This is a genomic window from Pradoshia eiseniae, from assembly GCF_002946355.1.
Taxonomy (GTDB): Bacteria; Bacillota; Bacilli; order Bacillales; family Pradoshiaceae; genus Pradoshia; species Pradoshia eiseniae.
This window is the reverse complement of record NZ_PKOZ01000001.1, coordinates 173015-403700: the sequence shown is the minus strand read 5'-3', so window position 1 is coordinate 403700 and position 230686 is coordinate 173015. Positions and strand designations below refer to the sequence as shown.

General features: G+C 43.5%; 233 protein-coding genes and 3 riboswitches (2 of these 236 cut by a window edge). Of the genes, 70 read left to right on the top strand and 163 right to left on the bottom strand.

Annotated features, from left to right (window positions below):
* The 5 genes from preA to CYL18_RS01945 form a co-directional block, all read right to left on the bottom strand.
* Nucleotides 1-421, bottom strand: partial view of an NAD-dependent dihydropyrimidine dehydrogenase subunit PreA gene (preA, locus tag CYL18_RS01965; protein WP_104847780.1) — the beginning only. Its footprint begins 866 nt before the window's first position; 421 of the gene's 1287 nt are visible here — the first part of the coding sequence; it begins with the start codon at nt 419-421; its stop codon lies beyond the left edge, outside the window.
* 61 nt (nt 422-482) lie between these two features.
* Nucleotides 483-1838, bottom strand: coding sequence for an NAD(P)-dependent oxidoreductase (locus CYL18_RS01960; protein ID WP_104847779.1), 1356 nt, complete (start codon nt 1836-1838; stop codon nt 483-485).
* 777 nt (nt 1839-2615) lie between these two features.
* Nucleotides 2616-5177, bottom strand: coding sequence for a type I pullulanase (gene pulA, locus CYL18_RS01955; RefSeq protein WP_104847778.1), 2562 nt, complete (start codon nt 5175-5177; stop codon nt 2616-2618).
* Nucleotides 5178-5484: 307 nt separating this feature from the next.
* A complete protein-coding gene (locus tag CYL18_RS19435) occupies nt 5485-5604 on the bottom strand; it encodes a DUF3006 domain-containing protein (RefSeq protein ID WP_236636187.1) in 120 nt (39 codons plus the stop codon).
* Nucleotides 5605-5678: 74 nt separating this feature from the next.
* A complete protein-coding gene (locus tag CYL18_RS01945; protein ID WP_104847777.1) occupies nt 5679-6707 on the bottom strand; it encodes a PTS transporter subunit IIC in 1029 nt (342 codons plus the stop codon).
* Nucleotides 6708-6955: 248 nt separating this feature from the next.
* Between CYL18_RS01945 and CYL18_RS01940 the strand changes: the two genes are divergently transcribed.
* Complete coding sequence (locus CYL18_RS01940; protein WP_104847776.1) at nt 6956-7804, top strand: transporter substrate-binding domain-containing protein; 849 nt, start codon at nt 6956-6958, stop codon at nt 7802-7804.
* 8 nt (nt 7805-7812) lie between these two features.
* Complete coding sequence (locus CYL18_RS01935; RefSeq protein ID WP_104847775.1) at nt 7813-8493, top strand: amino acid ABC transporter permease; 681 nt, start codon at nt 7813-7815, stop codon at nt 8491-8493.
* Nucleotides 8494-8714: 221 nt separating this feature from the next.
* Here CYL18_RS01935 and CYL18_RS19175 read toward each other — a convergent pair whose 3' ends face one another.
* The 5 genes from CYL18_RS19175 to hpaB all read right to left on the bottom strand — a co-directional run bounded on the left by CYL18_RS19175 (nt 8715) and on the right by hpaB (nt 15171).
* Nucleotides 8715-8879 (bottom strand): hypothetical protein, encoded by a 165-nt coding sequence (locus tag CYL18_RS19175; protein WP_161497058.1) that lies wholly within the window; start codon nt 8877-8879, stop codon nt 8715-8717.
* Between the two features lie 212 nt (nt 8880-9091).
* Entirely contained in the window at nt 9092-9247 is a 156-nt protein-coding gene (locus tag CYL18_RS19170) for a hypothetical protein (RefSeq protein WP_161497057.1), read from the bottom strand.
* A 281-nt stretch (nt 9248-9528) separates the two neighbouring features.
* Nucleotides 9529-10500, bottom strand: coding sequence for a proline dehydrogenase family protein (locus CYL18_RS01930; protein ID WP_104847774.1), 972 nt, complete (start codon nt 10498-10500; stop codon nt 9529-9531).
* A gap of 115 nt (nt 10501-10615) precedes the next feature.
* The gene (locus tag CYL18_RS01925; RefSeq protein ID WP_104847773.1) at nt 10616-13216 is read right to left on the bottom strand and encodes a YhgE/Pip domain-containing protein; all 2601 of its coding nucleotides are present in this window, start codon (nt 13214-13216) and stop codon (nt 10616-10618) included.
* 482 nt (nt 13217-13698) lie between these two features.
* Nucleotides 13699-15171 carry a 4-hydroxyphenylacetate 3-monooxygenase, oxygenase component gene (gene hpaB / locus CYL18_RS01920; protein ID WP_104847772.1) on the bottom strand — a complete coding sequence of 491 codons (1473 nt, stop codon included), beginning with the start codon at nt 15169-15171 and terminating at the stop codon, nt 13699-13701.
* Nucleotides 15172-15311: 140 nt separating this feature from the next.
* On the opposite strand from hpaB, the gene CYL18_RS01915 reads away from it, so the two are divergent.
* From CYL18_RS01915 to CYL18_RS01900, 4 genes are all read left to right on the top strand, one after another.
* Nucleotides 15312-16184 carry a LysR family transcriptional regulator gene (locus CYL18_RS01915; RefSeq protein WP_104847771.1) on the top strand — a complete coding sequence of 291 codons (873 nt, stop codon included), beginning with the start codon at nt 15312-15314 and terminating at the stop codon, nt 16182-16184.
* A gap of 91 nt (nt 16185-16275) precedes the next feature.
* A complete protein-coding gene (locus tag CYL18_RS01910) occupies nt 16276-17022 on the top strand; it encodes a fumarylacetoacetate hydrolase family protein (protein WP_104847770.1) in 747 nt (248 codons plus the stop codon).
* The gene (locus CYL18_RS01905; protein ID WP_104847769.1) at nt 17019-17786 is read left to right on the top strand and encodes a fumarylacetoacetate hydrolase family protein; all 768 of its coding nucleotides are present in this window, start codon (nt 17019-17021) and stop codon (nt 17784-17786) included. Before CYL18_RS01910 ends, CYL18_RS01905 begins: the two co-directional genes overlap by 4 nt.
* Nucleotides 17787-17802: 16 nt before the next feature.
* Entirely contained in the window at nt 17803-18186 is a 384-nt protein-coding gene (locus CYL18_RS01900) for a 5-carboxymethyl-2-hydroxymuconate Delta-isomerase (protein WP_104847768.1), read from the top strand.
* Nucleotides 18187-18282: 96 nt separating this feature from the next.
* Here CYL18_RS01900 and CYL18_RS01895 read toward each other — a convergent pair whose 3' ends face one another.
* From CYL18_RS01895 to CYL18_RS01870, 6 genes are all read right to left on the bottom strand, one after another.
* Nucleotides 18283-18756 (bottom strand): flavin reductase family protein, encoded by a 474-nt coding sequence (locus CYL18_RS01895; protein ID WP_104847767.1) that lies wholly within the window; start codon nt 18754-18756, stop codon nt 18283-18285.
* Between the two features lie 31 nt (nt 18757-18787).
* The gene (gene hpaD / locus CYL18_RS01890; protein WP_104847766.1) at nt 18788-19771 is read right to left on the bottom strand and encodes a 3,4-dihydroxyphenylacetate 2,3-dioxygenase; all 984 of its coding nucleotides are present in this window, start codon (nt 19769-19771) and stop codon (nt 18788-18790) included.
* A gap of 27 nt (nt 19772-19798) precedes the next feature.
* A complete protein-coding gene (hpaE, locus tag CYL18_RS01885; RefSeq protein WP_104847765.1) occupies nt 19799-21316 on the bottom strand; it encodes a 5-carboxymethyl-2-hydroxymuconate semialdehyde dehydrogenase in 1518 nt (505 codons plus the stop codon).
* A gap of 24 nt (nt 21317-21340) precedes the next feature.
* Nucleotides 21341-22255, bottom strand: coding sequence for a 2,4-dihydroxyhept-2-ene-1,7-dioic acid aldolase (gene hpaI / locus CYL18_RS01880; RefSeq protein ID WP_104847764.1), 915 nt, complete (start codon nt 22253-22255; stop codon nt 21341-21343).
* Between the two features lie 75 nt (nt 22256-22330).
* Nucleotides 22331-22987 (bottom strand): GntR family transcriptional regulator, encoded by a 657-nt coding sequence (locus tag CYL18_RS01875; protein ID WP_104847763.1) that lies wholly within the window; start codon nt 22985-22987, stop codon nt 22331-22333.
* Nucleotides 22988-23117: 130 nt separating this feature from the next.
* Entirely contained in the window at nt 23118-23594 is a 477-nt protein-coding gene (locus CYL18_RS01870) for a GNAT family N-acetyltransferase (protein WP_104847762.1), read from the bottom strand.
* A 439-nt stretch (nt 23595-24033) separates the two neighbouring features.
* Here CYL18_RS01870 and CYL18_RS01865 point away from each other — a divergent pair, with 439 nt between their 5' ends.
* On the top strand, nt 24034-25446 hold the full coding sequence (locus CYL18_RS01865; protein ID WP_201741223.1) for a glycosyltransferase: 1413 nt from the start codon (nt 24034-24036) through the stop codon (nt 25444-25446).
* 12 nt (nt 25447-25458) lie between these two features.
* Nucleotides 25459-26373, top strand: a complete 915-nt coding sequence (locus CYL18_RS01860; protein WP_104847761.1) for a polysaccharide deacetylase family protein — start codon at nt 25459-25461, stop codon at nt 26371-26373.
* A 56-nt stretch (nt 26374-26429) separates the two neighbouring features.
* Here CYL18_RS01860 and CYL18_RS01855 read toward each other — a convergent pair whose 3' ends face one another.
* The 9 genes from CYL18_RS01855 to CYL18_RS01815 all read right to left on the bottom strand — a co-directional run bounded on the left by CYL18_RS01855 (nt 26430) and on the right by CYL18_RS01815 (nt 35720).
* Nucleotides 26430-27026, bottom strand: coding sequence for a hypothetical protein (locus CYL18_RS01855; protein WP_104847760.1), 597 nt, complete (start codon nt 27024-27026; stop codon nt 26430-26432).
* 155 nt (nt 27027-27181) lie between these two features.
* A complete protein-coding gene (locus CYL18_RS01850; RefSeq protein WP_104847759.1) occupies nt 27182-27637 on the bottom strand; it encodes a YrvL family regulatory protein in 456 nt (151 codons plus the stop codon).
* A 366-nt stretch (nt 27638-28003) separates the two neighbouring features.
* The gene (locus CYL18_RS01845; RefSeq protein WP_104847758.1) at nt 28004-28987 is read right to left on the bottom strand and encodes a ring-cleaving dioxygenase; all 984 of its coding nucleotides are present in this window, start codon (nt 28985-28987) and stop codon (nt 28004-28006) included.
* Between the two features lie 259 nt (nt 28988-29246).
* Nucleotides 29247-30224, bottom strand: coding sequence for a 1-phosphofructokinase family hexose kinase (locus tag CYL18_RS01840; protein WP_104847757.1), 978 nt, complete (start codon nt 30222-30224; stop codon nt 29247-29249).
* Nucleotides 30211-31083 carry a tagatose bisphosphate family class II aldolase gene (locus CYL18_RS01835; RefSeq protein WP_104847756.1) on the bottom strand — a complete coding sequence of 291 codons (873 nt, stop codon included), beginning with the start codon at nt 31081-31083 and terminating at the stop codon, nt 30211-30213. Before CYL18_RS01835 ends, CYL18_RS01840 begins: the two co-directional genes overlap by 14 nt.
* A 54-nt stretch (nt 31084-31137) precedes the next feature.
* Entirely contained in the window at nt 31138-32298 is a 1161-nt protein-coding gene (gene nagA / locus CYL18_RS01830; protein WP_104847755.1) for an N-acetylglucosamine-6-phosphate deacetylase, read from the bottom strand.
* A gap of 12 nt (nt 32299-32310) precedes the next feature.
* Nucleotides 32311-33483, bottom strand: a complete 1173-nt coding sequence (locus tag CYL18_RS01825) for an SIS domain-containing protein (RefSeq protein WP_104847754.1) — start codon at nt 33481-33483, stop codon at nt 32311-32313.
* A 215-nt stretch (nt 33484-33698) separates the two neighbouring features.
* Complete coding sequence (locus tag CYL18_RS01820) at nt 33699-34424, bottom strand: GntR family transcriptional regulator (RefSeq protein WP_104847753.1); 726 nt, start codon at nt 34422-34424, stop codon at nt 33699-33701.
* Nucleotides 34425-34763: 339 nt separating this feature from the next.
* Entirely contained in the window at nt 34764-35720 is a 957-nt protein-coding gene (locus CYL18_RS01815) for an alpha/beta hydrolase (RefSeq protein WP_104847752.1), read from the bottom strand.
* Nucleotides 35721-36269: 549 nt separating this feature from the next.
* Between CYL18_RS01815 and guaC the strand changes: the two genes are divergently transcribed.
* Nucleotides 36270-37253 (top strand): GMP reductase, encoded by a 984-nt coding sequence (gene guaC / locus CYL18_RS01805; RefSeq protein WP_104847751.1) that lies wholly within the window; start codon nt 36270-36272, stop codon nt 37251-37253.
* A 54-nt stretch (nt 37254-37307) separates the two neighbouring features.
* Here the strand turns inward: guaC and CYL18_RS01800 are convergent, their stop codons facing one another.
* The 3 genes from CYL18_RS01800 to CYL18_RS01790 form a co-directional block, all read right to left on the bottom strand.
* The gene (locus CYL18_RS01800; protein WP_104848325.1) at nt 37308-39317 is read right to left on the bottom strand and encodes an ABC transporter ATP-binding protein; all 2010 of its coding nucleotides are present in this window, start codon (nt 39315-39317) and stop codon (nt 37308-37310) included.
* Between the two features lie 29 nt (nt 39318-39346).
* Complete coding sequence (locus CYL18_RS01795) at nt 39347-41098, bottom strand: ABC transporter ATP-binding protein (protein ID WP_104847750.1); 1752 nt, start codon at nt 41096-41098, stop codon at nt 39347-39349.
* A gap of 485 nt (nt 41099-41583) precedes the next feature.
* Nucleotides 41584-42057, bottom strand: coding sequence for a GNAT family N-acetyltransferase (locus CYL18_RS01790; RefSeq protein WP_104848324.1), 474 nt, complete (start codon nt 42055-42057; stop codon nt 41584-41586).
* 233 nt (nt 42058-42290) lie between these two features.
* On the opposite strand from CYL18_RS01790, the gene CYL18_RS01785 reads away from it, so the two are divergent.
* Genes CYL18_RS01785 through CYL18_RS01775 form a run of 3 tightly spaced genes read left to right on the top strand, consistent with a single transcriptional unit; the run spans nt 42291 to nt 43895 of the window.
* Nucleotides 42291-42611: a PadR family transcriptional regulator gene (locus tag CYL18_RS01785; protein WP_104847749.1), complete on the top strand. Its 321-nt coding sequence runs from the start codon at nt 42291-42293 to the stop codon at nt 42609-42611.
* Nucleotides 42608-43168, top strand: a complete 561-nt coding sequence (locus tag CYL18_RS01780) for an HAAS signaling domain-containing protein (RefSeq protein WP_104847748.1) — start codon at nt 42608-42610, stop codon at nt 43166-43168. The genes CYL18_RS01785 and CYL18_RS01780 overlap by 4 nt, the downstream gene beginning before the upstream one ends.
* Nucleotides 43161-43895, top strand: coding sequence for a DUF4097 family beta strand repeat-containing protein (locus tag CYL18_RS01775; RefSeq protein WP_104847747.1), 735 nt, complete (start codon nt 43161-43163; stop codon nt 43893-43895). Before CYL18_RS01780 ends, CYL18_RS01775 begins: the two co-directional genes overlap by 8 nt.
* Nucleotides 43896-43973: 78 nt before the next feature.
* On the opposite strand, the gene CYL18_RS01770 is transcribed toward CYL18_RS01775, so the two are convergent.
* The 5 genes from CYL18_RS01770 to CYL18_RS01750 form a co-directional block, all read right to left on the bottom strand.
* Nucleotides 43974-44279: a hypothetical protein gene (locus CYL18_RS01770; protein WP_104847746.1), complete on the bottom strand. Its 306-nt coding sequence runs from the start codon at nt 44277-44279 to the stop codon at nt 43974-43976.
* A gap of 52 nt (nt 44280-44331) precedes the next feature.
* Nucleotides 44332-45063: a DUF5694 domain-containing protein gene (locus CYL18_RS01765; protein WP_104847745.1), complete on the bottom strand. Its 732-nt coding sequence runs from the start codon at nt 45061-45063 to the stop codon at nt 44332-44334.
* Between the two features lie 24 nt (nt 45064-45087).
* Nucleotides 45088-45291, bottom strand: a complete 204-nt coding sequence (locus CYL18_RS01760) for a zinc ribbon domain-containing protein (RefSeq protein WP_104847744.1) — start codon at nt 45289-45291, stop codon at nt 45088-45090.
* Nucleotides 45292-45425: 134 nt separating this feature from the next.
* Entirely contained in the window at nt 45426-46220 is a 795-nt protein-coding gene (locus CYL18_RS01755) for an SDR family NAD(P)-dependent oxidoreductase (protein WP_104847743.1), read from the bottom strand.
* A 15-nt stretch (nt 46221-46235) separates the two neighbouring features.
* Complete coding sequence (locus tag CYL18_RS01750; RefSeq protein ID WP_104847742.1) at nt 46236-47201, bottom strand: MBL fold metallo-hydrolase; 966 nt, start codon at nt 47199-47201, stop codon at nt 46236-46238.
* A gap of 438 nt (nt 47202-47639) precedes the next feature.
* On the opposite strand from CYL18_RS01750, the gene proC reads away from it, so the two are divergent.
* The 6 genes from proC to CYL18_RS01720 all read left to right on the top strand — a co-directional run bounded on the left by proC (nt 47640) and on the right by CYL18_RS01720 (nt 54077).
* A complete protein-coding gene (gene proC, locus CYL18_RS01745) occupies nt 47640-48488 on the top strand; it encodes a pyrroline-5-carboxylate reductase (protein WP_104847741.1) in 849 nt (282 codons plus the stop codon).
* 154 nt (nt 48489-48642) lie between these two features.
* Nucleotides 48643-48756, top strand: coding sequence for a YjcZ family sporulation protein (locus tag CYL18_RS01740; protein ID WP_104847740.1), 114 nt, complete (start codon nt 48643-48645; stop codon nt 48754-48756).
* A 135-nt stretch (nt 48757-48891) separates the two neighbouring features.
* Nucleotides 48892-49917 (top strand): NADPH dehydrogenase NamA, encoded by a 1026-nt coding sequence (namA, locus tag CYL18_RS01735; protein WP_104847739.1) that lies wholly within the window; start codon nt 48892-48894, stop codon nt 49915-49917.
* Between the two features lie 204 nt (nt 49918-50121).
* Nucleotides 50122-51027: a DMT family transporter gene (locus tag CYL18_RS01730; RefSeq protein ID WP_104847738.1), complete on the top strand. Its 906-nt coding sequence runs from the start codon at nt 50122-50124 to the stop codon at nt 51025-51027.
* Nucleotides 51028-51098: 71 nt separating this feature from the next.
* Nucleotides 51099-51554 (top strand): hypothetical protein, encoded by a 456-nt coding sequence (locus CYL18_RS01725; protein ID WP_104847737.1) that lies wholly within the window; start codon nt 51099-51101, stop codon nt 51552-51554.
* A 414-nt stretch (nt 51555-51968) separates the two neighbouring features.
* A riboswitch (cyclic di-AMP (ydaO/yuaA leader) is annotated at nt 51969-52100 on the top strand.
* A 147-nt stretch (nt 52101-52247) separates the two neighbouring features.
* A complete protein-coding gene (locus CYL18_RS01720; RefSeq protein WP_104847736.1) occupies nt 52248-54077 on the top strand; it encodes an APC family permease in 1830 nt (609 codons plus the stop codon).
* 101 nt (nt 54078-54178) lie between these two features.
* Here the strand turns inward: CYL18_RS01720 and rnz are convergent, their stop codons facing one another.
* The gene (gene rnz / locus CYL18_RS01715; protein WP_104847735.1) at nt 54179-55096 is read right to left on the bottom strand and encodes a ribonuclease Z; all 918 of its coding nucleotides are present in this window, start codon (nt 55094-55096) and stop codon (nt 54179-54181) included.
* Between the two features lie 245 nt (nt 55097-55341).
* Here rnz and zwf point away from each other — a divergent pair, with 245 nt between their 5' ends.
* Nucleotides 55342-56826 carry a glucose-6-phosphate dehydrogenase gene (gene zwf / locus CYL18_RS01710; RefSeq protein ID WP_104847734.1) on the top strand — a complete coding sequence of 495 codons (1485 nt, stop codon included), beginning with the start codon at nt 55342-55344 and terminating at the stop codon, nt 56824-56826.
* A gap of 21 nt (nt 56827-56847) precedes the next feature.
* On the top strand, nt 56848-57465 hold the full coding sequence (locus CYL18_RS01705; protein ID WP_104847733.1) for a cyclase family protein: 618 nt from the start codon (nt 56848-56850) through the stop codon (nt 57463-57465).
* 20 nt (nt 57466-57485) lie between these two features.
* Here the strand turns inward: CYL18_RS01705 and CYL18_RS01700 are convergent, their stop codons facing one another.
* Both CYL18_RS01700 and CYL18_RS01695 read right to left on the bottom strand, forming a co-directional pair.
* Nucleotides 57486-57719, bottom strand: coding sequence for a hypothetical protein (locus CYL18_RS01700; RefSeq protein WP_104847732.1), 234 nt, complete (start codon nt 57717-57719; stop codon nt 57486-57488).
* Nucleotides 57720-57953: 234 nt separating this feature from the next.
* Nucleotides 57954-58346 carry a thiol-disulfide oxidoreductase DCC family protein gene (locus tag CYL18_RS01695; RefSeq protein WP_104847731.1) on the bottom strand — a complete coding sequence of 131 codons (393 nt, stop codon included), beginning with the start codon at nt 58344-58346 and terminating at the stop codon, nt 57954-57956.
* Nucleotides 58347-58509: 163 nt separating this feature from the next.
* Between CYL18_RS01695 and CYL18_RS01690 the strand changes: the two genes are divergently transcribed.
* The 4 genes from CYL18_RS01690 (at nt 58510) to CYL18_RS01675 (ending at nt 63551) form a co-directional block, all read left to right on the top strand.
* Complete coding sequence (locus tag CYL18_RS01690; RefSeq protein ID WP_104847730.1) at nt 58510-59262, top strand: DeoR/GlpR family DNA-binding transcription regulator; 753 nt, start codon at nt 58510-58512, stop codon at nt 59260-59262.
* Nucleotides 59259-60170: a 1-phosphofructokinase gene (pfkB, locus tag CYL18_RS01685; RefSeq protein WP_104847729.1), complete on the top strand. Its 912-nt coding sequence runs from the start codon at nt 59259-59261 to the stop codon at nt 60168-60170. The genes CYL18_RS01690 and pfkB overlap by 4 nt, the downstream gene beginning before the upstream one ends.
* 12 nt (nt 60171-60182) lie before the next feature.
* Nucleotides 60183-62096: a PTS fructose transporter subunit IIABC gene (locus tag CYL18_RS01680; RefSeq protein ID WP_104847728.1), complete on the top strand. Its 1914-nt coding sequence runs from the start codon at nt 60183-60185 to the stop codon at nt 62094-62096.
* A gap of 162 nt (nt 62097-62258) precedes the next feature.
* Nucleotides 62259-63551 (top strand): C40 family peptidase, encoded by a 1293-nt coding sequence (locus CYL18_RS01675; RefSeq protein ID WP_104847727.1) that lies wholly within the window; start codon nt 62259-62261, stop codon nt 63549-63551.
* 41 nt (nt 63552-63592) lie between these two features.
* On the opposite strand, the gene CYL18_RS01670 is transcribed toward CYL18_RS01675, so the two are convergent.
* A complete protein-coding gene (locus tag CYL18_RS01670) occupies nt 63593-64066 on the bottom strand; it encodes a GNAT family N-acetyltransferase (RefSeq protein WP_161497056.1) in 474 nt (157 codons plus the stop codon).
* A gap of 99 nt (nt 64067-64165) precedes the next feature.
* The gene (locus CYL18_RS01665) at nt 64166-65959 is read right to left on the bottom strand and encodes a M3 family oligoendopeptidase (RefSeq protein WP_104847725.1); all 1794 of its coding nucleotides are present in this window, start codon (nt 65957-65959) and stop codon (nt 64166-64168) included.
* Between the two features lie 238 nt (nt 65960-66197).
* Here CYL18_RS01665 and CYL18_RS01660 point away from each other — a divergent pair, with 238 nt between their 5' ends.
* The 5 genes from CYL18_RS01660 (at nt 66198) to cydC (ending at nt 73425) form a co-directional block, all read left to right on the top strand.
* The gene (locus CYL18_RS01660; RefSeq protein ID WP_104847724.1) at nt 66198-66974 is read left to right on the top strand and encodes a hypothetical protein; all 777 of its coding nucleotides are present in this window, start codon (nt 66198-66200) and stop codon (nt 66972-66974) included.
* Between the two features lie 553 nt (nt 66975-67527).
* Nucleotides 67528-68919 carry a cytochrome ubiquinol oxidase subunit I gene (locus CYL18_RS01655; RefSeq protein ID WP_104847723.1) on the top strand — a complete coding sequence of 464 codons (1392 nt, stop codon included), beginning with the start codon at nt 67528-67530 and terminating at the stop codon, nt 68917-68919.
* Entirely contained in the window at nt 68916-69929 is a 1014-nt protein-coding gene (gene cydB, locus CYL18_RS01650) for a cytochrome d ubiquinol oxidase subunit II (protein WP_104847722.1), read from the top strand. The genes CYL18_RS01655 and cydB overlap by 4 nt, the downstream gene beginning before the upstream one ends.
* Nucleotides 69929-71665 carry a thiol reductant ABC exporter subunit CydD gene (gene cydD / locus CYL18_RS01645; protein WP_104848323.1) on the top strand — a complete coding sequence of 579 codons (1737 nt, stop codon included), beginning with the start codon at nt 69929-69931 and terminating at the stop codon, nt 71663-71665. The genes cydB and cydD overlap by 1 nt, the downstream gene beginning before the upstream one ends.
* Nucleotides 71662-73425 carry a thiol reductant ABC exporter subunit CydC gene (gene cydC, locus CYL18_RS01640; RefSeq protein ID WP_407984504.1) on the top strand — a complete coding sequence of 588 codons (1764 nt, stop codon included), beginning with the start codon at nt 71662-71664 and terminating at the stop codon, nt 73423-73425. The genes cydD and cydC overlap by 4 nt, the downstream gene beginning before the upstream one ends.
* Nucleotides 73426-73469: 44 nt before the next feature.
* On the opposite strand, the gene CYL18_RS01635 is transcribed toward cydC, so the two are convergent.
* Both CYL18_RS01635 and CYL18_RS01630 read right to left on the bottom strand, forming a co-directional pair.
* On the bottom strand, nt 73470-74144 hold the full coding sequence (locus tag CYL18_RS01635; protein ID WP_104847721.1) for an oxidoreductase: 675 nt from the start codon (nt 74142-74144) through the stop codon (nt 73470-73472).
* Between the two features lie 35 nt (nt 74145-74179).
* Nucleotides 74180-75169: a cation diffusion facilitator family transporter gene (locus CYL18_RS01630; RefSeq protein ID WP_104847720.1), complete on the bottom strand. Its 990-nt coding sequence runs from the start codon at nt 75167-75169 to the stop codon at nt 74180-74182.
* 207 nt (nt 75170-75376) lie between these two features.
* On the opposite strand from CYL18_RS01630, the gene CYL18_RS01625 reads away from it, so the two are divergent.
* The 3 genes from CYL18_RS01625 to CYL18_RS19430 are packed head-to-tail and all read left to right on the top strand — an operon-like array spanning nt 75377 to nt 77357.
* Nucleotides 75377-75808, top strand: a complete 432-nt coding sequence (locus CYL18_RS01625; RefSeq protein ID WP_104847719.1) for a MarR family winged helix-turn-helix transcriptional regulator — start codon at nt 75377-75379, stop codon at nt 75806-75808.
* A gap of 2 nt (nt 75809-75810) precedes the next feature.
* Complete coding sequence (locus CYL18_RS01620; RefSeq protein WP_104847718.1) at nt 75811-77019, top strand: MFS transporter; 1209 nt, start codon at nt 75811-75813, stop codon at nt 77017-77019.
* Between the two features lie 35 nt (nt 77020-77054).
* Nucleotides 77055-77357, top strand: a complete 303-nt coding sequence (locus tag CYL18_RS19430) for a hypothetical protein (RefSeq protein WP_146102799.1) — start codon at nt 77055-77057, stop codon at nt 77355-77357.
* A 33-nt stretch (nt 77358-77390) separates the two neighbouring features.
* Here the strand turns inward: CYL18_RS19430 and CYL18_RS19165 are convergent, their stop codons facing one another.
* The 11 genes from CYL18_RS19165 to CYL18_RS01570 form a co-directional block, all read right to left on the bottom strand.
* Nucleotides 77391-77549 (bottom strand): hypothetical protein, encoded by a 159-nt coding sequence (locus tag CYL18_RS19165; RefSeq protein WP_161497055.1) that lies wholly within the window; start codon nt 77547-77549, stop codon nt 77391-77393.
* Nucleotides 77539-78471 (bottom strand): hypothetical protein, encoded by a 933-nt coding sequence (locus CYL18_RS01610; protein ID WP_104847716.1) that lies wholly within the window; start codon nt 78469-78471, stop codon nt 77539-77541. Before CYL18_RS01610 ends, CYL18_RS19165 begins: the two co-directional genes overlap by 11 nt.
* Before the next feature lie 128 nt (nt 78472-78599).
* Nucleotides 78600-79856, bottom strand: a complete 1257-nt coding sequence (locus tag CYL18_RS01605; protein WP_104847715.1) for a S8 family peptidase — start codon at nt 79854-79856, stop codon at nt 78600-78602.
* Nucleotides 79857-80283: 427 nt separating this feature from the next.
* Nucleotides 80284-81507, bottom strand: a complete 1224-nt coding sequence (locus tag CYL18_RS01600) for a tetratricopeptide repeat protein (protein ID WP_104847714.1) — start codon at nt 81505-81507, stop codon at nt 80284-80286.
* A 353-nt stretch (nt 81508-81860) separates the two neighbouring features.
* Nucleotides 81861-82391 carry a chromate transporter gene (locus tag CYL18_RS01595; RefSeq protein WP_104848321.1) on the bottom strand — a complete coding sequence of 177 codons (531 nt, stop codon included), beginning with the start codon at nt 82389-82391 and terminating at the stop codon, nt 81861-81863.
* A complete protein-coding gene (locus tag CYL18_RS01590) occupies nt 82391-82963 on the bottom strand; it encodes a chromate transporter (protein ID WP_104847713.1) in 573 nt (190 codons plus the stop codon). The genes CYL18_RS01595 and CYL18_RS01590 overlap by 1 nt, the downstream gene beginning before the upstream one ends.
* A 203-nt stretch (nt 82964-83166) precedes the next feature.
* A complete protein-coding gene (locus tag CYL18_RS19160) occupies nt 83167-83325 on the bottom strand; it encodes a hypothetical protein (protein ID WP_161497054.1) in 159 nt (52 codons plus the stop codon).
* Between the two features lie 175 nt (nt 83326-83500).
* On the bottom strand, nt 83501-85111 hold the full coding sequence (locus tag CYL18_RS01585) for a gamma-glutamyltransferase family protein (RefSeq protein WP_104847712.1): 1611 nt from the start codon (nt 85109-85111) through the stop codon (nt 83501-83503).
* A 235-nt stretch (nt 85112-85346) separates the two neighbouring features.
* Nucleotides 85347-86834: a nicotinate phosphoribosyltransferase gene (locus tag CYL18_RS01580; protein WP_104847711.1), complete on the bottom strand. Its 1488-nt coding sequence runs from the start codon at nt 86832-86834 to the stop codon at nt 85347-85349.
* A 17-nt stretch (nt 86835-86851) separates the two neighbouring features.
* Nucleotides 86852-87406 (bottom strand): cysteine hydrolase family protein, encoded by a 555-nt coding sequence (locus CYL18_RS01575; RefSeq protein WP_104847710.1) that lies wholly within the window; start codon nt 87404-87406, stop codon nt 86852-86854.
* A gap of 194 nt (nt 87407-87600) precedes the next feature.
* Nucleotides 87601-88716, bottom strand: coding sequence for a methionine biosynthesis PLP-dependent protein (locus tag CYL18_RS01570; RefSeq protein ID WP_104847709.1), 1116 nt, complete (start codon nt 88714-88716; stop codon nt 87601-87603).
* Between the two features lie 69 nt (nt 88717-88785).
* Nucleotides 88786-88904: riboswitch (SAM riboswitch) on the bottom strand.
* 129 nt (nt 88905-89033) lie between these two features.
* Here CYL18_RS01570 and CYL18_RS01565 point away from each other — a divergent pair.
* Nucleotides 89034-90080: a M42 family metallopeptidase gene (locus CYL18_RS01565; protein WP_104847708.1), complete on the top strand. Its 1047-nt coding sequence runs from the start codon at nt 89034-89036 to the stop codon at nt 90078-90080.
* A gap of 41 nt (nt 90081-90121) precedes the next feature.
* On the opposite strand, the gene CYL18_RS01560 is transcribed toward CYL18_RS01565, so the two are convergent.
* On the bottom strand, nt 90122-90967 hold the full coding sequence (locus CYL18_RS01560; protein WP_104847707.1) for a patatin-like phospholipase family protein: 846 nt from the start codon (nt 90965-90967) through the stop codon (nt 90122-90124).
* Between the two features lie 181 nt (nt 90968-91148).
* Between CYL18_RS01560 and CYL18_RS01555 the strand changes: the two genes are divergently transcribed.
* The 5 genes from CYL18_RS01555 (at nt 91149) to CYL18_RS01535 (ending at nt 94556) form a co-directional block, all read left to right on the top strand.
* A complete protein-coding gene (locus tag CYL18_RS01555) occupies nt 91149-91520 on the top strand; it encodes a GntR family transcriptional regulator (RefSeq protein ID WP_104847706.1) in 372 nt (123 codons plus the stop codon).
* A gap of 11 nt (nt 91521-91531) precedes the next feature.
* Nucleotides 91532-92221 (top strand): ABC transporter ATP-binding protein, encoded by a 690-nt coding sequence (locus CYL18_RS01550; protein WP_104847705.1) that lies wholly within the window; start codon nt 91532-91534, stop codon nt 92219-92221.
* Nucleotides 92218-93051 (top strand): hypothetical protein, encoded by an 834-nt coding sequence (locus CYL18_RS01545; protein ID WP_104847704.1) that lies wholly within the window; start codon nt 92218-92220, stop codon nt 93049-93051. The genes CYL18_RS01550 and CYL18_RS01545 overlap by 4 nt, the downstream gene beginning before the upstream one ends.
* A 13-nt stretch (nt 93052-93064) precedes the next feature.
* The gene (locus CYL18_RS01540) at nt 93065-94282 is read left to right on the top strand and encodes an aryl-sulfate sulfotransferase (protein ID WP_104847703.1); all 1218 of its coding nucleotides are present in this window, start codon (nt 93065-93067) and stop codon (nt 94280-94282) included.
* Nucleotides 94283-94352: 70 nt separating this feature from the next.
* Nucleotides 94353-94556: a hypothetical protein gene (locus CYL18_RS01535; protein ID WP_104847702.1), complete on the top strand. Its 204-nt coding sequence runs from the start codon at nt 94353-94355 to the stop codon at nt 94554-94556.
* On the opposite strand, the gene CYL18_RS01530 is transcribed toward CYL18_RS01535, so the two are convergent.
* The 3 genes from CYL18_RS01530 to lepB all read right to left on the bottom strand — a co-directional run bounded on the left by CYL18_RS01530 (nt 94538) and on the right by lepB (nt 95814).
* The gene (locus CYL18_RS01530) at nt 94538-94765 is read right to left on the bottom strand and encodes a hypothetical protein (RefSeq protein WP_104847701.1); all 228 of its coding nucleotides are present in this window, start codon (nt 94763-94765) and stop codon (nt 94538-94540) included. The two genes, CYL18_RS01535 and CYL18_RS01530, sit on opposite strands and share 19 nt — an antisense overlap.
* A gap of 166 nt (nt 94766-94931) precedes the next feature.
* The gene (locus tag CYL18_RS19580; RefSeq protein WP_269089180.1) at nt 94932-95060 is read right to left on the bottom strand and encodes a hypothetical protein; all 129 of its coding nucleotides are present in this window, start codon (nt 95058-95060) and stop codon (nt 94932-94934) included.
* Between the two features lie 208 nt (nt 95061-95268).
* Nucleotides 95269-95814, bottom strand: a complete 546-nt coding sequence (gene lepB, locus CYL18_RS01520) for a signal peptidase I (RefSeq protein ID WP_104847699.1) — start codon at nt 95812-95814, stop codon at nt 95269-95271.
* A gap of 202 nt (nt 95815-96016) precedes the next feature.
* Between lepB and CYL18_RS01515 the strand changes: the two genes are divergently transcribed.
* From CYL18_RS01515 to CYL18_RS01505, 3 genes are all read left to right on the top strand, one after another.
* Complete coding sequence (locus tag CYL18_RS01515; protein ID WP_104847698.1) at nt 96017-97675, top strand: glycosyl hydrolase family 28-related protein; 1659 nt, start codon at nt 96017-96019, stop codon at nt 97673-97675.
* A 71-nt stretch (nt 97676-97746) separates the two neighbouring features.
* Nucleotides 97747-98616 (top strand): hypothetical protein, encoded by an 870-nt coding sequence (locus tag CYL18_RS01510; RefSeq protein WP_104847697.1) that lies wholly within the window; start codon nt 97747-97749, stop codon nt 98614-98616.
* A 114-nt stretch (nt 98617-98730) separates the two neighbouring features.
* On the top strand, nt 98731-98943 hold the full coding sequence (locus CYL18_RS01505; RefSeq protein WP_104847696.1) for a DUF378 domain-containing protein: 213 nt from the start codon (nt 98731-98733) through the stop codon (nt 98941-98943).
* A 25-nt stretch (nt 98944-98968) separates the two neighbouring features.
* On the opposite strand, the gene CYL18_RS01500 is transcribed toward CYL18_RS01505, so the two are convergent.
* A complete protein-coding gene (locus tag CYL18_RS01500) occupies nt 98969-99148 on the bottom strand; it encodes a hypothetical protein (protein ID WP_104847695.1) in 180 nt (59 codons plus the stop codon).
* A gap of 290 nt (nt 99149-99438) precedes the next feature.
* Here CYL18_RS01500 and CYL18_RS01495 point away from each other — a divergent pair, with 290 nt between their 5' ends.
* From CYL18_RS01495 to CYL18_RS01485, 3 genes are read left to right on the top strand one after another with little or no spacing between them, the layout of a single operon-like run.
* A complete protein-coding gene (locus tag CYL18_RS01495) occupies nt 99439-100752 on the top strand; it encodes a TrkH family potassium uptake protein (RefSeq protein WP_104847694.1) in 1314 nt (437 codons plus the stop codon).
* A 26-nt stretch (nt 100753-100778) separates the two neighbouring features.
* Nucleotides 100779-101432 (top strand): potassium channel family protein, encoded by a 654-nt coding sequence (locus tag CYL18_RS01490; RefSeq protein ID WP_104847693.1) that lies wholly within the window; start codon nt 100779-100781, stop codon nt 101430-101432.
* A gap of 11 nt (nt 101433-101443) precedes the next feature.
* A complete protein-coding gene (locus tag CYL18_RS01485; RefSeq protein ID WP_104847692.1) occupies nt 101444-102169 on the top strand; it encodes an MOSC domain-containing protein in 726 nt (241 codons plus the stop codon).
* Nucleotides 102170-102277: 108 nt separating this feature from the next.
* Here CYL18_RS01485 and abc-f read toward each other — a convergent pair whose 3' ends face one another.
* Nucleotides 102278-103981 carry a ribosomal protection-like ABC-F family protein gene (abc-f, locus tag CYL18_RS01480; RefSeq protein WP_104848320.1) on the bottom strand — a complete coding sequence of 568 codons (1704 nt, stop codon included), beginning with the start codon at nt 103979-103981 and terminating at the stop codon, nt 102278-102280.
* A 408-nt stretch (nt 103982-104389) separates the two neighbouring features.
* The gene (locus CYL18_RS01475; protein WP_104847691.1) at nt 104390-104662 is read right to left on the bottom strand and encodes a hypothetical protein; all 273 of its coding nucleotides are present in this window, start codon (nt 104660-104662) and stop codon (nt 104390-104392) included.
* Nucleotides 104663-104910: 248 nt separating this feature from the next.
* Between CYL18_RS01475 and CYL18_RS01470 the strand changes: the two genes are divergently transcribed.
* The 3 genes from CYL18_RS01470 to CYL18_RS01460 all read left to right on the top strand — a co-directional run bounded on the left by CYL18_RS01470 (nt 104911) and on the right by CYL18_RS01460 (nt 107232).
* The gene (locus CYL18_RS01470; protein ID WP_104847690.1) at nt 104911-106104 is read left to right on the top strand and encodes a dicarboxylate/amino acid:cation symporter; all 1194 of its coding nucleotides are present in this window, start codon (nt 104911-104913) and stop codon (nt 106102-106104) included.
* Between the two features lie 308 nt (nt 106105-106412).
* Nucleotides 106413-106697: a hypothetical protein gene (locus tag CYL18_RS01465; RefSeq protein ID WP_104847689.1), complete on the top strand. Its 285-nt coding sequence runs from the start codon at nt 106413-106415 to the stop codon at nt 106695-106697.
* Between the two features lie 346 nt (nt 106698-107043).
* The gene (locus tag CYL18_RS01460; RefSeq protein WP_104847688.1) at nt 107044-107232 is read left to right on the top strand and encodes a hypothetical protein; all 189 of its coding nucleotides are present in this window, start codon (nt 107044-107046) and stop codon (nt 107230-107232) included.
* 74 nt (nt 107233-107306) lie between these two features.
* Here CYL18_RS01460 and gndA read toward each other — a convergent pair whose 3' ends face one another.
* The 5 genes from gndA to mce all read right to left on the bottom strand — a co-directional run bounded on the left by gndA (nt 107307) and on the right by mce (nt 113509).
* Nucleotides 107307-108725: an NADP-dependent phosphogluconate dehydrogenase gene (gene gndA, locus CYL18_RS01455; RefSeq protein ID WP_104847687.1), complete on the bottom strand. Its 1419-nt coding sequence runs from the start codon at nt 108723-108725 to the stop codon at nt 107307-107309.
* An 86-nt stretch (nt 108726-108811) separates the two neighbouring features.
* On the bottom strand, nt 108812-110086 hold the full coding sequence (locus CYL18_RS01450) for a DNA polymerase IV (RefSeq protein WP_104847686.1): 1275 nt from the start codon (nt 110084-110086) through the stop codon (nt 108812-108814).
* 92 nt (nt 110087-110178) lie between these two features.
* Nucleotides 110179-111309 (bottom strand): M20/M25/M40 family metallo-hydrolase, encoded by a 1131-nt coding sequence (locus CYL18_RS01445; RefSeq protein WP_104847685.1) that lies wholly within the window; start codon nt 111307-111309, stop codon nt 110179-110181.
* A gap of 236 nt (nt 111310-111545) precedes the next feature.
* Nucleotides 111546-113093 (bottom strand): acyl-CoA carboxylase subunit beta, encoded by a 1548-nt coding sequence (locus CYL18_RS01440; RefSeq protein WP_104847684.1) that lies wholly within the window; start codon nt 113091-113093, stop codon nt 111546-111548.
* A gap of 2 nt (nt 113094-113095) precedes the next feature.
* A complete protein-coding gene (gene mce / locus CYL18_RS01435) occupies nt 113096-113509 on the bottom strand; it encodes a methylmalonyl-CoA epimerase (protein ID WP_104847683.1) in 414 nt (137 codons plus the stop codon).
* Nucleotides 113510-113662: 153 nt separating this feature from the next.
* On the opposite strand from mce, the gene prli42 reads away from it, so the two are divergent.
* Nucleotides 113663-113758, top strand: a complete 96-nt coding sequence (prli42, locus tag CYL18_RS19135; protein ID WP_149917114.1) for a stressosome-associated protein Prli42 — start codon at nt 113663-113665, stop codon at nt 113756-113758.
* 66 nt (nt 113759-113824) lie between these two features.
* Here the strand turns inward: prli42 and CYL18_RS01430 are convergent, their stop codons facing one another.
* The 15 genes from CYL18_RS01430 to CYL18_RS01360 all read right to left on the bottom strand — a co-directional run bounded on the left by CYL18_RS01430 (nt 113825) and on the right by CYL18_RS01360 (nt 132037).
* On the bottom strand, nt 113825-114346 hold the full coding sequence (locus CYL18_RS01430) for a L,D-transpeptidase (protein WP_407984516.1): 522 nt from the start codon (nt 114344-114346) through the stop codon (nt 113825-113827).
* 55 nt (nt 114347-114401) lie between these two features.
* Nucleotides 114402-115376, bottom strand: a complete 975-nt coding sequence (locus CYL18_RS01425) for an aromatic acid exporter family protein (protein WP_104847681.1) — start codon at nt 115374-115376, stop codon at nt 114402-114404.
* Nucleotides 115377-115455: 79 nt separating this feature from the next.
* Entirely contained in the window at nt 115456-116178 is a 723-nt protein-coding gene (locus CYL18_RS01420; protein ID WP_104847680.1) for an amino acid ABC transporter ATP-binding protein, read from the bottom strand.
* Entirely contained in the window at nt 116175-116831 is a 657-nt protein-coding gene (locus CYL18_RS01415) for an amino acid ABC transporter permease (protein ID WP_104847679.1), read from the bottom strand. Before CYL18_RS01415 ends, CYL18_RS01420 begins: the two co-directional genes overlap by 4 nt.
* A gap of 119 nt (nt 116832-116950) precedes the next feature.
* Nucleotides 116951-117739, bottom strand: coding sequence for a transporter substrate-binding domain-containing protein (locus CYL18_RS01410; RefSeq protein WP_104847678.1), 789 nt, complete (start codon nt 117737-117739; stop codon nt 116951-116953).
* A 329-nt stretch (nt 117740-118068) separates the two neighbouring features.
* On the bottom strand, nt 118069-118506 hold the full coding sequence (locus CYL18_RS01405) for a BrxA/BrxB family bacilliredoxin (RefSeq protein ID WP_104848319.1): 438 nt from the start codon (nt 118504-118506) through the stop codon (nt 118069-118071).
* Nucleotides 118507-118699: 193 nt separating this feature from the next.
* Nucleotides 118700-119731 carry a methylmalonyl Co-A mutase-associated GTPase MeaB gene (gene meaB / locus CYL18_RS01400; RefSeq protein ID WP_104847677.1) on the bottom strand — a complete coding sequence of 344 codons (1032 nt, stop codon included), beginning with the start codon at nt 119729-119731 and terminating at the stop codon, nt 118700-118702.
* Nucleotides 119731-121893, bottom strand: a complete 2163-nt coding sequence (gene scpA / locus CYL18_RS01395; protein WP_104847676.1) for a methylmalonyl-CoA mutase — start codon at nt 121891-121893, stop codon at nt 119731-119733. Before scpA ends, meaB begins: the two co-directional genes overlap by 1 nt.
* Complete coding sequence (locus tag CYL18_RS01390) at nt 121890-123665, bottom strand: methylmalonyl-CoA mutase family protein (RefSeq protein WP_104847675.1); 1776 nt, start codon at nt 123663-123665, stop codon at nt 121890-121892. The genes scpA and CYL18_RS01390 overlap by 4 nt, the downstream gene beginning before the upstream one ends.
* 200 nt (nt 123666-123865) lie before the next feature.
* Nucleotides 123866-125134 carry a dihydrolipoamide acetyltransferase family protein gene (locus CYL18_RS01385; protein WP_104847674.1) on the bottom strand — a complete coding sequence of 423 codons (1269 nt, stop codon included), beginning with the start codon at nt 125132-125134 and terminating at the stop codon, nt 123866-123868.
* Nucleotides 125135-125159: 25 nt separating this feature from the next.
* On the bottom strand, nt 125160-126143 hold the full coding sequence (locus CYL18_RS01380) for an alpha-ketoacid dehydrogenase subunit beta (RefSeq protein ID WP_104847673.1): 984 nt from the start codon (nt 126141-126143) through the stop codon (nt 125160-125162).
* A complete protein-coding gene (locus CYL18_RS01375) occupies nt 126143-127150 on the bottom strand; it encodes a thiamine pyrophosphate-dependent dehydrogenase E1 component subunit alpha (RefSeq protein ID WP_104847672.1) in 1008 nt (335 codons plus the stop codon). The genes CYL18_RS01380 and CYL18_RS01375 overlap by 1 nt, the downstream gene beginning before the upstream one ends.
* A gap of 27 nt (nt 127151-127177) precedes the next feature.
* Nucleotides 127178-128599, bottom strand: a complete 1422-nt coding sequence (gene lpdA, locus CYL18_RS01370; protein WP_104847671.1) for a dihydrolipoyl dehydrogenase — start codon at nt 128597-128599, stop codon at nt 127178-127180.
* A gap of 101 nt (nt 128600-128700) precedes the next feature.
* Complete coding sequence (bcd, locus tag CYL18_RS01365) at nt 128701-129798, bottom strand: branched-chain amino acid dehydrogenase (protein WP_104847670.1); 1098 nt, start codon at nt 129796-129798, stop codon at nt 128701-128703.
* A 178-nt stretch (nt 129799-129976) separates the two neighbouring features.
* On the bottom strand, nt 129977-132037 hold the full coding sequence (locus CYL18_RS01360) for a sigma 54-interacting transcriptional regulator (RefSeq protein ID WP_104847669.1): 2061 nt from the start codon (nt 132035-132037) through the stop codon (nt 129977-129979).
* 141 nt (nt 132038-132178) lie between these two features.
* Here CYL18_RS01360 and CYL18_RS01355 point away from each other — a divergent pair, with 141 nt between their 5' ends.
* A complete protein-coding gene (locus CYL18_RS01355) occupies nt 132179-132427 on the top strand; it encodes a DUF2627 domain-containing protein (protein WP_104847668.1) in 249 nt (82 codons plus the stop codon).
* A gap of 326 nt (nt 132428-132753) precedes the next feature.
* Here CYL18_RS01355 and CYL18_RS01350 read toward each other — a convergent pair whose 3' ends face one another.
* The 27 genes from CYL18_RS01350 to CYL18_RS01220 all read right to left on the bottom strand — a co-directional run bounded on the left by CYL18_RS01350 (nt 132754) and on the right by CYL18_RS01220 (nt 157117).
* The gene (locus tag CYL18_RS01350; protein ID WP_104847667.1) at nt 132754-133479 is read right to left on the bottom strand and encodes a glycerophosphodiester phosphodiesterase; all 726 of its coding nucleotides are present in this window, start codon (nt 133477-133479) and stop codon (nt 132754-132756) included.
* Between the two features lie 154 nt (nt 133480-133633).
* Nucleotides 133634-134425, bottom strand: coding sequence for a sporulation transcription factor Spo0A (spo0A, locus tag CYL18_RS01345; RefSeq protein WP_104847666.1), 792 nt, complete (start codon nt 134423-134425; stop codon nt 133634-133636).
* A 263-nt stretch (nt 134426-134688) separates the two neighbouring features.
* Nucleotides 134689-135975: a SpoIVB peptidase gene (gene spoIVB / locus CYL18_RS01340; RefSeq protein ID WP_104847665.1), complete on the bottom strand. Its 1287-nt coding sequence runs from the start codon at nt 135973-135975 to the stop codon at nt 134689-134691.
* Nucleotides 135976-136169: 194 nt separating this feature from the next.
* Nucleotides 136170-137876, bottom strand: coding sequence for a DNA repair protein RecN (recN, locus tag CYL18_RS01335; RefSeq protein WP_104847664.1), 1707 nt, complete (start codon nt 137874-137876; stop codon nt 136170-136172).
* 16 nt (nt 137877-137892) lie between these two features.
* Entirely contained in the window at nt 137893-138342 is a 450-nt protein-coding gene (ahrC, locus tag CYL18_RS01330; RefSeq protein WP_104847663.1) for a transcriptional regulator AhrC/ArgR, read from the bottom strand.
* A 148-nt stretch (nt 138343-138490) separates the two neighbouring features.
* Complete coding sequence (locus CYL18_RS01325) at nt 138491-139327, bottom strand: TlyA family RNA methyltransferase (RefSeq protein WP_104847662.1); 837 nt, start codon at nt 139325-139327, stop codon at nt 138491-138493.
* 2 nt (nt 139328-139329) lie between these two features.
* Nucleotides 139330-141225: a 1-deoxy-D-xylulose-5-phosphate synthase gene (gene dxs, locus CYL18_RS01320; RefSeq protein WP_104847661.1), complete on the bottom strand. Its 1896-nt coding sequence runs from the start codon at nt 141223-141225 to the stop codon at nt 139330-139332.
* A gap of 9 nt (nt 141226-141234) precedes the next feature.
* Nucleotides 141235-141846, bottom strand: a complete 612-nt coding sequence (locus CYL18_RS01315) for a CNNM metal transporter family protein (protein ID WP_104847660.1) — start codon at nt 141844-141846, stop codon at nt 141235-141237.
* 714 nt (nt 141847-142560) lie between these two features.
* Nucleotides 142561-143451, bottom strand: coding sequence for a polyprenyl synthetase family protein (locus CYL18_RS01310; protein WP_146102798.1), 891 nt, complete (start codon nt 143449-143451; stop codon nt 142561-142563).
* A 2-nt stretch (nt 143452-143453) separates the two neighbouring features.
* Entirely contained in the window at nt 143454-143687 is a 234-nt protein-coding gene (xseB, locus tag CYL18_RS01305) for an exodeoxyribonuclease VII small subunit (RefSeq protein ID WP_104847659.1), read from the bottom strand.
* The gene (gene xseA / locus CYL18_RS01300; protein ID WP_104847658.1) at nt 143680-145032 is read right to left on the bottom strand and encodes an exodeoxyribonuclease VII large subunit; all 1353 of its coding nucleotides are present in this window, start codon (nt 145030-145032) and stop codon (nt 143680-143682) included. The genes xseB and xseA overlap by 8 nt, the downstream gene beginning before the upstream one ends.
* Before the next feature lie 102 nt (nt 145033-145134).
* Complete coding sequence (gene folD, locus CYL18_RS01295; protein WP_104847657.1) at nt 145135-145992, bottom strand: bifunctional methylenetetrahydrofolate dehydrogenase/methenyltetrahydrofolate cyclohydrolase FolD; 858 nt, start codon at nt 145990-145992, stop codon at nt 145135-145137.
* 44 nt (nt 145993-146036) lie between these two features.
* Nucleotides 146037-146426: a transcription antitermination factor NusB gene (gene nusB, locus CYL18_RS01290; RefSeq protein ID WP_104847656.1), complete on the bottom strand. Its 390-nt coding sequence runs from the start codon at nt 146424-146426 to the stop codon at nt 146037-146039.
* A gap of 213 nt (nt 146427-146639) precedes the next feature.
* Entirely contained in the window at nt 146640-147047 is a 408-nt protein-coding gene (locus tag CYL18_RS01285) for an Asp23/Gls24 family envelope stress response protein (RefSeq protein ID WP_104847655.1), read from the bottom strand.
* A gap of 29 nt (nt 147048-147076) precedes the next feature.
* On the bottom strand, nt 147077-148429 hold the full coding sequence (gene accC / locus CYL18_RS01280) for an acetyl-CoA carboxylase biotin carboxylase subunit (RefSeq protein ID WP_104847654.1): 1353 nt from the start codon (nt 148427-148429) through the stop codon (nt 147077-147079).
* Nucleotides 148430-148439: 10 nt separating this feature from the next.
* On the bottom strand, nt 148440-148943 hold the full coding sequence (accB, locus tag CYL18_RS01275) for an acetyl-CoA carboxylase biotin carboxyl carrier protein (protein WP_104847653.1): 504 nt from the start codon (nt 148941-148943) through the stop codon (nt 148440-148442).
* Nucleotides 148944-149454: 511 nt separating this feature from the next.
* The gene (locus CYL18_RS01270) at nt 149455-149991 is read right to left on the bottom strand and encodes a SpoIIIAH-like family protein (protein WP_104847652.1); all 537 of its coding nucleotides are present in this window, start codon (nt 149989-149991) and stop codon (nt 149455-149457) included.
* A 24-nt stretch (nt 149992-150015) separates the two neighbouring features.
* Nucleotides 150016-150666: a stage III sporulation protein AG gene (gene spoIIIAG, locus CYL18_RS01265; RefSeq protein ID WP_407984495.1), complete on the bottom strand. Its 651-nt coding sequence runs from the start codon at nt 150664-150666 to the stop codon at nt 150016-150018.
* Nucleotides 150663-151286, bottom strand: a complete 624-nt coding sequence (gene spoIIIAF, locus CYL18_RS01260; RefSeq protein WP_104847651.1) for a stage III sporulation protein AF — start codon at nt 151284-151286, stop codon at nt 150663-150665. The genes spoIIIAG and spoIIIAF overlap by 4 nt, the downstream gene beginning before the upstream one ends.
* A 14-nt stretch (nt 151287-151300) precedes the next feature.
* The gene (gene spoIIIAE / locus CYL18_RS01255) at nt 151301-152500 is read right to left on the bottom strand and encodes a stage III sporulation protein AE (protein WP_104847650.1); all 1200 of its coding nucleotides are present in this window, start codon (nt 152498-152500) and stop codon (nt 151301-151303) included.
* 41 nt (nt 152501-152541) lie between these two features.
* A complete protein-coding gene (gene spoIIIAD / locus CYL18_RS01250) occupies nt 152542-152925 on the bottom strand; it encodes a stage III sporulation protein AD (RefSeq protein WP_104847649.1) in 384 nt (127 codons plus the stop codon).
* Between the two features lie 27 nt (nt 152926-152952).
* On the bottom strand, nt 152953-153156 hold the full coding sequence (gene spoIIIAC / locus CYL18_RS01245) for a stage III sporulation protein AC (RefSeq protein ID WP_049670184.1): 204 nt from the start codon (nt 153154-153156) through the stop codon (nt 152953-152955).
* Nucleotides 153157-153178: 22 nt separating this feature from the next.
* A complete protein-coding gene (gene spoIIIAB, locus CYL18_RS01240; RefSeq protein ID WP_104847648.1) occupies nt 153179-153694 on the bottom strand; it encodes a stage III sporulation protein SpoIIIAB in 516 nt (171 codons plus the stop codon).
* Complete coding sequence (gene spoIIIAA / locus CYL18_RS01235; RefSeq protein WP_104847647.1) at nt 153691-154614, bottom strand: stage III sporulation protein AA; 924 nt, start codon at nt 154612-154614, stop codon at nt 153691-153693. The genes spoIIIAB and spoIIIAA overlap by 4 nt, the downstream gene beginning before the upstream one ends.
* Nucleotides 154615-154803: 189 nt before the next feature.
* A complete protein-coding gene (efp, locus tag CYL18_RS01230) occupies nt 154804-155361 on the bottom strand; it encodes an elongation factor P (RefSeq protein ID WP_104847646.1) in 558 nt (185 codons plus the stop codon).
* 22 nt (nt 155362-155383) lie between these two features.
* Nucleotides 155384-156445 (bottom strand): M24 family metallopeptidase, encoded by a 1062-nt coding sequence (locus CYL18_RS01225; RefSeq protein WP_104847645.1) that lies wholly within the window; start codon nt 156443-156445, stop codon nt 155384-155386.
* A gap of 162 nt (nt 156446-156607) precedes the next feature.
* Nucleotides 156608-157117, bottom strand: coding sequence for a YqhR family membrane protein (locus tag CYL18_RS01220; protein WP_104847644.1), 510 nt, complete (start codon nt 157115-157117; stop codon nt 156608-156610).
* A gap of 132 nt (nt 157118-157249) precedes the next feature.
* Between CYL18_RS01220 and CYL18_RS01215 the strand changes: the two genes are divergently transcribed.
* Nucleotides 157250-158200 (top strand): DUF1385 domain-containing protein, encoded by a 951-nt coding sequence (locus CYL18_RS01215; RefSeq protein WP_407984493.1) that lies wholly within the window; start codon nt 157250-157252, stop codon nt 158198-158200.
* An 84-nt stretch (nt 158201-158284) separates the two neighbouring features.
* Complete coding sequence (locus CYL18_RS01210) at nt 158285-158695, top strand: SA1362 family protein (protein WP_104847643.1); 411 nt, start codon at nt 158285-158287, stop codon at nt 158693-158695.
* Between the two features lie 44 nt (nt 158696-158739).
* Here CYL18_RS01210 and CYL18_RS01205 read toward each other — a convergent pair whose 3' ends face one another.
* The 3 genes from CYL18_RS01205 to CYL18_RS01195 all read right to left on the bottom strand — a co-directional run bounded on the left by CYL18_RS01205 (nt 158740) and on the right by CYL18_RS01195 (nt 163399).
* Nucleotides 158740-159645: a patatin-like phospholipase family protein gene (locus CYL18_RS01205; protein WP_104847642.1), complete on the bottom strand. Its 906-nt coding sequence runs from the start codon at nt 159643-159645 to the stop codon at nt 158740-158742.
* Nucleotides 159646-159722: 77 nt separating this feature from the next.
* Entirely contained in the window at nt 159723-160751 is a 1029-nt protein-coding gene (gene splB, locus CYL18_RS01200) for a spore photoproduct lyase (RefSeq protein ID WP_104847641.1), read from the bottom strand.
* A 92-nt stretch (nt 160752-160843) separates the two neighbouring features.
* Nucleotides 160844-163399: a vitamin B12-dependent ribonucleotide reductase gene (locus CYL18_RS01195; RefSeq protein WP_104847640.1), complete on the bottom strand. Its 2556-nt coding sequence runs from the start codon at nt 163397-163399 to the stop codon at nt 160844-160846.
* A 575-nt stretch (nt 163400-163974) separates the two neighbouring features.
* Here CYL18_RS01195 and CYL18_RS01190 point away from each other — a divergent pair.
* The gene (locus tag CYL18_RS01190; RefSeq protein WP_104848315.1) at nt 163975-164274 is read left to right on the top strand and encodes a rhodanese-like domain-containing protein; all 300 of its coding nucleotides are present in this window, start codon (nt 163975-163977) and stop codon (nt 164272-164274) included.
* A gap of 84 nt (nt 164275-164358) precedes the next feature.
* On the opposite strand, the gene CYL18_RS01185 is transcribed toward CYL18_RS01190, so the two are convergent.
* The 5 genes from CYL18_RS01185 to CYL18_RS01170 all read right to left on the bottom strand — a co-directional run bounded on the left by CYL18_RS01185 (nt 164359) and on the right by CYL18_RS01170 (nt 170407).
* A complete protein-coding gene (locus CYL18_RS01185) occupies nt 164359-164952 on the bottom strand; it encodes a DUF1836 domain-containing protein (protein ID WP_104847639.1) in 594 nt (197 codons plus the stop codon).
* Nucleotides 164953-165289: 337 nt separating this feature from the next.
* The gene (locus tag CYL18_RS19340) at nt 165290-165454 is read right to left on the bottom strand and encodes a hypothetical protein (RefSeq protein ID WP_201741222.1); all 165 of its coding nucleotides are present in this window, start codon (nt 165452-165454) and stop codon (nt 165290-165292) included.
* Nucleotides 165455-165520: 66 nt separating this feature from the next.
* Complete coding sequence (locus CYL18_RS01180; protein WP_104847638.1) at nt 165521-166531, bottom strand: NAD-dependent epimerase/dehydratase family protein; 1011 nt, start codon at nt 166529-166531, stop codon at nt 165521-165523.
* Nucleotides 166532-166754: 223 nt separating this feature from the next.
* Nucleotides 166755-168773, bottom strand: coding sequence for a Na+/H+ antiporter (locus CYL18_RS01175; RefSeq protein WP_104847637.1), 2019 nt, complete (start codon nt 168771-168773; stop codon nt 166755-166757).
* Nucleotides 168774-168961: 188 nt separating this feature from the next.
* Entirely contained in the window at nt 168962-170407 is a 1446-nt protein-coding gene (locus CYL18_RS01170; protein ID WP_104847636.1) for a DEAD/DEAH box helicase, read from the bottom strand.
* Between the two features lie 272 nt (nt 170408-170679).
* Between CYL18_RS01170 and CYL18_RS01165 the strand changes: the two genes are divergently transcribed.
* Nucleotides 170680-171492: an MBL fold metallo-hydrolase gene (locus CYL18_RS01165; RefSeq protein ID WP_236636241.1), complete on the top strand. Its 813-nt coding sequence runs from the start codon at nt 170680-170682 to the stop codon at nt 171490-171492.
* 37 nt (nt 171493-171529) lie between these two features.
* On the opposite strand, the gene CYL18_RS01160 is transcribed toward CYL18_RS01165, so the two are convergent.
* Entirely contained in the window at nt 171530-172171 is a 642-nt protein-coding gene (locus CYL18_RS01160; RefSeq protein WP_104847634.1) for a LysE family translocator, read from the bottom strand.
* Nucleotides 172172-172430: 259 nt separating this feature from the next.
* Here CYL18_RS01160 and CYL18_RS01155 point away from each other — a divergent pair, with 259 nt between their 5' ends.
* Nucleotides 172431-172742: a YbjQ family protein gene (locus CYL18_RS01155; protein WP_104847633.1), complete on the top strand. Its 312-nt coding sequence runs from the start codon at nt 172431-172433 to the stop codon at nt 172740-172742.
* Between the two features lie 213 nt (nt 172743-172955).
* Here the strand turns inward: CYL18_RS01155 and CYL18_RS01150 are convergent, their stop codons facing one another.
* The 4 genes from CYL18_RS01150 to gcvT form a co-directional block, all read right to left on the bottom strand.
* A complete protein-coding gene (locus CYL18_RS01150; RefSeq protein WP_104847632.1) occupies nt 172956-173318 on the bottom strand; it encodes a helix-turn-helix domain-containing protein in 363 nt (120 codons plus the stop codon).
* A gap of 122 nt (nt 173319-173440) precedes the next feature.
* The gene (gcvPB, locus tag CYL18_RS01145; RefSeq protein WP_104847631.1) at nt 173441-174910 is read right to left on the bottom strand and encodes an aminomethyl-transferring glycine dehydrogenase subunit GcvPB; all 1470 of its coding nucleotides are present in this window, start codon (nt 174908-174910) and stop codon (nt 173441-173443) included.
* Nucleotides 174903-176249, bottom strand: coding sequence for an aminomethyl-transferring glycine dehydrogenase subunit GcvPA (gene gcvPA, locus CYL18_RS01140; protein ID WP_104847630.1), 1347 nt, complete (start codon nt 176247-176249; stop codon nt 174903-174905). The genes gcvPB and gcvPA overlap by 8 nt, the downstream gene beginning before the upstream one ends.
* Nucleotides 176246-177364, bottom strand: a complete 1119-nt coding sequence (gene gcvT, locus CYL18_RS01135; RefSeq protein WP_104847629.1) for a glycine cleavage system aminomethyltransferase GcvT — start codon at nt 177362-177364, stop codon at nt 176246-176248. The genes gcvPA and gcvT overlap by 4 nt, the downstream gene beginning before the upstream one ends.
* A gap of 178 nt (nt 177365-177542) precedes the next feature.
* Nucleotides 177543-177634, bottom strand: a riboswitch (glycine riboswitch).
* A gap of 181 nt (nt 177635-177815) precedes the next feature.
* Here gcvT and CYL18_RS01130 point away from each other — a divergent pair.
* Together CYL18_RS01130 and CYL18_RS01125 are read left to right on the top strand one after the other, a co-directional pair.
* Nucleotides 177816-179510, top strand: a complete 1695-nt coding sequence (locus CYL18_RS01130) for a DEAD/DEAH box helicase (RefSeq protein WP_104847628.1) — start codon at nt 177816-177818, stop codon at nt 179508-179510.
* Nucleotides 179488-180282 carry a YqhG family protein gene (locus CYL18_RS01125; RefSeq protein WP_104847627.1) on the top strand — a complete coding sequence of 265 codons (795 nt, stop codon included), beginning with the start codon at nt 179488-179490 and terminating at the stop codon, nt 180280-180282. Before CYL18_RS01130 ends, CYL18_RS01125 begins: the two co-directional genes overlap by 23 nt.
* 115 nt (nt 180283-180397) lie before the next feature.
* On the opposite strand, the gene CYL18_RS01120 is transcribed toward CYL18_RS01125, so the two are convergent.
* Genes CYL18_RS01120 through comGA form a run of 9 tightly spaced genes read right to left on the bottom strand, consistent with a single transcriptional unit; the run spans nt 180398 to nt 185117 of the window.
* Complete coding sequence (locus CYL18_RS01120; RefSeq protein ID WP_104847626.1) at nt 180398-180571, bottom strand: YqzE family protein; 174 nt, start codon at nt 180569-180571, stop codon at nt 180398-180400.
* Between the two features lie 41 nt (nt 180572-180612).
* Nucleotides 180613-181125: a shikimate kinase gene (locus CYL18_RS01115; RefSeq protein ID WP_104847625.1), complete on the bottom strand. Its 513-nt coding sequence runs from the start codon at nt 181123-181125 to the stop codon at nt 180613-180615.
* Between the two features lie 12 nt (nt 181126-181137).
* Complete coding sequence (gene comGG / locus CYL18_RS01110) at nt 181138-181497, bottom strand: competence type IV pilus minor pilin ComGG (RefSeq protein ID WP_146102797.1); 360 nt, start codon at nt 181495-181497, stop codon at nt 181138-181140.
* A 10-nt stretch (nt 181498-181507) separates the two neighbouring features.
* Nucleotides 181508-181924, bottom strand: coding sequence for a competence type IV pilus minor pilin ComGF (comGF, locus tag CYL18_RS01105; RefSeq protein ID WP_161497053.1), 417 nt, complete (start codon nt 181922-181924; stop codon nt 181508-181510).
* A 10-nt stretch (nt 181925-181934) separates the two neighbouring features.
* Nucleotides 181935-182231 (bottom strand): hypothetical protein, encoded by a 297-nt coding sequence (locus CYL18_RS19155; RefSeq protein WP_161497052.1) that lies wholly within the window; start codon nt 182229-182231, stop codon nt 181935-181937.
* A 16-nt stretch (nt 182232-182247) separates the two neighbouring features.
* Nucleotides 182248-182688, bottom strand: a complete 441-nt coding sequence (gene comGD, locus CYL18_RS01100) for a competence type IV pilus minor pilin ComGD (protein ID WP_104847622.1) — start codon at nt 182686-182688, stop codon at nt 182248-182250.
* Between the two features lie 2 nt (nt 182689-182690).
* Nucleotides 182691-183011: a competence type IV pilus major pilin ComGC gene (comGC, locus tag CYL18_RS01095; RefSeq protein WP_104847621.1), complete on the bottom strand. Its 321-nt coding sequence runs from the start codon at nt 183009-183011 to the stop codon at nt 182691-182693.
* A 14-nt stretch (nt 183012-183025) separates the two neighbouring features.
* On the bottom strand, nt 183026-184066 hold the full coding sequence (gene comGB, locus CYL18_RS01090; RefSeq protein ID WP_161497051.1) for a competence type IV pilus assembly protein ComGB: 1041 nt from the start codon (nt 184064-184066) through the stop codon (nt 183026-183028).
* Nucleotides 184056-185117, bottom strand: a complete 1062-nt coding sequence (gene comGA, locus CYL18_RS01085) for a competence type IV pilus ATPase ComGA (RefSeq protein ID WP_104847619.1) — start codon at nt 185115-185117, stop codon at nt 184056-184058. Before comGA ends, comGB begins: the two co-directional genes overlap by 11 nt.
* 199 nt (nt 185118-185316) lie before the next feature.
* Between comGA and CYL18_RS01080 the strand changes: the two genes are divergently transcribed.
* Entirely contained in the window at nt 185317-186018 is a 702-nt protein-coding gene (locus CYL18_RS01080) for a helix-turn-helix transcriptional regulator (RefSeq protein WP_104847618.1), read from the top strand.
* Between the two features lie 100 nt (nt 186019-186118).
* Nucleotides 186119-186361: a DUF2626 domain-containing protein gene (locus CYL18_RS01075; protein WP_104847617.1), complete on the top strand. Its 243-nt coding sequence runs from the start codon at nt 186119-186121 to the stop codon at nt 186359-186361.
* Nucleotides 186362-186435: 74 nt separating this feature from the next.
* On the opposite strand, the gene CYL18_RS01070 is transcribed toward CYL18_RS01075, so the two are convergent.
* The 4 genes from CYL18_RS01070 to CYL18_RS01055 all read right to left on the bottom strand — a co-directional run bounded on the left by CYL18_RS01070 (nt 186436) and on the right by CYL18_RS01055 (nt 192058).
* Entirely contained in the window at nt 186436-189549 is a 3114-nt protein-coding gene (locus CYL18_RS01070) for an MMPL family transporter (protein WP_146102796.1), read from the bottom strand.
* Nucleotides 189550-189635: 86 nt separating this feature from the next.
* Nucleotides 189636-190208 carry a TetR/AcrR family transcriptional regulator gene (locus tag CYL18_RS01065; RefSeq protein ID WP_104847615.1) on the bottom strand — a complete coding sequence of 191 codons (573 nt, stop codon included), beginning with the start codon at nt 190206-190208 and terminating at the stop codon, nt 189636-189638.
* A 76-nt stretch (nt 190209-190284) separates the two neighbouring features.
* Complete coding sequence (locus CYL18_RS01060) at nt 190285-191355, bottom strand: class I SAM-dependent methyltransferase (RefSeq protein ID WP_104847614.1); 1071 nt, start codon at nt 191353-191355, stop codon at nt 190285-190287.
* 70 nt (nt 191356-191425) lie between these two features.
* On the bottom strand, nt 191426-192058 hold the full coding sequence (locus CYL18_RS01055; protein WP_104847613.1) for an MBL fold metallo-hydrolase: 633 nt from the start codon (nt 192056-192058) through the stop codon (nt 191426-191428).
* Between the two features lie 192 nt (nt 192059-192250).
* On the opposite strand from CYL18_RS01055, the gene CYL18_RS01050 reads away from it, so the two are divergent.
* Nucleotides 192251-192424: a DUF2759 domain-containing protein gene (locus CYL18_RS01050; RefSeq protein WP_049670147.1), complete on the top strand. Its 174-nt coding sequence runs from the start codon at nt 192251-192253 to the stop codon at nt 192422-192424.
* A gap of 40 nt (nt 192425-192464) precedes the next feature.
* Here the strand turns inward: CYL18_RS01050 and CYL18_RS01045 are convergent, their stop codons facing one another.
* The 5 genes from CYL18_RS01045 to CYL18_RS01025 all read right to left on the bottom strand — a co-directional run bounded on the left by CYL18_RS01045 (nt 192465) and on the right by CYL18_RS01025 (nt 198132).
* The gene (locus tag CYL18_RS01045) at nt 192465-193583 is read right to left on the bottom strand and encodes a YqgU-like beta propeller domain-containing protein (protein ID WP_104847612.1); all 1119 of its coding nucleotides are present in this window, start codon (nt 193581-193583) and stop codon (nt 192465-192467) included.
* A 91-nt stretch (nt 193584-193674) separates the two neighbouring features.
* A complete protein-coding gene (locus CYL18_RS01040; RefSeq protein WP_146102795.1) occupies nt 193675-194832 on the bottom strand; it encodes a M14 family metallopeptidase in 1158 nt (385 codons plus the stop codon).
* A 198-nt stretch (nt 194833-195030) separates the two neighbouring features.
* Nucleotides 195031-196896 (bottom strand): LTA synthase family protein, encoded by a 1866-nt coding sequence (locus CYL18_RS01035; protein ID WP_407984488.1) that lies wholly within the window; start codon nt 196894-196896, stop codon nt 195031-195033.
* Between the two features lie 55 nt (nt 196897-196951).
* On the bottom strand, nt 196952-197917 hold the full coding sequence (locus CYL18_RS01030; protein ID WP_104847611.1) for an ROK family glucokinase: 966 nt from the start codon (nt 197915-197917) through the stop codon (nt 196952-196954).
* 5 nt (nt 197918-197922) lie between these two features.
* The gene (locus CYL18_RS01025) at nt 197923-198132 is read right to left on the bottom strand and encodes a YqgQ family protein (protein ID WP_104847610.1); all 210 of its coding nucleotides are present in this window, start codon (nt 198130-198132) and stop codon (nt 197923-197925) included.
* A 181-nt stretch (nt 198133-198313) separates the two neighbouring features.
* On the opposite strand from CYL18_RS01025, the gene CYL18_RS01020 reads away from it, so the two are divergent.
* Complete coding sequence (locus CYL18_RS01020) at nt 198314-199192, top strand: hypothetical protein (protein WP_104847609.1); 879 nt, start codon at nt 198314-198316, stop codon at nt 199190-199192.
* Here the strand turns inward: CYL18_RS01020 and CYL18_RS01015 are convergent.
* The 17 genes from CYL18_RS01015 to CYL18_RS00940 form a co-directional block, all read right to left on the bottom strand.
* Nucleotides 199187-200728, bottom strand: coding sequence for a rhomboid family intramembrane serine protease (locus tag CYL18_RS01015; RefSeq protein ID WP_104847608.1), 1542 nt, complete (start codon nt 200726-200728; stop codon nt 199187-199189). The two genes, CYL18_RS01020 and CYL18_RS01015, sit on opposite strands and share 6 nt — an antisense overlap.
* 71 nt (nt 200729-200799) lie before the next feature.
* Nucleotides 200800-200970 carry a hypothetical protein gene (locus tag CYL18_RS19150; RefSeq protein ID WP_161497050.1) on the bottom strand — a complete coding sequence of 57 codons (171 nt, stop codon included), beginning with the start codon at nt 200968-200970 and terminating at the stop codon, nt 200800-200802.
* Between the two features lie 66 nt (nt 200971-201036).
* Entirely contained in the window at nt 201037-202005 is a 969-nt protein-coding gene (locus CYL18_RS01010; protein ID WP_104847607.1) for an L-lactate dehydrogenase, read from the bottom strand.
* Between the two features lie 43 nt (nt 202006-202048).
* Nucleotides 202049-202837 (bottom strand): DUF92 domain-containing protein, encoded by a 789-nt coding sequence (locus tag CYL18_RS01005; RefSeq protein ID WP_104847606.1) that lies wholly within the window; start codon nt 202835-202837, stop codon nt 202049-202051.
* Entirely contained in the window at nt 202830-203393 is a 564-nt protein-coding gene (locus CYL18_RS01000) for a 5-formyltetrahydrofolate cyclo-ligase (RefSeq protein WP_161497049.1), read from the bottom strand. Before CYL18_RS01000 ends, CYL18_RS01005 begins: the two co-directional genes overlap by 8 nt.
* A gap of 70 nt (nt 203394-203463) precedes the next feature.
* Nucleotides 203464-203613, bottom strand: a complete 150-nt coding sequence (rpmG, locus tag CYL18_RS00995; protein WP_082197029.1) for a 50S ribosomal protein L33 — start codon at nt 203611-203613, stop codon at nt 203464-203466.
* A 60-nt stretch (nt 203614-203673) separates the two neighbouring features.
* A complete protein-coding gene (locus tag CYL18_RS00990) occupies nt 203674-204249 on the bottom strand; it encodes a hypothetical protein (protein ID WP_104847604.1) in 576 nt (191 codons plus the stop codon).
* A 182-nt stretch (nt 204250-204431) separates the two neighbouring features.
* A complete protein-coding gene (locus tag CYL18_RS00985) occupies nt 204432-204827 on the bottom strand; it encodes a hypothetical protein (protein WP_104847603.1) in 396 nt (131 codons plus the stop codon).
* A gap of 340 nt (nt 204828-205167) precedes the next feature.
* The gene (phoU, locus tag CYL18_RS00980; protein WP_104847602.1) at nt 205168-205827 is read right to left on the bottom strand and encodes a phosphate signaling complex protein PhoU; all 660 of its coding nucleotides are present in this window, start codon (nt 205825-205827) and stop codon (nt 205168-205170) included.
* A gap of 30 nt (nt 205828-205857) precedes the next feature.
* On the bottom strand, nt 205858-206652 hold the full coding sequence (gene pstB / locus CYL18_RS00975; RefSeq protein ID WP_201741235.1) for a phosphate ABC transporter ATP-binding protein PstB: 795 nt from the start codon (nt 206650-206652) through the stop codon (nt 205858-205860).
* A 70-nt stretch (nt 206653-206722) separates the two neighbouring features.
* Nucleotides 206723-207637: a phosphate ABC transporter permease PstA gene (pstA, locus tag CYL18_RS00970; RefSeq protein ID WP_104848312.1), complete on the bottom strand. Its 915-nt coding sequence runs from the start codon at nt 207635-207637 to the stop codon at nt 206723-206725.
* Entirely contained in the window at nt 207637-208524 is an 888-nt protein-coding gene (pstC, locus tag CYL18_RS00965) for a phosphate ABC transporter permease subunit PstC (protein WP_104847600.1), read from the bottom strand. The genes pstA and pstC overlap by 1 nt, the downstream gene beginning before the upstream one ends.
* Nucleotides 208525-208590: 66 nt before the next feature.
* Nucleotides 208591-209487: a phosphate ABC transporter substrate-binding protein PstS family protein gene (locus tag CYL18_RS00960; RefSeq protein WP_104847599.1), complete on the bottom strand. Its 897-nt coding sequence runs from the start codon at nt 209485-209487 to the stop codon at nt 208591-208593.
* Between the two features lie 285 nt (nt 209488-209772).
* Nucleotides 209773-211923, bottom strand: coding sequence for a peptidoglycan D,D-transpeptidase FtsI family protein (locus CYL18_RS00955; RefSeq protein ID WP_104847598.1), 2151 nt, complete (start codon nt 211921-211923; stop codon nt 209773-209775).
* Between the two features lie 71 nt (nt 211924-211994).
* Entirely contained in the window at nt 211995-213215 is a 1221-nt protein-coding gene (locus tag CYL18_RS00950; protein ID WP_104847597.1) for an MFS transporter, read from the bottom strand.
* A 179-nt stretch (nt 213216-213394) separates the two neighbouring features.
* A complete protein-coding gene (locus CYL18_RS00945; protein ID WP_104847596.1) occupies nt 213395-214003 on the bottom strand; it encodes a superoxide dismutase in 609 nt (202 codons plus the stop codon).
* Between the two features lie 121 nt (nt 214004-214124).
* Entirely contained in the window at nt 214125-214604 is a 480-nt protein-coding gene (locus CYL18_RS00940; protein ID WP_104847595.1) for a DUF456 domain-containing protein, read from the bottom strand.
* A 140-nt stretch (nt 214605-214744) separates the two neighbouring features.
* On the opposite strand from CYL18_RS00940, the gene CYL18_RS00935 reads away from it, so the two are divergent.
* The 3 genes from CYL18_RS00935 (at nt 214745) to ispG (ending at nt 217212) form a co-directional block, all read left to right on the top strand.
* Nucleotides 214745-215524, top strand: a complete 780-nt coding sequence (locus CYL18_RS00935; RefSeq protein WP_104847594.1) for a DUF1189 domain-containing protein — start codon at nt 214745-214747, stop codon at nt 215522-215524.
* Nucleotides 215525-215685: 161 nt separating this feature from the next.
* Nucleotides 215686-215982, top strand: a complete 297-nt coding sequence (locus CYL18_RS00930) for a LysM peptidoglycan-binding domain-containing protein (RefSeq protein WP_104847593.1) — start codon at nt 215686-215688, stop codon at nt 215980-215982.
* A 108-nt stretch (nt 215983-216090) separates the two neighbouring features.
* Nucleotides 216091-217212, top strand: a complete 1122-nt coding sequence (gene ispG / locus CYL18_RS00925) for a flavodoxin-dependent (E)-4-hydroxy-3-methylbut-2-enyl-diphosphate synthase (protein ID WP_104847592.1) — start codon at nt 216091-216093, stop codon at nt 217210-217212.
* 47 nt (nt 217213-217259) lie between these two features.
* Here ispG and CYL18_RS00920 read toward each other — a convergent pair whose 3' ends face one another.
* Nucleotides 217260-217553, bottom strand: a complete 294-nt coding sequence (locus tag CYL18_RS00920; protein WP_104847591.1) for a hypothetical protein — start codon at nt 217551-217553, stop codon at nt 217260-217262.
* A 148-nt stretch (nt 217554-217701) separates the two neighbouring features.
* On the opposite strand from CYL18_RS00920, the gene CYL18_RS00915 reads away from it, so the two are divergent.
* The gene (locus tag CYL18_RS00915) at nt 217702-218283 is read left to right on the top strand and encodes a 5' nucleotidase, NT5C type (RefSeq protein ID WP_104847590.1); all 582 of its coding nucleotides are present in this window, start codon (nt 217702-217704) and stop codon (nt 218281-218283) included.
* Between the two features lie 158 nt (nt 218284-218441).
* On the opposite strand, the gene CYL18_RS00910 is transcribed toward CYL18_RS00915, so the two are convergent.
* From CYL18_RS00910 to CYL18_RS00895, 4 genes are all read right to left on the bottom strand, one after another.
* Nucleotides 218442-218927: a YbaK/EbsC family protein gene (locus tag CYL18_RS00910; RefSeq protein ID WP_104847589.1), complete on the bottom strand. Its 486-nt coding sequence runs from the start codon at nt 218925-218927 to the stop codon at nt 218442-218444.
* A 91-nt stretch (nt 218928-219018) separates the two neighbouring features.
* A complete protein-coding gene (locus CYL18_RS00905) occupies nt 219019-219438 on the bottom strand; it encodes a Fur family transcriptional regulator (protein ID WP_104847588.1) in 420 nt (139 codons plus the stop codon).
* A 12-nt stretch (nt 219439-219450) separates the two neighbouring features.
* Entirely contained in the window at nt 219451-220287 is an 837-nt protein-coding gene (locus tag CYL18_RS00900) for a metal ABC transporter permease (RefSeq protein WP_104847587.1), read from the bottom strand.
* 15 nt (nt 220288-220302) lie between these two features.
* Nucleotides 220303-221058 (bottom strand): metal ABC transporter ATP-binding protein, encoded by a 756-nt coding sequence (locus CYL18_RS00895; protein ID WP_201741221.1) that lies wholly within the window; start codon nt 221056-221058, stop codon nt 220303-220305.
* Between the two features lie 147 nt (nt 221059-221205).
* On the opposite strand from CYL18_RS00895, the gene CYL18_RS00890 reads away from it, so the two are divergent.
* Complete coding sequence (locus CYL18_RS00890) at nt 221206-221463, top strand: DUF2624 family protein (RefSeq protein WP_104847585.1); 258 nt, start codon at nt 221206-221208, stop codon at nt 221461-221463.
* A gap of 67 nt (nt 221464-221530) precedes the next feature.
* Here CYL18_RS00890 and CYL18_RS00885 read toward each other — a convergent pair whose 3' ends face one another.
* Both CYL18_RS00885 and CYL18_RS00880 read right to left on the bottom strand, forming a co-directional pair.
* Nucleotides 221531-222424 (bottom strand): deoxyribonuclease IV, encoded by an 894-nt coding sequence (locus CYL18_RS00885; protein ID WP_104848311.1) that lies wholly within the window; start codon nt 222422-222424, stop codon nt 221531-221533.
* A gap of 21 nt (nt 222425-222445) precedes the next feature.
* Nucleotides 222446-223753 (bottom strand): DEAD/DEAH box helicase, encoded by a 1308-nt coding sequence (locus CYL18_RS00880; RefSeq protein WP_104847584.1) that lies wholly within the window; start codon nt 223751-223753, stop codon nt 222446-222448.
* A gap of 209 nt (nt 223754-223962) precedes the next feature.
* Between CYL18_RS00880 and CYL18_RS00875 the strand changes: the two genes are divergently transcribed.
* Nucleotides 223963-224562 (top strand): YqfQ family protein, encoded by a 600-nt coding sequence (locus tag CYL18_RS00875; protein WP_236636183.1) that lies wholly within the window; start codon nt 223963-223965, stop codon nt 224560-224562.
* Between the two features lie 170 nt (nt 224563-224732).
* On the top strand, nt 224733-225674 hold the full coding sequence (locus CYL18_RS00870; protein WP_104847583.1) for a 4-hydroxy-3-methylbut-2-enyl diphosphate reductase: 942 nt from the start codon (nt 224733-224735) through the stop codon (nt 225672-225674).
* Between the two features lie 66 nt (nt 225675-225740).
* On the opposite strand, the gene CYL18_RS00865 is transcribed toward CYL18_RS00870, so the two are convergent.
* The gene (locus CYL18_RS00865) at nt 225741-226862 is read right to left on the bottom strand and encodes a Nif3-like dinuclear metal center hexameric protein (protein WP_104847582.1); all 1122 of its coding nucleotides are present in this window, start codon (nt 226860-226862) and stop codon (nt 225741-225743) included.
* A complete protein-coding gene (locus tag CYL18_RS00860; protein ID WP_104847581.1) occupies nt 226859-227569 on the bottom strand; it encodes a tRNA (adenine(22)-N(1))-methyltransferase in 711 nt (236 codons plus the stop codon). Before CYL18_RS00860 ends, CYL18_RS00865 begins: the two co-directional genes overlap by 4 nt.
* Nucleotides 227570-227749: 180 nt before the next feature.
* On the opposite strand from CYL18_RS00860, the gene CYL18_RS00855 reads away from it, so the two are divergent.
* The 3 genes from CYL18_RS00855 to CYL18_RS00845 are packed head-to-tail and all read left to right on the top strand — an operon-like array spanning nt 227750 to nt 230464.
* Nucleotides 227750-228556 (top strand): GDSL-type esterase/lipase family protein, encoded by an 807-nt coding sequence (locus CYL18_RS00855; protein ID WP_104847580.1) that lies wholly within the window; start codon nt 227750-227752, stop codon nt 228554-228556.
* Nucleotides 228557-228560: 4 nt separating this feature from the next.
* The gene (locus CYL18_RS00850) at nt 228561-229475 is read left to right on the top strand and encodes an ABC transporter ATP-binding protein (RefSeq protein WP_104847579.1); all 915 of its coding nucleotides are present in this window, start codon (nt 228561-228563) and stop codon (nt 229473-229475) included.
* Nucleotides 229472-230464: an ABC transporter permease gene (locus CYL18_RS00845; protein WP_104847578.1), complete on the top strand. Its 993-nt coding sequence runs from the start codon at nt 229472-229474 to the stop codon at nt 230462-230464. The genes CYL18_RS00850 and CYL18_RS00845 overlap by 4 nt, the downstream gene beginning before the upstream one ends.
* A 59-nt stretch (nt 230465-230523) precedes the next feature.
* On the opposite strand, the gene cccA is transcribed toward CYL18_RS00845, so the two are convergent.
* On the bottom strand, nt 230524-230686 hold the 3' end of the coding sequence (gene cccA / locus CYL18_RS00840) for a cytochrome c550 (RefSeq protein ID WP_104847577.1). Its footprint extends 194 nt past the window's final position; 163 of the gene's 357 nt are visible here — the last part of the coding sequence; its start codon lies beyond the right edge, outside the window; the stop codon is at nt 230524-230526.

Sequence of the window (230686 nt, the reverse complement as noted above, 5' to 3'; positions counted from 1 at the left end):
CAGCCATGCCATGAGGACAGCCAAAATTCAATTCCAGTCCATCAACCCCAACAGCTTCTACACGCTTTACGATTTCATGCCATTTCTCCTGCTTCGGCTCTACCATGAGCGAGGCGATGATGGCATGGTCCGGGAAGCGTTTCTTCGTTTCATAAATTTCCTTCAAGTTCACATCAAGCGGACGGTCTGTAATCAATTCAATATTGTTAAACCCCGCAACACGCTGCCCATTGAAACTGACAGCGGCAAAGCGCGAGGAAACATTAAGGATTGGGTCTCCAAGTGTCTTCCAGACTGCGCCTCCCCAGCCTGCTTCAAATGCTCTTTGAACCTGGTAGCCGGAATTAGTCGGCGGCGCAGATGCCAGCCAGAACGGATTAGGTGATTGTATGCCTGCCAAATTAATCTTCAAATCTGCCATTATATAAACCTCCCCTTTTGTTTTGCCGAATACCTGTCCCCCTCAAAAGACAAGCAAGCGGCTATGCAGTAACACTTCTTGCCGGTGATAAGAGCTTATGAATGGCATAAGCTGCCTCTTTCCCTTGCTGGGCGGCGGATACGACCATCGCTTCTCCTTGCCCTTTGCCGAATATGCAATCCCCGCAGGCTGAAACCTTTTCATTAGATGTCCTGTAGGTTAGCGGGTCGATAATGGCTACACCATCCTCATGCTTCACATCAAATTGCTCAATTAGGTTAATATGTCTTGACTGTCCTATTGCTTTGATCACGAGGTCCGTCTCGATGACGAAATTTGACCCCTGTACAGGTATTGGCCGCTGGCGGCCGTCTTCCCCCGGCTGACCAAGCTCCATGCGAATACATTCCACACCGCTCACCTTTCCCTCCTCATTTGCGAGGATACGGACAGGTGCGGTCAGCCATCTGAATTCAACTCCATCCTGCTTGGCAAATTCATATTCAAACTCATACGCCGTCATTTCTTCCTTCGTTCGTCTGTAGAGAATCTTCACATTATCTGCCCCAAGCCGGACTGAACACGTCGCCGCATCAATAGCGGTATTTCCCGCGCCGATGACGACTGCCTTCTTCCCTCTTAAATTTAAATGGTCGAGAGATTGCTTCGTCTCCTTCACGAACTCAATCGCATCATGGACCCCTTCAAGCTCCTCTCCTGTAATACCCAGATTCGGAACGCTAGACATTCCGGCAGCAAGCAGGGTGTAATCGTAAGTATCAAGGATTTCTTCCGCTTTCACATCCACACCTACTCTTGTGTTTGTGCGGATCTCCACACCAAGACCCTTAACCTGATCCACTTCCCAAAACGACACCGCTTGCGGAAGCCTGAATGACACGATTCCATATGTATTTAAGCCGCCTGCCTTCTCCTCTGCCTCAAACACAACAACCCGATAGCCGAGCAAGGACAGCTCGCGAGCTGCTGACAAACCAGCTGGTCCGCCTCCAATGATGGCAACTGATTTGCCGTTCGGCTCCCCAGCCGTAAAGAGCAGCTGCTCATTCTGCATGGCCCAATCAGTCGCATAGCGCTGGAGATTCCCAATCATGATTGGTTTGGTTGAGTGATTCAGCACACATGCTCCCTCACAAAGCTCTTCTGTCGGGCATACTCGGGCACAGCTCGCCCCCATTGGATTGGCCGTCATGATCGTCTTCGCTGCACCTCTTAAGTTATTAGATGAGATTTTCTTGATGAAGGAAGGAACGTTAATACTTGTCGGGCAAGCTTGAATGCAAGGGGCATCATAGCAATACAAGCATCGGGCTGATTCCTCAGCCGCTTCCTGATGCGACAGCCCCTGATAAACTTCTTTGAAATTATCGAGAATATCCTTCTCAGGTTTACTCATGCAAAAACCTCCTCTTTTACTTTAAAAATGGCAATGCAAAATAAAGCCGGGCATAGATGTTCCGAACAAAATTCCTTACATTATGACACTTTTTGTTTTGGGTAGAAAAACGTGAATGCTGTTGATTTGTACGATTTTTTGATAAGAGAGGGTGTTTCTTTTCAGCCTGTCCAAATACGAAAATGAGAAACTGGAATTGGTCTTCATAGAAACATTCTGTTAAAAAGATACATAGAAGAAAAGGAAGAAAGACTCCCTTTTGAATGTGGTGATTATCCGCCTCGCATATGTTAAGAAAAATAACATATGTTATCGGATATGATTGTTAATTATATCGTATTCAGAATCTTTCGGAAACTTTTTCCTTAAAAAAAGGGCTAAATACCTATAAATCGTAAGAGACTTATTCATAAATAGTCGTTTCTTGTTATATTTTCTTACAATGAATTGTCGTATTGTCGAAAAAAATCTATTTTCCTTTTGCACGATAATCTACGTGATTCATTCCAGAATGGCGTAATCCTTGATAACTCATCTTTCTGGAATTTGATGCAAAGGCTATGCGACCAGGGAATATTTCACTATCAGGCTCATCACTATGAAGATAATAGTAGAATCCCAAGCATGAGTAAAAGTATAGAGTCTTGTCGAAAAGGATTATTGCTGTCGAAAACCTTCTAAACTAGATAACTGCCAAGAGCATTTATCCCCTAAATGAGCACAAATCTTTTTGACAGCAAAAAAGGCACGGAAATCCCGTGCCTTTCGCTTATCTCACTATCTTCGCTTCTTCATGCTGGTCTCTCTTTGAAGGACGACCGTACTAAGGGCTGGTACAACCAATTGATTTCCTTTAATTGTGTAGAGAGGCTTCGCTGAAGCATGTTCCCCGTCAACAAGAACCTTCCAGGTAGCCTTGTCAGGAAGAGTGAATTCAATTGCACTATTGTTAGCGTTATGGGCAATGAAGAATTGGGCTTCTTGCTTCCTCTTCCCTCTCTGGTCAATCGTATAGGCGATCATATTGGCCGGTGCATCCATGAAACGGATGTTTTCCTTAATATCGCTTGCCGTTGTCATACGGAAGGCAGCATTTTGCTTGCGAAGCTCAATTAGTCCTCTCATATAGTCCACTTCATGCGCGAACTCCGCATTTCGCTTCCAATCCATTTGGTTGATAGAATCAGGTGATTTATAGCTGTTATGGTCACCGTATTTCGTCCGCATAAATTCCTGTCCTGCATGAAGGAATGGGATTCCCTGTGAGGTCAGGATGATTGAGGAAGCAAGCTTGTGTCTCTGCTTCTTCTCCTCATAGCTCGCATTTGGGTTCGTCAATTCAAGCTTATCCCAAAGGGTATGATTATCATGGGCCTCGACATAGGTAAGCACCTGTTCAGGATCACGGTAGGTAGCCTGGCTCTTGTCGTAATCAAGCCCCGCTGTGATACCTTTTTTGATACGGTCTTCCATGTTTGCCTTTCCATTGATGAAGCCCTTGTCCTGGTCAATGAAAACACTTCCCTTGAGGCCGTCACGTATATCATCATTGAAGTGGGCAATGCCCGGCATCTTTTCCGCATTTTTCTGGTTTGCTTTTCGGTCAGCCGCTAGCGGTGTGTTCAAGTCCCATCCTTCGCCATGGACGATAAAGGTCGGGTCAATCCGCTTCAATTCCTTGCGGACGAGATTCATCGTATCGACATCATGAATGCCCATTAAATCGAAACGGAAGCCGTCGAGCTTATATTCCCTTGCCCAGTAGGCTGAAGAGTCGATGATAAATTTCCTCATCATTTTGCGCTCTGATGCGGTATCATTCCCGACACCCGTCCCATTGGCGAACGTCCCATCCTCATTGTAGCGATAGTAATAGCCCGGAACTAATTTATGGAAGTTTGATTCAACTGCATCAAACATATGGTTATAAACAACATCCATCACAACTCGCAGACCTTCCCCATGAAGGGTTTGGACCATCTGTTTCAATTCCTTGATCCTTACCGCAGGATCATATGGATTGGTAGAATAAGAGCCTTCCGGCACATTAAAGTTTTGCGGGTCATAGCCCCAATTGTATTGGGGTTGGTCAAGCTTCGTTTCATCTACTGTCTTATAATCATAGATTGGCAGGAATTGAACATGCGTAACTCCGAGGGACTTAATATGGTCAAGCCCTGTCGGCAGCCCATTGGGTCCCTTTGTTCCCGTCTCTGTCACACCTAGGAACTTTCCTTTTTGTTCAATATCGCTCTCTGGCTGAATAGAAAGGTCCCGGACATGCAGCTCATAGATAATGGAGTCTTCCGGATTTTTCAGCTTCGGCTTTTTATGTTTAGCCCATCCCTTTGGATCGGTTTTAGAGAGATTGATGACAGCGCCCTTTAAACCATTGACAGAGGCCGCGCGAACATATGGGTCGACTGCCTCATTCCACTTATCGCCGATTTTGACTTTGTACGTGTAAAGAAGACCATCTTGGTTTCCGCGAAGCTTAGCTGTCCATGTGCCCCGCTCTCCTTGTTTCATCGGTATTTCTTTGCCTGTTTGATCATCCCATCGCTCATATACGACAAGCTTTGCCTCTTTGGCTGTTGGCGCCCAAAGCCGGAATTTTGTCGAGTAACGGGAGTAGGTGTTTCCTAAATCATCGCCATCATAATAATAAAGGCGGTCAAACTCTTTTGTGCGTACGATGCCTCCTATCTCAACGGCCTGCTCCCCATATCCTTGAATCTTTACTTTATAGGTGCCGCGTACATCCAATTTTCCTTTCGTCTTGATTTTAAATTTATTCGTCACGGAGCTTTCCCCGTCTGCCGGAACCACCTCTTTAATATCAGCCCCGCTTAGCTCAATGGCAGCATTTTTGGTTTCCATTGGAACATTAGTGGTCACTGTAATCTCATCAAAATGATCCATAGAGGCCTTCTTTATGGCAGGCTCATTGCTCGGTTCTGAATAATATACCTCATCATCTCCTGACATTACCCACACCTCCGTTTTTCCATCATGAATCTGTTCAATCCAGCGGTCCCCGCCGTCCTTGTCCCAAGCATCATTCCGGACAATAAAGCCGACTCGTTCATACGTGCCATCTAAAGTGAAATGTGCTACCTTGCCAAATTCATCTTCACCCGTAAATGGCTGAACATGTCCATCCAGATTGTCTGCCCATACCCATAAATTCCAATCTTTCTGATTGCCGGCAGCTTCCTTATAGTGGATGGTCACTTCTGTTTTCCCCGTTTCCGCCTTTATACTCATCTGCGGAAAAACCGTAAATAAAAGACAGATGATTGCCAGCAGAGCCGTCATTCTTTTTTTGTTCGATACCATAGTTTACTTCCTCTCAATTATAAATTATAGGCAAACGCTTGCACAAAATGGAAGCGTTTTCTATCACTTTCATTCTAGTAAATTAGGGTATCCTGCAAAAGATTATGTTTTCCTATCTTTTCCATAATAATTAGAGAGAAAGACCTCCTTTCTTCCTATTTTCTTCATAAAGAAAGCCCGGCCGCTTCTTTAGCACCGGGCTTTTCAAAACGTTTCAGTCTTCCCAAACGTCTTCCATTAATTGTTCGATTTCTTTTCGCAGTTTCTCGGATTCCTCTTTCAAAACCGTTACTTTCTACCCGAGATCTCAGGCGACATCTCCGGATTCCGCATGCTTAGGAAAAATCTTCTTCGGGAAATCCTGTGTTTCTCCGTCAATTCCTACGACAGTAATATCCCCCTCAAAACGGTCAATGATGCCTTTCATCTTCAATCACACTCCATTAGTGAAACTTTATGCCTATATCACCATTAAGCGAGGTCCAAAACCAAGGGGTACCATTATTGTACTTCAAGCTTTAAATCGCCAGGATGTACCTTGCCGGCCATTCTCAGAAAGTGGTGGATTGAAATGGCAATAAGAGCAGGAAGAACCATGCCGACAGCTACGTAGATGAGGAACACACTCCATCCTTGGTTTGCCAATATATTAATTGGGGCAATCAGGGAGCTTAATCCCATTCCCCCAAGCTCATACGGAACTTTAAAATCAAATACCATTGTGGCAATCGGCGCCGCAACGGCTGCGGCAGTGAATGCTGGGATGATATAAATCGGATTCTTGATCAGATTCGGAAACTGAACTTTTGGCGTAACAATCGATTGGGCCAGGAATCCTCCAAGGTCATTATCCTTATAGGACATCGCCGTAAAGGCCACAAACTGAACCGTACATCCGATTAATGCTGCTGCGCTTGAAACTGGGTCAAGCTGCAACGCAATCGCCAGAGCTGCTGAGGATGCGGGTGTCATCAATAACAGGCTAAAGACTAATGAGAGTACAATCGAACCAATAAGCGGAGAACCTTGGACAGACGCGGTGATTTGAGCGCTGATCCATGTTAGCAATGGTGTAGTCACAGCTGCCAGCCCAACACCAGATATTCCTCCGATAAATATCGCAGCAAGCGGAATCGCCATGATATCCAGCCTTGTCTTCCCAACCATTCTCTTACCAACATACGTAGCAATAATAGCCGCTAATACGGCAGATATCGGCTGCCCGGTCACGATGGTAAAGGCCCCCTCCGCCGTCTTCTGAATGGCAGCTCCTCCGACTGAGGAACATGCCATCGCACTGAAGATAACCAAGGAATTCCCGCCTAGCTGATAGGCAATTCCGGCACCCAGAGCGGGAGCGAGCAACACCTTAGCCGCCCCTCCGATTGTCAAGAACATCTGCCAATCAAAATATCCTCCGATGGATTCGAACAAAAGCCCGATTCCAAGTGTAACCAATACGGCATTTGCAATACCTGTTGATGCTTTGTACATACGGTCTATGATGTAGTCTTTCCTGTTCACTTTCATCGTCTCCCATTCTTTGATGTTTAAAAATTCTGATAAATAAAGACAAAAACTTACTTCCTATCCATCCTTTATCATTTTCTTTAATATTTTGTTATATTAACATATTTCCTTTAAAAGGACATAATATTTAGATAATTTTAATTTATTTGACGAAAATATTCGTCATTTCAATTTTTATGACAAAATAGGAAAATTTTATTTTTACCTAGTGATAGAGATGATATATTATTACAGGGGGTGATATTAATATGAAAACAGTAAAATCATGGATTGGCTTAGTAGTTGTCTTAACAATTTTATCAGTCATCACTGCCTGTAATAATGAATCCAAGGAAAATAATGATACAGAAAAGACCGCATGGGCAAACATTCAGGAAACAGGTGTTTTAAAGGTGGCGACATCAGGAACTCTCTTCCCAGCCTCTTATCATGATTCAGAGTCCAATGAACTCACCGGATATGATGTCGAAGTGGCAAAGGAACTGGCCAAACGTTTGGATCTTGAAATCGAATTTACCGAAATGGCTTTCGATGGCATGCTTTCTTCCATCAACAGTGGACAGGTTGATTTCGCCATCAATGACATTACCGTCACGGACGAACGGAAGGAAAAGTTCGGGTTCACGGATCCATATAAGCATTCTGTCGGAGCAGCCATCGTACGTAAGTCTGACCAGTCTGGCATAGATAGCCTTGAGGATCTGAAAGGAAAGAAAGCAGCCGGCGAGGCAACGACAACCTATATGGAAGTCGCACGGACCTATGGAGCCGAGGAAGTCATTTATGATAATGCGACCAATGATCAATACTTGCGCGATGTATCGACTGGACGGACCGATATTATCTTAAATGACTATTATACGCAGTCATTGGCTGTATCCTACTATTCAGACCTGGATATTATGGTCCATCCAACCATCCGTTACAATCCGAGCAGCGCATCCATTATTCTCAAGAAGGAAAATAAAGATATGACCGAAGCCTTCAATGAAGTGCTGAAGGAAATGAAGGAAGATGGAACACTCACCAAATTATCGAAGCAATTCTATAATGGCGCTGACGTGAGTGAAGAAATCAAACTCGAAGAAAGCAAGTAGGCACGGATATGGAACAAATTCAATGGCAATATTTATTCAATCCTAGCTTAGCGATGGAATCTCTCCCTTATGTCCTGGAAGGGCTCGGGAACACACTCTTCATCTCTTTCGTAAGCATGGCATTCGGCCTTCTGCTTGGGCTCTTCCTTGCCCTAGGGCGAGGTTCATCCAACTGGCTGCTGCGGTTGCCTTCAAGTCTTTATATTTCCTTTATGCGCGGAGTGCCCATTCTCGTTATTTTGTTCATTCTCTACTTCGGGTTTCCCGTTATCGGGATTGAGTTCACGGCCTTGCAGGCAGCCGTGATTGGGTTCAGCCTAAATAGTGCCGCCTACATCGCTGAGATTAATCGATCGGCCATCAACGCAGTTGACCGAGGGCAATGGGAAGCATCAACTTCACTAGGGCTCACATACTGGCAGACCTTAAGGGGCATTATTCTCCCTCAAGCCGTCCGGATTGCCCTCCCGCCTCTCTCTAATGTCATGCTTGACTTAATCAAAGCATCCTCGCTCGCGGCCATGATTACCGTGCCGGAAATATTCCAGCACGCAAAAATTGTCGGCGGACGTGAACTGGATTATATGACGATGTATATACTCATTGCGCTGATTTATTGGGGCATTTGCTCAGTCGTCTCGGTCCTGCAGAGGTATTTGGAGAAACGGGCAGAGGTTTTTATGAGGTAAGACGGACTCCCTATCACCCTTAGATTCAATTAGCGAATCTGGATGGTGATAGGGAGTTTTTTAATAACACATCAAATTAACTTAATTGTATGTCAGGATTTTTCCCATTTATATTTGTTAGCAACAAACTATACTTACAGCTATTAGGTACAGATTTTTTTACATAGCTATGCAAAAACAAAAAGCACCCTAGAATACTCTCTAGAGTGCTCCTACGCATCTTAATCCAAGCCCGGTACTTTTAAAATTGCATACCGTTTTGCGATAAGGTGCTTCAATTGTTCGAGATCTTCTAATGTGCTTTTATTTTGGATATAGTCTTTGATAACTGGGGAAATAGTAATAGTTTCTTTTTTCGCTTCTTTCTCTCTTAGCTCCATTGTCATCGTTCCTTCTATGTGGTTTGTATATTAATTATACAATGACAATGTTACACCTAGGTTTCTATCTTTTTACAATTTAACTATTCAAGTTTCATTTACGAAATGTATCCAATAAACATCTATTATTAAACTGGCAAGACCTTATCTTAATGAAACAGTATGGTTGCCTGTTAAAAGAACCAAAAAAATACTGGGCTGAATCCTCACCCAGTATTTTAAATAATACCAATAAATAAATTATATAGTGCTGCTATAGCGGATGATGCACCGACTAGATAAAATAATTGTCTTTTTCTTTTTTGTTTGGCTTTTACAGCCTCCTCATAATCACGATAGCCGGTTTGAATAGCATTTACCCAAACATCTTTCATTATGTTACCTCCATAAATTATGTTTAAGAGACCTTAACCCAGGTTAGCCGAGCGGCAGCATTAAAGGCGCTTAACCTCTAGTCATGCATAAATAACATTCATTCTTTTGAAAGTCGCACCTAGTAACCTGAAATCGTATCTCAGAATCTAAGATATGGGTGTAAATTCCCCTTTTTTTATCACTTTAAACCAATTTCAACTATAAAGGTAAAGTGCTAAAGCGCATTCATCAAAAAAAGCAAAGCATTGTGCTTTGCTTTTTAATATTAGGTATCGCAAACTTATTTCTTCTTCGTTATTCTTCCCAGCAGAAAAGCACCTGCTGCAACGCCAAGGATGATGTTTGTTTTCTTATTAAACACTTGCTTAGTCACTAGGCTGATGTTTTGCGGTCTTTCGGCAAGACGCCTCATAAAGTAGCCGTACCAATCGGTTCCGAATGGCACATAGGTGCAGAATTGGTATCCTTCCTTAGCGAGTTGATATTGCAGCTCTGTTCTAAATCCGTAAAGCATTTGGAATTCAAATTTGTCTTTAGGGATATGGTTCGCTTCGACAAAGCGCTTTACATGCTCGATGATTTGGTGATCATGGGTGGCAATGGAAGTGAATTTGCCGTTTTGCAAATGATATTCAATCAGACGAAGAAAGTTATCATCAATATCCATCTTATCCTGATAGGCAACATCGTTCGTTTCTTTATAAGCCCCTTTTACAATGCGCAGACGATAGTCCTTTAAGCGTTCAATATCGGATTGAGCGCGATAGAAGTAGGCCTGGATGACGGTGCCTATATTCGGATAGTTCTGGGTCAATTCCTCCAATAGACGAAAGGATGGCTCTAAACGTTCATAATTCTCCATATCAATATTAATAAACATCTCATACCTGGAGGCGGTTTCGGCGATTTCTTTCAAGTTCTCAAGACAGAATGCATAATCGATATCCAGCCCTAACTGCGATGGCTTTAGCGAGATATGAGCGTCGACCTCAGTATCGTGAATAGCTTCTATGACATGGATAATTTGGTCTTTCGCTTTAGTCGCTTCCGCTTTATCGCTCACAAATTCCCCAAGACAGTCAACCGTGCAGGATATTCCGCGCCTATTCAGCTCACGAATGCCTTCGATGGCTTCTTCGATTGTCGTGCCGGCAACAACAGAGCTTGCTCCCATTTTTAATCCATATTTTTGGGCAGCTTGGTTCAAGAATTGATTCTCAGATAACGAAATAAAAACATCCTTCAGTTTCATTTTGCTACACCCCTTGATTAACAGCGTGGCCATGCGTTCTTTATCTATTTTCGTGGATAATTTTGGTTCATACCCATTTCATTTTACCAAGTTACCGTTTGATCTGACAAACTTATCAATGGATTATCTTGCTTTTTTTTGCGTCTTCATTAAACTTGTTCACAATTCGTGCAAGCGGCTTTTTGAAAAGGGTACCAAACAATCCGAACAAAACCGTAATCCCGGATAAAACCACGATACACTGAATTGCGGTTGGCCAGTATATTCCGCCGACTGATTCCCGTAATAATTTCACGGCATACGTAAATGGCAGGAAAGGATAGATATGCTGAAAAAAGGATGATGAAACTTCAATCGGGAAGTTTGAACCTGATCCTGCCACCTGCAAAACTAGCAGGATGATGGCCAAACCTTTGCCGATATTGCCAAACACAGATACGAATGTATAAATAAGAGCCGTAAAGACCACGGCAATCAGGAGAGAAAATAGAATGAATTTTCCTCGTTCCGCAATATCCGCCTTGAGTAAAAAGATATCACCAAGGGCTATAATCACGGTTTGAATAAGGGCAATGGTCAAAAAGGTCAGCCCTCTCCCAAAATAGACTTGAAAAGCAGTCCATTTTCCTTCAGGCATATGAACATCAACGGAAAGCATCGATACGAGCAGGACAACCCCAACCCAGATGGCTAAGGTCGTATAAAACGGGGTACTCGCGGAGCCATAATTGGCAATCGGGTATTCAGTGACCTCTTTTAAATGAATGGGGTTAGAGAGAAAATCACTATCGGTTTGGACATCCAGGCGCAGGAATTGAATCAGCTCCTCTAAATTGATTTCTCCCTTTGCCTCCGTTAATTTCTCCGTTGCTTCATTTATCTTGGCTGTGAACAACGGCAAATCATTCGCAGCAAGGTCTGCGGCAATCCCCACTGCCTTTTCTATTCCCGGCATCCTTTCGTCAATCAGCTCTGCAGACGAGGCAAGCTCTTTTGATAATTTAGGCCATTCATTCTCAATAAACGCACTGCCTTGCTCGATAGACTCCTTGGCTTGCGGATATTTTGTTTCAAAGAAGTCATTTGCCAAGGTCACTCCATTAATAAATGTATCCATATTGGACTGAATCGCCTCAGATGCCTTTTCGATTGATGAGCCAATCTCAGGAAAAGCGGCTTCATATTTTTCAAGAGTCGTAATCGTGCTATTCGTTATTTCTCCTGCATTCACCAAAATAGATTTTATGGCCGGCAGCTGCTCATTCAAGGTTTGCAGAACTTGATCCGTTTTATCGATGTCGCTGCTTAAACTGGTCAATCCTTGTTCAATGGCCGGCTTAAACGTATCCTCATAGCCACTAAGCAAGTCCTCCGTTAACGCTTGAATCTGGCTAGCCTGCGTTTGGGCTGTTGTCACATCCCCATTATCAAGAGATTGGATGGCAGATTGTGCAAGATTCTGGGCTTTTGTTAACTTTTGTGCAAACTCGCTTAAATTTCCGTTTGTACTTTTGATACCTTCAACCAGTTGGGCCTGTGTTCCAAGCATGGTCGATAAGCTTATCAGCTGGCTTCTGATAGCATCGGTATCCGCCCCGCTCACCGACAAGCTTGACGTGATTGTTTTAGCCGATGTATGAGCAATTTGCACGTTCCTCTGAATCATTTGTTCAATTACATCAAAAGAGGCAGATAATTGATTAGCGAATTCCTTGACGACAGATGTATAGCCAGAACCCGCTTCCATTAGCTCTTCTACTTCCGGAAGAATTTTCTGAACCTGATTAATGACCTCACTTGCCTTTTTGGCTTCACTGATAGCCGCATTTAAGCTTTGATGAATGGAGTCAAAATCATTTGTAAGGGAATTGACCGAATTGGCAGCTTGCTGAATATCTGGCAATCGGTCCTCCAATACCGCTATTTTCTCTCCTGCGTTCTCTATTTCCGGAAGGGCATCCCTCACCTTTAAGACATTCGCTCCCAGTTCATCAATGGCAGGGATGTATTCTGTATAGCCTGTCACCTTTTTGACCTTCTCCTGGATAGCAGGCATGCTCTTATTCAAGCTGATGATTTGGCTGCCAAATTCATTCATCTTCGGGATAGCTGCTTGAATATCATAGAGCTTATTTTCCATACCGCGGATGGTCGGCAGTTCTTTCTCCAGCTCAACCCCCGTTTCCTTAAAAGCCGACAGCAGTTCTTGGGACACCGTCTCAATAAACTGGCTGCTCACACTGCTCGCGATGGTGCTGGCCCCTTTAGAGGTGATTTTGGGGGCAATCGCATTGATCTTATCATTTACCGTGTATATGATTTCCGGCTTGACCAAATCACCCGTTAGGATGCTGGCCATATTTTTTGAGAAATTCCGAGGAATATAGATGCTCGCATAATACTTCCCTTGCCTAACCTCTTTTTCAGCCGTCGCATGATCTACAAAGACCCAGCCTAGCTTTTTGTCCTTCTTAAGAGTTTCAACAACCTGATTGCCGATATTAACCGATTCTCCCCTAAACGTAAAGCCTGTATCATCATTGGCCACAGCCACATGAAGGCCAGAAGTATTTCCATATGGATCCCATAGAGCCTTTATATTAAACCAGGCATAAAGAGAAGGAAGAACCATCAGGGCGATAATAAGCACCACTGCTGCTTTAGAGTGAAAAATGCGAATCCAGTCCACCTTGTATATTTCCCATATCTTCGCCATTTGTCACCAAGCTCCTTCTATACGTGTATTAATGATAGTGTGGGCCAAAGCGTAACATTTATCCTGAGAAGCATAAGCAAAAAAAGCCCCATGCAAAGCACGGGAGCTCACTGGTGAAACCTATTAATCCACATGGAAGTATACCAATTTACCTCTAAAAAATGTAATGATGAGGATCACATGCTAAACTGTCAGAAATGCAGAGAATCCTGGAGCTAGTCTCAAACGCTCATAAACGCATGATCATTTAAAAGAATCATGCAATGCCCTTATTGCAATGAAGTCCAGTACAAGAGTCAAGCATCACGCTATAAGACTTCCTGCCTAATCCTCTTTTCTATCCATTCACTTTTCGCTGCACTGGAGTTATCTGTTTTGGAATATCCTTTTAATAGACTGGGCTGTCATACTGGCTATACTCTCTGTCCTCCCATTCTCCATGAAATAGTCAAAATGACCGATATGGTGAATGGGGCATTAAGTTATCTTGTTTTCTGTAATTCTTCCGAGCGCTCTAGAAACTCTTTCACACGGTCCACATATTTCTGCTTATCATAGCCGCTATATAAGGCACTGGCCATGCGAACGGGATCCCCAAAGAAGAAACGCTCATATAAAGTTTGCCGTGAACCAAATGCGCTCATGCAAACATCCCATGCTAACCGATATAATTTTACGCGGTTAAACGCATCTCCATTTGCAGACTGAAGATATTTATCCAAATCCGGACGCAGCTCTGATTGGAAATCCTCTTCGCTTGGAATGGCCATCAAACCGCTTGCCCCCATGAGCTGCATAATTTCCGTGAAACGCGGATAGATTTTCGGGAAGTAATTCCTAGCCGCATTCAATGGGGCAAAATCCGGCGTCATGATTCCCCATTTATCCAATTTCGCATTAGCCTCAGAAGCCGCCACATATGCCTTCAAGGTCTCCAGGGCAATAATGACCTCGGAGATTTTCTCTTGAATATGCTGATATTGGCTGATATTGATGGTTTCAGCCATCAGCTCAAGAATCCCCAGCACGAATTCAGTCTTGGCAATATTCTTTGAGACGACCTGATGTGTCATATGAACAACGGCATTGCTCTCGTTATAGGCCTGATTGCAGATGTTCACATCTCCTAAGGCAAAGACCCGATCCCATGGCACTACAACATCGTCAAAGACAACAATCGTATCCATCTCCTCAAACCTTGAGCCAAGCGGATGGTCAAATGAGGATTTGCCGTAATCGAATGACTCCCTGCAGATAAACTTCAAGCCTGGTGTGTTGTTAGGTATAGAAAATGCATAAGCATACGGATTCTCTTCTTCACCTTGTTTTAGCAAGGTTGAAGGGAATACCATAATCTCATCTGTTATGCCTCCCTGTGTTGCCAAAAGCCTGGCCCCTTTGATGACAACCCCATCATCTGTCTTCTCTTTAATCCTTGCGGCAATATAGGGATCATTCAGCTTGGATGCACTTACACCCCTGTTGACTTGCGGCTGAATAAGGGTGTGAGTAAGCGAAAGGTCATTCTCCCTGCAATACTCGTAATAGCGGATCATATTTTCTTTATACTGTGCCTCCTGCATGCCAAACATATCTGCCGCCGCTCCGTAAGCCATTATACCGACATTGATGTAATCAGGGGAGCGGCCCATCATGCCTCCTGTATAGACCGCCCATTCCTGCATCATTTTCCGCCTGATAACCAAGTCATCCTTCGTCCTTGGCTGAATGAAGGAGGTCCCGACTCTTTCTCCAGATGACGGGGAAGTGTAAGTCATGTATTCTCGTTTCTCACGAATATGCTGAAGGTCATATAACTCAGCCTGAGATTGCATGACTCCTTTAAACGCATTATGTTCAGAAATCTTCCCCGTCACTTGCTTTCCATTAATCCAGACATTCGCTTTTGCCTGATCGACTCTGTCTATGTACTCTTTCCCTGTTTTTGCACCCAATTTGATTTCCTCCTCCTTTAGTTAAGCGCTTACATTTTATCTTGCAAACATCGTATCATGTGGTAATCTATAGGAAAAATACAAAAAAAGAGGCCTTTTTCATCTAAAAAAAGTATATTCAATGGACTGGAGGTTAACTGATGGATATTCGGCAGCTTCGATATTTTGCTGCAATCGCAGAGGAAGGGCAAATTACCAGGGCAGCCAAAAGGCTGCATATGGCCCAGCCTCCCCTTAGTTACCAATTAAAGACCCTTGAGGAGGAATTCGGTCAGAGCTTGTTCGAACGAAATGGCAAAGTAATGGAATTAACAGAGGCCGGGAAACTTTTGTACGAGCGGACAAATGAATTGTTCAGATGGGTAGAGGAAACCATGCACGATGTACAGCAAGTCGGCGAAGGATTGAAGGGAACCTTATCCATTGGCAGTGTTAAATCCAGCTTCTCTTATTTGCCATCAAGAATCAAAAAATTCAGAGATGACTACCCGGATATCATATTCCAGCTTTACGAAGGCGACTCATACCGGATTGCCGAATATTTGCGCAACAGAGATATCGAAATTGGCATCGTTCGGCTCCCGCTTGATCTACATGATTTTCATTCATTGCCTTTACCTGCTGATCGATTCGTCTGCGTACTGCCAAAGGACTCTACGCTCTCTGATAAGATTCACCTGCAAGACCTGGCTGAACTACCAATCATGCTGCTTCATAGAGTCAGAGGAATCGGATTATACGAACTGGTCATGGATACTTGCCAAGAACATGGTCTTGAACTAAATGTAATCTGCCATTGTCCTGATACTTCTATGCTTCTTACTCTTGTAAAATCAGGTGTTGGAGCTGCCTTGCTCCCACTATCCTCAATTCCACCCTTCTATTCAGAGTGGCTAACGATAAAAGAGATAGAAGGGTTACACATTAAATCTGAATCTGCGATCATTTGGCTTAAGAGCCGTCGTTTATCCAAGCAGGCTGAACGTTTTATGTCTAGCATACATTCCCTCTAACAAAGTTACCCGGCTTTAAACATTTGAATAAATTCGTAAAATCATATATGATTCCATATATGATTATGTTATATGAAAGGAAGGCGATAGCTTGATTGATTCTACATTAACCGGATTCTCAAATTGTGCCCAGCTCCTCTCAGGGACCAGCCAAAACAGCATGAAAGACATCCCCATAAATGGAACCGTATATGGAACCTTATTGAATTACAAATCTTCATACAGCGAACTAGAACCTCATATGAAAAATCAGCCCTATCAAAAACCTCCAGAAGCTCCAATCCTATACATCAAACCAAGGAATACATACAACCATCATCAAGGGACTATCAAACTTCCAAACGGGATAAATCAAATCCAAATTGGTCCTGCACTCGGTATAGTCATCGGCAAAACAGCCGTAACCGTATCAGAAGACCATGCCATGCAATACATTCAAGGTTATACCATTTTAAATGATGTCAGTCTTCAACATGACAGTCTGTATCGCCCGCCCATTCGATTCAATGCAAGGGATGGCTTTTGCCCAATAGGTCCTGTAGTCAGGAAAGCAAATCTAGTACAGGATCCTCACAACCTGGAAATAAAAGTCTATGTGAATGAACAGCTTATTCAGACCGCTAACACCAATGAACTCATACGCCCTATCCCTGTTTTGTTAAAGGAAGTAACCGAATTTATGACCCTTTATCCTGGGGATGTGCTAATGATTGGTACGCCTAATAACATGCCATTAGTCCATGAGGGAGATACAGTCAGAATAGAGATTGAGCAAATCGGCAGCTTGGAGAACCAGGTTCTTTCATTCAATCGTATAGAACGGGAGGGGAATAGATGAAGCACGCTCGTATTGCCTATAAGGGGGCAGTTCATATCGTCTCTGAAAGAGAGGGAAAATTATTATTGCCAGACGGACGTATGCTTGATGAGGAAGAGGTTGTATGGCTCCCTCCAGTGAATCCTGGCAGTACCGTTTTTGCTCTTGGCCTCAATTATGCTGACCATGTGAAAGAGCTCGATTTCACCCCGCCTAAGGACCCCCTCATTTTTTTGAAAGGTCCGAATACCTTCATTGGTCATAGAGGTGAAACAAAACGGCCCATTTCTGCCAAATACATGCATTATGAATGTGAGTTAGCAGTCGTCATCGGAAAGACTGCCCGTCATGTAAGCCGCGATCAAGCGAAGGAACACATTGCTGGCTATACCGTTGCTAATGATTATGCGATACGTGACTATCTAGAAAACTATTATCGGCCGAATTTGCGTGTTAAAAACAGGGATACATGCACCCCCATAGGTCCATGGCTTGTGGATGCATCCGATATCGATGATCCTTTAAATCTTACAATACGAACCTATATTAATGGAGAACTAAAACAAAATGGAAACACGAGAGATATGATTTTCTCCCCCTACTATCTTATTGAGTATTTAAGCAGTTTCATGACCTTAAACCCAGGCGATATTATCCTGACAGGTACACCTGAGGGAGTAGAAAATACCGCTATAGGAGACGAAGTTATTACGGAAATCGAAGGGATTGGCCGCTTGCATAATACCATTGTAAGCATAGATACACCCCTTATCTCAAATCAATGATAGGAGGTTATGTTCAATGCCCCATCTCATTATAGAGTACACAGATAATTTATCTCCTCATATTCAAATAAAAGAGCTGCTGAAGAAATCCGGGGAAGTCCTATCCTCCTTCCCGGATGTGTATCCTATCGGAGGAATACGTGTAAGAGCCGTCAAAGTAATGGATTACTGGATTGCAGATGGCTCTGAAGATGATGCATTCGTCCATATGACTCTAAAAATAGGAGCAGGACGGACAGATACAGTAAAGAAAGAAACATGTGATCAGCTGTTTCAAGCCTTACAGGAGCATATGCATGAATTATTCAATTCAAGGAATCTTGCCCTGTCACTCGAACTCAGCGAATTCAGTGAATCGGGTACCTATAAAAAGAATAATATTCATAAACGGTTTAAGTGAGAGGCTTCTCACGGCAAAAGGCGTATCCATAATCGGACACGCCTTTAATTTCTTTCTTTTATTAGATGAAACATGTATTCTGGCAGTTAAAAAGTGCTAGTCTTGCATATCCTCTTGATATTTGCCATATTTCCCGCCGAAGAAAACAAGCGGCTTCCCTTCATTAAGGAGCAGCTCTTTCACCTCACCGATAAATACAGTATGATCACCTGCCACTTGCGCGCTATAGACATCACAAATAATACTTGCAATAGCCCCCTTGATTAATGGCCGATCATCAACCCAGTTAAATTCCATCTCTCTTTTTTCACCTGTCTGACCTGCAAAGAGCCGAGAGATTGCCTCCTGCTCTTCGGAAAGAATATTGATGACAAAGCTTTGTGACTGCTGAATCTTTTCAAGCATTCTCGCCTTATCACCGACAGACACCATAACTAGCTTAGGGTTTAGTGAAACCGACATAAAAGCATTTGCTGTCATCCCATGGACGATACCGTCCACCTTCGTAGTCAGAACGGTCACTCCTGTAGCGAACTTTCCCATTGCAGATCGGAATAAACGATCATCCATTCTTCTATCCCTCTTTTCAGCGAAGATACAGTTATATGATAAATTCAGGTTTTTTCTTCTTCAACAGTGGTTCCCGAGACTTGTAAACTTCTCCAGTATGGATATCCAATACATTTGAAGCTTCATCAAACCAGCAGTCTGGCGCTTTCGCACCCCAAAATGTCTGTCTCCTTGGATCATCCAAATTCCAGTGCAATGGTCCGACATCCGGGTCGCAAGTGAGGTAATCACCGTTATACAGCTCAATTCGATGACCATCTGGATCCCTTAAATAAAGGAAAAAGGCATTTGACAAGCCGTGTCTGCCCGGTCCTCTTTCAATCGAATCAGCATGTCCTAATGAAGCCAATACATCACAAGTATGGATGAGAGCAAGCGGGTCTGGAAGCCAGAAACCAATATGGTGAAGTCTTGGGCCAACTCCATTCATGAAGGCCTGGTCATGCACGCTATGTTTGCGATGCAGCCAGCTGGCCCAAAGCTTCCCATCTTCATCAAGGGTATCCTCTGAACAGGAGAAACCAAGTTCATGACAATAGAAGTCATGCGCAGCCTGCACATCTGGAACAGCACAGTTCACATGGTCGATTCGCTGCACTCTTGATCCTCTATAAAGATCATATCTCTGCAACAGTCGCTCCACCTGAGGCATTTCATGAAAGAACTCTACTGGCAATCCCGATATATCCTGAATTCGCAAGGCTCTTCCAATTGCATGCTGACTTCCTTTTTCCATTCTTTTCATCTTGATGCCGTTAGATGAACATAGGTTCTCCAACTCATCCAAATCCTCATCACTTGACACTTTATAGCTAATGACTTCCACACTTGGTGTATCAGCCTTCTGAAGCACCAGGCTGTGATGATGGATTTCCTCCAGTCCGCGCAAATAAATGCGTGTATCAGAGCTTTCTGTTTCAATAAACCCTAAGGCATCAATATAAAATTCCCGCGACCGCTCCAAATCAGTAACATTCAATACCGTTCTTGCTATACGAATAATGTTAAAGTCCATAAATTCATCCCCTTCCTTCGGTCATCGTTACCGAATTTCAGACGCGGTTATTTGCTGCTTCTTTTTTACGCCAAATTTCGGAATGCTTTGTTCACCAATCGAGACATGTACAACTTGTGTTTCTGTATAAAACTCAAAGCTATAATGTCCGCCTTCACGTCCGACGCCGCTGTTTTTAGACCCTCCAAAAGGAATCCTTAAATCGCGCACATTTTGTGAATTAAGCCATACCATGCCGCTGTCCACCTTTTGTGCGAGCCGGTGTCCCCTTTTTATATCTGTCGTCCAAATATAGGCCGCTAGCCCATACTTCGAATCATTCGCCATCTCAAGTACCTGTTCCTCTGACTTAAAGGGGATGACGGCCATCACCGGTCCAAAAATCTCTTCCTGAGCGACGGTCATATCATTTCGGCAATTTAAGAGCAATGTCGGGGCAACATAATTTCCTTCTTTTAATTCTTCCGGAATTTTACCGGATATGACCTCAGCTCCCTCCTCCCTAGCCAATTGGATATAGCGGCTTACATTCTCGAAATGCTCCTTATGGATGAGCGGTCCAATTTCACTGTTTGGATTCATTGGGTCGCCAATGATGATGTTATCCACTCGTTCTTTAAGTAGGCGGACGAATTCATCATGAATGCCCTCCTGGACAAAGAGACGGGAATTCGCCGTACATCGTTCTCCATTAAAAGAGAAAATCCCCCACACGACTGCATCAAGCGCCTTCTCTAAATCCGCATCATCAAAGATAATTGCCGGTGACTTCCCTCCCAGCTCCATTGAGACGCGTTTTAATGTCGAGGCTCCATTACGAATGATTTCCGAGCCTGTTTTCGTTTCACCTGTGAAAGAAATCAATTGAACATCCGGATGAGCGACTAAAGCGGCCCCTGCCGTTTCGCCGAATCCATGAACAATATTAAAGACCCCCTTCGGCAGACCTGCCTTATCAATGATCTCAGCTAATTTATTGGCTGTCAGCGGGGACCATTCTGCCGGTTTCAGCACGACTGTGTTCCCAGTGGCCAGAGCCGGTGCTACCTTCCAAGTTTCAAGCATAAAGGGGGCATTCCATGGAGTGATTAAACCCGCGACCCCTACCGGCTTGTGGATGGTATAATTGATAAATGCCTCATCGACCTGATAGGCTTCACCGACGAGCCGGCTATTGACCATCTCAGCATAAAAACGAAAATTCTCAGCCGCACGCGCAGCCTGTTTTTTGGTTTGGCTGATTGGCAAACCTGTATCCAATGACTCGAGGTAAGAGATTTCCTCTGCTTCCTCTTCAATCAGATCGGCTATTTTTTTGATATAGTTCAACCGTTCCTTCACAGGCATTTCTCTCCATGGTCCATGCTTGAAGGCATCTCTTGCAGCCGCTACCGCTATGTCGATATCCACTTCGCTCCCCTTAGCAACCTGATTAATTTCCTTATTTGTAAAGGGGCTTATATTACTGAACATCTCGTTTGAATCCGCTTCCAAAAATTCGCCATTAATATACTGCTTTATATTAGGAACTGCGCTGACATCCATCAAACTCCTCCTGTCCAAATAAGATCATTGATTAATACTTTCCAGATATCCGTAGGTTTTCAGCGTTTCTTTAATCTCATCATAAAGTTTGCCAGATGGCATTTCCATCGGCGGCCTCATTGCAGGATGAATCTTGCCAATCATGCCCATAGCCGCCTTCAATGGCCCAGGGTTGGTTTCCTTAAATAAAACATCATTAAGGGGCATAAGCTTATAATGCAAATCCAGTGCCTTGTCTACTTCCCCAGCTTTCCAATAATTATACAGGTCAGCAACTTCTTTCGGAGCCACACAGGCCGTTGCGCTAATATGGCCCGCTCCCCCAATTGCTAGCATCGGATAGCAAAGGAGCTCAATGCCTGAATAGAGGAGAAAGTCTCTCCCGCAATTGAGCAAAACTCTATTCACATGCTCAAAATCTTTATTGGATTCTTTTACTCCAATAATATTTGGACAATCCTCAGCAAGCCTAGCCAGTGTCTTCACTTCAAGGTTCACGCCTGTTCTTCCGGGAATATTATAAACGATGATGGGAATATCGACCGAATTGGCAACCGTTTTAAAGTGGTTATACAATGCTTGCTGGTTTGGCTTGTTATAATATGGAACGATTACTAATGCAGCATCAGCTCCCATTTCCTGGGCCCGCTTTGTTAAGTGCAAAGTCTCCTTCTGATTGGCTGAGCCTGTACCAGGCATTACTGGAACTCTTTTTCTGGCTGCCCTGATTGCCGTCTCCATCACCAGTTCTCTTTCTTCTATAGATAAAGAGCTCGGTTCCCCAGTAGTACCGCACACGGATACTCCATGAGAGCCACTGTCAATATGCCAGTCTATGAGGCTCTTTAATGTGCCGGTATCTACTTCCATTTCAGTATCGAACGGTGTAATGATTGGAGCTATTGATCCTCTCAGCCTATTCTTTACATCTTCAAACATCTAATCTCTCCTTTATCAGTATATTCAGATAATTTATGATGAAGGATGACGATTTACGTCACCTATAAAACCACCCTATAAAATTTGCTGCTCATTCTTGTCTTTCCGATTAAGAAAAGCCTCAACCGTATTCTTACGATGATTTCTGATGATAGCTTCAATTTGTTCAGAAGGGGCTTTCTCCTTCAGGCATTGAATCAGCTCAGCATGCTCCTGGATGGATTGCTGTGCCCTTTTAGGAACCATGGAAAAAATCGATTTTCTCACTCGATCCATGCGATCCTGTGTTTCCTCAATTTTTTCTATCAAAACTGGATTGCCGCATTTTTGAATGATGCTCGCATGGAAGGTTCTATTCAGGTCTCCAAATAATTCAAATTCAAATTCTTCGACTGCTTTTTCCATGTCCCGGTTTAATTGGATCAACCGGCTAATATCTATACTCGTTAAATGTTCAGAGCTTAGTGCCGTAGCATAGCCTTCTAGTACACTTAACACCATCAAGGTATCGATATACTCTTTTTCATCAATGCTTGTGACGACAGCCCCGCTGTATGGCTTGTATGTAATGAGGCCATCTGATTCTAATTGCCTGATGGCTTCTCGGACAGGAATGATGCTCATCCCCATTTCTTTGGCCACTTGATCAATGACAATCCGTTGTCCAGAGCCAAAGGTACCATCCAAAATGCTTGTTCGTAAATGCTTATACACAAATTCTTTTTTGCTCATCTATTTTACATTCCTTTCCATAAACCAATCATATATGAAATCATATATGATTTCAATGAGTTATTATACTTTTCTGAACAAATCGGGCTTAATTGCCTATGAAAGCCTTCCAAATCTCTGTTCATTCCTATCATGAAACGGACAAGGGATAACTCATAATAATCAGCTCACCTTTCTTCCCCATTCTTCGTTCCCCGTGATCCATGTACCCACATTTTTTATACAAGCCTTGGGCAATGGTATTTTTCACGTTTACAGCGAGAATGATTTCCTTTGTATCCTGGAAATGTGAGCAGACAAATGCGGGCAGCAGACTTAAAGCCTTCTTTGCATATCCAAATCCTTGATAGCGGTAATCAGTTGAGAATGCCCGAATAAGAATGGTGTCCTCATTGGATGTGTATGCTTTGGGTCCCTTTCCTTTATCAAGGACAAAAAAGGTGACCAATCGTTCATCTTCAATCGCCAATACAGGAAGCCTGTGCACATCTGTTTTAGAGAGTTCGATACATTCACCAGGCATAGCCGTATAGCGCAGCTGCTCCTCTCGTAATTGGTATTGCTCGATTAATGCCAAATCCTGTTGCTTATAGAAACGAAGCTCCATAATTCCACTCCCCATAAAAATGTTAGTTTCAATTATATCAATTTACTTAAATAGCAAATAATCTTACACTATCATCCACTGCTCGAGGTTCAAATCTCCTATAAATCCTCTATATATACAAATTTCATAAGGAATATAAGAGAGTAAAATACATATTTTCCCTTTAAGTAAATCTAAAGACTCATATGCATTTTGTAAAATCATGCCAAAGATAACCATCGCACCGGAATACCTCTTTTTTAAAAGGGTATAAATACCTGTTTTTTACCATTTTAACCATTTTACAGGCACATCAGCCTTCTATTCTCTATTTTTTTATCCACCTTTAGCCACATTGACTAAATTTAATATGAATCTATATTATTAGGATTGTAACAAATATTTAATATTGTTAAAAAAATGAAATTTTTTACACTTTAATGATTAAAGGGGATTTTTTATGGAAATGCATATCGGTTTGATTGTTACATTGGTTATGTATATTGTCTTCTTTACTTTTCAGGCATTGTACATTTTCATTCCGCTTCTCACTGTAAAAGGCAAACGTTTCTCTTCCAACAAGCATGTCTTTGAACAAGGGATTTCTGTATTAATCCCAGCCTATAACGAGGAATCGGTCTTAAAAAATTGTATACAAGCGCTCCTTCATGTTGATTATCAAAAGTATGAAGCCTTCATCATTAATGATGGCTCATCCGATCAATCGATGAAGCTGCTTAACTCTCTCCTGCAATTGGAAGAATGCAAGAGGAATAAAGCCAATGTACTCGAGCACAAAGAGATTAAGGGAGTCTATCAATCAGCCCTTTATCCAACCATATTTGTCATTGATAAAGAAAACGGCGGAAAGGCTGATTCCCTCAATGCGGGTATTGAATTGGCCGCCTATGAAAATATTATTACACTTGACGCGGACAGCTCTTTAGATGTTCATTCTCTCCGTATCATTAATGAAGCATTCGTGGATAAAGATGTGATTGCTGCCGGAGGAATGGTGCATATCGGGCAGGCTTTTCATGGTGATTATACAAATCCGAAAGCAAGATTTAGCATCAACCATCTAATGAAGTTTCAATTTATGCAATATTTAGCCAACTTCTATTTATACAAGATTACGCAAACAAAGTTCAATGCTCTGGCCATCATTTCAGGAGCTTTTGGGGTATTTAAACGCAGTGTTCTTCTAGAGGTGAAAGGGTACAGGATAACCGTTGGCGAGGATATGGATATCACGATGAGGATTCAGCGATTGATCAAGACGAAGTATCCGCATAAAAAAATCATTTTCATACCGGAGGCTGTTTGTTTTACAGAAGGACCTGAAACCTTCCGCGATCTTTTTAAGCAGCGCATACGCTGGCAGAAGGCTTTCATCGACTGTATTATGATTTACGGAACATCCTTGTTCAGGAAATTCGGGTTTGGCGTATCGATCTTTTTATTAGTAGATGCCTTAATGCTCGGTACTTTAACGGCTTTTCCAACATTGATTATTCCATTCGTCATTCTCCTGTCAGGCTCCGGTGCTTTTCTTGCCCTAATGCTCTTTCTCTTTTCCTTCAGCCTCGGAGTGTTCCAAAGTGTCGTAAGTTTAATTATTTCCCATCGCTTAGGACATTCATTCACTAGACGTGACAAGTTTAGACTCAGCTATTTTGTTCCATTGGAAATCGTAAGCTATCGCTTCTTAGGAGTAATATTTAATACATTCGGGACGGTTGCCTACTTTATCAATAAGAATAGCTGGAATAAAGTGCAGCGTGTTGGCAGACAGCACCAAACATATGGCGAAGAACTGTCTGGTTCAGAAAAGGTTATACCAATTCTGCAGAAAAGCAAAAAAACGAGCTAGAGGTGCCAGGATATGAAGAGAAAGTTTAATATCACATTTATCATTGTCTTTTTGGTCCATTTTTCGGTATTGAGTGTCCTGTTTGCCCAGAACTTTGAGACAATAGCATTCGGCAAGCTGCAATTTGCCAGCGACAAACCACTTGAACTGGAGCGTGAAATGGATTTGAGGGATTTCGATATATCAAAGGCCGCGAGAGCCAAACAAGTCCCCGTCCTCATGTATCATAGGATTATCAAATCAGATGATCTTCAAACGACTCATTACAATGAAGAAGGTGAATTATACGGCACCATCGTGACCAAGGAGCAATTCAGCGAACAAATGGAGCATTTACATGAAGAGGGCTATACAACCTTAACATTGGCAGAATTTCAAGCCTATATGGAAGAAGAGATTGATGTTCCAAAGAAAAGCGTGCTCATTACCTTTGATGATGGATTTAAGGATAATTACATTAATGCCTATCCTATCTTGAAGAAATATGATTTACGTGCGACCATCTTCTTGATTGCGGGAAATATTGACCGAGATCCGCGAGATTATGATCCTGCAGATGCCCAATTCTTAAGTGTCGAGGATATCGAGGCTAGTACAGACATATTCGACTATGAAAGCCATACGTATAAATTCCATGAAAGGGACGTAAACGGTGATGCTTTCTTGACCTCCAAACCGAGAGAGGATGTATTAAGAGATATTGAAGAAGGAATGGATATTGTCGGTTCTAAAACCGGATTTGCCTATCCGTTTGGGGAATACAATAAAGAAACTCTAGAGATTTTGGATGAATTAGGACTGGAAATGGCCTTTACAATTAAGGATGGGATGGCAAAACCAGGCGAATCCATGCTCGAGATTCCAAGACGAGGCATTTATCCTGGAACAACGATGGACATTTTCAAGCTCCTCCTCACCTATGAATAATCAAATGGACGAAGGAAGATGCATTTCTTCCTTCATCCATTTTTATGTATCCATCATTATCGATTGCCTATGTTAACTGCGGATTTTTGTCCCTTATCCACAGTATTGATCATTAACATATTCTCAGTTAAATGGTCTATGAATGGCGGATAGAAATCAAATAAATCCATTAGGTTTTTATAAAGAACATCTGCTTTCTTGGCTGTTTTCTTCAGAAATACTGCATAGGATTTCACCAAGTTAAGCTTCCTCTTTTTCAAATCAAACTCAGCCAGCTGAATATGATAGATTCCTTGTCCATTCTCTTTAGCAGCATACAACTCTTGTATTTCAAGCTCCAATGCTTGAATGGCATGGTATTCAGAGAGAACCTCCGATGTGACGAATGCCTCATTTTTCTTTATTGCCTCAAGAATCTGTTCAGCTAAAGCGCATGTATCCATCACTTTCGTTGACTCTTTTTTTCTATGCTCCTTGATAACATATAATTCTCGCTCAAAGAAGCCATATGTTTGTTTAATCCTCATCATTTGCGGAAGAATAGTTGAACTTAGTTCAGAGAATAATTGTCTTTTTGCTTGTTTTTTCTCAAGCGATAAAAGTCCATCTGAAGCAGAATGCATTGTACGTAATAGTTGCAATAATTTCCTCATGCTACTCCCCCCTATAATTCAGACATAAACCACTTTCTTTTTCTATCGACCTATCATGTTTAAAATAAACCAAAATCCTCAACAAAACAACTTTCGACCTATATTTTTGAGTAATAATACCTATCTAAACTCACATTACCTATTGCACTTTATGCTTAACTCTTCTCCTGTTTCGGTCTTTCTTCAAAAACGATTTCTATTAACCACGAGATAAGCCCCAGCAATATTTCTGTCCTTAATGGAATGTTTATCCCAGTTATGCATTCATCCGCAATATAAAAGGACAGGGAAGAGAAAGCTATTATGAAGATGGTTCGGATTATGAATCGCTTGTAATGCTGGTACTGGTAGACTCGGCTGAATAACTGTGCCAGCAGTTTGGAGATTGGGTCTAGGAAGAAATCAATCAGCAGCATGATTCCCGTAAAATAGACAAGCGCCTTCACGGAATCATACGAAACGCCAAGCAAGCTGAATATGCCTGCCACCCCAAAGAAAATGATGCCGAACACAAACAGAATTGCACAAAGGATTAAGAGCCCAATCATACCAAATGCAAATAAGCCCCCGAATCTCCCCATCCTCTTGAAATCATCTTGATTATCGTTCAAAGTCCCCCAACCTTTCCTGTATGTATTTTCTTCAAAGGATTGCTATCCGATAAAATGAATGTTACTATATATTATGCATACAAGACCACATAGAAATAAAGCTAATTCAAGAAAAGATTCTTCCTTAGAAACAACATTTCCATCCTTTTATTGATTGCCTCACCCTAGATACATAAGATAAAAGGAGGTTATTTTATGGAAGAATTGTACGAGCCCTATATTAGGAAGTATGATTTCTTTATCTATGAAGATGAGCTGTTTCACAATGTGGATTTAGATTTTGAAGAATACATTGAAGAAGATTAATAAACAAAGGATTGGTCCAATAAATGGAACCAATCCTTTCTTACGTTTATGCAAGGTTTTTTACTCATATTCCTTTTTAAAGTCGCGCGTGCTTCTGACTGTATCAATTGGTCGTACAACTGATTCAATATACTCCCGTTTCGGCTCAAGAAACGGAGGGAGCGACAATTTTTCACCCAATGTTTCATAAGGCTCATCCCCCATGAAGCCCGGCCCATCCGTGGCGAGCTCAAACAGAATTTGAGGTGCGACTCTCGTATAGAGTGATTCAAAGAAGTGACGATCCACATAGCCGGAGGACGGAAGCCGAAATGCCTTCATTCGCTCAATCCAATCATTTAAAGCTTCTGTATCCTCGACACGGAAAGCGGCATGATGAACCGTTCCATAGCCTTGCTGAGCGTACGGCAAGGATGTGTTCTTCTCAACGATAACCTGGGCTCCATTCCCTCCTTCACCAACCTCGAACAAATGGGCGCTTCCCTCTTGGCCGATTTCCGTAAATTGATAGACCTTCTCCAATACTTCCTTAAAATAATCAAATTCAGCGATGCGAATATAAATTGGCCCGAGTCCGGTAATGGCGTATTCCAGCGGTATTGGTCCATCTTGCCATGGAATACCTGATGCTACACCCTCATTAAACTCATCAGAAATCAATTGATACTGCTGGTCATCAAAATCGGCGAAAGACAGTATCTTTTTCCCGAATTGCTCCTCAATGCCGTCATGTTTAACCTTTAAGCGGTCAAATCGCTTTAGCCAATATGACAGCGCCTCATCTGTCGGCACCCTGAAGGAGGTTTTGTAAATTTCGTTGGTCCCATGGCTTCCCTTCACTATTCCAGGGAAATCAAAGAACGTCATATCTGTGCCTGCGTTCCCGCGGTCATCTGCAAAGAACAAGTGATATGTTTGAATGTCGTCCTGATTGACGGTTTTCTTGATCAGCCTCATTCCAAGTACATAGGTGAAGAATTGATAGTTCTTCTCTGCACTGCTCGTAATCGCTGTCACATGATGAATCCCTTTTAATCCGTTCATTAATCATCCACCCCCATTTTTATATCCTTAATTTATCTCGAATTCGAGATAAAGTCAATCTATCCGCTCTTTACATTAACTAAACTAGGATATTTCAATAACAAAACGAGGGTCAATTGGACTCTTTGCCTTAATGGAGGTACCATTCAATATCTTGAGTGTCACCTTCTGCAATATATAAGATATGGAATCGTGATGGAAATAGGCTGCCGCAATCGTACTGTTGTACAATTGTGACAGCCTATCCGTGAATCTTCTACTATTTAACCATGTCCACCGTAATTTTCTCAATCAATGCTCCAACGGTATCTAAATTAATATAGCCTGTTCTTTCTTCCATCGCATTAGCTGCCCCGCAAGCAGACGCAAGCACCAGTGTTTGCTCGATCGAATAACCTCTTACCATCCCTGCAGCAAAACCGGCAATAAATGAATCTCCTGAACCCACTGCACTGGCCGCCTCAATCTTAGCAGTGGAAACTCGGTAATGCTTATCCTCATAAAGAACGAGAGAGCCATTTTCTCCATCGGATACAATGACGACTTTGATTCCCTTTTCTTGCAGCTTCTCCATTGCTGACCAGATTTCGTCTTCATTTTGGCATCTATAACCCAACACCTGCTCCAGTTCCTGGAGATTAGGCTTAATCAAATATGGTCCATCTTCTATACAATCAATCAAAGCTTGTCCACTCGTATCCAATATAACCTTAACACCTGATTTTTTCGCCTCCGCAAGAATCATGCGATACAATCCAGAAACAAAGCCTTTAGGAAGCGACCCGCTTACAGCCAGGACAGCAGAGCATCCTGCTTCTTGCCCGCCTGAAGCTTCAGAAGCATCCTTTAAAAGCTCAGCTATCTTCTCCTCAAATAATTTCGCTTCACATTCGGATATGCAGGGGCCTTCCTCCAGAATTTCGGTTTGGTTCTTCTCACTATCTATGAAAGAAAGACATTGCCTTGTTTCTCCCTGCACTTGGATGAATTCATCCGTCACACCCAATTGCTGCAATTGATCCCGAATGAATGCCCCATTGCTCCCGCCCAGAAAACCGGTCGCAGTGATATCCTCGCCAAGTAATGTAGCCACCCTTGTCACATTCAATCCCTTACCTCCGGCCGATTTCAGCGGGTTCTTCGTGCGAGTGCTCTTGCCAATCTTCAGCTTATCCAGCTGGTAGGCTGTATCGACCGCAGGATTAAGGGTAACTGTAATCAACTTAGGCTTTGCCATTGCTGCCACACATCATAATCTTATCAATGACGACTTTCTTCATTGCTTCCTTCCCTGGCGTCATATACTTGCGCGGGTCGTTCGCATCCGGATTTTGTCTGAAGTATTCCTTAACCGCATCCGAGAAAGGCATTTTGAGATCAGTAGCAATATTGACCTTACAGATTCCCATTTGGATGGTCCGCCTGACCATTTCTTCGGGGACATCTGATGCACCGTGAAGAACAAGCGGGATATCCACATAGGAGCGAATTTCCTCCAGCCGTTCAAAATCTATCTTTGGCTCACCCTTATATAAACCATGAGCTGTTCCAATAGCCACTGCCAAAGAATCAATACCAGTCAGCTCAACAAACTCCTTTGCCTGCAATGGATTGGTGAACTTAGAGTCCTTTTCATCTACTACAAGATCGTCCTCGACACCGCCAAGACGCCCTAATTCTGCCTCCACTGAAACTCCATGTGCATGGGCATATTCTACAACCTGTTTAACGAGCTTAATATTCTCTTCATATGGAAGATGGGATGCATCAATCATAGCTGATTTAAATCCATAATCTATATATTTCTTGATTTCTTCGATGCTCTCAAAATGATCGAGATGAAGGGCAATAGGAACATCATATTTGGCGGCTGCTACATTGCCGATGGCAACCAGATAATCCCCTCCGGAGTATGATATCGTCCCTGGTGTGCTTGCCAGTATAACCGGTGATTTTAATTCACTTGCTGTTTCAACGACTACTTGGAATGTTTCAAGATTATGAATATTAAATGCTGGAATTGCATAGCTCCCTATCTGCGCTTTCTGAAACATATCCCTTGTATTCACTATGCTACTCACTACGCTACTAGTCATATTGTCGTCTCCTTCACAGATACCTAAGTCATAGGAATCTGTTTTTTTGATTAGTTATAAGCAACGATTCAAATCTCTTTCATACACGGCAAGACCGTTTACGAATGTCGCCTGTACCTCGAATTCGTCATTAATAATGGCGGCATTCAACTTTTTCCCTGCTTCCAAACTGCCTGTTTCGTTATCAATGCCAAGCAGCTCCGCTTGGTTTCGTGATGTCATGGGCAGGATGACCTCAAGCGGCAGATTCAGCACATCATACATATTCCGCAAACAATCCATCATATTGGCAGTACTTCCAGCCAGTGAGCCAGTCTCCAATGTCCTCGCTGTTCCATTTACAACCTTGACTGGTAGACTCCCTAACTCATAATCACCATCTGGAAGATCAGCAGCAGCCATCGAGTCACTGATGAGCAGAATTTTTTCCAAGCCTTTTGCTTTGTATAGAAGTTTGATAGCTGCAGGATGAACATGCTCCAGGTCGGCAATTAACTCACAATAAACTTCTTCGTTTGTCAAAAAGGCTCCCAGGCATCCAGGCTCGCGGTGATTGAATGCCCTCATGCCATTAAAGGTATGTACAGCAATGTTTGCTCCTGCTTTCATGGCCAGATTGGCAGTTTCATAGTCTGCATTTGTATGTCCCATGGAAACCAGGATGCCCTTTTGTCTCAAAAAGCTAATTCCTTCAAGGGCATCTTTCTTTTCTGGAGCAATGGTGATAACCTTAATCGTTTCATTTGAAGCTTCAATCAGCTCCTCAAAGTCGGCTATCGTGACTTCACGCATATAGTTAACAGGATGGGCTCCCCTATGTTCTGGAGTCAGATACGGTCCCTCAACATAGGAACCAATAATCTCCGCACCTGCGGTTTTTCCGATTTGGGTGCTGACAATTCGAACCGCATCTTTTACTTTTTCAAAGTCGTGCGTCAGCGTCGTTGGCAAAAATGAAGTTACCCCATGCTTGGCAAGGGAAAGCGAAATTCCCTGCAATGCTTCTCCGGTAGCATCCATCGTGTCATTCCCGGCGATTCCGTGAATATGGGTATCTATTAAGCCAGGGATGATAGAATAACTAGAGTAATCCTCTACCTCACAGTTGGGTTTTTCTGCTGTGATTCCAGTAATCAGCCCGTTCTCATAAAGTAAATAGCCTGAATGAACAATTTCGGCGGGAGTATAGATTCTTTTCGCATAAATGGCTTTCATTGATTCCTCCCCTTAGCTAAAGTTGTAAATCTCGACGCCTTTTACTACCCTGTTCACAATTCCTGAAGGACTTGGGTTATCTGGAGTGACGCCAAGATGGATGGAATTGAATAAGGCAAATAATTGACCGAAAACAAGATAGTTAAGAGCAATCAAATCGTCTTCTATGATGGTCGTATCATCCTCCGGAACAGTAAGAATTACATCACTATTAGCCCGCAGATCATCATTGGTGAAATTCGAGATTGCCACGACAGTTTTTGCTCCACCATCATTTTTCAATTCTCTTAATAAATCAAGCTCGTATTTCCTTGTGTAGGAATCATTAGACATGAAAACAAATAGGAGCGTTTCATCATCTACAATGGATTTAGGACCATGCCGGAAGCCCAATACAGATTCAAAGAATGTCGGAATCTTGCCCGAGGCCAGTTCTAAATTCTTCAAGCTTGTCTCCTGAGCAAGACCTTTCAACGTGGATGAACCCAGGTAGACTACCTTTTTCTTCTCAAGCTGGACGAGCTTAATGATTTCTTTATAGTTGCTCTCAAGAATATATCTGGTATTATCGCAAGCCAGCTGCACTTTTTTCTTCCACTCTCCAAGATTATCTAGCTGGAAGATTGACAAGGCAGTTAAGTACATACAGCTAAATGAACTTGTCATCGCAAACCCTTGATCATTCGACTCTTCTGGCATCAAAAGAAGAAGTGTCTTTTCATCCTGCCGGGCAGCTTCCGCCAATTTCCCTTCTGGGTTGCAGGTAATGATGATTTGGCTCAAGTCGGCAACTAATTGTTTAGCTAGATCATAAGTTGCAACTGATTCAGGGCTATTCCCGCTTCTGGCAAATGAAATCAGCACGGTTGGCTGGTCAGGCTTCAAGTAATTGAGAGGGTTGGATACGATATCAGTAGTGGCAACTGACTCTACCTGATTGGAAAGCTTCCTTCTTAAAAGCGGGCTTGCCGTGTCACCAACATAGGCAGAAGTTCCAGCCCCGGTAAAAATGATACGGGCATTTTTCGAGAAAACATGCTCCCTCAGAAAAGCTTTAATGACATCCTTATTCGTCTCCACCGCTTCAAAAGCTTCCTGCCAAAGCTCAGGCTGCTGGCTGATTTCTCTTGCCGTATGTTTTGCTCCTTCTAGGACTTCCTTCTCTATTTCATTCATAAAACTCATTTCACTTCACTCCAGTTGTATTTGAAAGTATTTTCATTTGATGAACTTCTCCATAGAAACTAGAACCTCCATATAGGAAATTCCCGCAGCTAGCACACCGCTTCTGTCATCAACGTTACTAAAGGTTGTTTGTTGTTAGCCTCTTTCCAAAGCTATTCCAGCATTATACATCATGACGTCATTACCAGTTGTATTAAATGACGGTTCGCTTGGGTTCAATTCTCCAAGCGAACATGGTATTTGAACTTGTCCCCTCGCGCAATGGTATTCGTATATTCAATAACATTATTTGCACTGAAGGTTAACCGCTCAATCCGTAAAGAGGGTAGCATGGATGGTATCTGCAAAAGCTTCGCCTCGTTTTCATTGGCCATAACTGGTGTAAAATACTCATCAGCCATTTTAATTTCTACTTGATATCGTTCTCTGAAAATATCGTATAATGCATTTTCCTCAAGAGCCTCTTTTGTTAAATCAGGGAATAATTCTACAGGCACAAAAGTTTCTTCTAGCATCATAGGGGTCTTATCTGCCAGCCTGAGCCTTGTGAACTTATAAACTTTAGTGGTTTCCGGAAGCCTTAATTCCCTGCTGATTTTTCGATCAGCCTCTATGATTTCAAACGAAAGTACTTTAGAGATTGGTTTCTTACCAAGCTTCTTCATTTCTTCCGTAAAGGAATAAAATTTGATTAAATCCTGTTTCACCTTATTTGGCGCTACAAAAGTTCCCTTTCCATGTACTTTGTATATCAAACCATCTCGTTCCATTTCATTGATAGCCTGGCGTACTGTCGTTCTGGAAACATCATATTTATCACAAATTTCACGTTCAGAAGGAAGCTGATCATTTTCATTTAATGAAAAATCAATTTCCTCCATTAAGATATCCATCAATTGCAGATACAAAGGTGTTCTGCTATTCTTATCAATTAACCTCATCCATTCCCCCCCTATACTTACACCATTTTGATGTAATTAATATCTCCATTGGTAATGTGGTCATTACCAGTATAAAACTCCCTTAACTTTATGTAAACTCTTTCTTAAAATTTTTCATAAATACAGCTGGTTTAGCATACCCAAAAAAGAATCGTACCTATTCCCCCCTTCAAAAAATGCATGAGTATAAAGGGACTTCTCCATAATGTTATACTTCCAAATTGAAGCCTGTTTACTTAAAATTTATAAGATAAGTCATTCAAATACAGAAAGAAAGGAGTAAGGATATATTTCTCCTCACTCCCCTCTTTGATTCAGCTTGTTTGAAACCTTATTATTTTAATCCTTTACGGCTTCAGCATTGTTGGCTGCCATCCCTTTAATGGCTGTTCCAATATGGCGAATTGCCACCCTCCCCTGATCAATTGCAGCCGCCATACTAACAAAGCCATGAATCATGCCTTTGTATTCCTTGTATTGTACGGAAACTCCTCCGGCGGCAAGCTTATCAGCATACAATCTCCCCTCGTCTCTAAGCGGATCAAATTCTGCTGTCATCACAAAGGCTTGCGGAAGGCCGCTCACATCTTCAGCCAAGAGCGGAGATGCGTATGGTGAGGAACGATCTTCATCACGAATATAATGAGTGGATAACCAATTCATCATATCCCTTGTCAGGAAATAGCCATGGGCGTTCTCTTTCATGGAAGGAGTCGAAATGGTAAAGGATGTAGCTGGATAAATGAGAACCTGTCCGATTATTTCCGGACCGCTGCGTTCTTTGGCCATATGTGTCACGACTGCTGCCAAATTCCCGCCTGCACTGTCGCCTCCAACAATTATGCAATCTTTCATCCCGCCAAACTCCTCAATATGTTCCGCGGTCCATAAGAGTGCATGATAGCAATCCTCTGTCGCAACCGGGAATTTATGCTCTGGTGCGAGCCGATAATCAACTGATACCACTATCGCACCTGAGGCATTAGCCAGCATTCTAGACATTCCATCATAGGACTCCACACTTCCAAGCACCCAGCCGCCCCCATGATAGAACACAAAGACCGGGCGTGGACCGTTTCCTTCAGGAGTATAAATCCTTGCCATGATTTCTCCATCATCGACAGGGATTTGCACGTCCTGCACCTTACTGACCTCTTCAAGCTCTATGCTGGACATCATGTTCTGCTCAGAGATGGCCCGATACTCAGCCGGGCTGTATGAACTAATTGGCGGTGCCCCTTTTGTGACAGCTTTCATCTGTTCAAGAAACATTTCGACCTGTGGATCAAGTGGCATAAAGCAACCTCCCTACTCTTAATAATATAATTCCTTATATACCATATTATTCCATTAGGGTATTCCCGAATCCTTTAGGTCATTTAGCCTATTTCCAACTATTTTCTTTTTATCTCTTCGCTTAATTCTTCTATTCTCTTCTCCATTCGATTGAGCTGCTCACTTCTCTGTTTACGGAAACGAAACAAGGAAATAATCAATATAATGATGGATACAAGAATTATAATAGAAAATAATTGAAAGAGTATGTCTCCTGTATTTAACACTCCCGGCTCACCCCCTTATCCTTTTTTCCTATTATCATAGTAAACAATTTTATCTAAAAAACCCCAACATAACCCTCATACAACCTTTTTCATAGTTTATAAATAAAGGTAAAACCTGCTGTATAGCGAATAATTGTAGATATTAAGAAGCAGATTCACATAATCATTCAGCACATAAATAAATATTCCTTTTGACATCTCCAAGATAGTAGTGTAAATTACTAAATGTACGAACAATATTAACGAATAGATTAATTTCATTCGGATATAGAGGTGCAAACACATGAGAAAAGTATTTGATTATGAAGATATCCAACTAATTCCCGCAAAATGCATCGTGGACAGCCGTTCAGAATGTGATACAACCGTGACTCTTGGAGCCCATACATTCAAGCTCCCAGTCGTCCCTGCAAACATGCAAACCATTATAGACGATAACATCGCAATCATGCTTGCCCAAAATGGCTACTTTTATATTATGCATCGCTTCCAGCCTGAAAAACGCATTTCATTCATTCAAAAGATGCGTGAATTAGGATTGATTTCCTCTATCAGTGTTGGTGTTAAACCCGAAGAATATGAATTTATTGAACAATTAGCGAAGGAAGAACTCGTTCCTGATTATATTACAATTGATATCGCCCATGGCCATGCCAATTCGGTCATTAATATGATTCAGCATATTAAGAAGCATTTGCCGAAAAGCTTCGTCATTGCGGGCAATGTAGGTACTCCTGAAGCCGTAAGAGAGCTTGAAAATGCGGGAGCTGATGCGACTAAGGTCGGTATCGGTCCCGGTAAAGTATGTATTACAAAAATCAAAACCGGCTTCGGGACTGGCGGCTGGCAGCTTGCGGCCCTTCGTCTCTGCGGAAAAGCGGCAACAAAACCAATTATCGCTGATGGTGGCATCCGCACTCATGGCGATATCGCGAAATCCATCCGGTTCGGGGCGACAATGGTCATGATTGGCTCCCTATTCGCAGGTCATGAAGAATCTCCAGGCGAAAGCTATGAGAAGGACGGCAAACGCTATAAGGAATACTTTGGCTCCGCTTCTGAATACCAAAAAGGCGAAAAACGGAATGTAGAAGGAAAGAAAATGTATGTTGAGCATAAGGGGCCTTTAATGGATACATTGATTGAAATGGAGCAGGACCTTCAATCATCCATCTCTTATGCCGGAGGCAAAACACTTGAAGCGATTCGCAAAGTAGATTATGTTGTTGTCAAAAATTCCATCTTCAATGGAGATAAAATTTTCTAATCTGACAGAACCATTGCGTAAAAGGAGGTGTCCATATGGACACCTCCTTTCTTGTTATCCAGCCTTCTTACCTGCTTGCAGCTCATACATTTGATAATATCGGCCCTTTATAGCCATCAATTCATCATGACTGCCACGTTCGACGATTTCTCCTTTATCAAGGACAAGGATTTGGTCAGCGTTTTTGATCGTTGAAAGCCTGTGAGCAATGATAAAGGTTGTTCGCCCTTTCTTGAGGACATCCATCGCCTCTTGAATAAGCGTCTCTGTTTCCGTATCAATGCTTGAGGTTGCCTCATCAAGAATGAGAATCGCCGGATTAAAGGCTAATGCTCGCGCAAACGAAATCAACTGCCGCTGTCCGGATGAGAGCGTGCTTCCCTTCTCAACGACCGGCTCATCAAAGCCATGCTCAAGATTAGCAAGTACACGATCAGCCCCTACATCCCTCAATGCCTTCTCAGCGGTCTCCCTTGTGATTTTCGGATCATCAAGCGTGATATTGGAAAGAATCGTACCCGTGAATAGGTACGGATCTTGAAGCACGATGCCCATGTGCTCCCTGAGCGTCTGTCTTGGAATCTCCTTTAATTCCTTCCCATCAAGCAGAATCGCTCCTTCTTGATAATCATAAAAACGGAATAGGAGATTCATGATGGAGCTTTTTCCTGAACCAGTATGTCCAACAAGTGCAATGGTCTCCCCTTGCCTTGCCTCAAAATTGATATTCTTCAAGACTGGCTCTCCATCTTTGTAGCCGAAGGATACATCCTTAAATTCCACATGCCCATTTAAGCGTGCTGCTCGACCATCAGCCACATCTGTTCCTTTCTCATCAAGAAGGGAAAAGACGCGTTCTCCGGCAACCATCGCTTGCTCAAAATTGGAGAATTGGTTGACAATCCCGGATATTGGATGAAAGAGCCTATTTAAATAATTGACCATGGCATATAATACCCCGAGGGTCACAACGGATTCGCCAGATGCCGCCATTCCGCCAAAATACCAGATGAAGAGTGTCAGCGTAATCACACGGAAGGCACCCACGAGATTACCGTTCAACAAGGAATTCAAGCGCTGCATTTTGCTTTGATAGACATAATGCTCATTGTTCATTTCCTCGAATTCTGCCTGTGTCTCCTTCTCTCTCCTGAACGCTTGGATAATGGTCATCCCATTAATCGATTCATTGATCATGGCATTGATATCACTAATTCTCGCGCGAATCACCCGATTATACTTCGTTGCAAATTTACGGAACACAATGGTCCACACAATCAAAATTGGAATAATCAGAAGAGTGATGGCGCCAAGTTTGGGACTAAGCAAAAACAAGGCGATGATGACCCCGATAATGTTGATCGTACTGGAGAAGAAATTGGCTAGCACCCGTACATATAGCTCACGAATAGCTTCCGTATCATTTGTGATGCGTGCCACTAGCTTTCCTGCCGGCATATTATCAAAATATCGGATTGGAAGGCGCTGAATCTGTGCAAAAACCTCGATTCGCATTGTTTGGATAATCCGGTTTGCTGCCTTTTGCAAATAATAGCTTTGCCCATATTGGAAGAAGAAAGCAATCACCATAACAGCAAAATAGAGGAAAAGCAGCTTCATAATCCGATTGATTTCAGGCTCGTAAAAACGCATGATTTCCGTTCCTGAAAGCTTCTCAGCCTCGTATACTGCTTTCTGCTCCCCGTTTGTGACGGTGAGCTTTCCATCCTCATATGAACGCTTCCCATCATACTGAAGAGCCTCATCAAGAAAGAGAAAAGTCGTACCTGTCTGTACGACGGCAGCTTGACTGCCGCTCCATTCGTCATCCATCAGGTAGGCTTCCCTTTTATACCACTTGCCATCATATGATACGGCATCATCTGTCTGTTTCGTCTCCACCCATGGCTGCTCAATGCCCGTGATATGGTTATCTATGATATTTTTCCCGATATATGGACCAATCAGATCCGCCGCAACAGAAATGGAGAGCATCACAAGGGCAAGGATGATGGTCCCTTTGAAACGGACCGCATAGCGGTATAGACGTTTAATCGTTTTCATGCTTGATTCGGTTTGTTCTAACTGTTCATTCATGCGCTCACCCCCGTGTTCGCCTCAACCTGCTGGCGCTCAAATTGTTCTTTATACCAGCCGCCTATTTGTATCAGGTCATGATGTGTGCCTTCCTCTATGACTTTTCCGTCATCCAAAACGATTATCCAATCCGCATGCTGGACCGCTGACAGCCGGTGGGTCGTAATCATCGTCGTTTTGCCGCTTCGCTCTTCCTGTATATTCTTAATAATCGTCGTCTCTGTCTTTGCATCAACCGCTGATAAGGAATCATCCAGGATTAGAATCTCCGGGTCCTTGATGAGCGCGCGTGCGATGGAGATCCGCTGCTTCTGTCCGCCGGAGAGCGCGATACCTTTTTCTCCCACAAGTGTTTCGAGCTCATTCGGGAGCATAATAAGGTCTTTCTCGAAATCAGCCAGTCGAATCGCCCTCCAAAACTCTTCCTCAGTTGCATGCTTATTGCCAAAGAGAATATTCTCCCGAATGGTCTTTGAGAAGAGTACATGGTCTTGCGGCACATACCCAATCCAATCACGGACCTCTTCTAGCGGCTGCTTTTCGATTGGAACATCAGCAATTGCCAATGTCCCGCTCCCTGCCGGATACTCACGCAGCAATTGCTTGATGAAGGTCGTCTTCCCGCTTCCTGTTTTTCCGACAATCCCGATAGTCTCTCCCTTGCCGATGCTGACGCTCACCTCAGCGAGATTATCTACCTTTGAGGATGGATAGCGGAATCGGACGTCCTCATAGGCCACCTTTGTCGGTTCTTCGACTGTAATAGACTCAGGGTCGTTCTTGACATCCTCCTTATAGCTGAGTGTCTCGTTCATCCGATCGAGAGACGCATTACCTCTTTGCATAATATTGATTAATTCGCCAATCGCAATCATCGGCCAAATGAGCATCGTTAAATACACATTAAATGTGACGAGCTGACCGATAGAGAGCTGCTGAGCAAACACAAGATTCGCCCCATATCCAAGGCTGATCAAGTAGCTAATGCCAATGACGAAGGTAATGACCGGGTCAAAGATGGAGTCCACCTTAGCGACATCCATGTTTTTCTTATAGACATCATCTGTCATTTCCTCAAATCGCTTTTCATCCGCCCGCTCCTGGACATATGCCCGGATAACGCGCACCCCAGCGACTGATTCCAATACCTTATCATTCAATTCTCCAAAAGCATCCTGTGCAGCCGTGAAATATTCATGGATTTTCTTGCCTCCCTTGTTCACGGCCCAGGCCATGATTGGAAGCGGCAGGAAGGCCGCAAGCGTCAATTCCCAGCTGATCGTGATAGCCATCGTTAGTAAGATGGCTAGCATATATAAAGATGAATCCATTAGCGTCAATATTCCATATCCTGCTGTAACGGATATGGATTTCAAGTCGTTAGTCGCCCTTGCCATCAGGTCACCTGTCCGGTTCTTCTCATAAAAAGTCGGTGTCATTCTCAGCAAATGTCCCATAAAGCCTGATCGGAGCTTTCGCTCAAGTACAAACGCGCCGCTGAAGAGCTGATAATTCCAAATATATGTCAGCCCATATAAGGAGACGATGAGCGCAACCATCCACCAAATATAGGTCATCAGCGTGTCAGTCGTCATCGTCCCCATCCCGATATTATCAATGGCCATCCCGACAATCATCGGAGGCAGGACTTCAAGCACATTTACAACATTCAATAAAATAATGGCAACTGTGTATCGAACCCAATGCTCTTTAAAAAACCACCCTAATTTCTTAAAAACCGAAAACATCATTTCCCCTCCTTCATCATCCTGCTGATTGTACTTGCTACGTACTATTCATCGAGTCCTCCTTTGAAATCTTCACTGTGAATAAACGTCTAATCATCTTCATTCCTCCCTTTTCTCAACCGATCACCTAACAAAAAAAGGCTGCAGCGGAGCAGGAGAGATGACCTTTCATGCCGAAATTATCGATAAGGACGCGAAAACACGCCCTTATGATACTGACAACAAAAAGGGTCTCACACAGCAACGTGCAGCCTTTCGTTCAAAACAAACGGTTAACCTCGTTTATTGAAACAGGCGGGCTGCACAATCGATATGCACATCATGTGAAATGACTACAGCAAAAATTACTCTTCTCATCGTACAGCCCTCCTTTCTTGGTAAGTGAATTGGTTATTTACTTAACATAGGTTACTACTTTTGGAATTGTTAGTCAATTGTTAATTTAAAATATTTAAAAAAATCCAAACATTTAGTGCAGATTTATTTTATTCCTCTTCCTTAGCTCCCAATTCCATCGTCATAAACACACTGTTCGGGTCCTCCAAGTAATCTGCAAATGGCAGGCAATAACGAAACCCAAAGCTTTCATACAGCTTTTGCGCAGGATAAAAAGCCTCCATCGATCCCGTTTCTAAAGAAAGCCTGGCGTACCGTCGCATGCGTGCTTCATCAATGATATGCTTGAGTAATTGCCGCGCCACCCCTTTGCGCATATGCGCCGCAGACGTTCGCATCGATTTAATTTCCCCATGTGTCTCATCAAGCTCCTTTAGCGCCCCACACCCCAATAGATTCCCGTTTTCCCAGGCGCTCCAGACCGTCACATCCGCTTTCTTTAATTCCTCAAGGCCCAAGGCATGAACGCTCTCAGGAGGAGATGTAAGAGACATTCCCGCAAGATGCTCCATTATCAATGCAGCCATCTCACTGCCAGATAAATCATCTAATTTTATTTCCATTTTCATATCGCACATCCTTAATAAATTTGTTTAACTTCAGTATATCAACAATAGCTCCTCGCTGAATCACTTACCTAAATACATCTGTTTAGTACATGGTCTAAAATTTGAAACTTCCCGCAAAGACATTTGGTTTTCATTTTTTTCCAAACTACCTTGCAATAAACAGTACCTAGTGTCATACTATAGTTACTACCCAAGATTATATAATAGCAATGAAAGGGGGAACTGATGTGAATGTCCAGTTTAAGAAAGGTGTGCTTGAGCTATGTGTCCTTGTTCTCGTGAATAAGCGGGATCGATACGGCTATGAGCTCGTGCAGGAGATATCCGATAAATTCGAAATTTCCGAAGGAGCCGTGTACCCTCTTTTGCGGCGCCTAACGAAAGACGAATTCTTCACGACTTATCTCAAAAAATCGACAGAAGGACCTTCACGAAAGTATTACCACATAACACAAAGCGGCCGTACTTATATGGAACAGTTAATTGAGGAGTGGCGTATGTTTTCGCTTGGTGTTAATCAAATCATTAAAGAAGGTGAAGAGAATTGAAGAAAGAAGAATTTATTAACCAGCTTGCCGCACAGCTCCGCGGACTTCCGTCAGATGAGCGTGATGAGATTCTCGCAGATTACGAGGAGTATTTCGAAATAGGCCTGCTGGAAGGAAAGACAGAACAAGAAATATCTGCAGGGCTAGGTTCTCCAAGGACAATTGCAAAAGAATTGGCGCTTAATAGCTCTATCGCAAAAGTCGAGCACAAACCATCCATATCCAATGTTTTTAACGTAATTGGGCTGACGATTGGGTTAAGCTTCTTAAATTTCCTCCTGATCGTTGGACCTATAGCGGTTATCGTCTCCATCCTGTTTGCCGGATGGCTCGCAAGTATTACCATGATTGCAGCTCCCATTCTCCAATTAGCCGAAATTATGCTTGATTATGCTTATTTCTCCCTCTTTGAACTATTCATCTCCATTGGCGCTTGCGGGACTGGCCTTCTCCTATTTATCGGGATGTATCATCTATCAAAATTCTCCACTAGACTAATCATTCGTTATTGTAAATGGAATATGACTATCGTGAAGGGAAGGGAATCAAATGTTTAGAAGAATGTTTATTGCTGGGGTCGTCTTACTAGCCATTGGCGGGATTGGCGCTTTACTGACAGGAAAGTCATACTTCTTCGCCGCGGAGCGGGAACAGAGCACCACAAACTTTGCTGACGCTATCATCGAAGAAATTAACGTTAAGGGTGAAACAGGCTCTGTCTCGATTAAAAGTACGACAGGGGATGCCGTCATTGTTGAATCCAAAGGACCGAAAAAAGGCGAGCAGATTCAAACAGAGCTGGATGGACAGACACTCACCGTATCCACTCCTAAAAGGGGAATGATTGATTTTGGCATTAATTTCAACGAAAAGGGAACCGACATCATTATTTATCTCCCAGAAAAGTCCTATAAGAAAATCACGGCCAATAATGATATAGGTTCAATTAAAATTACGGGCATCCAAGCGGAAAGAATTCAATGTGAATCAGAAGTAGGAGATATCACCATCAAGGATTCAACAGGTGAGCTTAACTTAAAAAATGAGGTCGGGGATATCAAAATTGAAGTCCAAGCAATCAAACATTCCATCACCGCCAGTAATGAAATTGGCAATATCAAGATTTCTGTCAGCGAAAAACCTGAAGATCATTTTATTAGCGCTTATTCAGAAATAGGGAGCATTCGAACCTTCGGAAAGAAAACAAGCAGCTATTTGAGCGGAAATGGCAGCATTCCTGTTGACCTGAAAACAGAGATTGGTGATATTGACCTAGACAGCTAAAAAAGACAAAAGGACGGATGCTGATAAATAGCATCCGTCCTTTTGATAAAGCATAGTTTTTTGAATGAAAAACACTCGTTATGCCCTCGCGTTTTTCTGGCCGGCCGTCTCAAGCGCGATAACCGCTGCTGTAACTAAATGCATGATCATTCCCAGAACCGGGATGAACCCGACGACCGAAGTGATAATCCCGACAATATTGCCGGCTGCTCTTTCCCCTGCCTTGCTCGAAAAAATGACAAGTACAATATGAAAAATAAACATGATTCCCAGTGGAGCCCAGCCCGTCGAGAGAATGATGGCTCCGCCTAATACCGGAATTCCTAAAAAGGCTTCAATTCCAGCCGAAATCCATTTCAATAACCGCAATGTATCCCTATCCATTCTAATCACCCTCCTTATATAGAATAAATCCTATCAAACTTTGAGTATTTACTTATGTTAAATACATACTTGCCGGAACGACCTCAACAAGATTGCTTTCTTTAAGAAACTGTGAAATCAAATGAATATGCGAACCTCCTATGAGCAGCACAACCCGCTCATCTGGCGCAATCAGCTCAACAAGATTCTTGTAAATAATCAAATTGCGCTGATACCACCATCTCAGCCAATCAATCCCAACATAGTTCTCTCCATTTCCAATACGGGCCAATGCCATGTAAGATTCATGACTTAAACGGATGACCCGCTCATCATTGAGATATTGCATAAGCTCATAAATATTATCGATCTTCTCCATGGAGGCGTTATTGGGTTTTTGATAGGTCTCTTCAATGAAAGAAAGCAGCTTAGGCTGATTGGCCTTTGCCCATTCATAAACCTCACCTATACTTCTATTCCCGACCGCTTCCATCCAGTCAACCGCATAGACCATCTTATGGCCAGATTCAGCCGCTATTGGGAAGCCAAATTGATGCACTTCATCGACTACGGGCTTAAGCTCTCCCTTTAAATAGCGCTCGTATTCCGTATTCAGCCGAGTGTTCTCACTTTTTACAACCTCAAACGCCATTTTGGTCGGCCTAAACTCCTTCACATGATCAATGACCCGCCTGATTTCCTGCTGTCTCTCTATGCTGTTAATTCCCCCAATCTCTTTTCGGTACAAATCGGGTGTATAACGCAAATGAAATGTACCTAGAATCATAACCTTTGCTTTCCCCATCCAGTGTTTCTCCTCTCCATTCAGTTACCCAAAGAACAAATCGAAAATATTCGATGCTTTGGATGATTGCTTATTATAAAATTCGGAGTAGCCGCAGTCCTTGCAATAAACGACAATGAAGGTATTATGCTGGACATCCAGGAATTTCGACAAACCGGTTCCTGTCATGGCCACTTCCTTTTTCCCTGCATCCCTGCTCCCGCATTTAATACAGCCCTTATCACTCATACTCCTTCTCCTCCAATCGACCATTGATTTGTACCTTTAAGTACGATAGAGATGATAGAAAAGTTTCAAAATTCGAACATAACTTAACCTAAAAAAGTACACCACTTTTAAAGTGATGCACTTATGATCAGCGTTTATTTCTTATTAAATTGGCTTCTTCCAAGCGTCTCAAATGTCCTAGGGAACAGCCCGTAAATTTTGCTTCCTGCGTTCATCCAGCCTGGGGCATTTATCTCCCGCTTTCCTGTCATCATCGCATCCACGATTCGTCCGGCAAGCTTCACTGGATCAATCATCAGCCGGTCAATATTCTTTATGTAGGTACCTTCCTTGTCTGCAATATTGAAGAAATTAGTACGAATCGGTCCTGGATTAACAGAGGTCACGTAAACACCCTTGCCGTGCATTTCCATGCGAAGCGAGTTCGTGAATCCTAATACGGCATGCTTCGTCGCGGAATAGACGCTTGATTTCGGTGTAGCCATCTTGCCTGCCTGTGAGGCGATGTTGATGATATGACCAGAGCGCCGGCTGACCATCCCAGGGAGAACAAGCTTCGTGCATGTAATCAAGCCCAGCACATTCGTCTCTATCATGCCCTCCGCCTCATCTAAGTCCATTTCAAGGACCGAATCAAATACACCGAAGCCGGCATTGTTGACGAATACATCAATCTGCCCGACTTCATGCTCAATTTTACTAAATGTATCCTCAATGTCACCCCGTTTTGAGACATCAAGTCCATATATAGATGCCTTTATCGAGTAATTAGCGATTAATTCATCCCTGAGCTTCTCAAGCTTATCAAAGCTTCTTGCCATCAAGATCAGGTTTGCCCCGCTCTTAGCCGCTTGTCGTGCAATTTCCATCCCTAAACCGCCTGAAGCTCCGGTGATGGCAACTGTTTTGCCTTTAATCCGCTCGTTCATCCTTTTACCACTTCCTTATTCATGGGTTGTTACTCTATAATATAACACACCCTCTGCATCCTGCTTCTCCACTTTCTGGATGGATTCAAGATAATCCAGCTGCCCCAATGTTTCAAACAAGGCAAGGGCCGGATCCCTTTTAATTGCTTTAGGGAATAATTGCACTGCCAGCTCCAAGATTGTACTTTGTCCGTCACCGATGAGCTCCTTGACATGCATGGCTCTCTCATGCTGCATCCTCAGCCTCTTTTCGATTAAGCTGCGGACTGCTGTGATGTTATCGCCATGCCCGGGATAGACGATATTCAGCTTTTCTTTCTCTATTCGCTTTAAGCTTTCATTTAGCTGAAGCTGCGGCTTAAATCTCGAATCACCTTTTTTCTTAGGCGGCTCTAAGATAGGGTTAGGGGATATTCGGCCCAGCAGCAAATCTCCGCCAATCAGGCTTCCGGTCTCCTCATGGTAAAAGGAAAGATGGCCCTGTGAATGGCCGAACGTTTCCATTACAGACCAGTCCTCATGGCCGGGAATCTTATCTCCCTCCTTAAGAAACCCCGTCAATGGCTTGGAGCCAGAGTAGGTATACATCGATTCCACATTATTGGCGTATTTCATGTATTCCTTTGGTACCCCCATCTTCCTCGACATACCAGTAAAATACTCTCGCTGCCAATCCATAAATTCATCATTCCGTACTAAATAGCGCTGACCATCTTCATGGCCAAGCAATTCCTTTCCTTCAAAAAGATCCACTAACCCGCAATGGTCAGAATGATGATGGGTCAAGATGACCTGGTCGATATCTGAGATAGTATAGCCGCGCTCATTCAGCTGACTTTCAAGGGCATTTTTTGCTTCTTTTGTTTTTACGCCTGCATCAATCAATGTTAACTTCTCGCCCTCAATCAGAAATACATTGACATCGCCAACCGCAAAAGGCGTTGGCAGGATGATTTTTTCAGCTGCTTTTGTCTGTGTCATCTCAGCACTTCTCCCCAAAATTGTTTTTATCGTTATTTTTACATAATTTGGTTGAAATATCTATCCTTTACACTTGCATATCCAGAAAATTCACTACGTCCTATCTCTTGACATCTAATCAAAATTTTAGCATAATTCCTTTAACTAAACCGTATAATTTAATGATCATGGCAATGATAAAGGCCAAGTAAGCATGGCAGTATGGTGAAAGAGAATGGGTCCCTCGGCTGTAAGGTCCCATCGCCCTCTACCCGTGCCTGAACCTCCCTTTTGAGCCTTTCAGGAAAACCTGAACGCTTCGCCAGCGTTACACGGCATTAAGTGGTGAACTAGAGGAATTGTTCCTGATGTTCACTAATGAAGGTGGTACCACGGAAGAATAGCCTTTCGTCCTTTTAGGATGAAGGGCTTTTTACTTTTTTAAAGGGGGAAATCTTAATGGATAAGAAAATAGCTTTCTTGGGAGCCGGGTCCATGGCAGAGGCCCTCATTTCAGGTCTGGTCGCTCGCATTGGGAGCCGCCCGGCTAATATTTGGGTCAATAACCGCTCTAATGACAGCCAGCTTGAAAGGCTGCAAAAAGAATACGGCGTTATTCCTTCTCGGGATATGCCATCAATGTTAAAAGGGGCAGAGGTGGTCATAATCGCCGTTAAGCCGAAGGATGTGCTGGCTGCGCTTACACAGGCAAAGGAGCATTTAAACAAGGATATGCTATTGATTTCTGTTGCAGCGGGCATATCCACGGCCAGCCTCAAGTCCATCATTGACCTAGATATCCCTATTATCCGAGCGATGCCAAACACATCTGCTGCGGTCGGAAAATCAGCTACAGCACTCTCCGGCAATGAATTTGTAAAAGATAAGGACAAGCAGCTTGCCAAGGAAATCTTCGGCACGGTAGGGATGGCTGTATATACGGATGAGAATCAGATGGATGCTGTCACCGGCCTGTCCGGAAGCGGCCCAGCCTATATCTATTATTTGATTGAAGCGATGCAGCTATCCGCCGAGCAGATTGGTCTAAAGCCGGAGGATGCCCAAAAGCTCATCATCCAAACCTTGATAGGGGCAGCTGAAATGGTTCACACATCAGATAAAACGCCGCTAACACTAAGAATGGAAGTGACTAGCCCAGGCGGCACGACAGAAGCTGGCATTCGTGTTCTTGAGGAAAAGGGCGTAAGGGACGCATTGATTGAATGCATCCAGACAGCTACGAATCGCTCCAGCGAGATGGGTATAGAGCTTTCACAGAAGATTAGCAAAGGAATTCTGTCCAACTAGTTGAGACTTTTTTCGTCCATTTTAAAATTAGGGCGGAATGTATCAATATTTGTCCAATCTAATTTTACTAATCTCCATATGCTGTATACAGGGATAGGGTTTTAGAGCAGCTTGCCATCCTATTCTCCATTCTTCCGTATAGGAGGTGGAACATATGGGTCACGATAAAGGACAAGGGTCTTACGGAGGACATGGTGTTGGAAGCTTTGCTTTCATTGTCGTTCTGTTCATTTTGCTCATAATTGTTGGCGCTTCTTTCGTTTACTAAGCAGCTCGCCGCAAACAGAGAGGGTTGACACAAGCTATTGCTTTGTCAGCCCTCTTTTCCATTTGCCTGGAAACAAACTAATCGCATCTATCTATAGGGTATTGTTATAATGATGGCACAAGGAGGGATTTTCAGATGAAACATAAGCAACCATTATTATTTGAACCATACACGATTAAAGACATCACCTTCAAAAACCGGATTGTGATGGCACCTATGTGCATGTATTCTAGCCATAATCAGGACGGGAAAGTCGAAAACTGGCATCTCACTCATTACACAAGCCGAGCGGTCGGTCAAGTAGGCTTAATTGTCGTGGAAGCGACCTCTGTTACCCCGCAAGGCCGAATCAGCGCCCAGGATTTAGGCATCTGGGAAGACAGCCAAATTGAAGGGCTACATACATTAACTTCGATGATGAAGGAATATGGCACAGTTCCGGGCATTCAGCTTGCACATGCCGGAAGAAAAGCCGGTATCGACGGCGAAATCATCGCACCCGCCTCCACTCCATTTAAAGAGGGAGACAAGGAACCGAAAGCCATGACAAAAGAAGAGATTGAAGAAACGATTGAAGCCTTCAGGCAGGGAGCAATCCGCGCCAAGAAAGCAGGCTTTGAGGTCATTGAAATCCATGCGGCACATGGCTATTTAATCAATGAATTCCTTAGCCCCGCTGTCAACACACGCACAGATGAATATGGCGGCTCAAAGGAAAATCAATATCGTTTTCTTCATGAGATTATTTCGGCAATCAAAACTGTCTGGGACGGTCCATTATTCGTCCGCATCTCTGCAAGCGATTATAGCGAAAACGGCTACACAGCAGAAGATTATGTCCAGTATGCACAATGGATGAAGGAGGATGGCATCGACTTGGTTGATATCAGCTCAGGCGGCGTTCTGCCTGTTTCCGTTCCAAGCTATCCTGGCTACCAGGTTCCTTTCTCTGAAACGATTAAGCACGGGGCTGATATTGCAACTGGTGCAGTCGGCTTAATTACGACTGGTATACAGGCTGAGGAAATCCTTCAAAACAACCGGGCAGACCTCATCTTTCTGGGACGTGAGCTTCTGCGTGATCCTTATTGGCCAAAGAATGCTGCCAAAGAGCTTCGCTATGAAATCAAGCCGCCTGTCCAATACCGATTCGGATGGTAATACAAAAGATGGAAACTAAGCTTGGTTTCCATCTTTTTCATAAACTGATTGTTAGATAGCCCTCCCATTTGATAGGATGAGTGAAACAAGTAATCTTTTATCTATTCGAAAATGATGTGCACTAAGATTCTCCCGCTCTTAATGGAGAGGCTGCGCCTCTTTGCTTAAGATCCACTACAGTCTAAATCTTACGGAGTGTTGGAAATGAACAATACATTGATTGGTTCACTCTATTTAACTATAGCTTCAAGCATATGGGGAGGCATGTATGTCGTCGTCAAACATACCGTTTCTGTCATTCCGCCATTGGAGCTCGTATGGATGCGCTATGCCATCGCACTCATCACACTGATTATCATTGGATTAGCAAGTAAACAGAATTGGCGTGTGAACAGGCATCATCTTCTTCTGATTGTCGCCATCTCCATCATCGGATATGTCATCTCCATTATCACCCAAGAAACCGGGACCATGCTCTCAACCGCGCAAATGGGCGCAATCATTACTTCTACGACACCTGCTTTCATGGTTTTATTCGCCAGCATGATTTTGAAAGAGCGACTTACCCTCAAAAAGTCACTATCAGTCATTTTAGCTACAATTGGTGTGTTAACGATTGTCGGCATTGATGATATCAATCTATCTAGCACACTTGGCGGATTATCACTCCTTATCGCTGCCTTAACATGGGCATTCATGTCAGTATTGATCAAGCGGCTCCCGACGGATTATTCACAGATTGTCATAACAGCCTATGCCGTTTTCATAGCAGTTGTTGTTTTGACGCCCTTTGTCATACAGCGCTATCCGCAAGTGCCGCTAAATGAATTGGCCCAGCCAGATATTTTGGGGGGATTGCTATACTTGGGCGTCATCTCTACCTCACTTGCCTTTCTTCTATGGAATCGGGGTCTGCAAATGCTTAATGCCTCAAGCGGCGGGACTTTCTTCTTCTTTCAGCCGGTGGTTGGAGCATTTTTAGGCTGGGCCATTTTAGGAGAAAGTCTGAGCATCACATTTTGGATCGGTTCTATTTTAATCTTGGTGGGGGTTTTAATAGCCGTGAAGGAGCCTCAGCATAAAGTGAGCAGCCCTATAATGGAGCAATGAACAGGCAGAACGCAAATGACGGAATTTATTTGTGTTCTGCTCATTAAAATTTATTATGTAAAGGATGACAGATGAAGATGTTCCCTAATGGCATAACTGGCTTTTATGGGCCTGGAGGTCATAATCCGCCGCAAATAGACGAATCATTATTCAAACAAATAGGCTATTCTGCCTTATCACGTCATGGCGGAAAAGTAATAGAGTTTCAAGCACCTCAATATCCGGCAAATTATTATACTGTGCATGCTGAAATGTCAGACAGTCCGTTCTTTATACTCCTGAATGAACATTATCCCTTCCTCGCTTTCGCATCAGCCGTTGAATATGGAAGCATCCAATTCATGGACATACCAGCCCTTCACGAGGATTTCTCTCCCTTTTATCGAATAATGAGTGCAGCGGAACTAGGCAAGCCTTTTAATCTATCATTAACAAGGGGGAGTGAAATAAGACGTGCTGAATTGGAGCAGATTACTTTCTGGAAACCTGAAACAATCGGTCAAATAATCTATAATCATTGGGATTGAGAAAGCATACAGGATGATAGATTGGAAGATATTCTGGGATTAAATTGATAGCCTCATCCCCCCGCTCTATTCCAAAATAATAAGTTCACTGTCACTCCCCTGTCTTTTTTGTTTCATTATCTCGCTGAAATGAATATTCATCCCATTCATTTCAGCGAGATATCACTAATGACTACTTATCAGGCTGCCTAGTTAAAATCACTTTTAGTAACTTCCTCAAGTCATCAACTATCTCTTTTTCCCCTTAAAGATTTAATCTTGCAATAAGGAAAAATAGTCTACTTTCTTTGTCCTGCTCATTCCCATTCCTTTGCAACTACATCTCTTCTTGTCGAATAATATATTTTTCGCAATTTTCCATTTACCCCATTTACATTCCGCCATTATGGGAGTATGATAATTTTCAGTTTCAGATTTTCTAAATCGCTGAGACCGTAATGGTGCGGGGGACCCGAATGTTTCTTGGGGTGAATCCTTTTATTAAGGTAGGGCTACTCATGGTCCGAATCCGACAGCTAACCTCGTAAGCGTTATATGAGAAGGAAGGTGGAACTTGTGATGCCAAGACTAACATCCTAGGTGTCTGCAAGTCTATTTCTTATTGGACTTGCAGGCATTTTTTATTCCAAAGGTTTAGCCTTTCGATAAAAATGTCTGTTTATTGACGAAAATCAAACAGGCAGGGTGATGACTATGTTTTACTATTCGATGAAAAGAAGGCTTATCGGTAAACCGCTAAAATCAACCCAATTATCTGAACAAAGATTAAATAAAACAAAGGCGCTCGCCATCCTTTCATCCGATGCACTTTCATCAGTCGCATACGGACCAGAGCAGATCTTGATTATCTTGATGACCGTTGGAATGGCCGCTTTCTGGTATTCGCTCCCAATTGCGGTTGGAGTAGTCATCCTTTTGGCCATCATCATCCTCTCCTATCGGCAAATTATTTATGCCTATCCGCATGGCGGCGGGGCTTATATGGTCTCTAAGGAAAATCTGGGGATGAATCCGGGTCTAGTTGCAGGAGGCTCACTCTTTATCGACTATATATTGACCGTGGCTGTGAGTGTGTCTGCGGGTACAGATGCTATTACGTCCGCCATTCCCGCCTTGTATGATTACCGGGTCTATTTAGCGGTCGGCCTTGTTTTCTTGCTGACGGTGCTGAATTTACGGGGATTGAATGAATCAGCTTCCATTTTAGCCTATCCTGTTTATTTGTTCATATTGGCCATTTTAATGATGATTGGTGCAGGAGTGTATCATATCGCAGCCGGAGACGTTTCACCGGCAGCTCATTCTCCAATGGGAACACCCGTTACAGGTATTACGCTCTTTCTATTGCTTAGGGCATTTGCTTCTGGAAGCTCAGCCTTAACAGGCGTTGAGGCCATTTCTAACGCCATCCCAAACTTTAAGCAGCCGGAGCCTGTAAATGCGGCCAAAACCTTGTCGTATATGGGGATTATACTAGCGATTCTCTTCTGCGGCATTGTCTTTATCAGCTATTATTACGGGGTGGCGCCAACGATGAAGGAAACGGTTGTCTCCCAGGTTGGGGCTGAAATTTTCGGAAGAGGCGGATTTTATTATTTTATTCAAGGAACGACTGCCCTCATCCTCGTGCTTGCAGCTAATACCGGTTACTCTGCCTTCCCGCTGCTCGCGGTGAACTTAACGAATGATCAATTTCTGCCGCGGATGTTCCGTATGCGCGGCGACCGGCTCGGTTATTCAAATGGCATTATCTTCCTCGGGGTGACAGCAAGTCTTTTGATTATCGCCTTTCAAGTTCATACAGAGCATCTCATTCCGCTGTATGCAGTTGGGGTATTCATACCGTTCACCCTCGCTCAGGCCGGAATGATGAGAAAATGGATGAGGGGGAAGCCAGAGGGCTGGCGGGCGAAGCTCATGATCAATACGGCTGGTGCCATCATCTGCTTCGTCGTTATGCTCATGTTCTTTTTAACCAAATTCTCGCAGGTATGGCCGGTGCTCATCTTCCTTCCGATTGTCATATGGGTGTTCCATCAAATCCGCAAGCATTATATCGCGGTCGGTGAACAGCTGAAAATCACGAAGGAAACAGAAGCTTTAGCGCCGGATGGAAATGTGATTATTGTCCCGGTATCCGGCATCACACGTGTGGTGGATAACTCGTTGCAATATGCGCGCTCCCTCTCTCCAGATCGGCTGATAGCCGTCTATGTGGCATTTGAGAAAGAGGATATAAAAACATTTGAGAAGAAATGGGCGGCCTGGCAGCCAGATGTGAAGCTTGTGACCTTATATTCGCCATACCGGAGCATTATCCAGCCGCTCAGCAAATTTATCAATATCGTCGAGAAAAAAGCCAGGGAAGCTAATTTCCAAGTGACGGTCATCTTCCCGCAGTTCATCCCGAAAAAAGGCTGGCATAACTTCCTGCATAACCAATCTAGTCTCATGATCCGGGCGAATCTGCTGTATCGCAAGAATTTAATCATCACGATTGTACCCTATCATTTAATAAAGTAAAATTATGTAAACGAAATAAAAAGATGCCCTAATGTAACGATTGCCTCCTAAAGAGCCAAAAAGCCAAACCAGCCCTTTTATGAAAGGCGGTTTGGCTTTTTTCATAGCTTAAAGAATGCAAGATCATGGGCAATCTCCGTGTTCGGGAAGAGTTCTCTCGCCTCTGCTTGCAGCTCAATCGCATCATCCTCAGTAAAACGGGAACTGATGTGAGTCAGTATAAGCCTTTTTGCCCCCGCTTCTCTGGCACATTGGGCAGCTTGGACAGTCGTCGAATGGAAGTAATCCCTCGCCATCTCTTCCTGTCCTTTATTGAAGGTCGCCTCATGCACGAGACAATCCGCCCCTTCTGCCAAGCGCTGCGCATTCGAGCATGGCCTCGTATCACCAAGGATGGTTATAACCCTGCCTTCTTTAGGCGATCCCACATAATCAGCACCATTGATGATTCGTCCATCCGGAAGCTCAACAATCTCCTTATTCTTAATTCGGCCATATAAAGGACCGGGCGGAATGTTTTCTTCTTTTAAAAGAACAGCATTCAGTTCGCCAGGTTTCTCCTTTTCTACTATCCTGTATCCATAGCTCAAAACCGCATGGTCGAGCGGAAGAGCTTCTACTCGAAAGGAATCATCCTCAAACAGAATCGATTCCTCTCCAATTTCTACAAAAGAGAGCTGATACTTCAAATGAGTCTGGCTGACACGAAGGGAAGTTTCGATATACTCCTTAATGCCAACTGGCCCATATACCGTCAGCGGCTCTGTTCCGCCTTGAAAGGAGCGGCTCCCGAGCAGCCCAGGAAGTCCATATATATGGTCCCCATGCAAATGGGTAATAAAAATCTTCTCAATTTTTCTCGTCTTTACGGCTGTCTTCAAAATTTGATGCTGAGTTGCTTCTCCGCAATCGAACATCCAACTGGCAGCTCTCTCTTCATTCATCTGCAAAACAATTGATGAGACATTACGCAACTTGGCAGGTATGCCTGCTCCTGTCCCCAGAAATACTAATTCCAATCTCAATTCCTCCAACTACATTCAGTATCCTCATTTTACCCTATTATCATCTATTTTTCAGCCATTGCGAAAACTCTTATTACTTATTTTTCCTATATAACAATAATGAAAAATATTTTGCATTCTCTTGCAATAGATGTAAACTAGATACGAGTATTTAAACCCAACTACTTTCATTGCTAAACACTTTGGCAAGATATAAAATAGTATATCGAAAATAAGGAAAACAAAGAGAGGTTCTAAACATGCCCACTTTTACTAAACAATCGGGATTGCTTATGATCTTTGGGGCAACTGGTGATTTGGCTCAGCGTAAATTGTTCCCATCACTATATCGCCTCTACAAAAAAGGAAGACTATCAGAGAATTTTGCTTGTATCGGCATTGGGAGACGCGAATGGGATACGGAGCGCCTTAAACAGCACATCTTCGAATCCATTGCGAATGAGCAAGGCAATACGGAAGAGAAACAAGAATTCATTAAGCTTTTCTATTATCATTCTCTAGACGTAAGTCAAAAAGAATCATCCTACCATGAATTAAGAGAATTAGCTGATACCCTCGATAGTCAATATGACTTAAAAGGCAACCGCCTATTCTACCTTGCCATGGCACCCGAATACTTCGGTTCTATCGCTACACGGCTTAAAGAGGATGGTTTAACCGAAACCCCTGGCTATAAGCGTCTTGTTATCGAAAAACCATTTGGCCATGATTTTGAATCAGCAAGACAATTGAACGATCAGCTGCGCAAATCATTCTCAGAGGATGAAATCTACCGGATTGACCACTACCTCGGAAAAGAAATGGTTCAAAACATCGAGGTCATTCGTTTTGCGAACGCCTTCTTTGAGCCGCTATGGAATAATCATTACATAGCCAATATTCAAATCACCTCCACGGAAACCCTCGGTGTAGAGGACCGCGGAAGGTATTACGAAAACAGCGGGGCTTTGCGCGATATGGTCCAAAACCATATCATGCAGATTGTTTCCTTGCTGGCAATGGAACCGCCGATCAAGCTATCCACAGACGAAATCAGAAGCGAAAAGGTGAAGGTCCTTCGGGCACTTAAACCAATCAAGGATGATGAAGTCGATAATTATTTCGTTCGCGGCCAATATGGAGCTGGCGAAATGAACGGGGAGCTTGTACCGAGTTACCGGGAAGAAAACATGGTGGCTGATGACTCAAACACCGAAACATTCGTGGCTGGCAAGCTCTTGTTTGATAACTTCCGCTGGGCAGGCGTTCCATTCTATATCCGCACTGGAAAACGACTTGGAGAGAAGTCTACCCAGATCGTCGTACAATTCAAGGATGTGCCAATGAACCTGTTCTACAGAACGGAAGAAAAGCTGAACCCGAATCTGCTAGTGATTAACATCCAACCAGAAGAAGGCATCACTCTTCACCTGAATGCGAAAAAAGGCGGAAAAACGCCAGTTCAATTGAGCTTCTTGACATCCAAATATGACCGTTTCAATACACCGGAAGCATATGAACGCCTGCTCTTTGACGCTATGCGCGGCGATGCGACTAACTTCTCACACTGGGACGAGGTTGCCCTCTCATGGAAATACACAGATGTCATTTCTCGTGCCTGGGAAAGAGAGCCGGCTGCAAACTTCCCGAACTACCCTTCCGGTTCAATGGGACCAGTGACCGCCGATGAATTACTCGCAAAAGACGGCTTCCATTGGTGGCCTGTCATACAAGAAGAAAAATAATCGTTAAAAGGAGTTTTGACAGTGAAAATCCATGACGTTTCCATGCCAATCTACAAAGGAATGCCCGTATACAAAAATATCGAGGACAAACAGCCAAGCTTCAATACCGTCACAAACGGTCATGTAACTGAATCTCGCATCACTCTCGATGCCCATGTCGGCACACACACAGATGCCCCGCTTCACATGATCAATGACGGGGACACTATTGAAACAATCGGCCTAGAAAGACTTGTAAGAAAATGCAAAGTCCTGGACCTGACAGAGGTTGAAGGCTTAATAGAAAAAGAAGATCTCGAAGGACAGAAAATCGAAAAAGATGACTTCCTTCTCTTCAAAACAAAAAATTCTTTTGATGAGGAATTTAATTTTGATTTTATCGCGCTTGGCGAAAGCGGTGCGAAATATTTGTCAGAAATCGGCATTGAAGGTGTCGGCATCGATGGTCTCGGTGTAGAACGCGCGCAGCCTGGCCATCCTACGCACAGAACCTTATTCTCCAATGACATCATCGTTATTGAAGGCCTTCGCCTGAAGGATGTTGCAGCCGGGGAATACTTCATGGTAGCAGCTCCTTTGAAATTAGTCGGCATTGACGCAGCTCCATCACGTGTCATTTTGATTGAAGGGATTCTGTAATTCGTCAAGATATATATAATTTAACCGGCCAAGTCCGCAAGAATAGTGGACTTGGCCGGTTTTGTTTTCTTCCGCGGCTGATTTTCATGGAATCTGGCGTGGGTAGAAGAGTTGCCCACCCTTAGTCCACCCTTCCCCCTTTTGACTGGGGTTAGGGTGGGCCTTCTCTGACGATTCCCATCCTTTGCCCATCCTTTCCCCCTTTGCCTGGGGTTAGGATGGGCCTTCTCTGACGATTCCCATCCTTTGCCCATCCTTTCCCCCCTTTGACTGGGGTTAGGGTGGGCCTTCTCTGACGATTCCCATCCTTTGACCACCCTTTACCCACCCTAACCTCCTTTGCCTAGGGTTAGAGTGGGCCTTCTCTTATCAAATTTGCGCATACCCCTACAAGCACATACGAAGACCACCCCGCAAGGCCATAAACAGCATGACAACACCACACAAAAATAAAAAAGCTCCCTTTTTCAGGTGAGCTTCCATCTTTTTTATGATAAAAATCGTTTCCTCACTTCAGGCGTCGGCAGCTCACAGGCTGTTTTCTCACCGAACCATTTTAGCCGGTTGCGGGCAACCCTATCATACACGGCATCTCTGATTGGCCGGGGAATGACAATGAAGATATACAGCCATTTCCATCCTCCCTTTAATTCGCGCGCAATCTTTAGAGCCGCGGTAGATTTTGAATGATATTTTTCTCCTTGGATAAGGATGATGCTGTCCAGTTCTTCAGGTATGTGATAGTCCTTTCTTAATTGAAAGCCTGTATCACTTTGAAGGGAGCAAAAAGAAAATTTCCCGTTCAGGTCTCTTTTAAGGATAAATTGCACACTTTTGTCGCAAAATTGGCATACGCCATCAAACAGGATAATCTGGTTCAACTAAAGTTACCCCCTTTTCTCCTTCACTACCATTCATTATAACATATTTTTCCACACCCACCTCCAACAGAAACTCATAGATACACCATGAACGATTTTGATTGTTTTCGAATGAAGTTTTTGGAAAACAATTTCTTTATAGTTAATTTTAGGAGGTGATCCCTTGCTTACACCCGAAAGACATCAATACATCATCGATAAGATTAAGCAAGAAGGCTTCGTAAAGATACAGAAACTTATTAAGGAATTAAATGCTTCCGAATCAACCATCCGCCGGGATTTGAGCCAGCTTGAGGAAATGCAACTGCTCAAACGAGTCCATGGAGGAGCCGAGTCAGTGAAGAAACGAGGGCAAGAGGCGACTATCACGGAAAAGTCGACGAGACATCTGCAAGAAAAGAAAGCAATAGCCAAGTATGCAGCAGGCTTGATTGAAGAGGGAGATTGTATTTATCTCGATGCAGGAACGACCACGCTTGAAATGATTCCCTACATAAAGGATAAAGCGATAACGGTTGTGACAAATGGCATTCAACAGGCTGCAGCTCTTAAGGATTGTGATATTATCACCTACTTGATAGGGGGCAGAATTAAAAAATCAACGAATGCTTTAATCGGCAGCCAGGCGATTCAAAACCTTACCTATTATCGCTTCGATAAATGCTTTCTTGGCATGAATGGCATTCATCCGGAATGGGGGTACAGCACTCCAGATCCCGAGGAGGCTGTCCTGAAGAAATCAGCTATTGATTTGGGAAAGGAAAGCTATGTTCTCGCAGATTACAGCAAGTTGGGAGAAACATCCTTTTCAAAAGTAGCCGAATTAAGCCAGGCTTCCATCATCACAAGTGGGATAGATTCAGACAAAGAAGCTAAATATAGAATGAATACGATTATAAAGGTAGTGAAACCATGATTTATACCGTAACATTGAATCCCTCTGTTGACTTCATCGTAGAGGTGGAAGATTTTCAGCTTGATGGATTAAACAGAATGAGCAAGGAAGCTAAATATCCAGGCGGAAAGGGAATTAACGTTTCGCGCATTCTGAAAAGAATAGACGTTGATAACACGGCCCTCGGGTTTTACGGCGGTTTCCCTGGCGAATTTATTCTTGATGCCTTAAGAAAAGAAGGGGTCAAAGCAGATTTCATCCAAGTTGATGAAGACTCGCGCATTAACATTAAGCTTAAGACTGGACATGAAACCGAGATTAACGGACTTGGTCCAGCAATCAGCTCCGATAAAATGAATGACCTTATCAAGAAGCTTGAAGGACTGACAGAGAGCGATATTCTTATTCTTTCAGGGAGCATCCCCCCTTCTATGCCGAAGGATTTGTATCAAGAATGGACGAGGAGTTTCGCAGGCAAGGGCATTTCTGTTGTTGTTGATACTAGCGGAAAGGCCCTTTTGGACGTAGTGAAAGAGCACCCCTTCCTCGTAAAGCCCAATCACCATGAGCTAGGCGAACTGTTTGACAAGAAAATAGACACTGCAGATGATGCGATACATTATGGCAAAATCCTTGTTGAACAAGGGGCTCAAAACGTCATCGTATCGATGGCTGGCGATGGAGCCCTTTTAATCAATAAGGAAGAGGTTTACTCAGCGACTATTCCACAGGGCACAGTAAAAAATTCCACCGGTGCCGGTGATTCACTTGTTGCCGGATTCATTGGCAAATGGGATCAAACAAAGGACTTGCTGCAGGCCTTCCAATATGGAGTCGCCTCCGGAAGTGCGACGGCCTTTAACTATGACCTCGCCGAAAAGCAGGATATTGAGGCATTGCTCCCGCAAGTACACATAACAAAAATATAAGGAAGTGACGAAATGAAAATTACTGATTTATTAAAGAAGGAAACCATTGTCCTTCACCTGTCTTCCTCCAATAAACAAGAAGTAATCGAAGAACTTGTGAATAAGCTTGATACGGCTGGCAGACTATCCGACCGCGAAGGCTATAAACAAGCTATTATCGAACGTGAACAACAAAGCACGACTGGAATAGGTGAAGGAATTGCCATCCCTCACGCCAAATCAGGAGCGGTAAAAGAAGCCGCCCTTTGCTTCGGACGTTCAAAGGATGGGATTGATTATGAATCCCTAGATGGACAACCGGCAAAATTATTCTTCATGATTGCCGCACCTGAAGGCGCAAATGATACGCATTTAGATACCCTTTCCAAGCTGTCTTCTATGCTAATGTATGATGATTTCAGGCAAGCCCTTCTAAATGCCGGCTCTGCTGATGAGGTCCTTTCCATCATTGATGCTAAGCAAACTGAACTAGAAGGCGAAGACTCCGCTGATCAGCCTGCTCCAGATACTGCTGAAGCAGAAGCAGAAGGCTATGTTTTAGCGGTTACAGCTTGCCCAACAGGTATCGCACATACTTATATGGCAGCAGATGCTCTTAAAGCAAAAGCAAAAGAAATGGGTGTTAACATCAAGGTAGAGACAAATGGATCAACCGGTATCAAAAACCCATTAACGGATGAAGATATCAAAAAAGCACGCGGCATTATCGTTGCAGCGGACAAGCAGGTTGAAATGAATCGCTTTGACGGAAAGCCTGTCATCCAAGTTCCGGTAGCACAAGGTATCCGTAAGCCTGAGGAATTAATCAATCGTGCATTAAAACAGGATGCGCCGATTTACAAAGCGCAAGGCGGTGCTGAACAAGAATCGGGCGACCAAGAGAAAACAAGCATTGGCTCTCAAATCTATAAGCATTTGATGAGCGGTGTCAGCAATATGCTCCCATTCGTTGTCGGTGGCGGTCTGTTGATTGCCATATCATTCTTGTTCGGGATTCACTCAGCTGACCCAAGTTCAGCTGAGTACAATGCATTCGCTGCTGCGGTGAACTCTATTGGCGGCGGAACAAATGGCGCTTTCTTCTTGCTAGTTCCAGTACTTGCCGGATTCATCGCCAGCTCTATTGCAGACCGCCCTGGCTTTATGCCTGGTATGGTCGGCGGTTTGCTGGCTGCAACAGCCGGCGCCGGTTTCCTTGGCGGCTTAATTGCCGGTTTCCTGGCTGGTTATGTAACTCTTGGCGTTAAAAAAAGCTTTAACTGGCTCCCAGCTTCACTCGAAGGTATCAAGCCTGTATTGCTTTATCCATTATTCAGTCTCTTGATAACTGGTTTGATTATGGTGTTCGTCATTAACGAGCCAGTCGTTTACTTGAATACAGCTCTTACAAACTGGCTTGAAACATTAAGCGGTGCCAACGCTGTCATCCTTGGGCTTATTGTCGGCGGCATGATGGCGGTTGATATGGGCGGACCAATCAACAAAGCAGCCTTTACATTCGGTATTGCGGCGATTGCCGCCGGCAACGGTGTACCGCACGCAGCCATCATGGCTGGCGGTATGGTTCCGCCGCTTGGTATTGCCTTGTCTACCACCTTCTTCAAGCATAAGTACACAAGACAAGAACGTGATTCCGGTCTGACAAACTACGTGATGGGTGCGTCCTTCATCACTGAAGGTGCCATTCCATTTGCAGCAGCCGATCCAATCCGTGTAATCGTCAGCTCTGTGGTCGGTGCAGCTACTGCCGGTGCCCTTTCCGCCGCTTTTGGATGTTCTACACCTGCTCCGCACGGAGGAATATTCGTTATCGCCTTAATTGAACGTCCATTCATGTACTTACTGGCAATCCTGATTGGTTCAGCTGTGACAGCTATCATGCTTGGATTCTGGAAGAAGAACGCAGAAATTAAAAATGTCGCATAATGCCACATTCGGGCGATTCCTTTTAATAAGGAATCGTTCTTTTTTATTCAAAAATAACATTTCCAGACATTTTCCAATCGACAAACGTTTGTTTATATTCCTTTAATCATATTTTTTAGTATGTTAGTATAATTATATGAGCCCAAGAAAGGAGTGGATAACATGAGGTATATGAAAGCTGTAACCTTTGCTGCCGCAGCGTTAATGACAACAGCCTTTGCTGAAGAAACACAGGCTTCAACAACGTATACGGTCAAAAAAGGTGATACACTTTCAGCGATTGCCGTCAAACATAAAACTACTGTGTCAAAAATCATGCAGTGGAATAATCTCAATTCAACGGTAATCTATCCTAACCAAATACTGTCCATTGGCACCAATTCGTCAACAAGTACATCCCCATCGAGCAACCCAGGCAGCTCGGTGAGTACAAGCAGTAAAACTTACACTGTGGAAGCCGGAGATACTTTATACGAGATTGCCAAAAAACACGGAACATCCATCAGTAACTTAAAGAGCTGGAACAATATTTCTGGATCAATTATCTATCCAAAGCAAGTCTTGATTGTATCCAAGTCATCGGATGTAACTGATAGCAGCAGCTCAAGCTCGAATAATAGTTCAAGTAGTTCAAGCTCAAACAATATTGCTTCTCCTGCTGAAACCTATACTGTCAAAGCAGGTGATACGCTATCTGTGATTGCCAAGAAGCACAATATCACTCTATCGCAATTGATGTCTTGGAATAATAAGACGAAAACGCTAATCTATCCGGGTGAAGTGCTGAAGGTCACAAGCAGTGCTGCTTCAAATTCATCGAACAGTTCATCCAGCTCATCCAATTCATCCGGTTCTTCCAATACGGAAACAACTATTACGTACACAGTTAAAAGCGGTGACACATTGTCTGTTATCGCACGTAAGTACAATTTGACCGTTTCACAAATCAAATCACAAAACGGGCTCAGCTCTGATATCATTTATATTGGGCAGAAACTGAAGCTATCGACAGCAACGGACTCTATGTCATCGGTATCTAAGCCTTCAAACGGCTCGACATCTGCACAGCAAACAATTGGTAATCCGGAATTTACAGCAAAGATGATCTCGATTGCCAAAAGCATGATTGGCACGAAATATGTATGGGGAGGTTCCTCCATATCAGGTGTAGACTGCAGCGGCTTCATCTATTATGTTCTGAACAAGGCCGGCCATAGCATCGGCCGTTATTCAGCCCAAGGCTATTATGACCGCTCATACTATGTCAACAACCCGCAGCCTGGTGATCTCCTATTCTTTGCTGGCACATATAAGCCAGGGATTTCACATTTAGGCATCTATCTCGGGAACAATCAGTTCATTCATGCTGATAATCAGGGTGTTCGTATTACGAGTACATCGAACAGCTATTATAAGAAGTATTTTGAGTGCTACAAGCGTCTATATGAGAACTAAAAACGTGAAAAGGCTCCCGATTCAGCGGGGGCTTTTTTCTATCATAAAAGCTTATACATCAAACAATCATCCACATATTTGCCCCCTATTAAGAACTCCTCTACAAGCCGACCTTGATGCAAATAGCCATTTTTCTCATAAAAGGAGATGGCTCTTTCATTGGTGGCAAGAACGCGAAGGCATATTTTACGGATATTCATCATCCGTCCTTTTTCCTCAATATGTGCCAGCAGCCTGCTGCCTGTTCCCCGACGTCCCAAATCGGGATGGACACCAATCGCAAGCTCCCATACATGGCGATTAGACTCTAGCATCGTCGGGTTCTTGACGGATATATACCCTGCCACTCTGCCCTCATGTATGGCAACAAAGAGGCTTCCAGGCGGAACATGCTGTGCATATTCCTCTGCTGTTTCCCATTCAATGACCAGAGGGGTATTCTCATCATTCCAAATTAAATTCTCGAGTTCTACTAATTGTTCATAATCCTCATAGCGTGAAGGCCTTATTATCACACATCTTCCCTCTTTTCTGTTTTGCTTCTTTAATTTATGCAAAAGAGGCATCACTGCCCTAAACAGTCATGCCTCTTTCATGTTCATGCTCCGAGCCAATTATTTGGTTAATTCAAGGAATTCCTTAACATCAGCAATGGCAAGATCAACCCCTGCCTGCCAGAAATCAGGCTTCGTTAAGTCCACACCAAGATGCTTCATCGCCAATTCTTCTGTTGTCATTGCTGCGGTATCTTGCAGGAGCGCGATATATTTCTCCTCAAATGCTTTCCCTTCCTTCAGGGACAAATGGTAGATGCCAAGGCTGAACAGATAGCCGAATGTATATGGGAAGTTATAGAAAGGCACCTCCGCAATATAGAAATGCAGCTTGCTCGCCCAGAAGCTTGGGTGATATTCGCTCAAGGCGTTTTGATACGATTCCTTCTGTGCCTCTTCCATCAGCTCATCCAGACGTTCTGCTGAGACAAGACCTTTTTGGCGTTCCTGATAGAAGTTTGTTTCAAATATAAAGCGGGCATGGATGTTCATGAACATCGCGATGGCATTTTGAATTTTCGTATCAAGCAAGGTAATTTTCTCTGCATCTGACTCAGCAGCGCGCACACTCGCATCGGAACAAATTTGCTCAGCGAATGTAGAAGCTGTTTCTGCGACATTCATCGCATACTCCGTATTAAAGAAAGGCTTGCCGTTTAATACATGGCTATGGAAGGCATGGCCGAGCTCGTGAGCAAGTGTTGCCACACCGCTTGGGGAACCCGAATAAGTCATGAATATCCGTGATTCATTCGTTTCAGGAAAACTTGTGCAAAAGCCGCCGGGACGTTTTCCAGGACGATCCTCCGCTTCAATCCAAGCATTCTCAAAAGCCTGCTCAGCAAATTTCGGAAGCTCATATCCGAATTTAGCGAAGTTATCGATGATAAACTTAGCCCCTTCATCATAGGAATAATGCTTCGGCTCCGTTGTAACGATCGGCGCATCCACATCCACCCAGCTAAGCTTCTCCTTGCCAAAGATTTGGGCTTTTCTGTTGAGGAAATCAACAAATGGCTGCTTATTCTTCGCAATCACATCCCACATGACATCAAGCGTTTCCTTCTTCATGCGGTTATATTGAAGAGGCTCCTTCATGAAATCTGTTACTCCATGGGCTTTATAATCGGCCAAGCGGAATCCGCCCAAATGGTTTAAAGTATCAGCAAATAATGGCGCTTTTTCATGCCAAGCCTTTTCCCATTTTACGAAGAGGTCAGCCCGGACTTCCGGATCTGGGTCATCCATCATTTTATTGAAGGCCTGCCCGGCTGATAGGAGGACTTCTTTTCCGTCCTTATCGGTGTATGGAATTTCAATCGTTTTGACAAGGGAGTCATAATGCGTGCTCCATCCTATGTAACCATCAACCTTCAAGGCATTGATAAGCGCTTCTTCCGCTTCGGATAATTGCTCTTTCCCGTGTTCACGCTTTTCATTTAAGTAGAAGGCAATCTCAGATAATGCCGGGTCCTTCAGAAGTTCGCCCCATAAATTTTCATCAATTTGGACTAATTTAATCGTAAAACCGGTAAAAGCCGTTTGGAACTCGCTAATCAAGGAGTATGCTTCTCCGTTTAATTGATCTGCTTTTGTATCATGTACATCTTGGGCTGTAAGACATTCCAGGAATGCCACTACCTGTGAGACAGCTTTTTCAATTTCCTCTGTCTTCTCAAGTATTCTGACAAGCTGTTCCATCTCTTGCTTTTCCTGAATCGGAGTGAAATTCTTCACTTCTTCCTTATATACGACTAATGCTTCTTTAATTTTCTCTAGTTTAGCTGCAAGCTCAGCTGATTGGGAACCGCCCGTAAATATTCCATCCAGATCCCATTTAAGTGAATAGCTCATACTATATCCTCCTCGTCTTTTCATAATTTTCAGTATACATCTTTTCAATGGTGTTGAATATCATTTTTAATTTTGCTGAACACCTTCACTCTCTTGTCAAAACGGCTATAGTTATTTTGCTGTAAAAATAGGGAAGAGAACAGGGAAGGTATTTTAAATATTTTTATTATTTGAAATTTTTTACAAATGAATTATAATAATGAAGTCGTAATGCAAGACTTAGAATGAGGAGAAATTTATGGATTCTATATTAGCCCAATCACAGATTTCCCTGTTAAACGCCATCGGAGAAAATATATTCATTTGTGACGAGAATCATCAAATCATCATGTTAAACGATTATTCCAGCCAGCTCATTAATAGACTGATGCCATATACCGGTCTTGCAAGCAAGGATGATTATCTGGGCAGGAACATATGCGAGTTTTCTCCTGAGGAAGACAAAGCACTTTTAAAGGCCTTTGCTGCAGATGTCTTCCCCTTTGAGGCGAAGGTCAGCCTTTTTCACAATATGACTGCTGAGATGACTATTCACAAGCAGCAGACCAGTACAGGGCCGTACATCTACATCATTACCTTGAAGGATATTACCGATTATGAGGAAGAGCTTCATAAGGGATATGTCCTTTTAGAGGAATTATACGCACCCGTTATCCAGACGATTCTTGATGATGTCATCCTCATGCCCATTACAGGAACCATGACAGGAAAACGATTGGACAAGATCAAGGAGATTGCCTTATTCGAAAGCGTAAAAAGACAGGCCTCCTATCTAATTATCGACTTCACCGGCATGACGGCTTTGGATGATAACAGTATAACCATGGAGCTTGAAACGATTACCCGTTCCTTAGAGCTAATTGGAACAACCATCATCTATTCCGGCCTTTCAGCAAAGTTTGTCAAACAGATCATTGAGCAAGGCACATCTATTCCGACAGAAACATTCGCCACCTTCCGTCAGGCAATTCGATATGCCTGCAAAAAGAATGGCTATAAATTGGTTCATATATAAAATAACCCAACAAAATGAACAAAATGCGAAGGCGAGGAATTATCAGCCTTCTTTTTTATGCATTTTATTCTAAATAAAATAATATCAATATAATTAATCAATCAAACCATCCTTTCTATCCACTCGTTTCACTCAAAATACCGCCCCGCTTCTTCTTCTAAGGATAAAGACCTTATATCCTTCTTCCCACCTTGTTACCACAAGGTCTATTGGCCGACAAATTTTAGACAAAAATTCATAATAAATACCTTTTATACACTCTAAGATACATTTGTGACAAATTTTCATCCTGTCACAAATTTACCATTATTTATCACTATACTTTGCTAGTAATTTTCGATATATCCGACTAAAATACAAGTAGATACCCAAGTTAATATATTTTCAATATAATAACTTGTTGATGTCTTTTCCATTTTTCACAATATACATAAGAAAAGCATGACTATTCCCTGCTATCGTAATCATTCCTTCATTTAGTTGCACTTTCTTTGAAGATATTGTGAACTTTTGAACAACTTGTTAATTATTTTTGAAAGGTGTGGATATTTTTATGGAAATACTTGATTTAGCCCGTTTCCAGTATGCAGCAACGACGATTTACCACTTCTTCTTTGTACCGCTTTCTATCGGTCTCGTCTTCTTAGTTGCGATTATGGAAACATTGTATTTCTTCAAGAAAAAAGAAATATACCTCGATATGGCTAAGTTCTGGGGGAATATCTTCCTCATCTCATTTGCGGTCGGTGTCGTAACGGGGATTATACAGGAATTCCAGTTTGGGATGAACTGGTCTGAGTATTCGAGATTCGTAGGAGATGTATTCGGTGTCCCTCTAGCCATTGAAGCTCTTTTGGCCTTCTTTATGGAGTCTACCTTTATCGGGATTTGGATGTTCGGCCGGAACCGTCTTCCAAAATGGGTTCATCTAATGTCTATCTGGCTCGTATCCATTGGCACAATGCTATCAGCCCTTTGGATTTTGGCAGCCAACTCATTTATGCAAGAGCCTGTCGGAATCGCGGTAGTCGACGGTAAAGCCACATTAGTCGATATTTGGGCTTTCTTAACAAATCCGCAATTGCTCGTTGAATTCCCTCATACTATTTTCGGAGCTTTCGCAACCGGCGCATTTGTTGTGGGGGGAATTAGCGCTTACAAGCTAATGAAGAAAAAAGATATTGAATTGTTCAAACGTTCCTTTACAATTGCAACGGTATTAGGTATGGTTGCCGGTCTTGGTATCGCTTTCACCGGTCACTGGCAAGCCCAGCATTTAGTATCCTCACAGCCCATGAAAATAGCTGCGAGTGAAGGATTATGGGAAGACTCCGGTGACCCGGCGAGCTGGTCCTTGATAGCTGATATCGATGAAGAGAATAAAACAAATAATTGGTCTGTTGAGATTCCTTATTTATTGAGCCTGCTCTCTTACAACAGCTTTAACGGATCTGTTGAAGGAATGAACACACTGCAGGAAAGATATACTGAATTATATGGCGAAGGTGATTATATCCCTCCTGTAGCGCCAGTCTATTGGAGTTTCCGCGTCATGACATTTGGCGGAGGCATTATGATTCTGCTATCTATGGTTGGCTTGTTCTTGCTTAAGAGAAAAACGATTATGGAAAACACATGGTATTTGAAACTCATGCTTGGCGCTATCAGCTTGCCATTTATCGCCAATACAGCTGGCTGGATCATGACGGAAATCGGGCGTCAGCCATGGACGGTAATGGGATTATTCACAACCGCCCAGTCTGTTTCACCGAATGTCACAGCGACTGATCTTTGGATTTCCATCATTGCCTTCCTTGGTGCTTATACAGTTCTAGCAATCGTATTGATTACCTTGATTGTGAAGCAGGTCAAAAAAGGTCCTTACAAGGATGTTGAGGACAAACCTGATGTTGATTTGTTTAATAAGGAGGCCTTCGGACAATGAGCTTAAATGAGTTATGGTTCCTGCTTGTAGCGGTTTTGTTTATCGGTTTCTTCATCCTCGAAGGATTTGACTTTGGGGTCGGCATGTCCACTCGTTTCTTGGCTCATGACCAGAAAGAGCGTGACCAGCTTGTGACGACAATCGGTCCCTTCTGGGATGCGAATGAGGTTTGGCTTCTTACGGCAGGCGGGGCAATTTTCGCTGCGTTCCCTGAATGGTATGCCACTATGTTCAGCGGCTATTACCTGCCATTTGTGTTATTCCTCCTAGCCTTGATTGTGCGAGGCGTAGCTTTTGAATTCCGCCACAAGGTGGATGCTAAATGGACTAGCTTATGGGATTGGATGATTTTTATCGGCAGCATTGTCCCTGCCTTTGTGCTTGGCGTCTTGTTCACAAGCTTAGTGCGCGGCATGCCAATTGATGCTTCCGCGAATATGTATGCCGGATTCACAGATTACTTTAATCTGTATTCGATTGTTGGCGGTATCGCTATGGTTGTGATTTGCTTTGTACATGGGCTCACCTATATCGGTCTGCGCACGGAAGGTCCAATCCGTGAACGTGCTCAAAAAATGCTAACGAAGATGTATATTGTACTATTGGTTGGCTTGCTTGCCTTCGCCGTATTGACGTATGTAAGCACAGACTTATTTGAGGCCCGTCCACTTGCAACACCATTACTTTTATTCGGAGCTGTCGTTACAACAGTCTTAGCCTACTTCTTCACAGGCAAAAGGATGGAAGGCTGGGCCTTCACCATGACAACAGGTACAATTCTTTTTACGGTAACTACACTATTTGTGGGGCTGTTCCCGCGCGTTATGATCAGCTCAATCAGTTCTGATTTCAACTTAACCATCATGAATGCATCCAGCAGTCCATATACCCTTAAGGTTATGACTATTGTCTCCCTTACTCTGCTGCCATTCGTGCTTGGCTATCAAATTTGGAGCTATTATATATTCAGAAAGCGGGTTTCTGATTCAGAACCGGTGGGACATGAATGATTACGAAAGAAATCTTAAATCTAAAGGGCATTAAAGGGACGCTTGCTTTTCTATTTGTCCTCTCCCTCATCCAGGGAGCTGCCATCATTATGCAAGCTTCCATGCTTGCCCTTGGGATTACCAACTTATTTAACGGGGAGAAGCTGAGCAATCAGTTTCTTCCCCTCCTTTTATTTGCAGCTGCTTATTTAGTAAGACAGGTCTTAGTCTTTTTCCGGGATAAATGGATGGAGCGCTTTGCATCTGATTCAGGTACTGCCATTCGCCGTGAACTGCTAGAGAAAATCTTCAGTCTTGGTCCTAAATTCACTCAGAAGGAAGGAACGGGAAGCTTGGTGACAATGGCACTCGAAGGAGTAACCCAAGTGGAGACTTATTTGAAGTTATTCCTCCCCAAAATGATGAATATGCTGTTAATTCCTCTGATGATTGTCATCTATATGTTCACATTAAATCCCTATTCTGCGGGAATTGTTATCCTTGTCCTTCCTATACTTATCTTCTTCATGGCTATGCTCGGTATTGCCGCGAAAAGAAAGGCTGACAAGCAATATGAATCCTATCAGGTTCTCTCCAATCATTTCGTTGATTCGTTAAGAGGGCTTGAAACATTAAAGCTGCTCGGTTTAAGCAAGGATTATGATAAAAATATCGGAACCGTCAGCGAACGATACAGAAAAGCGACGATGAGTACTTTGCGCGTTGCCTTCCTATCAACATTCGCACTCGATTTCTTCACATCATTATCCATTGCAATAGTAGCCTTGTTCCTCGGCTTGAACCTGATGGAAGGAGCTATCCTGCTTGGACCGGCATTGACCATCTTGATATTGGCACCCGAATATTTCCTCCCAATACGGGAATTTGGAACTGACTATCACGCCACCCTTGATGGCAAAAACAGCATGGGAGCGATTGGACAAATATTAGCTATTCCAACGCGAGAGCAAAGAAGCGGCACAAAATCCATCGGAACTTGGTCAGCTAAAGACAGTTTAGAAGTTAATGACTTAGCTGTTATCCATGATGATGCTAGCCAAGCTTCTCTTCAGAACATGTCATTCTCATGGAAAGGCTATGGGAAGATTGGTATCGTCGGGGCAAGTGGCGCCGGCAAATCTACATTGATTGATGTATTGAGCGGTTTCCTTACACCTGCCAGCTGCCAAGTAAAAGTTAACGGAGAGATTCTTGCCGGTTTTGCTGCCCCTGCTTGGCAAGAACAGATTCTCTATATTCCACAGCATCCTTATCTATTCAACGATACGGTAAGGAACAACATTCTGTTTTACACGCCTGAGGCAACTGAAGAAGCTCTTCAAGCGGCAATAGATCAGGCGGACCTGAGACAAATCATTGATTCACTCCCAAATGGGCTAGAGGAGAAAATCGGAGAAGGAGGCCGCATGCTAAGCGGCGGACAGGAACAAAGGGTTGCATTGGCTCGCGCTTTCCTTGACAGCAGCCGCAAAATCCTCCTTTTCGATGAACCTACTGCACATTTGGATATTGAAACGGAATATGAATTAAAGAATAATATGCTTCCCTTATTGGATGACCATCTTGTATTCTTTGCCACTCATAGGCTTCATTGGATGAAGAATATGGACCAGATTATTGTCTTGGATCAAGGAAGGATCGCCGAAATGGGCACACATGAAGACTTGATGATGAAGCAAGGTCATTATTATCAATTAGTGCAGAATCAGGGCGGCAAGACGGAGGCGATTAAATGAAGAAAGTACTATCCCCATCAGCAATTATAAAAGATTCATGGATTCGCCCCTATTTAAGCGAAAACAAATGGCTTCTCGCCCTTGTGCTTATCCTGGGTACGGGGACGTTCTTTAGTGCAGGTGCACTCATGTTCACATCCGGCTACTTGATTTCAGAATCAGCCACCCTTCCTGAGAATATTTTATTGGTATATGTTCCAATTGTACTTGTCCGGCTTTTCGGGGTATCCCGCCCCGCCTTCCGCTACGCTGAACGATTGAGCGGTCACAGCATGGTTCTGAAAATCCTGTCTCGTATGCGTGTGCGCTTGTATAAAACACTTGAACCAAATGCGCTTGATTTCAAATCACGTTTCAAAACAGGCGACTTACTCGGAGTGCTTGCGGATGATATCGAGCATTTGCAGGATGTCTATATCAAGACAATTTTCCCTGCCGTCATCAGTCTCTTACTCTATGCCATGATTGTATTAGGACTAGGCTACTTCTCAATTCCATTTGCTTTATTGATGCTTCTCTTGCTCTTTGTCCTTGTCATCTTATTTCCGCTCGTCTCCCTTCTAACCACGCATGCCCGTCATGCCAAAAGGAAAGATGCGCGAAATGGCCTATATCAAACCCTTACGGACGCTGTTATGGGCGCAGGAGACTGGATGATAAGCGGCAGGCAAGCAGATTTTATCCAACGCTATGAAAATGACGAGAGAACGGCAGACATAATTGAAGGGGAAATTTCCAAATTCCAGCGATATCGAAACCTCCTCTTCCACATCATTATTCTTGTCGCCATTATATCGATGACCTGCTGGATTGCGGCAAATGTCGAGGGCGGAGGATTTGAACCAAGCTGGATTGCTGCTTTCATTTTAGTTGTCTTCCCGCTCATTGATGCATTTGCGCCACTCTCTGACGCCGTAAGCCAATTACCTAGTTATCAGAGCTCATTGGAGCGAATGAATGGATTGAAGGAACAAAAGGAAGAAAAAAATCACTTGGAGCAAACGGGGATTCAAGAACTGAAGAAAAAAACATCCTTACCCATTCAGTTTGACCAAATTACCTTCTCCTATAACGAGGAAGCACCACCGGTATTGGAGGACTTAACCCTCTCTATTCAAGCCGGAGAGAAGATTGCCCTTCTTGGTAAAAGCGGGTCAGGTAAAAGCACATTAGCCAAATTAATCTTATCTGCTTATGAGCCGCAAAAAGGAAAAATCACCATTGGCGGCAAACCAGTGAACAAGCTGGGCGAACTGTCTAGCCTGATTGCCGTCTTGCAGCAAAAACCGCATTTATTTGACACAACCGTCATGAATAATATCCGCCTAGGCAATCCTGCCGCAACGGATGAAGAAGTGATTAAAGCCGCCAAAAAGGTTCAGATGCATGACTATATCATCTCTCTTCCAGATGGATACGACACAAGAATGCATGAACTCGGGAGCCGTTTCTCGGGCGGAGAAAGACAAAGAATTGCCCTTGCCCGCATACTACTGCAGGATGTACCAATCGCCATCTTGGATGAACCGACGGTTGGGCTTGATGCTTTGACGGAAAAACAATTATTGAAGACGATTTTTGAAACACTTCAATCAAAGACAGTCATCTGGATTACACACCATCTGGCAGGTGCCGAAACGATGGATCGGATGATCTTTCTTGAAGACGGCGCCATCAAGATGGATGGCACCCATGCTGAGCTTATGGAAACGGAAGAAGCTTATCGGAATCTATATCGTTTAGATATGCCCGAATTATAAAAAGAAGAAAAGGCATGAATGTAAAATCACATTCATGCCTTTCTTTATGCCCTTCTCCTTGCTGCTTCCTGGAGCTCAGGCCATTCATAGATATTCGTGCCCCTTTCTCCATCTGCAGCAATCTGGAGCATAGCGGCAGCGACGTCCTCCGCCTGGATTGGCCTAAATTTGGCAAGCCTTCCTCTTAGAAGCGGAGAAACAACAGGACTTAAATACCCGCTCAATGCTTCAGCTGTCCGGAATTCATCCCGGTCCCCAAGCAGCAGGGAAGGATGCATAAGATGCAGGGAATCAAACTGAAGCTTAATTAACGCACTCTCAAGCTCCCCTTTTACCCGCGAATAAAATACCTTCGTCGTCGGGTCTGCCCCTACTGCCGAAACGACCAAATACTGACTGGCCCCCTTGGATTTCGCCAGCTCGGCCGCCTTCAGCGGATAATCATAATCGACCTTCCGAAAAGCTTCTTGTGACCCGGCCTTCTTGATGGTCGTCCCAAGACAGCAGAATACATCATCAACCGCAAACTCATCGACAACAAGCCCCATCTCATCAAAATCAATGACTTTCTCATGCAGCTTTGAATCTGATATTCCTGTCGGCCGGCGTACAAGAGCCGTCACCTTGTCATAAACATCGCAATCAAGCAATCTGTGTAAAAGCTCATTTCCAACCAGCCCAGTTGCTCCTATAATGAGCGCTTTTCTCTTGTTCTCCAACTTTTGCACCCCCTAATATCCGAAATCTAGACTATTCATTTTTCCTCATAAACTTCTTTGAGCGGTTCACTCGATTTCTTCCACGTTCGTATCCCATCATCTTCATCAAAATCAACTAATACATCAACAACACCTTTTTCCTGAAGAATCTTGCTCTTCAAGCGATCCTTGATGTCATCCATTTCTGCCACTGTCATTCCTGGATCTATTTCGACACTGACTTCGACATGGAAATCCTCGCCTTCTTTAATGACGACGACATCATGAACATCTTGGATTCCTTGCTCCTTAATGACCTTATCCCCGATATATTGCTCCATCACTTCATCTGCTTCCCCAAGCGCTCCGGCAGCATTATCAAGAAATACCTTCCCCACAACCATCAGCATGAGAATTCCAATCATGATGGACGCAATTCCTTCAGCAGCATGAAACGGTGAATAATGTGAAATAACAATGGCTATCATCGCCAGCAGCCCGCCGACCGTTGCGACCAAATCCTCGAGAAACACAAGTCTTGTTGCTGGTTTGGCATCCTTGTATTTCCCAAAGCTTTTATAAAAATACGAAATTCCCGTTGTTTCCTCACCAGTCTCATGCATAATTTCACGCATCGCCTTCAAGAGGACGAAGGTCTCAAGGACCACGCTGATGAATAGCACCCCTAAGCTGACTAGAAAATAACTGGATTCTGTCGGCTTGATAATATGGAGATATCCTTCCTTAATGGTTTCATAAGACATGATTCCGACGATAAGGACAGCACCAAGCAACACAAGGTTAACTAATCGGCCAAACCCATTTGGGAATCTTCCTGTCGGTGCCTTCTTTGAAAGAGCAGAACCGATGAAGACAAAGAATTGATTAGCGGAATCTCCCAAACTATGAAGCGTCTCAGCAAATAATGCGACATTCCCGGTGAATAAATAGGCGACCCCTTTAATGATTGATATGATTAAATTCACGATTGCCGCCATAATTGCACTTTTATTTCCTTTTTTCAGCATGATGAATAGCTCTTTCATATACCTGCTCCTATCCTTTTCAAAATGATTGCATTGGAATAAACATACCATTATTTACCCAAAAACAAGGAAGATAACAACTATTCCGTCTTATTTAAGCTATTAGGCACATGCAAGACACATCTCTTCTTTATTCCGAGCAAAGCAGTAGATTTTCAGCTCCTAAAAGAGTATAGTTACCCAGGTAACTATATAGGCGGTGAACATATGACAGATTTCCATCATTTTTTCCATCAGTATTTACAAGTATCTCGCTCGTTTACTAAGAATTTAAACGAGCAGCTAGCCGCTCATGGCATATTTCATTCGCAATGGGCTATCATTCATTTCTTGAAAGGAAATGGCCCGGCAACCTTAAGTGAGATTGTCCAATACTTGAACGTAGAAAAGCCGACCGTCACACGTACCGTGAGCCGGCTGGAGGAACGAAAGCTGATTGCTCAGCTTGAAAGCAATGATAAACGTTTAAAACGGATTGAATTGACAAGCGCCGGAGAAGAGATATACGAACTTTGCAAAGGAATAACCGTCAATTATGAGAAAACCGTGATTGCTGATGTATCAGAGGAAGAACTGGAGATCGCCATGACCGTCATCAAAAAAATACAAAAACAATTGCAGCAAGAGGATGTGGACTGACTATGAACAAACCAAGGCTTTGGACGAAGGATTTCTTGCTCATCGCCTTCACGAACTTATTTATTTTTCTTTGTTTTTACAGCTTGATGGTTACATTAACCATCTATTCAATCGGCAAATTTCACACAAGCCCTAGTATCGCAGGGCTCGCATCAAGCATATTTGTCATAGGCGCCGTTTTCGTCCGGCCCTTCGCCGGCAAATGGATAGCCGTGATTGGTCCAAAAAAATTGCTCGTTGCTAGTCTTTCTGTGTTCTTTTTGTCGACCCTATTTTATTTTACGGCTGATACTTTGCTCACTCTGTTAGGCTTAAGGCTTATCCACGGTGCTGCATTTGGCGTTGCTTCCACAGCTACAGGCACCATTGTCGCTGAAATTATTCCTCCATCCAGAAGAGGAGAAGGAATGGGCTACTTCGCCATCAGTACGAATATTGCCATGGCTATTGGACCATTTATCGGCCTTTATATCAGTAACGCCTATGAGTTTACGATGGTCTTCACCGTAAGCATGGTATTTGCTTTCTTCAGCCTTGTTGCATCCATTTTGTTGCGATATGAGCAGCCGGCACTCTCCGGGAAACAATTGGAAGCCCTAAAAAGCAATAAACTTCGTGACTACTTTGAATTCGCTGCCATCCCGATTTCCGTCACAGCCGGCGTTATCGGCTTCACCTATTCAAGTGTGCTATCTCACTTGACATCATTCTCAGCAGAAATCAGCCTGGCAGGAGCCGCAAGCTTCTTTTTTGTCGTGTATGCAGCCAGCCTCCTGCTCACAAGACCATTCACGGGAAAATGGTTTGACCTGCGTGGGGAGAATTTCGTCATCTACCCTTCGCTGCTATTATATGCGCTCAGTCTGCTAATCCTCGGCGGTACAATGAACAGCGGCATGCTTCTCCTAGCAGGAGCGATGATGGGCATTGGCCTTGGCACCTTCCAATCGAGCGCCCAAACCATCGCCGTCAAAGAAGCTCCAACACATCGAATCGGCCTTGCCACGTCAACCTTCTTCGTTATGTATGACATAGGTATCGGTCTCGGACCATTCCTGCAAGGGCTATATATCCCTTTCTCGGGCTACCGCGGACTGTATTTCACCATGGGAGCCATCGCTTTCATTGGCATCTTGATGTACTATTTCGCTCACGGCAGAAATTCAGCAGTGAAAAAAGCAGGGCATATATTGCAAGATCAAATGCAGTAGATAGTTGTTTTGAAAGGGAATTGGAGAGGTTGACCATGTATTTCCTGCCTTTCGACCACCCTTTGCCCAGGCTGTTCCCTGCTTTCCTGTATGAAGCCCGGGAACAGCCTTGGGATTGCCTGGCTTCTCCCGCCTTCGGCCACCCTTTTCCCCACCTTTCCCGTATGAAGCCTGGGAACAGCGTGGGCTTTGCCTCGCTTCTCCCGCCTTTTGACCATCCTTTTCCCATACTTAATCGTTTGAAGATTCACTACCTCAAAGCCAATTGTGTGAGCGGGCATGCGAATAAGCCATCTTCCTACAATGAAGCAAAGCAGACATTCACAACAAAAAAATAAACCTCCCAAATCAGCATGCACAATTTAGAAGGTTTATTTCACTTTATAATAGATTTTTTCATTTGTATATCCGCACTCTAGCAACGGTTTGTTTTCGACGATGCCTTCATTCGACCCGTCATGGCACATCTTCGCTAATTGTCTATATTTCTCTGCACTATATCTGGCTCTTAAGACGATATTATCCACCAACTTGAATACCCACTCCTTCTGTGTTTTCGTAAGCGCATTCCTGAATAGCATCCTGGTTCACTATACGCTCTATCCAGCATACATATTCTATATTCTCGAGCTGCACTGCTACAGACTGATTCAACATGAACAAGTATTGCTGTTCAATGAAATCAAAACGGCAAGTATAGCTCCAAAAAATGGATACTAGTAATTTATCCAAATGACGATGCGTATAAACCACAATATTCTTCTTTTTTAAATTTATCGAGACTTTTTGATTCTCGATATATGGCTCCCCTTTTTCGGCAGATATTTGAGCTGGACGCATCCATTCATCCGGAAGCACAGACCATTCATATAAAGCCCAATTGATGCCGACCCCTTGTCTTTGGAATCCTTCTGCTGCGTATTTTTCCAGGAAATGAGCGATGGCTCCTTCATAATCGGCCTTGCCTGTTTGCTCATCATAAAAATAATAGAGAGTGCCCTTGCTTTTATCGCTAAATAGGTCACTCACAAGCTGTAATCTGTCCGTCATATCCAGCGGCCCGCTATACTCCTGTTCATCTCGGTCTTCTAATTCAAGCTCAAATTGGAATAGTCGAAATCGCTTCAGGCTCCGTGTTGCGAGCGGGATAAATAAAAATAGTAGAATCCAAATCAGCAAGAACAAAAGACCCTTTCCTATAATCCGGTTTGCTTCTGATGAAACGATATTGGTCATCATAGCGGCAAACCATCCTTGGTCTATTGCCGGCATTTCATCAACTGTCAGTGCTTCAAATGGATTCAGGAACACTTTGCGGTAGGTGATGGCAAGTGAGGCTAAGGTCCATAGAGCAATGACCATGATTCCCAGCTGATATAAACATAAATACCCCTTCTTGGCTAGTAAACGAAATAAATTGATCGATTCTCTTAATCGAAACCATATTTTCATTATAACCAATTCCTTTTTCGGGATTTTTTAGACCAAAAAAGCCGTGTTATCTTGTCAATCAGACAAGATACGGCCTAATGTATGACAAGCAGCCTCCAGTCCATGGAGGCTGCTCTTTTATACCTTTATTATTGTACTCGAGGGAATCCAAAACCAGAGGCGTAGTCATCACCTGAAGCAGCGCCTATACCTCCTAGAATGTCATTGGATTTTGCTCTGTTTTGAAGAACGGTGCGAACTTGATTGGCAGAGTATCCAGTATTGGACGCCCATATTTTCGCAGCCAAGCCTGAAACATGCGGTGTAGCCATAGAAGTACCGCTGATTGTGTTGTATCCACCCGTATACCAAGCAGATTCAACAGCAGACCCTGGTGCTGAGACTTCGATATCTTTTACACCAATTACATAATCACCGTCTGTATTCGGATTGCCGCGGGAAGAGTAATTGGCTACGCGGTAAGTACCATTAGCTTTCACATTTTCAAGCGCTGCGACTGCCACGACATTGGCAAGAGCTCCTGGATATCCAATTGTATTAGCGCTAGAGCCGCTGTTGCCTGCAGCTGCAATGATGAGAACCCCTTTTCCTTGTGCATAGGTCACCGCACTGGAGATTAAGGAATCATTAGCACTTGAGCCGAGTGACATGGAGATAATCAGCTTAGAACCAGTGGAGGAGGCTTGATCAGCCGCATGTCTGATAGCAGCTGCGATATCATCCGAATATCCAGAACCGCTGTCTGTTAGAACCTTATAGGCCCATAACTTCGCCTGAGGTGCAACACCATAGACTCCGGTGCCGCCTCCGCCGTTTCCAAGAACCGTCCCAGCTACATGTGTTCCGTGTCCATTCCGGTCAGCACAAGAGTTATTTACGTAAGTGCTGCCAGTCGTAAAATCTTTACATTGCTCGACATTGGACGATAGATCCTTATGTGTTTTCAATACTCCTGTATCCAATACAGCTACCTTAATTCCATTTCCGCCCGAAGTAGATGTAAGAGAGCTATTATTATAAATGGCTTTGATTCCCCAAGGTACGCGAGTGGAAGGATTAGATGTAGCCTTCAATTGGTTAGTTGCGGCAATCTTGAATTCTGGTACTTTCTTAACTTCAATTTCATCATTTTTGACTAGCTTGTCATATTCTTCCGCTGAAACATCGACTGTAAACCCTTGCCCTTTAAAATCATGATGGACTCCAACATCCTTTTTCGTCTGTGTCCGTTCTGCCTGAGATCCCTTGATTAAAACACGGAAAGTTTCCTTCTGGGCAGATTCTTTCGGCGCCTTCTCCATTTCTGCTGCGGATGAGAAGTTGGCTCCAGTGAACACCATTGCTAAACTCAACACGGCCGTACTAATTAACCTTTTTGATTTCATATTTTCCTCTCCTCTCACTTAATCATCCCTATGTAACTCTCTTTGATGTAAAACTAGTATAGTAATTATTTTTTTTATTGAAAACGGAGCGATTTTACTATAATTGCCAATTAATAGATTTAATAATTCTGAATTTTATAAATTTTCCCAATCAAAAGTCGAGATTTCCGTTACATAATTTTACTTATTTCATTATTTTTCTACAATTCACTTGATTTTTACCGTGGAAGAAGTACCAAGCACTTCAAAAAGAAAACAGGTGTTTGTACCTAGCACTTTTTTGTTTTCCCAATAAAACTTATGCACGAGCTATAAATAAAAAGCCGATTGCTCGCTGCAATCGGCTCATTCATGTATTCTTATTCAATGTATTAAGTTACCGGCGGCAGGATAGGCGCTTTTTTCATCTCTATTCCTCCTTCTAACTTTAATCCATATAAGTATATTGCAGCGCTTCTTTAAACTTTCCTTCTTTTTTATAATAATCTGCCAAAATTTTATTAACTGACCGTATGTCTGTAAAACTCAGCTCCTTATCATATAAAAAAGGCAGCGTATATTCCTCTAAATATCGAATCGCCTTCTCCTCCTCCCCCTCCATCATGAGTAAATAATACATGGGAAGGATTTGATAGATTTTCGTGCCTGCTTGGACGGCTTCTTTCTTTAAAGAAACAAAGCTTTCTTTGGCCGCTGGATAGTCTTCAAGATAAAAGGCAGTTTCCGCAAAGGCATACAGGCTGACCATATAAGAAGAGGCATCATCGTTTCTAGAATCAATGGCTCTTTTGAAGTAATCCCTTGCCTCCTCTAATCTCCCCATCCTTTGCTTTAAATACCCAATATTGTGATAAGTCAAGGATAGCATCTCCACCTCACCGAGAATTTCCGCATTACGTTCTAAATGGTTATAGCAATCAAGCGCCACCTCATAAATCCCAGAGTCTGTATAGCTGATTCCCATAATCATCAGGGTATGGAGCATCCTCTTAAGATTGTAATCTGCCGTAAAGGAGGTTAATGCCTGCTTGCCGTAAAAGATGGCATAGCCTGGCTGCTCAATATGACATTTCACCAGCGCCAAATGATAATACACATCCCCGGAGGCAGTGACCCCTTCTCCTTGTGAAATAACCAACTCGTCGAGTACGTCATTCGCTTGACGATATTTATTCTGGACTATTAAGCAGATGGCATGATAGTAATGAAGTAGATATAATTCTTGGTAGGAGAAATTCTTCTTATGCTTCTCAAGCCACTTATAATGAACCTTCGCTTTCTCAGTCTCTCTCACTAATAGGTAATAGCGCAATTTATACAGCTCATACAAATAAAGATGAGGCGTATATGCAATAAATTCTGAAAGCCCTGAAAGGTGGTCATAAAGCCCCCTTGCCTTTTCAACCTGTAAATAATTTATGTCTCTGATCCATTCATCTAGCAGTTTCTCAATCAGTACATTTTTTTGCTGCACTTCCATTAAATTGGCGCCTAGTCTTTTCAAGAGCAAATCAATAGTCTGCTCATTCGCCTCCTTTGAATTATTCTCGATTTTACTTAGATGAGGTACCGAGCAAATGCCATCAACAAGTTCACTTTGTGTCATCCCCAGCTTCGTCCGATAATATTTAATCAGCGAACCAACATTCATGTACCCACCTTCTCACTTTAATTTCCAATATTATACAATAAGATGACCAGCACGACTATATGCCAACCTTACTGAATTTAAACCTATTTATTTTCGCGCTTTTTCAACATTTAGAGACAGCCATATAACCACAAGACTTTTAAAATGGAGGACAAAAAAACACCGCCCCTCACATCTCAATCAGGGACGGTTTCCAAGTGTATCCTACTAGGAGGTCATCGCGTACGATAACATCTCCATTTTAACATTAATGCGTTAACGCGTAAATAATTTAATAGAATATTCACAATATTTACTTATACACACGGCACAATAAAGAATTACCATCCCGAATTAGACCGGGGCATAATTTCTCAGCTCATCAGTAAGGCGCCATACACCATAGCCCCCATAATGACGAAGGCAGGATGAACCTTCCATCTTTCCAGCAGCAAGTAGCTGCTAACCACCAAGAATATCGTTTGCCAAATACCTGAATCCTCATAGGAGGTGGAGAAAAAATTAAATGCCATTACACCGAGGAGTACAGCAATTGTGGGCCGTATATAGCTCGTCATCCTCTTTACCTTCGGTGACTCCTTATAACGGTACAAAAACCCCAGCAGCACAATCATTAAGAATAAGGAAGGAGCTACTGTCGCAAACACTCCGATAATTCCTCCCAATAAGCCGCCTTCCTGATATCCTATGTAACCAGCCATTTTCGTCGCAATTGGACCTGGAAGTGCGTTGCCAATGGCAAGCGCCTCGCTAAATTCATTAACATCCATCCATTCATAACGATCGACCACTTCATTTTCAATCAATGGGATGGATGCCGGACCTCCGCCATATCCGAGAATGCCTGGTATAAAAAACGCCAAAAATATTTGCCAGTAAATCATCATCGCTTATCCTTCTTCTCTTCATTTTCACTTGCTTTCGCTTTATCTTTTTGGCTGATGGCTGCCAATAGGAGACCTGCAATCAATATGGCAGGATGCAAGCCAAGCCATTCAATCAATCCGAAGCTGACAGCTATCAGAGCCAGGGACTTCACCCATCCGAGCGTTGCAGCTGATTTACGATAGAAATCAAGCGTTAAAACAGCTAGCATTACACCTACCACCGGAACGACTGCCGCTGTCATCCCTTTCACCCATGTATAATCCTTAAATGAAGCGACCGTCGTTAACAATACAATCATTAGGACAATCGTCGGCAGAATTGTAGACAGGAGAGCATTTAGCATTCCAGTAATGCCTGCAACGCGGTATCCTATATAGCCAGCCATTTTCGTTGCGATTGGCCCAGGCAAGGTATTGCCGAGCGCCAGTACATCCGCAAACTCATCATCATCCATCCATCCGTATTTCTTCACCACTTCTTGATGAACAAGCGGTATGGATGAAGGCCCCCCTCCATAACCAAGCATTCCTACTCGAAAAAACGCTAAAAATAATTGCCATTGTGTCATGCAATCACCCTACTTTCCAACATTTAAACCATTACAGCTAAAATATATATCATACAGGACATTTATTACTAAGTCACTTTCATAACTATCATTAAGTGACATTGAAACAAAAAAATCTGTCCTCTATTACTTGGATGACTTTTATCTGTTTTTGTCCTTCCAGCGGCAAAGCAATCTAGGCCCTAAAGTTCTTATCATCTCCCTCAGTGGGCATGAAGGCATAATTCATAAAGCTTTCCTAATGCCATGAAATCTTTAGCCATTAGTTGCAGATTTAGGGTACTTAAGTCCATAAGCCTGAACCATCCTTTTCTTCTTTCCCTGCCGATGACCCCTTTCCCAGTCATCCGGAGGACGCTCATCGGCTTCAACCCTCCACTATTTACCAACTACAAAGCAAGACAATTTATTAACTCCTATTATTCGATATACATTAATTATCTTATTCAAGGGATAGACTAACAGTCTAACAAAACAACCAGACGAATAAACAGATTGAATAGACTCATCCTATCTATTCAACCTGCCCTATGCCATCTACCAAGCAGCAATGGATCCATCTGTTCTTGATTCTGTTCCTCCAAACAAAACTCCTGTTTGAGGATTCCTCCAAATAATCTGTCCCCGTCCAAATCTTCCTGTATCGGTCGCCACTTGAATATCATGGCCTCTCCTGGCCAAGGCTTGTGCGATATGATTAGGAAATCCAGGTTCCACCATGATTGTTTTCCCTTCCATCCACTGCCATCTGGCAGCATCAAGCGCAGCCTGAGGATGGAGATGAAAATCAATCGTGTTGGTTATCACTTGCAGGTGACCCTGTGGCTGCATATATCCGCCCATCACTCCAAAGGGACCGACCGCTTCATTATCCTTCGTCAGAAACCCAGGTATAATGGTATGATAAGTTTTCTTGCCTGGCTGAAGCGAGTTTGGATGTGTGGGATCAAGTGAAAAATCATGGCCGCGATTTTGCATGCTGATTCCTGTGCCAGGTATGACAATCCCGGAACCAAATCCCATATAATTGCTTTGAATGAAGGAAACCATATTTCCCTCTTCATCTGCCGCTGCCAGATAAACTGTACCGCCAGAAGGAGGCCTTACAGGCGCTGGCTCAATTGCCTTTTTGCCAATCAACTCCCTGCGCATGCGCGCATATTCTTCTGATAAAAGTTCTTCCACGGTGTGAGGCATTTTGGATTCTTCAGTAATAAAGGCTTTTCCGTCAGTATAGGCGAGTTTCATCGATTCAATTAGTTTATGGTAGCTATCCACTGATTCTTTTTCATTTAAATCAAGGCCCTTCAAAATATTGAAAGCCATAAGGGCAACAAGACCTTGTCCATTAGGCGGGATTTCCCACACATCGTATCCTTTATAGTGGACCGAAATTGGTTTGACCCATTCAGCTTTATATGCCGCTAAATCCTCTTGGGAAAGAAAGCCATTATGGTCCTGAATAAACCCTGCTATTTTTTCTGCTATAGCTCCTCGATAAAAGCTTTCTCCAGCCGTCTCGGCAATCGATCTCAATGTGTGTGCATGGCCTTGAGAAGACCAGATTTCGCCGATTTGAGGAGCACGGCCATTGGGGGCGAATGTATCAAACCACGGTTTATACTCTGGGCCCTTGAAGATTTCCTTGAAATTTTGATAATCTATGGACCAATTCCTCCCTAATACAGGAGTAAGAGGGTATCCCTCTTCTGCATATCGTATTGCCGGTGCCAAAACATCAGTTAAAGGTAATTTTCCAAATCGTTTTGATAACTCGCTCCAAGCGGATGGAGCACCGGGAACAGTAAGCGGAAGGACACCGTAAGCGGGGATGGATTGATGTCCCAGTTCTTGTAAGGCATCAATAGAAATCGATTGCGGGGCTGGACCGCTTGCATTAAGGCCGTGCAATTCACCATCTGCCCAAACGAGAGCAAACGCATCACTGCCAATTCCGTTAGAGGTTGGTTCCACCACAGTGAGTGCCGCCGCTGAGGCTATCGCTGCGTCAATGGCATTTCCTCCTGATTTTAATATCTCAAGGCCTGCCTGCGCGGCCAATGGCTGTGATGTGGCAACCATCCCTTTTTTTGCGACAACCGTGTTTCTTTGAGACTGATAAGGATGATACAAATAATCAAATTTCACTTCTTTCACTCCTCATTTGATGGATAATGGCATAATGTTTTTTAACATTCAAAAGATATTCTCGATATATTTTTTTGAAATCATTTACTTTTGTTAACTCAGCCCGATTATAATATAGCTTTCACAGAAAAAGTATATTATTTTATAAATTCTGAATTTATTATATTCCTTTCTTTACATGAAGCCATTAAAAACAGGCGGAAGTTTTCTCTTCCGCCTGTTCTCTATTTACTTCTTATTCACTTTTCCAATTTTTGATAAGCTCTCTATTCCGCCTGACTTGATCCTGTACTTCCTGAATCAGGACACGTTTGTTTTCCCAGCATTTCGGACTAAGGTCAACTGGATATTTCTCAGGGTTGAGGAAGCGTTTATATTCATCCCAGAGCACGGACAGATTATCGTTGGAGAATTTCTGAATATCCGTCAGCTCAGGTGTTTCATAGATCAATTCACCGTTATCGAAAATCGTTTCATGAAGAGGCACTGCGTCAAAATCTGTGACTTCCTTGCATATGAAGGTGTGCACTGGATGGAACATCGTCAGTGTTTTTTCTTCTTGTGGGTTTTCACCTTCGAGCGTGATATAATCTCCCTCTGATTTTTTCGTTTCTCGGTTAATGATGCGGTAGACATTTTTCATGCCTGGTGTCGTCACTTTTTCAGGGTTTCCGCTAATTTTAATTCTGTCTGCCATTTCTCCGTTTTTGCCTTCTATACTGACCAATTTATAAACGGCACCAAGAGCAGGCTGGTCATAAGCGGTGATGAGCTTGGTCCCGACACCCCACATATCAATCTTGGCACCTTGAGCCTTCAAATTCAGGATAGTCGCTTCATCCAAGTCATTGGAGGCTGTGATCATCGTATTGGTAAAGCCCGCTTCATCGAGCATGATTCTCGCTTTCTTCGATAAATAGGCTAAGTCACCGCTATCTAAGCGAATAGCCTTGAAATTAATTTTATCTCCCATTTCCTTTGCGACCTTAATGGCTGTTGGTACACCTGAACGCAATGTATCATACGTATCCACGAGGAATGTGCAGTCATAATGGGATTCGGCATATTTCTTGAAGGCTACATATTCATCACGGTAGGTTTGGACAAGGGCATGGGCATGCGTACCCACGACCGGGATGCCAAAAAGCTTGCCGGCACGAACATTGCTCGTCGCCTGGAATCCGCCGATAAAGGCGGCGCGTGTTCCCCAAATAGCCGCTTCCGTCTCCTGTGCTCTTCTTGTCCCAAATTCAAACAATGGATCGCCATCGGCAACGACTTTTAATCTGGAGGCCTTCGTCGCAATCAGGGTCTGGTAATTGACAATATTAAGAATGGCCGTCTCAATAAGCTGTGCCTCCGCTAAAGGCGCTTCAATCCTCATGAGGGGCTCATTCTCAAAAACAAGCTCCCCTTCCTTCATGCTTCTGATGGTCCCTGTGAATCTAAGCTCCTTTAAAAAGGTCAGGAAATCCTCATCGTATCCGACCTCATTGCGCAAATAGTCGATGTCACTCTCGCTAAAGCGCAATTCTTTAATATACGTTATCACACGCTCTAGGCCGGCAAAAATGGCATAACCATTTCCGAACGGATTGCGCCTGAAATAAACATCAAACACGGCTTTCCTCTTATGGATTCCGTCCCTGAAGTATGTTTCCATCATATTAATTTGATAAAGGTCTGTATGTAATGCAAAGCTGTCATCTTGATAGCGTTTCATCAAGGTTCCTCCTTAATTTATAAAACATCCGCTCCAAGCGTATGCTTAAAATGGGCAAGCGCCCAATCATGGCCGGCCGCATTAAAGCTCGCTACACCTGCTTTATGGATGATGATCTTATAACCTTTGTTGTAAGCATCTACCGCTGTATGAAGAACACAAATATCTGTGCAAACCCCAACTAGGTGCAGCTCTGTAATTCCTCTTTCACGAAGCTTAATATCAAGGTCTGTCCCTGCAAAGGCAGAATAGCGCGTTTTGTCAATCCAAAGTACATTTTCTCGTCCCTTGTTCTTATTATACACATTTTGCAGATTTCCAAATAAATCTCTTCCCGCCGTACCGCGAATATTATGAGGGGGGAATAAGCGAGTCTCCGGGTGATAGGAATCTCCCTCATCATGAACGTCAACCGCAAATACAACATAGTCTTCCCGTTCGATAAAATCCTTCGTTAAAGAAACAATATAATCTTCAATAAGTTGCCCTGGCTCACCGCAAGTCAATCTTCCTTCGTCCGCCACAAAATCATATGTATAATCAATATTTATCAACGCTTTCAACCTGATCACTCCTCTTGTAGGATTTAATTGTCATCCGGTAATACAAAAAAATCGCGTGATGTCTTTACAAGTAATTTTACAGCTATTCTACCATTTAAAATAAAATAATTCCTCCCTTTTCCGTTTTTTCAATTCTTGTTATTAAATAACCAATTGCATGAAAAAGCCAGCCCTATAAAATAGGACTGACTCCTAATATCATCTTAAGCCTTCACTTGTTTGCTGGTGACGGCTTCTAAAGCGCTTTTAAGATCATTAATGAGGTCATCCGCATGCTCGATGCCGACAGAGAAACGGAGCAGCCTATTACAGACGCCGCCTGCAATCCTAACTTCCTCTGGAATATCAGCATGGGTTTGCGTCGCCGGGTAGGTCATCAAGCTTTCCACTCCACCAAGGCTTTCAGCGAATGTAATCACGCCAAGGCCCTTCAGAAAGTCATTGACCCATTCCTCCGACTGAATACGGAAGGAAATCATCCCCCCGCTTCCTGGATAGAGGACATCTATGATCTCTTCCCTTCCCTCTAGAAAGGCAGCAATTTTCTTGGCATTCTCTTCATGCTGCTTCATCCGGAGGCTAAGTGTTTTCATGCCTCTCATCACTAGCCAGGAATCAAAAGGAGAGAGAACAGCACCTGTCGCGTTTTGATATTCATCTAGCTTCAGGCAAATATCGTCACCCTTTGCGACGATTAGTCCAGCCAGGACATCATTATGGCCGGCTAAATATTTCGTGCCGCTATGAACAACGATATCTGCGCCAAGCTCAATCGGCCGCTGCAGGATAGGTGTATAGAATGTGTTATCGACAATCAGTAATAGACGATTCTCGTCACACAGATTACCAAGTGCGCGGATATCGATTTCCTGCATTAAAGGATTGGTTGGCGTTTCGATAAACAAGGCTTTTGTTCGTTCTGAAATGGCTTCGGAAAAATCTTCATAGGACTGGCATTGGACAAAGGAAATGCCATATTTCCTCCATGTTTTCTCAAACAAACGATATGTACCTCCGTAAAGGTCAGCAGAGACAAGAATCTCATCTCCCGGTTCAAACAGCGTGAGTAAAGCATGAATGGCCGCCATGCCAGAGCTGTAGGCGAACCCTTGGTCACCGCCTTCAAGCTTTGCGATTGCTTTCTCTAAAATCTCTCTTGTCGGGTTTCCTGTCCGGGTGTAGTCATAGCCTGTCGATTGTCCAATTCCTTCATGCCGGTATGCCGTTGAGAAATACACGGGCGGGTTCACCGTGCCTGTATGTGTTTCACTGCGATTGCCGATTTGGGCTAATACTGTTTCAATCTTCCATGTAGTCATTATGCTGACCCTCCCGAATAAAAATAAAAAAGTCTTCCAAGAAGAAGACTTATTGATCCTTAATTCTCCTTCTTATCTCTCGAGGCACGAAAAAACATGCCTTGCAGGATTTAGCACCTTTCCGAACACAAACATCGGCGGTTGCTGAGACATCATCGGGCCCGTCCCTCCGTCTCTCTCGATAAGATTTATTAGAATATTCATTTAATTATAATTTACACGGGTGCATTGGAAAAAGCAAGAAATTTCTCAGCTGTTGTACCCTTTTTTCGCAGAAGTATATAATAGACTTATCCACCAAAAAGGAGTGTCTACCAATGAAAGCAGACGGACAAGAGATTTTTCGCTACATTAAAGACTTGGTCTCCATCCCAAGTCCTACCGGTTATACAGAAGAGGCCATTCGTTATACAGAGAAATTTCTGAATACATACGGAATTGAGAACAGGCGCACAAATAAAGGGGCCCTGCTTGCCACAATTAAGGGGCAGGATGACTCGAAGCACCGTTTCCTGACGGCTCATGTCGACACGTTAGGAGCAATGGTAAAGGAAATCAAGCCAAACGGACGCTTGAAACTAACTATGGTTGGCGGATTCCGCTGGAATGCCTGTGAAGGAGAATATTGCAAAATTCACACAGCAGATAGAACCGTTTATACCGGTACCATTCTATTGACGCAAACATCTGTCCACGTCTATCAAAAAATGGGTGATATTAAACGAGATGACGACCATATGGAAGTCCGCATTGATGCGGTCACTAAATCACAGGCAGACACGAAAGCGCTTGGCATCGAGGTCGGTGATTTTGTCTCCTTTGAGCCTCGCGCAGAGCTTGCGGGCAACGGCTTTTTGAAATCAAGGCACCTTGATGACAAGGCGAGTGTCGGCATTCTTCTCTACTTGATCAAGCAGCTTAAAGAGGAAAATATTACTCTTCCTTACACCACCCATTTCCTCATATCCAATAATGAAGAAATCGGCTATGGCGGCAACTCCAATATACCGCCAGAGACAGTGGAATATTTGGCTGTTGATATGGGAGCAATCGGAGACGGCCAGACAACGGATGAATACAGCGTCTCCATTTGCGCGAAAGACTCAAGCGGTCCGTATCATTATGGTCTGCGCCAGCACCTTGTCGAGCTCGCGAAAAAGCATGAGGTCGATTACCGCATTGATATCTATCCATATTACGGCTCAGACGCCTCCGCAGCAATCCGCGCTGGATTTGACATCGTCCACGGATTAATCGGTCCCGGTATCGATGCCTCCCATGCATTTGAACGAACTCATATCAGCTCAATTGAGCACACAGCTAATCTGCTTTGGCATTATATGCAGTCAGAGCTCGTTATTTAATCCCTTTACGAGGTGCGAATACCATCCGCACCTCTTTTTCCTTATAATAGTTCCTTCAATTTTCGATATGCTTTTTTTGCTTCCGCATACCCCTGATGATAGAGCTTCTCAAGCTTTCGCCGATTCCGTCCAATTGATGATACATCAAGCTTTTGCATAGGACGAATAATGACGATATTCCCTTTCTCCTCTTCTTCCTCCAAGTAACGGACTGTCTCGTTATAGATGGTGTGATGATTCTTGATTGTACGCAACAGACCCGTATAATTTTTGTATTTGCGCATAGCGAACCAATTTAAGTTCGATGGTCTCGCTATGTACCCCGTATTCTTCGTTAAGACCACAATATTCTTTTTATTTCCATCCCTCACTGATTTTTTGATCGGGATTGGGTCAGCAATTCCCCCATCAAGCAGGAACTTGCCCATAAAAGATACCTCTGGAGCAAACAACGGCAGCGAACTTGAGGCCCTGAGAATTGTCAGCATATCCTCACTATACGTACCCTTGTCAAAATAAACGGCCTCTCCTGTCTCGCAATCAGTCGTGCCGACGACAAAACCATCTTTCGATTGGCAAAAGGTCTGCATATCAAATGGCACAAGCTCATTTGGCATCTTATCAAAGATTAAATCCATCCCGAATAATTCTCTATTTCGCAAAAAGCGCCTGAAGGAAATATATTCAGGATGACGGCAGTATTGAATAATCACCTTATAATTCCGGTCTAATTGACGCGAAATGTAGGAACTCCCATTACAGGCACCCGCCGAAACGCCAATCGTGTACGGAATATACATATCCTCGTCCATCAAATAACGCAAGACACCAGCCGTGAAAGCCCCTCTCATCCCCCCGCCCTCTAATACAAGACCCGTATTCTGCATGTTTTCTCTCACCTGCCAGCAATCATGTAGTGACTATCAATACAATTTTGCCGTATTCAATCATAATTTAATCTTAGATTTCCAAAGTAAATATTGACACCTAAGTGTATTACCTATATAGTACACCTTAAGAAGTGTATGAACCACGTAGTACACACACCAAGAAATGGGAGGTGAATGGATGTCATTCCTCATTAATAATCGCGAACCCGTATACTTACAGGTTGTTCGTTATTTCAAAGAACAAATCGCCACAGGTGAATTGACTGCCGGACAGGAAATTCCATCCCGGCGTGAACTGGCCAGTTTACTCAAAATAAATCCGAACACAGCTCAAAAAGCCTATAAGGAAATGGAGGACCATGGATTGATTTATACGGAGCGCAATTTCCCAAGCCGCATTACGACAGACAAAAAAGTATTGAACGGTGTCCGCGAGGAATTGATTCAAGAGGCTGTCGATGCCTTCATCCTAGCCATCAAACCGATTCAAGTACCCGTTGATGAATTAGTTGATATCGTGAAAAAGAATTATCTAACCGAGAAAAAGTAAGGAGGAGAACCATGCTAGAGGTTAAGAATGTGACGAAGAAATTCGGCAGGAAACGTGTATTAGATGGCGTGAGCTTCACAGCGAACAAAGGCGAAATCACCTGCCTGATTGGCATCAATGGGGTTGGAAAGACGACCATCATGAAAGCTATCCTTGGACTCACACCGATTAACGGGGGAGAGATCTTCATTGACGGAGAAAAACGGACGAAGGCTACATATGAAAAGCTGACCTTTATCCCAGACGCATTAGCCATGCTGCCGAACCTCACCATCATGCAGGCAATGGAGTTCATGGCTGATTTCTACGACAGCTGGAATCAAGACCGTGCCGATGACCTGCTGCAATTTTTCAAACTAAATGAGGAAGACCGTATATCCACCCTATCAAAAGGAAACACAGCCAAGGTAAATCTCCTTTTAGGTCTTGCCCAGGATGCCGATTATGTCCTAATGGATGAGCCGTTCTCCGGAATTGACATTTTCAGCCGTGAGCAAATCGCCAATGTCTTTACAAGCCATTTAATCGAAGACCGCGGTGTTATCATCACAACCCATGAAATCAATGATATTGAGCATCTGATTGACAAGGTAGTTGTGCTGAACAATGGTTCTGTCTATAAGGAATTTAATGCGGAGGACATGCGAATTAATGAAGGGAAATCTGTTGTGGACGTCCTAAGAGAGGTGTATATACCATGAAGCGTTATTTAAAGCTTGTTAACCTGGAGGTTTCGCGTGTGGCAAAGGTATTGCTCGGGGGCTTGGCTGGATTATTCTTCATCCAGATGATTGGCGTATGGCTGTCAGCTAATCGATATATGAGTCTGGCTAACGAAGAAATAAAGAGGGGAGAAACTGTTCAATCCATTCTAGATAATTTTTCATATATGAGTATGATGCGCTTCAGTGATGAAATCTACTTCATCGGGCCGATTGCTCTATGTGTTGGAGCAGTCTTCTTCTATATCTTTCTGGTTTGGTATCGGGACTGGAATGGCAAAAATACCTTTATCTACCGACTTCTTATGCTTCCGACCTCACGGCTGTCCGTTTATTTCGCCAAAGCCACGGCATTAATGATCATCATCTTTACTTTGGTAGCCGCACAGATTGCCTTCTTGAAGATTGAAAGCAGCTTTCTGGATTCGCTTATTCCAGCAGAATTCTTCAAAGAAACGAGTATCGCCGAAATCGCTAACTACAATAAAATTTTATTCTTTGTAATCCCAGGCACTTTTACAGAATTCATCCTATACTACGGCGGCGGATTCATTTTTCTTACCCTATTATTCACCGCTATCCTCATGGAGCGTTCATTCAAATGGAAGGGACTCATCCTTGGTCTACTATACATCGCAGCAGCTATAGTCCTAATCTTTTCACCGATTCTCCTGCTGACCGCTCTCGAGAAAATCGATTACTTCTATCTATCAGAGCTCATCTATATGACCATAGCATCAAGCGTCATAACCGGTGTCCTGTCTGTATGGATCAGTCACTATTTATTAAACAAGAAAGTTACGGTATAGGAGGGAGTATGAAATGAAGAAATATGTAACCTTAATCATCACATCCGTTTTCCTGATAGCCACCTTTTCTATTTATTATGTTCATTTAGCTCTCGCTAAGAATGACAAGACCCAGCTCTTCATTGAACATGTGGACGGAGACAAGGGATTATTAAAGGATATCAGTGTCAGCGGCGTCTATCATTTAGGAAATACGTCTGACTTCTTTACGATAACAGAACGGGAAACAACCTATGCTTCTGACCTTCCCTTTTTCAAAAAAATCGATGATATAAGTAGATCACCAGACAACAAGCACATGGATGAGTTAAGGAAGAAATACCCTTCCTTCATGCGAGGGAAGTTTTATGAAGGCTATTTTTTCGAGGATGATACTCAAATTATCTATGCGGAAGTTGATTACACCAATTCATATAATGGTACATTGAAGGACCTTCGCTTCTCAATCGATACGTTAGACAAAGAGCAGAAACAAACAAATTCATATACGATTGACGTACCGAAACAGAAAGATATCTTCCAAATGGAGGTTTTTGATGTTCAGTATCTCTATGACGAGGTACGTATTATCACATCTAACCAACAATCCAATCCTAATTTAACAGAGGTCCGCGAATATACGATTAGCTTAAAAAAGAATCAAATTACAGATGAAAAGATCATCCTCACAAAAAACGAGACAACAAATGATTATTACTCTACCATGTCCTTAACGGAACGAAATGCCCTCCAGCCTTCTGACATTGCCATGCTCCAAACGGTTGAAGAGCAGACTGATGATGATGGAGCAATCACACAATCAAAATCGAAAATGTATATCTATCATTATAAGGAGGCAAAGCTTTCAGAGTTAACAATGCCTGCCGAACTTCAGGATCCGACGGATGCTGATCTTTCATACATGTACGATGAAGAATATCTTTATGCAAACCGTTCAATACACGACGGAGATGTGCTAAAAGGAACAGTGTATAAAATCGATTTAAAAACCGGTAAAATAGCTAAAGAAATCAACTTCACTCCGAACAGCCGCCTTCAAATTGATTGGATTAACCTAAACGAGGATTCCATCCAATTATTTGGACGTGATTCGGATAGTTCCCCTGCCTTTGCCGTCTATTCTCTTGAGGAGGGAAAACTGCTGTTTGAAGGCAGGGTTACGGCAAAGAAATCAGATAAGGTGAACTTTACAGACCTTCAATACTCCCTTGACACTATTAGCGGTATTTAACCCGGCGTTTGCGTTTTAACCCTCCTAGAATGGGAATAAGGTAAGAACATGATTAAGTGGAGGGGAAAATATGTTCTATATCTATTTTGAAACGGAATCTCGCCTGCTGCATGAAGGCACAAAGTATAATATCGAAGTGCCAACTCGTGCCATGCAAGACGAAATCGCCAGCGACCTCGAGAAATATGGAGAGGTTTTCAATGTGCAAAAGTTAAATGAACCAGTTTCTGAGTATCCGGTATTAACGCCAGAAACCTACAAACGGAATATATAATAAGAGAGCTGGACCGAATCCTTTCGGTCCAGTTTTTTGTGTGATAAACCACGCCTCCCCGTCTTTCTCCCATCCTTGCCCCATGAAGCATGGGCATTGGGTGGGCTTTGCATGGCTTTTCCAGCCTTCTCCCATCTTTCTCCCACCCATCCCCCATGTAGCATGGGCATTGGGTGGGAATTGCCTGGCTTTTCCCATACTTCCCCCATCTTTCTCCCACCCTTCCCCTATGAAGCATGGGCAAAGGCTGGGCTTTGCATGGCTTTTCCCAGGCTTCCCCCACCTTTCTCCCACCCTTTCCCTATGAAGCATGGGCATTGGGTGGGAATTGCCTGGCTTTTCCCAGGCTTCCCCCATCTTTCTCCCACCCTTTCCCTATGAAGCATGGGCATTGGGTGGGAATTGCCTGGCTTTCCCAGGCTTCTCCCATCTTTCTCCCACCCTTCCCCCATGAAGCATGGGCATTGGGTGGGAATTGCCTGGCTTTTCCCATACTTCCCCCATCTTTCTCCCACCCTTCCCCCATGAAGCATGGGCAAAGGCTGGGCTTTGCATGGCTTTTCCCAGGCTTCTCCCATCTTCCTCCCACCCTTACCCCATGAAGGAAGGACATTGAGCAAGAATCCCCGACCCCCCCATCATTCGAGGATTCATCCCAGACAAAAAAGAGAAGCAAGATTTCTCCCGCTTCCCCGTTCTAAAATTCAAAGTCTCATTCCGTTTTACGTGCTTCCTTAATCGGCATAACGACATATTCGCTTACACCGATAACTTGGTCTTCATCAATCAAACCCAGTCCGTTTCGGCTGTCCATGCTGTTCAAGCGGTTATCGCCTAAGACGAAGTATTTATGGGCTGGTACAATGATTGGCCCGAAGTCCCCAGTAAAATTCATGTTTACAGCATGAGCTTTTTCGCGTTCCTCTTCAATATAGGGTTCCTCGACTGCTTCGCCATTGATTAATAGTTTGTCATTGGTCATTTCGACTTTATCACCTGGAAGGCCGATGACACGCTTGACATAGTTGATGTCCTCATCTCCATTAATAATGATGATATCTTGGCTTTTGACAGACCCAGTATAAGTAGCAACTTTATTAACGAGCAGCTTTTCATTGTTATTTAATGTGGGCTGCATAGAGGCCCCTTCTACGATAAATGGTTCAAATATGTAGGCTCGAACGCCAAACGCCATGATGAGCGCGATTGTTAAAGCTGTAATCCAGCTGAACAGTTCAGATTTCATTATCTTTTTCATACATGTCACCCTTTATTAGGTTTCTATCTTTTGAGCCGTCTTAGTGTAACTGCTTCCCTTATTGTAGCATGTTAAACTAATTTTTCCTTGTACTGGCATCCATTCCTTCTTTACATTTGTGTTACGGTTTGCTTGCCTATGGGAAGGGAATAAAATCATAATAAGGATGGAATGGGATGACTGCAAGAAAGGGGAAGTTTTCATGCTGAACTTATCGAGAAATCATGATTCCAAGAAAAATGAGCAGCTGCTTTCGAAGTGGCTTCCGAAAGGGCGTACCATGCTGAGCCTTGCAGTAGAAGCAGAGCAGGTATTAAAGGAAACGATTCGCCAAAATGAGCGAAAGAAGAGAACCCCTTCCTTAACGAATCGTTATGCTTACTTCTTTCCTCGTCTCTTTCTGACGACCAAAAAGGCTCCTGACTCAAATTATCTTCCTGCCCTAAAGGAAGGAACCCTTTATCCTGAATGGAAGGATGAGCTGGATTCAGAGTATGATGTGCTGAACAAGGCAATCAACAAGCAGGTAAATGTGCTTGATTATGGTGCTGTTGGTGATGGCAGAACCGATTGCACAAAAGCCTTCACCAAGGCAGTAGGAAATGGTCGAAGAATGGTTTTTGTCCCTGAGGGCACTTTTGTCGTAAAAGGGATTCGGCTTCCTTCCCTTACGTGCTTTATTGGAGAGGGACGAGGAAAGTCGATTATAAAGCTATCTGAGAAGGCTGGCATTTCTGCTACTCTTTTGACAAATGCCAATCCGATTAGAGGCAATCATCATATTCTGGTTCAAGGGTTGACCCTTGATTGGAATGCTGCCCGCCTGCCGGAAGGGCAAAAGACAAGTGCGGGAAATAACCGCTCCAGCTGTCTTACTTATGCACATGTCACATATGGATGGATTAGGGACGTGGAGGCAGTGAATGCGGGCCTTCATGCCTTTGATCTATCATCAAGCTTTTATACATATTTCGGAGACGGCACATGGTCACGAGGACCAAGCCGATTTATCTGGGTTGATCATGTGACAGGACATGGATTTGGGGATGATGGGGTGACGACCCATCATAGCAGCCATCTGCTCATCACGAACAGCCATATGTGCTTCCCAAGCGGGCGGGCCCATCAACAGGGATTCTCCAATTCAAACGGCTTTGAGGTGGATGACGGTTCGAATGATGTTTGGCTCATCCATAATTCATCCAGCCATTGCTTTGGCGGCGTGGAAATAAAAGCCCATGCCACAGCTTCTGCTGCAAGCAATGTTCATATTTATGGGCATTTGTCGGTTCATGATAATCGTTCCTTCAATTTCCGCCATATCGGTCATCATTTGCATACCGACCCAGATTCACTTTCAGCCTTTAATATCAGTGCAGTGAATCTTGTATCACTAGCGCCTGTCTATACCGATTTATACAAAGGTTCTGCCCCTCGCTGTTTGGTCGTCTCGGCATATCAAAATGTCGTCATCAATCAGCTGACAATGATTGGTGACCCTGACTATGATTATCAGGGCGAACCAGCTGCAGCCCTTCAATATAAATCAAGATTCATCACCCTGCGTCACATCTCAGCGCGCCACTTTAAATCAGCAGGGGCAGATATCAAAATTTTTGGAGGAAATCAGCCTGCAGACAATATCCAGCTTGAAGGGTTACAGTTTAACGATTCGGCTCCAATCGGCATCGACATCGGCCCTAATGTGAAGAATATCGCGATTTCCTCCCTTTTAGCCGCCAGGGAGAAGGGAGTTGCGGCTATCCGTGCTGCTGGACATTCAGTCCATTTATCTAACATTGAGACCACCGGCTATCAATCATCGATTAAATATGCCGGAAAAACCAATCATCTGTCATAAAAGGGCGCATGAGGGCATACCTATTTAGTGGTTGAATTTATTTGTATGTATCACGAAGAGGTGAACCTTCAATGAACCTGTTATTAAAGCTTGTGAAACAGCTAGTCATTTTCTGCAAGGAATTTCTGCCTCCTGTGTTGTCACTCATTTATTATTCAGGAATCGTCACCGTGATCGGATGGACAATCGCTAAGCTTCTATTTCTTGAACCCGCTCCGTTTTCTGCCGACCCATCCGTTCCGCCTAGCTGGTGGACAGAATATATCATCAAGCCGATTGTGTCCTCAGACGTAAACCGCATCATTTTTAAAGGCCTTTTTTATCTCTTCATCTGGATTCTTTTGTTCATGATTATCCCCTTGACCACGCGTCAATTAAAGCGCTTTCGCTTATTCCAGATGGAATTTGAGGTTGAGGATAAGGAAACGGCCGCTGTGGAGTTTATTGAGCTGCAGAGCGAGAAAGCGACAATTCTTTCGCATATGTATTCTGATGCGTTCATTGGAAAGCTTTTCACCTTCCTTGATGAGGATTCCATGGAGGTGGACTATCAATCTGCATTATCCTACTTTCTGGAGGATCTAAAAATAAGCTACCGGCAAAATTATCATATCCCCTTTGAATTCATGACCTGTGACTTTGATCAATTAAGCGGTGTTGAACGAAGCTATGCCGAGCTTTCCAAGGAAACTGGCGAACCAGAGGTCATCAATTGGGAACGGCCGCTCGAAAAGTTCAAGAAAAACCGCTTGATTTTTCATTTCCTCTTTAAAGGCATAGAAAAAGTAACTATACTTTCAAGCCACTCAGCGCAGTTCGATATTATTGACAAACAAAACATCCTCTTCCTCCATTATGCTCTTATGTCCCAATCCGAAATCATTGAATATGCCATGCAGCTTGAGAAAGAAGAATGGCCATTCATGAAAACTCCTATATAATTTAAAATTCTTATACAAAATATATACTTTTTTTATACATTTTGGTTTAAGAACCTAAAATTCAGTGAATATACAAAATGTAATAAAAATAATTAAGAAAAGGGGATTTTACAAATGAATGTCGTTCAAAAAATTGCACTTGTACTAACTATTATCGGAGCAATCAATTGGGGATTAGTCGGCTTCTTCCAATTTGACCTTGTTGCAGCATTATTCGGCGGCCAGGATGCCATCCTATCCCGCATTGTCTATGCTTTAGTCGGTATAGCTGGTTTGATTAATCTTGGGCTATTGTTTGCGCCAACAAAAGAAACAAGAGTAGATTAATAAAAAACAAGCAGCATTCCCCTCCTTATGCGAGGGGTTTTGTTTTGGGAAAATGTGCAGCATGCCGTTTTAACATTTCTTGAACGACTTGATTATTAGGAGCCACCTCCCTCGGATCCCTCACCCTGCTCTTCTTCTCACTGAACGGTTTCTCGAACCGCTCTCCTTTTTTATAGCGGTCATATACATCACGGATATGATCCATACATGATCCCCTCCCTTGGTCCTCAAATTATATATATTCAAGAAATCCATTAAATTCCTCATCTATTTAACTATTAATCTATTCTTTCTTATCTAAACAGGCTGTCAGGAACAGGAAAAGGTGTGAGGATATTCACTATTTGAAAAAGGTCATTTTTATGATAAAGTTAGGAATTGTTTGAGGTGAAACCTTAAAACAGGCTCGACTAGGATTATTCATACAAAATATGCTATGATATGTTATCGAAAAAAATAAAAGACCTTATAATTTAAAAGAAATGGAGATTTTTTATGCCGCAAAGCAAATCTTCTATCCACTCATTTAGGCAGATCTTCTTTTTGTACATAGGCTTTATCATCGTATTCGCCTGTTTGTATCTGCTCCCTGTGTCAAAGACCGGGGATTTATCAGTGATTGATTCGTTATTCTTATCGACGAGCGCCTTGAGTGTGACCGGCTTAAGTACCATTGATATTGGTGCAGAGCTAACGAGAGTCGGCCAATCTATATTAATGGTAGAGATGCAGCTCGGAGGAATCGGAGTCGTCGTCCTCATCAGTTATCTTTTCTTGATGATGGACAAACGTATTACGGTTTCAAGCATGCTTCTCTTATCCAAGGACCAGAATCAGTACAAGTTAAGCTCCATTACATCCCTTGCGCTTTCAGTCTTGATTATCGCATCGATTGTGGAAACCATCTGTTTTATCATTCTTTTCGGTGAAATACGACCGCGCTATGATAATTACGGTGATGCTGTGTTTGTGACCGCCTTTCACTCGGTAGCAAGCTTTACGAATTCCGGGTTTGATCTCTTTGGGGACAGCTTGGTCTCATTTAAGCATAATAATCTGTTCCTCATCACAACAGCCATCACGATATTCTTAGGGAGCCTTGGTTATCCGACGATGATGGAATATATCCTTTCATTCAGAAAAAGAAAGACCTTGTTTACACGCATTAATATTCGCATGCATCTTCTGCTTTTATTTGCGGGTACAGTCCTTTATCTCCTGTTTGAGTCCACGAATGTACTTAGAGAACTGAACTTATGGGACAAGCTGACCAATGCTTTCTTCTTTTCAGCAACATCGAGAAATGGGGGCTTGACCACCCTTGATGTGTCTAGCTTATCCATTACGACCGTCCTTTGCCTAATGTTCCTCATGTTCATCGGCGGAGCTTCCTCCAGTACCGGGGGCGGGATTCGGCTGACGACCGCCGCTGTCTTATTAGCGAAGATTGGATCGGTAGCCAAATCTCGCAAGGAAGTAGTGATTATGAGAAAGACGATCACACAGGATACGATTGATAAGTCGTTTATGATTTTCTTTACCTTTATTACGCTCTTTTTCATTTCAACTATCTTACTGACGATCTGGCAGCCGCAGGATCTTGAACCAATCATGTTCGAGGTTCTCTCAGCATTGACGAATACAGGGTTGTCTTTCGGAATTACCAATGAATTGGCCATACCCTCCAAAACCATACTAATATTGCTGATGATCATTGGACGCATTGGTATTTTCAGTTTCATCTATACTATTTTCAAAGTTGAAAAAGCAAAAGCCAGATATTTAAAAGAGGACTTAGCTGTAGGCTAATCTAAGTTAAAGAGGAGAGTTAAACCATGAAGTCATATTTAGTCATTGGAGCCGGACGGTTTGGAACAGGGATTGTTAAGGAACTTCACAAACAGCATTGTGAAGTGGTTGTGTGTGACAAAGACGAACGAGACTTAGAATTACTCGAGGAATATGCTACTCATGCCATCGTTGGCGATTTCCGTGAACGGGATGTGCTGGACGAATTGAAGATTGACCAATTCAATGCGGTGTTTATTGCGATTGGCTCTGACGCTTATTCCGCAATCCTTATCACGAAGAAGGTGAAGGAGCGGAAAGCCAAGAAAATTATTGCCAAGGCCAACAATCGTGAAATCGGCGAAATCCTGCAAAGCTTAGGCGCTGATCGGGTCATCCTCCCTGAAGAGGAAGCAGGAAGAAAAGTTGCCCGCCAAGAATTGCTGACAGGCGTTATTGAATATATTGAAATTACAAAGGATATTTCTGCCATTGAAATGGAAGTGCCAGAAATGATGCACGGGAAATCATTGAATGAAATGAACTTCTCAAGAAAATTCGATATCACTGTTTCCTTGGTGCTTCGCAATGGAGAACCAATCCTTTCTCATTTTGCTGATTTGAAGCTGCAGCCTGGAGATGATTTCTTGCTCATCGGTTCCAATACAAATATCGATAAATTTAAGAAGAAATATAAATAGGGGTGAGAGCCTTGTTGGTCGGGCATGTAAAAGAACTAATCCGCCATCCTGTCAAATCATTCACTGGTGAACATGTCAATGAAACATCCATCATGTCTTATGGTTTATATGGAGACAGAAGCCATGCCTATTTAGATCAGACAAGGCCAAGTAAATTCCTAACGATTACACAGGCCCCTCAAATGGCTGCATTCAAGGCTTCGTTTACAGGGCCTGATAGGCTTGATGCCTATCCTGACATTTCTGTTCTATCCCCCGATGGAAGGCGAATGAAATGGGATGATCCGTGCCTTCTGAGAGAGCTTGAATCCATTTCCGGACGCCAAATCAGTCCTATTACCTATACGCCGGAATGTGTACCAATTGGGCCGCTTGAGGAGGATCATCTTCTCATTGTCACAGATGCCTCCATCCAATCCTTATCAGACGAATGGGGACATCCGGTTGATTATAGAAGATTTCGTCCCAATCTCGTACTGGAATTGCTAGATAATGAGGCCTATGCGGAGGAAACTTGGATAGGCAAACGCTTGCTAATCGGCGATACGATTGAATTATCGATTAACAATCCCTGTGAACGCTGCATGATTATTACGGTCGATCCCTCAACAGGCACAGCGGATGCCTCTTTGTTAAAATTAATCGCCAAGACAAGGCAAAATCATTTTGGTGTATACGGTTCAGTGATAAAAACTGGTACAATCCGCGTAGGAGATGCTGTCCGGGTAGTCACGTAATGGTTATATAGATAGACAAGATAGGAAAACGAGTTTGATAGGAGCTCGTTTCCCAGCAAATATCAAGCAAAAAGCCTGCTAACACTGATAGTTAGCAGACTTTTTTAGCTAAGAGTACTTACCCCGATTCCTCATGATTAATTTTTCCTGCGTCAACCGCTGAAACTCTTTTTCCAGCTCTTGATAAGATGCATCATCTCGGCTGAGACTGCTAAGCTTCCCTAGAACCTCTGTTAATTTCAGCTCATTGACCATCCAATCTTCCTCATTTGATTGACTCTCCTGCTTCGGCCGATCATGAACATTTATCCCTTCAATCCGCCTGATTCGACGATTTTCAATATGCAGCTTCTTGGTACATAGCTTCTCCGTGAAGAATCGGTCATGCGATACAACCAATAGCGAACCTGGATAAACAGATAAGGTTTTCTCCAGCTGTTCCCTGCTTTCAAGGTCCAAGTGATTCGTTGGCTCATCCAGGATGAGCAGATCATATCCTTCGAGAAGTAAGCCAGTGAGTTTTACTTTAATTCGCTGACCGAGGGATAAGGAACTGACTGGCACGTCTAAATGTTCCCTGTCAAACCCAAGGTTCACCAGTATCGTCTTTGCCTTATTAATTTCATCTCGACTATGCAAGCCGATGGCATCGACCGGTTTCTTCTCCAACGGCAGATCGCCTGCATCCTGGCTCATATAGCCGATCTTTAAGCTAGGACTTGCCCATAGTTCCCCTGAGGTAAGGCACTCCTCCTTCAGGATAATCTTGATAAGTGTCGTCTTACCTGTGCCATTGGCTCCTGTAAGGGCGATTTTCTCGCCATGCTTCATGTAGAAATGGCTGTTCTCAAAGAGAATTCGCTCACCGTATTTTTTCTTTATATCTCTTGCCTCAAGGAGGCGTTTTCCATGTTTGCCCCTGCCAAGAAAATCAAATTCAATTTTTGCCTCTTCAACTGGCTTTGCTGCCTGATGCTTATTCAGCTCTGCTTCAAGCCGTTTCTTCTTGGACTTCACTTGAATGTCCATTTTTTTCGCTTTTGCTCGGTAATACTCCTTATATCCCTCCTGCTTCGTCGACTGGCTATGTGCCTTCTCAGACCAATTGGTGAGCTGGGCAATTTGCTGCTGAATTCTGCGGATGTCCTTTTGCTGTGTTTCATACTGATGCTGCTGAATTCTTCTCCTTTCTTCTTTCTGAGCTCGATAAGACGTATAATTTCCTCTATATTCGTGCGCTACTCCCTCTTCGATTTCAAAAATTCTCGTAACTGTCTGATCAAGAAAATACCGGTCATGAGAAATGATGATGGCAGCTCCTTCAAAACTGGCCAATTCCTCAATAAGCCAATCCATTCCGGCCTGATCTAAATGATTGGTGGGCTCATCTAATATAAGCACATCTGGCTTAGAGGACCACACATAGGCCAATGCTAGCTTAATTCGCTCTCCACCGCTCAAATGCTCAAAACGCTTTTCCTCCCATGCCGGCAATTTTTCCATTCCCAGGCGGCTCGTGAACGTAAACAATCCATCCTCTGCTCTCGCCTCCACCATGGCTTGCATTGTCCTTGATGTATACTCAACTGATTGGCGCAAATAGCCTATTTTAATAAATTCATTCCTAAATTCAAGCGTTCCCTCATCACATTCAATGTCTCCTGCAAGAATATTGGCGAGTGTTGTCTTTCCAGCGCCATTTTTTCCAATAAGGCCAATTCGTTCATTTGCTTGAACCGTCAATGTCACATTAGTAAGCAACTGATGATCCCCATAGGATTTCTTTATTCCTCTTAGACTAATAATGTTCATCCCATTCACCTCTTCAAATTTAGGCATAATAAAATCCCTGAACAGAAACCTGTTTCAGGGATGTATGAGCCATTATCCGCAAAAATGACCGAACAAGCCCCTCCTGTATTATAAGGAGATCGCTTATCTGTCATCTGCTTTGAAAGAAGGGTAACTGGGCACACTAATCCAATTTTCAGGTTTCTGTTTTTTATTCAAAAACGGCCTGTAAAATCAGATTAGAATTTCATCGTCCCATATCAGTCCTTTACTTTAATTTCTTTAAGTATATGCATTCACTGTTGACAGTGTCAATAAACGAATGAAATATAGGGGTCCTGTTTTCTATTCACGAGTCCTTTTGCAGTATACCTACTATGGAAATCTATTTCCTATCTTCATATTGATTTCCCTCTAATTGCCTTCCATCTATAATACTGTTAAAAAATATAAGAGTGTTACAAAAGGGAAGATAATAAAGAGCACATTCATCATCTGCATGACTGATAAGAAATTAGTCTTCCTTTCGGCTGTTTTGTTGATATACAAAAAAGAAACCGCACCTATTAAGCATGGAATCATCCCGGTGACAGAAAATCTTTGAGGTGTTGAATACATTGTATTTATCAAGGCTATTGCACAAAGGACAACACTAGCAGCACAAAATAATAATGGAATCCAAATACTTCGATTTGCTGTCATTTTCCCCTCCTATAATTTTCCAAATAATAAATCAATTCCAGTGTATCATAATGATTTTGCATTTAGAACCAGTCATTTTGCGTCTTTAGATCTATTAGTTATCTATAATGGCTACCCCATCGATAATCTGGGTATTTATTCTGATTTTTCCTTTTAAACGAAATCTTTCAAGCAAATAGGTTACTATATGAGCCAATCTTGTGTATAATCCACATATGAAAAACAATTGTACACCTAAGGAGGACAACATGAAAAAATTTGGGATTTTACCTAAAATTATCGCAGCTATTTTCCTCGGAATAGGTATTGGCATGATTGCCCCGGCATGGCTGGTACGCCTATTTGCTACATTTAACAGTTTGTTCAGCAGTTTTCTGGAATTTATTATCCCATTCATCATTATCGGCTTTATTGCTTCAGGGATTGGCACAATGGGCAGAGGCGCCGGAAAAATGCTTGGAATTACGACTGGCTTAGCCTATGCTTCGACTATTCTGGCTGGTCTAATGGCCTTTTTTGCCGCAAAGACTTTCTATCCTGCATTGCTTCAAAATCAGACAAGCCAAAGCTTTGCCAGCCCTGAGGAAGCCTTGCTTTCTCCATACTTCACAATTGAAATGCCAGCGGTCATGGGCGTTATGACTGCCTTGCTGGTAGCTTTCACAATTGGCTTAGGGATGGCATCCATTAAAGGCGATGCCTTGCTAAAGGTGATGGATGAATTTAAAGAGATTGTTGTCAAGGTCATTAATTCAATCATCATTCCTTTATTGCCTATCCATATCTTTGGTATATTTGCAAATATGACACAGGGTGGCCAGATTGCCTCCATTATGAGCGTATTCGCTAAAGTTTTTGTCATGATCATCATCCTGCATTTAGTGATGATAGCCTTGCAATATACAGTAGCTGGAACGATTTCAAGGAAAAATCCATATCGGATGTTAAAGAATATGATGCCAGCATACTTTACAGCGCTTGGAACTCAATCCTCTGCTTCGACGATTCCTGTCACCGTAGCGCATACGAAGAAAATGGGCGTGAAAGAAAAAGTCGCTGATTTCACCGTACCGCTCCTAGCTACAATTCATTTATCTGGAAGCACGATTACATTGGTCAGCTGTTCGATTGCTGTCATGATGCTTCAGGGTATGGAGGCCAGTTTTGTCCAAATGTTCCCCTTCATTCTCATGCTCGGCGTCACAATGATTGCTGCTCCCGGTGTCCCTGGAGGCGCTGTTATGGCTGCATTAGGATTGCTAGAGTCCATGCTCGGGTTCTCTGATAATATGCTTTCTCTCATGATTGCCCTTTATCTGGCCCAGGACAGCTTTGGAACTGCCTGCAATGTAACAGGAGATGGAGCCATCTCAGCCATTGCTGAGCGTTTTCAACTAAAAGACGGCAAATCAACTACCAACTCACTGGAACAGATGATGTGAATAGATACATGAATGCCCCGTAACTGAGAGTATACGGGGCATTCTTTTTTGTATTATGTTGAACAGTAAGAACAATTAGCATTACTTCATTTATTCTTCTTATTATAAAAGCTGGTGGAATGGCGATCATTTGAGATAACATGCTTTGTAACCTGCGAACAGGCTGCACGATATTTTCCGGCACATTAAGGATGTACTTACTAATTTGATATAAATCTAAAGATACATAAAAGCATAAGCAGGATTTTTATCAATGTAGAGAGAACAACTTATTGGAAAGCTAAGCGGCAGACATTGGAGGTCATTGCATGTTTTTTGTCATCCCCTTTCTTTTTGCTAGTGCCATAATGGTGATCGCTTTACTATTTTCTTTAATTCTTAAACAGTTCTTCCATCCTCCCATCGCCAAAATCCCTGTCTATATGGCTATAGCTGCAGGAGCTGGCATCATTTATTACGGCTATAAGATTTTAAGAGGGTTTGAAGGTGCCATGTTTAGTTTAGTGGGAATCTTTACAATCATGGAGGGTTGGATGATTCTAAGCTTCCTGAAAGGCCTTTTTCATAAGAACTTCTTTACAAATGAAAGATAAATAGTCTTTGATGCTTCAAAGAGGATATCTGTTTCTCATTTCAACAAAGCATCTAGAATAGAGAGGAAATGGTTTTATTGAAGCTTACAAAAGTGGATATAGTTTGTCTGATAGCAGTCGTGATATTTTCGATGGCTTTCTACTGGTTTACCGAAGAAACAATACCCGATATTTACCGGATAACAATCATAATAACCGTCGCATTTACTGTAGGGATTATAAGAAAACGTTTGTCTAATCACTAATCCTACGGATAAATAAAGCCATGCTTCTAGCTTGTGATCTAGGGAGATTCCTCTAGGTTAATAAGCTATTCTAACCATATGGGAATGGGAGGAAACCTGTTATGAAACAGACAGGCAGTATTTTGATTGGAACAATCATGGTTTATATCCTGCTTTGTATTGGCAGCTATTATATTTTTCCTGAAGTAAATAGTTTCGCTGTAAGCAGGGCTGCTTCAGGTGTAATGGGTGTTGTCAGCTGGGCCATCGCTATGTTTGCCGTGAAGAAAATCATTAAAATACCCGCATAACGATTGTTTTTAAACGAATGGATAACAAAGAAACTCGCCCTATTTTTAAAGGCGAGTTTCTTTGTTCATTTTGCTTATTTATCTTCTTCCATCCACTCTGTATGGAAGATGCCTTCTTTGTCAACGCGCTCATATGTGTGGGCGCCGAAATAATCGCGTTGTGCCTGCAATAGATTAGCCGGCAATGTTTCAGCACGGTAGCTGTCATAATATGATAAGGCAGCGCTGAAGCATGGTACCGGGATTCCAGCTTGGATGGCCGTGCCGATTACTTCACGCAGGGCATCCTGGTAGCTTGTGACGATTTCTTTGAAGTATTCATCAAGCAGAAGATTCTTTAGCTCTGGATTGCGGTCATATGCATCCTTGATTTTTTGCAGGAATTGGGCGCGAATGATGCAGCCTCCGCGGAAGATCATCGCGATGTCTCCATATTGAAGATCCCAGTTGAATTCATCGGATGCAGCCTTCATTTGGGCAAAACCTTGGGCATAAGAGCAGATTTTGCTCATGTAAAGGGCCTTGCGAATGGACTCAATAAATGCTTGTTTATCACCAGCAAATTCTTTTCGTGCAGGACCAGATAATACTTTAGAGGCTGCAACACGCTCATCTTTCAAAGCTGACAAGAAGCGAGCGAATACAGACTCCGTGATAATTGGAAGCGGCACACCGAGGTCAAGCGCACTTTGGCTTGTCCATTTTCCAGTACCTTTTTGGCCAGCTTTATCAAGGATGATGTCCACCATTGGCTTTCCTGTTTCCTCATCCGTTTTCGTGAAGATATCAGCCGTGATTTCGATCAAATAGCTATCAAGCTCACCCTTATTCCACTCAGCGAACACCTCATGCAGCTCTTTTGCATTTAGTCCAAGGATATGACGGAGAAGAGCATAGGATTCAGAAATCAATTGCATGTCTCCGTATTCGATGCCGTTATGGACCATTTTCACATAATGACCCGCTCCATCCGGACCGATGTAAGTGCAGCAATCATCTTCACCAACTTTTGCAGAGATGGCCTTCAAGATTGGAGCAACAAGCTCATAAGCCTCTTTTTGTCCTCCTGGCATGATGGAAGGTCCTTTTAATGCGCCTTCCTCACCGCCTGATACACCAGTACCGATAAAGTAGAAGCCTTGTTTGCTGAGCTCTTCATTGCGGCGCTGCGTATCTTTGAAGAAGGTGTTGCCTCCATCAATAATGATGTCACCCTTATCAAGATGCGGAGTCAATTGAGCGATTGTCGCATCTGTTGCAGCACCCGCTTTGACCATGATCAAGATTTTGCGAGGTTTCTCAAGGGAATTGACGAACTCCTCAATTGAATATGTAGGAAGCACATTTTTGCCTTCCGCCTCTTTCATCATTGCTTCTGTCTTATCAGAAGAACGATTGTAAACGGAAATCGAATAACCACGGCTCTCTATATTAAATGCTAGGTTTTTGCCCATAACGGCTAAACCGATGACACCAATTTGTTGTTTTCCCATTGCTAACATTCCTTTCAATCATGGATTCACTTATATAAACCGTATTAACCTTAGCAATTTTACACCATTTGTGCAAGTTCTGAAACCTATTTTCCATAAGGACCATCATCCTTTGGCCGGTGCAAAAAATCTTTGCTGAAGCTCGTATTGCTCGCAGCATCCTTATCATGGATCTTAATGCCCTTTTTAATGATTTGACTTCCAAATTTCCTTGTAATCGCATTAACAGCGCTCTCTAGCTTTACTTCCTTCACATCCTGTGTATAGGAGAATAAATCTAGCTGCTTCATGGCCTCGTGCGCCTCAATGACCTCGTTGGCGGTGACGCCGAGCAAACGGACAGGATCGCCATTCCAATTCTTTACGAATAGGTCCTTCGCATGCATGTATAAATCCTCGCCCTTTATAATAGGGTTTACCAATGTTTTACCCCGAGTGACTGTCCTTCTATCCTTATAGCGTATCATAATTTGAACTTTTGATGCTAATAACTCTTTTTTCTTTAGCCTGGCACTTACTTTTTCACTTAAGCGTTTCAGCACGGCGAATAATTCTTGCTGATTCGTAATATCTCGCGGAAGAGTCGTAGAATTCCCGACACTCTTGTAATCAAAAATCGATTCAGGGTCGACCTCACGGCGGTCTATGCCATTGGCCCGTTCCTTTAGGCGGAGTCCATTAATTCCCAACAGCTTTTCAAGTGCACCCTCATAGCCATTCGCTAAATCCCCGATTGTCTTAATATGAATCGTGGCAAGCTTTTGGGCTGTTTTCTCCCCAACGCCATGCATCTCTCCCACTGGTAGCGGCCAGAGCTTATCCTTCACTTCCCGCTTGCGCAAAATGGTAATTCCCATTGGCTTTTTCATATCAGAGGCGGTTTTGGCCAAGAATTTATTTGGTGCAATTCCAATACTGCAAGGAAGTCCCATCGTATCCATGATGCGCTCCTGGATAGTATGAGCGATCTTGATCGGCGATTGGCCTTCGCAATAGTCGGTGATGTCAAGATAGCCCTCATCAATAGAGACAGGCTCCACGATAGGCGTAAAGGTGCGCAGCAGCTCAAAGATTCCTTGGGAGGCCGCTCGGTACCGGTCAAAATTAGGCTCCATCACTATCAGCTTCGGGCAAAGCTTTTGAGCTTGCCAGATAGGCATGGTTGTCTTCACGCCAAATTTCCGCGCTTCATAGCTGCATGTCACAATAATGCCTCTGCGTTCCTTCGCATTGCCGGCAATGGCCAAGGGCTTCCCCTTGAGCGATGGGTCAAATGCGATTTCCACTGATGCATAGAAGCTATTCATATCCACGTGAAAGATGATGCGCCCGCCTTTTTTTGCCTTCCCTTCTGCTGTCATGTCGTCTATAGACCTCCCCCGATTCTGCTCCTTGAAAAATGCATGATGGCAAAGAAGCCACCGGTGATGCCGGTGGCTCATTGCTTTCATTGTTACTTCGTTGGAGCAGCTACTTCTTCAATAATAGCCAATACCATTTCGCCTAATTTATATAGTTCAGCAATTGGCATTTTTTCATTCGTTGTGTGAATGTCTTCATAGCCTACAGCCAGATTGACCGTCGGGATGCCGTGACCAGCGATTACATTTGCGTCAGACCCGCCTCCGCTATGCTTCAATTCAGGTTCTCTGCCGATTTTTCTGGCAGCCTTCTTCGCTACTTCAACGACATGGTCGCCGTCTCCATATTTGAAGCCAGGGTACATAACCTCGATTTCAACTTCAGCAGTACCGCCCATTTCAGCAGCTGCAGATTCAAATGCCTCTTTCATGAGAGCAGCTTGTTTCTCCATCTTTTCTGTAATTAGGGAACGTGCTTCAGCCAAGATTTCAACATGATCCACAACAATATTGGTTTGTTTATTAGCACAATCAAATACGCCAATATTAGCTGTTGTTTCTTCATCAATGCGCCCAAGCGGCATTTTCGCAATTGCTTTTGCAGCGATTGTGATAGCTGAAACACCTTTTTCAGGAGCTACGCCTGCATGAGCGGTTTTACCTTTGATAACCGCCTTGATTTTTGCTTGTGTCGGCGCAGCGACGATGATGTTGCCAACCTCTTCATCGCTGTCCAATGCAAATCCGTATGTAGCTTTAATAAGGGATGGGTCAAGAGCTTTCGCACCAACAAGTCCGGACTCTTCTCCAACCGTAATGATAAATTGGATTGTACCGTGCTTTAAGTCTTTTTCCTTAATTACACGTAAAACCTCAAGCATGACAGACAGACCTGTCTTGTCATCAGCCCCGAGGATGGTTGTCCCGTCTGTGACGACATATCCATCTTTAATGCTTGGCTTAACGCCAGCACCCGGTGTGACCGTATCCATATGGGAGGTGAAATAGATCGTATCCGCACCTTCCACATTCCCAGGAAGCGTACAAATTAAGTTGCCCGCTCCAAATCCGGTTGTTTCCTTGGCATTGTCTTCGTATACATCCAGGCCAAGCGCCGTGAATTTATCTTTTAATACCTTTGAGATTTGTCCTTCGTTCTTTGTTTCAGAATCGATTTGGACTAATTCGAGAAATTCTTGCAATAATCTTTCTTCATTAATCATTCTTTCTTCCTCCTAACCAGGAATTAAGCTTTTATCTTATTAGTATACCGATGTTTTTCATTTAAGAAAAGGGAGGAACCCGAAGCTGCTCTAGACAGTTTTTGCCTATTAAGTATAACAATTATGAAAATACAGAAAAATTACAATAAAGGCTACCTACTCACGGATGCCTAGCAAAAACAAGGGATTGAGAATAATAACATTCTCAATCCCTTGTTGTCTACAATCTGAGTGTCTTATAAAGGAATATTCCCATGTTTTTTCGCCGGCCGGACTTCCTTTTTCGTTCTAAGTATCTCAAGTGCCTGAGCAATTTTGAGGCGGGTATCTCGCGGGTCAATGACATCATCGACCATCCCTTGACTTGCCGCCACATAAGGGTTGGCAAACTTCTCACGGTATTCCTCAATCTTTTGCTGACGCACTTTCTCAGGGTCTGGACTATTATTGATTTCCCTGGCAAATATGATATTGGCAGCACCTTGCGGACCCATGACAGCAATCTCCGCATTAGGCCAAGCATAAACCAGATCTGCCCCGATGGATTTGCTGTTAAGCGCGACATATGCCCCGCCATACGCTTTGCGCAGGATGACAGTCAGCTTTGGAACAGTTGCCTCTGAATAGGCGTAGAGGATCTTTGCTCCGTGGCGAATGATGCCGCCATGCTCCTGCTTAATTCCCGGGAAGAAGCCAGACACATCCTCAAATGTCACGATTGGGATATTAAAGGAATCACAAAAACGGATGAAGCGGGCCGCCTTGTCGGATGAATTGATATCAAGTCCGCCTGCCATGTTTTTTGGCTGATTGCAGACAAGGCCGATTGTTTCTCCGCGCAGACGGGCAAGCCCAACGACGATATTCTTCGCGAATCCCGCCTGAACCTCCATGAAGGAGCCCTCATCCACCACTTCAACGACGACCTTTCTGACATCATAGGGGCGCACCCCATCATATGGCACGATATCACAAAGATCTGGACGGTCATCATTCTTATCATCCCATTCCTTGCGGGGCGGCAATTGATCATTGTTAAGCGGCAGGTAAGACACAAGCCTTCTCACCATTTTTAAGGTCTCTTCTTCTGTTTCCCCTTCAAAATGAGCATTGCCGCTTATCGTATTATGAACCTTTGCTCCGCCCAGGTCCTCTGAGCTGATTTTCTCCCCTGTGACGGTTTCAATTACCTTAGGTCCCGTGATGAACATTTGGCTCGTCTTATCCACCATGAAAACAAAATCAGTGATAGCTGGTGAATAGACAGCCCCTCCTGCACATGGTCCCATGATGACAGAAATTTGCGGGACCACACCTGAATAAATTACATTCCGATAGAATACATGTCCATATCCATCAAGAGATGTGACCCCCTCTTGAATCCTCGCTCCCCCTGAGTCATTCAAGCCTATAATCGGAGCTCCATTCTTTGCGGCCAAATCCATAATGTTGGAGATTTTCTTGGCATGCATCTCGCCAAGCGCCCCCCCAAATACGGTGAAATCCTGTGAAAATATGTATACAGGCCTGCCGTCTATCTTTCCATAGCCGGTCACTACGCCATCCCCTGGCCCTTTAACCTGGTCTAATCCAAAATCTTTATTCCGGTGTTCGACAAAAGCATATAATTCAACAAAGCTATCCTCATCTACAAGAAGGTCAATCCGTTCCCTGGCAGTCAATTTCCCCTTCTCATGCTGCTTCTCAATTTTCTCGAATCCGCCGCCAAGCTCAATATCATTCCTTCTGTCATACAGCTCCGTGATCTTCTCGTAAATATCCACCCTTATTCCTCCCGTTTCGGTTTCTCGCATAATTCAACCAAAACCCTATGTACTGACTTAGGATGTATGAATGCCACTTCTGTATGGTGTGCACCAGGCCTCGGTTCTTCATCAATCAACTGCAGTCCTTTTTCTTTCAGTTCGGCGATTCGATCCTTGATGCTTGATACCTCAAGCGCAATATGATGAATCCCCTCTCCTTTTGTTTCAATAAATTTCGCGATTGCGCTTGTCCCATCCAGCGGCTCAAGCAATTCAATCCGTGTGTTCCCAGCTGAAAGGAAGGCAACCCTAACTTTTTGGCTTGGAACAATTTCCTCCCCTTCGTTAATCATCCCAAACACATCCTCGTATAGAGGAAGCGCTTCCGAAATAGATTTAACGGCGATTCCTATATGGTTGATTCCCCTTTGCATGCTCATCCTCCCTTTTTTTACCTATTTAAATAATAGAACATTCGTAAAATTCTATAAAGGCATATACCTTGAAAGAGAAGAAAATTTTTTTCACTTGAGGAGGAAGGCTAAAAATAGTAGTATCAAATCATGAGGAAATAAGGAGTGGAATTCATGTCTAATAAGCGTACTCAAAAAATCATCGTCTACTTAATGATTATTACCATGGTAGTAGTTACCCTGCTATCAGGAATTTCCGCTTTTTTATAGAAACAATAAAAAACACCAGTTGTCCCTGCCTACGGCAGCAGGCATCAAGCTGGTGTTTTTATATTTTTAAGGCTCAGTATCTGCACGGACGGCGCCATGCAGCTTTGCATAATGAAGGGGTGGCTCTTTACCTGAGTATATATACACCTTCGTCCCAATCGGAACGCGAGTGAACAAACGCTCAGCCTCCTTGTTTTTCATACGGATGCACCCATGGGATATATGCTTCCCGATGGTGTCTTCTTTGTTGGTGCCATGGATTCCATATACGCGGCCATTTGTCTTACGCGCATCAAATCCCATCCATCTGGTGCCTAGCGGATTTTCCGGGTTCTTAGAAGGTATGCGCTTGCTTGAATACTCGGGATTCTTGAACTTTGTCACAATTGTATACAGACCAATTGGCGTATCCTTCGTCTCCCTGCCGGTTGCCACTGAATAATGAAGGATTTCCTTTTCATCCTCATAGAAGAACAGTTCATTAGTCTGCTTGTTGATTATGATAAACGGATCGCCAGGAAGAGGGTTCTGGCCAAGCGGCCAAATCGGCGAGATAAGATGAATCAGAAACAAGAGTGATGGGAGCATGTTCATAGCATATCACCTTTTTTAATCTAGTATCTGATCAATCCAGATCGCTTATTCAATCCTGCTTAATTTTCGTAAATGGCAGCGGCTTCACTGTACTCTTGATGACGAGATAGTCCCGCAATTCCTTCCCCAACTGGAAAAGAGCAGCGCGGCGTTCAAACTCGTCGAAGTTTGACGGTATTTCCTTTTTCTTCAAATTATCAAGCAGGTCATCAAGCTGTTTGATATGCTCTTCTGTCGTGTTCCGATGATGGACATTATCGCTCAAATGGCCTATGAATTCGCCAATCTCCCGGCTGCCCTCATGTTCAGACAAATCCATCTTCCCAGCGAGCGGGAGAATTCTCTTTAAAATAGCGAGCTGCCTCTCCCTTAGCTTAAAGTAATGATAATAGGAGTCCTCACTTCCGGTAATATGATTCTCAAGATCGAGAGCAGCATAATAAACAGCTTTCTTGATGGCATTATCCGCCTCAATAATTTCCTTGCCTGTCCATATGCTGTTTCCGGTTACCAGGTATTCACTTAATTCCCTTAATATAATTCTGTATAAATTTTCTATTTTGTTCTTGTACTCAACAAGTTCACGATCCATGCTCGGCATATAGAAATTCACTAGAAAGGCTACGCTTATTCCTATAACCACAAGACCTACCTCATTCAGCAAGGTATCCACCGTAATGGAGTTAGATGCATATAAATGAAGAATAATTACGGAGCTTGTCACAATCCCGCCAGAAACTCTCAGTGCAACTGTAGTCGGAATGAAAAACAGAAGCATTAATCCAATCACAGGCGGCGTGTAGGCAATCCATTCGAAGAACAGATAGGAATAAGCCATCGCGATTAAACAGGCAACAAAGCGGTCCCATGCTGCCCTGAGCGATTTTTTCTTCGTGCGCTGAATGCATAAAATGGTAATAATCCCTGCGGAAGCAAAACTGTGGAGACCAATTAATTGCGCTATATAAATAGCCACTGGTGTACCAATAGCCGTTTTTATCGTTCGGTAGCCGATTTTGAACATTTATGTATCACCCCGATAAGTAATGTACCCAAAAAAAGATATTCTGAGCATCAGAATATCTTTCTTAAGAATAGGCTATTTATAATACTTTCTGCAAGAACTCTTTTGCGCGCTGTGATTTAGGCGAGGTAAAGAAAAGCTCTGGAGCGCTGTCTTCTACGATGACACCGCCATCCAAAAATAGCACCCTGTCTGCGACTTCCTTCGCAAACCCCATCTCATGTGTGACAATCGCCATGGTCATCCCTGAATTTGCCAATGACTTCATAACTTCAAGCACTTCTTTAACCATCTCCGGATCAAGAGCTGAAGTCGGCTCGTCAAACAGCATGATCTCTGGCTTCATTGCAAGTGCACGTGCAATTGCGACCCGCTGCTTTTGCCCGCCAGAAAGCTGTCCTGGATATTCATTTGCCTTCTCTGCCATCCCGACCTTAGCAAGAATATCCATTGCCTCTTTCTTCGCTGCACCCTTAGTCATCTTCTTCACTTTCACTGGTGCATACGTCACATTTTCAAGAACGGTCTTATGAGGGAACAGATTGAAATGCTGGAATACCATCCCGACATTCTGTCTCATGGCAAGGACGTTCGTCTTCGGCGCGGTAATTTCCTCACCCTTAATCCAAATAGTTCCGCCAGTTGGCGTTTCCATCAGGTTCAAGCAGCGAAGAAAAGTTGACTTACCAGAACCAGAAGGACCGATGACCGCAATCACTTCCCCCTCCTTGATTTCTGTCGTGATTCCTTTTAAGACTTCTAATTTCCCGAAGTTCTTTTGTAGATTCTCCACTTTAATCATGAATGCTGCAACCTCTTTTCAACCATTTTTCCAATAAACGTGAGAATCATGACGAGCACATAATAAATGAGTCCCGCAAACAAGAGCGGCTCTAAGTATTGGAATGTCTCGCCCCCTACCTGGTAGGCCCTTCTCATAATATCCATAACACCAATTGTCGTTACAATGGCGGATTCCTTCGTCAAGGTAATAAATTCATTCATTAAGGCCGGAAGAATATTCTTATAGGCCTGTGGCAGAATAATGTTCGCCATCATGCTTGTATAAGGCACTCCCAAAGCCATTGCCGCTTCTTTCTGTCCTTTATCGACAGCCAAGATTCCGCCTCGGATGATCTCCGATATGTAAGCACCCGAATTCAAGGAGAAGGATAAGACAGCCGCCCAATATCCTTCAATCTGAAAACCGAATAATTGCGGTGACGCAAAATAAATAATCATCAACTGGAGCACGAGGGGTGTGCCGCGGAAAATGCTAGTGTAGAAATCAGCCAGCCAAATCAACGCTTTAAGCTTTGAGATTTTGCAAAGCGCTAGTACTGTCCCTAAAATAAAACCGAAAACAGCAGCAAGCGCTGCGATTTGAAGGGTGATTTTCACCCCTTCCAAAATATAAGGCATCGACGGGATAATCCCGGTAAAGTCTAAATTCATAGTCATGTTTCTCCTTCTTCATCTATCATATCGCGGGAAATTGAAATGAGGGCTGAGGAGTCGAACAGAAAAGAAAAATTCCAGAAGGAACGAGCTCCTTCTGAAATTTTCCATCCAATTTATTCAGCGTCTGCATCAAACCATTTCAGCACTAATTCTTCTAACTCTCCGCTTTCCTTCATTTTTTGAAGTTCCGCGTTAAATTGGTCACGTAATTCACTGCCTTTAGGGAATGCCATCGCATAGCCAACTTCCTCTTCACTTTGTTCAAGCACAAAACCGGTCAGATCATCATTCTTTGCAAGATATCCTTCGGCAACTGTGTCTTCAATGATAGCCGCGTCAAAGCGTCCTGACTTGATTTCCTGTACAAGCTCAGGAATCCGGTTCCGGTCTTCAACAGCCATATCAATCGTTTTCGCAAGCTCATCAGCGGTTGTTTCCTGAATAGAGCCCATCTGTACGCCTACTGTTTTTCCTTCAAGGCCTTCAGCTGAGGAAATGCCGCTATCTTTAGCTGTCACTACCATATGGTTGGATGTATAATAAATATCTGAGAAATCAACACTTTCTTCGCGTTTCTCTGTTGGTGTCATTCCAGCTAATACAAGATCAGCCTGTCCATTTTTCAGCGCGGTAATCAGCCCGCCGAAGTCCATGTCAGATACCTCTAGCTCATAGCCCAGCTTCTCTGCCACAGTCTTCGCTAAATCAACATCAAATCCGATAATCTCTTCACTCTTAGCCGTATCAATATATTCAAAAGGTTTGTAATCAGCCGAAGTCACCATTTTCAATACCTTTTTATCGCTTGAGCCGTCACTGCCAGATTCTTCGCTGCTGCCGCATGCGCTTAGTAAAACCCCCGCGAATACAACAGTCAATAAACTAAGTAGCCACTTTTTCATTTGTCTTTCCCCCAAAATGTTTATAAATTCATGTTGCTTCTACTTTTCATAAAAACTATTAAACCATAAAAATTATATATATACAACAAAATGAATTTTAACACACAAAAACTTCTTTTCAAAATTATTTCATCTTACATACAAACGTCTAAAAACATCATTAAATATAATCATTGATAATATCTGTACATTTGAGCTGTTTCAACGCCAAATGAATATACTGAATTGTTATACAAACTCTATGCATAAAAACATTAACACCTGCCAGCATGGAAATCATAAACGCAAAAGCCAGTGTCCCTGATTAGAGAACACTGGCTTTAGGTGAATCAGATTTCATCGCAATATTCATCAAATGCCGTCTGCAAGGCAGAAATGACTTGCATTGGCTCATGACCTTCAATTTCATGTCGTTCAATCATCTTAATAATCTTTCCATCCTTCAATAATGCGAATGAAGGAGAGGATGGCGGATAACCTGTGAAATACTCCCGTGCTCGTGCTGTGGCTTCTTTATCTTGTCCGGCAAATACCGTCACAAGATGATCTGGCCGTTTATCATAATTCACTGCGTGATAGGCTGCCGGACGGGCGATGCCGCCTGCACACCCGCAAACAGAGTTGACCATTACGAGTGTCGTTCCTTTGGCTTGAAGGGCTTCATCAACTTCTTCTGTCGTTTTAAGCTCCTTATATCCTGCATTTTGTATTTCCTGCCTAGCTTGGCGGACTACATCATTCATAAATAAATTGAAATCCATGCTCATGCCGTTTTCTTCCTTTCCGGTCTTTTTCTTTATTTTACCAAAGGAGTATAAATTTAAAAAATAATCCAACTTCATGGTTTAGCATTCCATCATAAAGGGTAAAAATGCCATAATTAAGTTTTATCCCTATACTCCCTTGTTTAAAGGATAGCAGATCCAATCTGCTATCCTTTTTTTAACCAATACCCTTATTTTACTTCTTGTTCAAGGAAAAATAAACGTCAATCAATTCTTTTGCTGCCATTGCAGGGAGAACCGTTCCTTCCTTAACCCTATCCTCTAGCAGCTGAAGGGAAGAGCGGACTTCCCCATCCTTCAAGAAACGTTCAACCAACATCCTTCTGACTTCTGACTGAAGCCATTTACCTGCTTGATTCCTGCGCCTGGATTCGAGAACACCTGATTGACGCGTCTCCTCCATAAAGGCTAAGATGAGCTTCCATATATCCTCAAGCCCTTCTTGATAAAGAGCTGAGCATGTGAGGGTCTCTATATTCCATCCCATTGTTGCAGGATTAATGCCCATCGTGACCCGACTGTACTCCTCTTTTGCAAGTAAGGCTTTCTTTAAATTATCTCCATCAGCCTTGTTGACTGCAATGGCATCTACAAGCTCAAGAATGCCCTTCTTCATCCCTTGCAATTCATCTCCCGCGCCCGTCAACGCTAGCAACAAGAAAAAATCGACCATCTCTCTTACATCCGCTTCACTCTGGCCAACCCCGACCGTTTCTACAATGATGACAGAGTACCCGGCCGCTTCACATAATAGCATGCTTTCTCTCGTCTTGCGATGAACGCCGCCGAATTCCCCGTCAGATGGCGTAGGTCGGATATAAGCATTGGAGTGCCGCGAAAGCTTCTCCATTCTCGTCTTGTCTCCGAGAATGCTGCCCCCGCTGACAGGTGAGCTTGGATCGATGGCCAAAACGGCAACCTTATGCCCAAGAGCGCATAGGTATAAGCCAAAGCTCTCAATGAATGTGCTTTTCCCTGCCCCAGGGACACCTGAGATGCCAATCCGAACCGCCTTTCCTGTCTCAGGCAGCACTTCAGCAAGGATGGCTTGTGCTGCCTTCTGATGGTCCTCCTGCCTGCTCTCAACCAGTGTAATTGCCTTTGAGAGCGAACTGACCTCCCCCTCTATCAAGCTAGCAGCGATATCCCTTACTTGAAGGTTTAATGTCTCCTTCCGCTTGAACCTTCTTCGCTCCTTCTTATCCATCAATCGGACACTTCCTCATAGCCAAGGCTCCTATAAATCTCTTCCATAATAGTTACAGCTGCCTCAGGTATGACGGTTCCTGGCCCAAAGATTGCTGCTGCACCATTCTCGAGCAGATATTCATAATCCTGTTTAGGAATAACACCGCCGGCGATTATAAGAATATCCTCACGCCCCAAGCGTCTTAATTCTTGCTTCAGCTGCGGAAGCAAGGTTTTGTGTCCGCCGGCAAGGGAACTCATGCCGATGACATGGACATCATTCTCAATTGCTTGCGTGGCTGTTTCTTCTGGTGTTTGGAATAATGGTCCCATATCGACATCAAAGCCAAGGTCAGCATAGGCAGTGGCAACAACTTTTGCCCCTCTGTCATGACCGTCCTGCCCCATTTTTGCTATTAGAATGCGCGGGCGCCTGCCTTCATGCTCAACGAACTCCTCTGTCATCGCTCTGACTTCTTCGATTTTTCCCTCTTGCTGATAATGGCGCCCATATACACCGCTTACGGTTCTCACTTCAGCCTGATGCCTTCCTGATACAGCTTCAATCGCATCCGATATCTCCCCTAAGGTCGCACGCAGTATGGCAGCCTCCACGGCAAACTCTAAAAGATTACCTTCTCCAGTTCGCGCCGAATCCGTAAGTTTGCCCAAAGCTGCCTTCACCTTTTCATTATCACGAGATTCCTTGATTGCTTTCAGTCTCGCAACCTGCCCGCTCCGTACTTTAGAATTATCCACTTCCAGAATATCAAACTCATCCGTTTCTTCACTTCTATACCGGTTCACCCCGATGAGGACTTCTTCGCCAGAATCAATCCTTGCCTGCCTTTTTGCGGCGGCCTCCTCAATGCGCATTTTCGGGATGCCCGTTTCAATCGCTTTAGCCATGCCGCCAAGCTTCTCAATCTCCTCTAAATGTCCCCATGCTTTTTCAATTAGGCTCTTTGTCAAGGACTCTACATAGTAAGAGCCGCCCCATGGGTCAATAACATTCGTTAAGCCCGTTTCTTCCTGCAAATATAATTGGGTATTGCGTGCAATCCGGGCAGAGAAATCCGTCGGAAGGGCAATGGCCTCATCCAGTGCATTCGTATGCAGGGACTGGGTATGCCCCATAACAGCTGCATGAGCTTCGATTAATGTCCGGGCGACATTATTGAATGGATCCTGTTCAGAAAGGCTCCATCCCGATGTTTGTGAATGGGTGCGAAGGGCTAGGGACTTCTCATTTTGCGGGTTGAATTGCGTCATTAATGTTGCCCATAAATATCTTGCCGCCCGAAGCTTCGCCACCTCCATGAAATAGTTCATCCCAATGCCCCAGAAAAAGGAGAGTCGCGGCGCAAACGTATCAATCGGTATTCCGGCATCCAACCCAGAACGGACATACTCAAGTCCATCAGCAAGCGTATAAGCGAGCTCTAAATCAGCCGGCGCACCTGCTTCCTGCATATGATAGCCTGATATGGAGATGCTGTTGAACCTCGGCATCTTAGATGATGTATAAGAAAAAATATCAGAAATGATTCTCATCGACATTTGTGGAGGGTAAATATAGGTGTTTCGAACCATATATTCTTTTAATATATCATTTTGTATCGTGCCTGAGAGACTGCTTGTCTCAACTCCCTGTTCCATCGCAGCTGCGATATAAAAAGCCATTACAGGCAGCACAGCACCATTCATTGTCATCGAAACCGACATTTTTTCAAGTGGAATCCCCTCAAACAATATCTTCATATCCTCAATGGAATCTATCGCTACCCCTGCCTTGCCGACATCCCCGATTACACGCGGATGGTCAGAATCATAGCCGCGGTGAGTTGCTAAATCAAAGGCTACCGACAGCCCTTTTTGACCCATTTCGAGATTTCTGCGGTAGAAGGCATTGGATTCTTCTGCTGTTGAAAATCCCGCATACTGCCGTACTGTCCAAGGTCTGTTCACATACATGGCCGCATACGGTCCCCGTGTAAATGGTGCGATACCCGGATATGACGGCATATGGGGAAGCTGTTCGCTATCTGACATTTCATACACCGATTTTATGCTGATTTGTTCATTTGTTTCAGTTATTGTCTGTTTCTGGTTATCATTATTTGCTGGAGAAGAAGCAGCAGCTGTCTTCCAGTCTATTTTAGAAAAGTTTGGTCTTTTCATGCCTCTACCTCCTGAGTGGATGAAAGAACCGTGAGCCATTCAATGATATTGACGCTCCGGTCTATTTGCTGATACTTTGTGTTATCACTAAAATCTCCGACAGTATAGATGCGGACATGAGGCTCTAATGATAACGCAGACAAATCTCCTTTTAGATCCTTTTGATTGCCGCAAACGATGAGGTGAAGAACCTTTTGCTGTCCGGCAAGTTCTTCTATCTCTTTACTACTCTCTATGCCTTCTGCTAATTGATAGGCCAAACCGCCTGAAGCCAGGATTTCCTTCACGAAATCTGTATATGGCTTATATGCCTTCAGGTCGCCAATCCCAATCACCGCTATTCTCTCTGCTGCAGCTTCGTCCTGCCAGGTCAGGTTCATGGACCGGATAACCTCAAATTCGCTAGAAAGTTTGATTGGCCTTAACCGGCTGATTTCTTTCACCTTTTCTGTTCGACTCGACGGCGGCAGCTCAACAGGAACAACTGGACGCCTTTCCGATGGGTTCGCATAGACATTCACCCCGATGATTTTCTCCTTACGCATGGCTACATTCTCAAGCCGTGTCTGAGCTATTTCGAAAAGCTCCGCTTGAATGCGGCCCTTCTTCAGCACAGAGAGTATCCCCCCTGCCCGTTCTATATCAAGGAAGAGAGCCCAGGCCTTTTCGCATAGCTCATCTGTAAGCGCCTCTAAGTAGTAAGAGCCTCCACCAGGATCCTCCGAATAGCGTATACCTGCTTCCTTATCGAGGATATGTACGATATTTCGCGCCATACGTATGCCTTGGGAGCTTTGTTCTTTAAGCATGGCATCAAATGGATCAACTGTTATGTACTGACATCCTCCAGCCACGGCAGCAAACGCTTCATTGCTCGCGCGGAGAAGATTGACGTGACGATCATAGCTTGATTTATTTCTCATTGATGTCTTTGCATGAATGTTCATCCTGCATTCCTTTATTCCATACACTTGTCCAACCGCACTCCATAGTTTCCTTGCCGCTCTGAGCTTTGCGATTTGCATGAAAAATTGAGAGTCAATCGCAAACGAAAAGACCATGCTGTCGGTCAGCTCACTTGGCTCAATACCTGCACTATTAGCTGCATTCATATACTCAGCACCAGCGGCAAGTGCATACGCAATCTCTCTAGCCGCATCTGCTCCTGATTCGTGGTAAGGAATCGTATTAACCCAAATTGTCTTTATATCAGGTTCATTTTGCTTCCATTCAGCAATGCTTGATAACCACTCAGTCAACGCTGTTTGTTCATTTAGGGGAACCGCTCCTGCTTGCACCCATTCCATCATCAAATCACGTAAGACCGCTCCATTGACTGCCAGACCGTTTCCCATGATTGCTTGCTGCGCAGCATTCGCTTGAATAAAGACCGGATAATCTTCAATGGGCAAATTCCCGAGGGCTACCTTTATCTCCTCTGGCTTTAAAGAGTCAGTCTTAAACGAAAGGGCGTTCTCACCATTTTCAATCCCTTTTTTGACAGCTTCGGTTACTGCTTCGGCATTCTCTCCTTGATTCTCCTGACAAAGCCAAAAATCATTATTTCCAATGCCTCTTGTATAAGGAGCCGTGCCCGGCCTTTCGACATCTGCTGTTCTTTCGGAATAAAGCGGTTTCAAAATAATATTCTCATAGGTTTCCGTCAATAAACTGTCTGCTCCTTTACCCTTCAAGGAACGCTCAACAGCCTCTATCCAATCCTGTTCAGTGCTTGTCGGAAATGTATAGTTTCGTAATTGATCTAAATTCATAGCAAGGCTTTCTTTTTATCGGATTTATTCCGAGACAGAAAGCTCCCTCCCTTCATATGTACATTTTTTCTGATAATTACATTTTATCACAAGATTTTCCAAACCACTTCTCTCGCGCTGTGAAAAGGACTATTTCTATTTTGAGAGCGGCAAAAAAAAGAACTGGACGCAAGGCTCATCCAGTTCGTTTATGAAGAATATTAATAGATAGATATTGTCTTTTCGTTCATTTCTTCGAGGATTCCCTTCAGTCTTGCCAGGAAGCGTCCTGCCACCAAACCATCCAGTACGCGATGATCGAGAGAGAGGCAGAGATTTACCATATTTCTAATGGCAATCATATTCCCTTCCATGACAACCGGCTTTTTCACGATAGATTCCACCTGCAGAATGGCCGCTTGCGGATGGTTAATGATGCCCATCGATTGTACAGAGCCGAATGAACCGGTATTATTCACCGTGAAGGTTCCTCCCCTCATATCATCCGCTGATAGCTTGCCGGACCTAACCTTACCGGCGAGTTCATAAATTTCACGGGCAATCCCTTTAATTGTTTTCTCATCAGCATGTTTGATGACCGGCACATAGAGAGCATCATCAGTCGCCACTGCAATAGATAAATGAATGTCCTTCCTCTGGATGATTCGATCCCCATCCCACATAGAGTTCATTTCCGGGAACTCCTTAAGCGCCTGTGCCACAGCCTTGACAAAAAAGGCAAAGTAGGTAAGATTATACCCTTCCTTCTCCTTGAACTCTTTCTTCAAGGCATCTCTTGCCGAGACAAGACCAGTAACATCCGCCTCAACCATTGTCCAGGCATGCGGAATCTCCTGCTTAGCTCGCGTCATATTCTGTGCTATCGCCTTTCTTATACCTGAAACCGGAATGATGGTATCATTTGCAGCTGCTTGAATAGGATTCCTTTTTGGCGGTACAGCCTGCTCCTTTGAGTCTTGCATATCTGCTTTTCTTTCTGATGCAGCAGGGGGCTTGAGCGCTTCAGGACCTGATTCAATAGCCTTCAAAACGTCCTTGCGAGTGATACGTCCCCCTGCACCAGTTCCGTTCAAGGTCTTCAAATCAATATCATGTTCCTGGGATAGCTTTAATACGGCAGGTGAATAGCGCGGCTTGCCAGCTGACTGCAGGGATTCTCCTGTCTCTCCATCAGCTTCAGCAGGCTTCACTTTCTGCTCCTGCTTGGCCTCCTGCTCACTTCCTTCACCCTCTGTCTGAATGCTGCAAATCAGTTCGCCGACAGGGACGGTCTCCCCTTCTTCAAAAAGCAATTCTTGAATGGTTCCCGTATAGGAGGACGGTACCTCTGCATTCACTTTATCCGTCATAACCTCAGCAATAGGATCATATTTCTGCACGTGGTCTCCCGGCTTGACGAGCCAAGTGGAGATGGTGCCTTCTGTGACGCTTTCCCCAAGCTGCGGCATTTTCATCTTTTCTATAGCCATTCTTTTACCCTCTCTTTCTAGCTATCTAGAATTCTGCTAATTCTTTTATCGCTTTTTCGACCTTATCTGGATTGACCATGAAGAACTTCTCCATCGTCGGAGCATACGGCATGGCAGGAACATCAGGACCAGCCAGTCTCTTGACTGGCGCATCCAAATCGAACAGGCAATGCTCAGCAATAATGGCAGACACCTCACTCATGACACTGCCTTCCTTCGTGTCCTCGGTTACCAGCAGGACCTTCCCTGTTTTTCTGGCAGCTTCAATAACGGCTTCCTTATCTAGCGGATAAACCGTTCTAAGGTCTAGAATATTGGTAGAGATACCGTCCTTTTCAAGCCTCTCTGCCGCTTGGAGGGCGAAATGAACACATAACCCATATGTTATGACGGTAACATCCTCCCCTTCTCGTTTCACATCTGCCTTCCCAATCGGAAGGACATAATCATCAGCCGGAACCTCTCCCTTAATCAATCTGTAAGCCCGTTTATGCTCAAAGAAAAGCACAGGGTCTTCATCGCGAATGGCGGCCTTCAAGAGCCCTTTTGCATCATATGGTGTGGAAGGAATGACTACCTTTAGGCCAGGCTGATTGGCGAAAATGGCTTCAACGGATTGAGAATGATAAAGCGCTCCGTGGACACCTCCACCGAACGGGGCACGAATGACAATCGGGCAATGCCAGTCATTATTGGAGCGATAGCGGATTTTAGCTGCCTCAGAGATAATTTGATTCACAGCAGGCATGATAAAATCAGCAAACTGCATCTCAGCGACCGGCCGCATGCCATACATCGCAGCGCCAATGCCCACCCCGGCAATTGCCGATTCAGCAAGCGGTGTATCGAGAACTCTCGCCTCTCCAAATTGCTCATACAATCCGGCAGTCGCTTTAAAAACACCGCCTTTTTTGCCTACATCCTCACCAAGAACAAATACTTTCTCGTCTCTTTCCATCTCTTCTCTCAAAGCCAATGTAATGGCATCAATATATGATAAAACCGGCATCAAACCGCCCCCATTCCTTCTTCATACACATGCTTCAAAGCATCCTCTGCCTGTGCATACGGCGCATTCTCCGCATAATCTGTCGCTTCATTGACGAGCTTCATCACGCGTTCATTGATTTCTTTCTCGAGATTATCGTCAAGAACACCTGTTTCTTTCAAATAGGCACCGAACGTAATGATAGGATCATTCGTCTTCGCCTCTGCCACTTCAGCAGGCGCACGATAAGAACGATCATCATCATCACTTGAATGCGGGGTCAATCGGTAGGAGACCGTTTCAATTAGGCTCGGTCCTTCGCCGCGCCGTGCTCTGCCTGCTGCCTCCTTGACGGCTCCATAAACCTCTAGCGGATCATTTCCATTAACCGTCACACCAGGCATCCCGTATCCAACTGCCCGATCAGAAACACGTTCGCAGGCCAGCTGCTTTTCAACGGGCACAGAAATGGCGTATTTATTATTTTCGCACATGAGAATAACCGGAAGCTTATGTACACCGGCAAAATTAGCACCTTCATGGAAATCCCCCTGATTGGAAGAGCCCTCACCAAAGGTGACGAAGGTAACTAAATCCTTATTTTGCATCTTGCCGGCGAGCGCGATGCCTACCGCATGCGGAACTTGTGTCGTCACCGGAGAAGAACCAGTCACAATCCGATTTTCCTTTTGGCCAAAATGCCCCGGCATCTGCCTGCCTCCTGAATTCGGGTCTTCCATTTTCGCAAATCCGGATAGCATAAGCTGCTTTGCCGTCATGCCAAAGGTAAGCACGACTCCCATATCTCTATAGTAGGGAAGGACATAATCTTTATTCCTGTCGAGCGCGAAGGCAGCACCGACTTGAGCTGCCTCCTGTCCTTGGCAGGAGATAACGAACGGAATCTTGCCAGAGCGGTTCAAAAGCCACATACGCTCATCTATTCTTCTTGCCATAAGCATCATTTCATACATCTCTAATACCGTTTGATTAGTTAAGCCTAATTGTTCATGCCTATTTTCTGCCATCAAAATTCCCCCTATCCATTTCATTCATTACAAATGAAGCGCCATTCCATCAACCGCAAGTGCCGCCTCTCCAATCACCTCTGAAAGGGAAGGGTGAGGATGGATGCTTGATGCCACTTCCCATGCCGTCGCATTTAAGACCAATGCAAGACCAGCCTCTGAAATCATGTCTGTCACATGCGGGCCAATCATATGGACTCCAAGCAGATCATCACTTTCGGCATCAGAGATGATTTTGGCAAACCCTTCTGCCTCTCCAAATACAAGCGCTTTCCCCAAGGCCTGAAAAGGGAATTTACCCACCTTCACCTTATGGCCTCTCTTTAACGCTTCCTCTTCAGTAATACCAACGCTCGCTGCCTCCGGGCTGCTATATATACAGCGCGGTATCCAGTCATAGCGGATTGGCTCTGTCTTCAAACCCGCCATATGCTCAACTGCCTTAATGCCTTCATGGCTTGCCACATGGGCAAGCTGCATTCCCCCAATACAGTCGCCAATCGCATATATATGAGATTCTTTTGTCTGGTAAACCTCATTTACCTGAATGACTCCTTTACTGAACTCAATGTCGGTATTCTCGAGCCCAATCCCATCAGTATTAGCATCACGGCCGACAGAAACCAGCATCTTTTCAGCTCGATAGTCACGGTTAGTTCCGCTCTCCTCAGCCGAAATGGTCAAGCCATCTTGAACGGAAAGCGTTTCCGGAAGAACTTTCGCGCCTGTCACGATTTTTATCCCTTTTTTCTTCAATGCCTTAGTCATCGCCTTTGAAATCTCCTCATCCTCTGTCGGCAGGATTCGGTCAGCATATTCCAAAATGGTCACCTCAACGTCGAAATCGCAAAGCATTGATGCCCACTCAACACCGATGACACCTCCCCCGATAATAAGCATAGATGAAGGGAGCTGCTTAAGTCTAAGCGCATCATCAGAGGTAAGAACCGTCTGGCCATCAATGGTCAGACCAGCAAGCGTCCGCGGTCTTGAGCCAGTAGCAAGAAGGACATTCTTTGGAATAAGCATTTCATTCTCTTCGCCGTTATTCATCTCAACCGAAACGGTACCAGCCATTGGAGAGAAGATAGATGGACCTAAAAGCCGGCCATACCCCTCATATAGATCTATCTTGCCTTGCTTAATTAAGTATTGGACTCCATTGTGGAGCTTGTCCACAATACTTTGCTTTCTCTCTTGTGCAACGCCAAAATCGAAGACCGGCGCTTCCGTTTTTACGCCAAAGCCAGCAGCTTTCTTTACGGTTTGATACACTTCAGCACTTCTAAGCAATGCCTTTGACGGAATGCAGCCAGCATGCAGGCAGGTTCCCCCAAGCTTACCCGCTTCTACGATTGCTGTTTTTAAACCGAGCTGTGAAGCTCGGATAGCGGCCACATATCCGCCTGTTCCACCGCCCAGGATGACAAGATCATATTCTGTTGACATGTAAGACACCCTCCCCTGTATAGATCGCCGCCAAGATGGCGGCGTCATTATCTCCTGTTTCATTATGAAGGCCAAATACACAGCAGGCCATCACTTCCCCATTAACGGCGGCGATTCAAGATATGGCGGCCATTCATAAGAAATTGACTTCTAGAATTTTTAAGCTTTTCAATCCGTTCCTCAGCCATACGGTCTGCGGCCACATAGGTTGGAATTCCGTCACGCTTGGCAATCTCTATTACTCGTTCGATGTTATTGTATATCGTCTCAACCTTCTTTAAGGCTCGCTCCTGATTGTAGCCATATAGCTCATCAGCTACATTTATCACGCCGCCGGCATTGATGACATAATCAGGTGCATAGACAATCCCCATCTCATGGATGGCATCTCCATGTCTGGTTTCCTTCAATTGGTTATTGGCAGCGCCTGCAATCACTTTCGCTTTTAATTGCGGAATCGTATGGTCATTGATGGTTGCACCAAGTGCACATGGCGCATAAATATCACACTCAACCCCATAGATTTCATCCGGGTCAACCGCGCTTGCCCCAAAATGCTCGACAGCCATTTGGACACTTTCCTTATTAATATCCGTCACGATCAATTGAGCCCCTTCTTCATGCAGATGCTTGCACAAATTAAAGGCAACATTGCCGATTCCTTGGACTGCGATCACTTTTCCTTCAAGGGAATCCGTGCCAAATGCTTCCTTGGCAGCTGCCTTCATTCCGCGGTAAACACCAAAAGCCGTTACCGGCGAAGGATTGCCTGAAGAGCCGAAAGCAGGAGAAATTCCTGTCACATAATCCGTTTCTTCATGGATTATATCCATATCCGCAACTGTTGTGCCTACATCCTCAGCGGTAATGTAGCGTCCATTAAGTCCTTGAATATATCGGCCAAAAGCACGGAACATTTCTTCATTTTTATCCTTGCGCGGGTCACCGATGATGACTGTCTTCCCTCCGCCAAGATTGAGTCCTGCAGCAGCATTCTTGTACGTCATCCCTTTGGCAAGCCGCAGAGCATCTTCAATAGCCGCTTCCTCGGAATCATACGTCCACATCCTTGTTCCTCCAAGAGCCGGCCCAAGGGTTGTGTCATGAATAGCGATGATGGCCTTCAATCCAGATTGCCTATCCTGTACAAACAAAAGTTGTTCATAGTCATATTGCTCCATATATTTAAAAAGCTCCATCTTTCATTTCCCCTCTCATCTTTACGTACTCATGTTGTTCTATTTATTTTTTTGTCACCGAAAATCCATAAATGATATATGCAAGAATCGTGCCAACTCTATCTTCTTCTCAATAAAGGGGAGGTCAACAAAGATTCCATGCAATTTTTTTCATGAATGCAGCTTTTAGCGTGCAAAATTATTCAAGGTTATACTTTGTTAATTTATAATACAGATTCCTGATTGAAAGACCCAATTCTCGCGCGGTCGCTGTCTTATTCCCCTTCAGCCGATTCAGCGTATTTTGAATGATTTCTTTTTCAATATTTGCTAGCTGCTCTGTCAGGCTGAGCGGATTATGCGGCAAGCGTTGTTCTTTCCATCCTTCTTCTGCCGGGGCATCCTCCAAAAATAGCGAAGGCAGATGTGCCTTTTCAAGCATTCGCGTGTGCATATCCATGAAAATAATCGCTCTGCCAAGCACATTCTCAAGCTCACGTACATTTCCCGGCCACCTATACGCTTCTAGCACCTGAATGGCCTCTGGACTGATTGTCCGGATATCCCGGCCGTATTCTTCGTTCAGCTTCTTGAGCAAATGAATACTTAGAGACGCAATATCACGCGGCCTCTCCCTTAGCGCGGGTATGTATATCGGCATACGATTAATTCGGTAATACAAATCCTCCCGGAAATCGCCGTTTGCAATTGCCTTCTCCAAATTCACATTGGTCGCGGCAATCACTCGGACATCTATCTGCACAGGCTTTGTGCCGCCCACCCGCATAATTTCCCCTTCTTGCAGGACACGGAGCAGCTTAGCCTGAGTCCCAGGGGTTAGTTCGCCAATCTCATCGAGAAAGATGCTGCCTTTGTGAGCTTCCTCGAAAAAGCCTTTCTTGCCGCCTCTCCTTGCTCCGGAGAAAGCCCCTTCCTCATAGCCGAACAGTTCACTCTCAAGCAAGGATTCCGCGATTGCCGCACAGTTCACACGCACAAACTGGTTATACTTGCGGTCGCTGGCATTATGAATCGCATGAGCGAATAATTCCTTGCCCGTCCCGGACTCTCCCCTTAAAAGGACAGTAGCAGGGGTACGCGCATAAAGCCGAGCTTGCTCAAGACACAGGCTCATCTCCTTTGATTCGCCAATAATATCATCAAAGGTATATTTCGCCGCAATTTTTCGGATCATCTGACGGGCTCGCTGCAATTCCTTTGTTAAGTTTTGAATTTCTGATAGGTCATGAATGACACCGACGCTTCCCTTCAGCTCCCCGTTAACCATTATTGGAGCTACATTGACAATTACATCCCGTTTCGCCGGCCCGACCTTCATGCGAACGCCGCGAACCGGCTTTTGGGTTTTCAGCACTTGCAAATGCATACTCTCCCCTTCAACGATGTCCGCTGTCGCAGGCTTTCCGATTACATCAGCCTCCTCAAGACCCGTAATTCTCGAATAGGCAGGATTGATCAAAAGCCCCTCTCCCTTCTCGTCGACGACGGAGATGGCATCATCGCTTGAATGAATGATGGCTTCAAGCATTTTTTGAATATGCTTTAGGTTTGTAATCTCTTCAGCTAGACGAGTCATTTCCGTAATACCCTTGAATATGGCGAATGCTCCGAGGATTTCACCTTGGCCATTTCTGATTGGCATCCTCGTCGTTAAAATGTCCCGCCCATTATCGAGACGAGCCCGCTGATTGCTCTCTGTAACCGCTGTTTGGACTATCCGGGGGAGAGAGGAAGCAGGCATTACCTCGTGAATATGGCGGCCGATCACCATTTCTCCTTTTATGCCTGTCAAATTCTCCGCCTCTTTATTGATAAAAACGACCTCTTCATCCTTATTGATCACAATCATGCCATTATCTGAAATATTAAAAACAAGCTCGCGCAGATAGGCCTCTTCCTTGGACTGTTTCATTAATTCCTCTTTTTCCTGGATGAGGTTTGCTAGAATAAAGGCGACCCGTCCCTGAACAAGAATGGTATGCTCCTCTTTCTTCTGGGCAATTTCCCGGTAGACGGCATCAATGCCAGTTGCTTCAAAAATTATATCAGGCGGATGGTTAATTAAGCGGGACCAGCTGGCAGCCGTTTTAATGCCATGCTCACGTGCTAGCTGTATCCCCGCAGCATTCGGGTTGGAATCAATAACCCCAATTACACGATAATCCTTCGCCATCAGCAGTATATTTAAAATGGCTGTTCCGCCATTGCCAGCTCCGATAATTAGCACTGTTCTTTCCATGTACTCCCCCCAGCTTGTAACCGTATGCAATTTTTTTCATATTCATACTACCATATTTATCCTAAAAAAACTTGACAGAACTTATAAAATTTATAAAGATTGGAATTGTAAGATATTTTCTTGAGGTGAGGGTGAAATAAGATGCAACGTGCGATTGCATTTATCCTTTTATTGGTCCCGGGCCTTTGCACTGCCCTTGGGATCAAGTGGATGAGGGATATGCTTTTTGGAAAACTGAGCCCTCTATTGCCGGCTCTATGGATACAGTTTATAGTCGGGCTTCTTTTGTTTATTGGCGGCTTAGCCTTTATTGGCGGATTTATTCTATATAGGGATCGAAAGCGAAATAAAGTGCAGGAGCGCTTTAAGAGGCAGCCTGCACAAAAATAAAATGGTCTGGAGAAACAGCCTTACTCTGTTTCTCCAGGCTTTTTTTGTTCCGTTCTCCCTCAATGACGCTTTGGAATCATTTTTTTCAGAAAAAGAGAATAGCCCATATCTCCTATATTTCTTTGGATTTTTTTAATCATATAGACATGAAATGTCGGAATTGGTTTTACAGGCTATGTGTGTCGGTTTATCAGTTGTCGGCTTCAAAAGCTTCCGACGATATCCGGAAAGAAATCGACATAGAAGCCAAAGAGCAGAAATGCCTCCAAATAATTTGGTAAACTGACAACTCTCAAGAAATGGGCATCATGAAAAGATAGATGAATTTATTTTGATTCTTCTCTCAGGTTAGCAGCCAGATGAGGATCATCCGTGATAAAGGCTGCACACCCCACCTTGAACAGGCGCTTCATCTCTCCTTTTCGGTTCACCGTATATGGTCTAACCGCAATTCCGGCCTGCTGGCATTGTTCAATAATTTCATTCGGAGCCGCCCTGAATTTCGGATGGATGGATTTAGCTTTAATGGATTCCGCATAAACCCAAGGCATGTACAAGCCCTCAGAATAGAGTGGGGCGGTTTCAATGTCAGGAGCAAGCCTATGGCAATAAACAAGGCTATAATGATTAAAAGATGAAAGAATAACCCGTTCCTCCATACCATACTCCCTGATTAGCTCAATCACTAATTCCTCCATCCCCTCATAAGGATAGACAACATTCTTTAATTCAATATTTAAAAGAAGATCCGTTCCAACCAGCCATTCCATCACATCTCTTAATGTCGGGATGGAGGCAAAATCCACCGTCTTTGATTGATGGGCAGCGTTTAGTTGCTTAAGCTGCTCAAGCGTTAACTCGCGGACTGTTCCGGTACCGTCTGTCGTACGGTCAACCGTCGGGTCATGAATAACGACTAACTCTTTATCTCGGCTTAGCTGAACATCGAGTTCAATTCCGTCAGCGCCTGCTTTTTGTGCCTCCTTGAAGGAAATCATGGTATTTTCGGGGTAGACAGCCGCATATCCCCTATGTCCAAATATTAGCGTCACTCGGAAAAACCTCCGTTCTAAAAATTCTTTCTTCTCTAGCATACAATAAAAAGCACCATTATACCGCCTGATTCATAATTCGGCAGGTAATGGTGCTTCCATGATAATTGATAGCGTTTACAGCTACAGTTGATCCAAATTAAAACAAAAAGGTTTACGAGGCTTTATGCTCAAGGCGCAGCTTATCAGCGACCATTGCGATGAATTCACTGTTTGTCGGCTTGGCTTTTGTCATACTGACTGTATACCCGAACAAGGACGAAATAGAATCAATATTCCCCCTGCTCCAAGCAACTTCTATCGCATGGCGGATGGCCCGTTCCACTCGGCTTGCGGTCGTATTATATTTCTTGGCGATATCAGGATAAAGCACCTTCGTGATGGAACCCAATAGCTCAATATCGTTATAAACCATCGAAATTGCTTCCCTCAAGTAAAGATAGCCCTTTATATGTGCAGGCACGCCAATCTCATGGATAATACTTGTAATGCTTGCATCTAGGTTAACAGGCTTGGCCTCCACCGCCTGCCTTGGAGAATACGTATTAGACCGCGCAATGCCCGCCCCTTTTTCCCCTGATTGTCTAATATGGTTTACGAGGTTTTCCATATCAAATGGCTTTAGGATAAAATAAGAAGCACCTAGCTCAACCGCTTTTTTTGTGACATCTTCCTGTCCAAATGCAGTCAGCATGATGACATTTGGAATAGAGGTCCCTTTTTGGGAATCCTTGATTCTCTCCAAAACGGCCAGACCATCCAAATGCGGCATGATGATATCAAGGACTAATACGTCAGGACTTACTTGTTCGAGCATGCTCAGGCAATCCTGGCCATTATGAGCAACACCGATCACTTCCATATCCGGCTGTTCACTAATATACTCTTCCAATAAAGCAACAAGTTCACGATTATCATCAACGATACATACTTTTATTTTTTTCAACCAGATAGCCTCCTTAAAACTCGTTTTCCGTTTTTCCTATATTTTCTAGTATTTCTAATCTTTATTCTAACTGAGAAATTCGACATTGCAATATAAAAAATACTCAAAAACCAAAAAATGCTTAAAAATAATGCGAAAAACAAGTTTCTCTTTTGTTTACTCCTTATTTCGACCTTTTTCACAAGTAATTACAAACTTCCATCCAAATTTGTCGAATCAGGCAATGAAACGAGCTGATTCGACGAAAAAAAAGCAGGTTGAAATCAACCTGCTTTCGAGTCTTTTTGATAAATATCTATTCCTGCTTCATTCAGCATCCATTCAATATGGACACCGTACCCGCTTGTCGGGTCATTAACAAACACATGGGTAACAGCACCGACAACTTTCCCTTTTTGAATGATTGGACTTCCGCTCATTCCTTGGACGATTCCTCCGGTCTTGCTCAATAATTTCTTATCAGTCACCTTTAGAACCATGCCTTTTGTTGCAGGAAACTTTTGTGGGATAGTGCTGATTATTTCAATCGCAAACTTCTCGACCTTATTGCCTTCCACAACTGTATAAATCTCAGCTGGTCCCTCTTCGACTTCATTAGATAACGCAATCGGCAAAGGAGTATTTTTGATTCCATTCTCCATCTGCTTTGTAAGACGGCCGAAGATTCCAAACGGTGAATTGCGCGTGATGTTTCCAATAACTTCACGATCTGCTGCGAACCGGGCAAGCTTTTCTCCCGGATTGCCATTGCTTCCTTTTTCAATCGAGGTTACCGTTGATTTCACAACCTGCCCATCCTTAACAACAATTGGTTTTTTTGTATCCATGTCAGAAATGACATGACCCAAGGCACCGTATTTCCTTGTTTCAGGGTGGTAGAAAGTCATCGTCCCAATCCCTGCTGCTGAGTCTCGGATATAAAGACCGAGTTTATAGATATCCTCATTCTTATCCTTTAAAGGTTCAATCTTTCGTGTTATTTTTTCGTTATCGCGAAATATATCCACCACTAGCGGCTTACGGGAATCTCCATAGCCGTTAACAAACGGGGAGACATCCTGCATTTTGGTGATTTTCTGGCCATTAATAGCCATAATAATATCCCCTACCTTGATGCCTGCCGTTTCCCCAGGGGAGAAGGCGCCATCAGCTGTTGTTATTTGATGATGGCCCACGACGAGGACGCCAAGCGTGTTCAATTTGACGCCAATCGATTGGCCTCCAGGAATGACTTTAAAATCCTTCAAAACCTCGATGTTCATTTTTTTGACCGGTATGCCGGCAATATTCAAGACCACTTGTTCATGTCCATTTTTCGCTGCATGGATGCTAAGTTCCTTAGACTCTTTTGCAATGGTTATTCCGCTAGTGGCAGAGACCACTTCTGCCTCTAGCAGCTTACTATCTGTTAAGGATTTTTTCTGCCCTTCAAAAAGAGTTACGTTGGTGGGAATAGCAAGATAATCTTGCAATGGGTGGCTAAAGATAATCGCTAACAGTGAAACAAGGAGGATTATACCGGTTGTTTTCCTAAATGGTATTCTTTTCATCCATCCACGCTCCTCGTTTCTTGGCTACATCTTTAATTTTGCCGGGAGAGCCTTACTTTATAACCTGCCGAACAAATAAATAGCTGCCCATTTTGGATAGAAATAACATCACGAATGACAAAAAACTGATGAAGGGATTCATCAGTTTTTCGTGATTTGTTCCTATCTATTTAGTCTCTCCGTTTGGACCTTTTTTATACTATGACAGCTTTAATATGTTCAGCCTGTTCAAGCATCTCTCGCACATGCTCCTCTGTCAGTGAAGTTAATTCCTTGCCGGAGATCATACGGCCAATTTCCTCTACCCGCTCGGCTTTTTCTAGTGGTTTCACACTTGTTTTCGTTCTTCCTTCATTAATCTCCTTTGAGATGAACAAATGGATATCCGCCATAGCAGCGACCTGTGGCAAATGGCTGATGCAAAGAACCTGTGAACCGCTTGAGACGCGGTAGATTTTCTCGGCTATCGCTTGAGCAACTCTTCCGCTCACCCCAGTATCAACCTCATCAAAGATGATGGATGTGATGCCTTGATGCTTGGAGAAGATATTCTTTAGTGCCAGCATAATCCTTGAAAGCTCTCCGCCAGAAGCTGTCTTGGAGAGCGGCTTCAATGGTTCTCCAGGATTGGCTGAAATATAAAATTCTACCTTATCAAGACCGTCTTGACGAATCAACTCATCACTTGCATCGTTCGTTTCAATGAAACGGACATCAAAAACAGCCTTGTCCATATATAATTCCTTGAGTTCCTGGTGGATAGCCTCGGTCAAGGACAAGGCATACTTCTTCCTTATATCCGTCAATTCATCCCCAGCAAGAAGCACCTCTTTCTTAACCGCATCAAGCTGCTTCATCAGCTTCTCGATATGGCTTTCCCTATTCAGGATGGTGTCAATCTCTTCCTCAATCGCTGCACCGTATTCAAGAATCTTATCAATTGTTTTTCCATATTTGCGCTTAAGATGATTGATTTCATTCAAGCGCGCCTCTATATCATGGAGCCTCTCCGGTTCATACTCGAGCATATCCAGCTGGGAACGCACCGAACTCTTGGCATCTTCCAGCAAATAGAAGGCATTCTTGACGGTATCTGATAATTGCTGATATTCCTCATCAAGATTCTCTATTCGCTCGAGCTCTGTCATGGCATTTCCGATCCAATCAAGACCGGTGTTCTCGTTATTGAGCGATCCATAGGCATTGCTCAGACTTTGATGCACCTTCTCGAAATTGCTGAGCTTCTGTCTTTCTTCTAGCAATCGGTCTTCTTCATCAGGCTCAAGCTCCGCATTTTTAATCTCATTGTATTGGAATTGAATCAAGTCCAGCCGATGTGCCATCGTTTGTTCATTTTCGCTCAGTTTTTTGAGCGACTGGCTTGTTTCGAGGTATTGTTTATAATGATGTTTATATTCGGCTAGAGCTTCACTGATTTCAGGCCCTCCGTACTCATCAAGCAGCGGAAGGTGGAAATCTGGGTCCATCAATTCTTGGTGTTCATGCTGTCCGTGGATATCAATCAGCTTTCGGCCGATTTCCCTTAGAGTTGAAATGGTGACCATTTTTCCATTAATACGGCAAATACTTTTGCCGGTTATATACATGGCACGCTGAATGATGATAGCATTGTCCTCTGAATCAATCCCGAACTCCCGCGCTTTCAGGATGGCCGGATGTGAACTGTCTGTCAGTTGAAAAAAGCCTTCAATTTCCGCTTTTTCTTCTCCATGACGGATAAATTCAGCGGATCCACGTCCTCCCGCCAATAATTGAATAGCATCGATGATAATCGATTTGCCGGCGCCTGTCTCTCCTGTCAAGACTGTCAGCCCTTGATTAAGGGAGATAGTTTGCTTCTCTATGATGGCGAAATTACGAATGGATAACTCCAATAGCATATTTTCATCCCACTTTCTACAGCATATCTAAGAAACGTTCTGTAATAATTTCTGCCTGTTCCTTTTCGCGGCAAATAATCAAGCATGTATCATCCCCGCAGATAGTCCCGAGAATTTCTTCCCAGTCCAAATTATCGATGAGTGCACCAATGGCTTGCGCATTGCCCGGCAAGGTTTTCATGACCAAGAGATTATCGGCAGAATCAATGCGAACGAAGGCATCCATCAGCGACCGCTTTAATTTTTGGAGCGGATTAAAACGCTGGTCAGCAGGCAGGCTATATTTATAGCGGCCATCCTGCATCGGCACCTTAGCTAAATGCAGTTCCTTGATGTCCCTTGATACCGTTGCTTGGGTTACATTTACCCCTTCAGCACGCAAAATATCAACTAAATCATCTTGTGTCTCTATATTATTATTCGCAATAATATCACGGATTTTTATATGTCTTTGTCCTTTATTCATGGTTCCTGACACCCCTCATTACGTTGGTCTATGCCTCTGTCTTAATGTTAGCGGATTTTGTCGTAAATGTACATGCATTTTTATGCATGCATTGCATACAACAAATCCCCCGCGGCAATGGGCCGACGGGGGATTTACCATTTATAGGTTACACTTCTTCACTCTTCGCTTTTAGCGTCAGATGTGCTTCCTCCACCACTTTTGTTAAGTCTACTTCAGCGGAAGTCGCTGCTGCATCATGTTCATTCTTAGGCCAATAGAGATGGAACAGGAATTCAATATTTCCGTCACCGCCTGTGATAGGGCTAAAGGTCGCATCCTTTAGAATAAAGCCCTCGCTTACGGCAAAATCCCGCATATCCTCTACAACCTGCAAATGAACTTTTTTGTCACGAATGATTCCTTTTTTCCCTACTTGCTCTCGGCCTGCTTCAAACTGCGGTTTCACGAGGCAGACAACATCGCCTCCAGGTACCAGGATTTTCTTCAATGCCGGGAGAATGAGCCTGAGTGAGATGAACGAAACATCAATGGAAGCAAATTCGGGCATACCCTCCGTAAAATCCTCAGGGACAGAATGCCGGAAATTCGTTCTTTCCATAACAATGACGCGCTCATCATTGCGAAGCTTCCAGGCAAGCTGGTTATAACCGACATCTACTGCATAGGACTTCCGGGCGCCATTTTGGAGAGCGCAATCGGTGAATCCTCCGGTTGAGGAGCCTATATCAATCATCAATTTATCCTTTACGGACAAATCAAATTGAGATAGGGCCTTTTCAAGCTTATAGCCGCCCCTTGATACATACGGCATGACTTGTCCCTTGATGGTAAGAGGGGCATCTTGGGCAATCTTTTCACCCGGCTTATCCATCCGAAGTTCATTCGAATAAACCAAACCGGCCATGACAGCCCTCTTTGCCTTTTCTCTTGTTTCAGCAAGGCCTCTTTCTACTAATAAAACATCAATTCGTTCTTTTTTCATTTTTAATACGCCTTTTTCGTTACTTTATAGGTCATCTTCGTTAAATTTTCTATTGCCGCTTCCGTTGTCAAATGTATATCCGCTAGAAGCTTGCTCACGCTGCCGTGCTCAATAAATTCGTCAGGAATTCCCATCCGTTTAATATAGGTTTGGGTATACCCCTGCTCCTCTGCAAACTCTAATACGGCACTGCCAAAGCCACCTTGAAGCACAGCCTCCTCAATCGTTAAGATTGGAAGATTAGCTGACATAATTTCAGATAGCATAACCTCATCAAGCGGCTTGATGAAGCGTGCATTCACTACCCTGACCTGAATCCCCTTCTCAGCCATCGCTTCCGCCGCCTCAAGCGCCATCGGAATCGTTGTGCCAAATGTAAGGATAACGGCATCATTTCCTTCACGGATTACTTCCCATGTGCCGATTGGGATTGTTTTTAACTCATCGTCCATCTTGACGCCAAGGCCATTGCCTCTTGGGAAGCGCATCGCGATTGGCCCATCATCATATTGTATCGCCGTATTAACCATATGTTGCCCTTCATTCTCATCTTTAGGCATCATGAGCACTAAATTCGGCATTGAACGCAGGAAGGAAATATCAAACACCCCTTGATGCGTCTCACCGTCTGCACCGACAAGACCAGCACGATCAATACCGACAAAGACATTTAAATTCTGGCGGCAAATATCGTGAAGCATCTGATCATAGGCCCGTTGAAGGAAGGTAGAATAGATGGCAAGGAAAGGTTTCATTCCCTGGGTGGCAAGGCCCGCTGCAACGGTTGTGGCATGCTGTTCGGCTATACCAACATCAAACATTCTATCCGGGAATTCACTTGCAAAACCAAGCAGTTTAGAACCGACAGGCATTGCCGGAGTGATGGCAACAATGCGATCGTCCTCTCGTGCAAGACGTCTGACCGTTTCACTTACAAGTGCACTCCAGGCAGGCGGGGCATTCAATTCCTTGATGATATCCCCAGTTTCCATCTTATATGGACCTGTTCCATGCCATGTTCCTACAGCATCTGTTTCAGCCGGATCATAGCCCTTCCCTTTTTTCGTGATAACGTGAAGGAGCACTGGGCCCTTTGTCTTTTTGGCATATTTCAGGTTTTCAGACAATTCCTCAAAATTATGCCCATCAACAGGACCTAAGTACGTAAAGCCGAGCTCCTCGAAAAACATGCCGCTAACGACAAGATACTTCAGCGAATCCTTTACACGTTCAGCTGTTTGAGCGAGCTTGCCTCCAACTGCCGGGATTTTCTTAAGAAGCACTTCAAGCTCATCTTTCACATAATTATACTTTCCAGCCGTTCTCATTCGACCAAGGATAGAATGGAGAGCACCGACGTTCGGAGCAATGGACATTTCATTATCATTCAAGACGACAATCATATCCTTCTTCTCATGCCCAATATGATTGAGAGCTTCAAGCGCCATGCCGCCTGTAAGTGCGCCATCACCAATAATCGGAACGATATAGCTTTTCTCCTTTTTCAAGTCACGGGCAATCGCCATCCCCATCGCCGCTGACAAGGATGTAGAACTATGCCCTGTTTCCCACACATCATGCTTGCTTTCAATCATCTTCGGAAACCCGCATAACCCTTTATATTGGCGGAGTGTATCAAACTGGCAAGCACGCCCGGTCAATATTTTATGAACATAGGACTGGTGACCGACATCCCATAATAATTTATCCTTCGGGCTGTTAAACTCTTTATGCAAAGCAATAGTCAGCTCTACTACCCCGAGGTTTGGCCCTATATGTCCGCCTGTCTTTGACAGCTGCTCAATCAAAAAGGTTCTTATTTCCTCAGACAACGCTTCAAGCTGGGCGTTTGTCATCTTCTTTAAAAAAGATGGGTCTTTTATAGACAATAGATCCAACAGGATCACTCACTTTCGTTTCATATTCTTTTGAGCCGTTTTGCCCTTATTTTCTTTTATTATAACAATATGGAAATTTCGCTCAAGGAAGGATAGCATTTTACCGACTCCAAATATGATGTCTTTAGAGTTATGGATGGCAAATGTTTTTCCCATAGCTTTGCCCCCGACTGTTAGTGCTGCGATTATACTTGTTAACACAATCGAACTGATACTCTCATTCATAGAGGCTTCCCCCCATTGAAAACGAAGGGCCAGTTGCGTGATGACAAGTGCAGCTGCCGTTCCGCTGACGATACCTGATATATCACCGATAACATCATTGCAGAAGCTTGCGAATCGGTCTGCGTTCCGTATGATACGAATTGAATGCCTCGCCCCATTTATTCGCTTAGAGGCCATGGCATGGAATGGCGTTTCATCTGCCGCGGTCGCTGCAATTCCAATCATATCAAAGAATATGCCAATTAGTACAATAACAAGTACAATCGCAAGACCAACAGTGAAGCTGACCCCTTGTAAAGAGAGGGTCGAGGCAACGGTAAAAATAGCTGCTAATATAAATGTAATGAATGAAATCGTAATTGTCCATCTCGCTGTCTTCTTTAATGTTTCTCTCATGTAGAAATAAGACACATCCTATATGTAAAATAAAGCTTGCTAAGCGCAAGCTTTTGTCCTTTTCCTATAGCTTCGAGTGGCCATATACAGAGTTAATTTTACGGCTTAGGTCCAGTAGGATTTCCCAATCAGCTACCGAATGTCGCCATCTCGGCGGTTTCCCTTTAAAGCTAATTCAGCTTCGTCTCCGATAAGCTGGACTGGATTGCCACTTAGTCCGCACCTTAATCCTCTATATATGTCATGCGAACAGTCTAGGGGATTTCCCCGGCAGCCTTTAACCAATTCCTTAGCCTCTTTTGCAAAGCAGATTTCATGCATGACAGACCGGCAAATATATCAATGGCCAACTGATGTATGTGCCAAGTACGCAATCCCCTCATACTTCACTCAAGGCAGGCTACGCTGCAATCAGTTTCCCGGTATGCAGGTTTTTCAATATTCTCCTGAGACAGGAGAATAAAGCCTCCGCGGAATCAGGGTCAACGCCCACATGCCATTGTGGATCGCCCTAATTCCTTACTCCCTGGACCGACCCAAAGCTGGGCGCTCCGAGCCAATCCAACGAACTTCATCGATGTGCCCTCTAGTGAATTTTTAGCCTCACCCTCCAGAACGGTAGACCGACTAGAATACTGCACCACTCGAAATGTAAAATTAGTATAGCATAAAGGCTCATTATGCCGTAAGTGGATGTCAGTGGAAATACTGGGATTAATGGTCTCTTTTTGCGACCAAATCAAGCATTTCTGTTAAAATATCCTGCTGGATATCTGCCTGCATGAGTGCCTCATTGGCCAGTTTCACATGATGGTTCAGCTTCTCTTTTGCTCCTGAAAGGGATAGGAGGGCTGGATAGGTGCTTTTGTGATTCGTTTCATCACTTCCTACACGCTTGCCGATTTTACTTTCATTGCCCTCAATATCGAGAATGTCATCCTGGATTTGGAATGCGAGCCCTAAATGATAAGCATATTCCGTCAGATGCTTCCTCTCTTCCTCATTCGCGCCGGCTAATATAGCCCCAGCCAGAATACTGTAGGATAAGAGCTTCCCAGTCTTATGAACATGAATATATTCCAGTTCTGCTAAACGCAAGTCCTGCTGTTCGCCTTCGATGTCTGCGACCTGCCCGCCGACCATCCCTTCTGCACCTGCTGCCTTTGAAAGCTCGGCTACTAATTCAAGCGCTGTTACAGGACTCAATTGGTTATTCTCCATATTGGCAATGACCCCGAATGCGAGCGTCAGTAACCCGTCCCCTGCCAAAACTGCTTTCGCCTCTCCAAATACCTTATGATTGGTAGGCTTTCCTCTGCGCAAGTCATCGTCATCCATGCATGGCAGATCATCATGAATCAAAGAATACGTATGAATCATCTCAATCGCACATGCTGTATCAAGACCAATGAGCGGGTCTTTACCGTAAGCGCGCAATACTGCGAGGACTAGGAGCGGGCGAAGCCTTTTCCCGCCCGCCTCCAATGAATAGCTCATCGCGGCCTTCAGATTTGCAGGGGTATTTAATCCTGAAACAATGTCTTTCATTCTTTCTTCGATCTTCCGCTTATATTCTTGTGAAAAGGCTTCTAGTAGCATCGCCACCCCTATTCCTCCTCTGCAATCGAGAATGGTTTAAGGGCATCATCCTTCATGATTAGCGTAAGCTGTTCTTCTGCAGTCTTTAATTTATCATGACACCATTTAGATAATTCCATTCCTTCTTTATAAAGATTAATGGATTCCTCGAGCGGCACCTCGCCATCCTCTAAACGTCCAACAATACTTTCAAGCTTTTCCATCGCTTCCTCGAATGTTATATTTAATTGCTCCTTAGTCATTGATATCACTCTCCCTAATCTCATTAACGGTACAATCCAGCTTTCCGTCCTGGATGACAACGGTTAATCGGTCGCCAGCCTTAACAGAATCCCGTGATTTAACCAATTGGTCTTCCTCGTTATAGATAAGACCAAAACCTTTTTCCATGATTTTTAGCGGGCTCACAGCCTTTAAGAGGGACACATTATTCAAATAAACCTGCTGCTTATTTTTGATAATGGATGCTTGCGCCCTTGTCATCCGGCTTTGCATCTGCTTGATGTCAGCCGTTTTTTTCGAAATCGTACTGAGCGGATTATGGCGTTCCATCATCTTCGCAAGATGCGCAAGCTTATCTCCTTTCCGCTCAAAGTAGAGTGTGCTGTTGCGTGCAATCCGCTCTGTCACACGGTCAAGCTGCTCCATCTTTTGCTGGTAGAGCAAATGAGGATATTTGAACGCATAGGACTTCTCAATGGATACAAGCCGTTTTTTTTCATTATCAATGCGCTGTGTTGTATAGCGGCTAATTTTTGCTTCCATCATCTTGATTTTCTCTGCGATATCGCTCACCTTTGGCGCTGCCATTTCAGCAGCCCCAGTTGGCGTCGGTGCTCGTAAATCGGCAACAAAATCACTGATGGTCGTATCCGTTTCATGACCGACTGCGGAGATAATCGGAATCCTTGAGTTAAAGATAGCACGAGCGACAGGCTCCTCATTAAAGGCCCACAGCTCCTCAATTGATCCCCCGCCCCGTCCGACGATTAAAACATCAATAGGATGTTCATTGGCGGATTCGATTGCTTCGACAATCGATGGGGCTGCCTGCTTTCCTTGCACTAGTGCAGGAAAAATCAGTACCTCCCCGATTGGATAACGCCTCTTTAACGTGGTGATAATATCTCGTATCGCAGCTCCTGTTGGAGAAGTAATCACACCTATTTTGGCAGGAAAGGCCGGGATCGAACGCTTATGGCGAACATCGAAAAGGCCTTCCTGTTCAAGCTTTTTCTTCAATTGCTCATATGCAATGAACAATTCACCAATCCCATCAGGCATCATTTCTTTTATGTACATTTGGTAGCCGCCAGTCGGTTCGTATACACGGACCTCCCCGCGCAGCAGCACCTTCATGCCATTCTCGGGATCAAACGCAAGCCCTCTTGCCGATTGAGCGAACATGACGGCATTAATACGCGATTTCTCATCCTTCAAGGTCAGGTACATATGTCCGCTTGAATGCCTTTTGAAGTTTGATATTTCACCCTTTAAATAAATATTGTCTAGGTTAGGGTCTGCATCAAACTTGCGCTTAATATATTTTGTGAGGGCGGCCACAGTTAAATATTGATTTTTGTCCATTGGCATGGCCTCCTTGGCATTATAATTATCCATAAAAAAAAGCTGCCGCAAATCTCATTATAGCAATTTTCGGCAGCCCTGGGGTAACATTGAAATTAGTTGTTATGATTGCTTCATTGCCATCTTTGTTGCCTGAAGGGTATTATACATCAGCATCGCAATGGTCATCGGTCCTACACCGCCTGGTACAGGCGTAATATAAGAGGCCTTCGGTGCGACAGCATCATAATCGACATCCCCGCAAAGCTTGTTATGCTCATCACGGTTCATCCCGACATCAATGACAATCGCACCTTCCTTGATATCCTCTGCTTTAATCATCTTTGCGACACCGACAGCGGCAATCAAGATATCAGCTTGCGCCGTGTAGGCTCTTAAATCATTCGTTTTGGAATGGCAATACGTAACGGTCGCATCCTCATTTAAGAATAGCTGGCCTACAGGCTTTCCGACTATATTGCTTCGGCCAATAACGACGACATGCTTCCCTTTTATATCGATTCCAGTTCTTTGCACCATCTTCAATATGCCGGATGGCGTGCATGGCAAGAGAGCCTCTTGTTTCGTCATCATGCGGCCAACATTAATTGGATGGAACCCATCAACATCCTTGGCAGGGTCAATTGTCTCTATGACCCGATCCTCGTTGATGTGTTTTGGCAATGGCAGCTGAACCAATATGCCGTTGATTTTTGAATCGGCATTTAATTCGTGCAGCCGACCAAGCAATTCCTCTTCTGCGACATCAGCAGGCAGCTTAATTACCTCTGAATAGATTCCAAGCTGTTCACATGCCCGTTCCTTGTTCCTTACATATGTATGAGAAGCTTGGTCATCTCCAACTAATATAACCGCAAGCCCCGGGGTCACCCCTTCGCCCTTCAGTTCTAGAACCTCATTGGCGATTTCCTCTCTTATCGAGGCTGATATGGCTTTTCCGTCTAATATGTTTGCTGGCATGACTTTTGCTCCCCCTTTAACAAGCGCTCTATATTTTACACGCTTTATAGCGAATTCTTTATTTTAGATAAAACTGCGTTCACAAATTTTGGTGATTGGTCATCTCCAAATAACTTAGCCAATTCAATGGCTTCATTGATAGCGGCATTTTGCGGAACATCCTTGATGTATAAAAGCTCATAGGTTGTCAATCGCAGGATATTTCGGTCAATATTCGATAAACGGTCTAATTTCCAGTTTTCCAAATTGGACTCAATGGCTCTATCCACCTCTTCAGCATGGTCAGTTACCCCGTCCACCAATTCCATTAAATAAGCATCTGCTTCTTCAGATTCCTCGATTACATGCTCTAGTGCAGTTTCTTTTTCGACTTTTCCTACATCTATTTGAAAAAGAGCTTGAAGAGCTTTTTCTCTAGCCTCTCTGCGTTTCATGAATTATTATTACTCCTTTGTCTAAAAGTGCAAGACAGTCTGCATGCACTTCATTTCATATATGAAGATAATAACACATCATTTCGCTGAAAGGTAGTGCGCGGATATCTTTTTGGAAATTGCTGCATCGGTTCCTTTTCACAAAAGCGCTCACATTTTCCTCATAAAAAAGAGACCAGTCCCGTTAGGTACATGGTCTCTTTAGGATATCCATTACAGCTGTTCTTCTACTTCCGGCTCAGCTTTAGCCGTTTCGAATTGTACGCCAACGATGTGAATATTCACTTCATTTGCATCCAGCGCCGTCATATTAAGTAATGTTTGGCGAATATTATCCTGTGCTTCCTGTGCAACCTTCGGAATCGAGATTCCAAATTTCACGAGGCAATACACATCTATTTTAATGCCATCTTCGCTAAGCTCCACTTTTACGCCTTTACCGTGGTTTTTCTTTCCTAGCTTTTCAACAACGCCTGAAGCGAAATTCCCTCTCATCTGCGCGATTCCTTCGACTTCTGAAGCAGCCAAACCTGCAATTACTTCAATGACTTCAGGAGCAATTTCAACCTTGCCTAAACCGCCATCATATCCATCCATTTCCAATGCATGATTCTCACTCATGTCTAACACCTCCAAATCATCTAACTCTATTATGAGTTCATCACGTCGTAAGTTTCAAGGAATTTCGTGTTAAAATCGCCTGAAACAAAAACATCATGATTTAATAATTTTAAATGAAAAGGGATTGTGGTATCAATACCTTTTACGACAAACTCATCCAAAGCTCTTTTCATTTTCTTGATGGCTTCTTCTCGCGTTGGGGCATGAACAATCAATTTAGCGACCATGGAATCATAGAATGGCGGAATGGCATAGCCTGTATATACAGCTGAATCAACACGCACACCAAAACCGCCAGGAGGAAGATACATATCTACCTTGCCTGCTGATGGCATGAATTTTTTCTCCGGGTTTTCGGCATTTATCCGGCATTCGATTGCCCAGCCGTTCATTTGAACATCCTCTTGTCGGATTGTCAGCTCTTGGCCAGAAGCAACAAGAATTTGTTCCTTGATAAGATCAATGCCTGTCACCATCTCTGTCACTGGGTGCTCCACCTGAATCCGGGTATTCATTTCCATGAAATAAAATTGGCGGTTTATATGGTCATAAATGAATTCTACGGTTCCTGCTCCCGAATATTGAACAGCCTTCGCAGCCGTGACAGCTGCCTGTCCCATTTCCTCGCGCATCTCGCTGTCAATGGCCGGGGAAGGTGTTTCTTCGAGCAATTTCTGGAGGCGTCTTTGAATGGAGCAATCACGTTCTCCAAGATGAATGACATTTCCGTGTTTATCCCCAAGCACCTGGATTTCTACATGACGGAAATCTTCGATGAATTTTTCTAAATAAACGCCAGGATTGCCAAACGCTGTAGCAGCTTCCTGTCTTGTGATTCGATACCCTTTTTTGAGTTCTTCCACATTTTTGGCCACTCTGATGCCTTTACCGCCTCCGCCGGCAGTTGCTTTAATAATAACTGGATAACCAATACTCTCAGCGGTTTCGACTGCTATATCCTCATCCGGAACAATGCCTCTTGAACCGGGAACTACAGGCACACCCGCCTCCCGCATTGTCTCTCTTGCAACATCCTTCGTCCCCATCTTTGAGATAGCGTCTGCCGATGGCCCGATAAAGGTCAAATGGCAATCCTCGCACATATCCGCAAAATCGGCATTTTCAGCCAGGAAGCCATACCCGGGATGAATGGCATCACAATCTGTCAGCTTCGCTAAGCTAATTATATTGGCAGTATTTAAATAACTATCCTTCGATGTCGTTGGACCAATGCAGTAGGCTTCATCCGCTAGCTGCACATGCAGCGCAGTCTTGTCTGCCTCCGAATAAACAGCAACGGTTTCAATATCCATCTCTTTACAAGCCCGAATAATTCGGACTGCTATTTCGCCCCGATTGGCAACTAGAACTTTCTTAATCATTTTGTTCCTCCTATTCGGGTTTCACCAAAAATAAAGGCTGTCCGTATTCAACCAATTGTCCATCCTCAACGAGAACTTCGATAATCTCACCGGAAACTTCTGCTTCAATTTCATTGAATAATTTCATCGCTTCTACAATGCAGACCACTGATTCTTTCCCTACTTTGTCACCAGCCTTCACAAATGGATCATCTTCTGGCGAAGAGGCTTTATAAAAGGTCCCTACCATAGGGGAAGTGATTTTTTGATAGCTAACATCATCTTTGGCCGCCGGTTCCTTTGCTTCACTAGACTGCGCTGGTGCAGGTTCAGGCGCTGGTGCAGGCCTAGGCGGTTCTACGGCAGCAAGCGGTTCTTTCACGGCATCTTGAGCTGGTGTTGCAGGAGATTCTAGGCTGCCTTTAGCCGTCCCCCTTCTAATTTCAAGTCTGGTTCCCTCTTTTTCAAAGACAAATTCATCAATGCTCGTTTGATCGATTAATCTTATGATTTCACGTATTTCCTGTACCTTCATCAGGAATCAGCCCTCCTAGTTATTCACGTAATATTTCGTAAAAATATAAATATGTAAAAAATACCATATGAGTTAATCATAATAGTTTTTGGCAAAAAAGTGAATTCTTAAAAGACTGATATCATTCAGTCCAAAAGCTGCTCATTATCTAATCTTCAGAATTATCTATATAAATATAGCTCTTACTATTAAATAATTATGTTATCTGCAACTTCGACAAAAATTATTAGTTTATTTGAATAACATTAAATTATTTTAAAATTCTCGTACCAATATTTTCATTCGAATGCTATTCCTGCAGGCTTCCCCTGTTAGTAGATATCTCAACATGCCAGCATTCAGAGTAGACCCCGCCAGCTTAAATGTAAACGACGAAGTTTTTATCATTTGTTTTAGTTCCCTACTGATGTTCAAGTAAGAAAGAATTTCTCCCTTACCATATTCCTAACAAAAAAAACAGATTGAAAAACCTAAACGGTCTTCCCACCTGTTTCACAATCTTTATTGCTCATTATTTTTCCGGCTGAAATTCTACCGCTACGGCATTGGTCTTGCCGATTTCCTTGGTCACCATTTGGATAATCTTGTTCGCTGCCTCAGCATCTGGTTTCTTAGCTTTGACGGTGATTTGGATTTGTTTATTATCCGCTCTTACTAGAGCATCCTTATAGCCTAATGCGACGATCATCGATTCAAGCATATCCTCCTTCGTGGATAGTTCATCAAGCTCTTCAATTTGTCCATGCGCCTCTACCCGTTCTTCCTCTGATAAATCGCTTGAGGCGACCTTCTCAGTCAATTCTTCCTTCTCCTTGCTTCTTTCATCATTTAAGTCCATGCGCATCGCCTCAAAGGCTGAATCGTTTGATTCATTGGATACGATTGTCGATTGGTCGGCATTGCCGTTCTCATCACCGCCTGATTTCGTCTCCTCATTTGCTTCCTGATTAACTGTTGTCTCCTGCGGGGATGTAATATAGTAGACACTCAAGACAGCCACCAAACTTAACATCGTTAATAACCAAACTGTTTGTTTTCTAAGCAACACGGATAACTCCTCCTCTTTTCTTATTTATTTTTTTGCACTGACGGCGACGCGGTGGCTCGGAACATCCAGCACTCGTGTCACAGCTTCAACAATTTCCTTTTTGATGCTGATATTATCCGCTCCCTTAGCAACGATAAGGACTCCCCTGATTGTTGGCTTCTTCGTTTGCTGAATAAGCGGTACTTCCTTGTCCCCTTCCCGAATAATGACTACTTTCTCATCGGTTGAGAAATCCTCTACCTTTCTCTCTCCGCCGTCACGGTCAGTCTCTTCTGTAATTTGATGCTGGGAAACGGCGTTCTTCTCATACACCTTTTCCTCTGTTGAATCCACATTAACGATTACGGATACATCTGATACACCGTTCATCGTCTCAAGTGTGTCCTTCAGCTCCACTTCATACGCTTTCTCGATAGAGGCAATTGTGCCAGCTTTTTTCGTACTTCCAGAAGCAAATGTTTCTGCAGCATCCTTATTCACTTCACTGCTTGCTGCCTCAAACACCGCGTTGGTCTTGTCCTCCATTTCATCCCCGCGGTTGATAAACAGACTGCTGATCATAAGGAGGATACCAGCAAGGAGCATGATTGCTATATTTCGATAGGGCGGCTTCTTCCCATCTCCTTCCTGTTTCATAAACATTCCTTTGAATTTGTTTAGCTTTTCTTTATTCAAAGCCCATCACCCCCTTCATTGATTTCAATTATAAGTTTGCTGCTGGTAATGCCCCATTTCTCAGACAAAATTTCCTGTATGCGGGGTGAAGGTGCGGTTATGAGAGATTGCTGTTCTTCCAGGTCGATGTCAACCTTCTCTATAGGTTGTACACCTTCTGCTTCTTCTGTACTTTGTTCCTCGAGGGTAACATGAATGGACTCAATATTTTCTTCCTTCAGCTCCCCCTTTGGATCGATGAGCCGGATCTCCACATCACGGATTTCATACCCACTCCTTTCTATCAGCTCCTTTTCTGCTTCGGCTTTAAGTTGGACAGCCATCTGTTCCAATATATATGCTTGTTGAGTCTGTTCTATTTCTTTTTTCTTCGTTTCTAGTGAATTTTCCATTGTTTGGCCTCCCCAGACCCCGTTGGACATGATTTTTTGCTGGATATCACTGGCGAAATCCTGTTTAAACAGAGAGAGAATAGGCGTAAGAAAAATTGCGGTCAGTAACAGCCCAATCACTAGCTTGGTGTATTTTTGCATCGATGAATTGGGAAGGAGCATGTCCAACACAACCGCAAATAAGATGAAAACGATGATATTGGTCACCCATGTTGTCAAAAAAGACATGAATTGCTCCCTCCTTATCGAACCATCATAGTGATATTACCGGCTGCGACAATGACCGTTACCGTCAAGAAGAACATCAAGCTAACAATCGCAAGTGCGGCAAAAACATATATGATATTCTTGCCAATGACCTCGAGGCATTTGATAATTGGGCCTGCCCCAAGAGGCTGCAAAATAGCAGCTGCAAACTTGTAGACCAGGGCAATAAGCAGGATTTTCAAGGCAGGAAAGGCAGTCATGATCAATAGCATGACTACACCAGCAATACCGACAGTGTTTTTCAAAAGCAGGGAAGCGCCGATCACTGTGTCAGCAGCATCGGTGAACATTCTCCCAACAACCGGAATGAAGTTTCCTGCCAGAAACTTCGCGGTTCGAATCCCGATTCCATCAGCCACTGCTGTTGAGATTCCCTGCACAGATATGACTCCGAGAAAGACGGTCATGAAAATCCCTAATAGCCCAATGCTCCATGTCCGCAATAATCCGGCCAGCTGGGTCACCTTGTATTGCTCTGACAGCATACTGACAATGCTCAGCAAGGTCGAAAGAAACAAAAGAGGCAGGACAATGTACTCGATCAGCGCCCCGCTCGTGTTCATCAAAAATAAAAGCATTGGATGAAAGAAGGCGGCAGATAGGGCGCCCCCAGAACTCGCAATCAAGGCGAGTAAGAGCGGCACAAGCGCAATCAGAAAATCGGTAATTTGCGATATGGTTGTGGTGACATAACTGACCGCTACATAGAAGCTGTTAAGTGCGATGATCATCAACACCATAAAGACAATCGAGTTAGCCACCTTGCTGACAGAGGTCTTCTCAAACGTGCTTTGCAAGGATTGCAGGAAAACACTAAACACCGTCAGCAAAATCAAGGTTCCAAGCAGCTTCCCATTTGCTATCAGCTCGTGAAAGATGAATTGAATGATTCCTGAAAGCCACTCCTTAAAAGAAAATTTTTTCTCACCGCTAATGAAATCTACGAAACTGCCTTTTTGTGATTCCGGGAGAAAACCGCCATATTGATCATAAACTGAATCCCAGAACTGCTTCAGGTCATCTAGCGGGATGTCTTCCACACCGAATGTTTCAACAGCCTCCTCTTGCTGTGTATTTACGCTTGTCGACCCCGGGGCAGCCAACACTTGCTGGCTTTGGCTGCAAAGAAATAGAAGAATGAAGAGTAGAATGCTTGTCCGCAGAAATTGCTTCATATATTATTCAGCCCCTTTGATTGCTTTCCAAAACAAGAGCATTAATTCGGAATCATTTGAATGATGCTTTCAATGATGACGCTCAAGATCGGAATGGCCATTGTCAGGATGAGGATTTTACCAGCCAATTCGATTTTCGAGGCAATCGCCCCCATCCCGGCATCTTTCGTGATTTGAGACGTAAATTCCGCGATATAGGCAATGCCAATTATTTTCAGCACAGTGGATAAATACACCATATTCACATTTGCATTCGTGGCCAATTGCTGAATCATTTGGATAATTTCATAAATCTTGTCGACCAGGAATAGAAAGATGGAGCTTCCAACAAAGACAACAAGCAAAAAGGCGAGATTCGGCTTTTGCTCCTTTATAATCATGGCAAGGAACGCCCCGATTAGGGCTACACCGGTTATTTGCAGCATTTCGATAGCTCATCACCCCAAGCTTTTCTATTGAAATAGGAATACGGATTTAATCCGGTCAATCAGCTGCCCAACTACCTGGGCAACATTAAAAAGGATATAGATGAAACTGACCAAAATCACCCACTGTGAATATTCCTTCTTTCCGACCTGATCAAGAATCGTATGAATGAAAGCCACAATCAGCCCAACACCCGCAATTTTAAAAATAATATCAATATCGATTCCCATTCCGCTCATTTCCCCCTATTCATCACAACAACAGAATCGCAATTAAAAGACCGGAGAAGAATCCAAGGCTTTTAACCATCTTGTCGTATTTGCTTTGCTTATCAAGCGCCATCAGCTCCTCGCGCTCAAGGTGAGTCAATGTGAGCTGGATTTGTTTTTGCTGAGTATCACGGTCATGTTTTCCGAGTGTCTCTCCAAATTGAAAAAGGATTTCCAGCTCTTTTTCCTCAAGCTCTGTCCACTTCCTCATTTCTTCTATGCTTTTTCTCCACGCGCTCGTGACTGTCTGACTTTCCTCGTTCAGATTATCCGCAAATAATGTAAAGCCACTCGAGATAGGGTCAGGAATCTGCTTAGCTAGTTTCAATACCGCTTCCCTTAGCGGCATATGACCATACATGATTTCAGCCTCCAGTATTTGCAAGGCTGCTCGTATGTCCCTAATTTGCTTCGGACGGGCAACCAGCCGTTTCGCTATATCCCAGCCAACCCATGTGGTCGAGAAGACAATCAGCAAGGCACCCAGTAATTTGATCATGTTCTCACTCTTTCCTTGCCATATAGAATCTTCCCAGCTCCATCTCTGATCATCGCCACACAGCCGGGCTTGTCTAGCCTTTCAAGTTCAATGAAACGGTCAAACCGAGCTTCTGTCACGATTGCCTTCATGCTTGGTCTTGAAAGAATATCCTCCAAGCTATGTCCATGTACCGTGATAAAGAGAGCCGTCCCGGCATTGACAGCTTCCATTACAGCGTCTTGATCCTCTTTTCTGCCAATCTCATCGGCAACTAGAATATCCGGGCTCATGGAGCGGATCATCATCATCATGCCCTCAGCCTTCGGGCAGGAATCGAGCACATCCACCCTGATGCCAAATTCCATCTGCGGGACTCCATGAACGCATCCAGCAATTTCTGAACGTTCATCAATAATTCCCACCTTTTTGGGGTCGATTCTATTCCGTTCGCTTCCTGCCGAAGCTATCCTAGCCAAATCCCTGAGGAATGTTGTCTTTCCTGATTGCGGCGGGCCGATAACCAATGTGGATAACCACCGGCCTTGATACAAATACGGAATCCATTCTTCCGCCAGCCCCTTCTTCTGCCGCGCAATCCGGATATTAAAGAAGGTGACCTCTCGTATGCCTTTCACATAGCCATTCTCCAGTATCACCTTGCCGGCAATCCCAACCCGATGGCCTCCCTTTATGGTGATATAGCCTCTTTTCAGTTCCTCATCGAGCATATAGAATGAAAATTGACTGATCTTATTCATGAAAATCTCAGCTTCCTCCCGTATTACAGGCCGTACCCCATAATGAACTCGCCGGCCTGCCATGACTTCTAGCGGTCTTCCGACTCTGATGCGGATTTCTTCCACCTCTTCTTCATTCAAGGTCATTCTCTCCATATCAGCGAGAACAGCCTTTGGCAGCATTTCCAAAACTCCTTCCATACAATCTCCCTCACCATATGTGTCATTTACTTAAAATGTATTCATGGACAGGCAGTTTATGTCTTTCAGACTGGAAAAAGTTTGGACAGGCATATAAAAAGCCAGGAGGCTTCTCCTGGATACACAAAAAAGCTGCAGGCAAGCCAAGAATAAATTGGCTGTACCTGCAGCTTATGTTTTAGATGATGATTATCCGCGGGATACGTAAGAACCATCAGAAGTATTAATGATTAGTTTGTCTCCTTCATTAACGAAGAAAGGAACTTGAACAACAAGGCCAGTCTCAACAGTTGCCGGCTTCGTACCGCCTGAAGCTGTGTCGCCTTTGATGCCTGGTTCAGTTTCTGTTACTTCCAGTGTAACTGTAGTTGGCAGCTGAACGCCAAGTGTTTCTGTTTGGAACATCATGATTGAAACTTCCATGTTTTCTTTCAAGAATTTCAACTCATGCTCGATTTGCTTAGATGGCAATTCGATTTGGTCATATGTTTCGTTATCCATGAATACGTGATTGTCGCCGCTCGCATATAAGTATTGCATTTTGCGGTTATCGATGTGTGCTTTAGATACTTTCTCACCGGCACGGAATGTTTTCTCTTGGATTGCTCCTGTACGAAGGTTACGCAATTTGGAACGAACGAACGCTGCGCCTTTACCTGGTTTTACGTGCTGGAATTCGATTACTTGCCAAATACCGCCGTCTACTTCAATTGTTAAGCCTGTTTTAAAATCATTAACAGAAATCATGTAATAATAGCCTCCTACTGCCTTATAAAATAATTAATTCTTTTGTTGAATGGGTCAATCTTTCATTGCCGCCTTCTGTCAGCAATAGATCATCCTCTATGCGCACGCCGCCGATTCCCGGCAAATAGATACCCGGTTCACACGTTACGGTCATGCCCTCTTCCAAAATCATATCTGATTTCATGGACAAGCCAGGACCTTCGTGAACCTCAAGGCCGATGCCATGCCCGAGGGAATGCCCAAAATATTCACCATAGCCTTTTGCTGCGATAATATCCCGCGCGAGCGCATCTGCTTGTTTGCCCGTTAAGCCAGGTTTAATGTTTTCCAGCGCATACACTTGAGCTTCAAGCGTGATAGCATAAATCTTCTTCAGCTCATCAGTTGGTTCGCCGACAGCGATTGTTCTTGTGATATCGGAAATATACCCATTATACAAGGCCCCATAATCCAATGTAACGAAATCGCCTTTCTCGATGACCTTATCACTTGCCACCCCATGCGGCAACGCCGAACGCGCGCCGGATGCCACGATGGTGTCAAAGGAAGATGAGGTTGCACCCGCTTTACGCATGAAGAATTCAAGTTCATTGGAAACTTCCATTTCCGTCAAACCCGGACGGATAAACCCTAAAATATGCTCAAAGGCAGCATCTGCAATGTCTGCCGCATCCTTTAATATCTTAATCTCTTCAGGTGTCTTAATCAAGCGCAATTTTTCCACAAAGCCGGATATCGGGACAAGCTCTCCCTCAACTAGGCCTTCATAGATTTTGTAGGTCGCAAATGTCAGATCATCCTGCTCAAACCCAATTTTCTTTGCACCCATCGCTTTCACTTGAGCCGCCACTTCATTTTCAATTGGCCCTGTATGCTTGACGATTTCAAAGCCAACTGCTTGCTTGGCCGCTTGCTCTGTATAGCGGAAGTCAGTAATAAACTTCGCTTCCTTTTCAGAAATAATAACAATACCGGAGGTGCCGGTGAAATTTGATATATATCTTCTGTTATAGGGATTTGTGATAATCATTGCATCTATTTGTTCTTTGGCAAGATTTTCACGAAATCTTTTTAATTTTTCCATCATGTTCTCTCCCTTATATAAAATGATCGTAGACACATTTTCCGGAGGCGGGCAGGTATTCTCCCTTTTATGTATGTATCCGCGGTGAATTGAGCCGCTCAAAGACAGCCCATTGCAGCTATTTTTCATTTTATCATATGCAGGAAAGTCATCACTATAAATTTATGCCTGAGCTTCCTTTTTTTCTGCCTGTATCTTTTTCTCCAATTCCCGTTCATGATATTCAAAGCTGATTGAATACCCGATAAAAAGCCCAAAAAGCAAGAAGAGGCAGAAAGTCGTAATAATCGTATCAATGGACAGTTCCATAACTGTCTTCATTCCCGGAAAAAGCGGGCGCAAAGCGAGAAAAATCAGAGCCCAAATGGCAATTCCGTAACCAACGCCCAGCCAGTAAGAATTAAATTTGCGAAATAAGGCCGAATACAAATGTGAAAACAGCAGAGAAATGAAAGAAAGGCAAACAAGCGAAAGAATCACCCCAATCCACCCCTTAGCAAAATCCGCCTTAATCCAACTCCGGATAACGAAGGTTGGTCCGATCTCTGTATAGTTAAAATACGTAAATAATTGAAATATCGCTCCCCAAAATAAACCGGCGAATAACCCGATTATGGATACGGTCATTCCAAAACTCATTGGCTGCTTTACTTCCGCTACATTCTTATTCATTCTTCTTCACCTCACAGGATAGTATGCTCCATTTTAGTAAAGTTCATAATGAATGAATCCAATAGTAGAGAAAACGCTCAAGATTCGGTAAAATGAAAGTATAAACACGCATACTATAAATCATATGGAGTGGTGAATACATTGGATAACAAACCAGTCTACGGCGGACAGGCTGTCGTAGAAGGTGTCATGTTTGGCGGCAAGCATTGTACCGTGACAACCATCAAGCGGAAGGACGGAACCTATGACTCCTTTTCTATGCCGCGCAAGAGTCACCCAGTCCTTCAAAAGTTAAAAAAAATCCCTTTCATAAGGGGCATTGTGGCAATTATCGAATCAAGCGCTGTCGGTTCAAGGCATCTTTCCTTTTCTACCGACCGATATGATGTAGACCCTAAGGATGACGACAGTATCGTCAAGGAAGAAGAAACCTCTAAGATCGGCATGATTCTCGGTGTCGCCGCTGTCGGGATTCTTTCCTTCATCTTCGGAAAAGTTCTATTCACCCTTATCCCGGTTTTCCTGGCGGCTATTTTTCAAGATGTAGCGCCAGCAAAGGGAGCCCAAATATTAATAGAAGGATTCTTTAAACTAGCTTTATTGCTTTTGTATATTTATTTCGTATCGATGACACCGCTCATCAAGCGCGTATTCCAATATCATGGCGCTGAGCATAAAGTCATTAACGCTTTCGAGGCAAATAAGGAATTGACGGTTGAGAACGTGCGTAATGCCTCGCGTCTTCACTACCGCTGCGGCAGCAGCTTCATTCTTTTTACCGTTGTCGTTGGGTTATTCCTGTATATGTTTGTTCCAACCGACCCCTTATATGCCCGGATCTTAAATCGTCTAGCGTTGATACCCGTTGTTCTCGGTGTATCCTTTGAGGTATTGCAATTGACCAATAAACTTCGCGATGTACCGGTGCTCAAGTTTCTCGGCTATCCGGGGCTTTGGCTTCAGCTTTTGACCACTAAAGAGCCAAATGATGACCAAATCCAAACGGCAATCATTTCCTTCAATACAATGCTAGAAGAAGAAATAAAAACTGAGCAAGGTTTAACCGGAGAGAAAATTGTGTAAATTAAAATTAAAAGGCAAATTTATTGGTTTAGTTGTTTAAATTCCCATAAATACGCTAATGATGCTCTTAAGGAGGTGCTTTCAATGAATCGTAACAAATCATCTATCATCATTTATGTTCTTCTAGGATTAGCGGTACTGGGATTGATTTATACAATACAGTTTGAAGCTGTATCATTCATACGGAGTGTACTTATTGGAGCGGTAGTCATGGGTATTATCTATCTTGTTTACAAGCGATTCATAATGAAGGGCAGCACAGGCAACTCTGGCAAAGAGCGTCAAGCATACCAGAAGGCAGCCAAGGTCTCTTCTAAGAAGCATAAACAAGATACGATGAAACCAAGAAAAAGCAGAAATAGACACCATAATACACATGGATTAACCGTCATCTCAAAAGAGACATTCATCAACAGACCGAAAAAGAAATCAAATATCCAATTGACCGTTATCGAAGGAAAAAAAGCACGCAAGAAAAATCGGGCCCTATTTTAAACAGCAAAAGGTTCAGGCGACCACAAGCTTGAACCTTTTTTCATTTAATCAATTTTCTTTTTCTTAATTCGATGCGTCCATTGCTTAATGAACAGAGCTGCTGCATTGCGCCCGCTCTCAATCAAGCCCGTTCTCTGCTCATTTGTTAGAGAAAACTCTATAAAATTCGCATCCTTCACCGGGATGAAAATAATATTTTTGACGAATTTGCGAGAGATGTAACGCGAGTCATGGGCATTGCGCATAGTTTCAAATAAGGAGGAGAACAGGCCGATTGCATTATTAATTTCCTCCGGTTCCTTACCTGTCTTCTCATATACTAAATTAAGTCCCAAAACCGGCCTGATGGATTTTACATTATCTTGGTCAAATAACCACATCGGAAAGTTTGATAAAACCCCTCCATCGACAATGATATATTTTTCCCCGACTGTTTTTAATTTAATGGGTTCAAAGAAAAAGGGAATGGAACAGCTCATGCGAATCGCTTTTGCAACAGGGAATTGCAACGGATCAATATTATAGGCAGCTAGATCATCCGGCAATATGAGCATACGGCCATTCGACAGGTCTGAGGCAATGATACGCAGCTGTTTATCAGGCAGGTCGCCAAAGGTGCGAATGCCCTTTTTTTCAAGGGTTTCCTTAATCCAGCACTCTAAAGCATCTCCTTTATATAGTCCCATCGTCCAATATAATTTTAGCCAGCGCGCAAAAGGAAAACGAATCCTTTTCTTTGTTTCCAAGAGCCTGCTGAGCTCTATATCATCCATCAGCAGCTTAATCTCAGCCCCGCTGTACCCAGCTGCAAGAAAACCCGCAATAATGGAGCCTGCACTTGTACCTGCAACACGCTTAAAGGCATACCCCTGCTGTTCGAGCTCCATAATGGCTCCAATGAGGGCAAATCCTTTTATACCGCCGCCGCAAAAAACCCCGTCTATGTACAAACTTATGCACTCCCTCCTAAAGATGCGCTGTCTTTTACTTATCATCTTTAAGCAACAGGAGTGCATTTTAGAACAGCTTATGTGAAGTATTTTATTTCAGCCTGTGGGAAATGGGAATGGATAGCTCCTTCTATATGCTCCTTTAAATGGGCCGCCTCATCATCCGGATAGACGTATTTGCCTATTCCATATTTTCCCCATTTATATTTCCTTTTGGATTCATCCATTTCCAGCTTTGATTTCGGATATCTTGCCTCAATGACCTTTTTGGCAGGCTTCGTGAAACGATGCTGAATCAGCTCAAAATATAGGGGAGCGTCCGCATAATCACCTAGCGCCTTTTTTAGCCGCTCAAATAATTCGGAGTACCCTTCCTCCCAGCCTTCATGCATATAAATTGGCGCCACAATAAACCCTAAATGATAGCCGGCCGAAGCCACCTTCCTCGCCGCCTCAAGCCTTTGGTCAAAGGTAGACGTGCCTGGCTCGAAATTCTTGATGACATAGCGAGAATTGATGGAAAAACGGAAACTCGTATGCCCGTTATGCCGCGCATCCAATAAATGGTCGACATGATGGAATTTTGTTACGAACCGTAAACGCCCAAGCTCGGTTTCCCCGAAAAAATTAATCGCCTTCTTCAAGGAATGTGTCAAATGATCAATCCCCACAATATCTGAAGTACAGGCCGCCTCAAAGCGCGTAATCTCAGGAGCACGTTCACCTATATAGGTGAGCGCTTTGTCAAAGATTTCTTCAAGATTGACATAAACGCGGATATACGGCTTGCTGCCAAGCGTTGTCTGCAAATAACAATAATGGCAATGCCCCATGCAGCCGGTTGCCAGCGGGATGGCATATTCGGCGGATGGCTTTGACGTGTCGAATTTCAAGGTTTTCCGAAGTCCCACTACCATGGTTGATTTAGCGACCCGATATTTTTGAAGCTCTGTATCACCAGGAAGATCCCTGATTTGATTATGAGAGGTTGTTTGCCGTATTTCCACATTCGGCATCCCTTGAAATTTTTCATATAATTCACGGCCTAATGGATATTCCATGGCCTTTGGCTCAAAATAAACCAATTGCGGTATAAATGGCTTCATTATTTCACCTACCTTAAAGGTAGTATGTTCAAGTACATAAAAAAGGATGGCAAGAAACTTTGCCATCCTTTTGAAATCATTGCCTTATTTAATTACAAGCCACATTTCAGCTGAGCGCCACAGTTGGTGCATGTGTTGCAGCCGCCTAGCTCCTCAACCTTCCCTTTTCGGCACACAGGGCATGTATTGCCGACTTCGCTTCCAATCGTCACACTCGTTGATTCTAGCGCATTAATTGTGTCAACAAGAACAACATGCTGTTTTGGACTTTCTGCCGGTATTTCAGTCGTATCCGTATTTTCTTCCTTCTTCAAGGTCAATACTTGTGTGTCACGGCTGCCGTCTACATATACAGTACCGCCTTTGGCTCCACCCTTATAAAGACGCTCGTACACTTTTTCGACCTGTTCAACGGAATATCCTTTCGGCGCATTCACGGTCTTACTGATGGAGCTGTCAATCCAACGCTGGATAATACACTGCACATCCGCATGTTTTTCTGGAGTCAGTTCCATCGCAGATACGAACCATGATGGCAAGTTATTAGGGTCACATTCTGGGTTACGAGCTAAATAATCTTCTACAATATCCGCTTTCACTTCGATAAATTTACCAAGTCGTCCGCTTCTGAAATACGTGAAGGAGAAATATGGCTCAAGTCCTGTTGATACCCCTACCATCGTTCCTGTGCTTCCTGTCGGCGCTACAGTCAGAAGATGTGAATTTCGGATGCCGTATTCAAGAATGTCCTGACGGATATGCTCCGGCATTTTCTTCATGAAACCAGATTGGATGAAGGCTTCACGCAAGGCTCTTGTTTCTTCCTCTGTTTCTCCAACCAGGAATGGGAAGCTTCCTTTCTCTTTCGCAAGCTCAATGGATTCCTCATAAGCTGCTGTAGCAATCGTTTCAAAGACACGATCAACAAGCTCATTACCGTCTGTTGAACCATATTCCTTTTCACAATAGATCAGCATATCATGAAGACCCATTACACCGAGGCCGACGCGTCTTTCGCCCAATGCCTGGCGTTTATTCTCTTCAAGGAAATATGGTGTTGCATCAATGACGTTATCCTGCATGCGAACACCGACCTTAACCGTTTCCTTCAGCTTATTGAAGTCAACCGTTTTCGCATCCTTGTCCGTCATTTCCGCCAAATTGACTGCTGCCAGATTACATACGGAATAAGGAGCAAGAGGCTGCTCACCGCAAGGGTTTGTTGCAACGACCTTTTGTCCGTAGCTCTTTGCATTCGTCATGTCATTCGCATTATCGATAAAGAAAATACCTGGTTCAGCAGAGTAAGTCGCACAGATGTTGATTAAGTTCCATAATTCCTTCGCTTTTACCGTACGATATACTCGAACAGCGTGTCCACGTTTTTCCCATTCGCGCACATCTCCGCATTCTGCCCACTCATTGTTGTAGATTTCCATTTCTTTCGGGCTGTAGGATTCCACATCTGGGAAGCGCAATTCATACTCAGCGTCATTCTCCACAGCTTCCATGAATTCTTTCGTGAGGCAAACAGAGATATTCGCTCCAGTCAAGAAGTCTGGATTATGGACAGCGTCATTACCGCCCTTTGCTAATTTATCCTCTGCATCTTTAATGATGTCTTCATTGAATCCGCCAAGCCCCGGAATCGACTTATAATTCACAATTCCTTGATACATTGCTTGTTCTTGCACTGTAAGCGGAGTGAATTTCAGCTTCTCTTGGGCATGTTTTTGAATCGTCTCATCCTCGGATACCTCCATCAAGAAGCGCAAAATTTTCGGATTCTGCATTTTGGAGATGATGAATTCAATGATATCCGGGTGCCAGTCAGCGAGCATAATCATTTGCGCGCCGCGGCGAGAGCCGCCTTGCTCGACCAAATGCGTCAACTTCGCGATATCATCGAGCCATGAAACTGCACCGGAGGATTTCCCGTTAACCCCACGCGCAAGGGCATTACGCGGACGCAATGTTGAACCATTTGTTCCAACACCGCCGCCTCTGCTCATGATTTCCATGACTTGCTTACGATGTTCTGAAATCCCTTCGCGGCTGTCCTTAATGAAAGGCATAACATAACAGTTGAAGTATGTTACCTCCGTCTCTGAACCAGCCCCGTATAGTACACGGCCAGCAGGGATAAAGTTCGTTTTGACCAATTGCTGATAGAATTTCTCAAATGATTCCTGACGCTTTTCTTCCGTTGTCTCCACCTGTGCCAAACCATAAGCGTTCCGTTTCGCAATTTGCTCATAGTAAATCTCAAGCGGCTTTTCAATGACGTCAAGTGACTTGCAAATCAAGCCTGTTTTGATTTCTTCATGCTTGTCCAAGGAAGCTCTGTATTCTTCTTCTACGAGGACATAAGCCTTTTTCTTTTCCCAATCGATTTCTTGAATATATCCTAGTCCGCGGGCTGGGAATTTAGGATCTTCCTTGATCGTTAAGACTACGAAGTCACCATTGGCAAGGGTTATCTTCTCCGTGTCCTTAAACGAATAGCGATCGATCATAACTAGTCTTGATACACCTTTATATGTCTTTTGCATGTCGGGTGTTATCGGAAACACCTGTTTAAAATTAGCAATATCCTTATTTAATCTTTCGACATTTACTGACAGCTTATGATTAACAGCAGTATTCAATCTGATCTCTCCCAACCTCTTAAGTATTCTTCATGTATATTCTTGCTCAGCTGCACTTCTATTTGATAATCTAACGTTATCATACGTCATTTCGAAATTCAACTACATATTGTGTTCCTGCCTACCAAATACATACCATATATTGTATTAGTGCATGTTTTTGTAATTTTGTCAATTGTTCATAATGGATAAAAAATTAAGATATTTTGAGAATACGAACATTTTTCTACCCTTTATGGACAAAATTAAACAATATTCGCCTTATAGGACTTTTGCATTATTTTCTCCTGAGTCACTCGCTGTTTCCATCTCATGAAACTCATATAAAAAAGCATGTTCCAAATGCCAGAACATCCATTATATCGGCCCATTAATGAAGACGTAAAGGTTAAAGTCTCCTATCCAGGCGATTTTCTCAGAAATTTTTTTTGCCAGACAAAATATCTACCTGTATAATAAATGAGGGAACATAAGAGAAAGTGGGGATTTCATTGACATTAACGTCATATATTCTGATTGGCCTGGCTGTGCTGATCATTGCGTACTCAATTTACAGCTATTTCTCTACAAAAAAAATGGTGAAGACCTTATCCCAAGAGGAGTTCAAGGCTGGCTACCGTAAAGCCCAGCTGATTGACGTTCGTGAACCAAACGAGTTTGACGGTGGACATATTTTGGGAGCCCGTAACATCCCATCTACCCAGCTGAAAATGCGCATGAAAGAACTGCGCAAGGACAAGCCAGTCTACTTGTACTGCCAAAGCGGAATGAGAAGCACCAGAGCTGCTCAAATGCTGTACAAGAATGGCTACCGCGATATATATCAGCTTGATGGCGGATTCAAGAAATGGACTGGTAAAATTAAAAGCAAATAAAAAGAGCCGATGCTGTTAGAAAGGCATCAACTCTTCGTCCAAAGACCAACAACCCCTTTGTTCAGATGTCTGAAAAAGGGGTTTTTATTTTTCCTTGCCTGTTCGGCTGCTCTCGATCTTTGCAGCCAGACTTTCGGCCGCACGCTTATACAATTGGCTCATATGGGCTAGGGAGGCTACAGCCAAAAGTTCCTCATAGTATTCGGCATCCTCCTCATCCCGTTGAAAAGCTCCTAGCGACTCCGTAAGTTCGTTCATGCTCGCTTCAACACTTTCTGTAAAAATCCCGGCATTCTTGTCAGCTTGCTTTAGGAATGTCTCATACAGCCAGTCAATAGACAGGTCATCCTTTATAATCCTCTCATTGAGCGGGTCAAGAATCCCCTTAATTTCATTAATGGAAAGGCTGCCCTTCAACTGATAAATAAGACTAAGCAAAATCAGGTGCCTTTTTGTGTATTTTTTATTCTTAATCGGGAAAAACACCTTTGCCTTCGCATAATTATTAATCATCGTCTTGGTAAGAATCTTTTCTCCCTCTGCTCGCCTCGTCTCTTTAAAGTTATTCTCAAATAGCTGAATAACTTGATCCATATATAAGTCAATATCCGGTATCTCTTGCAGGCTCAGATTTTCATTCAATCCGATGTTCTCCATAAAATCGTATTTACTATTCATAAAAATCCCTCATATCCTCAAGTTACATCCTATTATACGTGTTTCCTTAATGAAGGTAAACAATCGACACATTGCCTAACAGTAGTATATAGGTATTAAAATTATGTCATTTTCAGTATAGAATTCTATATTCCAGCATCCTGGTTTCTGGCTTTTGCTTTTTTTCATGCAAATTCCTGCTCCGGATTTTCCTTTATGAAACCACTCCCGTTGAATCCTTGATTTCCTTTTCGAATAACACAAAAAAACACCCCGCAAATCACCCGGGAGTGTTTCTTTTATCAGCGGAAGCTTGAGGGCGTTCTGTGAACTACTAAATGCATAGAATGCTTTCTATTTAACCTTTCTGTTCTTCCTTCACGGATAGAATGTTGATTTCAGCTCCAAATTCAAGGCGAATTCTTTTTCTCGCTTCTGCTGAGGTCCGTGCCGTGATTGGCCAAGTTCGCTTTAATCCTTGCTCTTCCACTTGCACGAGGAAACATTTTGCCCCACATCTCATGCACTATCCCTCCCAATCAAGTTCTGCTCTCTATTATAGGAGAGATTAGGACTAATTGAGAATTAATTAGACTGCCGTCATATCAATTACGCTTGTTTTGCCTTCGAGAATTTCCATCGAAAGGCGTACGGATTCTCCGATGGCATGATCAATATCATCCTCTTTAACTCCTAATTGATTCACGATAATCTCCTTATCGATAAACAGATTGCTCGTAAACACTTTCGCAAATTCGAAAGTATCCAATCCGCTCTCTTTCCCCTTTTGGCGCTCCTCGGCTCCCTTCGCTTGCATTGCGCTTATATAAGCTTCTTTAGGTATGACGATAATCCTCTTATCCTCACGGTTCATATATTTATGCATGATGCTGAGCATTTCTGACCATTGCATATTATAGTAACCAACAGGATAATTGCCACTTACCCCGTTTCGAATAGCACCAGCGATCGCCTGTCCGACTTGCCGGATGGTCACCATAGCTGTTCCGCCTTCCGGATATTGAGTTGCATCCTTCATATTTCTGATCTGTTCAACAAGGAATACCCACACTGGCTTTCTTCCTGCTTGGCTGCCGAATACATAAGGGATTTCAAGCACGGATACATTCATATCATCATCAGCAAAGGATAAGGCCATCTCCGCTTGGTCAACCCGGCTCCTTATGTATGGGTGATGTTTATATAAATTAAGCTCAGGCATGGCCCGATTAGCCCAGCTGAAATAGGAGCCGAGGATAACCGCATGCTTGACCCCGCATTCTTTTGCAATAGTTAAGAAACGCTCTAGCGGGTCGATATTGTATTTCTTAAAAAATTCATAGACAGGAGAGGTTGCCGGAATACGTTCATCCACGCCAGCTGCAAAGACAAACCCATCACACCCTTCCAGGCTTTGACGAATCTCATCATCTGTCATCTCTAAGTAGTTGCCGAAATCGATGTCCATTCCATCCGGCAATATGCTTCCCTTTGGAATAGGCGGCAAAGATAAGGTAGAAACCTTATGGCCATCCTTGATTAACGCTTTTGCTCCTTCTGAACCTAATAAACCCGTTCCGCCAATCATGAAAATTTTCATCTGCCTAGCACCCCTTCACTTTCCTTTTATATCCTCATATTACCACCTAAACTAAAGAGTTCATCTGGTCGGATATGTTATTTTTGTGAAATATTTCACAAAAATAACTTTCACACATAAAGAGGAACTAACCAGAAGAGGGATGAACAAAAAGAGAATAGTTAGAGCATTTTTTTGCCCAACTATCCTCTTCCAATTAATTAATATCAATAAAATCTTCTGTTTATTCTTCTGTTTCTTGCAGGAGGAGACTTTCTACATCATTGATAAAACGACGTAATTTCTTGGCAGTCTCCCGGTTAATCTGACCTTCCTCATACATCCCTTGAATGGTAGACCGTTCAACCTCCAATGCCTTAAAACGGAGCTCCTCTTTCTGCTCATCAAGCTTCATTCTCGTCCTCATATTATCCGTTCGGGTGTCTTTCCACCTTTCAATAAAGCGTTCATACTCCCCAATGACTATTTTGATGCTTTCTGTGTCCCCGCTCTCCGCCCTTATTCCGGCAAGCTTTTCTATAGCCGCATTAGCCGCTTTTATTTGCAGCTCCTGCATTTGGGCATACTGATTATGCTCGTTAGCCGTAACCCTATCCGTATAACCGGATTTCCTCTTTATCTGCCCTAATAAAAAAGTCACCTTAGATAATAGACTATGGGCCAGCACTTCCTCGCGGAAATCAAGCGACTTCAAAATCCGGTTGATAATATCCTGACTCACCTCGCCTTGGTTTACGCATTCACGCAAATATTTACGCTCTGCCCTCAATCCAAGGAGACGATATTCCATCAATTCTTCCTCCATCTCCCTGATTCGCTTATCTTCCTTGTTATCATATCGGATTTGCTCAATCAGCCGTTTATATTCACTAATCAATTCAAATGCCGCATCCTGATTATCCTTTGTCGTTTCTTCTTCAATCCTCTCAACCGCTGCCCGTAAGAGCCTAATCTTATATCGTTCAAATGAGGGAGTATCAGAAGACATCGTGGATTCACTCTTGCTAAACATTGGCAGCAGAATTGCAGCCGCCAGTAAGGTCAACAGAATTACCCCTCCAGCAAGCATGATGGTCAAGGATCGCTCAGGAAATAAGTCGCCTGAAGCTACGAAATATGGAAGTGATAGTACACCCGCCATCGTGATGGCTCCCCTTACCCCTGTCAAGCCTGTTAAGACACTGACCTTAAGACTCGGCTTTGCTGATCCTTCCTTAGAAAGAATATATTCAAGCCCCATATAGCAATATGTCCAAATCATCCTTATCACCATGATGACAAATCCTATTGACAATATATAGCCGATAATGAGCCAATTGCTGATTGCCGGATTTTCCACTGTCTCCTTCATCGCAGAAGGAATGCTTAAACCAAGCAAAAGGAACACGACTCCATTCAAGACAAATAGGATAATGGACCACATATGCTCTGTCACCACTTGCTCATCGGCATTGCGGATTCCTGCCCTTTCCTTAATGCTCGAATGGATGATACCAGCAGCCACAACCGCTATCACACCGGATGCATGCAGGAAAGCCTCAGCCGCATAGTAAATGATAAAGGGTGTTACAAGCTGAAGAAGAGAATAGAAGGTTACGTCTACAATTCCTTGTCTTCGCAAAGACTTGCGCAAGCCAACGAGCAATAAGCCGACGATAATCCCAGAGACGGCACCAACTGTTACAACATACAGGAAATCAAGGGCTGCCTCATTTAAAGAAAAATACCCCGTAACGACTGCCGCCACCGCGTAGTTGAATGCAATCAGTCCTGAGGCATCATTAATTAGTGACTCTCCTCTGACAAGCCTCAATATAATTGGAGGCAAATAAATTCTTTCAGCAATGCCATTTACAGCTACCGGGTCAGTCGGAGAGAGAATAGCCGCAAGCGCAAAAGCCGCCGCAAGCGGGATCGAAGGAATAAGCCAATGAATGAAATACCCCCCGATGATGGTTGTAAGAAATACAAGAATGAACGCATTTGCCAAGATAGGCCACCTCATCTTCCAAAGTTCATCCCTTGGAAAGCGACGTCCATCATTAAATAGAAGCGGTGCAACAAATAAGAGTAAAAACCATTCCGTATCCAGTTCGAATGATATCTCCTCCACAAAAACGGCAAACAAAATTCCGAGCGCGATCTGCGTCAATGCGGTCGGAATCATCGGCAAATAATGACTTACAATATTTGAGACTAATAAAAGCACTAACAGAACAATAATCGATAATAATAAATCCATGTTTTTTTACCCTCAATCTATAACAACTCATTTCTTTAGCTTGCCACACACCACCTTTTACCATTCCTTTTTTTCCCTTCCAACAAACCATTTCCAGGCAATCATTTACAGCTGGTCAGGAAAATCCATTATCCAAAAAAAGAGCCCTGATGACTCTTGGTTAAGCAAGAATCTTCAGGGCTGACACCTTATCGTTCAAAAGCTTCATATACTTTAAGCTTTTTTCCTTTTACCGTTTTCTTCTTCATGGCGCTTAGGACATACGGCCCTTTCCCGTTCAAAATTTCAACAAATGTTGCCTGGTCTTCAATGGTGATGATGCCAATATCATCGGCTGTTACGCCATCGATTTTGGCAATCGTCCCTACAAAATCAACTGCACGAAGCTTCTTTTTCTTCCCGCCATTAAAGAAAAGCTTCATAATATCCTTGTTCAATTCCGCTCCCTTGTCTTCCTTCCATTCCGTTTGGAACATCTTGCGTTCAAACGACTCACGTGCCGCCGCCACAGCCGCCTCTGCCGGCGGTTCTAGCATCATAATCGTAACATCTGCATAACTTTGCGTTTCAACAAGGAGCTCCAACTCATGCGAGGAAATGAAGGATATCGCCTTGCCGCTTTTCCCTGCACGGCCCGTTCTTCCAGCTCGATGCACATACGCTTCCTTCTCAAGCGGAAAATCAAAATTGATTACATGGGATACCTCATCAATATCGATTCCGCGCGCTGCCACATCGGTTGCCACTAAATAGCGGAACTCTCCTCTCCTAAATTGGTTCATAACGTCGAAGCGGTCCTCCTGATACATGCCTCCATGAATCTTTCCGCAGGAATAATCCCAATCCGCCAATTGATCAAACAGACGGTCGACCTTCTCCTGTGTGCGGCAAAAAATAATGCAGCTGTCAGGCCCTTCCACTGTCGTCACATTTCTCAAAAGGGGCATCTTTTGCTCCTCCTCCGTGAGATAGCCTTCATGAATGATTCTTGGCTTCGTTACGGCCTTATCAGCAATTTGAATATATGAAGGATGATTTAAATAGGTTTCGCTCAATTGCTTTATATCCTCGCCATAAGTAGCTGAAAACAGCATGGTAACCCTTTTTTTCGGCAAGCTGTCAATAATTGCTTTTACTTGGTCGATAAAGCCCATATTAAGCATTTCATCCGCTTCATCAATGACCGCATACTGTATCTTGTCAACGGATAGTGTCCCTTTTTGGATATGGTCCAGCACTCTTCCCGGTGTACCCACAACGATATGGCATTTTTGGCTAAGCTCAAGCTTTTGCTTAGCAAAGGGCTGCTTCCCAAATATAGCTGCCGCCTTGATCCGTTTAAAGCGGCCAATATGGATAAGGTCCTCCTTCACCTGAGCTGCCAGTTCCCTTGTTGGAGTTAACACAAGCGCCTGAGGTTTATTCTCAAGCCAATCGGCATGCTGACAGAGCGGGATACCATAGGCAGCTGTCTTACCGCTTCCGGTGGAGGCTCTCACAACGACATCCTTATTTGAAAGCAAAAGGGGAATCACCTTCTGCTGAACCTCTGTCGGCTTTTCGTACCTCATGCTTTCTAATGCCCGCTCAATTGATTCTTCAAGCTGAAAATCTGTAAAACTGATGTTTTTCATTTTTCTTCCTCATTTTCATTTCTTATCTACCTTCTCAGTATCCGAGAACTTGTATGGTCTTATTATACCCGAAATTCGGCAAATTGCAGATGTGAGAGGCTTTAGGGAAAAGAACAAAGAGAAGTTTTATAGTAAGCCAGGTATCCTAGCTTGATGTCATTTATCTTATTTTCCTCATGAATGATTATTCATTCATATACTAGATTTATGATAAACTATTCTATATGTAAAAATATGGAGTTATTTCGAAGGGGGATTTCGAATTGTTTAAAGTGGAAACAAGCGTAAGAGAAAGCTATCACGCGGGGGTTGATTGTGGCTATGGGGTTATCACACTACCGGGGACAAAGATGAGCGTATATAGCTTCTACATAGACGGGCTCCTGATTGATACCGGTTCTCCGTTATTGCTTAACGATTACATCCCAATATTTATGAATAAACCCATTGATCAGGTCGTATTAACCCACTATCACGAAGACCATGCCGGCGGAGCCAAGTGGATTCAAGATCATCTCGGCAGCCCTATTTATATACATGAGTCAAGTGTTCAGACATGCAGGGAACCCTTTCATTATCCTGAATACCGCAAGCTTGCATGGGGTCAAACAGAATCCTTCCAGGCAAATCCGCTCCCGTCCTCCTTTTCTTCAAGGAATGAGACATGGGAAACCATTCACACACCAGGACACACAGAAGACCATGTCTCCTTTTACAATCATGACAGGAAAGCATTGTTCAGCGGAGACTTATATGTCCTGACACGCACAAAGGTCATTCTTGCGGAGGAAGATATTACACAAACGATGGCCTCCCTGAAAAAGTCGCTCGCTTATGATTTCGAGGCGGTTTATTGCAGCCATGCCGGCTACTTGCCAAATGGCCGCAAACGGCTGACAGATAAGCTTCATTATCTTGAGGAAGTGGAAGAGAAAGTCATCCGTCTGCATGAATCAGGTATGGAAGCTAAGTCCATCAATAAGGAGCTGTTCCCGAAGCAATATCCGATTACCATCGTCTCAGACGGAGAATGGGACTCCCATCATATCGTGACCTCCATTTTAAGAAAGCACCAGGCACTATGAGCCGGAACCCAACCAATGCGGTTCCTTCCCCTCATATTCAAAGGAAGGGAGCCATTAAAGCCATTAACCCTTGATAGCCAAAATAACCGCCAAATCCAAGCAATGACAGCCCCGAAATAATGGAGATGACTTTTAGGCTCCTGTCATTGAGGTAACGTCTAAAGCCTGTCGCAAGCATGGCAACAAAGACATCCCAACAGGTCAATCCAAGAAAAATCATAGAAGAATATAGAAGAATATCGACCGCCGCAGTGGCTGCAGCAGTCTTCGCAAGCACAGATCCATAAATGCCTATCCAGAACAGGATGGAAAGTGGGCTTGTAATAGACATAAGGAATCCGGTCCCAAAAGACTTCATCACAGACTCTTTCTGCCGGATATCGCTTAAAGTAATTGTCCCTGTCCTGGCTATCCCCTCCACTCCGGAATAGATCAGCACAAACCCGCCAAACAGCCAAAGAAAGATTTGTACAACCGGAATCTCGATGAAATGTACAAATCCAAGATAAACCATCAACATGAATATACCGTCAGCAAGCATCGAGCCGACTCCAACAAACCATGCGTGCCAGAATCCATTTTTTATGCCTTTATCAATCCGTGCAGAATTTACAGGCCCAATTGGCGCCGCCAAGGTAAGGCCTAAAAGGAAGTAACTGAATAAAATTTGTCCGCTCAAAGGATTCTTCACTCCAAGTCTTATGGCTTAGCTTGTACCAATTTATGAGTCAGGCCAGGAAACTATACCATGACTTTTATACTATTGAATCAAAAAGGACTCATTTAAAGAACAAAAGCTCTCTTATGAAGCAAATCTAAATTCGAAAAATGCTATCATTTAGGATGAAGCGTGCCAGCGATAGCCCATACTAAAAACAGGAAATGAAACAATCAGTCTAACAACGGCATAAAATTCAATGAATGAAGGAGATAAGGCAATGATAATCGTAACAACTGATACAATACCGGGAAAGACAATCGCCGAGACAAAGGGATTGGCTTCTGCCAGCATCGTCCAAAGCAGAAACATCGGAAAGGATATATTGTCTGGCTTGAAATCCATCGTTGGCGGAGAATTAGCCAGCTATACAGAGATGATTGAGGACAGTAAACGGGATGTGATCCGAAAGCTCGAGAACCAAGCCAAGGAAATGGGAGGCAATGCCATTATTGGATTCCGATTCTCTTACGCATCCGGACAAACGATTTCTGAATTAATTGGATATGGCACAGTCGTAGTTGTCCAATAATTAACATGGCTAAACCAAGCTTTTTCACGAGCAAGGGCAAAAATAGTAATGCAAATAATGAGCGAGATACCAAGCAGGAAATCGGATAGAAGCCCGGCAGTCAGCACCCTTCTGTTCCATGATCTGGGTCAGGATGTTTAGATTCCAAAAGAAAAAAAGACCTCCCACATAACTGGAAGGCGCTTAACTGTTTCAATTGACGATTGCCCAAACTCAATTAACATCAAACAGGCCTGATTTATATTTAAGCCAATCATCAATCTCACTTTTAATAAAAATTGTCTGATCCTCCAGTTGAACAAACGGAAGATGTTTCTCTAAATCACGGACTTCCCCGGAAGTCCTCTCCATCATATCCTCTTGCATAATTCCTTCAATCGTTTCTTCAGATACGGATAGATAATCAGCTAACTCTTCCATTGTCATAATAGCTTCATTGCTGGACGCTATAGCTGGCTTTTCAGCTGAATTCCTCTGGTCTATCCCTGTTTTAGATATTAAAATAGCTGAAGCAAAAATGGAAACAGCCAGAAGCAGAAAACCTGCTGCCACAAATAGCGAATAATTCTTTGTCATAGGTCACCCCCTTCGCCGCTAATATAAACTATATTCAAGAAACCGGTAAAAAGGATAAAAAACGCAGCAGAGGAGCTGCGTTTCTATGACTCTTATATCCGTGTTTTAATTCAAGAAATCGATTATCTATTAGATTGAAGCTGATACCGTAATACCGGCTTACGTGCTGCAAGTGCTTCATCAAGACGGCTGATAACCGTCGTATGCGGTGCTTCCTGTACAATTTCCGGCTGTTCCTGGGCTTCCTTTGCAATTTGAATCATGGCGTCGATAAAACCATCGAGTGTTTCTTTTGATTCGGTTTCTGTCGGCTCAATCATCATGCACTCCTCGACATTAAGCGGGAAGTAGATCGTTGGCGGATGATAGCCAAAATCAAGCAAACGCTTTGCGATATCCAGCGCACGCACACCAAGCTTTTTCTGTCTTCTGGCACTAAGGACGAATTCATGCTTGCAATGCTTATCATATGGGAGGTCATAATACTCAGCGAGCCTTCTCATCATATAATTGGCATTTAATACGGCATATTCCGTCACGGCCTTCAAGCCGTCAGGTCCCATGGAGCGAATATACGTATACGCCCTCACATTAATTCCGAAGTTTCCGTAATAAGGCTTCACGCGGCCGATGGATTGCGGACGATCATAATCAAGCTTGAATTCTTCGCCTTCCTTCACGACTAAAGGCTTCGGCAGGAATGGAATCAAATCCTTCTTCACGCCGACAGGACCAGAACCTGGACCGCCACCTCCATGTGGGCCTGTGAAGGTTTTATGCAGGTTAAGGTGGACGACGTCAAATCCCATATCCCCTGGACGAGCCTTTGACAGGACGGCATTTAAATTCGCCCCATCATAATAAAGCTTCCCGCCGACACCATGTATGATTTCAGCCATCTCTGTGATTTGTTCCTCAAACAACCCAAGCGTATTCGGGTTTGTCAGCATCAAGGCTGCCGTATCCGGGCCGACGACCTTCTTCAAGTCCTCAAGGTCTACCAAGCCGTCAGGGCCGGATTTCACCGTAACCGTCTGCAGACCGGCAACTGTCGCAGAGGCTGGATTCGTTCCATGGGCAGAATCCGGAACAATGACTTTCACACGGTCGAGGTCCCCATTCGCTTCATGGAAGGCGCGAATCATCATCAAACCGGTCCACTCACCATGGGCTCCTGCGGCCGGTTGGAGGGTTACCTCATCCATGCCGGTAATTTCCTTCAAATGCTGCTGCAGGTCATACATCAATTCAAGCGCTCCTTGCACCGTTCCAGCCTCCTGAAGCGGATGGACATGAGCAAATCCAGGGAAGCGGGCTACATTCTCATTGATTTTCGGATTATATTTCATCGTGCAGGAACCGAGCGGATAGAATCCGGAATCCACTCCATGGTTTCTGCGGGAGAGTGCAGTATAATGTCGCATAATATCGAGTTCAGATACCTCCGGGAGGTTCGGCTCTTCCTGGCGGATGAATTCCTCGGGCAGCAATTCAGAAAGGCTAGCCTCCGGGACATCCAATTCCGGCAGGGAATAACCAATCCGGCCTGGTTTTGTTAGTTCAAATATAAGTGGCTGATCCTGTTTATGCATGGAAATCCCCCAATTCTTTCGCAAATGTATCGATTTCTTCCCTCAAACGCTGCTCCGTCACTGCCACAAGCATATGACCCTTCAATTCAGGGTAATCTTTGCCAAGGTCATATCCGCCAATGATGCCTTTATCAAGCAGCATGCGATTGGCATCTGCGACAGAACCATTCAGCTTTAAGACAAATTCATTAAAGGAGGGCCCCTCAAAGGCAATTTCAAGTCCATTCGCTTTCAGCGCTTCCTTCGCGTAATACGCCTTCTGGATGTTTTGGGCAGCCATTTCCTTTACCCCTTGCTTGCCGAGCGCGGTCATCGCAACGGATGCAGCAAGAGCATTCAAAGCCTGGTTGGAGCAGATATTGGAGGTCGCCTTATCTCTTCTGATATGCTGTTCCCTTGCTTGAAGGGTAAGAACAAAGCCGCGCTTGCCCTCTTCATCGACGGTTTGGCCGACTAGACGTCCAGGTACCTTCCGCATCAATTTGGAGGTGACAGCAAAGTATCCGCAATGCGGTCCGCCAAAGGCTGCCGGGATGCCAAATGGCTGGGCATCACCAATCACGATATCGGCGCCAAATTTCCCGGGAGGCGTTAAAATGCCCAAAGAAAGCGGATTGCTTGAAACAATCATCATCGCCTTTTGTCCGTGAACCAGCTTCTCGACCTCGGCAAGGTTCTCGATACGGCCAAAGAAGTTTGGATACTGCACGATAAATCCAGCAGTGTCTCCATCCATCAGTTCAGCTAATTTCTCCAAGTCTGTCACGCCATCCTTACATGGCACCACTTCAAGGTCGATGTATTGCCCTTTTGCATAGGTTGCCAGAACGGCACGGGATTCTGGATGAACTGCCTCTGAAACTAGGAGTTTTTTGCGGCGAGTGGAGCCGGCAGCCAGCATCGCTGCCTCAGCAAGCGCCGTGCCTCCATCGTACATGGAGGAGTTCGCCACATCCATACCCGTTAATTCGCAAATCATCGTCTGAAATTCAAAGATGGCCTGCAATTCTCCTTGGGAAATCTCTGGCTGATAAGGTGTGTAGGCTGTATAAAATTCTGAACGGGAAATAACATGGTCGACAATGACCGGCATGTAATGATCATATACCCCAGCGCCAAGGAATGAGCTATAGCTTCTGAGGTCTGCGTTCTTCGCCGCTAAATCTGTCAATTCCTTTAATAGGGCTGATTCTGACTTCGCCGGCTTGATGTCATAATTCCCTTTGAATCGGACATCTGACGGGATATCAGAGAATAAGTCCTCAATTGAATCAACACCAATTGCTTGCAGCATTTCCTTTTGGTCTTCGGTTGTCATCGGTAAATAACGGTGATTCATTTCTGCACTCCTCCTGCTTGCGGACGTTTATAAAATGGGGTTTTGACTACTTTAGCCTTCAATTGCTTGCCTCGAATCTCAACGGTCACTTCCCCATCTATAACGGCATACTCACTCTTGATAAGTGCGAGCCCGACATTCTTCTTCAAGGTTGGGGATTGTGTGCCGGTTGTAACTTCTCCAATTTCCGCCCCATCGGCAAAGACAGGGTAGCCATGACGCGGAATACCGCGGTCAATCATCTCTAAGCCAACCAGCTTGCGAGGCGCTCCATTTTCCTTCTGGGCTTTTAGTGTTTCCCGGCCCATGAAGTCTCCTTTTTCCACTTTTACTGCAAAGCCAATGCCAGCTTCAATCGGAGTGATCTCACGAGAAAGCTCCTGCCCATAAAGAGGCAGCTTTGCCTCAAACCTTAGGGTATCACGCGCTCCAAGTCCGCATGGGACAAGTCCTACACGTTCTCCGGCTTGAAGCAATGCTTTCCACAGATTTACCGCATTCTCACTAGCACAATATAACTCAAAGCCATCCTCGCCTGTATAGCCGGTCCTTGAGATAAGCGCGCTTATACCAGCAACCTCCACATTTTCGTAAAAGCTGAAGAAACCAAGACTAGATAAGTCTGCATTCGGTACAAGGGGCTGCAGCACTTCCTCAGCAAATGGACCCTGCAAAGCAAGTAAAGCTACTTTTTCGGATATATCCTTCAGCTCTGCCTCTTCTGTTAAATGAGATTGAAGCCATTCGAAGTCCTTCTCGATGTTCGAAGCATTCACGACAAGGAGGTAATCATCCTCGTCCCTTTTATAAATAATCAAATCGTCAACCGTTCCGCCATCCTCATAGCACAAAGCTGTGTACTGGGCTTTCCCCGCTTTCAATTTGCTTACATCATTGGTGACCATTTTTTGAAGAAATGGCAGTGAACCAGTGCCTTTAACCGTAAATTCTCCCATATGAGAGACATCAAAAAGTCCTGCCTTAGTCCTTACTGCCTCATGCTCATGCTTGATTCCTGAGAACTGCACTGGCAGCTCCCAGCCGCCAAAGTCAATCGTCTTTCCTCCATATTCGCCATATACAGAAATCAGCGGCGTTTGCTTTAAATTCTCCATCCTCTACCTCCCAATGATTTTGCATCATTCCATCCCAATTGCATAAAAAAAGGGCAGAAGCCATCCCTAGTTTTTAGGAAATGGTCTCTGTCCTGATACCTGAAAGTTTACCGCAATTAAGCTTGCGTTTCCCCTTCGGTGGCTTTATCCAAATAGGATAAAACACTCTCCAGAGTTGCGTCCAGCAAGAGTTCCTTGTACCTGAGAGATTCACGATTCCTTCGCTTGCTCCTTCGGCGCCGCTCGAGCGGTCTCTCCCCTTGCCTTCATTCGCTTATATTTTTATGTAATTAGTTCATACTAAACATCATGCAAAGGGATTGGACTATTTTCAAAATAATCTAACAAGATAGTTATATCCTATCATCAACAGGAACATTGTGGCAAACATAAACCTCTCCTAATCAAGAGGATTTGCCAAAGCTTATTAAAAGGAAAGACGGGGTCAGCCATGAGCAATATTCCAGCTATTCATTTTGACGATGAGTGGGAAACTGAACTTGAAAATCGAATCAATGAGGATGGGCCATGGTCAAGCTATTCTCTTTTTCAGCTTGGCATTGAAGCAGAAAAGCATAATCTTATTCCAGATTTCACTGGCTTAATAGGACCGAAGCATTTATCTGGCTTCACGCCTCTGCCCCATCAGCTTGAAGCCGCCACAGAGGTCATTGAGCGCATGAATGGAAAAGCCATATTAGCCGATGAGGTAGGTCTCGGGAAAACCATTGAGGCAGGGCTTATATTAAAAGAATACATGATTCGAGGATTAGCACGAAAAATCCTCATCTTAGTACCCGCTTCATTGGTCTCCCAGTGGGGTACAGAATTAAATCAAAAATTTCATATCCCGGCATTGATATACCGAAAAGGCTATGGCTGGGACGGAGATATTATCATCACCTCCATTGATACTGCCAAACGGGATCCGCATCGATCAGCTATTTTGGAGCAATCCTATGATTTGGTGATAATCGATGAAGCTCATAAATTAAAAAACAATAAAACCAAAAACTATGAATTTGTCCAAAAAATCCAGAAGAAATTCTGCCTATTGCTGACTGCTACACCAATCCAGAATAAAATCGAGGAAATCTTCTACCTCGTATCCTTGCTGAAGCCGGGTCATCTTGGCAGTTACACAAGTTTCAATGAACGTTTCTCAGCGAAAAAGCGCTCACTGAAGGATGATGCTTATCTAAAAGAATTGGTGAATCGCGTCATGATTCGAAACAAAAGGCATGAAACAGGGATTGAATGGACGAGCAGGAAGGTAGAATCTGTCTTTATCGAGTTCTCCGAGAAAGAACGAGCCCTTTATGATGCGGTTGCCTCCTTCCGTGATGCGTTACCTGAGAAGCTAAACACTGGCTTCTCCTCCTTAATTCTTCAGCGTGAGGCCTGCAGCAGCCGTGAAGCTGTTTACTTCACGCTTCGCAATATGCTAGAGAAGTATCCGGATGCAAGCGAGGCATATAAACAGAAAATACATGAGCTGATTGGAAAAGTCGAAGAAGTGAACATGAATTCTAAGGCGGAGAAAGCCTTGGAGCTTATCAAAACCATTAATGATAAGGTCATCATCTTCACGGAATACAGAGCCACCCAGCTTTATTTGCAATGGTTCTTGAAGCAAAATGGCATAACATCTGTTCCCTTCCGCGGCGGATTCAAGCGCAGCAAGAAGGATTGGATGAGAGAGCTCTTCCAAAAACAGGCACAGGTTCTGATTGCAACAGAAGCAGGCGGTGAGGGAATTAACCTTCAATTTTGCCACCATATCATCAATTTTGACCTGCCATGGAACCCGATGCGGCTCGAACAGAGAATCGGCAGAATTCATCGTCTCGGCCAGACCGAGGATGTACGAATCTATAACTTTTCCGTCAAGGACACGGTTGAAGAGCATATCATGAAGATTCTTTATGAGAAAATCCAATTATTCGAACGAGTTGTCGGCGAGCTGGATGACATTTTGACAAAGCTTGATGTCAAAAACCTGGAGGACCATTTGACTGATATCCTCGCCAAATCAAAAACTGAGGGCGAAATGAAAATTAAGATGGATAATCTCGCTTCGATGATTGAGTTTGCGAAGCGGGTTAAAAAGGAGGCACCTGCTAGTGCAGCAAGCGGAGATTCATAAGTTTCTGAGTGAATTCTTTCAAGCCAATCATTGCGAAATCACAGAGGAAGGTCCAGGTCATCTTATCGTGCAATTGACGATTGAGATGGACAAAGAATTAATGAACCGGCCATTTTATTGGCATTATCTCGAAAAAACCGGCGGGGTTCCGAACCCGATGAGCCTGACACTCATCACGGACCAAAGCGCTGCACCAGAGGGGATAAAGGGGGATTTCATCCACTTTGGCTCCCCCCGGCTGCATCAAATCTTTGCCGTTTCCAGAAAGCTATCACGCCATATCCGGCTTTTTGAAAAAATCAATATCACAAACGGGCAGACCCCGTTATTCCCGTGGCTATGCCTGAATGTCAACATATCCTACGAATGTGATCGAAAAAAAGATCAATTCCATTCGCTTGGCCTGAATCTAATCAACGGAATGATTATGGAAGATTTCTTTGACACGATGCAGGCGATCTCCCTAACACCGAAGATATCTGACTATACATTTACCCTATCACCGATTATCCGCTACCAGAGCGGAATCGGACGCCTGAAAAATCATATACAGCTGAAAATTAACGATGATAACCATTCCTGGGCAGCTGATGCGCTGGAAAGATGGGAGAAGGATTTGGCCTTGCTGAATCATTTCTACGAGGACAAAATGGAAGAAGAAAGAGCTTCCTACGAGGCAGAGAAGGAAGCTCTAAAGCTCCAATATGAGCCGCGCATCCAGGTGAGCATTGTCAATGGAGGGTTATTTTATTTAACCAGTAACGCTATCTAGATAAGACGCTCAATCTAATCAAAGCAACAAAAAAAGCCCCTGAATGATTGTGGCAACCAAGTAGTTAGTTTTTCAGTCTAACTCTTGATATGCGGCAACAATCTTCAGCGGCTTTTCAATTTCGCTTAAAGAGCATTTCAATCCCTAATGGGATAACGCCAAACCAGAAGCTTATCGGCTGCCGTGTTCCCTTATGACTTTTCCTTTGCTCCTTGCGAATTTCCTTTGGCTGGTCCATGTAATTCAGCCATTCGACGGTTAAGTATTTTACATAATCATTCGTTTTCATCTACATCACCCATCCATCAGTTTCAACAGGTATGGGAGAATTTATACGTCGTATTCATCCAGGTGTGACAAAATCTCATGTACGATTTCATCTTTAGCCTTGCCGGTTGTATCAATACGCATATGAGCGGTCCCTTCATACAACTCCTTGCGCGCATCAAACAGTGTTTGTATGCGTTCCGCCATGTCTCCCCCTGTAAGTAGCGGCCTAGTCTTGTCAGAGTCTAGCCTTTTCAGAATCTCCTCTGTGCTCGCCTCAAGCCATATGATGATACCGTTCTTCTTCATATGAGCCCGATTCTCTTCCCGAAGTACGACACCGCCTCCGGTAGCAACGATATGGTTCTCAGCATGGAGCTGCCTGAGGGTTTGCTGCTCAATATCACGGAAGCCTTGCTCTCCTTCTTCCTCGAAAATTCGCGGTATGGATTTTCCCGCATACTGAACGATTGCTTCATCACAGTCTGTCACTGGTACGTTTAAATGCTCGCCTAATGCATGGCTGATTGTTGTCTTGCCTGTACCCATAAATCCGATTAAATAGATTGCCTTCATTTATCTGGCTCCTTATAAGTTCTCCGACATGTTTACAACCTTCTGCTTGGCAGCAGAGTACGTAATTGAGCTTTCACGCACTGTCTGATCGGTAGAAATCTTTAATATGATTTGGTATACACGGTCTCCCCGCGGGATGATCTCATACTTTATTGTCCCATTATAATAGAGCCATTCGCCATTTGTCTCCCTCGAAAGCCCTCCATCAGCTAAACGTATCGCCTCTTTTGTGCCAGTATTGAGCAAAAACGAGCTTCGAAGTCCATTCATCTGAAGAGCATGATAATTGCTGTCATTCTTGAATGAACTCGCCGCTATCAAACAAATGACAAAGATTACCGTAAAGAAAACCAAGGAGATTGGCAAGAACATCCCCCGCTCTTCATATAGAAGGCTCGTATAGGTAGCGTTTATAGATTTTTTTCTCAAATTGTCCGCCATTCTGCATTTGAACTGTGACAGTCAGTTCATCGCCATTGATTTGAAAGGCATAATCCTTCACATTTTGGAGAATAACCTCATGTCCTTCACGGCCAACTCGCCGTCGAATGATTTCTCCATAAGGCTCAAAGGTGACCTGCCCTGCTGCTGACTGCAGGGAAAGAATCTTGGAATTTAGGACGTTCCATGCACTTGCCTGCTGAATTTCAAGGTCGAGCTGCCTGATGAAAACATTCCATTCCATCCTATCAATCGAAGCCTCTTCAATCTCATTCCACTTATTAACAGAAATAAGGGTGGAGGTCATGAAAAAGGCAAGAAGCGAGAATAATCCCACGGCAAAGAGGACTTCGAGCATCGTAAACCCCTCATCTTGGGGGAACTTTCTCGCAAAAAGACTTTGTCTCCTTGCCCGCGGCCGGATAGTCCACACAGTATGCATCCTCCTTTAGATGATAACGGAATACATCTCCATTTAATCCATACTCTCCAGTAAAAAGAGGCTCTCCCATGTATTGAAAGGCATGGAGGGCTTCAAACAAACGGCTAAGAGCCTCTTCTTCCATGCTAAAATCCTGTTTTTGAATGATCAGTCCTGTATAAAGGGGCAAAAGGAAGCCCGCTGCCAGTATTATAATGGAGAACGAAACGAGCCCATCCAGCATCGCAAAGCCATTTGCCTTACGTTTCTGCGAAATAAAACCTCCCCCTCCCGAGTTGGAAAATCAATTTATAAATAGGGCTGTTCGCTTCATTAGTGAGATAAACAGTCATTGGATTTTGGATATTTCCTAGAAGGGTGTACGTAATGGTGAGAGTTCCCTGGCTTCTAAACCTCAACGTATGAGGCTGATAGGAGGTAAAGAGCGTCCCATAACCGTTTGCGACACTAGTGTACGTATTATCGTTTGTTTGGATTCGAACTGAAACACTCTTCCGTTTCTCCATCGCAAACATTTGAGCATAATATAGATCCTTCTCCATTTGGCGAATAAAGACTTGCTGCTCATACACATCAAGGAGTTTAACTGCCACAATATTCCCGGCAGCCAGCATGATAGACAAGCAGCCGAGCACAAAGATAGCCTCCAGCAGCGTAAACCCGCGCTCATTACGCATCATGCTTAGCTCGAAGCTTCATCTACACTGCCATCAGCATTAATAACAATTTCATTGCCGCCTGGGCAGGAAGCCCCATCCTTGATATATCCCCCGCTAATTAATTCCTCCTTTGACGGCGTTTTATTCTCTTTCAATTTATAGGATTGAATTTGGCCTTCCACCATCTTAATGTAGGCCTCACACCCCTTCTTATTGACGGCCTCCTGGTTCTTGATAATACTTGGGACCGTTATAATCAAGAGCACGGAAATGACGAGCATGACAATCATCATCTCAATTAAGGTAAACCCGCGTTCATTCAAGATTTTTCTCCATTTATTCATGATACACCCACCTCTCATATGGAATTCATTAAAGAAATCATCGGCATCAGGATTGCCAGGTACAACAGTATGACTAATAAAGCAACTAGGCCAAACATAAGCGGCTGGATTACCTTCAGTGCTTTTTCGGTCATTCCCTCTATCTCCTTCAAAACTAACCGGCTATAATACAACAGCTCTTCCCCCAAGAGCCCATTTTTCTGGCCATGGCTAATGATGCGAACAAAATCATCCTTAAATACCGGGATATCTTGAGAAATATGTTCAAGCGTATCTCCCGCCTTTAACCGTTCCATCATTTGTCCGGTTAATTCTCTGACAAGCAATTTCGGATCCTGACTCTTCATAAAGTCAAGCGCGTCCAGCACAGAAAGTCCGCCTTGAAGAAGAGAACCAAGCTGAATCGAGAAATAGTAGGTAATGGATAAACGACGGTAACGACGAATATAAGGTATCTTCACAAAAAGGATTTCCCTTTTCAATTGTGGGAGTTTCTTAAGGTAATAATGATGGATGACAGAGAGAAGCAAGAAGACTAGCGCAAGCAAAACCGGGGAAAAACGAACAAGATGGGATATGAATCCGGCCACTTCCATAAATGGATTTGAACCAAGACCGTAATCATCATACATTTGAGAAAATCGTGGAAAAAGATAGGTTGTAAATAATTGAAGCAGACCAAAGGTGAATAAAAAGAGAAATACTGGATATATCAATAGATTTTTAAGCTTGGTGCGATCCTCGCACTTCTTTTGCCAAATGCGGCCTGCCTCCTTCAATGTCGATGACAATTGGCCATTCTGTTCACCATAGGATACGAGCCCAACGAGCTCTTGTTCAAACGACAGCCATTCAAGGAAATCCCGAAAGGAATGGCCCTCTTTTAAAAGTACCAATGAGCCCTTGATATCTTCCTGATGATTCATCTTGCTGTGCAGCATGGAAAATTCAATGCCCTCATACAAGCTGAAGCCATTATCCAGTAAATCTCCCAGCTCTGCCAGAAACCGTGCTTGTTCGCGCCCCTTCCAGCGGCGGCTCCGTTCAAATTTCATGAACCCACCTCTCATATTCTTTCTCTCTCACAAACCCGTAAGCGACAGCACGGCCAATGATGGAAGGAAGATCCTTATAGCCTAAATCTGGATTCTTCCCTTCAATTGAATCCCATATCTTAGCGAGCTCTGTTCCATAAATTAGCTCATGTACGCTTACACGATCCCTGTCCCTTTTCATTAAACAATACGGTGAGCAATCCCCTTCACAATAGGGACAATCTAATTCTAGTAATCGCTGCGACGTAACAGCCAATAGCGTTTGCTTCACCTCTTCCTGATCAACACCAAATTCAAGCAGACGCCTCACGGCACCTATCCCATCCTTTGCATGCATGGTACTTAAGATGAGATGACCTGTCAAAGCTGCCCGCACAGCAATCCTTGCCGTTTCTGCATCCCTGATCTCACCAATCATAATAATATCTGGATCGTGGCGCAGGGCAGCCTTCAATCCAATGGAGTAGCTGATTCCTGCTTTCTCATTTATTTGTACTTGTATCGCGTCATCTGACTGATGCTCAATTGGATCTTCAAGTGTGATGATATTCCTGTTGATAGCGGTTTTTGCGTGATGGAGCATAGAATAGAGGGTCGTCGTTTTACCGCTCCCAGTCGGTCCGCAAATTAACAGCAAACCATGAGAGTGACGGAGCATAGAAATGAGGGTAGCCGATGTTTTTGGGAATAGAGAGATTTCATCAATAGGAAGTGTTTGCAGATTGGGAATAATACGGATGACGAGGGATTCAGCATGGGGAGTCGGAAGCGTGGAAAGACGAAGTCCAATCCATTTCTTTGATATAAACATTGTTAATGCTCCGGATTGAGGACGCCTTTTCTCACCAATGTCCATCCCGGCCATAAACTTAAAATGTGAGACTAAACGTTCTGCCCGCTCCTTTTGATAGCTCCCGCCAGGAAACAGACGATTGTGGATGCGGTAATAAAGATGTGTTTCCTTTCTGCTCGGGACAATATGAATATCTGACGCCTTAAAAGAAACAGCCTCACTCACTACCTTATCCGCCAAATGGTCGATTGATAGCAACTATTTTTTCACCTCCTTTTTTGTTGTATATAGTTATTAGACATTATTTGGCAGAATCCTTCTTTTTTATATTTATTTTTTCCGAAAGAAATATGTGAAACGATGAGCAAAAGTCACATGATTGCCAAAAATACGTCAAAATCATAAAACACCTATGTACTATAATTAAAGTAACAATATGGATTGCGGGGTGGACAGAATGGAAGAAACATTAAAGGTCGCAAACATCTTATCAGATCCAACCAGGTATTATATTTATCAATATATTACGAGGCGCCACAAGGATGTATCAGTCGTAGAGGTCGCCGAAGTTTTTGATATTCATCCGAATGTCGCTCGGCTGCATCTATCAAAGCTCGAGGAAGGGCATATGTTAGTCTCCGCTACACGAAAAACAGGAAAGGGCGGACGTCCCTCCCGGTTATATCGGCTTTCTGACGAGGTCATCGAGCTCAGTTTTCCAAATCGTGATTATCAAACACTTGCCAGAATGGCCATCGAAACGATGCTGTCAATGGGCGACGCTGGCAGCGAGGCTCTCTTTAAGACGGGCGAGAAATATGGAAGAGACCTGGCATATGAATATGCCAAACAAATTGATGAAGAACCTAAAAATCTATCATTTGACCATAAGCTCGCAATTTTGAAGGAGGTTTCTGAAAAGGCCGGCTTTTCACCTGAATTCGTGATTCCAGCACACCAGGCGAACGTCCAGTTCAAGGTATTCAACTGCCCGTTCAAAGAAATCGCCTCAGAGCATCAGGAAGCTGTATGCGGAGCTCACCATGCCTTTATCCGCGGTATGTTCAATGCATTATTCGAGTCCATTGAGCTGCATGCCGAGGACAATATTATCAGCGGATGCCCTGCTTGTGTTTATCGGGTTCAAATGGCTCATTAGCTGGTTAATTCATCCCCTGAATATTATGATAGTTTACAATCTTTAACAATATCCTTATAATGTATTTGATGGACTTTATTAGGGGATGGGAGGTTTGCAAATGGACAGAATGTTCAGGGTTTGCGGGTTTTGGACTGGAATTATGGCTGTGATGTTCTATTTAGGTGATATGTATACAACATCACTTCTTTTCGTCGGCCAAACCGTATTCTTTGTGATATTGGGGTATTTGAAATTATCTGAGAGAATGTATTTATACGTATTTGGTGCATATTTAACCGTGTTCTTTGCAGGATTCACTTATTGGACAGTGTTTATGATGACTCCTGGTGCAGCACATTAATAAAGGACAGGAAAAGGCCCTCAAGATTCAATCTCGAGGGCCTTTTTCATTTTATTGGCAATTATATGCCAATCTTATCGTTCCTTTTCTTCCGTTATGCGATAATTTAACTTTTCCGTTAATCCAATTAAAGCTGGAAGCAGGATGGGCAGCATGACGAAGCTGAGCAAAAGAAGACCGATAATCACGGTAATAGCTATTTCCATCAAGCTTATTACTCCTGAAGGGATTAAAGCAGCGAATGTTCCAGCCAGGATTACTACTGCCGAAATGACAACCCCGCCTATACTTTTCGCCGCAGCAATGATTGCCTCTGAAGATTTCCATTGCATTTCACGATAACGCATCATGATGAAAATACTATAATCAACACCTAGAGACACAATCATAATGAAACTGAAGAATGGCACACTCCATCCTAACTCATTCACACCCAGCGCATTTGTGCTGACCCATTCGCTCATTCCAAGCGTTACGTAATACGTTAAAAGCAAGATACCAACAATAAACACTGGATTCCAGAAAGAGCGCGTGATGAACATGAGAACTATCGCAATACCGATTAACATGATAGTGGCAGTGCGTGCGAAATCTCCATCCGCCATTTTCTCCAAGTCGACATTTTGAGACGTTTTTCCTCCGATGGCTACATCCGCAGCTGATAGATGACTAGTTTCTATCTCTGCCGCCACTTTTCCTTTCATCTCTTTGATAATATCCATTGCTTCCTTTGAATATGGATTTACTTCTAAAATGATATTCATCATCATGGTTTTGCGATCATCTGACATGTACATATCCAAGGATTCCTTGAACTCATCTCCGTTAAGAACTTCCTCTGGAATAAAGAACTTATCCGATACGTTTGATTGGCTAAGACCACTTAAATAACTCTCTGCCGCTGATAAACCATTGCTGATTTCACTTAATCCATTTGTACTCTTAGCAAGGCCGTCTTGTAATGCTTCCATTTGGCCCGTTAAATCGTTGAGTCCAGAAAGAAGCTGCGTTTGACCATCATTGATTTGGCTAAGCCCCTTTTCTAATTCTGGCGTTTTTCCTGCTAACTGATTAGACCCATCTGCTGCTTGCTGCAAGCCTGCAGCCAACTCAGAGGAACCATTCTGCAATTCAGAAACGCCGCTTTCCAGTAAGGCAAATCCGTCGTTCACTTCTGCAAAAGAGCTGTTGGCTTCCGCAAATGAGCTCATAGCTGCTTCATACTGTGGCGTCAATTCCGTTAAACGAGCGGACAGTTCTTCTAACTGCTGTCGACCTTCTTTCGCAATGGCTAAAGATGTTTGAATATCAGCCTCACTTGCCAATTCGGGTTTCGTCCCGATTAAATTAGTTAAGGAAGCCTCAATTTGGGCATACCCTTGTTTTGCCCCATCAATCGCTGAAGTGATGCTATTAAAATAGGCAGTGAATGAGCTTAAGCCATTCTCAAGCTGGGAATATCCTTCCTCTAATTGGCTCATCGCCACAGACATGGCAGAAAGATTATCATTCACCGAAGTTAGTCCCTCTTCAATCCCTTGGGCTCCTTCAGCAGAAGCTTTTACACCTGCCGAGAGGTCATTGACGGCAATGTTTAATGCTGACGCTCCATCCTTTAACTCGTTGGTGCCATCAATCAGGCTTTGAACATTAGAAAGCCCACCTAAGTCTGCCTGCCCCAATTGTTCCTCTGCAGAAGACAATCCATTATTAATTTCTCCAACACCCTTATCTGCTTCTCCTAATCCATTATTCAATGTATCTGTCTGATCATTGAGATAGAGATCATCAATCTTTTCTGCAGCAGGACGAGTTACTGAATAAACTTTGGAAATACCTTCCACATTCTCAATCGTTTCTGTTAATTCATCAATTGCCTGCAATGCCTCGGCGTTATCAAGCGCTTCAGCACTGTTCAAGATCAATTTAGCAGGTGATGAAAAACCGGGAGCAAAATGCTCCTCAATCACTTGAATTCCTTGCTTGGACGCATAGGAATCATCCACTTCCTGCAAATCGTTATAACTGAGCACATTGCTGTATTTGAAAATAAATGGCACAGATAAAATCAGGACAAACAAAATGGCCACTACAGGTCTTAATACAGATACACTAGATAAATAACCCCATAATTTATTCGTCGAATGACCTTCAAAACGCTTGCTTGGCCAGAACATTTTCTTTCCAAGTACGGCCATGAAGAAAGGATTCATTGTTACAAGCGCTAGAACCAGAACAAGAACACCGATGGCGACTGCTGAACTTGCACGATAAAGCTGAAATTCAGCTAATATAAGTGCTATAAACCCGATGAAGACAGCTATTCCGCTATAGACGACGGTTCTTCCAGCTGTTTTATAGGTATTTTTTATAGAAGAGAGAACATCTCCTCCCTGCCCTAATTCTTCTTTAAAACGAGTAAAAAGCAAGATATTATAATCCGTACCAATCCCAAATAATATAACGACCAGAAATACTTGCGTAAAGTTTGAGAAAGGATAATCAAAATGGTCAACCAGCTGTGAGATAAGGCCTAAGGATACTAAATAAGAAACACCCACAGATAACAGGGAGACCACTGGCACGATAGGAGATTTAAACACAAGAATCAGAATGACCAAGATGAATACAATGGAAATGGCTTCTGTTTTCTTAATCCCATCTTGGGTCGATTGAATGAAATCCTCAACGACCAATTCATTGCCAGTTAAGTAACTGTCCACCCCATCAAGTTCAATCATTTCATACAATTGATTAGCTACTTCTGTAATGGTTCCTTGATTTTGATTTATGTATATTTGCGTCAGAATCGTTGTCCCGTCTTCTGAGACAAGCTGACCTTCAACTTCTTCATTGTCCATATGCGTGACCATATCTGTAATGCCTAATGAAGAGTGTTTTTGGGTGAGCCGGTTAATTACTTGCTCAATCTGAACTATCTGGGATTTTGAGAGAGCTTTATCATGACCGCTATTAAAAACAGCAATAATTTCGTAACGTTCACCCTCGTTCCCGTCCATTTCATCCATCATTTCATTCGCTATATTACTTTCAAAATGATCTGGTATAGTTATTTGGCCTTTATCACGGACAAGCTGGTCTAAATTTGGCATCATCACCAAGAGTAATATTGTAATAGCCGTCCAGAATGCAACTGAAGCCGTACGCCAATTGACAAATCTTTTCACTTTGTTCTCTCCTTTTATGCACGGAATGAACATTCATTCCTCTTGCTGTGAGCGGACTATGCCGCTAATAACATGCTGTTCATCTCTCAATGTATTTTAATCGCATTCCAGCAGCAGTCCACCAAACTTTCCAGTAAATGCGGACTCTCTTCAATTAATCCTGCATGGATTAATTTGAATAAATGAGAGAATGCCCCGTAGATGATTGAGATTAATGCATCTGATGGTAAATCCTGAATAACACCTGACTTTTTCCCTTCTTCAATAAATGATGTTAGAAAATCAAGATATTCACCCAACAACTTTTTACTCTTATCATCCAAATAATATCCTGTACAGTGTGTATCGAAAAAGTTTAGCTGTTCAGGTTTGGCTTTTGCAAAAGTAATCATTTGATTAAAGAGCAAATAAAATTTCTCTTTTAAGTTCATAGTCGCAGTCAGGTCAACTTTTTTCATGCTCTCTGAAAAATCTAGCAAACACTCTTGAAACAGAATATTGACCATATATTCCTTATTCTCGAAATAACGGTAGATTGTACCAGCGCCGACATTAGCTCGCTCTGCTATCATCGGAATCGTCGTTCCGTCATAGCCTCTTTCCGAAAAAAGAATGAGTGCTGCAGATAAAATATCTTCACGTTTATTTGGACTAGCCATTGATAACCTCCTCCGGAATGAATATTCATTCCTATCTTAAAAAAGAAATTAGGACAAGTCAATGCCCGAATTCAATTTATCGTATGTTCTTGGACTGCCACAATACCCGAAAATAATCACTGATTGACTCCCCCATAATCAGTTGGCGAATTTGCCGGTTATGCTTGGAGGCTTGTGAAAAAGGATCTGAATCGGCGTGAGGAATGAGCTCTTCTAGGATGCCCCCCTCAATCAGAAATTCCGCCTGGCCGCCCCAAAACTCTTCGCGGCAGCCCATTTGTGCTCCCCGACCTCTCAAAAGACCAAAGGGAACAGTAAACGTGATATCCGCCTCTCCAGGAGCGTCTAAAATCGATTCTAATAACTGATGATTTCGGTATGCCCTAAGGGTCCCTTCTTTCCGGATTGGACTAAACCATTCATCTCGATCCATGCCATAATCAATCGTTAGCAGATATCCACGCCTTAGTTTTTCAATGATTGTCTCATAGGCTTCCATCATTTGAAGCGGAACCTCGATTCGATTCATATAAGAAGGAACATCCCATTCTTGGATGAGCTGCCTGCTGGCTACATCACTGATATCCCTGACCGTTTCTTTCAACTCATCACCGGCAAAGGTAATGCCGGCTTCCTTCCACTCCCCGTCCTGTTTCACAGCCACATCGACTGGAAAGGCATCAAAGAACTCGTTCGAAAAAATAATGCCTTCAATGGAGGGAAGGTACTCTAGAGCAGAAAGAATCTGTACCCTTGAGTCATGACTGGTGAGATGCTTGATGCTCTTTTGATGATAAGGGCTCGCTTCAATAACATAGTATACGAGTCCCCTAGAGAATTCTTTATCTTCCTCGGCAAAGCCCTTTAGCACATTGAAAGCCATTTGGCCGCCCCCGCCGCCAAGCTCGCAAATGACTGGCGGAAGCCCTGCCTTCTTCAGGCTGCGGCATAACCATTTCCCGAGAAATTTTCCAAATACAGGCGCCATTGCGGGAGTTGTATAAAAATCACCCTCACGCCCAATTTTTGTTTGCTCTCGCATATAATATCCCCCTTTGGGATGATAGAGAGCCAATTCAATATACTGATGATAGGGCATAAACGCTTCAGGATTCTGCCGAATCTTCTCCAAAATCATCTCCTTCATTGTATCCCCCTCATGACAAGTCTTTTATAAAAAAGCCCTTACTAGTAAAGGGCTCATAAATTTTCATATCCTATTGCAAAAATGGGTTATGGTTCATCTCATCTTCAAGGATTGTTTCCGGTCCGTGACCCGAGAGACAAAGCGTATCTGATGGCAGCTTCATAAGCTTGGTCTTAATGCTGCTCAATAGCTGTTCATGAGAGCCGCCTGGCAAGTCAGTGCGGCCAATGCTTCCGCGGAATAAGGCATCCCCTGAGAAAACAATTCTCTCATCCCTATCATAAAATGAGATGCTTCCAGGTGAATGACCTGGTGTGTGAAGTATCTCAAATGTGAAGCCGCCGATTTCCATCATGCCTTCTTCTGTAATCAGCTCATCTGCTTCCTTCGCTTGAATCGGCCCCATTTGGAAATATTGCGAACCATTCAAGGCAGGATTACTGAGCCAATCCGCTTCTTTCTTATGAAGATATACAGGTATATCAAAGGTTTCCCTAACAGCATCCACTGCTCCAATATGATCAAAATGGGCATGGGTCAGCAAGATTGCTGCCGGTTTCCATCCTTTATCGCGGATAATGCCGATTAGCTTCTGTGCTTCCTCACCAGGATCAAAAATCAAGCATTCTCCATTTTCTTTTGCATATAAATAGCAATTTGTTTGCAGAGGGCCAAGCGGCACTCGTTTCCATATTTTTTTCAATGTATATTTTTCCTCCTATACATGCATTTCTCTTCTCCCTATTGTACACAACCCGCCGCTATCGTTAAAGCCTTTCAGAGTCACACAAGCAACCTCTCGACAAATGATACCAAAACCATTAAAATATGGTAGAATGCTATTTTTTGTTAATTATTTCAGGCATTTCATTATTTCCAAAGGGGGAAATAAAAAATGGGACTAGTGATTATCTTTGGTTTAGCCGCGATTTTGGGCATCTTCGCCTTGATCAGTGCATTTAAAAACAAGAACTTTCTCGGCGTCTTATTTGCCCTCGGGACTGTAGCTGTATTTGGCTGGTTCTCCGTGATGACCGTACTGAATAACGGCTACCCTACCGGACATTAATCCGTAAAAGAGGAATCGGACATTTAGTCTGATTCCTCTTTTACATAATTTCAGCCTGTGAAAATTTCTCGATTGTCTTTTCTCTTAAATCAATTATAGAATCTAGCAAATGGCCATATAAGCAATACGTTCCGTCCGCATTGCATGCAATCGGCTCATTATTAATCCGGTCAATTATTCTCTCACGCTCATTTGACCGTAAATCCCACTTGAATAGCTCAAAGAGTGATGAAGCCTCCCCGGTGAGCGGCGCAAGGATAAAGATACTGTCGCTATCCTCTGGCACATCCATATAAGGCATCAAATATTCCTCTTCATGCGCGATTGCGGGTATCTCGATTTCCTGTACTGGTCTTCCAAAATCACCATCTGTATAGACCTTAAGTATCATGGAGGACTTCCCTTCATTCACCGTAGCGATGATTGTCTTTCCATATTTGCTAAAGACCCCCACCGCATCTTCATGAATGACCTTATCCTCTTCCATCTCCAAGTCATATTGATGAACAGTCTCTCCCGTTTCGGTGGCATCTCCAATATAGGCAATATATTCGTCATCAATCCATTGGATGAACGGTTTTGGTAAGCTCAACTGTGTTTCTTCTGTTGTTTCGGCATTGATGAGCAGACTGTCATAGCTCCAATCCTCCTTCAGTGCCATCACTAACAACCGCTCCTGATAGTCTATCGTATTGTCCCACTCAAACAGCACATAGGAGGATATAACCTCTCGGCTCAGCACCTTCTTACCGTCACGGCTGATGATAAGCAGTGTGGCAGAATCGGATTTGTTAGAGTGCGTGATGGCCACATACTCGCCACTTGTGCTGGCATCAGCAGACATAATGGCATCCGAAGTACGAAAAAGCTCAGTCGGCTCTTTTTCATTGAATTGATGGAGATATACGGCTTGTCCCTCATCGTCTTGCTCTATAGTGAGGATCTCATCCTGAGAAAGCCAGCCCGCTGTTTCAATTAATTCTTCTTCAGTCACCTTCATTAATGGCTTATTATCCCTCTCCCTAGTATCGACGGTATCAATATGATTCTTTTCATCCTTTGTACAGGAAACTAGCAGAAAACTTGTCAAAAGGAAGAGGATAATGCTACAAATGCGAATAATTCGGTCATAAGACGGTCCATATTTTCCCTCTTTCACTCTTCCCTCTCCTCATATATATATCATTTATTTACCTAGTAGCAATGAGAGAACTCTCCTCGCTCCCGTTTATTAATCTATTCTAATTTAATTATAAATACATCGACGCATTCAACAAATGCTTCGTCTCCTCATAAATAGCTTTGAATTGAGATAAGGGCAGCGGGTTGACCCCCTTGCCGAGTTCAAGGGTAAAGCCCGGTCTCTTGTATTCTTGAATGAACCAATCCTTAAAGCCTGCATGGCTGTCTACATACTGGACGGGGGCATAGGTGGTTTTCTGAGCAAACTCTCTTGCCATAATAGCAGACAGCTGCGGCTCATCGCCATTATACCCCCAGTAAAATTCATGTCCTTGTGTATGTAAAGCAATCACCCGATCAAAATCCTCTCTTCTCACAAGCTCTGCCAGCGCAATCGCTTCTTTCTGTGTAAGAGGCCTCTCTCCTGGATAATCCCTTGGGCCTGGTCCCGCAGGGTATCTCTCTTTCATCCTATCCCAATTTGCGGGGAATTGCCGGTTTAAGTCGACTCCTGTAATATCAGCCTTCCAGCCATGGTAATCGTCATTCCCATTATTCATATCCAAACAAGAGCTCGCAATCTCTTTAGGAGGCCCATCAATGACAAGGTCCACTCCATCAGGGTTAGCCATCCCGACTATCGATAAATCACATTCTTGAAATAATTCCAGGGCGCTGCAATGCCCTATTCTCATTCCGTTCGTGAGAGCCACAAGGTATTCATTAAACCATTCCATTAATACAAGGCTTGTGATCCATTCATTGGCATGAAGAGAGGCGTTCATATGAACCTTCTTTTTCCCGATTCCGACACGTATCTCCATGATTTCTTTTCCAAGGGCAGAGCTTCCGATTTTGTTCACTTTCATAAAGGGGAAAATCGTTTGTAAAACGTCAATATCATTCATATATTTGGCTGAGGGATACGGTTCGGCCGTATCGACAATTCGATGCTTTATCTTAACCGGGACCTTAACTATACTGCCCGGAAGGTTTCGTTGATTTTGATTAATGAATTGGATACGCTCTCTATAGAGAGGGGGCAGAACTTCTTCCTTTGGCATCCGTTCCATTCTTGTCCAATATCCCGGGATGATAATCTCATCACCTGGAGATAGCTGATTGCTTGCGATATGCGGGTTACTCTCGACCAAGACTGAGATTGGGAGAGTAAACAGCACAGCAATTCTTGATAATAGTTCTTCTTCATTAATAATTACTTTCACATCACCACTCCCCTTTCTCCACCATGATATGAATAACCGGCAGGAAAAAGAAGATACAATGAAAAAGTCTCCTCTTTATCCTAACAGGTAATCAGGAGTTTGGACATAAAATTATTTCATTTTTTTCCAACAAAACCATTCACTAAAGACCCACCTTTTACAACAAAAAAACTGCCCCATACCGATTGGGCAGTCTCGTTAATCATTATCATAAAACCGGAGCAGATCGCCATAGATGATTCGGTCAGAGTAATCAAGCTCCATCTTCGCTTTCTCTGCATAAAGCTCACAGTCGCTATTGTCAATCGGGTTTTCTGTCACCTTGCTGTAGCAGGTTTCTTTCGTGTATACAATATCATCAGTAATAAAGCTTCCATCCCGAAGAATGGCCATATTCTCCCGGCTTGGCGAGAATAGGTCCTCACCGAATTGAATATGGTCTGATGTATCAATTCCGAGCAGATGCAGAACTGTTGGCCTAAGGTCAATTTGGGCGGCAACACTTGATATGGTCTGCCCCTCCTTTTGGCCCGGCAGGTGAATGATCAGCGGTACGCGCTGTAATTGTGTCGATTGGAAAGGGGTGAGATCGGTTCCTAAATACTCAGCCATCTCGGCATTATGGTTTTCTGATATGCCATAGTGGTCCCCATATAGGACAATAACGGTTCTGTCATATAAACCGGATTCCTTCAAATCCTGAACGAATAGCTTTAGGGCTTCATCCATATAGCGAACGGCAGGAAAATAACGGTTTAATGTTCTGCTGTCCGAATCATATAAGTCAACCATCATATCCTCATCATCAAGCGTGAATGGAAAATGATTGGTCAGCGTGATGAATTTAGCATAAAAGGGCTCTGGGAGACTTTTAAGCATCGGCATAGATTGTTTAAAAAAATCGATATCCTTTAGTCCCCAATTAACGGAATTTTCTTCATTGACCGTATAGGAAGAGACATCAAAGAACTCATCGTAACCAAAGTTATCATACATGATATCCCGGTTCCAGAAGGTTCGATCGTTTGCATGGAAGACGGCGGAATAATATCCTTCATTCTTCAAAATCCTTGGTGTAGCCCTGAAGGTGTTTTGGGAATTCGTGAAATACACCGCCCCCCTCCCAATAGGGTATAAGGAATTTTCGGTAATGAATTCGGCATCGGAGGTTTTTCCCTGACCGGTTTGATGATAAAAATTATCAAAATAATAGCTTTCCTTAATGAAGTCATTTAGAAAAGGAGTTACAGCTTGTCCGTTAATGGTTGAACCAATTGGAAAGGTCTGCAATGATTCCATCGATATATAGATGACATTCCTCCCCTTATAGCGGCCAAAAAGCTCTTTATCAGGCTCCGTTTGCTTAGAGTGCACATAATTTTCTATATCAACGAGCTTTCGACCATCAGCGAACGCTCGCTGGGCTGAGGATTTTGTCTGCAAAAGCACATCATATATATGGTACTGATAGGTCCCGATATTTTTGACGAGGATTTCCCTGTCAAACGTTCTCGTTAACAGCTGCGGACGCTCTGCTTCAGAAATAGCAAAATTAAAAAAGGTGATGGCAAACGCCAATAAATAATACACACGTTTGCTTCCTGTCGTATATGACTCATTCTCTTTTAGAAAAGGAGGCCGATGCTTAATAACCGCTGCCAATAGAAAAAAATCCAGGAAATAGAGAATATCTGTCCAATTTAACAAGTCATGGACACTTGAACCGAGATCGCTCATATTGCTTGTTTGGAAAAGTACAGGGAGGGTTAAAAAGTCATTGAAGAAGCGAAAAAATACGATGTTAGCAAATAAGATAAAGGATAAAAGAAAGCTTGTCAGCAAGATATATTGATTCCTGCGGCGGTTCAAAAACAGAGCAATCCCAAAGATAAGCATGAGGAAGCTGAGGGGGTTGATAAACAGAATGAATTCCTGCCGCCAATTTTCAATCTTCATATCGAAGCTGGTCTTGTAGACGATATACGTTTTCAGCCAAAGCAATAAAATCGCAAGCATAATAAGAGATATCTTGCGCGGCTTAAATAATCTATCCATCCTCATCATTCCCCTCCCTTCATCCATTTCATCAATCTTCAGAATCTAACGACAATTACTAGTATTAATTACCGTATTGCTTATAAGCTAAACCAGCAGCTCCTATCACTCCTGCATCATTCCCTAAAGTGGCGCATTCAAGAGAAGTGGACTCAGCTACACGACCAAAAGCGTATTGGCGGAAATAGCCTCTGACTGGTTCGAGAAGCGCTTCACCTGCCCTCGATACGCCCCCTCCAAACACAATCTTATCCGGGTTGATGCTATTGCCAACATGAGCTGCCGTCAGTCCCAAATATTTCGCTACCTTGTCAAGGACGGCCACTCCCGCTTCATCCTGTTCCTTCACACAATCGAACAAGTCTTTTGCCGTTATCATGCCTTGGTCGCGATGACGGTTGGCAAGCATAGATTCTGGCTTCTTATTAATTTCCTCCAAAGAGAGCCTAACAATACCTGTTGCCGATGCAATTGTCTCAATACAGCCGGTCTTTCCGCAATTACATGGAGCGCCTCCCTCTGGAATAACCGTTATATGACCAAGCTCTCCGCCAGCGCCGCTAACCCCATGTACAAGCTCCTGATTGGCAATAATCCCTCCGCCGACACCTGTTCCAAGCGTTATGCAAACGAGGTCGTTTGTCCCTTCCCCGGAGCCTTTCCAGAATTCTCCGTATGATGCCACATTGGCATCATTATCAACGACTACTGGAATGCCAAGCTCTCCCTCCAGCCTGGACTTGAGCGGGTAATCCCTCCAGCCGATATTTACGGCAACATAGATATTGCCCGTTTCAAAATCTACTGGGCCTGGTGCGCCCATGCCAGCTGCTATAAGGGTTGCTCCCGGCCATTTTCCGATTGTTTCCTTAACGGAGCTAGCAATCTCAGAAACTATATGTATGCCATTATCAACGAGATTCGTAGGAATCTCCCATTTATGTACGATTGCTCCCCCTTTATTTACAAAAGCTAATTTAACGGTCGTACCACCTAAATCAATCCCTAAAAGCCACTCCTGTTTCTCCATCTATTTCACCCTTTCTTTTGTTTATCTCTCTCAAGTGCAATCTCACGTTTTAAAATCAGAATGGCTGTTTGATACTCTTTTGGTTCGATAAGCTGTGAGCGATACAGCTCCCGCACCTCAAACTCCAGCATCTCCAGATCAGCCAATCGGTCACCCAAGTATATATAGCTCCCAAATCTCTTTAAATATTGCTGGATATCATAAACGGATTTCATCTTGAACTTCCTTCCTTCCTGACGTTTACCCTCTAAGTATAGCTGAATTTATTTACTTCCCTCAATACTCTTTCTTTACTGATACCCGGCTTACTAAAGCATATCCTCTTGGACTGGCTCATATATTTCACAGGAGTGACCATATCTTTACTTTGACTAATGAACAAGGAGTGAGCTTCATTTGAAGAAAGCCATTTATCATACAGGTATAGCCCTGCTAATCATCCTTACCATAGGCGTAGTATGGAAGACGTATACGAATGCCAAAGTTCAATCGACACTCCAGTTCTTTCCGTTCAACGAAAAGGCGAAGTTCAGTGAAGCCAATACATCCTTAACATTAAAGGAACCCGATAAAAACAAAGATAAGTATGGGGTTACTTTAAGTGTGAGCTCTATTTTGAATCAATCGGCTTATCTGCGCCAAGACATGTCGCTCCTATTTCAAAATGGGCGCCTCATCGACCTATTAAGGGGCTGGAAGCAAGACGAGACTACGATGAATCAGACGCTGACCGTCGAGGGTCACGAATCCTCCTTGTTTGAGGCAGTAACGATTCACTACGGAGAAATACATGAAGATGATACCCCAACGAGCACGTATAAGACGACAGATGCATCCCTTTATGTGATATCCTCACGTTTTGGCCCCATCAAATCATTTCAGGCTCCTGAGACAGAGGAGCAAAAGGATTGGGCTTTCACATTACGGTCAGTAGCAACCTCGAGACTCACGAAGGTACTGGATCGATATATTGATAAATCACAAATAGATTTATCTGATTATATGGTCTTGCCCATTACCGAATTAGCGGCCAAAAAGCACTTATTGCTATCCGAATATTCGGACCGCGAACAGCTGGCAATCATCGAGAAATTATGGGAATCCCTATACTCCATTTATGTTACCGGCATAAAAAAACAGGATGGCACTATCATCGATCCGATTGACAGCACCATCCCGCTTATCCTAAGGGAAAAACAGAGCAACCGTCTAATCCTGCTTATCCAGGATAAGACAGGCAATTTACACGAGTTTTACCAGCGGCTTCCATCATGATGGCCGACTTTGGTTTATTTCCTCAAGTACCTTCTTGAAATTTTCATTATCCGGATCTTGCTCAATCGCCTTCTTCAAATAATCAGCGGCAAGATCCAATTCATTTCTTTGCCAATAGATGAGGCCGAGATCATAATAGGCTTCCGGAAATTCCGTGCGTTGGTCAATAGCCGCAAGAAAATGTTTTTCCGCTTGGTCGAGATTTCCCTCCCGGAATTCAAGATAACCTGCAAAAAAGTAAGCCTCCGGATAATTATCCCCATCCAGGTATTCCTCAACTGCCTCATAAGCTTTATCATACTTTTCCTGACTTATGTACTCCTGTGCCAATCCCATATCCGTTTCATAAGAGCCGTTTGCTTCTGCAGAATATCCATAGAACAACAGCCCCGCCGTCACTGCAATAGTCACCACCATAGAGACAAGCTGCCACGCAAGCTTTCTTACCTTCGGCAGTCCGACAATGGCCGCAGCCAGGAAACCGCCGACCAAACCGCCAATATGACCGGCACTATCAATTGCCGCAGCAGAAAAAGTGATTACCAGGTTAATGAGGAGGATGACAATGACATTCCAGCCCATCGTCCGGAAAAATAGATTCGGATAGGTAACCCCGAAGTATAAAAGGGCACCAAGCAGTCCGAAAATAGCACCGCTCGCACCTGCGGAAATATTAGGAACAAGCAGAAAACTCAAGAGCGTACCGGCAAAGCCTGAAAAGAAATAAATAACAAAGAAACGGGCGCTGCCATATATGCGCTCAACGATAATTCCTACGAAATATAGGCTCAATGTATTGAGGGCCAGATGGGTGAATCCGATATGCAAAAAAATCGGCGTAAAGAAACGCCACCAATCCCCTGTAAGGATGAGCGGATTGTACTTCGCACCGAATTCAATTAAGGTTTGAGTATTGGTGCTTCCGCCATTCATTTCTAATATAAAGAAAATAATCACCTGAAACGCCATCAGCATATAGGTGAGAATGGGTTTTCCCTGCTGGAAAACGGCTTCATCCCTTTTGACTTTTTGGTAGGAGGCGGATAAAGAGCTTTGTTTCAAGTGTTGAATCTCTTCTTCCTTAATCAGCTCGCTATCCTTATTTAACCCTTCCAAAGCATAAGGAAGGAACCGGTCAAGATTGTCCATGGATTCCTGCAAAGCGGATGTTTGGAACACAAGTGATTCTGCCTGGACACGACGAAATTCCGGCTCCTCATAACGTTTCGTTGCCTCTGAATAATCATCCACAGGAGCATACGCGCTGATATAGATCGTCTTGACCGTAGCTGCCTTCTTCCCAAGGAACCTGCGTACCTTTTCCCCATTGCGAATAGCCATATGCTGATCCTTCTTTAAATTATTTGCCCAACCCAAATCCCCGAGCTTTAAACGAATGATATCGGTATCCTTTAACACATCGGAAGCAAGCCATATTTCCGTCTGGTCCTCGGATGCAGATACAAATCGATAACCGTATTGCTTAATGAGCTGATTTATAAAGGACCAAAATATATACTCCTCTTTAAAACTCAATTACGTTCCCTACTTTCTCTCTCCCGAAAACTTCTCTTTATTTTAACATTGTTTGCGCCTGAAGAATATTCCTATCGGCTCTCGAGCGTCCAATCCTCATCCAGCTTCTTAAAAATGGGAAGCTCAAGTATAACAGCAAGCAGCATATCCCGAAGAATCGTGCTTCTGAAAAAGGATTTTCTCTTTTGATAAACTATATACCCAACTGAAGCCATGCTTAAGATAATCAAAAATCTTTTCATAAAAAAATCCCTCCTGTGTTTCCACATAGTATGGTCACAGGGGGGACTTTTATGCTGCTTCTAGAATTAATTCTCAGCTAAGATTTTGGCAAGGACAGGATCCATCGTCTCTTTCAGTACCTTGACGGAATGAGAGAACTTGGCTTGCTCATCATCAGATAATTTCAGCTCAAGAATCTCAGAAACACCGCCACGGTTAACGACGGATGGCACACCAACATAGACATCCTTCTCCTTGTATTCTCCATCAAGGTATGTAGATACCGTTAGAATACTGTTCTCGTCGTCCAAGATTGCCTTTGTGATACGTACAAGGCCCATCGCAATTCCGTAGAAGGTAGCTCCTTTACGATTGATGATTTCGTAAGCTGCATCACGCACATTTGTGAAGATTCCATCAAGGTCCTCCATGGATTTTCCTGGAGTGCTCTCGATCAATTCCATAATATTCTTGCCGCCTACGTTTGCATGGCTCCAAACAGGTAGTTCCGTATCCCCATGCTCACCGATGATATAGGCATGGACATTACGAGGGTCCACTTCAAAGTAATCACTAAGCATGAAGCGTACACGGCCAGTATCAAGAATTGTACCGGAACCGATGACACGGTGCTTTGGAAGACCGGAGAATTTCCAAGTAGCATAAGTTAAAATATCTACAGGGTTCGCAGCTACTAAAAAGATTCCATCAAAGCCGCTCGCCATGATTTCTTTTACGATGCCATGGAAGATTTTCATGTTTTTCTCAACAAGATCAAGTCTTGTTTCGCCAGGTTTTTGATTCGCGCCCGCTGTAAGGACTACCACATCAGCATCCTTGCAATCAGAATAATCACCAAGTCTATATTTCGTTCTGTGAGGTGCGAATGGAGTACCGTGGTTAAGGTCCATTACATCTCCTTCTGCTTTATCTCTATTCAAGTCAATCATAATAAACTCTTCAGCCACACCTTGATTGAGCATAGCAAACGCATAGCTGCTTCCTACAAATCCGGTTCCTACTAGGACTACACGATTAACATCTTTTTTACTCATGTGATAAACCACCTTTTCTACTATTACAAATAATGCTTCTTTATTATGTGATATACTGTGAAGTTATTATACAAAGAAAGCTGACAAACAGAATGGAAGAAATATTGACAGCCTCATTATTGAACCAGGAAACACCGCTCTCATGTATAGTTTGCTCGAGACAGTGTTCCATTTTCTCTGTCCGGACTCCGCATACGGAACATTTATATTCCACCTGAACAAATGCACCGAGCAAGGTATCAACTAGTGAACCAAGGAATCCAAGAACACTTATCATCAAAAGGACTGGCATAGGTAATTCAAACAAAAGAAGAGCACACATGGCAATCAGTGCCGCTCCGGCAGCTGAAGCTGCCGTTCCTAGAAAGGATATTGCACCAGATGTGCCAGGCGTACATTTTTTAAGGGTAGTAATTTTGATAGGCTTGCCCTTGCTCAAAATACCCAGCTCTGAAGCCCAAGTATCTGCCGCAGCCGCGGCAATGGAAACGAAAAAAGCATAGAGGAATATTTCATTTGAAGTGAAGGCATACGCCAAGGAAAAGACAGATGGGGCTCCCCCATTGGCTGCAACCTGTGCCCAATTACGACGGCTCGTATTAGCCAATTTCTCTTCAGCCTTTTTTTTCAGCTGCTTTTTATAGGTGGAGAAGAAGCTCGAGGAGGCAAAAAACACACCCAAAATCAAAAATCCTCGCCACCCCGTACCAATCAAGACAGTGAAACCGACAAAAAATGCCGCAATCGAGCCAGAACGGGATAGCGCCCTCTCCTTATATGCAAGAAATGCTCCTCCGAAGGTGACTAAGAAATAGATGAGTGCTTTAATCACAAGCCATTATGCCCCTTTCAGTCAGAAGATAATTGACCGGCACATCAAATGGCTCCACCGGGAGATGATTGGTCACCTGCTCAGAAAACGCAATTGAGAGCGTCTCGCCTGAATAACTTGAGAGGAATCGGTCATAATAGCCTCCTCCAAACCCGAGCCGATATCCCCGAGAAGTAAAGGCAAGCCCTGGAACAATGACCAAATCAATGCTCTCTGCGCTTTTTTTCTTCGCTTTCACGGGATTTGGCTCAAGCAGTCCATGATAGACCGATTCAAGTTCAGTTCCTTCCTCATATAGATAAAAATCCATCTCCCGTGTTTTTGGCTTGCATTTTGGGATGACGATTTGTTTTCCGTCCGCCCATGCTCTCTCAATGATTGCACTCGTGTCAATCTCAGGATAACGTGCAAGTGTAACAGCAATTATGTACTTTTCTTTCCAAACAGGATGATTGACCAAAGAATTTGTGATCTGGTATGTATTCTTGCTGCGCTTCTCCTTTGGGTAATCATCCAATAGACGCAGATATTCTGATCGTAATCTACCTTTTGACATTCCCATTTCCTCGCTATCTTTCCATAATCTTCCATATAAAAAAAGCAACAGGAGAGTAATCTCCTGCTGCTTATTTTGTTTCGCGGTGCGTAGTAGTACGCTTTTCTCTTGAGCAGTATTTTTTTAGCTCAAGGCGATCAGGGTTATTACGTTTATTTTTTGTGCTGATATAATTACGCTCACCGCACTCTGTGCAAGCTAATGTAATGTTTACACGCATGTGAGTCCCTCCAGTTCATTCATAACTTCATTTGATACGACTTTTCTATAATACCACCTTTCATTGATAAATGCTAGTCTGATTTTTGATGAGAAAATCAAGAAGCATGGCATCTTCTTTCGTTTCCCCTCTAACAGTCCAATTAGAGAGCATGGAAACCTCTCCAGGAAGCAAATTTCGCTGGTACATAGTCGCACAAATGACATAGCCGCGCGCTAGCGGTGAAGGCAAAACAGTTCCCCTTTGCATCGCTTCAAATACTGCATTCCTGCTTCTTTGTTCCATGATGGATATACTCGCTCTGTCATGTCCATTCAAAAGAACAATCTGGTCATCCTCATAGAAATATACAAGCGCATCAGTGGGGCTATAAAAGCAGGCTGAAACAGGACTTGTCCTCTCTGTCACAAAAAATACCTTAAAGGAAATAGGGCGGGGAGAATCATTCTTGCAGATAACATCTATTCGATCAACTTGTTTATTATGATTCATTTGAATTCCCACGGAAAGATTTTCTTGGGTTTCACTGGGCTCCCGCCATAAATAAGGAACAATCCCCCCTGGTGTCGCTTCTGATAATTTCCTATAGCTGCGTGCACGATTTTCTGAAATTTTAAGTTTCCCTAATTTATCCAAGCGGTACACCCTCCTGTTCGATTACTATATTCTTCCATTAAATCCTATCATCCGGTAAGCTCATTGACAATAAACGCATATTGTCGAAGATTGGATTTCGTTCTCCAAAAATTTACTCTTGAAGGAATAGGAGGGGCCATATGGCAGAATGATGTCACTTCATGAACATTCCTTGAAGTGTATTATTGTAAAGGAATAATCTTAGATACTGCATCCCAGATTTTCCGATTCCCATCTATCGATTCGTGTCCTGCATCGATTACATCAGTTTTTTCCATAATTTTATTAAGCACATCTTCAAATTTATCTGGCATCGGGATTTTCTTTATGGCTTCGGCTAGCTTCTCCGGAAAAACATGCCCGTAAATTTCTGCCGCTAGAGAAGTCGAAGTGATTGGGAGCTCGTGATTAAACTGTTTCTGATGATCATCCAAAATTACCCGAGCCATTTCAGCGGCTGCTTGAGGCTTTAATATAGCCCGTTTTAGTGCATCGTTATTATCAATATGAACGGCCTTCTCACTCAAAAAATAACTAATCATTTCATCATTGACACGAATTCTTTTTCGTTCTTGCATATTTCCGCTTCCCTTCCCGAGTTATTTGTTTTCTATTTCCTTGCCTGCCTTTTTTCAAACCAGCTCTATAAACAGTCTTAATCAGTTCTTTGAGTTCCAATAGGAAGACTGATTAGTATTCCAAAATTTTCTACTTACCCCCTTCCATACCTAGCTCTCAATGATTCATACCGGCTGGAACTCCTCTGGAATTCGGCTGCCTCATCTCCTCATGAAAGAGAGCTCAGTACAGCTTCCGCGGATTTTGACTTAATCACAAAAAATCCCCCCTTCAAAAGGCGCCATAATCCAGATACAAAAGGAATAGCGCTTTTCGAGGGGGGATTTCCATGCAACCTTATCAGTCATTCAGGTGATATCGTCTGCCCTTTGCCATATACAAAATATCCTCAGCCAGATTGGTAATATGGTCTCCTGCTCTTTCATAATGGCGTACGAGGAATAATAGCTGAGAGTTTTGATTTCGTGAATCATTCCCTTTAGGAGACGCATTTAAGATAGACTTGATGACTTGCCCGTAAAGCTCATCCATACGGTCATCAAGCTCTGCGAGTTCCTTAGCCATTGTAAGGTTTTCTTCCACATAGGCCTCTTTGAACATCGCCATCATCCTTAGGCCAATTTCATGCATTTCAGCCACAGCAGCATTTTCAAACGGCCGTTCTTCTTTCGCTAATCGAATGGCTGTTTTGGCGATATTCTTCGCATAATCACCCACACGTTCAATCTCTGAAGAAATCTTGATAGCAGATATGATATGACGCAAATCAGATGCGACTGGCTGCTGCTTGGCAATCATTAAGATAGCAGCCTCTTCGACGTCCTCCTCAAGCTTATCAAGCTTCTTATCTTCATCCAAAACTGTTAAAGCTAGATCAATATCTTTTTCAAGCAGGGCTTTATAAGCTTTCTCAAGTGCCACAACAGCCATATCACTCATTTTGATTACATTGACCTTTAATTCTTGAAGCTCACCTTCGAATTTCTCTCTGACTACCATTCTTATCTTCTCCCTTCACCTATAAAATGATTAACCAAAACGTCCTGTAATATAATCCTCCGTCCGCTTATCCTTAGGTGTGGAGAATATTTTATCGGTATCATCAAATTCGATGACTTCACCGCTCAAGAAGAAGGCAGTCTTATCAGATATACGCGCTGCCTGCTGCATGTTATGCGTCACTATGATAATACTGAATTTTTCCTTCAGCTCCTGAACTAGTTCTTCTACCTTCAGCGTAGAAATCGGGTCAAGCGCTGAAGTCGGCTCATCCATCAAGATGACATCCGGTGAGACAGCCAAGCATCGAGCAAGGCAGATCCGCTGCTGCTGTCCGCCGGAAAGACCATAGGCATTCTCATGAAGACGGTCTTTCACCTCATCCCAAATGGCGGCTCCGCGCAAGCTCGTTTCTACGATTTCATCCAGCTCTTTTTTATTTTTAACACCATGGATTTTCGGTCCATAAGCGACATTTTCATAAATGGATTTCGGGAATGGATTTGGCTTTTGGAACACCATTCCAACCTTTTTGCGCAGCTCTTCCACTTGATAGCTCTTATCAAAGATATTATCGCCTCTATAGAGAATCTCACCAGTTGTTTTGACGCTAGGAACTAATTCAATCATTCTATTCAAAACTTTGATATAAGTCGATTTCCCACAGCCAGATGGTCCGATGATGGCTGTAACCTCATTCTCCTGGATGGGCAAATTAATGTCTTTCAAGGCATGATTGTCTCCATACCATAGATTCAAATTTCTTGTATCATAAACGAGCGGTTTTGCATCCATGGATTTAGATTGTTCTGTTTGCATGGCCATCTCCTGCTTTTTATCTTTTATTTCACTCATGTCATTATCCCCCTATCGATCGAATACCTGTTATCAATCATCAAGCAGCTGCCTGAGTCTTTTTCTTTTTCCCTTTGCTTCCCTCGAAATGCTTTTGCAATAGAGTCGAGAATAAACGTGCGAGCAAATTAAAGATCAAAACCATAATAATGAGCACCGCTGCTGATTTTGTTGCGATTGCTTGTGCATCTGGCACAATGCCCTCCGAATTCAGCTTCCAGATATGGACAGCCAAGGTTTCAGCTGGCCGGAAGATATTAAACGGGTTCACAGGATTGCTTAAATCTGCTGCCGGATTCAGGATTGGTGTCATTAATCCAGCTGTATAGATTAGTGCGGCTGCCTCTCCAAATATACGGCCTGCGGCAAGAATAACTCCTGTAATGATTTGAGGCATCGCCGAAGGCAGGGTGATTTTCACGATTGTTTGCCACCTTGTTGCGCCTAAACCAAGGCTGGCCTCCTTCACACTCCCCGGAACATCCAATATAGCACTCTCACTTACACGTGCAAGGCTTGGTAAATTGAGAATGGTAATGGCAAGCGCACCACCAATGATTGTATACCCCCAGCCTGTTGCCGTAACAAACACGAGCAAACCGAATAATCCAACCACGATGGAAGGAAGCGATGCCATCGTATCAATACACAAACGAATAAAGTTTAACAATTTTCCAGGTTTCGCGTATTCTGCCAAATAGATACCTGCTCCCAAACCAAGCGGGACAGATATGATTAACGTAATGATCAGCATATAGAAGGAGTTCCATAATTGATACCCTATCCCTCCCCCGGCCTCGACATTACTCGATTTACCAGTCAGGAAGGATAAATCCCAAAATCCCCAGCCTCTTTTCAATATTTCAAAAACGAGGAAACCAAGAAGGAGGACAATAAAGATGGCTACAATATAGAAAATACCTGTCCAAATCTTATTGACTGTGCGTGAATTCATCATTTTTCACCACCTCTATTTCCAATAAAACGAATAATCAGGATAAATAAGAATGATATTACCAATAGGATCAGCGCCAAGCTCCAAAGGGCATTATTCCAGGCTGTTCCATTTAACGTATTTGACATATCCATGGTCAAAACTCCTGTTAAAGTAGCCGTTGGGCTTGTCAATGCCTCAGGTAATTTAATCGTATTGCCGATAACCATCTGAACCGCCAGTGCCTCACCAAAGGCGCGGGCAAGACCAAGGACTATCCCTGTCATCACACCTTTCTTGGCGGCAGGAATCACCACACGGCTAATCGCTTGCCATCTGGTCGACCCAAGTCCGTAAGATGCCTCAAGCAATTGCGGCGGCACCCCTCTCAAGGCATCTGAGGCTAAGGTGGCAATTGTCGGCAGAATCATGATACTAAGAACGATTATCCCTGCCATCAAGCTGAAACCTACTCCGCCAAATGAATCCCTGAGGAATGGCACAAGTATGGAAACACCTAATAAACCATATACAACAGACGGAATACCAACCAATAATTCCAGCACTGGCCGCAATACCTTTTCTCCGAACTTAGGTGAAATATAATTCATGAATATGGCCAATGCAATGGCAATCGGGGCACTCACCAGCACCGCTCCAATCGATACGAGTGTAGATCCCGCTATGAAAATCAAGGCACCATAATGCCCGTCATTTGGACTCCAATTTGTTGAGGTAATCATTTCCCAAAGTGAAATGCCGCTCACGGTGAATGACTGTATCCCCTTGCCAGCTATGAATGCGATGATTGCCAATGTTGTGAGCACAATCACGATTCCGCATAATGTTACAAGGGTTCGGCCTATATATTCACTCTTCCAGTAGTTAATCGACTTGTGGCCTTTCATCCCTATCTGCTCCTCTCATTTAAACACGATTACAGAAATGGCATAGAAGCCATTGTTATCAATCTTTTATCTATCCATCAATTCAACCATAGGGATATAACCCATTTGATCTACTTTTTCAGCAAATTCCTCACTCACTAAGAAGTCAATGTATGCTTTAGCAGCTCCTTTTGGCTCACCTTTTGTCACCATGTATTCATAGGACCAGAAAGGATAACTTCCATTTGCCACATCATCTGTTGTTGGTTCTGCGCCATCAATAGTGATAATTTTCAAAGAAGTATCCTTACCTTCGACTAAGTAACTCATTGCCAAATAACTAATTGAACCCGAGGTTGAATTGATTGAATTTTCAACAGCACCATTTGAATCTTGATTTGTTCCAATACTGTCATTAATTTTGACATCTTTCATAACGGTTTTATCAAATGTGATACGTGTTCCGGAGGAAGCAGGTCTATTTATGACGTTGATTTCTAGATCCTGACCGCCGACTTCTTTCCAATTGGTAATTTTCCCGGAGAAAATCCCTTGAATTTGTTCGACTGTAAGATCATCGACCTTCACATCCTCATTTACGACTATCCCAAAAGCAATTCCGGACACTTTATTATCCACTAACTGACCGGCAAGAGCTTCATCTTCAATCTTATCAGCAGATGGAACATCAGAGTTTCCAATGTTTACAGCCCCATTCGCAACCTGATTAATTCCCGTGCCGCTGCCTCCTCCTTGTACGGTGACAGATACATCAGAATGCTTTTGCATAAATTCATTTGCAGCTACATCAGCCAATGGCAGAAGCGCGGTTGACCCAGCCGCTGTGACAATTCCGGATATTTCCGCTCCCACCCCATCAGAGGATGACGCATCATTTGGGTTGTCATTTCCGCAAGCCGCAAGAACTCCCATTATTAGCACAAGTGTCAAGAGGAATGATGCTCTTTTCCATTTCTTAAACATAACTAATTGCCTCCTGTTTTTCCTGATTTATTTATACCTTGATTAATTTCGCATACCCTTTACAGTTTCTATATTAAACAAGCAATTTAAACCAGGGGTTAATCCAATGTAAAGGTTATGTAAATATTTATTATTGTTTGTAAATTCAAGCCCTAAAAACTGGCAAGCATATGACTCATGACTGTTTAGCCATAAAGCAAAAAGACCCTCTCCAGCAGGATTGGGTCCAATAAACAAAAAAACAGGCGAAAAACATTAGAATGTTTTCCACCTGTCTCATAATACTTATTCCTCATCAGTGTCTGCTGCATTGGAGTCTGAGTCTATGTCAGCGGCCTTATCAGAGTCCTTATTTGTACCAGATCTTTCAGCTTTCAACTCAAAATATTTTTCGTAAACCTCTTTTGCGATCTCAAGGTTCATCTTATGGCCCGTTCTTTGATAAGCCCATGGCACAACAACACTGATGGCTATCTCAGGGTTATCGGCTGGTGCATAGGACACGAAAGTAATATTATACGTATCTGGCTGTATGGTGCCTTTTTCCCAATTCGGACCGTCATAGAAGGCTTGAGCTGTACCTGTTTTTCCTGCTGGGTCATATTTGGCATTGGCAAAGTAGGAATAGGCTGTACCGCCCGGAACTTGCGTAACCTGTCTGAAGCCTTCTTGAACACGATTAATCCATGATTCCTTCATTGGCAAAGTATTCAGGACTTCTGTTTGAACTTCTTTAATAACCTTGCCTAATGATGCTTCATCATCAGATGGTTCTCGAATTTCTTTCAGTAAATGAAGCTTGACTCGGTTCCCGCCATTTGCAATGGTGGAAACATATTGATTAAGCTGCATCGGTGTGTAAGTGTCATATTGCCCAATCGCAAAGTCCATCAATAACCCTGCATTCTGGGTAATGCCTTTATAGCCCGAAATCTCTCCCGGCAAATCAATTCCTGTCCGTACACCAAGACCGAATTGATTATAGTAGCTGCGCATGGTAGAAAAGGCTGAATCTCGGACACTCAATGATTTCCCCTCCGCATAATGACCGCCGCCAAGCGCAATCGCAGTTTTGAACATATATACGTTAGAGGAGACTCGCAAGGCATCAATATCATTAATATTACCAAAGGTTTTCCAGGATTTTTTCACAGGGGTTCCCTTGATCTTCATTGGTGAATCAAGGATGACCTGACCAGGTGAAATGGCCCCGGTTTGGTAACCTGTCAATATGGTCGCCCCTTTGACAGAGGAGCCCATTGCATAGGAAGAAGTAAAGGTGCCAAGCGCATGGTCTGTCATCTTCATCTGTCCTGTTTTTTCATCTCTGGCATACTTCTTGCCTGCCATCGTCAAGATCTCACCCGTTTTCGGATCAGAGATAACGGCATATGCACGGTCCAAAAATCTAGTATCTGCCTTTCCAGTCTTGGCCTTCAATTGCTTTTCGATAATTTCTTCCGTTGCTATTTGCAGATCCATATCAATGGTTAGCAAGATATCTTTGCCGCGCTGCCCTTCTGTAATGATTTCGTTGCTGACAATATTGCCGGCTTTATCCGTTACATTACGGATTTTCTCTTGCTGCCCGCGCAGTACTTCTTCATATTGTTGTTCTAAGTATGATGTGCCAACCCGATCATTGCGGCTGTATCCGCGCGCCAGATAATACTTAACTTTATCAGATGGAAGTCCTTCATTTGAGGATGAAACTTTACCGAGCACTGATTTTAGCGTGCTTCCATACGCATATTTTCTTTCCCAGTCAGTCGTTGTATCGACACCAGGAAGGTTCTCAATCTGTTCATTGACTCGAGCAACTTCCTCATAGGTTGTCTCGTTATTCTTGACTATTTGCGGAGATAAATAATATCCAGAGATAAATGTACTGTAGATGGCTAATACTTCAAGCTCATCTTCAGAGAAATCAATCTCCTTCTCTGTAATCCGGTCAAGCTGCAACTTATAAATTTCATCATCTGTCAATTTGCCTTCATTCAGCTTCGCGTATTCCGCTTCTGTGATTTTTTTCTTTGCTTTTGATGGATTCAATAGAATCCAGAAATCCTTCTTATCCCGTTCACGAAGCTTATCCGTTTTTACATCTATCAGTTTCGCCAGCTTCTCAGCTGTCTCTAACATTTCTTCTGTTGATGTTGTTTGGGTCCTAGTATAGGTAATGGCGTAAAGCGGCTGATTATCAACGATAACCTGTCCGTTCCGATCATAGATTTTTCCCCTCGGGACAGAGTTTTGCACCGTTACTTCCTCCGTTTTCGCAATTTCGCGTTTATAATCATCTCCATAGACAATCTGGACGATTCCCAGTCTTAGCAGGAGGGCAGAGAAAAGTAAAAACACAATGAATATCAAAACATTCATGCGAAATGGTAGCTGTTTTTTCTTTTTTTTCTTTCTGACTTTCACTGTCTCCATCCCTTCATAGTTGCATTCGGTTATCATTTTAGTACCAATTAATCAAGATTAACAGAAGTAAAAGATTCCAGTCAATCTATATTTCTCATGGCTACTTTTCTCATGAACAAATACACAAAAACATGCCCCGCCCCTGCTCCAAGCAAGAGAATCTTAATGCCTAAATCCTCTGGAAGCATCATGATTATCCCCATAAACACCAAAATCGAAGTCGCTCTCCCAGCATTTAAATACAGCTCTCGAATGACAATATATTCAATTCTATATATTGCCGCCTCTCTGGCCCTCCCAATTACATCATAGGTCAGGGACATATATGGCACAAATAATAAAGGATATGCCAGCGCTATGACAGAGGCAAAGATGAGCAGTTTAACATAGGAGACTTTATAAACCAAAAATGCAATTGCTCCATACAGAAGCGTAGCTCCAGCAAACATCGAACCCTTCCTATATTTCACCTTTACATATCTGCCTACAAGAAAATAGGCGAGAAAGGAAATTCCCGAGCTTATGAGCGTGAAGGTTCCTAATGCCATTTCACTCCCTGTCTCTATGAATACAAAAACTGAGATAATGAATACAAACACGCCTTCTCTCAGTCCCTGCGAATAATTTGCATATGTAATCCGCTTCCAATCAGGATTCCGCTTCCTCTCGGACATCACTTGCTTTAATCGATACTTCCCCTCTGCTGCCCTTCTTTTCAAAAATAGGCTGCAAATGACCGCAATGACAAATAAGGATAGAGAAGAGCCAAAAATGATTAAGTAACCGGTGTTTCCTATCATGCTGCTGATAACATACCCAGCGAAGAATGGACCGATCATTCCGCCTAACGCACCAGATATCCCCTGTAAACCGTTAAACGAATCCCTCGTTTCAGGTTCAGTGATCTCAAAGGTGAGAAGATTATAGGCAAGCCAATAAAACCCATATCCCAGGCCAAGCAAGCTTCCAATCAACACTAAATAAAGGCGAGAGCCACTCGTAAAAAATAGAACCACCAAATAAAAAGACGCTAAGAAGCAAACGCCGATACGCAAGACGATAATACGATCAACTTTTTTCGCAAGCCCGCCAGCAAAAAGAAAGGCAGCCCCCTGAAGAAGAACAACCGCTAAGTTATAAATGCCCAAATCCAGCAATGCCTCATTTTGTTTCCATAAGTAAACATTCACAAATGTATTGGACAATGCGGTGCTTAATGAGTATAAACCCCCAATCAAAATCAGGATATACAATTCCTTGTTAGACTTAATTTTACTGATAACGCCATTTTGAATTCCCATTATGAAAACTCCCCTTCATCTCGGTTAGTTTTCCTGCGGGAAACTCAGAACATGTAAGCATATTTCACTTGGAAGTAGTTAACAACTCAGCTTTTTCAGGCTTTAAAAAGAGCATAAGAAAAAGCGTTTTGGAAAAGGGAGCTCAAGGCTCCGGTTTCCAAAACACTTAAAAGGCTGTCTTATTTTGCGCTTGCGTAACGTTTAGATACTTCATCCCAGTTAACAACATTCCAGAAGGATGCGATGTATTCTGGACGACGGTTTTGGTAGTTTAGGTAGTACGCATGCTCCCAAACATCAAGACCAAGGATCGGTGTTTTTCCTTCCATTAATGGAGAATCTTGATTTGCTGTGCTAGAAAGTTCTAGCTCGCCGTCTTTAACAGTCAACCATGCCCAGCCGGAGCCGAAACGAGTTGTCGCTGCTTTAGCAAACTCTTCTTTGAAGCTTTCAAAGCTTCCGAATTTAGCTGCGATTGCTTCTGCTAGTTCGCCAGTTGGCTCACCGCCGCCGTTTGGAGAAAGCAATTCCCAGAATAGGGAGTGGTTAGCGTGACCGCCGCCATTGTTGCGTACAGCTGTACGGATATTTTCAGGAACAGACTCAATATTAGCTAGTAATTCTTCTAAGCTCTTGCCTGCTAAGTCTTCTTGTCCTTCAAGTGCTGCATTTAAATTTGTAACATACGTGTTATGATGTTTTGTGTGGTGAATATTCATTGTTTCTTTGTCAATATGTGGTTCTAATGCATCATACTCGTACGGTAATTGTGGTAAAGAAAATGCCATTGTAACATTCCTCCTAATATCGTCAATAATTAACACTTACAGACAATTTTGTCAATTTGACCGAAGTGATTAATTCTAGAGTACCAATCATCGCCATTATTTTCAATAGAAATGCTTACGTTTATATAGCGATGAAAAAGTAAATAATCATAATCGTTTGAATGACCAATTTGGTGATTGTGCTCCCTACAAAACCGATAACAGAGCCTAGACCAATGGCAGCTGCAGTCTTGATGGGCTTGCGATGGACCAAGAGCTCCGCAATGACAGCCCCGGCAAATGGCCCGATGATGATACCGAATCCTGGTATAATGAAGGGGCCCGCCAGCAATCCAATCGTACTCCCCCATACCCCTGCCTTAGAACCGCCATATTTCTTCACACCCAATAAATTAGCTAAATAATCAGCGAAGAATAATAATAGGACAAACATGCCCTGCACAACCCAGAATAGCCAGTTAAATTGGTCAAACGAGAAAAACAGCCCGTACGCAAGCATTCCGCCTAGAATACAAAGCACACCCGGAATAATTGGGAATATAAGTCCTATGAACCCTATGACAAATAATGCCCAAATAACGAGCCAGTAGATCCACTCCACTCTTTGTCCCCTCCCTTTCGTTTCATTTATACCTACAGTTTACCCCAACTCTGCCGCACTGCCGAGCGAACTGCCTTGTAATATTGACCTAAGGCAGATAGAATAAAGAATGATATTAGAAAAAGGTGTTGTAGCCCAAGATGAATATTTTTGCTCAATTAGTTAAAAGCCTTTACTCGCCTAAGGATATTGCCAAATATCGCTTCCAAGGCATCGGTAAAACAATTTTTTACGTATTCTTCCTTACATTCATTATGATCTTGCCGCTCGCCACATATACCACAATGGCTGCACTAACGAATGTAAGTGAATTCAGCACGACATTAAAAACAGACATTCCGCCATTCGAAATCAAAGATGGCACTCTTTACTCAGATGCCGAAACGCCCCAGCGAATTGAAAAGGATGATTTCACGCTTCAGTTTGACAGTACCGGCACCTTGAATGCCTCAGACTTGAATAACTCAAGTGATGTCACAGTCGGCCTGTTAAAGAATAAGGCAGTCCTCGTAGTTAACGGTCAAGCACAGGAGCTAGAATACTCCTTGATTCCTGGGCTTAACCTAAATAATGAATCGGCAAGTGAATACATAGAAAACGCGAAAGCTTCCCTATATTTAGTCATTGCTCTTGTCATTCTTGTCATGTACGTGATGACAGCAGCGCTTCAATTCCTTGAAGTGACATTGCTCGCTTATTTCGGCGGCCTATTCGCCGCCATACTTGGCCGTCGAATCAATTTCGGCCAGCAATGGCGTCTTGCCGCATACAGCTTTACGCTTTCAGTTGTGTTCTTTACGATTATGGAATTCATTCAAGTTCCAGTCGTTGGCGACTTCTATGTGAAATGGTTTATTAGCCTGATGATGCTATATATGGCTATCAAGGAATTGCCTGTGCCAAAGAAACCAAAAGCTTAGCCTTTATTGGCGAAGATGAGCGAATGCCCGGATCATTTCCGGGCATTTTCTATTTGCTCTCGATCATCCAGCCAAAAAAGATAGAGAAATCAATCCAACTCTATTCTATTCACTCTCTTATCCGCATATAATCTAGTAAAAGGGAAAGGCAGGAGGAGAAGATGGTCAAAAAACTACTTATTTTCCTTGGTTGCTGCATTGTCATCTATTCTGTCTACTATGACCTGACATACGGCACCTTGCCAAAAGCAACTCCAGCCGCTGTGGATAAAACCAAAGAAACCTACTATAATATAAAAGTGGAGCCTGGCGATACCGTCATCTCCTTAATAGAAGAAAAAGAAGGGACACTTCCTGTTCCTATTGAACAGATTATTAAAGACTTCCGTACTTTAAATAATGGATTGAGCCCTGAGGAAATTAAAATTGGCCAGACATACAAACTGAAGAATTATTAAGGAGATTGCCAATCTCTTTAATTGTAATTACATGGCAACCGTTGATACAATATATTAGAAATGCTTTGTTTGCATAGAGGCAATTCGCCTAAAAGGAGAGAATGATCAGTGAGTGAATTAATACATCGTACCAAAACCCGCCCCGTGAAAGTTGGTCACTTAACAATCGGAGGCAACGATGAAGTCATTATACAGAGTATGACCACAACGAAGACACATGATGTGGAAGCAACCGTCGCGGAAATCAAACGATTGGAAGAAGCCGGCTGCCAAATCGTACGGGTTGCCTGCCCGGATGAGCGTGCCGCACGTGCAATTGCCGATATTAAGAAACAAATTAATATCCCGCTTGTCGTTGATATCCACTTCGACTATAAATTAGCTTTAATCGCAATTGAAGGCGGAGCTGACAAGATTCGAATCAATCCGGGTAATATCGGCCGCCGCGAAAAGGTAGAGGCTGTTGTACAAGCCGCTAAGGCAAAAGGAATTCCTATCCGAATTGGCGTGAATGCCGGTTCGCTTGAGCGCAAGATTTTGGAGAAATACGGCTATCCAACAGCAGATGGAATGGTAGAGAGTGCCCTTCATCATATCAAGATCCTGGAAGACCTCGATTTCCATGATATTATCGTATCCATGAAAGCCTCAGACGTACGCCTGGCTATCGAAGCATACGAGAAAGCAGCCCAAGCCTTTGATTATCCGCTTCACTTAGGAATTACGGAATCCGGCACCTTGTTCTCCGGCACTGTAAAAAGTGCTGCAGGAATCGGCGCCCTCTTAAGCAAAGGGATCGGGAACACGCTTCGCATTTCCTTAAGTGCGGATCCTGTTGAAGAAGTCAAGGTTGCGCGTGAACTATTGAAAGTTTTTGGTCTTTCCGCTAACTCAGCAACATTAATTTCCTGCCCGACTTGCGGACGTATTGAAATCGATTTAATTTCCATTGCCAATGAGGTCGATGAATATATTCAAAAGATTAAAGCCCCAATAAAGGTAGCCGTTCTTGGCTGCGCGGTCAACGGACCTGGTGAAGCCAGGGAAGCTGACATAGGAATTGCCGGTGCGAGAGGCGAAGGGCTTTTATTCCGTAAAGGAAAGATCGTACGAAAAGTTCCTGAAGCCATTATGGTTGATGAATTGAAGAAAGAAATCGATATCCTAGCTGAAGAATACTACGAGAAAGAACGTCTAGAAAAGGAACAAGCAAATACCGTCATTGAATAATGCACGCAAAAACAGGAGCTGTGAACGCAGCTCCTGTTTTTATTTACCTAAAAGAAAGGATAGACGAATAAACCTGCCAAAACTGAAAAAAGACTAATCAAGACAGCCGGAATTCCAAAAATCCGAAGGCTTCTTTTTATAGCGGTAATCCCTGTCAAAAATCCCATCAAACCAAATATGACGGGATAAAGAAATAAAGATATAATGGACAGAAGAATGGCGATATAGCCAATCATCGGTTTTTTTTGTTGAATAGCTTCAGCAGCCGGTCTTTCATCATTTTTGCGCATCGAGGTAATTTGCCGATGCGAGTTGGCCATTCTTCCATTCCGCTTCGACAATGCCTTCTCCCCCTTTTATGTTGATGAAGCAATTCTAGTGTTCTCATGAAGGCGAAAAGTCATAAGGAGAAGATGTTGCAAAAAGCAACAAAATATAGCATGAATGCGGAAGATTTCATATGTACAATTACTTGGAGGAATAACCATAATGAAAAAACAAAAGCGATTTGGAATCGATATTGACGGGACTGTAACTTGCCAGGAAGCACTGCTTCCGTTCATAAATGAGGCTTTTAAGCTGCAGCTAACCCTTGATGATATCACGGAATATGAATTAACACCTTTTGTAGACGTCCCCGCCCTTGAATTTCAACAATGGTTTAAGGAGCAGGAGCCGAGGATATACACAGAATCGCCAATGGCCGCTTATGCCGGGCAAGTTTTGAACGAATGGAAGGAAAGCTATGAGCTCTATTTCATTAGTGCCCGCAGTGAAAACCTGCTGCCTGTCACAAAGCAATGGTTTGATAAGCATGATTTGCTATACCATCATATCGAGCTGATTGGCAGCCATGACAAGATTGCTTCAGCCAAAAAACATCGTGTGGATCTATTCTTTGAGGATAAGCATGATAATGCTGTCGCTATTGCAGAGGAATGCCGCATTCCGGTCCTGCTATTTGATGCACCATACAATCGGATGGCCGTACCTGAAAATGTGGTTCGCGTTAATGACTGGATTGAGGCAAAGGCATGGGTGGACCGCTGGAGACAGGAAACAGCTGAATAAGACCAATATAAGGCTGAGCCGAGAGCTTCATTTTACAAGCTTGCGTGCTCAGCCCTTTGGTTTTGATAAGCTTTTTCGGTAGAATTCGCCCATCCTGAGAAGTAACGTTTACAGCTCAAAAAAACAGCGGAACGAATCCGCCGTCTGCCTTTTTTATTTCATGCTATCGAAAGCATGCACACCTCAATCCCCAGATGATGGGCAAACATCTTCATATCCCTTACTGTCATAAAGAGCGTCTTTGTATTCACATCCGGATGAAAGGTAACAATCATATCAGGCCCAAACGCATCATCTAGGATGAGTTGAACATCACGGGCCTGCTCATTCAGGAGCCCGAAGACCGACACAACACCCGGGACAGTGCCAAGCTTGTCTCTTAGCAACGTCTCTGAAGCGAATTTTATACGCTTTTCACCCAAGGATTCAGCCAGATGATGCAGATTGATTCGTTTCCCTTCATCTGTGACGACTAAGTAATAGGCAGTCTTCTTTTGGTTAGTCAGGAATAATGTTTTCGTCCGCACACCACTCTTCCCTGCAATATATTCAGAAGCTTGTTCCGTCGAAGTCGCAGGAGGATGCTCCACTACTTCAAAAACGATTCCCATTCTATCCAAAGTCTCAAAAACCTTCTTATCCATATCTATACGCCCTCCCTTCTATAAAAACCATATCATATAAAAAAGCCGCAACATGTGAGTTATTACACACATTGCGGCTTTATAATTAAGCTCATGGATGCGGCTGGCAATCCGGGCACACCCCATAGATCTCGAATTTATGCCCAGAGATTTCATAACCACTTAAATCTTCTTTGATGTGTTCCATCGGACATGCATCAATATGTCGGGTCTTTCCGCATTCCATGCAAATGAAATGGTGATGATGATGACTGCCCTCACACGCAAAGCGGAAGCATTTTTCGCCTGAAAGCTCTGTTGCCTCAAGAATGCCAAGCTTCACGTACAGCGACAGATTACGATAGATGGTATCATAGCTCATGCCTGGATAAGAACTCTTTAATTGTTCGAGAACATCCTTGGCCGTTAAATACCGGTTGCTTTTGGAGAAGAGAGTTAACATATCCTCTCGTTTCTCTGTATATTTATATCCTTCGTTCTTTAGCAATTGAAGCGCTCTTTGTACATCCACAAGAATTCCTCCTCATCGGTTCACTTGCCATTTCTTGAATAGAATCGTTGCGAGTAAAACCAAGATGGCCAAGACGACAATGGTTCCTCCAGGAGCCAGATTCAAATAATAGGCACTAAACAATCCGCCAATTACGGCAATCTCCCCAAATAGAATAGACACAAAAATGGTTTGCTTGAAGCTCTTGGCAACCTTCAGGGCAGCTGCCACCGGAAGAGTCATCAGCGCTGAGACAAGCAGCACACCGACAATTCGCATTGAGATAGCAATGACTAGCGCCACAAGGACAATAAAGATAAAATGAATGGTTTTAGCAGATATGCCGGATGTCTTGGCATGCTCCTCATCAAATGATAGAAGAAACAGTTCTTTATATAAGAAAATAACTGTAAAGACTACAATGATACTAATGATTGTGATTACCCAAAGATCCGTACGGCTGACTGCACTCACGCTGCCGAATAAATAGCTGAATAAATCGACGTTAAAGCCGTTCGCCATCGAAATGAAGATAGCTCCCAGACCCACTCCTCCAGAGAGAATTATCGGTATCGCCAGCTCTTGGTAATGTTTATACACGCTTCGCAGACGTTCGATAAATAAGGAGCCACCAACCGAAAAGCCCATTCCCAAATAGAGCGGATTCAGATTGGCGAACATTGCCGGGAATTCCTTGCTCAAAAGCAAGCTTGCTGCTATTCCCGTTAAGGTTACATGGCTAAGCGCATCCGCAATCAAGGATAGCTTACGAACCACAATGAAAACACCGAGCAAGGGAGCGATGACCCCTATGATTAAACCTGAAATAAAGGCATTTTGTAAAAATTCATACTGAAACATTGCTAGCATACTATTTCCTCCACATTAATGATCATGCTTTAAAGTGTAGACATCATGACCATAGAAAGCTGACATATCCTGATTATTCAATTCCTCATATTCATAGGAGTCGCCATGAAAATGCAGCTGCTTATTTAAGCAGGCAATATGAGTCGCCTTCTCTGTAATGGTGCCCGTATCATGGGTAACCAAGATGAGGGTTAAGCCAAGATTACGATTCAATTCAAATAAAAGGTCATAGAAGTTGGATACATTTCGTACATCCACACCGACAGTTGGCTCATCAAGAATCAATAATTCCGGATCACTGACAAGCGCCCTTGCAATGAAAACACGCTGCTGCTGCCCGCCTGAAAGGTCGCCAATCGTGCGATGTAAAAAATTCTCCATCCCCACTTCCTTCAATGCTTGAAAAACCTTCTCGCGGTGTTTCTTCTTATAGAAGCGGAAAAGGCCAATCTTCTTCGTCAATCCGCTTGCGACAACTTCCTCGACTGTCGCCGGAAATCCGCTGTTAAATGAATTGGCCTTCTGAGATACATATCCGATTCTTTCCCAATTCTTAAAGCGATTGATTTTCTCGCCAAATAAATAAATCTCACCTTGCTGCACTCGATTGATTCCAAGGATGAGCTTTAATAAAGTGGATTTGCCTGACCCGTTCGGTCCGACAATAGTGAGGAAATCCCCCTCCCTTACAGTCAGGTTAATATCCTCGAGGACATCTTCTTGTTCATATTTATACGTTATATGGTCTAATTTGATTATTTCTTCTTTCATAATCTCCCGCCTGTTAATAAGAATGATTACGATTTACAAAAGTAGTATACAGGAGCAGACTGTGAATGTAAACCTATTTACTTAACATTTGCTGATTTGGTTCATTTTAGACGCACCCTCTCATAATGTAACTATGGGGTGATAGGAATGAAGCTATTCGAAACGATTATCAACATGAAGCTTAACCGCATTACGACAGGTGAATTGCTTAGCTTTTCCGCTCAGCAAGGGGTTACCCTGTCCAATTCAGAGGCCGAGCAAATCGTTCGCTTATTGAAAGGAAAATCCATAAATATTTTTGATGAGTCGCAACGAAAGGAATTACTCGTACAGATTGAGCAAATTGTTGGCTCTAACAGGGCAAAGCAAATTGAACAATTGTTCTATAGTCTGACCGGCAACTGAAGGGAAAGAATAGAGGCCAAATCAGCAGGTGATTTGGCCTCTATATATACCGGGAAGAGCTTCAACTTTAGACCATTTGGCCAAGCATCATCTCTTGGAAATTGGTCCAATTTCCGTCCTTTAACATGTCAATCTCATATTTGTATGGAGCCTTCTTGTTATTCTTGTCAGTACCGACATAAGGTGTCTCCAAAATCTTCGGAATGTCCGCAAGCTGCGGATGGTGGACAATATAATGAAGCGGCTTAAAGCCTATCTTGCCATAGCCGATATTTTCATGCCGATCCTTTCTCATCCCGCATTCATTCTTGCTGTCATTGATATGCAGCACCTTAATATTCTGTACACCGATTAATTTATCAAATTCATTTAAAACCCCGTCAAAATCCTCAACGATATTATAGCCGGCATCATGCGTATGGCATGTATCAAAGCATACGCTAAGCCTGTCGTTATGGGTAACACCATCAAAAATCATCGCCAGCTCCTCAAAGCTTCGTCCGCACTCTGAGCCTTTACCAGCCATCGTTTCAAGAGCAATCTGTACATCCTGCCCCGGAATGATAACTTCATTGAGTCCCTCAATGATTCTTTTAATGCCGATTTCAGATCCTTCACCAACATGTGCCCCTGGATGAAGGACAATTTGCTTAGCACCAATCGCTTCTGTTCGCTCAATTTCTGAACGAAGGAAATCGACACCAAGCTGGTAGGTAGCCGGGTTAACCGCATTGCCAATATTGATAATATATGGGGCATGGACAACGATATCGCTAATACCGTTCGCTTCCATATGCTTTCTGCCCTCATCAATATTCAGCTCTTCAATTTTCTTTCTGCGTGTATTCTGAGGCGCACCTGTATAAATCATGAAGGTGTTCGCTCCGTAAGATGCGGCTTCCGCACTTGCTGCTAGAAGCATTTTCTTTCCGCTCATCGATACATGCGAGCCTATTTTCAATGCCGTCAATGACTATACCCCCTACTTTTTCTTTAAGCGTCTTTCTCTCTTCTTTATTTTTTCCACTTCTGCTTTTACTTTCTTCTTATAGCCTGGTTTCACTTTACGTAAATGCTTGGAGAATTTCCCATACTTCTTCACTTCTCCAGCCTTGGATGTGTCTTTACGTTTTTTCCGTTTATTGCGGTCATCAATCTCAACCCATTCACCCTTCACAACATCGCGATTCAAGAAGGTAATGCCCATGGCTTCTAACTTCCGCAGCGCTTCTTCATCCTTTTCCTCAAACAAGGTAATCGCAAGGCCAGACATACCGGCACGTGCCGTCCGGCCTGCACGGTGAATATAGAAATCTAAGTCCTGCGGGATTTCATAGTTAATAACATGACTGACGCCTTCAATATCAATTCCTCGTGCCGCCAAATCCGTTGCGACTACATATTGATATTTCAAGGAGTTGATTTCTTTCATGACGCGCTTTCTCTCACGCGCTGGTAAATTGCCGTGTAAGCGTCCGACTTGGAGTCCTTTCTCTAACAAGGAATCCGCCAGTTCATCAGCATTCTGCTTAGTATTGGCAAATACAAGCGCAAGGAAAGGGTTTTGCAGGGCTAGGATTTCCTTCACTAATTTCGCTTTGTCGCGGTGTCTGACAGGAACGAGTATATGCTGTAGCTTGTCCACTGATGCTTTCTTCGGATCAACGTGGATATGCTTTGGATTATTCATATATTTCTTCAGGAATGGCTGCAGCTTCTCAGGAATCGTTGCAGAGAAGACCAGCATTTGCAATTCCGGCGCCATTCTCGCGGCTACCTTATCAACATCCTCCATAAACCCTAAATCAATCATGAGATCTGCTTCATCCACTACAAGCGTATTGGCAGAGTATACTACAAGCGCATTTTCCTCAATCAAATCTTTAATGCGCCCAGGTGTTCCAATCACCAATTGCGGCTGAACGGTCAATTTATCAATCGAACGCTGCTTATCAGTACCGCCCACATAACTTTTTATATGAATTTGTTTATCTTCCGGAAATTTTTCGTTCAGCTCTGTCGCAGCCTTGTAAATTTGTGAGGCAAGCTCCCGTGTCGGAGCAGTAATGACTGCCTGTACGGCTGATTCTTCCACTTGAATGCGGGTCATGATCGGCAAGAGGAAGGAATGCGTTTTCCCCGTTCCTGTTTGGGACTGGCCGATAATGCTTTTGCCGCTTAATACGGAAGGAATGACCCGTTCCTGAATGACTGTCGGTTCCTTGAAACCAACCTTCTCAACAGCCTCCAACACATGGTCCGGCAATTTGAATAATGTAAATGAACTCATTTTTAACCAACTTTCTCAACATGCTTAACACATATCCTTTTATCCTTTTCATATTACCTTATGTTAACTAGTATTCACAAGTTTTTAACGGATTAAAAGCCTATTCTTCTAACTCAAGGCACTTATCCACACTCGTCCGACATACCATATAAGGAACCGTGCAAGATGAGTTTTAGCGGTTAGACTACAGGGAGAAAGGAGGCGAACAAATGCCACCAATGAGACCACCAATGTTCCTTCCTCCACGCGGGGGAGGCATGATCCGGCCTGGCATGATGGCCCCCAGGGGAATGATGGGTGCTGCAAACAACGCCGGCGCTGCTGGAGCAAGAGGATTATTTGCCCGCGGGGCACAAGGAGCTGCCGCAGGAGCACCGCGCAGCGGCGGAATCCTCTCCTCTCTATTCGGACGCGGCGGAGGTGCTGCAGGCAATGCAGTAACAGCCGCTCGTTCCGTCACAGGCGCTGCCGGATCTGCAGCCCAAGGAGGAGCTTCCTTGACGAATATCATGAACGGCACACAAAAGGTCCTCGCCGCAGGAGAAAGAATCGTTCCTATGGTCCGTCAAGTACAGCAATACGGACCACTGATCAAGAATCTTCCTTCCATGTGGAAAATGTACAGAGGGCTGAAAGCAGCTGACACAGCTGCTGATTCTGCCGAAACGGAAACGCCAGCAGTTGACGACATAAGCACAGTGCATGAGGAAACTGCTTCTGCAGCAACATTGTCAACAGAAGAAGAAACGATAAAAGCTGCACCGAAAAGCTCAGCTTCAAAACCATCCGTACCAAAATTGTTCATTTAATGAATTTTGCCCTGCATGCGGGGCATTTTTTATGCGGACAAGCTTCCAGCGGTCCTGTTATTTCCTCCTCTTCAACTTCTTTTTTTGTAAGTTTCCATGCTCTCGATTATAATATAGAGAACACATACCCTTTTACAGGGTTCAATGAGCAAGGAGGCTGTATATTCTTAATGAAAGTAACTAAAATTTCCCCGCGCGGATATTGCTACGGTGTTGTTGATGCGATGGTCATCGCTCGAAATGCCGCTTTAGATAAAACATTACCTAGGCCGATTTATATATTAGGCATGATTGTTCACAATCAGCATGTGACAGAAGCGTTTGAACAAGAAGGAATCATTACGCTCGATGGGAAAGACCGCAAAGAAATTATTGAAAAGGTCAATTCTGGTACAGTCATTTTTACGGCCCATGGCATTTCTCCTGAGGTACGTGAGATCGCCAAACAAAAAGGACTTGTAACTATTGATGCTACCTGTCCGGATGTAACGGCGACACACAATCTGATTGAGGCCAAGGAAAAAGAAGGCTATGACATTATTTATATTGGCAAAAAGGGACATCCAGAGCCTGAAGGCGCTGTTGGTGTCGCTCCAAAGATTGTCCATTTGGTAGAAAGCAAAGAGGACATTGACAACCTCAACATTGCTAACGACAAGATTATTGTCACAAACCAAACGACAATGAGCCAATGGGATGTTGCCGATCTAATCGACGAAGTGAAGCAGAAATACCCTGGAGCCGAAATTCATAAAGAAATCTGCATGGCAACCCAGGTTCGCCAGGAAGCTGTTGCCGAACAAGCGAAGGATTTGGATGTCGTCATTGTCGTTGGAGATCCAAAGAGCAATAACTCCAACCGCCTCGCCCAGGTTTCTGAAGAAATAGCAGGCACAACCGCCTATCGGATCGCTGATGTCAGCGAATTGAACATCGATTGGATCAAGGATGCCGAGAAGGTCGGCGTGACAGCAGGAGCTTCCACCCCGACTCCTATTACGAAAGAAGTTATCACTTTCCTTGAGCAATTTGATGCAAATGACCCTTCTACCTGGATACATGAGAAGCAAGTTCCTTTGTCTAAGATTTTGCCTAAGGTGAAAGTGAAATAAATAGGAAAACAAAAGGCCATGAACCTATCATTAGTTCATGGCCTTATCTATTAATAGTGTCATTTCTTATATAACCTGGAATGGGTCCGTATCAATAATTGATGCGCTCCACTCCATCTCAAATCCGGCTGTTTTGCAAAGAGCATCCATCTTGGAGGCAACGCCTTTTTTCATGATTTTCTCTACATTATGGCCAGGGTCTATGATATTCATACCCTCTTGCTTGAAGTCGACCGCTGTATGGTAATAAATATCGCCCGTTACGAATACGTCCGCTCCCTTAAATTGGGCTGTGCGGACAAATTTATCCCCGGTCCCTCCCAGTACGGCCACTTTTTTAATCTGGGCAGTTAAATCGCCCGTTACACGCACGGTCTTCACATCAAACGCCATCTTCACCTTCTCGGCAAACTCTCGCAAGGTCATCGTCTCTGGCAGCATGCCGACTCGTCCTAAGCCAAGCTCCTTATCACCTTGGTTGTCGAGCGTATACAAATCATAGGCCACCTCTTCATACGGATGCGCATTCAGCATGGCCCGTATCACTTTATTGACCAGGGGCTCAGGCACCACGACCTCAACCTTCACCTCCTGCACCGCCTCAAGCTTCCCTTCAACACCGATATGCGGGTTAGCATGCTCATCAGGCTTAAACCGTCCAATCCCTTCAGCAGAAAAGCTGCAATGGCTGTAATGCCCTAAATGGCCGGCACCTGCTTGAGCTAGTGCCTCTCGCACCTTTTCCTCGGCTTCGGCCGGCACATAGACAGCCAATTTCTTTAAGCCTTCCCGATAAGTTGGAGCAAGAACCGTGAAATCTTGAAGCCCAAGAGCCTCCGCCAGCATATCATTGACTCCGCCTTCAGCCACATCTAAGTTCGTATGAGCCGCATACAGGGTAATATCATGCTTGATTAGCTTCTCAATGACTCTTCCATGGGGATGGCTGAAATCAATCTTCTTTAACGGCCGGAAAATAAATGGATGATGGGCTAAAATCATGTCAGCTCCGCCGGCAATTGCCTCATCCACAACGTCTTCTGTCACATCAAGCGCAATTAGCACCTTGCTGATCTTCTTGGAAAGCGTTCCGACCTGAAGGCCGATAGGGTCTCCATCCTCTGCCAGATATTTTGGCGAGAAACTCTCGAATAATTGAATGACCTCATAGCCGTTTGGAATCTTCATCTCTCAAGCGCCTCCTCCACAATTTCAATTAAGCGGGTAAGCTCCTCTTTCTTCTCTAAAGAACGTTCATTTCCGCTCTCTTCTACCTGTTTGATAATTCTTCGCCAATGAGTCAATTCCTGGTTCCATTTTTTCTTGAATACTTCATTTTGCCCTTTTAGCAAATAAGGTCCCATCAGTATGGCAGCCTCTTCGTTTAACCCGGCATAAGGCTGATGAGGCTCACCTTTTTCGGCAACCAAAATCTCATAAATCTTTCCATCTTCCTCGAGGATTTCCTCTCCCGTCAATTGCCAGCCCTCATCCATAAGCCATGTTCGAATGAACTGCGCACCAATGTTCGGCTGTAAAATAAGACGTTCCTGACCAGACAGCTTCTCCTTGCCCTCATCAAGAATACGGGTGATCAAGGAACCGCCCATTCCGCAAATCGTGATGGCGCTTGCTTCTCCCGGACTCAGTACCTCTAGCCCATTTCCTTTGCGGACAGCTATTCGCTCCTCTAAGCCCGATTCCTTAACCTGCGTGATGGCTGATTGGTACGGCCCTTCTACTACCTCACCTGCAATAGCTTGAGATGCAAGCTCTTCTTTAATGGCATAACAAGGCAAATAGGCATGGTCGGACCCGATATCTGCCAAGATGGCCCCGCCTGGAATATACGTTGATACTCGTTCAAGTCTTTTCGATAATTTATCTACATTCATCTTTTATGCTCCACTCTATGTATATCATTGATTTCTATAGTATAAGAAAACTCTGTAATGAATGCAAAGGTCTTTCATTCTTCCTCATGTTTTCATCAGACGGAAAATTTTGGTTTAATAATAATAGACAAGAGAAAACTAAGGGGAGAATCATGAAATAATCAAAAGAAGGTGATATAGATGAAAAAATGGTGGATGCCTGCTTTCCTGCTCATTACAGGCCTTATGGTCTCTGTACTCCTCCTAATTGGTTTCCTGCAAGCTACAGCGGCTGTTCTCGAGCCAAATAAATTAAACAGCGCCAATTACCAAATGGAACCTGAAACAGAGCAAGCAGCAGAGGATGAGAAACTCTCTATCGTCGCTCTTGGTGATTCGCTCACGCGAGGCATAGGTGATGACTCTGACCAAGGATATGTGAAAAGACTAACCCGTACATTGACAGATGAGTACAATCAGGATATTTCTCTCGCAAATTTATCCGTAAGCGGTGCAAAGACTGGCGACCTCGCCTCTCTCCTGCAAACTCCCGGAGCCAATCATGCCATCTCAAAGGCAGATATCATTCTTATGACAATCGGTGGCAATGATTTATTTCCCGGTGTGGAAGGATTGACGGCTGAGAATCTGGCTGACTATGCCCCAGATACTGATGCCTTTGAAACGAATAGCCGAAAGATACTCGACAGACTCCGGGAGCAAAATGCCGATGCCCCTATCTATTGGATCAGCCTTTATAACCCATTTGAGGATTTGACTGTACTCGGAGACACCTCACAATTCGTCATTAATTGGAATTACCAGCTGCAAATGCTTGCTTCTCAATATGAGAATTTGGTTATTATCCCGGTCTTTGACTTATTTCAAGGGCAAGTAAAGGAATTTCTATATACCGACCATTTTCACCCTAATGCCAAAGGCTATGAAGCCATTGCTGAAAGATTGACACAAGCAATTGTAAGTCAACAGCAGTTAAGAGAGGAGTGAAGGCATGGAATCTGTTTTGAAAGTGGAGCATCTTACAAAGCTTGTGAAAGGGAAAAAGTTAGTGGATGATGTGAGCTTTTCAGTCCAACCCGGTGAAATTTTCGGCTTTCTCGGACCAAACGGAGCTGGAAAAACGACGACAATCCGCATGCTAGTCGGTCTAATCAAGCCGAGCAGCGGGAAAATCACCTTAGGCGGACATAATGTGCAAACATCCTTCAAGCAAGCGATGCGGCAAGTCGGCTCTATCGTTGAGAACCCAGAATTGTATGGGTATTTAACCGGCTGGGAGAATTTGAGACAATTTTCACGCATGCTTGGCGGAATCCCAGAAGAACGAATTCAAGAAACCGTCAAACAAGTCAAACTGGATATGCGCATCCACGAGAAAGTCAAAACCTACTCTCTCGGCATGAAGCAACGGCTCGGAATTGCACAGGCTCTCCTCGGAAACCCAAACTTATTAATACTTGATGAGCCAACGAATGGCCTTGATCCTTCTGGCATAAGAGAATTGCGAACCTTCGTCAGAAATCTTGTTCAGGAGAGTCAGATCAGCGTTTTCATCTCCAGTCATCTCTTAAGTGAAATCCAGCTTATGTGTGACCGTGTGGCTATTATCAATAAAGGAAAGATGATCACTATAGCTGAGGTCAGCGAGCTTATCGGAACTTCGAGCGATCGCGTGGAATGGAAAGCAACCCCTTTGAACGAAGCCTTCTCCCTCCTTGAAAGTATGGAAGAGGTCCATGAAGCAGCCATTAAAGAAGACCGTATTTTCTGCACAGTTGATCCGGCCACTGTCAGCCAGTGTACCCGATTGCTGGTTGAAAACGGCATAGAAGTCCATTCCGTAAACGAAAAGCCGCTTACCCTAGAGGAATTATTTATGGATTTAACGAAGGAGGAACAAGCATGATGGAATTCTCGAGGCTTCTCCTAAACGAAATGGAGAAGCTATACAAGAAAAAGCGGCTTGCGGCCATCATTCTCATCCTTCTTGTCCTCATCCCTATCTTCATTTATGCACAAGATGCACAGATGAAGCAGCGCGAGAAGCGGCTTGGCACGAATGATTGGCGAATCGTTCTCCAGCAAAGCATCATAGATAGTCAGAACAGGCTCCAAAGCAGCGGAATCCCTGAGGAGTGGAAAAATCAGCTTACAATCATGATTGATCAGCAGCAATATTATCTTGACCATGATATTAATCCAAATTCACCCGGGGCTCCTACCTTTGTGCGTGAATTCTTGAGTGAGGGAATTGCAATGTTCATCCCGCTCCTTGTTATGATTATTGCCATCGATCTCGTCAGTGGGGAACGGAGTGACGGCACCATCAAAATTCTCCTCACACGCCCCATAAAGAGATGGAAGATTCTCTTGAGCAAGTATGTTACCCTCTTGCTCTCCGTTTCTCTCATTATCCTTTTGGTCTTGATCATGTCCTATTTGCTCGCGGGTATGTTCTTTCACTTTGACGGGTTAAAAATCCCAGTCGCAACCGGATTTGCCATTGAAAATGGCGCGTTAGTGACCGAATCCATCAAACTAGTTCCTCAATGGCAGTATATCCTAATGATTGCTGGACTTGCCTGGTTCGTCGGGGTAATTACTGGAACCATTAGTTTTATGGTATCTGTGCTCGTGCGTAACACTTCTATCGGGATGGGCATCATGTTTGCTGCCCTGATTGCCGGAGCCATTTTAAAAGGATTTGCGAGCGCATGGGCAGGCGCCAAGTATATTTTCAGTGTTAACCTTGATTTAACGGACTACTTATCCGGAAATTTACCAATGGTTGAAGGCTTGTCCCTCGACTTCTCCATCATGATTCTTGCCATCTGGGGAATTGCCGCCTTATGCGTCGCCTTCGTCGTCTTTACGCGTCAGGATATGTTCAGCTAAAAAGCATTCAATAAAGAAGAGGCACCCAGCGGATGCCTCTTCTTTTTTTGAATATACACTTATTCCAGGCCAGCGATAAATTCAACCATTTCATCAACCTTGTCCTCTGGCACGAGTCCTCCAGGCATGATGCCTTTACCATTGACAATACGATCTTTGATCAGTTCCTTGTCCTTTACTCCGACTAACTTAGGACCGGCTCCGCCTTCGTAATTACCCCCG

Excerpts from the sequence above, each read along its gene's own strand:
- CYL18_RS01960 (WP_104847779.1), bottom strand. The coding sequence starts at position 1,838 with ATGAGTAAACCTGAGAAGGATATTCTCGATAATTTCAAAGAAGTTTAT.
- pulA (WP_104847778.1), bottom strand. The coding sequence starts at position 5,177 with ATGGTATCGAACAAAAAAAGAATGACGGCTCTGCTGGCAATCATCTGT.
- CYL18_RS19435 (WP_236636187.1), bottom strand. The coding sequence starts at position 5,604 with ATGAAAGGCATCATTGACCGTTTTGAGGGGGATATTACTGTCGTAGGA.
- CYL18_RS01945 (WP_104847777.1), bottom strand. The coding sequence starts at position 6,707 with ATGAAAGTGAACAGGAAAGACTACATCATAGACCGTATGTACAAAGCA.
- CYL18_RS01940 (WP_104847776.1), top strand. The coding sequence starts at position 6,956 with ATGAAAACAGTAAAATCATGGATTGGCTTAGTAGTTGTCTTAACAATT.
- CYL18_RS01935 (WP_104847775.1), top strand. The coding sequence starts at position 7,813 with ATGGAACAAATTCAATGGCAATATTTATTCAATCCTAGCTTAGCGATG.
- CYL18_RS19175 (WP_161497058.1), bottom strand. The coding sequence starts at position 8,879 with ATGACAATGGAGCTAAGAGAGAAAGAAGCGAAAAAAGAAACTATTACT.
- CYL18_RS19170 (WP_161497057.1), bottom strand. The coding sequence starts at position 9,247 with ATGAAAGATGTTTGGGTAAATGCTATTCAAACCGGCTATCGTGATTAT.
- CYL18_RS01930 (WP_104847774.1), bottom strand. The coding sequence starts at position 10,500 with ATGAAACTGAAGGATGTTTTTATTTCGTTATCTGAGAATCAATTCTTG.
- CYL18_RS01925 (WP_104847773.1), bottom strand. The coding sequence starts at position 13,216 with ATGGCGAAGATATGGGAAATATACAAGGTGGACTGGATTCGCATTTTT.
- CYL18_RS01915 (WP_104847771.1), top strand. The coding sequence starts at position 15,312 with ATGGATATTCGGCAGCTTCGATATTTTGCTGCAATCGCAGAGGAAGGG.
- CYL18_RS01905 (WP_104847769.1), top strand. The coding sequence starts at position 17,019 with ATGAAGCACGCTCGTATTGCCTATAAGGGGGCAGTTCATATCGTCTCT.
- CYL18_RS01900 (WP_104847768.1), top strand. The coding sequence starts at position 17,803 with ATGCCCCATCTCATTATAGAGTACACAGATAATTTATCTCCTCATATT.
- CYL18_RS01895 (WP_104847767.1), bottom strand. The coding sequence starts at position 18,756 with ATGGATGATCGTTTATTCCGATCTGCAATGGGAAAGTTCGCTACAGGA.
- hpaD (WP_104847766.1), bottom strand. The coding sequence starts at position 19,771 with ATGGACTTTAACATTATTCGTATAGCAAGAACGGTATTGAATGTTACT.
- hpaE (WP_104847765.1), bottom strand. The coding sequence starts at position 21,316 with ATGGATGTCAGCGCAGTTCCTAATATAAAGCAGTATATTAATGGCGAA.
- hpaI (WP_104847764.1), bottom strand. The coding sequence starts at position 22,255 with ATGTTTGAAGATGTAAAGAATAGGCTGAGAGGATCAATAGCTCCAATC.
- CYL18_RS01875 (WP_104847763.1), bottom strand. The coding sequence starts at position 22,987 with ATGAGCAAAAAAGAATTTGTGTATAAGCATTTACGAACAAGCATTTTG.
- CYL18_RS01870 (WP_104847762.1), bottom strand. The coding sequence starts at position 23,594 with ATGGAGCTTCGTTTCTATAAGCAACAGGATTTGGCATTAATCGAGCAA.
- CYL18_RS01865 (WP_201741223.1), top strand. The coding sequence starts at position 24,034 with ATGGAAATGCATATCGGTTTGATTGTTACATTGGTTATGTATATTGTC.
- CYL18_RS01860 (WP_104847761.1), top strand. The coding sequence starts at position 25,459 with ATGAAGAGAAAGTTTAATATCACATTTATCATTGTCTTTTTGGTCCAT.
- CYL18_RS01855 (WP_104847760.1), bottom strand. The coding sequence starts at position 27,026 with ATGAGGAAATTATTGCAACTATTACGTACAATGCATTCTGCTTCAGAT.
- CYL18_RS01845 (WP_104847758.1), bottom strand. The coding sequence starts at position 28,987 with ATGAACGGATTAAAAGGGATTCATCATGTGACAGCGATTACGAGCAGT.
- CYL18_RS01840 (WP_104847757.1), bottom strand. The coding sequence starts at position 30,224 with ATGGCAAAGCCTAAGTTGATTACAGTTACCCTTAATCCTGCGGTCGAT.
- CYL18_RS01835 (WP_104847756.1), bottom strand. The coding sequence starts at position 31,083 with ATGACTAGTAGCGTAGTGAGTAGCATAGTGAATACAAGGGATATGTTT.
- nagA (WP_104847755.1), bottom strand. The coding sequence starts at position 32,298 with ATGAAAGCCATTTATGCGAAAAGAATCTATACTCCCGCCGAAATTGTT.
- CYL18_RS01825 (WP_104847754.1), bottom strand. The coding sequence starts at position 33,483 with ATGAGTTTTATGAATGAAATAGAGAAGGAAGTCCTAGAAGGAGCAAAA.
- CYL18_RS01820 (WP_104847753.1), bottom strand. The coding sequence starts at position 34,424 with ATGAGGTTAATTGATAAGAATAGCAGAACACCTTTGTATCTGCAATTG.
- CYL18_RS01815 (WP_104847752.1), bottom strand. The coding sequence starts at position 35,720 with ATGCCACTTGATCCACAGGTCGAAATGTTTCTTGAACAGATGAAAGCT.
- guaC (WP_104847751.1), top strand. The coding sequence starts at position 36,270 with ATGAGAAAAGTATTTGATTATGAAGATATCCAACTAATTCCCGCAAAA.
- CYL18_RS01800 (WP_104848325.1), bottom strand. The coding sequence starts at position 39,317 with ATGAAAACGATTAAACGTCTATACCGCTATGCGGTCCGTTTCAAAGGG.
- CYL18_RS01795 (WP_104847750.1), bottom strand. The coding sequence starts at position 41,098 with ATGTTTTCGGTTTTTAAGAAATTAGGGTGGTTTTTTAAAGAGCATTGG.
- CYL18_RS01790 (WP_104848324.1), bottom strand. The coding sequence starts at position 42,057 with ATGGAAATAAAATTAGATGATTTATCTGGCAGTGAGATGGCTGCATTG.
- CYL18_RS01775 (WP_104847747.1), top strand. The coding sequence starts at position 43,161 with ATGTTTAGAAGAATGTTTATTGCTGGGGTCGTCTTACTAGCCATTGGC.
- CYL18_RS01770 (WP_104847746.1), bottom strand. The coding sequence starts at position 44,279 with ATGGATAGGGATACATTGCGGTTATTGAAATGGATTTCGGCTGGAATT.
- CYL18_RS01765 (WP_104847745.1), bottom strand. The coding sequence starts at position 45,063 with ATGGGGAAAGCAAAGGTTATGATTCTAGGTACATTTCATTTGCGTTAT.
- CYL18_RS01760 (WP_104847744.1), bottom strand. The coding sequence starts at position 45,291 with ATGAGTGATAAGGGCTGTATTAAATGCGGGAGCAGGGATGCAGGGAAA.
- CYL18_RS01755 (WP_104847743.1), bottom strand. The coding sequence starts at position 46,220 with ATGAACGAGCGGATTAAAGGCAAAACAGTTGCCATCACCGGAGCTTCA.
- CYL18_RS01750 (WP_104847742.1), bottom strand. The coding sequence starts at position 47,201 with ATGACACAGACAAAAGCAGCTGAAAAAATCATCCTGCCAACGCCTTTT.
- proC (WP_104847741.1), top strand. The coding sequence starts at position 47,640 with ATGGATAAGAAAATAGCTTTCTTGGGAGCCGGGTCCATGGCAGAGGCC.
- CYL18_RS01740 (WP_104847740.1), top strand. The coding sequence starts at position 48,643 with ATGGGTCACGATAAAGGACAAGGGTCTTACGGAGGACATGGTGTTGGA.
- namA (WP_104847739.1), top strand. The coding sequence starts at position 48,892 with ATGAAACATAAGCAACCATTATTATTTGAACCATACACGATTAAAGAC.
- CYL18_RS01730 (WP_104847738.1), top strand. The coding sequence starts at position 50,122 with ATGAACAATACATTGATTGGTTCACTCTATTTAACTATAGCTTCAAGC.
- CYL18_RS01725 (WP_104847737.1), top strand. The coding sequence starts at position 51,099 with ATGAAGATGTTCCCTAATGGCATAACTGGCTTTTATGGGCCTGGAGGT.
- CYL18_RS01720 (WP_104847736.1), top strand. The coding sequence starts at position 52,248 with ATGTTTTACTATTCGATGAAAAGAAGGCTTATCGGTAAACCGCTAAAA.
- zwf (WP_104847734.1), top strand. The coding sequence starts at position 55,342 with ATGCCCACTTTTACTAAACAATCGGGATTGCTTATGATCTTTGGGGCA.
- CYL18_RS01700 (WP_104847732.1), bottom strand. The coding sequence starts at position 57,719 with ATGGGCAAAGGATGGGAATCGTCAGAGAAGGCCCATCCTAACCCCAGG.
- pfkB (WP_104847729.1), top strand. The coding sequence starts at position 59,259 with ATGATTTATACCGTAACATTGAATCCCTCTGTTGACTTCATCGTAGAG.
- CYL18_RS01680 (WP_104847728.1), top strand. The coding sequence starts at position 60,183 with ATGAAAATTACTGATTTATTAAAGAAGGAAACCATTGTCCTTCACCTG.
- CYL18_RS01675 (WP_104847727.1), top strand. The coding sequence starts at position 62,259 with ATGAGGTATATGAAAGCTGTAACCTTTGCTGCCGCAGCGTTAATGACA.
- CYL18_RS01665 (WP_104847725.1), bottom strand. The coding sequence starts at position 65,959 with ATGAGCTATTCACTTAAATGGGATCTGGATGGAATATTTACGGGCGGT.
- CYL18_RS01660 (WP_104847724.1), top strand. The coding sequence starts at position 66,198 with ATGGATTCTATATTAGCCCAATCACAGATTTCCCTGTTAAACGCCATC.
- CYL18_RS01655 (WP_104847723.1), top strand. The coding sequence starts at position 67,528 with ATGGAAATACTTGATTTAGCCCGTTTCCAGTATGCAGCAACGACGATT.
- cydB (WP_104847722.1), top strand. The coding sequence starts at position 68,916 with ATGAGCTTAAATGAGTTATGGTTCCTGCTTGTAGCGGTTTTGTTTATC.
- cydC (WP_407984504.1), top strand. The coding sequence starts at position 71,662 with ATGAAGAAAGTACTATCCCCATCAGCAATTATAAAAGATTCATGGATT.
- CYL18_RS01630 (WP_104847720.1), bottom strand. The coding sequence starts at position 75,169 with ATGAAAGAGCTATTCATCATGCTGAAAAAAGGAAATAAAAGTGCAATT.
- CYL18_RS01625 (WP_104847719.1), top strand. The coding sequence starts at position 75,377 with ATGACAGATTTCCATCATTTTTTCCATCAGTATTTACAAGTATCTCGC.
- CYL18_RS01620 (WP_104847718.1), top strand. The coding sequence starts at position 75,811 with ATGAACAAACCAAGGCTTTGGACGAAGGATTTCTTGCTCATCGCCTTC.
- CYL18_RS19430 (WP_146102799.1), top strand. The coding sequence starts at position 77,055 with ATGTATTTCCTGCCTTTCGACCACCCTTTGCCCAGGCTGTTCCCTGCT.
- CYL18_RS01610 (WP_104847716.1), bottom strand. The coding sequence starts at position 78,471 with ATGAAAATATGGTTTCGATTAAGAGAATCGATCAATTTATTTCGTTTA.
- CYL18_RS01605 (WP_104847715.1), bottom strand. The coding sequence starts at position 79,856 with ATGAAATCAAAAAGGTTAATTAGTACGGCCGTGTTGAGTTTAGCAATG.
- CYL18_RS01600 (WP_104847714.1), bottom strand. The coding sequence starts at position 81,507 with ATGAATGTTGGTTCGCTGATTAAATATTATCGGACGAAGCTGGGGATG.
- CYL18_RS01595 (WP_104848321.1), bottom strand. The coding sequence starts at position 82,391 with ATGATTTACTGGCAAATATTTTTGGCGTTTTTTATACCAGGCATTCTC.
- CYL18_RS01590 (WP_104847713.1), bottom strand. The coding sequence starts at position 82,963 with ATGACACAATGGCAATTATTTTTAGCGTTTTTTCGAGTAGGAATGCTT.
- CYL18_RS19160 (WP_161497054.1), bottom strand. The coding sequence starts at position 83,325 with ATGAGCGTCCTCCGGATGACTGGGAAAGGGGTCATCGGCAGGGAAAGA.
- CYL18_RS01580 (WP_104847711.1), bottom strand. The coding sequence starts at position 86,834 with ATGAAACGCTATCAAGATGACAGCTTTGCATTACATACAGACCTTTAT.
- CYL18_RS01570 (WP_104847709.1), bottom strand. The coding sequence starts at position 88,716 with ATGACTACATGGAAGATTGAAACAGTATTAGCCCAAATCGGCAATCGC.
- CYL18_RS01565 (WP_104847708.1), top strand. The coding sequence starts at position 89,034 with ATGAAAGCAGACGGACAAGAGATTTTTCGCTACATTAAAGACTTGGTC.
- CYL18_RS01560 (WP_104847707.1), bottom strand. The coding sequence starts at position 90,967 with ATGCAGAATACGGGTCTTGTATTAGAGGGCGGGGGGATGAGAGGGGCT.
- CYL18_RS01555 (WP_104847706.1), top strand. The coding sequence starts at position 91,149 with ATGTCATTCCTCATTAATAATCGCGAACCCGTATACTTACAGGTTGTT.
- CYL18_RS01550 (WP_104847705.1), top strand. The coding sequence starts at position 91,532 with ATGCTAGAGGTTAAGAATGTGACGAAGAAATTCGGCAGGAAACGTGTA.
- CYL18_RS01545 (WP_104847704.1), top strand. The coding sequence starts at position 92,218 with ATGAAGCGTTATTTAAAGCTTGTTAACCTGGAGGTTTCGCGTGTGGCA.
- CYL18_RS01540 (WP_104847703.1), top strand. The coding sequence starts at position 93,065 with ATGAAGAAATATGTAACCTTAATCATCACATCCGTTTTCCTGATAGCC.
- CYL18_RS01535 (WP_104847702.1), top strand. The coding sequence starts at position 94,353 with ATGTTCTATATCTATTTTGAAACGGAATCTCGCCTGCTGCATGAAGGC.
- CYL18_RS01530 (WP_104847701.1), bottom strand. The coding sequence starts at position 94,765 with ATGGGGGAAGTATGGGAAAAGCCAGGCAATTCCCACCCAATGCCCATG.
- CYL18_RS19580 (WP_269089180.1), bottom strand. The coding sequence starts at position 95,060 with ATGGGGGAAGTATGGGAAAAGCCAGGCAATTCCCACCCAATGCCCATG.
- lepB (WP_104847699.1), bottom strand. The coding sequence starts at position 95,814 with ATGAAAAAGATAATGAAATCTGAACTGTTCAGCTGGATTACAGCTTTA.
- CYL18_RS01515 (WP_104847698.1), top strand. The coding sequence starts at position 96,017 with ATGCTGAACTTATCGAGAAATCATGATTCCAAGAAAAATGAGCAGCTG.
- CYL18_RS01510 (WP_104847697.1), top strand. The coding sequence starts at position 97,747 with ATGAACCTGTTATTAAAGCTTGTGAAACAGCTAGTCATTTTCTGCAAG.
- CYL18_RS01505 (WP_104847696.1), top strand. The coding sequence starts at position 98,731 with ATGAATGTCGTTCAAAAAATTGCACTTGTACTAACTATTATCGGAGCA.
- CYL18_RS01500 (WP_104847695.1), bottom strand. The coding sequence starts at position 99,148 with ATGGATCATATCCGTGATGTATATGACCGCTATAAAAAAGGAGAGCGG.
- CYL18_RS01495 (WP_104847694.1), top strand. The coding sequence starts at position 99,439 with ATGCCGCAAAGCAAATCTTCTATCCACTCATTTAGGCAGATCTTCTTT.
- CYL18_RS01490 (WP_104847693.1), top strand. The coding sequence starts at position 100,779 with ATGAAGTCATATTTAGTCATTGGAGCCGGACGGTTTGGAACAGGGATT.
- abc-f (WP_104848320.1), bottom strand. The coding sequence starts at position 103,981 with ATGAACATTATTAGTCTAAGAGGAATAAAGAAATCCTATGGGGATCAT.
- CYL18_RS01475 (WP_104847691.1), bottom strand. The coding sequence starts at position 104,662 with ATGACAGCAAATCGAAGTATTTGGATTCCATTATTATTTTGTGCTGCT.
- CYL18_RS01470 (WP_104847690.1), top strand. The coding sequence starts at position 104,911 with ATGAAAAAATTTGGGATTTTACCTAAAATTATCGCAGCTATTTTCCTC.
- CYL18_RS01465 (WP_104847689.1), top strand. The coding sequence starts at position 106,413 with ATGTTTTTTGTCATCCCCTTTCTTTTTGCTAGTGCCATAATGGTGATC.
- CYL18_RS01460 (WP_104847688.1), top strand. The coding sequence starts at position 107,044 with ATGAAACAGACAGGCAGTATTTTGATTGGAACAATCATGGTTTATATC.
- gndA (WP_104847687.1), bottom strand. The coding sequence starts at position 108,725 with ATGGGAAAACAACAAATTGGTGTCATCGGTTTAGCCGTTATGGGCAAA.
- CYL18_RS01450 (WP_104847686.1), bottom strand. The coding sequence starts at position 110,086 with ATGACAGCAGAAGGGAAGGCAAAAAAAGGCGGGCGCATCATCTTTCAC.
- CYL18_RS01445 (WP_104847685.1), bottom strand. The coding sequence starts at position 111,309 with ATGATTAATGAAGAAAGATTATTGCAAGAATTTCTCGAATTAGTCCAA.
- mce (WP_104847683.1), bottom strand. The coding sequence starts at position 113,509 with ATGCAAAGGGGAATCAACCATATAGGAATCGCCGTTAAATCTATTTCG.
- prli42 (WP_149917114.1), top strand. The coding sequence starts at position 113,663 with ATGTCTAATAAGCGTACTCAAAAAATCATCGTCTACTTAATGATTATT.
- CYL18_RS01430 (WP_407984516.1), bottom strand. The coding sequence starts at position 114,346 with ATGCTCCCATCACTCTTGTTTCTGATTCATCTTATCTCGCCGATTTGG.
- CYL18_RS01425 (WP_104847681.1), bottom strand. The coding sequence starts at position 115,376 with ATGTTCAAAATCGGCTACCGAACGATAAAAACGGCTATTGGTACACCA.
- CYL18_RS01420 (WP_104847680.1), bottom strand. The coding sequence starts at position 116,178 with ATGATTAAAGTGGAGAATCTACAAAAGAACTTCGGGAAATTAGAAGTC.
- CYL18_RS01415 (WP_104847679.1), bottom strand. The coding sequence starts at position 116,831 with ATGAATTTAGACTTTACCGGGATTATCCCGTCGATGCCTTATATTTTG.
- CYL18_RS01410 (WP_104847678.1), bottom strand. The coding sequence starts at position 117,739 with ATGAAAAAGTGGCTACTTAGTTTATTGACTGTTGTATTCGCGGGGGTT.
- CYL18_RS01405 (WP_104848319.1), bottom strand. The coding sequence starts at position 118,506 with ATGAGCATGGATTTCAATTTATTTATGAATGATGTAGTCCGCCAAGCT.
- meaB (WP_104847677.1), bottom strand. The coding sequence starts at position 119,731 with ATGGATAAGAAGGAGCGAAGAAGGTTCAAGCGGAAGGAGACATTAAAC.
- scpA (WP_104847676.1), bottom strand. The coding sequence starts at position 121,893 with ATGAAAAGACCAAACTTTTCTAAAATAGACTGGAAGACAGCTGCTGCT.
- CYL18_RS01390 (WP_104847675.1), bottom strand. The coding sequence starts at position 123,665 with ATGAATTTAGATCAATTACGAAACTATACATTTCCGACAAGCACTGAA.
- CYL18_RS01385 (WP_104847674.1), bottom strand. The coding sequence starts at position 125,134 with ATGGCTATAGAAAAGATGAAAATGCCGCAGCTTGGGGAAAGCGTCACA.
- CYL18_RS01380 (WP_104847673.1), bottom strand. The coding sequence starts at position 126,143 with ATGCCGGTTTTATCATATATTGATGCCATTACATTGGCTTTGAGAGAA.
- CYL18_RS01375 (WP_104847672.1), bottom strand. The coding sequence starts at position 127,150 with ATGGCAGAAAATAGGCATGAACAATTAGGCTTAACTAATCAAACGGTA.
- lpdA (WP_104847671.1), bottom strand. The coding sequence starts at position 128,599 with ATGTCAACAGAATATGATCTTGTCATCCTGGGCGGTGGAACAGGCGGA.
- bcd (WP_104847670.1), bottom strand. The coding sequence starts at position 129,798 with ATGGAGCTTTTTAAATATATGGAGCAATATGACTATGAACAACTTTTG.
- CYL18_RS01360 (WP_104847669.1), bottom strand. The coding sequence starts at position 132,037 with ATGGAAAGAACAGTGCTAATTATCGGAGCTGGCAATGGCGGAACAGCC.
- CYL18_RS01355 (WP_104847668.1), top strand. The coding sequence starts at position 132,179 with ATGCAACGTGCGATTGCATTTATCCTTTTATTGGTCCCGGGCCTTTGC.
- spoIVB (WP_104847665.1), bottom strand. The coding sequence starts at position 135,975 with ATGAAAAGAATACCATTTAGGAAAACAACCGGTATAATCCTCCTTGTT.
- recN (WP_104847664.1), bottom strand. The coding sequence starts at position 137,876 with ATGCTATTGGAGTTATCCATTCGTAATTTCGCCATCATAGAGAAGCAA.
- ahrC (WP_104847663.1), bottom strand. The coding sequence starts at position 138,342 with ATGAATAAAGGACAAAGACATATAAAAATCCGTGATATTATTGCGAAT.
- CYL18_RS01325 (WP_104847662.1), bottom strand. The coding sequence starts at position 139,327 with ATGAAAAAAGAACGAATTGATGTTTTATTAGTAGAAAGAGGCCTTGCT.
- CYL18_RS01315 (WP_104847660.1), bottom strand. The coding sequence starts at position 141,846 with ATGAGAGAAACATTAAAGAAGACAGCGAGATGGACAATTACGATTTCA.
- xseB (WP_104847659.1), bottom strand. The coding sequence starts at position 143,687 with ATGACTAAGGAGCAATTAAATATAACATTCGAGGAAGCGATGGAAAAG.
- xseA (WP_104847658.1), bottom strand. The coding sequence starts at position 145,032 with ATGGACAAAAATCAATATTTAACTGTGGCCGCCCTCACAAAATATATT.
- folD (WP_104847657.1), bottom strand. The coding sequence starts at position 145,992 with ATGCCAGCAAACATATTAGACGGAAAAGCCATATCAGCCTCGATAAGA.
- nusB (WP_104847656.1), bottom strand. The coding sequence starts at position 146,426 with ATGAAACGCAGAGAGGCTAGAGAAAAAGCTCTTCAAGCTCTTTTTCAA.
- CYL18_RS01285 (WP_104847655.1), bottom strand. The coding sequence starts at position 147,047 with ATGAGTGAGAATCATGCATTGGAAATGGATGGATATGATGGCGGTTTA.
- accC (WP_104847654.1), bottom strand. The coding sequence starts at position 148,429 with ATGATTAAGAAAGTTCTAGTTGCCAATCGGGGCGAAATAGCAGTCCGA.
- accB (WP_104847653.1), bottom strand. The coding sequence starts at position 148,943 with ATGAAGGTACAGGAAATACGTGAAATCATAAGATTAATCGATCAAACG.
- spoIIIAF (WP_104847651.1), bottom strand. The coding sequence starts at position 151,286 with ATGTCTTTTTTGACAACATGGGTGACCAATATCATCGTTTTCATCTTA.
- spoIIIAE (WP_104847650.1), bottom strand. The coding sequence starts at position 152,500 with ATGAAGCAATTTCTGCGGACAAGCATTCTACTCTTCATTCTTCTATTT.
- spoIIIAD (WP_104847649.1), bottom strand. The coding sequence starts at position 152,925 with ATGCTGCAAATAACCGGTGTAGCCCTAATCGGGGCGTTCCTTGCCATG.
- spoIIIAC (WP_049670184.1), bottom strand. The coding sequence starts at position 153,156 with ATGGGAATCGATATTGATATTATTTTTAAAATTGCGGGTGTTGGGCTG.
- spoIIIAB (WP_104847648.1), bottom strand. The coding sequence starts at position 153,694 with ATGATCAAATTACTGGGTGCCTTGCTGATTGTCTTCTCGACCACATGG.
- spoIIIAA (WP_104847647.1), bottom strand. The coding sequence starts at position 154,614 with ATGGAAGGAGTTTTGGAAATGCTGCCAAAGGCTGTTCTCGCTGATATG.
- efp (WP_104847646.1), bottom strand. The coding sequence starts at position 155,361 with ATGATTTCTGTTAATGATTTTAAAACAGGCTTAACAATTGAAGTAGAC.
- CYL18_RS01225 (WP_104847645.1), bottom strand. The coding sequence starts at position 156,445 with ATGGAAAAATTAAAAAGATTTCGTGAAAATCTTGCCAAAGAACAAATA.
- CYL18_RS01220 (WP_104847644.1), bottom strand. The coding sequence starts at position 157,117 with ATGAATAAGAATGTAGCGGAAGTAAAGCAGCCAATGAGTTTTGGAATG.
- CYL18_RS01210 (WP_104847643.1), top strand. The coding sequence starts at position 158,285 with ATGAATCGTAACAAATCATCTATCATCATTTATGTTCTTCTAGGATTA.
- splB (WP_104847641.1), bottom strand. The coding sequence starts at position 160,751 with ATGAAGCCATTTATACCGCAATTGGTTTATTTTGAGCCAAAGGCCATG.
- CYL18_RS01190 (WP_104848315.1), top strand. The coding sequence starts at position 163,975 with ATGGTGAAGACCTTATCCCAAGAGGAGTTCAAGGCTGGCTACCGTAAA.
- CYL18_RS01185 (WP_104847639.1), bottom strand. The coding sequence starts at position 164,952 with ATGAATAGTAAATACGATTTTATGGAGAACATCGGATTGAATGAAAAT.
- CYL18_RS19340 (WP_201741222.1), bottom strand. The coding sequence starts at position 165,454 with ATGAGATGTGGGGCAAAATGTTTCCTCGTGCAAGTGGAAGAGCAAGGA.
- CYL18_RS01180 (WP_104847638.1), bottom strand. The coding sequence starts at position 166,531 with ATGAAAATTTTCATGATTGGCGGAACGGGTTTATTAGGTTCAGAAGGA.
- CYL18_RS01175 (WP_104847637.1), bottom strand. The coding sequence starts at position 168,773 with ATGGATTTATTATTATCGATTATTGTTCTGTTAGTGCTTTTATTAGTC.
- CYL18_RS01170 (WP_104847636.1), bottom strand. The coding sequence starts at position 170,407 with ATGAAAAACATCAGTTTTACAGATTTTCAGCTTGAAGAATCAATTGAG.
- CYL18_RS01155 (WP_104847633.1), top strand. The coding sequence starts at position 172,431 with ATGATAATCGTAACAACTGATACAATACCGGGAAAGACAATCGCCGAG.
- CYL18_RS01150 (WP_104847632.1), bottom strand. The coding sequence starts at position 173,318 with ATGACAAAGAATTATTCGCTATTTGTGGCAGCAGGTTTTCTGCTTCTG.
- gcvPB (WP_104847631.1), bottom strand. The coding sequence starts at position 174,910 with ATGCATAAACAGGATCAGCCACTTATATTTGAACTAACAAAACCAGGC.
- gcvPA (WP_104847630.1), bottom strand. The coding sequence starts at position 176,249 with ATGAATCACCGTTATTTACCGATGACAACCGAAGACCAAAAGGAAATG.
- gcvT (WP_104847629.1), bottom strand. The coding sequence starts at position 177,364 with ATGGAGAATTTAAAGCAAACGCCGCTGATTTCTGTATATGGCGAATAT.
- CYL18_RS01130 (WP_104847628.1), top strand. The coding sequence starts at position 177,816 with ATGAGCAATATTCCAGCTATTCATTTTGACGATGAGTGGGAAACTGAA.
- CYL18_RS01120 (WP_104847626.1), bottom strand. The coding sequence starts at position 180,571 with ATGAAAACGAATGATTATGTAAAATACTTAACCGTCGAATGGCTGAAT.
- CYL18_RS01115 (WP_104847625.1), bottom strand. The coding sequence starts at position 181,125 with ATGAAGGCAATCTATTTAATCGGATTTATGGGTACAGGCAAGACAACA.
- comGG (WP_146102797.1), bottom strand. The coding sequence starts at position 181,497 with ATGTTCTTGCCAATCTCCTTGGTTTTCTTTACGGTAATCTTTGTCATT.
- comGF (WP_161497053.1), bottom strand. The coding sequence starts at position 181,924 with ATGCTCGAAGTCCTCTTTGCCGTGGGATTATTCTCGCTTCTTGCCTTT.
- CYL18_RS19155 (WP_161497052.1), bottom strand. The coding sequence starts at position 182,231 with ATGCTGGATGGGCTCGTTTCGTTCTCCATTATAATACTGGCAGCGGGC.
- comGD (WP_104847622.1), bottom strand. The coding sequence starts at position 182,688 with ATGATGCGTAATGAGCGCGGGTTTACGCTGCTGGAGGCTATCTTTGTG.
- comGC (WP_104847621.1), bottom strand. The coding sequence starts at position 183,011 with ATGAATAAATGGAGAAAAATCTTGAATGAACGCGGGTTTACCTTAATT.
- comGB (WP_161497051.1), bottom strand. The coding sequence starts at position 184,066 with ATGAAATTTGAACGGAGCCGCCGCTGGAAGGGGCGCGAACAAGCACGG.
- CYL18_RS01080 (WP_104847618.1), top strand. The coding sequence starts at position 185,317 with ATGGAAGAAACATTAAAGGTCGCAAACATCTTATCAGATCCAACCAGG.
- CYL18_RS01075 (WP_104847617.1), top strand. The coding sequence starts at position 186,119 with ATGGACAGAATGTTCAGGGTTTGCGGGTTTTGGACTGGAATTATGGCT.
- CYL18_RS01065 (WP_104847615.1), bottom strand. The coding sequence starts at position 190,208 with ATGGCTAGTCCAAATAAACGTGAAGATATTTTATCTGCAGCACTCATT.
- CYL18_RS01060 (WP_104847614.1), bottom strand. The coding sequence starts at position 191,355 with ATGAAGGAGATGATTTTGGAGAAGATTCGGCAGAATCCTGAAGCGTTT.
- CYL18_RS01050 (WP_049670147.1), top strand. The coding sequence starts at position 192,251 with ATGGGACTAGTGATTATCTTTGGTTTAGCCGCGATTTTGGGCATCTTC.
- CYL18_RS01035 (WP_407984488.1), bottom strand. The coding sequence starts at position 196,896 with ATGATGAGGATGGATAGATTATTTAAGCCGCGCAAGATATCTCTTATT.
- CYL18_RS01030 (WP_104847611.1), bottom strand. The coding sequence starts at position 197,917 with ATGGAGAAACAGGAGTGGCTTTTAGGGATTGATTTAGGTGGTACGACC.
- CYL18_RS01025 (WP_104847610.1), bottom strand. The coding sequence starts at position 198,132 with ATGAAATCCGTTTATGATATCCAGCAATATTTAAAGAGATTTGGGAGC.
- CYL18_RS19150 (WP_161497050.1), bottom strand. The coding sequence starts at position 200,970 with ATGAAAAGATTTTTGATTATCTTAAGCATGGCTTCAGTTGGGTATATA.
- CYL18_RS01010 (WP_104847607.1), bottom strand. The coding sequence starts at position 202,005 with ATGAGTAAAAAAGATGTTAATCGTGTAGTCCTAGTAGGAACCGGATTT.
- CYL18_RS01000 (WP_161497049.1), bottom strand. The coding sequence starts at position 203,393 with ATGTCAAAAGGTAGATTACGATCAGAATATCTGCGTCTATTGGATGAT.
- rpmG (WP_082197029.1), bottom strand. The coding sequence starts at position 203,613 with ATGCGTGTAAACATTACATTAGCTTGCACAGAGTGCGGTGAGCGTAAT.
- CYL18_RS00985 (WP_104847603.1), bottom strand. The coding sequence starts at position 204,827 with ATGCAAGAACGAAAAAGAATTCGTGTCAATGATGAAATGATTAGTTAT.
- phoU (WP_104847602.1), bottom strand. The coding sequence starts at position 205,827 with ATGGTAGTCAGAGAGAAATTCGAAGGTGAGCTTCAAGAATTAAAGGTC.
- pstB (WP_201741235.1), bottom strand. The coding sequence starts at position 206,652 with ATGGCCATGCAAACAGAACAATCTAAATCCATGGATGCAAAACCGCTC.
- pstA (WP_104848312.1), bottom strand. The coding sequence starts at position 207,637 with ATGAATTCACGCACAGTCAATAAGATTTGGACAGGTATTTTCTATATT.
- pstC (WP_104847600.1), bottom strand. The coding sequence starts at position 208,524 with ATGAAAGGCCACAAGTCGATTAACTACTGGAAGAGTGAATATATAGGC.
- CYL18_RS00960 (WP_104847599.1), bottom strand. The coding sequence starts at position 209,487 with ATGTTTAAGAAATGGAAAAGAGCATCATTCCTCTTGACACTTGTGCTA.
- CYL18_RS00955 (WP_104847598.1), bottom strand. The coding sequence starts at position 211,923 with ATGGAGACAGTGAAAGTCAGAAAGAAAAAAAAGAAAAAACAGCTACCA.
- CYL18_RS00950 (WP_104847597.1), bottom strand. The coding sequence starts at position 213,215 with ATGGGAATTCAAAATGGCGTTATCAGTAAAATTAAGTCTAACAAGGAA.
- CYL18_RS00945 (WP_104847596.1), bottom strand. The coding sequence starts at position 214,003 with ATGGCATTTTCTTTACCACAATTACCGTACGAGTATGATGCATTAGAA.
- CYL18_RS00935 (WP_104847594.1), top strand. The coding sequence starts at position 214,745 with ATGAATATTTTTGCTCAATTAGTTAAAAGCCTTTACTCGCCTAAGGAT.
- CYL18_RS00930 (WP_104847593.1), top strand. The coding sequence starts at position 215,686 with ATGGTCAAAAAACTACTTATTTTCCTTGGTTGCTGCATTGTCATCTAT.
- CYL18_RS00915 (WP_104847590.1), top strand. The coding sequence starts at position 217,702 with ATGAAAAAACAAAAGCGATTTGGAATCGATATTGACGGGACTGTAACT.
- CYL18_RS00910 (WP_104847589.1), bottom strand. The coding sequence starts at position 218,927 with ATGGATAAGAAGGTTTTTGAGACTTTGGATAGAATGGGAATCGTTTTT.
- CYL18_RS00900 (WP_104847587.1), bottom strand. The coding sequence starts at position 220,287 with ATGCTAGCAATGTTTCAGTATGAATTTTTACAAAATGCCTTTATTTCA.
- CYL18_RS00895 (WP_201741221.1), bottom strand. The coding sequence starts at position 221,058 with ATGAAAGAAGAAATAATCAAATTAGACCATATAACGTATAAATATGAA.
- CYL18_RS00890 (WP_104847585.1), top strand. The coding sequence starts at position 221,206 with ATGAAGCTATTCGAAACGATTATCAACATGAAGCTTAACCGCATTACG.
- CYL18_RS00880 (WP_104847584.1), bottom strand. The coding sequence starts at position 223,753 with ATGAGTTCATTTACATTATTCAAATTGCCGGACCATGTGTTGGAGGCT.
- CYL18_RS00875 (WP_236636183.1), top strand. The coding sequence starts at position 223,963 with ATGCCACCAATGAGACCACCAATGTTCCTTCCTCCACGCGGGGGAGGC.
- CYL18_RS00870 (WP_104847583.1), top strand. The coding sequence starts at position 224,733 with ATGAAAGTAACTAAAATTTCCCCGCGCGGATATTGCTACGGTGTTGTT.
- CYL18_RS00865 (WP_104847582.1), bottom strand. The coding sequence starts at position 226,862 with ATGAAGATTCCAAACGGCTATGAGGTCATTCAATTATTCGAGAGTTTC.
- CYL18_RS00860 (WP_104847581.1), bottom strand. The coding sequence starts at position 227,569 with ATGAATGTAGATAAATTATCGAAAAGACTTGAACGAGTATCAACGTAT.
- CYL18_RS00855 (WP_104847580.1), top strand. The coding sequence starts at position 227,750 with ATGAAAAAATGGTGGATGCCTGCTTTCCTGCTCATTACAGGCCTTATG.
- CYL18_RS00850 (WP_104847579.1), top strand. The coding sequence starts at position 228,561 with ATGGAATCTGTTTTGAAAGTGGAGCATCTTACAAAGCTTGTGAAAGGG.
- CYL18_RS00845 (WP_104847578.1), top strand. The coding sequence starts at position 229,472 with ATGATGGAATTCTCGAGGCTTCTCCTAAACGAAATGGAGAAGCTATAC.